This is a genomic window from Ruania alkalisoli (assembly GCF_014960965.1).
In the GTDB taxonomy this organism is placed as follows: domain Bacteria; phylum Actinomycetota; class Actinomycetes; order Actinomycetales; family Beutenbergiaceae; genus Ruania; species Ruania alkalisoli.
The window spans coordinates 2,531,196-2,761,881 of record NZ_CP063169.1; the positions used below are offsets into that span (position 1 = coordinate 2,531,196).

The 230,686-nt window shown below is 68.0% G+C and carries 210 protein-coding genes, 1 tRNA gene and 1 riboswitch (2 of these 212 only partly in view); of the genes, 75 read left to right on the plus strand and 136 right to left on the minus strand.

The window, feature by feature from the left end; translation table 11 throughout:
- The 9 genes from IM660_RS11220 to ku form a co-directional block, all read right to left on the minus strand.
- On the minus strand, positions 1-109 hold the 5' end (the start) of the coding sequence (locus IM660_RS11220; RefSeq protein WP_193495550.1) for an ABC transporter substrate-binding protein. The gene continues 1,235 nt to the left of window position 1, outside the view; the window shows 109 of its 1,344 coding nt (coding positions 1-109); the start codon lies at positions 107-109; the stop codon falls past the left edge of the window.
- Between the two features lie 41 nt (positions 110-150).
- Positions 151-1,320, minus strand: coding sequence for a glycoside hydrolase family 183 protein (locus tag IM660_RS11225; RefSeq protein WP_246464914.1), 1,170 nt, complete (start codon positions 1,318-1,320; stop codon positions 151-153).
- Positions 1,317-2,405 carry a glycoside hydrolase family 172 protein gene (locus IM660_RS11230; RefSeq protein WP_193495552.1) on the minus strand — a complete coding sequence of 363 codons (1,089 nt, stop codon included), beginning with the start codon at positions 2,403-2,405 and terminating at the stop codon, positions 1,317-1,319. The genes IM660_RS11225 and IM660_RS11230 overlap by 4 nt, the downstream gene beginning before the upstream one ends.
- Before the next feature lie 124 nt (positions 2,406-2,529).
- Positions 2,530-3,546: a LacI family DNA-binding transcriptional regulator gene (locus tag IM660_RS11235; protein ID WP_193495554.1), complete on the minus strand. Its 1,017-nt coding sequence runs from the start codon at positions 3,544-3,546 to the stop codon at positions 2,530-2,532.
- Complete coding sequence (locus tag IM660_RS11240; protein WP_193495555.1) at positions 3,546-5,306, minus strand: glycoside hydrolase family 183 protein; 1,761 nt, start codon at positions 5,304-5,306, stop codon at positions 3,546-3,548. Before IM660_RS11240 ends, IM660_RS11235 begins: the two co-directional genes overlap by 1 nt.
- An 11-nt stretch (positions 5,307-5,317) precedes the next feature.
- Positions 5,318-6,043, minus strand: a complete 726-nt coding sequence (locus IM660_RS11245) for a hypothetical protein (protein WP_193495557.1) — start codon at positions 6,041-6,043, stop codon at positions 5,318-5,320.
- A 127-nt stretch (positions 6,044-6,170) separates the two neighbouring features.
- Complete coding sequence (locus tag IM660_RS11250) at positions 6,171-7,991, minus strand: ABC transporter ATP-binding protein (RefSeq protein ID WP_193495558.1); 1,821 nt, start codon at positions 7,989-7,991, stop codon at positions 6,171-6,173.
- Positions 7,991-9,880: an ABC transporter ATP-binding protein gene (locus IM660_RS11255; RefSeq protein WP_193499368.1), complete on the minus strand. Its 1,890-nt coding sequence runs from the start codon at positions 9,878-9,880 to the stop codon at positions 7,991-7,993. Before IM660_RS11255 ends, IM660_RS11250 begins: the two co-directional genes overlap by 1 nt.
- 371 nt (positions 9,881-10,251) lie before the next feature.
- Entirely contained in the window at positions 10,252-11,154 is a 903-nt protein-coding gene (gene ku, locus IM660_RS11260; RefSeq protein ID WP_193495560.1) for a non-homologous end joining protein Ku, read from the minus strand.
- A gap of 107 nt (positions 11,155-11,261) precedes the next feature.
- Here ku and IM660_RS11265 point away from each other — a divergent pair, with 107 nt between their 5' ends.
- The gene (locus IM660_RS11265) at positions 11,262-13,844 is read left to right on the plus strand and encodes an ATP-dependent DNA ligase (protein ID WP_193495562.1); all 2,583 of its coding nucleotides are present in this window, start codon (positions 11,262-11,264) and stop codon (positions 13,842-13,844) included.
- A gap of 61 nt (positions 13,845-13,905) precedes the next feature.
- Here the strand turns inward: IM660_RS11265 and IM660_RS11270 are convergent, their stop codons facing one another.
- Positions 13,906-15,459 (minus strand): MFS transporter, encoded by a 1,554-nt coding sequence (locus IM660_RS11270; protein ID WP_193495564.1) that lies wholly within the window; start codon positions 15,457-15,459, stop codon positions 13,906-13,908.
- A 91-nt stretch (positions 15,460-15,550) separates the two neighbouring features.
- Here IM660_RS11270 and IM660_RS11275 point away from each other — a divergent pair, with 91 nt between their 5' ends.
- Positions 15,551-16,390 (plus strand): LysR substrate-binding domain-containing protein, encoded by an 840-nt coding sequence (locus tag IM660_RS11275; protein ID WP_159620515.1) that lies wholly within the window; start codon positions 15,551-15,553, stop codon positions 16,388-16,390.
- A gap of 37 nt (positions 16,391-16,427) precedes the next feature.
- On the opposite strand, the gene IM660_RS11280 is transcribed toward IM660_RS11275, so the two are convergent.
- Complete coding sequence (locus IM660_RS11280) at positions 16,428-16,988, minus strand: hypothetical protein (RefSeq protein WP_193495566.1); 561 nt, start codon at positions 16,986-16,988, stop codon at positions 16,428-16,430.
- A gap of 126 nt (positions 16,989-17,114) precedes the next feature.
- Between IM660_RS11280 and IM660_RS11285 the strand changes: the two genes are divergently transcribed.
- The gene (locus IM660_RS11285) at positions 17,115-17,603 is read left to right on the plus strand and encodes an SRPBCC domain-containing protein (RefSeq protein ID WP_193495568.1); all 489 of its coding nucleotides are present in this window, start codon (positions 17,115-17,117) and stop codon (positions 17,601-17,603) included.
- Here IM660_RS11285 and IM660_RS11290 read toward each other — a convergent pair.
- Entirely contained in the window at positions 17,585-19,510 is a 1,926-nt protein-coding gene (locus IM660_RS11290; protein WP_425503829.1) for a phosphoenolpyruvate carboxykinase (GTP), read from the minus strand. The genes IM660_RS11285 and IM660_RS11290 overlap by 19 nt on opposite strands.
- 236 nt (positions 19,511-19,746) lie before the next feature.
- Here IM660_RS11290 and IM660_RS11295 point away from each other — a divergent pair, with 236 nt between their 5' ends.
- Positions 19,747-21,162, plus strand: a complete 1,416-nt coding sequence (locus tag IM660_RS11295) for a helix-turn-helix domain-containing protein (protein ID WP_246465305.1) — start codon at positions 19,747-19,749, stop codon at positions 21,160-21,162.
- Positions 21,163-21,402: 240 nt separating this feature from the next.
- Positions 21,403-22,281, plus strand: a complete 879-nt coding sequence (locus IM660_RS11300; RefSeq protein ID WP_193495569.1) for a DUF559 domain-containing protein — start codon at positions 21,403-21,405, stop codon at positions 22,279-22,281.
- Positions 22,282-22,352: 71 nt separating this feature from the next.
- Here the strand turns inward: IM660_RS11300 and IM660_RS11305 are convergent, their stop codons facing one another.
- The gene (locus IM660_RS11305; protein WP_193495571.1) at positions 22,353-22,760 is read right to left on the minus strand and encodes a QcrA and Rieske domain-containing protein; all 408 of its coding nucleotides are present in this window, start codon (positions 22,758-22,760) and stop codon (positions 22,353-22,355) included.
- Positions 22,761-22,824: 64 nt separating this feature from the next.
- The gene (locus IM660_RS11310) at positions 22,825-23,427 is read right to left on the minus strand and encodes a TetR/AcrR family transcriptional regulator (RefSeq protein WP_193495573.1); all 603 of its coding nucleotides are present in this window, start codon (positions 23,425-23,427) and stop codon (positions 22,825-22,827) included.
- Between the two features lie 82 nt (positions 23,428-23,509).
- Here IM660_RS11310 and IM660_RS11315 point away from each other — a divergent pair, with 82 nt between their 5' ends.
- Positions 23,510-24,196: a DUF899 domain-containing protein gene (locus IM660_RS11315; RefSeq protein ID WP_193495575.1), complete on the plus strand. Its 687-nt coding sequence runs from the start codon at positions 23,510-23,512 to the stop codon at positions 24,194-24,196.
- 192 nt (positions 24,197-24,388) lie between these two features.
- On the opposite strand, the gene IM660_RS11320 is transcribed toward IM660_RS11315, so the two are convergent.
- The 4 genes from IM660_RS11320 to IM660_RS11335 form a co-directional block, all read right to left on the minus strand.
- The gene (locus tag IM660_RS11320; RefSeq protein ID WP_193495577.1) at positions 24,389-27,103 is read right to left on the minus strand and encodes an FtsX-like permease family protein; all 2,715 of its coding nucleotides are present in this window, start codon (positions 27,101-27,103) and stop codon (positions 24,389-24,391) included.
- Positions 27,103-27,843 carry an ABC transporter ATP-binding protein gene (locus IM660_RS11325; protein ID WP_193495578.1) on the minus strand — a complete coding sequence of 247 codons (741 nt, stop codon included), beginning with the start codon at positions 27,841-27,843 and terminating at the stop codon, positions 27,103-27,105. Before IM660_RS11325 ends, IM660_RS11320 begins: the two co-directional genes overlap by 1 nt.
- Positions 27,840-28,502, minus strand: a complete 663-nt coding sequence (locus tag IM660_RS11330) for a PadR family transcriptional regulator (RefSeq protein ID WP_193495580.1) — start codon at positions 28,500-28,502, stop codon at positions 27,840-27,842. The genes IM660_RS11325 and IM660_RS11330 overlap by 4 nt, the downstream gene beginning before the upstream one ends.
- A 152-nt stretch (positions 28,503-28,654) precedes the next feature.
- Complete coding sequence (locus IM660_RS11335; protein ID WP_193495582.1) at positions 28,655-29,821, minus strand: Gfo/Idh/MocA family protein; 1,167 nt, start codon at positions 29,819-29,821, stop codon at positions 28,655-28,657.
- A gap of 139 nt (positions 29,822-29,960) precedes the next feature.
- Between IM660_RS11335 and IM660_RS11340 the strand changes: the two genes are divergently transcribed.
- The gene (locus IM660_RS11340; protein ID WP_193495584.1) at positions 29,961-30,527 is read left to right on the plus strand and encodes a YbjQ family protein; all 567 of its coding nucleotides are present in this window, start codon (positions 29,961-29,963) and stop codon (positions 30,525-30,527) included.
- A 53-nt stretch (positions 30,528-30,580) separates the two neighbouring features.
- On the opposite strand, the gene IM660_RS11345 is transcribed toward IM660_RS11340, so the two are convergent.
- From IM660_RS11345 to IM660_RS11355, 3 genes are read right to left on the minus strand one after another with little or no spacing between them, the layout of a single operon-like run.
- A complete protein-coding gene (locus tag IM660_RS11345) occupies positions 30,581-31,969 on the minus strand; it encodes a mycothione reductase (protein ID WP_193495586.1) in 1,389 nt (462 codons plus the stop codon).
- 59 nt (positions 31,970-32,028) lie between these two features.
- Positions 32,029-33,015, minus strand: a complete 987-nt coding sequence (locus tag IM660_RS11350) for a pirin family protein (RefSeq protein ID WP_193495587.1) — start codon at positions 33,013-33,015, stop codon at positions 32,029-32,031.
- Entirely contained in the window at positions 33,012-33,425 is a 414-nt protein-coding gene (locus IM660_RS11355) for a DUF488 domain-containing protein (RefSeq protein WP_193495589.1), read from the minus strand. The genes IM660_RS11350 and IM660_RS11355 overlap by 4 nt, the downstream gene beginning before the upstream one ends.
- Before the next feature lie 185 nt (positions 33,426-33,610).
- Between IM660_RS11355 and IM660_RS11360 the strand changes: the two genes are divergently transcribed.
- Both IM660_RS11360 and IM660_RS11365 read left to right on the plus strand, forming a co-directional pair.
- Positions 33,611-33,910 carry a DUF1540 domain-containing protein gene (locus IM660_RS11360; RefSeq protein ID WP_193495591.1) on the plus strand — a complete coding sequence of 100 codons (300 nt, stop codon included), beginning with the start codon at positions 33,611-33,613 and terminating at the stop codon, positions 33,908-33,910.
- Positions 33,907-34,098: a hypothetical protein gene (locus tag IM660_RS11365; RefSeq protein WP_193495593.1), complete on the plus strand. Its 192-nt coding sequence runs from the start codon at positions 33,907-33,909 to the stop codon at positions 34,096-34,098. The genes IM660_RS11360 and IM660_RS11365 overlap by 4 nt, the downstream gene beginning before the upstream one ends.
- 110 nt (positions 34,099-34,208) lie before the next feature.
- Here the strand turns inward: IM660_RS11365 and IM660_RS11370 are convergent, their stop codons facing one another.
- Together IM660_RS11370 and IM660_RS11375 are read right to left on the minus strand one after the other, a co-directional pair.
- Positions 34,209-35,423, minus strand: coding sequence for an amidohydrolase (locus IM660_RS11370; protein ID WP_193495594.1), 1,215 nt, complete (start codon positions 35,421-35,423; stop codon positions 34,209-34,211).
- Between the two features lie 26 nt (positions 35,424-35,449).
- Positions 35,450-36,088 (minus strand): GntR family transcriptional regulator, encoded by a 639-nt coding sequence (locus IM660_RS11375; protein ID WP_193495596.1) that lies wholly within the window; start codon positions 36,086-36,088, stop codon positions 35,450-35,452.
- 232 nt (positions 36,089-36,320) lie between these two features.
- Here IM660_RS11375 and IM660_RS11380 point away from each other — a divergent pair, with 232 nt between their 5' ends.
- On the plus strand, positions 36,321-40,769 hold the full coding sequence (locus tag IM660_RS11380) for a lamin tail domain-containing protein (RefSeq protein WP_193495598.1): 4,449 nt from the start codon (positions 36,321-36,323) through the stop codon (positions 40,767-40,769).
- Positions 40,770-40,844: 75 nt separating this feature from the next.
- Here IM660_RS11380 and IM660_RS11385 read toward each other — a convergent pair whose 3' ends face one another.
- The 4 genes from IM660_RS11385 to IM660_RS11400 form a co-directional block, all read right to left on the minus strand.
- Positions 40,845-41,765, minus strand: coding sequence for an exodeoxyribonuclease III (locus IM660_RS11385; protein WP_193495600.1), 921 nt, complete (start codon positions 41,763-41,765; stop codon positions 40,845-40,847).
- 144 nt (positions 41,766-41,909) lie between these two features.
- Complete coding sequence (locus IM660_RS11390) at positions 41,910-43,343, minus strand: glucose-6-phosphate dehydrogenase (RefSeq protein WP_193495602.1); 1,434 nt, start codon at positions 43,341-43,343, stop codon at positions 41,910-41,912.
- A complete protein-coding gene (locus IM660_RS11395; protein WP_343071975.1) occupies positions 43,340-45,169 on the minus strand; it encodes a glycoside hydrolase family 15 protein in 1,830 nt (609 codons plus the stop codon). Before IM660_RS11395 ends, IM660_RS11390 begins: the two co-directional genes overlap by 4 nt.
- Before the next feature lie 26 nt (positions 45,170-45,195).
- The gene (locus IM660_RS11400) at positions 45,196-45,681 is read right to left on the minus strand and encodes a nitroreductase/quinone reductase family protein (RefSeq protein WP_193495605.1); all 486 of its coding nucleotides are present in this window, start codon (positions 45,679-45,681) and stop codon (positions 45,196-45,198) included.
- Between IM660_RS11400 and IM660_RS11405 the strand changes: the two genes are divergently transcribed.
- Positions 45,672-46,424 (plus strand): M23 family metallopeptidase, encoded by a 753-nt coding sequence (locus tag IM660_RS11405; protein WP_193495607.1) that lies wholly within the window; start codon positions 45,672-45,674, stop codon positions 46,422-46,424. The two genes, IM660_RS11400 and IM660_RS11405, sit on opposite strands and share 10 nt — an antisense overlap.
- Positions 46,425-46,510: 86 nt before the next feature.
- On the opposite strand, the gene IM660_RS11410 is transcribed toward IM660_RS11405, so the two are convergent.
- From IM660_RS11410 to IM660_RS11435, 6 genes are all read right to left on the minus strand, one after another.
- A complete protein-coding gene (locus IM660_RS11410; protein WP_425503884.1) occupies positions 46,511-47,305 on the minus strand; it encodes an ABC transporter ATP-binding protein in 795 nt (264 codons plus the stop codon).
- A 53-nt stretch (positions 47,306-47,358) separates the two neighbouring features.
- A complete protein-coding gene (locus tag IM660_RS11415) occupies positions 47,359-48,405 on the minus strand; it encodes a FecCD family ABC transporter permease (protein ID WP_193499371.1) in 1,047 nt (348 codons plus the stop codon).
- Between the two features lie 68 nt (positions 48,406-48,473).
- Positions 48,474-49,457 carry a FecCD family ABC transporter permease gene (locus tag IM660_RS11420; RefSeq protein ID WP_246464915.1) on the minus strand — a complete coding sequence of 328 codons (984 nt, stop codon included), beginning with the start codon at positions 49,455-49,457 and terminating at the stop codon, positions 48,474-48,476.
- Between the two features lie 95 nt (positions 49,458-49,552).
- On the minus strand, positions 49,553-50,629 hold the full coding sequence (locus IM660_RS11425; RefSeq protein ID WP_193495611.1) for an iron-siderophore ABC transporter substrate-binding protein: 1,077 nt from the start codon (positions 50,627-50,629) through the stop codon (positions 49,553-49,555).
- Between the two features lie 150 nt (positions 50,630-50,779).
- Positions 50,780-51,730 (minus strand): NAD(P)-dependent alcohol dehydrogenase, encoded by a 951-nt coding sequence (locus tag IM660_RS11430; protein WP_193495612.1) that lies wholly within the window; start codon positions 51,728-51,730, stop codon positions 50,780-50,782.
- An 80-nt stretch (positions 51,731-51,810) separates the two neighbouring features.
- Complete coding sequence (locus tag IM660_RS11435; RefSeq protein ID WP_193499544.1) at positions 51,811-52,671, minus strand: LacI family DNA-binding transcriptional regulator; 861 nt, start codon at positions 52,669-52,671, stop codon at positions 51,811-51,813.
- 25 nt (positions 52,672-52,696) lie between these two features.
- On the opposite strand from IM660_RS11435, the gene IM660_RS11440 reads away from it, so the two are divergent.
- Positions 52,697-52,834, plus strand: a complete 138-nt coding sequence (locus IM660_RS11440; RefSeq protein ID WP_218958793.1) for a hypothetical protein — start codon at positions 52,697-52,699, stop codon at positions 52,832-52,834.
- 143 nt (positions 52,835-52,977) lie between these two features.
- Here IM660_RS11440 and IM660_RS11445 read toward each other — a convergent pair whose 3' ends face one another.
- Positions 52,978-54,621 carry an HNH endonuclease signature motif containing protein gene (locus IM660_RS11445; protein ID WP_193495614.1) on the minus strand — a complete coding sequence of 548 codons (1,644 nt, stop codon included), beginning with the start codon at positions 54,619-54,621 and terminating at the stop codon, positions 52,978-52,980.
- 490 nt (positions 54,622-55,111) lie between these two features.
- Here IM660_RS11445 and IM660_RS11450 point away from each other — a divergent pair, with 490 nt between their 5' ends.
- The 5 genes from IM660_RS11450 to IM660_RS11470 are packed head-to-tail and all read left to right on the plus strand — an operon-like array spanning position 55,112 to position 60,793.
- Positions 55,112-56,635, plus strand: a complete 1,524-nt coding sequence (locus IM660_RS11450; RefSeq protein ID WP_193495616.1) for a glycoside hydrolase family protein — start codon at positions 55,112-55,114, stop codon at positions 56,633-56,635.
- 19 nt (positions 56,636-56,654) lie between these two features.
- Positions 56,655-58,001 carry an ABC transporter substrate-binding protein gene (locus IM660_RS11455; protein WP_193495618.1) on the plus strand — a complete coding sequence of 449 codons (1,347 nt, stop codon included), beginning with the start codon at positions 56,655-56,657 and terminating at the stop codon, positions 57,999-58,001.
- A 49-nt stretch (positions 58,002-58,050) separates the two neighbouring features.
- On the plus strand, positions 58,051-58,932 hold the full coding sequence (locus tag IM660_RS11460; RefSeq protein ID WP_193495620.1) for a carbohydrate ABC transporter permease: 882 nt from the start codon (positions 58,051-58,053) through the stop codon (positions 58,930-58,932).
- Positions 58,929-59,774 (plus strand): carbohydrate ABC transporter permease, encoded by an 846-nt coding sequence (locus IM660_RS11465; RefSeq protein ID WP_159620449.1) that lies wholly within the window; start codon positions 58,929-58,931, stop codon positions 59,772-59,774. The genes IM660_RS11460 and IM660_RS11465 overlap by 4 nt, the downstream gene beginning before the upstream one ends.
- A complete protein-coding gene (locus tag IM660_RS11470) occupies positions 59,771-60,793 on the plus strand; it encodes a LacI family DNA-binding transcriptional regulator (RefSeq protein ID WP_193495622.1) in 1,023 nt (340 codons plus the stop codon). Before IM660_RS11465 ends, IM660_RS11470 begins: the two co-directional genes overlap by 4 nt.
- 101 nt (positions 60,794-60,894) lie before the next feature.
- Here IM660_RS11470 and IM660_RS11475 read toward each other — a convergent pair whose 3' ends face one another.
- On the minus strand, positions 60,895-61,728 hold the full coding sequence (locus tag IM660_RS11475) for a class I SAM-dependent methyltransferase (protein ID WP_193495623.1): 834 nt from the start codon (positions 61,726-61,728) through the stop codon (positions 60,895-60,897).
- 72 nt (positions 61,729-61,800) lie between these two features.
- Complete coding sequence (locus IM660_RS11480; RefSeq protein WP_193495625.1) at positions 61,801-63,477, minus strand: LuxR C-terminal-related transcriptional regulator; 1,677 nt, start codon at positions 63,475-63,477, stop codon at positions 61,801-61,803.
- Between the two features lie 110 nt (positions 63,478-63,587).
- Here IM660_RS11480 and IM660_RS11485 point away from each other — a divergent pair, with 110 nt between their 5' ends.
- The 4 genes from IM660_RS11485 (at position 63,588) to IM660_RS11500 (ending at position 66,499) form a co-directional block, all read left to right on the plus strand.
- Positions 63,588-64,688: an S-(hydroxymethyl)mycothiol dehydrogenase gene (locus IM660_RS11485; RefSeq protein WP_193495627.1), complete on the plus strand. Its 1,101-nt coding sequence runs from the start codon at positions 63,588-63,590 to the stop codon at positions 64,686-64,688.
- Positions 64,688-65,299, plus strand: coding sequence for an MBL fold metallo-hydrolase (locus tag IM660_RS11490; protein ID WP_193495629.1), 612 nt, complete (start codon positions 64,688-64,690; stop codon positions 65,297-65,299). Before IM660_RS11485 ends, IM660_RS11490 begins: the two co-directional genes overlap by 1 nt.
- Positions 65,300-65,363: 64 nt before the next feature.
- Positions 65,364-65,810 carry a CidA/LrgA family protein gene (locus IM660_RS11495; protein WP_193495631.1) on the plus strand — a complete coding sequence of 149 codons (447 nt, stop codon included), beginning with the start codon at positions 65,364-65,366 and terminating at the stop codon, positions 65,808-65,810.
- Positions 65,807-66,499 carry an LrgB family protein gene (locus tag IM660_RS11500; RefSeq protein WP_193495633.1) on the plus strand — a complete coding sequence of 231 codons (693 nt, stop codon included), beginning with the start codon at positions 65,807-65,809 and terminating at the stop codon, positions 66,497-66,499. The genes IM660_RS11495 and IM660_RS11500 overlap by 4 nt, the downstream gene beginning before the upstream one ends.
- 4 nt (positions 66,500-66,503) lie before the next feature.
- Here the strand turns inward: IM660_RS11500 and IM660_RS11505 are convergent, their stop codons facing one another.
- From IM660_RS11505 to IM660_RS11535, 7 genes are all read right to left on the minus strand, one after another.
- Positions 66,504-67,166 carry a DUF6318 family protein gene (locus IM660_RS11505; RefSeq protein ID WP_193495634.1) on the minus strand — a complete coding sequence of 221 codons (663 nt, stop codon included), beginning with the start codon at positions 67,164-67,166 and terminating at the stop codon, positions 66,504-66,506.
- Between the two features lie 69 nt (positions 67,167-67,235).
- Positions 67,236-68,222 carry a class I mannose-6-phosphate isomerase gene (locus IM660_RS11510; protein WP_193495636.1) on the minus strand — a complete coding sequence of 329 codons (987 nt, stop codon included), beginning with the start codon at positions 68,220-68,222 and terminating at the stop codon, positions 67,236-67,238.
- Positions 68,219-69,424, minus strand: coding sequence for an ADP-dependent glucokinase/phosphofructokinase (locus tag IM660_RS11515; RefSeq protein WP_193495638.1), 1,206 nt, complete (start codon positions 69,422-69,424; stop codon positions 68,219-68,221). Before IM660_RS11515 ends, IM660_RS11510 begins: the two co-directional genes overlap by 4 nt.
- Positions 69,425-69,427: 3 nt before the next feature.
- Positions 69,428-70,318, minus strand: coding sequence for a ketose-bisphosphate aldolase (locus IM660_RS11520; protein WP_193495639.1), 891 nt, complete (start codon positions 70,316-70,318; stop codon positions 69,428-69,430).
- Between the two features lie 34 nt (positions 70,319-70,352).
- Positions 70,353-71,249 carry a carbohydrate ABC transporter permease gene (locus IM660_RS11525; protein WP_193495641.1) on the minus strand — a complete coding sequence of 299 codons (897 nt, stop codon included), beginning with the start codon at positions 71,247-71,249 and terminating at the stop codon, positions 70,353-70,355.
- Positions 71,246-72,214, minus strand: coding sequence for a carbohydrate ABC transporter permease (locus tag IM660_RS11530; protein WP_193495643.1), 969 nt, complete (start codon positions 72,212-72,214; stop codon positions 71,246-71,248). Before IM660_RS11530 ends, IM660_RS11525 begins: the two co-directional genes overlap by 4 nt.
- Before the next feature lie 59 nt (positions 72,215-72,273).
- A complete protein-coding gene (locus tag IM660_RS11535; protein WP_193495644.1) occupies positions 72,274-73,554 on the minus strand; it encodes an ABC transporter substrate-binding protein in 1,281 nt (426 codons plus the stop codon).
- A 368-nt stretch (positions 73,555-73,922) separates the two neighbouring features.
- Here IM660_RS11535 and IM660_RS11540 point away from each other — a divergent pair, with 368 nt between their 5' ends.
- The gene (locus tag IM660_RS11540) at positions 73,923-74,738 is read left to right on the plus strand and encodes a DeoR/GlpR family DNA-binding transcription regulator (RefSeq protein ID WP_193495646.1); all 816 of its coding nucleotides are present in this window, start codon (positions 73,923-73,925) and stop codon (positions 74,736-74,738) included.
- A 127-nt stretch (positions 74,739-74,865) separates the two neighbouring features.
- Here IM660_RS11540 and IM660_RS11545 read toward each other — a convergent pair whose 3' ends face one another.
- From IM660_RS11545 to IM660_RS11555, 3 genes are all read right to left on the minus strand, one after another.
- Entirely contained in the window at positions 74,866-75,705 is an 840-nt protein-coding gene (locus IM660_RS11545) for a hypothetical protein (protein WP_193495648.1), read from the minus strand.
- On the minus strand, positions 75,702-76,340 hold the full coding sequence (locus IM660_RS11550; RefSeq protein ID WP_343071977.1) for a DUF6318 family protein: 639 nt from the start codon (positions 76,338-76,340) through the stop codon (positions 75,702-75,704). Before IM660_RS11550 ends, IM660_RS11545 begins: the two co-directional genes overlap by 4 nt.
- A 65-nt stretch (positions 76,341-76,405) precedes the next feature.
- Positions 76,406-77,602: an MFS transporter gene (locus IM660_RS11555; protein ID WP_193495652.1), complete on the minus strand. Its 1,197-nt coding sequence runs from the start codon at positions 77,600-77,602 to the stop codon at positions 76,406-76,408.
- Positions 77,603-77,685: 83 nt separating this feature from the next.
- Here IM660_RS11555 and IM660_RS11560 point away from each other — a divergent pair, with 83 nt between their 5' ends.
- The 3 genes from IM660_RS11560 to IM660_RS11570 are packed head-to-tail and all read left to right on the plus strand — an operon-like array spanning position 77,686 to position 79,975.
- On the plus strand, positions 77,686-79,269 hold the full coding sequence (locus tag IM660_RS11560) for a BCCT family transporter (RefSeq protein WP_193495653.1): 1,584 nt from the start codon (positions 77,686-77,688) through the stop codon (positions 79,267-79,269).
- A 53-nt stretch (positions 79,270-79,322) separates the two neighbouring features.
- The gene (locus IM660_RS19935) at positions 79,323-79,550 is read left to right on the plus strand and encodes a FitA-like ribbon-helix-helix domain-containing protein (RefSeq protein ID WP_159620404.1); all 228 of its coding nucleotides are present in this window, start codon (positions 79,323-79,325) and stop codon (positions 79,548-79,550) included.
- Positions 79,547-79,975 (plus strand): type II toxin-antitoxin system VapC family toxin, encoded by a 429-nt coding sequence (locus IM660_RS11570; RefSeq protein ID WP_193495655.1) that lies wholly within the window; start codon positions 79,547-79,549, stop codon positions 79,973-79,975. Before IM660_RS19935 ends, IM660_RS11570 begins: the two co-directional genes overlap by 4 nt.
- 20 nt (positions 79,976-79,995) lie before the next feature.
- Here IM660_RS11570 and IM660_RS11575 read toward each other — a convergent pair whose 3' ends face one another.
- Entirely contained in the window at positions 79,996-80,946 is a 951-nt protein-coding gene (locus IM660_RS11575; RefSeq protein ID WP_193495657.1) for a cation diffusion facilitator family transporter, read from the minus strand.
- 174 nt (positions 80,947-81,120) lie between these two features.
- Between IM660_RS11575 and IM660_RS11580 the strand changes: the two genes are divergently transcribed.
- A complete protein-coding gene (locus IM660_RS11580) occupies positions 81,121-81,609 on the plus strand; it encodes a cupin domain-containing protein (RefSeq protein ID WP_193495659.1) in 489 nt (162 codons plus the stop codon).
- A gap of 18 nt (positions 81,610-81,627) precedes the next feature.
- Here IM660_RS11580 and IM660_RS11585 read toward each other — a convergent pair whose 3' ends face one another.
- Together IM660_RS11585 and IM660_RS11590 are read right to left on the minus strand one after the other, a co-directional pair.
- Entirely contained in the window at positions 81,628-82,251 is a 624-nt protein-coding gene (locus IM660_RS11585; protein ID WP_193495660.1) for a VOC family protein, read from the minus strand.
- Positions 82,252-82,343: 92 nt separating this feature from the next.
- Positions 82,344-82,985, minus strand: coding sequence for a TetR/AcrR family transcriptional regulator C-terminal domain-containing protein (locus IM660_RS11590; protein WP_193495662.1), 642 nt, complete (start codon positions 82,983-82,985; stop codon positions 82,344-82,346).
- An 85-nt stretch (positions 82,986-83,070) separates the two neighbouring features.
- Between IM660_RS11590 and IM660_RS11595 the strand changes: the two genes are divergently transcribed.
- Together IM660_RS11595 and IM660_RS11600 are read left to right on the plus strand one after the other, a co-directional pair.
- On the plus strand, positions 83,071-84,009 hold the full coding sequence (locus tag IM660_RS11595; protein WP_193495664.1) for an NAD(P)-dependent alcohol dehydrogenase: 939 nt from the start codon (positions 83,071-83,073) through the stop codon (positions 84,007-84,009).
- Between the two features lie 36 nt (positions 84,010-84,045).
- The gene (locus IM660_RS11600; protein ID WP_193495665.1) at positions 84,046-85,017 is read left to right on the plus strand and encodes an alpha/beta hydrolase; all 972 of its coding nucleotides are present in this window, start codon (positions 84,046-84,048) and stop codon (positions 85,015-85,017) included.
- A gap of 5 nt (positions 85,018-85,022) precedes the next feature.
- On the opposite strand, the gene IM660_RS11605 is transcribed toward IM660_RS11600, so the two are convergent.
- The 12 genes from IM660_RS11605 to IM660_RS11660 all read right to left on the minus strand — a co-directional run bounded on the left by IM660_RS11605 (position 85,023) and on the right by IM660_RS11660 (position 98,383).
- Positions 85,023-85,814: an ABC transporter permease gene (locus IM660_RS11605; protein WP_193495667.1), complete on the minus strand. Its 792-nt coding sequence runs from the start codon at positions 85,812-85,814 to the stop codon at positions 85,023-85,025.
- Complete coding sequence (locus IM660_RS11610; RefSeq protein WP_193495669.1) at positions 85,811-86,584, minus strand: ABC transporter ATP-binding protein; 774 nt, start codon at positions 86,582-86,584, stop codon at positions 85,811-85,813. The genes IM660_RS11605 and IM660_RS11610 overlap by 4 nt, the downstream gene beginning before the upstream one ends.
- On the minus strand, positions 86,581-87,948 hold the full coding sequence (locus IM660_RS11615) for an amidohydrolase family protein (protein ID WP_193495671.1): 1,368 nt from the start codon (positions 87,946-87,948) through the stop codon (positions 86,581-86,583). The genes IM660_RS11610 and IM660_RS11615 overlap by 4 nt, the downstream gene beginning before the upstream one ends.
- Complete coding sequence (locus IM660_RS11620; RefSeq protein ID WP_193495672.1) at positions 87,945-89,033, minus strand: ABC transporter substrate-binding protein; 1,089 nt, start codon at positions 89,031-89,033, stop codon at positions 87,945-87,947. Before IM660_RS11620 ends, IM660_RS11615 begins: the two co-directional genes overlap by 4 nt.
- 138 nt (positions 89,034-89,171) lie before the next feature.
- A complete protein-coding gene (locus IM660_RS11625) occupies positions 89,172-89,756 on the minus strand; it encodes a helix-turn-helix domain-containing protein (RefSeq protein WP_193495674.1) in 585 nt (194 codons plus the stop codon).
- A gap of 256 nt (positions 89,757-90,012) precedes the next feature.
- Positions 90,013-90,468: a GNAT family N-acetyltransferase gene (locus IM660_RS11630; protein ID WP_193495676.1), complete on the minus strand. Its 456-nt coding sequence runs from the start codon at positions 90,466-90,468 to the stop codon at positions 90,013-90,015.
- Between the two features lie 123 nt (positions 90,469-90,591).
- Positions 90,592-91,404: a hypothetical protein gene (locus IM660_RS11635; RefSeq protein ID WP_193495677.1), complete on the minus strand. Its 813-nt coding sequence runs from the start codon at positions 91,402-91,404 to the stop codon at positions 90,592-90,594.
- Between the two features lie 511 nt (positions 91,405-91,915).
- Positions 91,916-94,180, minus strand: a complete 2,265-nt coding sequence (locus IM660_RS11640; protein ID WP_246464919.1) for an FAD-dependent oxidoreductase — start codon at positions 94,178-94,180, stop codon at positions 91,916-91,918.
- Positions 94,181-94,183: 3 nt separating this feature from the next.
- Positions 94,184-95,104, minus strand: a complete 921-nt coding sequence (locus tag IM660_RS11645; protein ID WP_193495679.1) for a MurR/RpiR family transcriptional regulator — start codon at positions 95,102-95,104, stop codon at positions 94,184-94,186.
- A 45-nt stretch (positions 95,105-95,149) separates the two neighbouring features.
- Positions 95,150-96,484 (minus strand): ABC transporter substrate-binding protein, encoded by a 1,335-nt coding sequence (locus IM660_RS11650; RefSeq protein WP_246464920.1) that lies wholly within the window; start codon positions 96,482-96,484, stop codon positions 95,150-95,152.
- Between the two features lie 61 nt (positions 96,485-96,545).
- Positions 96,546-97,433 (minus strand): carbohydrate ABC transporter permease, encoded by an 888-nt coding sequence (locus IM660_RS11655; protein ID WP_193495681.1) that lies wholly within the window; start codon positions 97,431-97,433, stop codon positions 96,546-96,548.
- Positions 97,433-98,383, minus strand: coding sequence for a carbohydrate ABC transporter permease (locus IM660_RS11660; RefSeq protein WP_246464921.1), 951 nt, complete (start codon positions 98,381-98,383; stop codon positions 97,433-97,435). Before IM660_RS11660 ends, IM660_RS11655 begins: the two co-directional genes overlap by 1 nt.
- Positions 98,384-98,584: 201 nt before the next feature.
- Between IM660_RS11660 and IM660_RS11665 the strand changes: the two genes are divergently transcribed.
- Entirely contained in the window at positions 98,585-99,037 is a 453-nt protein-coding gene (locus IM660_RS11665) for a group II truncated hemoglobin (RefSeq protein ID WP_193495682.1), read from the plus strand.
- A gap of 52 nt (positions 99,038-99,089) precedes the next feature.
- On the opposite strand, the gene IM660_RS11670 is transcribed toward IM660_RS11665, so the two are convergent.
- Positions 99,090-99,683 (minus strand): class I SAM-dependent methyltransferase, encoded by a 594-nt coding sequence (locus IM660_RS11670; RefSeq protein ID WP_193495684.1) that lies wholly within the window; start codon positions 99,681-99,683, stop codon positions 99,090-99,092.
- A gap of 100 nt (positions 99,684-99,783) precedes the next feature.
- On the opposite strand from IM660_RS11670, the gene IM660_RS11675 reads away from it, so the two are divergent.
- Positions 99,784-100,389 carry a class I SAM-dependent methyltransferase gene (locus tag IM660_RS11675; protein ID WP_193495686.1) on the plus strand — a complete coding sequence of 202 codons (606 nt, stop codon included), beginning with the start codon at positions 99,784-99,786 and terminating at the stop codon, positions 100,387-100,389.
- Between the two features lie 17 nt (positions 100,390-100,406).
- Here the strand turns inward: IM660_RS11675 and IM660_RS11680 are convergent, their stop codons facing one another.
- The 8 genes from IM660_RS11680 to IM660_RS11715 form a co-directional block, all read right to left on the minus strand.
- The gene (locus tag IM660_RS11680) at positions 100,407-101,519 is read right to left on the minus strand and encodes an MFS transporter (protein WP_193495687.1); all 1,113 of its coding nucleotides are present in this window, start codon (positions 101,517-101,519) and stop codon (positions 100,407-100,409) included.
- An 84-nt stretch (positions 101,520-101,603) separates the two neighbouring features.
- Positions 101,604-102,638 carry a TAXI family TRAP transporter solute-binding subunit gene (locus IM660_RS11685; protein ID WP_089772583.1) on the minus strand — a complete coding sequence of 345 codons (1,035 nt, stop codon included), beginning with the start codon at positions 102,636-102,638 and terminating at the stop codon, positions 101,604-101,606.
- Entirely contained in the window at positions 102,635-103,009 is a 375-nt protein-coding gene (locus IM660_RS11690; protein WP_193495688.1) for a cupin domain-containing protein, read from the minus strand. Before IM660_RS11690 ends, IM660_RS11685 begins: the two co-directional genes overlap by 4 nt.
- Entirely contained in the window at positions 102,996-103,676 is a 681-nt protein-coding gene (locus IM660_RS11695; RefSeq protein ID WP_210768964.1) for a DUF2848 family protein, read from the minus strand. Before IM660_RS11695 ends, IM660_RS11690 begins: the two co-directional genes overlap by 14 nt.
- Positions 103,677-103,714: 38 nt before the next feature.
- Positions 103,715-104,533: a carbon-nitrogen family hydrolase gene (locus IM660_RS11700; protein ID WP_193495690.1), complete on the minus strand. Its 819-nt coding sequence runs from the start codon at positions 104,531-104,533 to the stop codon at positions 103,715-103,717.
- A gap of 83 nt (positions 104,534-104,616) precedes the next feature.
- Positions 104,617-105,234, minus strand: coding sequence for a GntR family transcriptional regulator (locus IM660_RS11705; protein ID WP_193495691.1), 618 nt, complete (start codon positions 105,232-105,234; stop codon positions 104,617-104,619).
- Between the two features lie 48 nt (positions 105,235-105,282).
- Positions 105,283-106,467 (minus strand): FAD-dependent oxidoreductase, encoded by a 1,185-nt coding sequence (locus IM660_RS11710; protein WP_210768965.1) that lies wholly within the window; start codon positions 106,465-106,467, stop codon positions 105,283-105,285.
- 1 nt (position 106,468) lies between these two features.
- Positions 106,469-108,466 carry a TRAP transporter permease gene (locus IM660_RS11715; protein ID WP_193495692.1) on the minus strand — a complete coding sequence of 666 codons (1,998 nt, stop codon included), beginning with the start codon at positions 108,464-108,466 and terminating at the stop codon, positions 106,469-106,471.
- A gap of 122 nt (positions 108,467-108,588) precedes the next feature.
- Here IM660_RS11715 and IM660_RS11720 point away from each other — a divergent pair, with 122 nt between their 5' ends.
- Entirely contained in the window at positions 108,589-109,428 is an 840-nt protein-coding gene (locus IM660_RS11720; protein ID WP_193495693.1) for an alpha/beta hydrolase, read from the plus strand.
- A gap of 159 nt (positions 109,429-109,587) precedes the next feature.
- On the opposite strand, the gene IM660_RS11725 is transcribed toward IM660_RS11720, so the two are convergent.
- From IM660_RS11725 to IM660_RS11740, 4 genes are all read right to left on the minus strand, one after another.
- Complete coding sequence (locus tag IM660_RS11725) at positions 109,588-110,478, minus strand: carbohydrate ABC transporter permease (protein WP_193495695.1); 891 nt, start codon at positions 110,476-110,478, stop codon at positions 109,588-109,590.
- Positions 110,475-111,323, minus strand: a complete 849-nt coding sequence (locus tag IM660_RS11730) for a carbohydrate ABC transporter permease (protein WP_193495697.1) — start codon at positions 111,321-111,323, stop codon at positions 110,475-110,477. Before IM660_RS11730 ends, IM660_RS11725 begins: the two co-directional genes overlap by 4 nt.
- 74 nt (positions 111,324-111,397) lie before the next feature.
- Complete coding sequence (locus IM660_RS11735) at positions 111,398-112,723, minus strand: ABC transporter substrate-binding protein (RefSeq protein ID WP_193495699.1); 1,326 nt, start codon at positions 112,721-112,723, stop codon at positions 111,398-111,400.
- 57 nt (positions 112,724-112,780) lie between these two features.
- The gene (locus IM660_RS11740) at positions 112,781-114,400 is read right to left on the minus strand and encodes an FAD-dependent oxidoreductase (protein ID WP_193495701.1); all 1,620 of its coding nucleotides are present in this window, start codon (positions 114,398-114,400) and stop codon (positions 112,781-112,783) included.
- 55 nt (positions 114,401-114,455) lie between these two features.
- On the opposite strand from IM660_RS11740, the gene IM660_RS11745 reads away from it, so the two are divergent.
- Positions 114,456-115,277 carry a helix-turn-helix domain-containing protein gene (locus IM660_RS11745; protein WP_193495702.1) on the plus strand — a complete coding sequence of 274 codons (822 nt, stop codon included), beginning with the start codon at positions 114,456-114,458 and terminating at the stop codon, positions 115,275-115,277.
- A 15-nt stretch (positions 115,278-115,292) separates the two neighbouring features.
- Here IM660_RS11745 and IM660_RS11750 read toward each other — a convergent pair whose 3' ends face one another.
- Positions 115,293-116,225, minus strand: coding sequence for a helix-turn-helix domain-containing protein (locus IM660_RS11750; protein WP_193495704.1), 933 nt, complete (start codon positions 116,223-116,225; stop codon positions 115,293-115,295).
- A 91-nt stretch (positions 116,226-116,316) separates the two neighbouring features.
- Between IM660_RS11750 and melA the strand changes: the two genes are divergently transcribed.
- Together melA and IM660_RS19750 are read left to right on the plus strand one after the other, a co-directional pair.
- On the plus strand, positions 116,317-117,714 hold the full coding sequence (gene melA / locus IM660_RS11755; protein WP_193495706.1) for an alpha-galactosidase: 1,398 nt from the start codon (positions 116,317-116,319) through the stop codon (positions 117,712-117,714).
- A gap of 170 nt (positions 117,715-117,884) precedes the next feature.
- Positions 117,885-118,052: a helix-turn-helix domain-containing protein gene (locus tag IM660_RS19750; RefSeq protein ID WP_425503830.1), complete on the plus strand. Its 168-nt coding sequence runs from the start codon at positions 117,885-117,887 to the stop codon at positions 118,050-118,052.
- An 83-nt stretch (positions 118,053-118,135) separates the two neighbouring features.
- Here IM660_RS19750 and IM660_RS11765 read toward each other — a convergent pair whose 3' ends face one another.
- Positions 118,136-119,137 carry a LacI family DNA-binding transcriptional regulator gene (locus IM660_RS11765; RefSeq protein ID WP_193495708.1) on the minus strand — a complete coding sequence of 334 codons (1,002 nt, stop codon included), beginning with the start codon at positions 119,135-119,137 and terminating at the stop codon, positions 118,136-118,138.
- Between the two features lie 93 nt (positions 119,138-119,230).
- Here IM660_RS11765 and IM660_RS11770 point away from each other — a divergent pair, with 93 nt between their 5' ends.
- From IM660_RS11770 to IM660_RS11785, 4 genes are all read left to right on the plus strand, one after another.
- Complete coding sequence (locus IM660_RS11770; RefSeq protein ID WP_193495710.1) at positions 119,231-120,523, plus strand: ABC transporter substrate-binding protein; 1,293 nt, start codon at positions 119,231-119,233, stop codon at positions 120,521-120,523.
- A 71-nt stretch (positions 120,524-120,594) separates the two neighbouring features.
- Positions 120,595-121,485 carry a carbohydrate ABC transporter permease gene (locus tag IM660_RS11775; RefSeq protein WP_193495712.1) on the plus strand — a complete coding sequence of 297 codons (891 nt, stop codon included), beginning with the start codon at positions 120,595-120,597 and terminating at the stop codon, positions 121,483-121,485.
- Positions 121,485-122,321 (plus strand): carbohydrate ABC transporter permease, encoded by an 837-nt coding sequence (locus IM660_RS11780; protein ID WP_193495713.1) that lies wholly within the window; start codon positions 121,485-121,487, stop codon positions 122,319-122,321. Before IM660_RS11775 ends, IM660_RS11780 begins: the two co-directional genes overlap by 1 nt.
- Before the next feature lie 20 nt (positions 122,322-122,341).
- The gene (locus IM660_RS11785; RefSeq protein WP_193495715.1) at positions 122,342-123,562 is read left to right on the plus strand and encodes a family 1 glycosylhydrolase; all 1,221 of its coding nucleotides are present in this window, start codon (positions 122,342-122,344) and stop codon (positions 123,560-123,562) included.
- 406 nt (positions 123,563-123,968) lie between these two features.
- Here IM660_RS11785 and IM660_RS11790 read toward each other — a convergent pair whose 3' ends face one another.
- The 18 genes from IM660_RS11790 to IM660_RS11875 all read right to left on the minus strand — a co-directional run bounded on the left by IM660_RS11790 (position 123,969) and on the right by IM660_RS11875 (position 148,067).
- Positions 123,969-124,631 (minus strand): Thoeris type III anti-phage system protein ThcA, encoded by a 663-nt coding sequence (locus IM660_RS11790; protein ID WP_343071980.1) that lies wholly within the window; start codon positions 124,629-124,631, stop codon positions 123,969-123,971.
- Entirely contained in the window at positions 124,625-125,773 is a 1,149-nt protein-coding gene (locus tag IM660_RS11795) for a Thoeris type III anti-phage system protein ThcB4 (RefSeq protein WP_193495719.1), read from the minus strand. The genes IM660_RS11790 and IM660_RS11795 overlap by 7 nt, the downstream gene beginning before the upstream one ends.
- A gap of 37 nt (positions 125,774-125,810) precedes the next feature.
- Positions 125,811-126,407: a TIR domain-containing protein gene (locus tag IM660_RS20015; protein ID WP_425503831.1), complete on the minus strand. Its 597-nt coding sequence runs from the start codon at positions 126,405-126,407 to the stop codon at positions 125,811-125,813.
- 220 nt (positions 126,408-126,627) lie between these two features.
- Positions 126,628-127,644, minus strand: a complete 1,017-nt coding sequence (locus IM660_RS11805; RefSeq protein WP_193495722.1) for a hypothetical protein — start codon at positions 127,642-127,644, stop codon at positions 126,628-126,630.
- Between the two features lie 56 nt (positions 127,645-127,700).
- On the minus strand, positions 127,701-130,403 hold the full coding sequence (locus IM660_RS11810; RefSeq protein ID WP_193495724.1) for a DUF3696 domain-containing protein: 2,703 nt from the start codon (positions 130,401-130,403) through the stop codon (positions 127,701-127,703).
- A gap of 130 nt (positions 130,404-130,533) precedes the next feature.
- Positions 130,534-132,021, minus strand: coding sequence for a class I SAM-dependent DNA methyltransferase (locus IM660_RS11815; RefSeq protein WP_193495726.1), 1,488 nt, complete (start codon positions 132,019-132,021; stop codon positions 130,534-130,536).
- Complete coding sequence (locus IM660_RS11820) at positions 132,014-133,255, minus strand: restriction endonuclease subunit S (RefSeq protein ID WP_193495727.1); 1,242 nt, start codon at positions 133,253-133,255, stop codon at positions 132,014-132,016. Before IM660_RS11820 ends, IM660_RS11815 begins: the two co-directional genes overlap by 8 nt.
- A complete protein-coding gene (locus IM660_RS11825) occupies positions 133,252-136,026 on the minus strand; it encodes a type I restriction endonuclease subunit R (RefSeq protein ID WP_193495729.1) in 2,775 nt (924 codons plus the stop codon). The genes IM660_RS11820 and IM660_RS11825 overlap by 4 nt, the downstream gene beginning before the upstream one ends.
- 170 nt (positions 136,027-136,196) lie before the next feature.
- The gene (locus IM660_RS11830; protein ID WP_193495731.1) at positions 136,197-136,370 is read right to left on the minus strand and encodes an Ltp family lipoprotein; all 174 of its coding nucleotides are present in this window, start codon (positions 136,368-136,370) and stop codon (positions 136,197-136,199) included.
- 742 nt (positions 136,371-137,112) lie between these two features.
- Complete coding sequence (locus IM660_RS11835) at positions 137,113-137,967, minus strand: HpcH/HpaI aldolase/citrate lyase family protein (protein WP_193495733.1); 855 nt, start codon at positions 137,965-137,967, stop codon at positions 137,113-137,115.
- A complete protein-coding gene (locus tag IM660_RS11840) occupies positions 137,961-139,148 on the minus strand; it encodes a CaiB/BaiF CoA transferase family protein (RefSeq protein ID WP_193495735.1) in 1,188 nt (395 codons plus the stop codon). Before IM660_RS11840 ends, IM660_RS11835 begins: the two co-directional genes overlap by 7 nt.
- A complete protein-coding gene (locus tag IM660_RS11845) occupies positions 139,148-141,118 on the minus strand; it encodes an SUMF1/EgtB/PvdO family nonheme iron enzyme (RefSeq protein WP_193495742.1) in 1,971 nt (656 codons plus the stop codon). Before IM660_RS11845 ends, IM660_RS11840 begins: the two co-directional genes overlap by 1 nt.
- Positions 141,115-142,590 (minus strand): ADP-ribosylglycohydrolase family protein, encoded by a 1,476-nt coding sequence (locus IM660_RS11850; protein ID WP_193495744.1) that lies wholly within the window; start codon positions 142,588-142,590, stop codon positions 141,115-141,117. The genes IM660_RS11845 and IM660_RS11850 overlap by 4 nt, the downstream gene beginning before the upstream one ends.
- Positions 142,587-143,756, minus strand: a complete 1,170-nt coding sequence (locus tag IM660_RS11855; RefSeq protein ID WP_193495746.1) for an ADP-ribosylglycohydrolase family protein — start codon at positions 143,754-143,756, stop codon at positions 142,587-142,589. The genes IM660_RS11850 and IM660_RS11855 overlap by 4 nt, the downstream gene beginning before the upstream one ends.
- Before the next feature lie 160 nt (positions 143,757-143,916).
- Complete coding sequence (locus tag IM660_RS11860; RefSeq protein WP_193495748.1) at positions 143,917-145,200, minus strand: ABC transporter substrate-binding protein; 1,284 nt, start codon at positions 145,198-145,200, stop codon at positions 143,917-143,919.
- A 23-nt stretch (positions 145,201-145,223) separates the two neighbouring features.
- On the minus strand, positions 145,224-146,069 hold the full coding sequence (locus IM660_RS11865; RefSeq protein ID WP_246464922.1) for a carbohydrate ABC transporter permease: 846 nt from the start codon (positions 146,067-146,069) through the stop codon (positions 145,224-145,226).
- A gap of 7 nt (positions 146,070-146,076) precedes the next feature.
- Positions 146,077-147,027 carry a carbohydrate ABC transporter permease gene (locus IM660_RS11870; RefSeq protein WP_246464923.1) on the minus strand — a complete coding sequence of 317 codons (951 nt, stop codon included), beginning with the start codon at positions 147,025-147,027 and terminating at the stop codon, positions 146,077-146,079.
- Positions 147,024-148,067 carry a LacI family DNA-binding transcriptional regulator gene (locus IM660_RS11875; RefSeq protein ID WP_193495749.1) on the minus strand — a complete coding sequence of 348 codons (1,044 nt, stop codon included), beginning with the start codon at positions 148,065-148,067 and terminating at the stop codon, positions 147,024-147,026. The genes IM660_RS11870 and IM660_RS11875 overlap by 4 nt, the downstream gene beginning before the upstream one ends.
- A gap of 326 nt (positions 148,068-148,393) precedes the next feature.
- Here IM660_RS11875 and IM660_RS11880 point away from each other — a divergent pair, with 326 nt between their 5' ends.
- The 3 genes from IM660_RS11880 (at position 148,394) to IM660_RS11890 (ending at position 151,063) form a co-directional block, all read left to right on the plus strand.
- Positions 148,394-148,609, plus strand: a complete 216-nt coding sequence (locus IM660_RS11880; RefSeq protein ID WP_193495751.1) for a helix-turn-helix transcriptional regulator — start codon at positions 148,394-148,396, stop codon at positions 148,607-148,609.
- A gap of 2 nt (positions 148,610-148,611) precedes the next feature.
- On the plus strand, positions 148,612-149,988 hold the full coding sequence (locus tag IM660_RS11885; protein ID WP_193495753.1) for a HipA domain-containing protein: 1,377 nt from the start codon (positions 148,612-148,614) through the stop codon (positions 149,986-149,988).
- Between the two features lie 67 nt (positions 149,989-150,055).
- Positions 150,056-151,063: an Rpn family recombination-promoting nuclease/putative transposase gene (locus IM660_RS11890; RefSeq protein ID WP_193495755.1), complete on the plus strand. Its 1,008-nt coding sequence runs from the start codon at positions 150,056-150,058 to the stop codon at positions 151,061-151,063.
- 77 nt (positions 151,064-151,140) lie between these two features.
- Here the strand turns inward: IM660_RS11890 and IM660_RS11895 are convergent, their stop codons facing one another.
- The 3 genes from IM660_RS11895 to IM660_RS11905 are packed head-to-tail and all read right to left on the minus strand — an operon-like array spanning position 151,141 to position 156,684.
- Positions 151,141-154,491, minus strand: coding sequence for an ATP-binding protein (locus IM660_RS11895; protein WP_193495757.1), 3,351 nt, complete (start codon positions 154,489-154,491; stop codon positions 151,141-151,143).
- Positions 154,488-155,219, minus strand: coding sequence for a DUF4194 domain-containing protein (locus IM660_RS11900; protein WP_193495758.1), 732 nt, complete (start codon positions 155,217-155,219; stop codon positions 154,488-154,490). The genes IM660_RS11895 and IM660_RS11900 overlap by 4 nt, the downstream gene beginning before the upstream one ends.
- Complete coding sequence (locus IM660_RS11905) at positions 155,212-156,684, minus strand: DUF3375 domain-containing protein (RefSeq protein ID WP_193495760.1); 1,473 nt, start codon at positions 156,682-156,684, stop codon at positions 155,212-155,214. The genes IM660_RS11900 and IM660_RS11905 overlap by 8 nt, the downstream gene beginning before the upstream one ends.
- Before the next feature lie 329 nt (positions 156,685-157,013).
- Here IM660_RS11905 and IM660_RS11910 point away from each other — a divergent pair, with 329 nt between their 5' ends.
- Positions 157,014-157,850: a ChbG/HpnK family deacetylase gene (locus IM660_RS11910; RefSeq protein WP_193495762.1), complete on the plus strand. Its 837-nt coding sequence runs from the start codon at positions 157,014-157,016 to the stop codon at positions 157,848-157,850.
- A gap of 104 nt (positions 157,851-157,954) precedes the next feature.
- On the opposite strand, the gene IM660_RS11915 is transcribed toward IM660_RS11910, so the two are convergent.
- From IM660_RS11915 to IM660_RS11965, 11 genes are all read right to left on the minus strand, one after another.
- Complete coding sequence (locus IM660_RS11915; RefSeq protein ID WP_193495763.1) at positions 157,955-159,220, minus strand: ATP-binding protein; 1,266 nt, start codon at positions 159,218-159,220, stop codon at positions 157,955-157,957.
- Between the two features lie 157 nt (positions 159,221-159,377).
- The gene (locus tag IM660_RS11920) at positions 159,378-159,539 is read right to left on the minus strand and encodes a type II toxin-antitoxin system prevent-host-death family antitoxin (RefSeq protein WP_281389239.1); all 162 of its coding nucleotides are present in this window, start codon (positions 159,537-159,539) and stop codon (positions 159,378-159,380) included.
- A gap of 57 nt (positions 159,540-159,596) precedes the next feature.
- The gene (locus IM660_RS11925) at positions 159,597-160,115 is read right to left on the minus strand and encodes a hypothetical protein (RefSeq protein ID WP_193495767.1); all 519 of its coding nucleotides are present in this window, start codon (positions 160,113-160,115) and stop codon (positions 159,597-159,599) included.
- Positions 160,116-160,180: 65 nt separating this feature from the next.
- On the minus strand, positions 160,181-161,362 hold the full coding sequence (locus IM660_RS11930; protein WP_193495768.1) for a glycerate kinase: 1,182 nt from the start codon (positions 161,360-161,362) through the stop codon (positions 160,181-160,183).
- Positions 161,352-162,350: a D-2-hydroxyacid dehydrogenase gene (locus tag IM660_RS11935; protein WP_246464924.1), complete on the minus strand. Its 999-nt coding sequence runs from the start codon at positions 162,348-162,350 to the stop codon at positions 161,352-161,354. Before IM660_RS11935 ends, IM660_RS11930 begins: the two co-directional genes overlap by 11 nt.
- The gene (locus tag IM660_RS11940; RefSeq protein ID WP_193495770.1) at positions 162,347-163,261 is read right to left on the minus strand and encodes a carbohydrate ABC transporter permease; all 915 of its coding nucleotides are present in this window, start codon (positions 163,259-163,261) and stop codon (positions 162,347-162,349) included. The genes IM660_RS11935 and IM660_RS11940 overlap by 4 nt, the downstream gene beginning before the upstream one ends.
- A 1-nt stretch (position 163,262) precedes the next feature.
- A complete protein-coding gene (locus IM660_RS11945) occupies positions 163,263-164,195 on the minus strand; it encodes a carbohydrate ABC transporter permease (RefSeq protein WP_193495772.1) in 933 nt (310 codons plus the stop codon).
- 4 nt (positions 164,196-164,199) lie between these two features.
- Entirely contained in the window at positions 164,200-165,504 is a 1,305-nt protein-coding gene (locus tag IM660_RS11950; RefSeq protein WP_193495774.1) for an ABC transporter substrate-binding protein, read from the minus strand.
- Positions 165,505-165,599: 95 nt separating this feature from the next.
- Positions 165,600-167,582 (minus strand): alpha-amylase family protein, encoded by a 1,983-nt coding sequence (locus IM660_RS11955; RefSeq protein ID WP_193495775.1) that lies wholly within the window; start codon positions 167,580-167,582, stop codon positions 165,600-165,602.
- Positions 167,579-168,448 carry an NAD(P)-dependent oxidoreductase gene (locus tag IM660_RS11960; RefSeq protein ID WP_193495777.1) on the minus strand — a complete coding sequence of 290 codons (870 nt, stop codon included), beginning with the start codon at positions 168,446-168,448 and terminating at the stop codon, positions 167,579-167,581. Before IM660_RS11960 ends, IM660_RS11955 begins: the two co-directional genes overlap by 4 nt.
- A 116-nt stretch (positions 168,449-168,564) precedes the next feature.
- Positions 168,565-170,685 carry a family 10 glycosylhydrolase gene (locus tag IM660_RS11965; RefSeq protein ID WP_210768968.1) on the minus strand — a complete coding sequence of 707 codons (2,121 nt, stop codon included), beginning with the start codon at positions 170,683-170,685 and terminating at the stop codon, positions 168,565-168,567.
- 71 nt (positions 170,686-170,756) lie between these two features.
- Between IM660_RS11965 and IM660_RS11970 the strand changes: the two genes are divergently transcribed.
- The 12 genes from IM660_RS11970 (at position 170,757) to IM660_RS12025 (ending at position 181,812) form a co-directional block, all read left to right on the plus strand.
- Entirely contained in the window at positions 170,757-171,566 is an 810-nt protein-coding gene (locus tag IM660_RS11970) for a hydroxypyruvate isomerase family protein (RefSeq protein WP_193495780.1), read from the plus strand.
- A 115-nt stretch (positions 171,567-171,681) separates the two neighbouring features.
- Positions 171,682-172,353 (plus strand): GntR family transcriptional regulator, encoded by a 672-nt coding sequence (locus IM660_RS11975; RefSeq protein ID WP_193495782.1) that lies wholly within the window; start codon positions 171,682-171,684, stop codon positions 172,351-172,353.
- Positions 172,354-172,472: 119 nt separating this feature from the next.
- Complete coding sequence (locus tag IM660_RS11980) at positions 172,473-173,231, plus strand: SurA N-terminal domain-containing protein (protein WP_193495784.1); 759 nt, start codon at positions 172,473-172,475, stop codon at positions 173,229-173,231.
- Between the two features lie 186 nt (positions 173,232-173,417).
- Complete coding sequence (locus IM660_RS11985; RefSeq protein ID WP_193495785.1) at positions 173,418-174,224, plus strand: hypothetical protein; 807 nt, start codon at positions 173,418-173,420, stop codon at positions 174,222-174,224.
- Between the two features lie 105 nt (positions 174,225-174,329).
- Complete coding sequence (locus IM660_RS11990; protein WP_193495787.1) at positions 174,330-174,650, plus strand: hypothetical protein; 321 nt, start codon at positions 174,330-174,332, stop codon at positions 174,648-174,650.
- Between the two features lie 4 nt (positions 174,651-174,654).
- The gene (locus IM660_RS11995) at positions 174,655-175,725 is read left to right on the plus strand and encodes a hypothetical protein (RefSeq protein ID WP_193495789.1); all 1,071 of its coding nucleotides are present in this window, start codon (positions 174,655-174,657) and stop codon (positions 175,723-175,725) included.
- Positions 175,722-176,957: a hypothetical protein gene (locus IM660_RS12000; protein WP_193495790.1), complete on the plus strand. Its 1,236-nt coding sequence runs from the start codon at positions 175,722-175,724 to the stop codon at positions 176,955-176,957. Before IM660_RS11995 ends, IM660_RS12000 begins: the two co-directional genes overlap by 4 nt.
- Positions 176,954-177,247, plus strand: a complete 294-nt coding sequence (locus tag IM660_RS12005) for a hypothetical protein (protein WP_193495792.1) — start codon at positions 176,954-176,956, stop codon at positions 177,245-177,247. The genes IM660_RS12000 and IM660_RS12005 overlap by 4 nt, the downstream gene beginning before the upstream one ends.
- Positions 177,248-177,311: 64 nt before the next feature.
- Positions 177,312-177,872 (plus strand): TetR/AcrR family transcriptional regulator, encoded by a 561-nt coding sequence (locus IM660_RS12010; RefSeq protein ID WP_246464925.1) that lies wholly within the window; start codon positions 177,312-177,314, stop codon positions 177,870-177,872.
- Complete coding sequence (locus IM660_RS12015; RefSeq protein ID WP_193495794.1) at positions 177,872-178,612, plus strand: ABC transporter ATP-binding protein; 741 nt, start codon at positions 177,872-177,874, stop codon at positions 178,610-178,612. Before IM660_RS12010 ends, IM660_RS12015 begins: the two co-directional genes overlap by 1 nt.
- Positions 178,609-179,370 carry an ABC transporter permease gene (locus tag IM660_RS12020; RefSeq protein WP_193495795.1) on the plus strand — a complete coding sequence of 254 codons (762 nt, stop codon included), beginning with the start codon at positions 178,609-178,611 and terminating at the stop codon, positions 179,368-179,370. Before IM660_RS12015 ends, IM660_RS12020 begins: the two co-directional genes overlap by 4 nt.
- Positions 179,371-179,541: 171 nt before the next feature.
- Positions 179,542-181,812 (plus strand): LLM class flavin-dependent oxidoreductase, encoded by a 2,271-nt coding sequence (locus IM660_RS12025; protein ID WP_193495797.1) that lies wholly within the window; start codon positions 179,542-179,544, stop codon positions 181,810-181,812.
- A gap of 30 nt (positions 181,813-181,842) precedes the next feature.
- On the opposite strand, the gene IM660_RS12030 is transcribed toward IM660_RS12025, so the two are convergent.
- Positions 181,843-182,067: a hypothetical protein gene (locus IM660_RS12030; RefSeq protein WP_246464926.1), complete on the minus strand. Its 225-nt coding sequence runs from the start codon at positions 182,065-182,067 to the stop codon at positions 181,843-181,845.
- Between the two features lie 140 nt (positions 182,068-182,207).
- On the opposite strand from IM660_RS12030, the gene IM660_RS19940 reads away from it, so the two are divergent.
- Positions 182,208-182,342: a hypothetical protein gene (locus IM660_RS19940; RefSeq protein WP_281389349.1), complete on the plus strand. Its 135-nt coding sequence runs from the start codon at positions 182,208-182,210 to the stop codon at positions 182,340-182,342.
- 2 nt (positions 182,343-182,344) lie between these two features.
- On the plus strand, positions 182,345-183,523 hold the full coding sequence (locus tag IM660_RS12035; protein ID WP_425503832.1) for a N(5)-(carboxyethyl)ornithine synthase: 1,179 nt from the start codon (positions 182,345-182,347) through the stop codon (positions 183,521-183,523).
- A gap of 64 nt (positions 183,524-183,587) precedes the next feature.
- On the opposite strand, the gene IM660_RS12040 is transcribed toward IM660_RS12035, so the two are convergent.
- Positions 183,588-184,229, minus strand: coding sequence for a hypothetical protein (locus IM660_RS12040; protein WP_193495799.1), 642 nt, complete (start codon positions 184,227-184,229; stop codon positions 183,588-183,590).
- 171 nt (positions 184,230-184,400) lie between these two features.
- Between IM660_RS12040 and IM660_RS12045 the strand changes: the two genes are divergently transcribed.
- Both IM660_RS12045 and IM660_RS12050 read left to right on the plus strand, forming a co-directional pair.
- Entirely contained in the window at positions 184,401-186,323 is a 1,923-nt protein-coding gene (locus IM660_RS12045) for a metallophosphoesterase family protein (protein ID WP_246464927.1), read from the plus strand.
- 158 nt (positions 186,324-186,481) lie between these two features.
- The gene (locus IM660_RS12050; protein ID WP_246464928.1) at positions 186,482-187,828 is read left to right on the plus strand and encodes a hypothetical protein; all 1,347 of its coding nucleotides are present in this window, start codon (positions 186,482-186,484) and stop codon (positions 187,826-187,828) included.
- An 84-nt stretch (positions 187,829-187,912) separates the two neighbouring features.
- On the opposite strand, the gene IM660_RS12055 is transcribed toward IM660_RS12050, so the two are convergent.
- From IM660_RS12055 to IM660_RS12070, 4 genes are all read right to left on the minus strand, one after another.
- On the minus strand, positions 187,913-188,794 hold the full coding sequence (locus IM660_RS12055) for an AraC family transcriptional regulator (protein ID WP_193495801.1): 882 nt from the start codon (positions 188,792-188,794) through the stop codon (positions 187,913-187,915).
- Between the two features lie 9 nt (positions 188,795-188,803).
- Positions 188,804-189,289, minus strand: coding sequence for a DUF1801 domain-containing protein (locus tag IM660_RS12060; protein WP_193495803.1), 486 nt, complete (start codon positions 189,287-189,289; stop codon positions 188,804-188,806).
- 12 nt (positions 189,290-189,301) lie between these two features.
- The gene (locus tag IM660_RS12065) at positions 189,302-189,757 is read right to left on the minus strand and encodes a GyrI-like domain-containing protein (RefSeq protein WP_193495804.1); all 456 of its coding nucleotides are present in this window, start codon (positions 189,755-189,757) and stop codon (positions 189,302-189,304) included.
- 157 nt (positions 189,758-189,914) lie between these two features.
- A complete protein-coding gene (locus tag IM660_RS12070) occupies positions 189,915-190,520 on the minus strand; it encodes a hypothetical protein (RefSeq protein WP_193495806.1) in 606 nt (201 codons plus the stop codon).
- A gap of 179 nt (positions 190,521-190,699) precedes the next feature.
- On the opposite strand from IM660_RS12070, the gene IM660_RS12075 reads away from it, so the two are divergent.
- The 6 genes from IM660_RS12075 to IM660_RS12100 all read left to right on the plus strand — a co-directional run bounded on the left by IM660_RS12075 (position 190,700) and on the right by IM660_RS12100 (position 194,728).
- Positions 190,700-192,073 (plus strand): hemolysin family protein, encoded by a 1,374-nt coding sequence (locus IM660_RS12075; RefSeq protein ID WP_193495807.1) that lies wholly within the window; start codon positions 190,700-190,702, stop codon positions 192,071-192,073.
- Positions 192,073-193,104, plus strand: coding sequence for a hemolysin family protein (locus IM660_RS12080; RefSeq protein WP_193495809.1), 1,032 nt, complete (start codon positions 192,073-192,075; stop codon positions 193,102-193,104). Before IM660_RS12075 ends, IM660_RS12080 begins: the two co-directional genes overlap by 1 nt.
- 93 nt (positions 193,105-193,197) lie before the next feature.
- Positions 193,198-193,449, plus strand: coding sequence for an AbrB/MazE/SpoVT family DNA-binding domain-containing protein (locus tag IM660_RS12085; protein WP_193495811.1), 252 nt, complete (start codon positions 193,198-193,200; stop codon positions 193,447-193,449).
- Entirely contained in the window at positions 193,446-193,850 is a 405-nt protein-coding gene (locus IM660_RS12090; RefSeq protein ID WP_193495813.1) for a type II toxin-antitoxin system VapC family toxin, read from the plus strand. Before IM660_RS12085 ends, IM660_RS12090 begins: the two co-directional genes overlap by 4 nt.
- Before the next feature lie 60 nt (positions 193,851-193,910).
- Positions 193,911-194,222: an ArsR/SmtB family transcription factor gene (locus IM660_RS12095; protein ID WP_193495815.1), complete on the plus strand. Its 312-nt coding sequence runs from the start codon at positions 193,911-193,913 to the stop codon at positions 194,220-194,222.
- Positions 194,219-194,728: an SRPBCC family protein gene (locus tag IM660_RS12100; RefSeq protein ID WP_193495816.1), complete on the plus strand. Its 510-nt coding sequence runs from the start codon at positions 194,219-194,221 to the stop codon at positions 194,726-194,728. Before IM660_RS12095 ends, IM660_RS12100 begins: the two co-directional genes overlap by 4 nt.
- Here the strand turns inward: IM660_RS12100 and IM660_RS12105 are convergent.
- From IM660_RS12105 to IM660_RS12115, 3 genes are all read right to left on the minus strand, one after another.
- Positions 194,716-195,744, minus strand: coding sequence for an NAD(P)-dependent alcohol dehydrogenase (locus tag IM660_RS12105; RefSeq protein ID WP_193495818.1), 1,029 nt, complete (start codon positions 195,742-195,744; stop codon positions 194,716-194,718). The two genes, IM660_RS12100 and IM660_RS12105, sit on opposite strands and share 13 nt — an antisense overlap.
- 21 nt (positions 195,745-195,765) lie before the next feature.
- A complete protein-coding gene (locus IM660_RS12110; RefSeq protein WP_193495820.1) occupies positions 195,766-197,340 on the minus strand; it encodes a cation:proton antiporter family protein in 1,575 nt (524 codons plus the stop codon).
- 172 nt (positions 197,341-197,512) lie between these two features.
- A complete protein-coding gene (locus IM660_RS12115) occupies positions 197,513-198,154 on the minus strand; it encodes a TetR/AcrR family transcriptional regulator (protein WP_193495821.1) in 642 nt (213 codons plus the stop codon).
- Between the two features lie 65 nt (positions 198,155-198,219).
- Between IM660_RS12115 and IM660_RS12120 the strand changes: the two genes are divergently transcribed.
- From IM660_RS12120 to IM660_RS12140, 5 genes are all read left to right on the plus strand, one after another.
- A complete protein-coding gene (locus IM660_RS12120) occupies positions 198,220-199,008 on the plus strand; it encodes an ABC transporter ATP-binding protein (protein ID WP_193499545.1) in 789 nt (262 codons plus the stop codon).
- 8 nt (positions 199,009-199,016) lie between these two features.
- The gene (locus IM660_RS12125; protein ID WP_193495823.1) at positions 199,017-200,150 is read left to right on the plus strand and encodes an ABC transporter permease; all 1,134 of its coding nucleotides are present in this window, start codon (positions 199,017-199,019) and stop codon (positions 200,148-200,150) included.
- Positions 200,150-201,256 carry an ABC transporter permease gene (locus tag IM660_RS12130; RefSeq protein ID WP_193495825.1) on the plus strand — a complete coding sequence of 369 codons (1,107 nt, stop codon included), beginning with the start codon at positions 200,150-200,152 and terminating at the stop codon, positions 201,254-201,256. The genes IM660_RS12125 and IM660_RS12130 overlap by 1 nt, the downstream gene beginning before the upstream one ends.
- Positions 201,257-201,368: 112 nt before the next feature.
- Positions 201,369-201,857, plus strand: coding sequence for a GyrI-like domain-containing protein (locus IM660_RS12135; RefSeq protein ID WP_193495827.1), 489 nt, complete (start codon positions 201,369-201,371; stop codon positions 201,855-201,857).
- Positions 201,854-202,693: a MerR family transcriptional regulator gene (locus IM660_RS12140; RefSeq protein WP_193495829.1), complete on the plus strand. Its 840-nt coding sequence runs from the start codon at positions 201,854-201,856 to the stop codon at positions 202,691-202,693. Before IM660_RS12135 ends, IM660_RS12140 begins: the two co-directional genes overlap by 4 nt.
- Positions 202,694-202,741: 48 nt before the next feature.
- Here the strand turns inward: IM660_RS12140 and IM660_RS12145 are convergent, their stop codons facing one another.
- Positions 202,742-203,149 (minus strand): VOC family protein, encoded by a 408-nt coding sequence (locus IM660_RS12145; protein ID WP_193495831.1) that lies wholly within the window; start codon positions 203,147-203,149, stop codon positions 202,742-202,744.
- Positions 203,150-203,222: 73 nt separating this feature from the next.
- Here IM660_RS12145 and IM660_RS12150 point away from each other — a divergent pair, with 73 nt between their 5' ends.
- Positions 203,223-203,798 (plus strand): TetR/AcrR family transcriptional regulator, encoded by a 576-nt coding sequence (locus tag IM660_RS12150; RefSeq protein WP_193495832.1) that lies wholly within the window; start codon positions 203,223-203,225, stop codon positions 203,796-203,798.
- 186 nt (positions 203,799-203,984) lie between these two features.
- Here the strand turns inward: IM660_RS12150 and IM660_RS12155 are convergent.
- From IM660_RS12155 to rplU, 17 genes are all read right to left on the minus strand, one after another.
- Positions 203,985-204,057, minus strand: a tRNA-Ala gene (locus tag IM660_RS12155).
- Between the two features lie 31 nt (positions 204,058-204,088).
- Positions 204,089-204,739, minus strand: coding sequence for a histidine phosphatase family protein (locus IM660_RS12160; RefSeq protein WP_193495834.1), 651 nt, complete (start codon positions 204,737-204,739; stop codon positions 204,089-204,091).
- Positions 204,736-205,158 carry a ribosome silencing factor gene (gene rsfS, locus IM660_RS12165; RefSeq protein WP_193495836.1) on the minus strand — a complete coding sequence of 141 codons (423 nt, stop codon included), beginning with the start codon at positions 205,156-205,158 and terminating at the stop codon, positions 204,736-204,738. The genes IM660_RS12160 and rsfS overlap by 4 nt, the downstream gene beginning before the upstream one ends.
- A 26-nt stretch (positions 205,159-205,184) precedes the next feature.
- Entirely contained in the window at positions 205,185-206,471 is a 1,287-nt protein-coding gene (locus IM660_RS12170) for a hypothetical protein (protein ID WP_193495838.1), read from the minus strand.
- The gene (gene nadD, locus IM660_RS12175; RefSeq protein ID WP_159622026.1) at positions 206,468-207,106 is read right to left on the minus strand and encodes a nicotinate-nucleotide adenylyltransferase; all 639 of its coding nucleotides are present in this window, start codon (positions 207,104-207,106) and stop codon (positions 206,468-206,470) included. Before nadD ends, IM660_RS12170 begins: the two co-directional genes overlap by 4 nt.
- 36 nt (positions 207,107-207,142) lie before the next feature.
- A complete protein-coding gene (locus IM660_RS12180) occupies positions 207,143-207,304 on the minus strand; it encodes a hypothetical protein (RefSeq protein ID WP_193495839.1) in 162 nt (53 codons plus the stop codon).
- Positions 207,305-207,374: 70 nt separating this feature from the next.
- Positions 207,375-208,673: a glutamate-5-semialdehyde dehydrogenase gene (locus IM660_RS12185; RefSeq protein ID WP_193495841.1), complete on the minus strand. Its 1,299-nt coding sequence runs from the start codon at positions 208,671-208,673 to the stop codon at positions 207,375-207,377.
- Between the two features lie 130 nt (positions 208,674-208,803).
- A complete protein-coding gene (locus tag IM660_RS12190; RefSeq protein WP_193495843.1) occupies positions 208,804-210,042 on the minus strand; it encodes an MFS transporter in 1,239 nt (412 codons plus the stop codon).
- 223 nt (positions 210,043-210,265) lie between these two features.
- On the minus strand, positions 210,266-211,255 hold the full coding sequence (locus IM660_RS12195; protein WP_159622023.1) for an LLM class oxidoreductase: 990 nt from the start codon (positions 211,253-211,255) through the stop codon (positions 210,266-210,268).
- Positions 211,256-211,523: 268 nt separating this feature from the next.
- Positions 211,524-211,650, minus strand: a riboswitch (SAM riboswitch).
- Positions 211,651-211,725: 75 nt separating this feature from the next.
- Positions 211,726-214,062: a CHAT domain-containing protein gene (locus tag IM660_RS12200; protein ID WP_193495844.1), complete on the minus strand. Its 2,337-nt coding sequence runs from the start codon at positions 214,060-214,062 to the stop codon at positions 211,726-211,728.
- Between the two features lie 4 nt (positions 214,063-214,066).
- A complete protein-coding gene (locus IM660_RS12205; protein WP_193495846.1) occupies positions 214,067-215,632 on the minus strand; it encodes a S8 family peptidase in 1,566 nt (521 codons plus the stop codon).
- Between the two features lies 1 nt (position 215,633).
- Entirely contained in the window at positions 215,634-216,038 is a 405-nt protein-coding gene (locus IM660_RS12210) for a hypothetical protein (RefSeq protein WP_193495848.1), read from the minus strand.
- Between the two features lie 49 nt (positions 216,039-216,087).
- Positions 216,088-216,660 carry an RNA polymerase sigma factor gene (locus IM660_RS12215; RefSeq protein ID WP_159622019.1) on the minus strand — a complete coding sequence of 191 codons (573 nt, stop codon included), beginning with the start codon at positions 216,658-216,660 and terminating at the stop codon, positions 216,088-216,090.
- A 72-nt stretch (positions 216,661-216,732) separates the two neighbouring features.
- On the minus strand, positions 216,733-217,875 hold the full coding sequence (gene proB, locus IM660_RS12220; protein ID WP_210768970.1) for a glutamate 5-kinase: 1,143 nt from the start codon (positions 217,873-217,875) through the stop codon (positions 216,733-216,735).
- The gene (gene obgE, locus IM660_RS12225; RefSeq protein WP_193495850.1) at positions 217,872-219,416 is read right to left on the minus strand and encodes a GTPase ObgE; all 1,545 of its coding nucleotides are present in this window, start codon (positions 219,414-219,416) and stop codon (positions 217,872-217,874) included. Before obgE ends, proB begins: the two co-directional genes overlap by 4 nt.
- Before the next feature lie 99 nt (positions 219,417-219,515).
- Positions 219,516-219,773 carry a 50S ribosomal protein L27 gene (gene rpmA, locus IM660_RS12230; protein WP_159622017.1) on the minus strand — a complete coding sequence of 86 codons (258 nt, stop codon included), beginning with the start codon at positions 219,771-219,773 and terminating at the stop codon, positions 219,516-219,518.
- Positions 219,774-219,827: 54 nt separating this feature from the next.
- Positions 219,828-220,148: a 50S ribosomal protein L21 gene (rplU, locus tag IM660_RS12235; RefSeq protein ID WP_193495852.1), complete on the minus strand. Its 321-nt coding sequence runs from the start codon at positions 220,146-220,148 to the stop codon at positions 219,828-219,830.
- Between the two features lie 365 nt (positions 220,149-220,513).
- On the opposite strand from rplU, the gene IM660_RS12240 reads away from it, so the two are divergent.
- Both IM660_RS12240 and IM660_RS12245 read left to right on the plus strand, forming a co-directional pair.
- Positions 220,514-221,251 (plus strand): Type 1 glutamine amidotransferase-like domain-containing protein, encoded by a 738-nt coding sequence (locus IM660_RS12240; protein WP_193495854.1) that lies wholly within the window; start codon positions 220,514-220,516, stop codon positions 221,249-221,251.
- 108 nt (positions 221,252-221,359) lie between these two features.
- A complete protein-coding gene (locus IM660_RS12245; RefSeq protein ID WP_193495855.1) occupies positions 221,360-223,402 on the plus strand; it encodes a hypothetical protein in 2,043 nt (680 codons plus the stop codon).
- Between the two features lie 14 nt (positions 223,403-223,416).
- Here IM660_RS12245 and IM660_RS12250 read toward each other — a convergent pair whose 3' ends face one another.
- Positions 223,417-226,713: an Rne/Rng family ribonuclease gene (locus tag IM660_RS12250; protein WP_246464929.1), complete on the minus strand. Its 3,297-nt coding sequence runs from the start codon at positions 226,711-226,713 to the stop codon at positions 223,417-223,419.
- A gap of 409 nt (positions 226,714-227,122) precedes the next feature.
- Between IM660_RS12250 and IM660_RS12255 the strand changes: the two genes are divergently transcribed.
- The 3 genes in view from IM660_RS12255 to cydD are tightly spaced (at most 11 nt apart) and all read left to right on the plus strand, a layout consistent with a single transcriptional unit that may run on beyond the window.
- Positions 227,123-228,637 carry a cytochrome ubiquinol oxidase subunit I gene (locus IM660_RS12255; RefSeq protein WP_193495857.1) on the plus strand — a complete coding sequence of 505 codons (1,515 nt, stop codon included), beginning with the start codon at positions 227,123-227,125 and terminating at the stop codon, positions 228,635-228,637.
- Between the two features lie 11 nt (positions 228,638-228,648).
- Positions 228,649-229,689, plus strand: coding sequence for a cytochrome d ubiquinol oxidase subunit II (gene cydB / locus IM660_RS12260; RefSeq protein WP_193495859.1), 1,041 nt, complete (start codon positions 228,649-228,651; stop codon positions 229,687-229,689).
- Positions 229,686-230,686: the 5' portion of a thiol reductant ABC exporter subunit CydD gene (cydD, locus tag IM660_RS12265; protein ID WP_193495860.1), read on the plus strand. 658 nt of this gene lie beyond the right edge of the window; 1,001 of the gene's 1,659 nt are visible here — the first part of the coding sequence; its start codon is at positions 229,686-229,688; the stop codon falls past the right edge of the window. Before cydB ends, cydD begins: the two co-directional genes overlap by 4 nt.

Consider the following 230,686-nt stretch of genomic DNA (forward strand, 5'->3'; position numbering starts at 1 on the left):
CACCTCCGGCATTGTCGGGGCCGTCGGGCGTTCCTGAGCATGCAGCCAGTGCGAGACCGGCCGCGACCACGGCGGCCAGGCCGCCGGCCATTCTTCGGGTGGTTCGCATCTCATCCTCCTTGATGGGTGACTCGTCGATGAGTCGGGTGGTTATTGAGTGACCAGATCGGCGCTGTACCAGAAGACGTTGTAGGGGCCCCACAGGGACAGCGAGAAGTAGAGCGTTCCGCCGTCGTCGCTGACGTACCGCGGATTGAGGTAAGGGCTGTACAGACCGGGATTCTCAGCCTGGGTACTGATCGTGTGCGGCTGGCTCCACGGGCCCCACGGGGTGAGTCCCTCGAAGAGCACCGCATCCTCGTTCTGCAGCGTGCTCATCAGCCATCGGTCCAGCTCAGGGTGATACATCACGGAGATCTCGCCGATGGGTGCCTCGACGATCGTCTCCGCCTCGCTCATCTCCGGCGACCAGCGAGGTGCGCCGTCGCCGTCAGTACCCGCGAAGTACTCGTAGGCGCTGAGGTCCTCGACGGCATCGGTCGTGGCGGGAACTTTCATCAGCTGCACCCCACCGAACCTCCCGGCGGGGATCGACCAGAGGTAGAGATAGTCTTCGCCGTTCTCGGCCACGTGGACTGCGGAGACCTGCACGAAGCCGGAGTCCCCCGGCCACTGCGGATCGTCCAGGGTCTCCCACGTGGCGCCGTCGTCGGTGGATCTGGCGAGCCCAGCGTGGTTGGCGTCCCACTGCCCGGCCTCGCCCCAGTAGTTCACCGACATGTACTGCAGGTAGAGAACATCCTCGACGACGAACCCGTGGGTGGGGATCTTCGTCACCTCTCCCTCACCGTTGTTGGCATCGTGCTCGCCGGGGATCACCTCGAGCGCCAGTCCGACGTCGTCCCTCGCCCAGTCCTCGAAGGTGATCCCGTCGGTGGGGTCGTCGTCGGTGGTCCAGGCCAGCGCGTTCGAGCGCCAGTTGCCACCGCCACCACCGAAGGCGTCCGGTTCGCGGGTGCCGAAGGTGTCGCCGAAGACGACGTAGGTGCGTTCGCCGTCGTTGATCATGGACCCGAGGTCGGTGCCTGCCACGGCGACCGCCTCGGTGTCGTTGATCGCCGAGTCGGGCCCGGTGAGCTGGGCGACCTGGGTGAGGTTCTCGATACCCGTGATCAGGAACTCCCCATCGGCCGGGGTCCCCGACGGCACAGCGGGTGTGCCGGGGGCATCCTCGCCCGGGCCCGGCGTACAGGCGGTCACCATCAGCGCGACCACAGTGAGAACGACGGCACGGAATCTCGCATGACGGTCCCCTCTCATCCCAGCCTCGGCAACCGTTCGGCGACCGGTGGAAGCTGCAGATGGGCGGCCGGCTGGGCCTGGTACCAATAGGCGGTCGAGGAGAGGTCGTCACTGCGCCGGTTGTCGTGACCGTGCTCGATGGTGACGCGGATCGACTCCCGGAACGTGACCGGGTCCTCGATGTGGAAGCGGTACAACGAGATCTGCCCGGACCAGTTCTCCCCACCGGGCAACGTGATCCCGTGATAGAGCGAACTGTAGGTCTGGGACGGGCACCATGCGGTATTGAAGTAGTCCTCGGTGCCGGTACCGTGCAGGCTCGGTGGCCACGACTCGCCGTCGACGAAGATCATGTCGTCACCCTCGCCGTACCAGTTCCACTCGCTCGTGTGGCGTAGGTTCGTCACGTTCAGCACGCAGCCGACGAAGTGGCCTCGTCCGGTCGTCTCCAGGATCGTGTAGTTGCCAGCGCCGCCGATGTTCTCGCCACCGAACAGGTGCTCAGCGTTGCTGCGGCCTTCTTCGGAGGTGCCGTCGGTGGGGTTCTCCCGGTTCCAGCTCGCGTGAAACCGGCCGAGCCCTTCCTCGAGCTCGTCGAAGGCGTCGTAGTCGATGTAGTAGTAGAAGAAGACGTCCTGCTCGCACTCGCTGGTGATCTCCAGCCGGGCTCCGTCGGCGAACGGCATCTGGAAGAACGAGTTCAGGCCCTTGCCATCCTCCGGACTCATCTGCAGCGGCAAGGACGCGAAGTTCACGGTGCGCGCATGGCCGACGCCGAAGAAGTCGCCGAGCGGCACCAGCACGCTCGGTGTATCGGCGCCGTCCCAGAAGATCCGCAGGACGAGCTTGCGCAGATGGTCCCGGTCCTTGGAGTCGGGTCCATCTCCCGCTGCTGGCGCCACGGTGATCCAGATGTGGTTGATCGACCCGGCACCGGTGATCTCCGCCAGGGTACGGGTCTCGCCGGAACGGACCGTGAGGCGATCGTCGTTGCCGCCGGTCTGGTCCCAGCTGGACACGCGCAACCGGCGATGCTCACGCAGCCGGGGCAGGTCCCGCAGGCTCGATCCATAGCTGCCGTAGCGGACGGGATTGGTACTCATGCGATCCTCTCCGTCGAGTCTCGTCCGTGGAACGACCGAGTCGGCCCTCCGTGCGAGTAAACGTTTACTGAGATCGAGGATCGCACTCCCGTCCCGGCCTGTCAATGGATCGCGACGATCGAGCTCAGAGACGCTGGGTCGTGGTACCGCGGACGAGGAGTTCAGGTTCCAAGAGCAAGTGGACCGGCGCGACATCGTCATGAATCGCTCGCACGTTCAGCCGTTCGGCAGCCCGGGTCCCCATCTCGTCGACGGGCTGGGCGACGAGTGTGACAGCCGGATGCACCAGCTGAGTCCAGGTGTCATCATCCACACCCACCAGGGAGATGTCTTCCGGAAGGCGGAATCCGGAGCGCTGGATTCCGCGATAGGCACCCGCGGTCAGCGGTCCATTCATGGCCACGACAGCATCGGGCGGCTTCGGCCCGCTCACGGCCGCCAGCACCGCGTCCTCGGCGTCGGCCATCCGAAGATCGGTGCGGACCATCCGTTCGTGCTCGAACACCACCCCTGCCTCGGCCAGCGCATGCCGCACACCGTCCAGCCGGTCCTCGGTGGTGCTCACACCTGAAGGTCCGGCAAGGCAGAGGATATCCCTGTGGCCGAGGGCGAGCAGGTGCTCCACCGCCAGCCGGCCGACCCGCTCATTGTCCAACAGGATCGAGTCGCCAGCGAAGTCGTGAACCCGGCGATCGACGACGACTGTGGGAATTCCTGCTGCCAGCAAGGGGGCCAGGTCGGACTGCTCTTCGGAGGTCACAGAGACCACCACGCCCGACATCCGTTGAGCAATCGCAGCGTCGAGATATCCTCTCTCGCGCTCAAGTTGCTCGTCGGTGTTGCAGAGCATGACCGAGTGACCGGACCTGACCGCCACATGCTCGACGGCCGTAACCAACGAGGTGAAGAACGGGTTCTTCACATCCGAGACGATCGCAGCCCACACGTCGGCGCGCTGGCGCCGCAGCGCACGGCCGTTCGAGTTCGGCACGTAGCGGGCTGCCCGGGCGGCCACGCGCACACGTTCGGCGAGCACGGGGTCCACGGTGCTCGATCCGTTGAGTACCCGGGAGACGGTCGCGATGGATACACCGGCGGCAGCTGCGACATCGGTGATCCTGACGGGGCGATCGCTGCTCATCACCGGATGCTCCCACAGGTGCTCGCGGACGGAGCTTCGTCGGGGGCGAGCACCGCCAGCTCGGCCACGGCCGTGTAGCCGCCCCAGCCGCCCGCCGGACCGGCGATCCGGACACCCGTGGTCTCCCGGGGCGAGAAGGTGAACTCATACGTGCGTCGACCGGTGGCAGCCTCCGAGCACGGATAGGGCGGGGACACCACAGCATCGGCCACCCGCTCCCATCCCCTGGCGGTACGCACCTCCACCACCGGGGTAGACGCGAACCACCCGGAGCCATGATCCATCGGGCCACTGGTGAGCACGACCCGGTCGCACCGCACGGTGATCGGCCAGGTGTAGCCCCACGCGTCGCTCTCGCGGACAAGACCGTTCCACGAGTCCTCAGCTCGGTCGACGCGCCCGTCACGGAGCACGTCCAGCCTCCCGTCACGGCAGCTGGACACCACCGGGTAGGCGTCCGGCCGATGCGCGAGGTTCTCCCCCGACGTGCCTACGGCGGGCACGAGCGGGTCGGGCATCGGGTCCAGACGCAGCGGCCGCAGCGAGAAGTGATAGGCCGACCCTCCATAGGTGGAAGCGCCGACGAACCAGTTCGACTGCACCCACGCCATCCGCCCATCCTCGCTGAGGAACTTGCTTGGGATAGTGGTCGCGTAGCCGCCGTGCCGCGGCTGGGACCACAGGGGCCCTCGCCACGGGAACGGTCCGAAGTCGTGACTGAGCGCATGCTTCCACGGACCCCAAGGGGTGGGCGACTCGTAGAGCTCGAACGTGAACTCGGTCCAGGAGGAATACAGGAACCGCCGTAGGCCCGGGTTGTAGACAATGGAGCCCTGCGCGATGCGAGTACCGCGAATCGGTGCCGGGGCTCCGGGCAATGGCCGGGCCGTTCCCACCCGGCGGGTGTCGGTGAGCACGGGGACGGCATCCTCGAGGGCTGCCGTCCACGCCGGACCCGACGTGCCGTGGCCGGAACAGAACTGCCACGAGGTGCGGTCCTGGATCGACCCGATCGGCACTCGCGCGAGATACAGGTCCACCGGGTCCGGCACGGCGGCCGAATAGGACGTGCGCCAGTTGTGGTCGATGCCGTAGGCATAGACAAACTTCGACGGGTCCTCGTCGGTGTGCGGAACGAGCGTTCGGAGCACTGTCACGTGCCGTGCGGACTGTCCGAAGTCGAGGAACATCACTGTGGTGAATCGTCCAGTGAACATGGGCGCCGGGCCAGACGGCCCGAGATGCCAGGTCCGGCCGTAGTCATCGGAACGGACTATCCCGGCCGCTGGTGCTTCGTTGAACGTGTCTGGCCCAGTCCCTGCGCGCAGATCCTGGACGGCGAGATACAACTCGTCGCGCCCGTCTGCGTTGCCATCGACTGCCACCATTCCCGTCGGCTTGCTGTTGTAGCGGGAGGGATCGGTCCACACCGGCGAGACGTCACGTTCAGCGGCCAGCCGTCTTATCACCACACCGGTGGCGGGGTCACCGTCGATCCTGCACACCACGATATCGCCGAAACTGGCCGTGCCACTGCCGTCATCGACGCCCACCCCATCCCCGCACGCGGAGTACAGCGCGCCGTCATCTGCCCAGGCAGTGGGCCACAGGTCCCCGTCCGAGTCCGATGTGACCGTGGCCGCCTCGGCAATACTCGCGACGGCAAAGGCGTGAGATTCCTCAGGAGCGAGCCTCAGCGTGCCGGGTTCCTCACCGCCGGTATCCACTCCCGGAATCGCCGGCACCGCGGCGTCAGCCATGGCTCGTCGCCCTAATGTCCGGCGGCGTTGCCGTCGCCTCGGTTCCGTTCCTTCCCCGGCTCCGGAGTCTCAGAGGTCGCATGTTCGGCGTCGTGGGCCTCACCGACCGTGCGCGTCTCGCGCTCTCGGGCACGCTCGGCGGCTTCCCGTGCCACCTGGGTACGCGCCTCCTCGGCCGCTTCCTCACGCTGGCGCCGGGCGCGATCGGTCTCCTTGCTCTTGGCGACCGTGCCACGCAGCGCGCTGACCTCCTTGCGGGAGCGTCGCCACCGCAGGAGCAGCAGGATGAGCACGGCGGCGACAACTGCCGATCCGAGCGCCCCGGCGTACATGGCGCCGGTGAACGAGGGGGCTCCGATCTGCATGTCCACCTTGGCGTCCAGCGCGGCGGTCGTACTCGCCACGTCGATCGCGATGGTCAGGACGAGCGGCAAGGTCAACAGCAAGGCGACGCCGCCGATGATGAGGCGGGTGCGCCACGGACGATGCCACCGCACAGCGATGACGCCGATCGCGACGGGAACGAGGGTGAAGACGGCACCGCAGAGCAAGCCCACGAGCACACCCGCACTCGCCACTCCCCCGACCCACCCGGTCACGGCGGCCGCCCACCAGCCCGGCAGGAGCGCACTGCCAAGCACGAACAGCACGATCGCGAGCAGAACGGCGCCGCTGACCGTCGTGACGGTGCGGATCCACGCCGGTGGGGCTCCAGAGGCAGGCTTCGCTTCGCTCATGGTCCCATCCTGGCAGCAACTGCGCTTCGCGTCTCAAGGGAGGCCACCGTGGACCGGAATCGCTCGTCGATCTGGCTGTGGGTCGCGCGGACCCACAGCCAGATCGGCGAAGTGGAGCAGCGGTGCTTCAGACCAGGGAGTCCTGCCACGCTTGGTGGAGGGCCGCGAAGCGCCCGGTACCTCCGATGAGGTCCTCGGGTGCACCATCCTCGACCACGCGCCCCTCGCTCATCACCAGTACCCGGTCGGCGATCGCCACTGTCGACAGCCGGTGGGCGATGATGATTGCCGTCCGGTCGGCCAGCAGCGTCTGCAACCCTCGCTGTACGAGTCGCTCACCGGGGATGTCCAGCGAGCTGGTCGCCTCGTCCAGGATGAGGACGGCAGGGTCGGCGAGGAACGCCCGGGCGAACGAGATCAGCTGCCGTTGCCCGGCACTGACCCGGCCACCGCGCTTGTTGACGTCGGTGTCGTACCCCTCGGGCAGCGCGGTGATGAAATCGTGCGCACCGACCGCCCGGGCAGCCGCCTCAATCGCCGCATCGTCGGCGTCGGGGCGCGCCAGGGCGATGTTGTCGCGGACCGTACCCGAGAACAGGTAGGCCTCCTGCGTCACCATCACCACAGCTCGCCGCAGATCCCGCATCGTCACCTCCCGCAGGTCCACGCCGTCGAGCAGCAGGCGGCCGCCGGTGACGTCGTAGAAACGAGACACCAGCTTCGCCACCGTCGACTTGCCGGCTCCGGTCTGCCCCACCAACGCCACCGTCTGCCCGGCCGGGACGTCCAGGTCCAGGTCGGGCAGCACGACGCTGTCTCGCCCGTAGCCGAAACGCACGTGCTCGAAGCGGAGGTGACCGGACGCCGTCGGGAGTGGAACGGGCCGTTCGGCCTGACGTACGGTCGGGACCTCCTCCAGGAGCCCGGAGATCTTCTCCAGGGCTGCCGCAGCGGACTGGAAGGAGTTGTAGAACATCGCCATCTGCCCGACCGGCTGGAAGAACCGCTTCGTGTAGAGCAGGGTCGCGATCAGCACACCCACCTCAAGCTGACCGTCCAGCACCCGGAAGGCGCCGAACGCCATGGCTACCGCCACGGTGACATTGCCCGTGAGCTGCAGCGCCGGATCGTAGATGCCGTTCAGGCCCATCGTGCGCGCGTTGTTGTGCCGGTACTCCTCCGTGAGATCCGCGTAGGTCCGGTTGTTGGCGTCTTCCCGGCGGAAGGCGTGCACCGCCCGGATCCCGGTCATCGTCTCGACGAAATTGACGATCAGCCGGGCCGAGGCCACACGCGAGATCCGGTACAACACCTGAGAACGCTTCTGGAACCAGCGGGTGATCAGCCACACCGGGATCACGGCCACCAGCAGCACCAGACCTGCCTGCCAGTCCAGCAGGAACAGTGAGATGCCCACGAACATCATGTAGAGGAAGCCCGAGGCCAGCGAGGTGATACCCGAGTCGAGCAGTTCCTTGAGCGCGTCCAGGTCAGCGGTCTGCCGGGAGATGATGCGGCCCGAGGTGTAGGACTCGTGGAACTCCAGACTCAGCCGCTGCGTCTGACGGAACACGCGCTGACGCAGGTCCAGCAGGATCGACTGACTCACCCGAGCCGCGAGGCGGATGTACCCGGCGGTGGCCGCACCAGCCACCAGGGCAGTGACGACGTACATCGCGCCCGTCAGTACGGCCGGGCCCCAGGAACCGTCCTGGGCTGCGGGGATCCCGACGTCGATGGCGCGTGCGATCAGGGCCGGACCAGCGGCCTTGGCCGCCTGCGCAGCGACCACCAGGACGACCGTGACGATGAACAGCCGCTTGAGCGGGGAGAGCAGGCTGCCCAGCAGACGCAACGATCGGCGGCGCACGAGGCGGGAGTCGGCCCGATCGAGGTGGCTGTTCTCCTCGTCGGTGACCCCGCGCGGGGTCACCGGAACGGCGCGCATCAGAACCCCACCTCGGCAGAGCGCGTGCTCGGCGGCACCGCCGCGTCCTCGGGACCGGCGCTGGTTGGATCGACGAGGCTGGAGATGACGAACCGGTAATGCTCGTGCGTGGCCAGCAGGTCGGTGTGAGTCCCGACCGCGCTGATACGCCCGTCCTGGAGCACGGCCACTCGGTCGGCGAGGGCCACCGTCGACGGTCGGTGGGCCACCACAAGCGTCGTGGTTCCGGCCAGTTCCTGGCGCAGTTGCGCCGTCACGGCCTCCTCGGTGGCCACATCCAGCGCGGAGAGCGGGTCGTCGAGCACCAGCACGCGGGGCCGGGCCGCCACGGCACGGGCGAGCGCGAGCCGCTGCCGTTGTCCGCCTGAGAGGCTCAGGCCCTCCTCCCCGATGGTGGTGTCCACGCCGCGGGGAAGAGCATGGGCGAACTGGGCCTGCGCCACGGTGAGCGCACGCTGCAGGTCCTCCTCGCCGTCGTGGCCCTGCGGTGCGCCGAGGAGGACATTCTCGCGAACGGTCGCCGAGAACAGCGTGGAGTCCTCGAATGCGATCGAGACGATCTCACGCAGGTGGTGGCGCGAGTAGTCCCGCACGTCGACACCATCGATGCGCACGGCACCGGCGGTGACGTCGAACAGGCGGGGCACGAGCGAGATGAGGGTCGACTTGCCGGAGCCGGTCAGGCCGACGAGTGCCATCGTCTCCCCCGGGCGGATCTCGAGGTCGATCCCGTCGAGGACTTCTGTGCGTGGACGTTCGCGGGGCCGGTCCGGGTCTCGCCAGGCCTGGTCCGGTGTCGGCTCATCCGGGTAGGAGAAGTGGACCCCGTCGAACTGAACCTGCCCGCGCACCTCGTCCGGTCGCCGGGGGTGCTCAGGGTCGGCGACCGTGTTCGGGCTGTCGAGCACCTCGAAGTAGCGGTCGACGGCCGTCTTGGCGTACAGGGTCATCGAGACCAGGTGCCCCAGTTGTTCGACCGGTCCGGCCACCACGACGGCCGTGGCGAAGAACGCGACCAGGTCACCGACGCTGATCTGCCCTTCGATGGCCAGCCACACACCGGCGAGCAGGCACAACCCCAGCATCACCTCCGAGATCGCGGTGATGGCGAAGGTGAAGGCGCCCAGGGTGCGAGCCTTGTTCATCTCGGTTCGGCGCAGCTGGTCGGCCTGCACGGAGAAGTTCTGGTACGCCTCGCGGCCGCGCCCGAACGCCTTGAGGACCCGGATCCCGTGGACCGATTCCTCCACCGTGGTGGCGAGGTCACCGGCCTGGTCCTGGCTGAGCCGGGAGATGCGCCGGAAGCGGGAGGAGAACCGGTAGGAGAACCAGATCACCGGCAGGGCACCGGCCAGGTAGGCAATGCCGAGCCAGCCCCCGCCGTGGACCATCAGCCCGATACCGACGGCGATCGTGGTTGTGTTGACGACGAGCATCACCAGGCCGAAGGACAACCAGCGTCGCAGCATGCCCAGGTCCGACATCGAGCGGGAGAGCAGCTGCCCACCGGGCCACTGGTCATGGAACGCGCTCGGCAGATCCTGCAGGTGGCGGAACAGGGCGAGCCTCATGCTCGCCTCCACCTTGGTTCCCGGGATGAGGATGAAGGCACGGCGGGCGGCGATCAGCCCCGCCTCCAGCATGCCGAGGCCCAGGACCAGGGCGATCGCCTGCCAGATGCCGGTGCGGTCGGAGCTTCCGACGGCACCCATGAGCGGGCCGTCGACGGCCCAGCGCAGGGCCTGCGGGATACCGAGGGCACACAGGCTCGCACCCAACGCGCAGAGCATCCCGGCGACGAAACGCGGGATGGCCGGCCGGAAGAACGGATAGAGCCGGGCGAGCGTCGCCACGACTGCGGTGCTCGGTGGCAGCGCACTCGGCGCCATCGGAGTGGAACCGGGGCGGGCGGAAGACGAGGCGGCTGCCGTGGCGCCTACCGCGGAATCCGCGGTCTCGGTGGCCGTGTGGCCGGCCGAGCGGGAAGGCGAGTCGGTCGAGGTGTCGGTCCTGTTGGTGGATGGGTCGGTGCGTTGCCGGCCGGGATGGTCAGACGGCATGAGCGGAGTGGGCCTCCTCGAGGTCGTCGTCGAGCGCCCGGCATCGGCCGCGTCAGCCTGTACCTGTACCCGTGAGCGCCGGTCCCCCACCTCGGAGAACGCTGTCCATCCTACTCCTGGGTTCAGCCGAGCAGGCGGAGCAACGCCAGGACGGCGACGGTGGGCTCACCACCGCGCCTCAGGCGGGAGGCGCCCCCCCCCTAGGCGCTCTTGGACCGCCGTCGGGATGCGCGCACAGGCTTGCTCGGCTCGCCGGAACCGGAATCCTCGTCAGCCTCGTCGGTCTCTGCGGCACCGTCAGCACTGTCGGCATCGCCTTGCTTCCCACGCGAACCGCGGCTCGCCTCGACACTGCGCCGGAGGGCCTCCATCAGGTCGAGCACCTCACCCGACTCCTCCTCCACGGTCTCCTCAGCCGTGTACCCCTCACCCTTCTCGAGTTTCGCGTCAATGAGCGAGCGGAGCTGGATCTGGTACTCGTCCTCATGTTCGGCGGGTACGAAGTCCTTCTCATAGGCGGCCACCAGCGCCGCCGACATCTCGAGCTCCCTGGCGCTGACCTTCACGTCGCTCTCCAGCGACTCGAACTCGGGGGCCCGGACCTCGTCTGCCCACAGCAGGGTCTGCAGCATCAGCACCTCGCCGCGCACGCGCAGGGCCGCGAGCCGCGTCTTCTGACGCAGTGTGAAGGAGACGATGGCGGTGCGATCGGATTCCTCGAGTGTGCGACGCAGCAGCACGTAGGACTTCGCCGAGTTGGAGCTGGGCGCGAGGTAGTAGGACGAGTCGAGCATGACCGGCTCGACCTGGTCGGAAGGGACGAACTCCAGCACATCGATCTCGCGGCTACGTTCGGCCGGCAGGGTCGCGACGTCCTCGTCGGTGAGAATCACGGTCTGCTCATCATCGACGTACGCCTTGTCGATGTGTTCATACGGCACGATCTCACCGCATTGCTCGCACTTGCGCTGGTAGCGGATGCGTCCGCCGTCAGCGTCGTGAACCTGGTGCAGCTTGACGTCGTGACTCTCAGTGGCGCTGTAGACCGAGACAGGGACGTTGACCAGCCCGAAGGTGACCGACCCCTTCCAGATCGCCCTCATGCTCGCTCCTTCCGTTCCCACACCAGTACACACGCCCCAGCCGCTGCCCGCGAGCCCGGAGTGCCCTCGTGCCACCGTAGGAGACCTCGATGCGTCACGATAGCCCCATGGCCCGCACCGAGACGATCGCCCAGGTCGACGGGCGCCGCCTGCGCCTGACCAACCTCGGCAAGGTCCTCTACCCGGCCACCGGCACCACCAAGGCGGAGGTGATCGGGTACTACTCCGAGATCGCTGCGGTGATGGTCCCGCACTGCGCGGGCCGGCCCGCGACGCGCAAACGGTGGGTCAACGGGGTCGGCACCGCTGCCGACCCCGGTCAGGTGTTCTTCACCAAGAACCTCGACTCGGGGACGCCGGACTGGGTGGCACGGGCGGATCTGGCCCACTCCGATCACACCAATACCTACCCGCTGGTCAACGATCGCGCGACCTTGGTGTGGCTGGCGCAGATGGCCGCACTGGAGATTCACGTGCCCCAGTGGCGCTTCGACTCCACCGGCCGGCCCCGCCATCCGGACCGGATCGTGTTTGACCTCGACCCGGGGCCGGGCGTCTCCCTTCCGGAGGTGGCCGAGGTGGCGCGGTGGATCCGCGATGTGCTCGCCGGTCTGGGATGGGACTGTGTGCCCGTCACCAGCGGCTCGAAGGGTATTCACCTGTATGCCCCGCTGGACGGCGGTCACGATGCCGAGCAGATCCGGGGGCTGGCCCGCGAGCTCGCGGTGAGCCTGGAGGCGGACCATCCGGACGTCGTCACTGCGCAGATGGCGAAGGTGGCCCGGCCGGGCAAGGTGTTCATCGACTGGAGTCAGAACCACCCGAACAAGACCACGGTGGCGCCCTACTCGCTGCGGGGGCGTGAGCACCCGACAGTCGCTGTGCCACGCACCTGGACCGAGCTCGAGGACCCCGGGTTGCGGCAGCTGGAGATGACCCAGGTGCTTGAGCGGGTCGCCGGCCAGACCGGTGACTTCGCTGACCCGATGGCAGCGCTCGAGCGTCGTGCACATGCGATGGGGACAACCGGCACGAGCGACATCGCAGGAGATGCGCTCACCAGTTACCGCGCCATGCGCGACCCGGCCCGTACGCCCGAACCGGTACCCGATGTCTCACCACTGCCCGATGGAGAGCGGGTGTTCGTCATCCAGGAACACCACGCCAGCCGTCTGCACTGGGACCTGCGGCTGGCCGATGATGGCGTGCTGGTCAGCTGGGCGGTTCCGAAGGGGATGCCGACGGACCCGACGCGGCAGCATTTGGCGGTCCAGACCGAGGACCACCCGATGGAGTACCTGACCTTCTCGGGCACGATCCCGCGCGGCGAGTACGGCGCTGGGGAGATGACCATCTGGGACACCGGGACCTACGAGGTGCTCAAGTGGCGCGTGGGCGCTGAGCTGATCGTTGCCCTCACGGGGTTGCCGGACGGTGGACTGGCCTCCAGCACCGGGCAGACGTCGACCTTCGCCCTGATCCACACCGGCTCCCGGGCCGAGACGCCCGAGGAGAAGCGGCACTGGCTCCTGCACCTGATGACCGGCCGGACGCACGCTGGCCGGTCGGAGGATCCGGCCGGGCGCGCCGCTGTACCTCTCGCTGCCGGGATCTCGACGCCGGACACAGGGCCGGACTCAGGGCCGGGCGCTCGGTCGCGCGCTCTGCCCACCCCGGTGCGACGCGCACCGCCTGTAACCACGCGTGCTGGCGACCGGGCGCCGGAGGGCAGACCTCCGGCACCCATGCTCGCCTCCCCGGGCTCCCCTGCCGACGTCGGTCCCGACTGGGCGATGGAGATGAAATGGGATGGGCAGCGATGTATCGCGCGCGTAGCGGGCGGGACCGTGCGGCTGTGGGCTCGCAGCGGCCGGGACATCACTGCCTCCTACCCGGAGCTGGCCGAGCTCGCCGACGCCGTCAAGGGTGATGCCGTGCTGGACGGTGAGGTCGTCGCGCTCACCAAGGACGGCAGGCCGTCCTTCGAACTCCTCCAACCGCGGATGCAGGTCTCCCGGGAGTCGGAGGCACGATCGCTCGCCGCCCGTCGGCCGGTGCACCTGATGCTCTTCGACGTGCTCGAGGTGGCCGGGGTGCCCGTGACCGACGAGCCGTACCGGCGCCGCCGGGAGATCCTCTCCGATCAGGTGCGGCCAAGCACTCGGATTCAGGTACCTCCGGCCTTCGAAGGCGATCTGGACGCGGCGATGAAGGCCAGCCGCACCTGGGGCCTGGAAGGCGTCGTGGCCAAGCGACCCGAGGGGCGGTACCTGCCGGGGCGCCGCTCGAGCGGGTGGGTCAAGCTCAAGCACACCGAGTCCGTGGAGGTGGTCGTGGGCGGATGGCGCCCCGGTCAGGGCGGGCGGGCAGGTTCCGTCGGAGGTCTGCTGCTCGGAGTGCCGACGGCGGAGGGCGGCTGGCGCTATGTGGGCCGGGTGGGCACGGGCTTCAGTGAGAAGGAGACGCGGGCGTGGGTGGAGCGGTTTGCTCCCCTGGAGATCAGTGAGCCACCGTTCGACGACGTCCCCGCACCCGATGCCCGCGGGGCGCACTGGCTGCGCCCGGAGCAGGTGGCCGAGGTGGAGTTCGGCGAGTGGTCGCGTGCCGGGCGGCTGCGCCATCCCCGGTGGCGAGGGTGGCGTTCCGATCTCAGCGTCGCCGATCTGCGTGCCCCCGACGGCGAGCGCTGACGTACTCGGCGTCTGAGCCCGAAACGCCGAGCAACTCAGCGCTCGGCGGGAAGGGAGTGGATCAGGCGACGTGTGCCAGACCCGAGCGTGGCTCGAAGTCCAACCGCACACCCGGCGCGTGCCAGCGTCCGGCGTGCAGATCCGCACGACGCAGCACGGGCCGCAGGTGGCCGCGGCGGGCGAGGATGATTCCCACCACCACAGCACCGAGGAGTGGACCGGCAGCACAGGCGGCCAGTCCCCAGTGGGCGCCGCCAAGCTCGATGACCGCGCCGATGATGAGACCGGAGGCGGCTTGCGCTCCCATGTTGATGAGCACGTACAGAGAGAGCACCCGGCCACGCATTGCCGGGTCAGCATTGGTCTGCACCATCGTGTTGCTGCGGGTGAGGTACAGCAGGCAGGTCATGCCCATCAAGTACAGCACCACGAGGAACAGCCACACACTTCCGACCGCGGCTGCCACCAGCTGCAACAAGCCGAGAACGACCGCACCGAGCACCAAGGTACGGAGGCGCAGCCGCCGCGCACGCCCGGCGAGCATCGCACCCGTGATTGCCCCGAGCGCGAGGGTGGAGGTCAGGAGCCCGTAGCCACTCGCGCCGATCTGAACCACCTCGTCGGCGTAGGCGGCAAGCACAGTCGCCATATTGACCCCGGTGAGCGCCACGAACCCGACGAGAACGCAGGTCCACAGGATCTCGGGCCGGTGCCGCACGTGCTGCAGCCCGGCACGCAACTGCCCCTTCGCACGGGGTACCCGAGGTGCCGGGTACATCTGCGAACGGCGCATCGAGAAGATGAACCAGGCAGCCACGCCGCAGGCGATCGAGTTCGCGATGAACGCCCAGCCATTGCCGACCAGGGCGATCAGGCCGGCAGCGAAGGCCGGACCGATGAGGGCTCCCAGCTGGAACACTGAGGTGTTGAGGCTGATCGCGCGGCGCAGGTGCTCCGGACCGGCGATCTCATGCAGGAATGCTTGACGCGCGGGGTTGTCCACGACGATTGTCATGCCGCCGGCGAACGCGGCCAGCAACACGTGCCACACCTGGACCACGCCGATCACCGTGAGCACACCGAGCACCAGGGTGAACAACCCGAACAGAGACTGGGTGATCGTGAGAATTCGGCGCCGGTCGTACCGGTCGGCCAGCACCCCGCCGAAGAGACCGAAGAGCAGCATCGGGGCGAACTGGAGGGCCACGGTGAGGCCGACCAGGGCGGCTGAGCCGCTGAGCTCGAGCACCAGCCAGTCCTGCACCACGCGGGCCGCCCAACCGCATGTGCTTGTCAGGGCCATGGAACCGACGTAGAAGCGGTAGTTGCGCACCCGCAGGGCAGCGAGCACGGACGACGGCTTGCGACCGGGCCGCACCCGATGCGGCTCGGATTGCCGAGGCGTCTCGGCAGGTTCGCACTGGCGGGTCCGGGCCGTCCGCGGGTCGAGCACGTTGGCGGCGTCGGTGGGGCTGGCGGAGTCGGCGGGTGGGGTGGCTGTCGGGGCTGAGTGAGCCGAGCGCACGGAAAGTTCCTCGAGAACGAAGGGTGTGAGCAGGTCAGGTCTCGCCCAGATCAGGGCGACCAGTTCTACGGTACGGAGAGCCGCCGTCATTAATCCAACGCATACGGCCTATAAGAGCCATTGCGCTGATCAATAGCCGGTCCTATCGTGGTCAGATCGTTGACCAATCGAGAAGGTCCCCTTGTTCGAACCCGCCCAGCTCCGCACGTTCCTCACTCTGAGCGAGACGCTCAGCTTCACCCGCACCGCACAGCGTCTCGGGATCAGCCAACCCACGGTCAGTCAACACGTCGCACGCCTGGAGAAGGCGGCGAACCGGCGACTCGTCCTGCGGGACACCCACGAGGTCTCATTGACCGACAACGGACACGCGATGGCCGGCTTCGCAAGAACCATCCTGGCCGCGCACGATCAGGCGACCGCATACTTCACAGGGTCGGCGATGACCGGGCGACTGCGATTCGGCGCCGCCGACGACCTCGCCCTGACCCAACTGCCCCGCATCCTGCGGGAGTTCCGCCAGCTGCACCCCAAGATCACGATGGAACTCACCGTGGCGCAGTCACTGGTCCTCCACCGGCGGTTGCTGGCCGGGCACCTGGACCTGGTGTTCATCAAGCAGCTCCCCGACGAGACCACAGGACGGCTGGTCCGCCGGGACCGGCTCGCCTGGGTGGGGCTCGAGAGCACCGCCCTCGACGCCGGGGACATCGTGCCCCTGATCACCTACCCGAACCCGAGTCCATCCCGGAACACCGCGACCGGCGTGCTCGAGCGAGCCGGTCGCACCTGGCGGGTCACATGCACCACCCGCGAGATCCACGGGGTGCTCGCGGCAGTGCGGGCGGGGCTGGGCGTGACCGTGATGGCGCAGAGTCTCGTCCCTGCGGACCTGGTGATCATGCCCGCCTCGTCCGGGCTGCCCGAACTCGGGGATATCGATATGACACTGGTGGACAACCCACGCGCTGCACGCGAACCAGTGGAGGCGCTCAGTTCAGCGATCCTCGGCCGCCACTGATCGCTCGCGTCAGCAGGTCGCGACCGCTCAGTGCCGATCAGTCGTCAGTGTCCTTCTCGCGTGCGGCGGCCACGGCCTCTCGCTCGTTGGCCGACTGCACCACGTGATCGATCAGCAACCGGCCCAACACCAGGACGGCGAAGGCCAGCGCCCCGTACAGCACCAGGTCGCTGAGTCCGTAGAGCACGAGCCCGAAACCGCCGTAGCGCAGTTGGGAGAAATCGGCGATCGCCGAGAACATGCCAGTGAATGCGAGCCCGCCGGCGAGCAGGATCACGGCGACGAACGCCGTCTTGGCCGTGGAGCGGATCGTGGAACTCGCGAACGTGGTGTCGAACAGGCCCGGGCCCGAGGCGCGTGCCGTGTACCGCATCGGCGTCCCGGGCGCATCGGGTGTTCCAGGCGCACCGGGCGCACCGGGTCCTGGCTGTGGCTGTCCGTAGGCGGCCTGGGCACCGTCAGCTGGGTACCCGTAGTTGGGCTGAGCCCCTGCTGTTGAATACCCGTAGGCAGGTTGTCCGGGGGCATAGCCACCCTGACCCGCTTGACCGTACCCGTTGACCTGGTGACCGTATCCGTCCGGTGACTGCTGGCTCATCGCCGACCTCCCTCTGTCGTCGGCCCCCACCTTAGTGCGCCCTGCGCCCGGTACTGAGGTGAGCGCCCGCGGTGCGCTCCCGCTGGTGGGTCAGCACGTCCGCTCACGATCGGAGAAGATGGAGGCATGGATGCCACTGGATATCTCCGCGACGACGACGCCGGACTGGAGCTGGTGTTCGAGCGCGCACTGGACGAGCCGATCGATGACGTCTGGTCCTGCTTCGCCACGCCCGAGGGCACCGCCGCCTGGATCGGGACATGGTCAGGCGAGGACGTCACCGAGGGCAGCGTCGTCACATTCACGATGAACGCCGAGGAGAGCGCCGAACCCGAGCAGGTCACCGTCATCGACTGCCAGGCGCCGCACAGGCTGCTGATCGAGCTGGCGAGCGAGGCCGGGACCTGGCGGCTACGCGTCGATCTGCAGGAAGTCGACGGTTGCACCCAGATCGTCTTCGCTCACCTGCTGGAGCAGGGCGAGGAGATCCGCACGATCGGGCCCGGCTGGGACTACTACCTGGACCGTCTGGTCGCGGCCCGCACCGGTGCGCCCGCGCCGGACTGGTCCGACTACTGGCCGGCGCTGGCCGAGCACTACCTCGAACTGGGCTGAGCCGTCTGCGCTGCCAGCGCCGCTCGTAGCCGGGCCAGTTCCTCCCACAGCACCTTCGGCACCGCGGTGCCCATGCTCGTGAAGTAGTCAGCGATCCCGTCTGCCTCGCTCGTCCAGCCCGCTGCGTCGACGCGCAGCACCTCCCGCAGATCGGCCGGGTCGAGCTCGAGCCCGTCGAGGTTCAGCTCCTCCGGCTCAGGTAGGGTCCCGACGGCGCAGGCTCGCCCTGGCACCTGACCCTCACTCTGACGTAGCAACCAGTCGAGCACACGGATGTTCTCAGCGAACCCGGGCCAAAGGAACTGGCCGTCGGGTCCCTTGCGGAACCAGTTCACCGCGGCCACAGCCGGCGGCCGTGTCAGCGAGTCGCCAACCTGCAGCCAGTGAGCCCAGTAGTCGGCCATGTGGTAACCGCAGAAGGGAAGCATCGCGAAGGGGTCCCGTCGCAGCTCACCGACGGTGCCCTCTGCGGCGGCGGTGCGCTCCGAGGCGATGGTCGCGCCGTAGAACACCCCTTGATGCCAGTCCCGCGCGAGTGCGGCCAGGGGGACGTTGCTGGCGCGCCGACCCCCGAAGAGGATCAGGTCCACCGGCACTCCGTCGCCGTCTTCCCAGTCGGAGTCGATGAGCGGGCACTGCTCGGCTGCGACGGTGAAGCGGGCGTTGGGGTGGGCGGCCGTGCGGCCGGTCTCGGCGGCGATCTCCGGGGTCCACTCCTGTCCCTGCCAGTCGGTCAGGTGCGCCGGCGGCGAGTCGGTGAGTCCTTCCCACCAGACGTCGCCGTCGTCGGTGAGTGCGACGTTCGTGAAGATGACGTTCTGCGTCAGGGTGCGCACCGCCGTCGGGTTGGTCGACTCCCCGGTGCCGGGGGCGACGCCGAAGAACCCTGCCTCGGGGTTGATCGCCCACAGCCGCCCGTCCGTGCCGGGCCGCATCCAGACGATGTCGTCACCGAACGTGGAAACCGTCCACTCGGGCAGTACCGATCGCAACATCGCAAGGTTGGTCTTGCCGCAGGCGGAGGGGAACGCGGCGGCCACGTGGTAGCGGCGGCCATCGGTGTGGGTGAGGCGGATCAGCAGCATGTGCTCGGCGAGCCAGCCTTCGTCGCGGGCGATAGCCGAGGCGATGCGCAGCGCGTAGCACTTCTTTCCCAGGAGCGCGTTCCCGCCGTAGCCAGAACCGAAGGACCAGATCTCCCGGCCCTCGGGGAAGTGGGTGATGTACTTGGTCTCACTGCACGGCCAGGGCACGTCCTGGACCCGCGTGCCACCGGAGGTGACCAGCGGCATCCCGACCGAGTGCACGGCAGGCACCCAGCGGGCTCCCGCGGCGATCTCCCTCATCGCGGGTGCCCCTATCCGGGTCATGATGCGCATGCTCGCGACGACGTAGGGCGAGTCGGTGATCTCGATCCCCACCTGGGAGAGGCGACCACCGACGGGACCCATCGAGAAGGGAACCACGTAGAGCGTGCGCCCGCGCATGCATCCGGTGAATACCTCATGCAGGGTGTTGCGCATCTGGGTCGGCTCGGCCCAGTTGTTCGTGGGTCCGGCGTCCTCCTCACGTGCCGAGCAGATGAAGGTGGCCGACTCCGCACGGGCAACATCCCGCGGATCGGAGCGGGCGAGGAAACTGTCCGGGCGCAGATCCGGATTCAGCGGGACGAGTGTTCCAGCATCGATCATCTGGCCGATCAGGCGGGCGTGCTCAGCGTCGGAACCGTTACACCAGACCACCGCATCGGGCTGTGTCAGCGCCGCGATATCGGCCACGAACTGTTCGGCCGCACCGAGCCCGCGGGGCATGGACTCCCCCGCCTCTCGTCGCGGTGTCGGGAGCGCGGACTCGCCGACGGGACGGAGTGCGTGGGGAGACGGTCGGGCGTCCAGGGTGCTGGTCATGCTGTTCCTCTCATATCCGCTCGTTCGCGCCTGTATGGCTACTGTGTCGCGAGAATCGGCCAAAAGGTCGCATTCGGGCGATGCAACTTTCGCTGTTCTTGCACTATCGTCAAGTCATGGCAGTTCGACGCAGTTCTTCCCAGGGCGAGGGCCGGGCGGCGATGCCTGGGCGAGCGAGGTCGCCGGAGGCACAGGGTCGTGATGACCGTTCCAGCGATGCCGGGCTCGACCCGCTGATGCTCGGCAAACGCATCCGCCATGCCCGCACCAGCGCCGGGCTCACCCTGGCTGAGCTCGCAGAGCGCTCCGGGTCAACCCCGAGCCAGCTCTCCCACATCGAGAACGGGCGCCGGGAGCCACGGCTGACGTTGCTCACCGCGATCGCGACGGTGCTTGACGTGCCCACCTCCGATCTCCTCGATCCCGGTCCGCCGCCGGACCGCCGCGCCGAGCTGGAGATCGCTCTCGAGCATGCCCAGGCGGGATCCCTCTTCGCGCGTCTGGGGCTGCCGCACGTGCGAGCAAGCAAGTCGTTGTCACTGCCGGTGCTCGAACAGCTCGTGGGCCTGCACCAGGAGATCGCGCGCCGGGAGGCCCAGGCGATCGCCACCCCAGAAGAGGCCCGCAGAGCCCACACCGAGTTGCGTGAGTGGATGCGCGGGCGCGACAACTACCTGCCCGAGATCGAGGAGATCGGCGAGCAGACGGTGCGGGCGGCTGGGTACACGGTGGGTGCCCTGACGCACTCGACGGTGGCCCAGATGGCGCGCACCCTCGGCTTCGAGATCGTGCACACGCCCGACCTGCCGCACTCCACGCGGACGGTCACCGACCTCGAGAACGGTCGGATCTATCTACCGCCGGCGTCGATCCCGGGCGGTCACGGGCTCCGGTCACTCGCGCTGCAGGCAATCGCGCACCGGGTCCTTGGGCACACCCAGCCGGTGAGCTACGCAGACTTCCTGCGGCAGCGCCTGGAGATCACCTACTTCGCCGCGACCTGCCTGATTCCGCGTTCGGCGGCGCTGGAGCATCTGGAGCCGCGCAAACGCGGCAAGGACATCGCGATCGAGGACTTCCGGGATGCGTTCGGGGTCACGCACGAGGCGGCGGCCATGCGATTCACGAACCTGGGCACCTCGCATCTGCAGATCCCGGTGCACTTTCTCCGGGTCGGCGAGGACGGCACCCTCGTGAAGGGGTACGAGAACGACGGCGTGGGACTTCCCGCGGATGTGACGGGTGCCATCGAGGGACAGTATGTGTGCCGGCACTGGGCGGCGCGCGCGGCCTTCGAACGGCGCATCCGGACCACCGAGTTCCACCAGTACACCGACACCCCGAACGGGACCTTCTGGTGCTCAACCCAGACCGGGAGCACCGAGTCCGGGGAGTTCTCCATCACCGTCGGCGTGCCGTTCGCTGAGGCCAAGTGGTTCCGGGGGCGCGAGACCCGCCGTCGGGCCGCCTCGACCTGCCCGGACGAGGCCTGTTGCCGGCGCCCGGACGCCGCGCTCACCGATCGCTGGAAGGAGGCCTCCTGGCCGAGCGCGGTCGCTCACTCCCAGGTATTCGCTCCGCTACCGGCTGGCCGGTTCCCCGGCGTGGATGACGCCGAGGTCTACGCGTTTCTGGAGGCCAACGCCCCCTAGCGAAATCAATCGTCGATTTGGCTACAGCCCCACCCGCCCGGCCGAAATCCCACGTCGATCTGGCTACTCCTCCCCGCCCCTGCCGGAATCAAACGTCGAACTGGCTACTCCGGGAGCAACCAATTCGACGTTCAATTCCGGCAGAGGGGAGTCTCCACAGGCCACGCGCAATGTCGTCGTGTCCACAACCCGGTCGCACTCGCGATACACGTCTCCTGGCCGAGGAGGCATCGTCGCAGGGTGGACTTCGACCCCCGGCGCGCCTTCCCGGACACGCTCGGCACCTTCACGCCACCGATGGCGGCAGCGGCCGGAGTGAGTCGCGCGGTGCTTCGGTACAAACTCGCCACGGAGGAATGGGTTCGACTGTGCGGCAGTTCCATCGTTCGATGCGAGGATCGGGATTCAGTGCTGCACCGCGCGATCGGGGCCGTGCTCACCTGGCCACAGGCGATCCTCTGCCTGCGCACCGCGGCACTCCTGCACGGCCTACCCGTGACAGACGACGGCGTCGCCCATGTACTCATGCCGGACACACGCAAACCGCGACTCAACCTCAGACCAAGCACCTATCGTCACGGTCGCCAAGCGATCCGGCTGCATGGAGTACCCACCACCGACCTTCACACGACGATCGTCGACTGCCTGGCTCGCCTACCTGAGGACGAAGCATGGAGCCTGCTCGCCTGGGTCCGAACCCGCGAGCTGATCGGACCTGACGACCTCAGCGAACGGATCCTGCATCGATTCGGCATGACAGGGGTGGTCCGGCTGCGGGAATTGGCGGAAGGTGCGGCGACAGGAGCGCTGAGCGTGGGTGAGCAGCGGCTGCATGAGGTGCTCCACGATGCCGGGATCACCGGGTGGCTGGCCGATGTCCCGATCCGGTTCGAGGGACGGATCCTCGCACGCGCGGACGTTCTCTTTCCTGACGCGCGGCTGGTGGTGGAGTTCGACGGCGAGCAGTACCACACGTCCGCCGGAGATGAGGAGCGCGATCGCCTGCTCCGCCGGGCGGGGTACCGGGTGCTACACCTCACGTGGGAGGAGGTCACCGTCTTTCCCTGGAAGGTGGTTGCCGAGATCCGAGCTGCGCTGGCTGAGCGCCTGGCGTCCTGAGAGCAACCAATTCGACGTGTGATTCCGGTGGAGGGCGGGCGAGTTGTAGCCAGATCGACGTGTGATTTCGGTCAGGCGGTGACGACGTTGCCGTTCTCGATCGTGACGGCAACCTCGAGCAGCGGGTCCTCGGCGGGCCCATCGGTCGCCTCACCTGTGCTCTGGTCGAAGCGCGAACCGTGGCACGGGCAGTAAAGCTCACCGTCCTCGGGACGCACCGAACAGCCTTGATGGGTGCAGATCGCGGAGAACGCGTGCACCTGATCCTCCGCGGAGCGTACGACCATGATCTCCGCGCCATCCGCCGTCGTGACCGCTTTCGCCTCCCCCACGGCGACCTCGGTAAGCGATATCAACATCGTTCCGGCGCCCACCTCTCCGGGATCCGGTGCCGGCTGGGAGCAGGCCCCCAACGTCAGCGCAGCGACCCCGGATCCGGTAGCCATGAGGACCTGACGGCGGTTCACGCAGCAGCTCATGGGCCCGACAGTACCCGAGCGCCGCCCATGCCGGCTGGGAGCATCGCCGGTGCCGAAGGGAGCATCAGCTGCGGGCGCTGACTCCCTCGATCGCGGCCCGTACCGTCTGATCTGCCAGGTCGCGCAACTCGAGGTCCGAGCGACCACGCAACGGTCCCGCAATGGCGAGTTGGGCGAACCCGTGCACGGCCGCCCAGCAGGGCCATTCGGCCCCGAGGCGCGTCTGCGGGGTGAGGAGCCGGGCCTCGACCATCCCGTCGAGCGCCTCGGTGAGCAGAGCGAACGGGGGTGGCACCCGGGAAGGCGACCGGTCGCCGTCGCCAGGTTCGGTGAAGAACGCGGCGAACCAGCCCGGTTCGGCAAGCGCGAACTCGATGTAGCCCATCCCGACCGCGTAGAGCCGGTCCCAGGCGCGCCCCTCCTGCTCAGGCCATTGCCGCAGGATCGCCTCAGCCATGCGGTCGTGCACGGCGGACGAGACCGCTGCGAGCAGAGCGTTCCGGCTACCGAAGTGCCGGTAGGCGGCACTCGGCGTCACGCCGACCGCGCGTGTCGCTTCCCGCAGCGAGAGAGCCTCCGGCCCTCCGGTGCGGACCAGGGTGAGTCCGGCCTCCAGCAGCTCGGCGCGGAGGTTGCCGTGGTGATACGTCGCCACGTCCGCCGCCATCTCTTGCCTCCCCTCGCCCGCATGTCTACAGTGTCAACATAGCCGATGTTCACGATGTTCACATCTGAGGGAGCTGAGAGTGATGACCACGCACACCCGCCCGCCGATAGCGTCCTCGGACGAATGGCGCGCAGCACTCGCTGATCTGCGTGCGCGAGAGAAGGCGGCCACCCGCGAGCTCGATGCGATCGCGGCGCAGCGGAGGCGACTGCCGATGGTGAAGTTGCCCGAGTACACGCTGGACAGCGCCGACGGACCAGTCCGACTCGCTGACATCTTCGATGGAAAGTCCCAGCTGATCACCTATCACCACATGTGGAACCCGGGTGCCGAGTGGCAGTGCCCCGGCTGCACGGGGTTCACCTCACAATTCACCCGCCTGGAGTTCCTGGAGAGCTACGACGCGCGGTTCGTCATCGTCACCCAGGGCCCGATCGGGGAGGCGCTCACCTACGCCGAGAAGGTCGGCAACCGGATGACCTGGTATTCCACCGCCCAGAGCGACTTCGGCGCGGACATGGACGCTCCCTCCGGTGGCGGTTTCGCCGTCAACGTCTTCCTGCGCGACGGCGAGGACGTCTATCGCACCTGGCACACCAACGGGCGCGGCACTGAGCAGCTCACGCACACCTTCCCGCTCATCGATCTACTCCCCTACGGACGGCAGGAGGAGTGGCAGGACTCCCCTGCCGGCTGGCCCCAGCGCCCCACCTACTCCGGCTGGCCCGGGTCGAAGGAGATCGCCGCAGCGTACGGGCTCCAGGGCTGATCTACCTCGGCGGCCGCCTCGACCAAGGCAAGTCGTCCTGGGCGATCGTCGACGGCGGAGCGTGCGTTGCCCCGTTCTGTCGCCCCGATCACGGAAGTGGCGACATAACGCGGCAACGCGTCGTGAGACCCGGTAGGTCGGAGGACGGTCGCCGTGGGCGCGCGGGCCCTCCTCCACACGCGCCCACGGCAGTCAGGAGGCCGCGCGGCGGATGGCCGGCAGCCGGGATCGGGTGAACAGCCAGCCGCCGATGATCGCGAGGGCGGGCAGCGCAACGAGGAGCAACACGAGGTACTCCCACGGGACGACCGTCTCCCAATAGGTGCCTGTGTAGACGTCTCCTTGCTGCCACGTGGTGAAGACGAACCCGAGCGCAACGCCCGAGACCACGCCGACGACTGTGCCGATCCCCGCGATCACGCCCGCCTGTGCGGCTGTCATCCGGCGACGCACCCGCGGACTGGCACCCACCGCCGCGAGGGTTGCCAGATCGGGCCGCGAGTCCGCCAGTGCCAGTCCCACGCTCAGTGCAGTGGCCGCGATCGCTACCACCACCGCGGCTGCCACGAGCAGCAGGAGCGTGGAACTCACATCTGGTCCGGACTGGTTCCCTTCCACAGCAAAGGTGACCCCCTCACCCATCTCGCTGAGCTGACGGTTCAGCCGATCGATGTCTCCTTGGCTGATCTCGGCCCCTGTGACGAGCGCGCCCACGACCTCCACGGAGACCGAGGGGCCCTCCGCCTCACCGTCGGGACCAGGCGCTTCGACGGCGATCTCCACGAACTGATCAGCCACGTCGGGTGGGATCACCAGGGCGAACTCCGCCTTTCCCCAGTTGACCACGTGCGCCGGTACCGCGACCTCAGCACCGAACGTATCGGCGGCCTGGTCCATGAGCTGAAGACGAGCCTGGCCGTCCGCCCAGATGTCGTCCGGGCTGCTGACCAGGACTTCGCCCGCCGCCAGCGCCGCTGCTGCGGCGTCGGCACCTTCGAGGCCCATCAGCGATACGAGGCTGCCGTCATCGACCAGGACCCCGTCGGGCAAGCTGATGCCGGTGTACATGCTGGGGTCCGAACGACACCGATCGTCGTCGGCGCCTGGCCAGACCTCCTGCCCGCCGGGACACGCGACGTCAGGATTCTCGATCGCCATGAGCCGGACAGATGTCTCCTGGGTGACGTCGCGGCGCAACTTCCGAACCGGGGTGACGGCGGCGTCCGGCAGCAATTCCGTCACGGCACCAGTTGCCTGGTCGAACTGCTCGGCACGGTCGCCCCCGGTGGTGTCACCGTGCAGACCGAGCACCCCGGTACCGTCTGCAGCCACCGGTCGCCACATTTGCCTCTCTGCCTCGGCACTGCTGGCCGTCCACACCAGCCCGGCGCTGGCCGCAGCCACGGCAACGAGGACCGCGGCCACGGCCGGCGCGGTGCGACTGCGGTTGCGGTGGGCATCCCGCAGGGCGAACCTGCCTGCGATGCCGAACCGCGGTGCGATCCTCGCCCCCACCCCCACGAGTGTTCCGGAGGCGACGATCAGCCCGATCTCGAACGTCACCACTCCCACCACAAGCAGGATCGTCCAGGACGTGATGGCACCGATGACCGCCGCCCCCATCCCGGCTGCTGCCAGCCCGAGCCAGATCCACCCTCTCCTCCGACGAGTCGGCGGAAACGCGCGACGGCCCGCCAGCACGGTCACCACATCGGCCCGGGACGCGGCACGCGCCGGGAGCCACGCCGCCGCAAGTCCGAGAAGCACCGCGATCACGCCGATCACCATCGGCTCCAGGACCGGAACCACCACGTTGGGAACCGGCTCGCCCGAGCGCTCCAGGATCTCGTACGCCGCGAGTGCGCAGCCTGTGCCGACCGCCACACCGACCACCGCGGCGAGCACGCCCGCCACGACGCCGCCGGCGAGCACGATCCGGCGCAGATCACGCGGCTGGCCACCGGACGCTGCAATCAGAGCGAGCGTCCGAGCGCTGCGCTTGGCACCGACGGCGAACGCTGGTCCCACCAGCAGGACGACTTCCAGCAGACCGAGTGCGACGACCGCCAGCACTGCGCCTCCCACCCGCATCGCGTTGTCCGCGGGAGGCTGGAATTGCCCACCGTAGACGTCCTCCGGCGGCGGTGGGTCGGTGAGGACTGCGCGGCTGATCGCCGTCACTCCGATCTCGTTCAGAGCCACGACATCAGCCCAGGTCACGGGTGCGTCGCCGGTGACGAACCAGGTTCGCGACCCGTATCCGTCCGGCAAGGTCCCCGGTCCGACCACAACCCGAGGGCCGCGGTCTCCGATGCCCACCACCTCAACGTCGACCACGGACCCTTCGTAGGTCACCAATTCAATCGCATCACCGAGCGAAGCCGACAGCCGCTCAGCCACACCGGGACCGAGCAGAATCTCAGCCCGACCGGGCATGGCATCCCCGTCCACGTCTCCAACTAGCCCCGGCACTTGAGCAGCGTCCACCTCGACAGTTCCGACGCTGTCGACCAATACCTCGTCCGTGCGGAGGCCGGTGGCCGCCAGGAAGCCGACCACGACGCCGTCGCCGTCGGGGAGGGCAGCGACCAGCTCTGCTTCCGTGAGCTCACCGAGATCAGGGCCGTCGGGGAAGCACACGCCGCCGCCGTTGATTTGCTGCTCGGTCGGTGCGCGAGCTCCGCGACAGGCCACCTCCAACTGCGCCTGGGCCTGTGTCCCCATGGCCGCCGTGATCTGCGTCTCGGCCGTCGGCCGGCTGGACTTGAGTGCACCGATCGCGAACGTCCCCGCCGCTACGGGCAGCATCATCAGCAACACCACGAGCACCGTGCGCCCCTTGTTCCGCCAGGCATCCCGACGCGCGATACGCAGCGCGGCCCGCCACCGCGCGACCCACGCCCCCATCAGGCGCCCCGGTGGCGGCCGGACTCGGCGAGCAACTGCTCGGGTTCGTCCGGTTCGGTGGCGTCGACGATCACACCATCGCGCAGGAACACGGTGCGATCCGCCCAGGCGGCGAACCGCGGCTCGTGCGTGACCAGCAGCCCCGCGGCGCCGGCGTCCACACGCGCGCGCAGCACCGTCATCACCGCCTCACCCGTGGTCGAGTCCAGCGCTCCGGTCGGTTCGTCGGCCAGCACGAGCCTCCGTGGACCCACGAGCGCGCGGGCGATCGCCACCCGCTGCTGCTGCCCGCCGGACATCTCGTCCGGGAAGCGGTTGGCGAGCGGGCGCAGGTCCACCTGGTCAAGCGCTGCGAGCGCCTCGCGTCGTGCCTTACGGGCCCGGACGCCGTCGAGCTCACGCGGGAGGGAGACGTTTTCGGCCGCGGTGAGGGCGGGGATGAGGTTGAAGTCCTGGAACACGTACCCAATCCGCCGACGGCGCAGGCTCGCCCTGCCTTTGGCGTCCAGTTCCGAGATCACATCCCCCGCCAGGCGCACCGTCCCAGTGGTCGGGGTGTCAAGTCCGCCGGCCAGATGGAGCAGCGTGGACTTCCCGGATCCGGAGGGCCCCATGACGGCGACGAGTTCGCCCATCCGCACGGTCAGGTCCACCCCGTCGAGGGCCCGCACCTCTTGAGCACCTTCGCCATGGATGCGGGTGACGGCGTCGAGCTGGAGCACGACCGGCCCGGCGCTCATCGCGTGCTCCGTTCGCCAAGCGTGGGGCTGGGACTCGCGGCGCTCCTGGCACTCCCCCGCCCGCTCATAGACCCGGCAGAGCCGGCAGTGCCCGCAGTGCCCGCCGTCGGGCTCACGCTGGTCTGGAACGCGGAGGCACGCTCGGCCCTGGCCTCGATGTGGTCCAGCCACCGCAGTTCGGCCTCGGCGGCGAAGATGTGGTTGTCGAGCACGAGCGACCAGGCGAGTTCGTCAACCCTGCCGTCGGTGGTGGCGTCCGCCTTGAGCCGGGTGAGGTCGCGCAGTGATCGCATCGTCTCGGTGCGTTGGCGCTGCACGACGTCCCGCACGCGCACTCCCGGCGTGGTGACCGCGAGCGCGACCTTGATCACCAACTCGTCCCGCTCGGGTGTTCCGCGGCGAACCGGGGTGAGCCACCATCCCTCGGCCGCATCCCGGCCCGCCGCGGAGAGTACGAACCGTTCGATGGCCCCGTCCCCATCGGCATCGTCGGTCCGCTCGACCAACCCGTCCCGTTCGAGCCGCTGCAGCGTGGTGTACACCTGCCCGATGTTCAGCGGCCACGTGCCGCCGGTGCGGCCTTCGAACTCCTTGCGCAGTTGCGCCACGCCCATCGGCTCCACGCTCAGGAGCGCGAGCAACCCTTGCTTGACGGACATTCATCCCCCTCGGTCGGTTACCGAGTAACCTACCACTTACCGGGTAACCGGTGAGGAAGAGTGAGCGCAACCTCCATCGGCACCCGGATCGACACGGATCCGTCGGTGTGCGGCACGATGCCGCCTCAGCCCACGAGTACGTGTCGTGAAGGTCAGCTACGCTCGGGGAACTTGCCCTCGTCCCGGATCCGGGCGTTCAGCTCGGCCAGGTACTCCGACTCGTCGAAGTCCAGCGGCACCTCACGACCTAACCACGCCGAGAGGTGGATCGCGTTGGCCAGCCGGACTCCATTCATGCCGTCCGAACCTGGCGCGAGGAGAGGTTCGCCGTCGAGAATGTGCGCGGCGAAGTTGCGGATCACTTCAGCGTGCTGCGATCCCCAGGCCGAGTCGAAGGTGATCGTCTCGGTCTGCTGCTTCTCGTCCAGGCGCAACTGTCCCTTGAACATCTTGCGCACGTTGTCGCCGCTCACGCTCTCGCTGATGGCACGCTCGTCCTCGCTCAGCCGGGTGACCGTGGCGGTGGCCGAACCGTCGACGACGATCTTGCCCTTGTCGCCGAGGATCTCGAACCGGTCGGTGCCGATGAGGTCGTGGGTGGCGGTGATGAACACCCCGGTAGCGCCGTCGCCATAGTCGACGACAGCTGTCACCTCATCCTCGACGGCGATGTCCCGGCGGAACCCGAAGGCCGCCTTCGCGAACACCGACTGCGGCACTCCGCAGATCCACTGCCACAGGTCGAGTTGGTGCGGGGCCTGGTTCACCAGCACCCCACCACCCTCGCCACCCCAGGTGGCCCGCCATGCACTCTGGTCGTAATAGCCCTGGGGTCGCCACCAGGTGGTGATGATCCAGTTCGACCGGCGGATCTTGCCGATCTCGCCGGCATCGACGATCTCCTTGATGCGCCGGTACAGCGGGTTGGTGCGCTGGTTGAACATGATCGCGAAGGTCTGCTCCGGCTTGGTGGCGGCGAACTCGTTCAGCTCACGTACCTGGGCCGTGTAGACCCCGGCCGGCTTCTCCACCAGCACGTGCAGGCCCGCATCCAGCGCCGCGATCGCGACCTCGGGGTGCAGGTAGTGCGGGATGGTCGTGATGACGGCATCGACCGCGCCGCTGCTCAGCACGCTCGGGTAGTCCTCGAAGAGCGCGACCCCCGTGTGCGCCTCCTCGGCAGCCGCGCGCCTGCCGGCGTCATGGTCGGCGACGGCACCGAGCGATGCTCCCGTGATCTCCCCCGCCGCCAGCATCCGGGCGTACACCGACCCCTGTGCGCCGTATCCGATGATTCCGATCCGGACTTCGCCCGTCACCTGATCTCCCTTGTTCGACTGCTTCGCAGCCTAGGATCCCCCGACGGCGTCCGGTCACCTGTTGCCGCTGGTTGCCGTGGCCGAGGGCCGGGTGGCGTTGCCCTCGTGCGCAGGTGGGTGCAGGTGCCAGGATGGCGTCATGATCGTTGTGACCACGAACGAGATCCCCGGGTACCGGATCGACGCTGTCATGGGCGAGGTGATGGGGCTGACCGTGCGGGCAGCCAACATCGGGCAGAACTTCGTCGCCAGCTTCCGCTCCATCGGCGGTGGAGAGGTGACCGAGTACACCCAGCTCGTCTACGAGTCGCGCCAGGAGGTGATGAACCGGATGGTCTCCGAGGCACAGCGGCGCGGTGCGAACGCCGTGATCGGGATGCGTTTCGACACCGGCGATATCGCGCAGTCGTTCTCGGAGGTGTGCGCCTACGGCACGGCCGTGTACGCCCTGCCGATCGGCGAGGACGAGGAGGGGCACACGAAGCAGTCGGCGCAGATCGCTGCCCGAGGCGGAGTCGAGTCAGCCCCCACGGGGCAGGGCCCTTCGGTTTCGACGCCGCCGCCGGCCGCCGGATACGGAGCGCAGGCGCCTGTCGCACCCGCACCCACCTACGGCCAGCAGCCGCCGGGCCAGCAGAGCCCACCCGCGTACGGCCAGCAGCCGCCGCCTCCGCCATCACCGTACGGACAGAACCCCTACCAGTAGGCGTCGGCCGGCAAAGCTGCTGGCAGCCCTTGCCGGCACGGGCATGCGCTCCCTCAGTCGAGCTGCAGCAGCGCGTTCTCCACCAGCTCCGGCATCGCCGGGTGAATCCAGTACTGGCCGCGCGCGATCTCTCGCACGTCCTGCTCGAAGCTCATCGCCTGGATGAGTGGCTGGATCAGGGTGGGCGCCTGCGGGCCGATGATGTGGGCACCGAGCAACCGGCCGGTGCCCTTCTCCGCGACCAGCTTGGCAAACCCGGTGGTGTCCTCCATCGCCCAGCCGTAGGCGATATCGGCATACGCCTGCCGCGCCACGGAGATCTCGATCCCCTGCGCGAGCGCGTGCTTCTCCGTCATCCCCACAGATGCGACCTGCGGGGAGGAGAACACCGCGTGCGGGACGTACCGATGATCAGCAGCCTGCGGGCTCTCGGGGTGGAGCACATTGTGCTGGACGATCCGGGCCTCGTGGTTGGCCACGTGCTTGAGAGCCCACGGGGAGCAGATGTCTCCGAGCGCCCACACACCGTCGACCGTGGTGCGCTGGTATTCATCGACGACCAGCAGACCTGCCGGATTCATGGCCAGGCCACCCGCCGGGGCGTCAAGCAGGTCCGTGTTCGGCACCCGCCCCACGGCCAGCAGCAGCTCGCCCGTCTCCAGGGTGGTCTCGCCCTCCGGTCCGGCGAGCTCGAGCCGCAGGGCACTGCCGTGCTGATCGACCCGGCGCACCGTGGTGTTCAGCCGCACGTCCCATTTCAGGTCAGCCAGCTCGGTGAACCGTGCCGAGACCTCCTCGTCCTCGGCGCGCAGCAACGCACCGGACCGGTTGATCACGGTGACCGCAACCCCGAGCGAGGAGAAGACGTGCGCGAGCTCGGTCGCCACATACCCGCCTCCGACCACGGTGAGGTGCCGCGGAAGCTCCTCGAGTCGCATGATCGTGTCGGAGGTGTGGAATGGGACGTCGGCGAGTCCGGGAATATTGGGAATGTACGGTCGACCACCCGCGGCGACCACCACCTGGTCGGCGGTCAGGGAGAGGGAAGGGCCGCCGTCGTTGGGCTCGATCTGCACCTGCCGCTCCGCTGTGAACCGTGCGGTGCCCTCGTAGAGGGTGACGTGTGCGTTGTCCGGGTGGGTCGTGCGGTAGTCCCGCCCGCCCGAGGCGATCGGGTCGATCCGCCCGAAGATCCGGTCCCGGATGTGGGGCCAGCGCACCTGGTCCAGCGTCTCGTCTACTCCCAGCCGGGACGAGGAGGCGGGTGTCGCTGCGACATCGGCCGTGTGCACGAACATCTTGGTCGGGATGCAGCCGACGTTCAGGCAGGTACCGCCGAAAACGCCGCGTTCGACGATCGCCACCGACCGGTCGCGGAACTCCTCACTGAGGATCGAGTTGCCCGATCCGGTTCCGATCAGCAACAGATCGACATGCGGCACGGCAGAGTCCTTCCAGTGAGTGAGCGGGATGGTCCCAGCCTATGGTCAGCGACCGGCCGTCAGTCACGGCGGCGGCCGGCGCGTGGCCGGATCCGCACGGGCGGAAGCGTCGGCGCTGGCAGCGCCGGTGCCGGATCCGCCGGGAGGTCGAACCGGGGATGTTCCGGACCGCCACTCTCGGCGCCGATCTCGGTCTGCCACGCGCTGCGGAACGCGACGATCTCGTCGTGATCACGGCCCACGAAGTTCCACCACATCACGATCTCTTCACCGAACGGCGGGCCGCCGAAGACCACGACCCGTGCGCCCTCACCGCCAGCCGCGAGCACCAGCGATTCCTCGCGGGCTTCCCGGAATCCCAGGTGCCCGGCCGGCAGCGCCGTGCCGCCCATCGTGACCTCACCGGTGTCGACGAGCACCCCGAGCTCGAAGCCCGGCTGGTCCACCAGTACGCGGGCGCCCGGCTTGAGCCGAACCTCGGCTCCCAGCAGCTGCGTCGCAGTGGAGATCGGCGCCGAGTCCCCGAAGGCACTGCCGAGGAAGACTTGCGCCGCGTACCCCTCCCCGTGCACCACGGGAGGCTCGTACCGGGTGAAGCCGCGCTCGCCGAACCGCGCGTCCTCCGGGAGGGCGACCCACATCTGCACCCCGTGCAGCACCGTAGTCTCGGCCGTCGACCGCTCGGAGTGGCTGATCCCAGCACCGGCGGTCATCAGGCTCAACGCCCCCGGCCCGATGCGGGCCTCGTGCCCGGCGCTGTCGCGGTGCTCGATCTGCCCGGAGAACAACCAGCTGACCGTCGCCAGCCCGGTGTGCGGGTGGGGCGGTACGTCCATCCCGCCGGTGACCGAGACGTCATCGGGTCCGTAGTGATCGAGGAAGCACCACGCGCCGATCAGCGACAGCGCCCGCTGCGGCAGGGTGCGCCGCACGGTCATCGCACGCGGCCCACCGAGTGGCACATCTCGCGGTTCGAGCACCTGGATTCCTGGCCCTGACTGACCGGCGCAGACCACTTCCTCCGGCCGTGCCTCGACGTTGCTCATGACTCCTCCGCCGGGGTGGGCGTGTTCCGCGGGGTCGCAGGTTCGGCGCCGCGCCGCAGCCGCACCGGTTCAGTCAGAATCTCAGCCAGCACGACGGCGTGGGACAACTCGGTCTCCCGGGTTGCCGTGACCAGGGTCACCTCGCCCTCGCGCTGCAGTCGTCGCAGCTGGTGCAGGCTCTGTGATGCCTCGCCCGAATCCAGCTCGCTGCGATAGCGCTCGGCGAACTCCGCGAACCGATCCGGTGAGTGGCCGTACCACCGGCGCAGTTCGTTGCTGGGTGCGACTTCTGGCAGCCAGGTGCCAGTGCGGGGGTCCTCACGCCTGAGACCACGCGGCCAGAGACGGTCCACCAGCACCCGCACCCCGTCGTCGGAGCCGACCGGGTCGTAGACGCGAGCGATACGCATGCCCTCATTGTGCCCGCCGGCACCGACAGCCGCGCGCGAGGGCACCGGTTCTCGCCGATCGACCGCGAAATACCTGACGATGATCATTCATTAATGACCTCCCCGAATGCGGAAATTCTCCACTGTCGGCAATGCGCGAACGGGTCTATTCTTGAATCACATCGGCCCTATGGGAGGTATTTCGAATGAGTACACTCGCAGATTTGCCCACCGTTGCCGAATGCTCGGTGGACGGCTGCTCCTACAACGACCACTCGCACTGCCACGCCGCCGCGGTCACGATCGCCGGATCGCCCGGTGAGGCGCACTGCGCGACCTTCATCCCGCTCAGTTCCAAGGGCGGCCTCGACAAGGTCGTCTCGCACGTGGGCGCGTGCCAACGTTCGGATTGCTCACACAACTCGTCACTGGAATGCACCGCTTCGTCAGTACGCGTCGGCGCGGGAGCGGATGAGGCGGACTGCCTCACGTATTCCCCGCGGTGACCGCGTCACCGTTGGAGCAGATTCATCGCTGGGTGACGGCCGGCGGCGGATACCGCACGCAGCTGGTGCGCGAAGGCATCGCCGTCGACCTCACCACGTGCGACGGCGGTGAGGCCGTGGAGACGGTGACGGTTCCACGCGCTGCTCACGAGCACCTGCGCAAGATCGTCCACCCCACGGGCGGCTGACGGGTGGCTGATCCGGCGCCTGGTCGTCGAACCCGAGCGCCTGGCGCGTGCGCCGACGCACGCAGCCGATACATCCGGGCATGCGTGCTACCACCGACCTCACTCGAGGTTCACAGCAGCGCGCCCTCACGAACCACGACGTTGCCGCCCGCAACCACCAGCTCCCGGCGAGGTACCCTCACCAGCGCGTCCGGAACGTTCTCGGCATCCACGAGCACCACATCGGCCCGCGCACCGGGCACCAGATCACGCTCTTCTCGCCCGACGAAACCAGCCGCCCGAACGCCGGCCAACTCGGCCGCGTACCGAAGGTCCTCGTCTGTGCGCAAGCGGTGCAACCGGGCGAAGGCGAGCGCGATACGCAGCATGTCCCCGTCTCCGAACGGCGACCACAGATCGCGGATACCGTCCGTGCCCAGTCCGAGCGCGACGTCGAGATCGCGCATCTGCTGCCACGGCAACGGGGCCGAACCCACCGGCGCCACCGTCGTCCATGAGATCCCCAGCTCCGCCAGCTCGGCCAGCAGATCCGCCTGCCGTGCGGGCGCCAGGTCCCCGAGCGCGAAGCCGTGGGAGATGGTGACCTTCCCGTACAGCCCGCTGCGCCGCACCCGTTCGACGATCAAGTCGTACTGGAACCCACCCAGCTCACCACCATCGTGCAGGTGGATGTCGAGGCCCACTCCTCGGCGCTCGGCGATGTCGAACAGTCCGTCAAGCTGGGCGACCGGGTCCCGGTCGATCGTGCACGGGTCGATGCCCCCGATGCGATCGGCCCCCTCGGCCGCGGCCCGGTCCAGTAGCTCCATCACTCCAGGACGTCGGACCACACCGTCCTGCGGGAAGGCGACAACGTCGAGGTCGATCCCGCCACCGAGTTGCTCGGCCGCAACCCGAACGGTCTCGATCCCCCGCAGCCCCACGCCCAGGTCGACATCGACGTGGGTGCGCACCGCCGTCGTCCCGTGGCGCAGAAACTCCCGCAGCACCGCCACCGTGCTCTCCACGTTGGGGATGCCCAGCTCCTCCCGCCGGGCGCGCTCGTGTTCGATGCGTCCCTGGGTGGTAGCCACGCCTCCGTAGGGCTGCCACGGCTGGCCCCACCAGCTCTTGTCCACATGAGCGTGGGCGTTGATGAAGCCCGGCAGCGCCAGCAGCCCCCGTCCGTCCACGACGGCGGAGCTCGCCTCGCCCGTTCCCGTCACCTCTCTCACCGGTGCACTCGTGCCCGTGGGCGCAACGTCGGTGATGCGATCACCGGCGATGGTCAGGTCAACGGATTCGCCACCCCAGGGGCGGATGTTGCGCAGAAGAAGATCAGCCACCGAAGAATGGTATACCAAACGTATTGCTACGGTACTCGCCCCAGCCGTGCACCACTCCACTCCCGGGACCGTCGCAGGTGCTCATCCGCGAGCGCCGCGACGCCCGCGACATCCCCCGCTGCCACAGCGCGCGCCAACCGATCATGTTCTAGCGCCACCTGATCCACGTCGTCGTGCTGGCTCAGCAGCCACCGCATCCGGCTCCGCAACGTTCCCTCGAGCTCGCGCAGCAGGGAGTTACGAGCCAGCGATGTCACCACTTCGTGGAAATCTGCGGCCGCCCGCCGAGCACCCACGGCATCACCGGCGCGCGCTGCGGCAAGCTCGCGCTCCACCACTTCCTGCAGCTGCTGCACCCCAGCACGGTCCCGGCGCTGAGCCGCCAATCGGAAGGTCAGCACCTCGAGGGCTTCACGCACCTCGGTGAGCTCGGCGACGTCGTCGGCAGTGAACTCACGCACCACCGCCCACGAGCGAGGACGGGGCGTCACCAGGCCCTCGGCAGCAAGAACCTTCAGTGCGTCCCGCACCGGAACGCGGCTGACCTGCAGCTGCTCGGCCACCTCTCGTTCAACCAGTCTGCTGCCGGGCGCCCGGATTCCGTCGATGATGTCATCGCGCAACTGGCGGGTCACCCGCACCGCCTCGGGCTCGAACTCGGCCATCGCGTCAGTCTAGGCACCGGCGCGGGCTGCCCGCGGGCTAGGCCCGTGACCGAACCGACACGGATGCGTCGCGCCGTGCACCACTATGCCCCGCGGTGCGCCATCCCGGTCGCCGTGGTCACGCGGACCTGCCAGTACCTCACTGGTCACCTGGACGTCCCCTGCTGGTCAACCGCCGTTCGCCTGACCTCCCTAGCCTGCGTGGGTCCCGTCCCCGAACCGAAGGTTCCCCGTGGCCCGCAGGCAAGCCCGACTAGTCGCCGCCCTCACCGCATGCACACTCGCCGCGTTCGGCGTCGCTACCCCCGCTACAGCAGCCGAGCGAGACGCGCTCTTCGTCTCCGAGGTGGTCCCGAACAACGCCGGCTACGACCACTTCGAGTGGTTCGAGCTGCACAACCCCGGTACGTCCACCGTCGACGTGAACGATTACCAGCTTGCCTACATCTACGGCGACTCCCCCGACACCAGCGGCGATGCGCCACTCGCGCTCGAGGGTGAGACGCAGATCGCAGCCGGCGAGACGCTGGTGGTGTGGCTGCGGTACACGAACAGCTCCGGCACCGTGAACTCCTTCGACTACACCGACGCCGACTTCCGCGCACACACCGGGCTCGCCGACGACGCCCCACTCGCCCATGCCACCGGTCAGCCCGGCATGGCCAATGGCGGCGGCCGTGGCATCCGCGTGACCGGAGCGAGCGAGACCACCTGGTCCTACTACATCGACGGCCTCGGCAACGACGTGAGCGCGACGTTCCGGCTGCCCGCCACCACCGAGGAATCCTCCTACCCAGTGCTGGCATCGGGCGTGACCCCCACGCCGGGCAGCATCGAAGCCGAGCAGCTCGTGCCCGCCGACCCGCCACCGGGCCCGGACCCCGAACCGTCCCCGGAGCCGGACCCGGACCTCGTGACTGCCCCGCTGCAGATCACCGAGGTCACCCCGGATTCCAGCAACGTGGGCACGGCGGACGGATATGAGTTCATCGAGGTGTACAACGCCACCTCCGAACCGGTCGACTTCTCCGACTACGCCCTGACCTACCTGTACCCGCAGGACTTCACCACCAACACCAACGAGGCGCACTGGCCCAGCGTGCCTCGCGATGTGGTGATCGACCCGGCCGGCACCCTGGTGCTCTGGATCAAGAACGGCCAGAACGACGATCTCGGTGACGCCGAGTTCAACGCCCACTACGGCTCCGCCCTCACCCTCGGTGAGGACCTGGTGGAGATCTACCAAGGCGGAATGGCCAACGGCTCCTCCCGTGGGCTGGCGATCCGGACGAACACCGGGTTCGACGTCAACCGGGCCTACTACAACATGACCGAGGCGGATGACACCTCACCCGACCAGGGCATCCGCTACGCGGTCTCCGAGGACCTGCAGCTGCAGACCCTGCTCGACACTGCCCCCGCCACACCCGGCCGCGTGCAGGCCGACCAGATCCCCGACGGGCTCATGGTGGTCCCCGAGGACATGACCGCGCCGGTGATCGAGGACCTCACCCCGGCAGAGATCGACCCCACGCAGGACTTCACCCTCGAGTTCGAGATCACTGACGATGTCCAGGTCCGCACTGCGACGCTGAGCCTGACCAACGACATCGATGTTGCTGCCGACGCACCACCGAGGGAGGTCAACCTCACCCACGCCGGAGACAACCTGTACCGGACCACCGTCTCGGCGGTGGATCTGACCGGGAAGTCCTCCTACACCTACAGCCTCACCATCACCGACGGGACCAACAGCCAGACCACCGAGACCGTCCAGGTCCCGGTCGCCGGTGCTTCGACGGAACCGGTACGGCTGAACGTCACCGACGGGCAGTTCGTCTCCGGCACCACCAGCATCTCCGCCGCCGGCGAGGCCTACCCGCCCACGCTCGACCTGGCGATCGACGGCACGTCCGTGGACACCGAAGCCGGCCTAGAGCGGGCACCGCAGTTCGTGTTCGAGGTCTCCCAGACCGACTTCTACTTCCGCAACGGTGTCCGCATCGGTGAGGACGTGCTGTACATCTTCGACGAGGGCACCTACGCCAACACGGTGACCATGTCCACCCCGGTACCGCTGGAGTACGTGACCCAGGGCGAGGACCTGACCGTCAGCATCTGGGCCGGCACCAAGGCCGCGCCGGAGATCGACCCCGACGAGAACAATGACGACTTCGTCATCTCCGGGATGCGGCTGCTGCTGCCGGACGGACGCACCTTGACCCCGGACGGCTACGACGACCCGAGCCAGACGATCGCGATGGGCGACTCCAGCGGCAAGCTCGACTTCTACGACTCAGTCTTCACGCTCCCCGATGACGCCTACACCGCACTGGCCCACACCTGGGATACGACTGCTGTGGCTGACGGCGAGTACGAGGTGAGTGCGACCGATGGCGAGCACCAGGCGAGTGCCACGGTGGTGGTGGACAACACCGCGCCGGAGGTGACGCCGTCGGTAGCCGACGGGCAGACCTATCAGGGCGAGATCGTCCTGGACGCCGAGATCAGCGACGGCTCCGGATCCGGTGTGGAGACGGTGACCGCCACTCTCGACGGCTCCGGCATCGAACTGCCGCACACCACGTCCTCGATCGACCTCGCCACGGGCGAGCACGAACTGGTCATCACTGCCGCCGACAGCCTCGGCAACACGACCGAATCGGTCACCGTATTTGCGGTGCCCGACGAGTTCCCAGGTGCGGCCGCGACCGGACCCACCGACGGTGCCGAAGTGCAGCCGGGCGATGTGACCCTGACCGCGTCGGTCTCCGACCCGACCGGCGACCCGCTGGATGTGGAGTTCCGGCAGGGCTACCGCTACGAACTGGGCGACGAAGAGATCACCACCACGCAGGGCACCACCCAGGACGCGGCCGCCCTGGAGCGCGAGGGCAGTGTGCTCACGGCCGCGGACCTGACAACTGACGCCGGTCTGGCGCCGGTGACCTCCGGCTCCGCCTTCCCGTTCACGCAGTTCGAGGTGCAGGTGCCTGCCGAGGCGGGCGCCGGTGCGGACGTCCGCCTGGCCTGGGAGGGCACGGCGGACGCCGAAGCGCAGGTGATCCTGTACGCCCTGGCCGCCGACGGCGGAGCCTGGGTCGAGGTGGACCGTCACCTGACCACGGCCGATGGTGAGCAGTTCAGCCTGGGCGGAACGGTCGCCGTCGGTGATCATGCTGCCGGCGGTGAGGTGACGGTGCTGGTCCAGCACTCCGAGGGCTTCGCCGGAGCCGACCAGAGCCCGCGGGAGGACCTCGACCCCCACCACCCGGACGACACCCCGCGCAGCGAGTACGACTTCACAATCGGCTGGGAGTCGGACACGCAGTACTACAACGAGGAGTTCTACGACCACCAGGTGGCCATCCACGACTACCTGCTGGAGCGCCGCGAGGAGCTCAACCTCCAGTACGTGATCCACACCGGCGACATCGTCGACGACTTCGACCAGCCCTACCAGTGGGAGAACGCCGACCCGCAGTACGCACGGTTCGACGAAGCCGGGCTCCCCTACGGGGTGCTCGCCGGTAACCACGACGTGGGCAACCAACTCGCCGACTACAGCCAGTACTCGGCATGGTTCGGAGCCGACCGCTACGAGGGCAACCCCTGGTACGGCGAGTCCTTCCAGGACAACCGCGGCCACTACGACCTCATCAGCGCCGGCGGGATCGACTTCCTGATGCTGTACATGGGATGGGACCCGGGCGACGATGACATCGCGTGGATGAACGAGGTTCTCGCCGCTCACCCCGAGCGGGTGGCGATCGTGAACCTGCACGAGTTCATGCTCACCACCGGTGGTCTCGGACCGATCCCGCAACGGATCATGGACGAGGTGGTGGCTACCAATCCGAACGTGCGGATGGTCACCTCCGGCCACTACCACGATGCCTTCCTCCGGGTGGACGGCTTCGACGACGACGGCGACGGCGTCGAGGACCGGCTGGTGCATTCGATGCTGTTCGACTATCAGGGTCTGCCCGAGGGCGGCCTGGGCTACCTGCGCCTGCTCCACTTCGACAATGAGTCCGAGCAGATGATGGTGCGCACGTTCAGCCCCTCCGAGAACCGGTACAACTCCGACGAGCCGAGCCTGCTTGGACCCGCGGAAGACCCGTACGTCTACCAGGACTTCTCGATCTCCTACGCCGATCTGCGGATCACTGCGCAGGACCGGGAGCTCGTGACGGACTCCTTCACGGCCGAGGTGCTCGGCGAGACGGTGATCGCCACGTTCGAGGATGTTGCCACGGGGATGTCCGGTGCAGGCTCAGCGGACGGGCAGCGATCGCTGGCCCGGATGCCGGTGCCGAACCCGGATGGATCCGTCACTCTCTCGGCGATCTGGACCCTGACCGAGCCGGGCGAGTACGGCTGGTTCGTGCAGTCGGCCGACCCGAACGGTGCCGTCACCACTTCGGAGGTGATGACCTTCGTGGTCGCCGGTGCCGGGACCGGTGGATCCGACGCTGGTTCGGACGGTGGATCCGATGGGGCGGGACCGGACGGTGCGGGCTCCGACGATGCAGGCGGCGGGTCTGACGGTTCCGGATCCGGCGGGGATCTCGCCGACACTGGTTCCGACGGACTGCTGGCCCTGGTCCTCGGCGCCGGGCTCATGCTGCTGCTCGGTGCGGCGCTGCGGGTGCGCAAGGCTCGCCCGACCGGGCGCTGACCAGGCAATGACCGGACGGAACTGACGGCGCTGGGGAAGTCCGTGCCAAATGTGGCACGGAGTGGCCCTGGCCCGTCAGTTTCGTCCCGCGGCGTAGTCGACAACGACCGGCGCGTGATCGCTGAGCCGCACCCCGCGATAGTCACGGTCCACCTCGGCGGTCACTGCCCGGCGGGCGAGACCGGGCGTCGCCAGGTGGTAGTCGATCCGCCAACCCGTATCCCGCTCGTATGCCCCGCCCAGCCAACTCCACCAGGAGTACGGACCCTCGGCGTGCGGATACAGGCGACGGACCACGTCCACCAACGTACGAGGGCTCAGCTGGCGGTCGAGCCAGTCTCGCTCCTCCGGCAGGAAGCCCTCCGCCTGCTGGGAGCGCCGCCAGTTCGCCACGTCCAGGCGAGTGTGGGCGATGTTGAGATCACCGGTGAGGAGGAACTCCCGGCCGCGGGCTCGAGCGGCCTTGCGCGATCGGGCAAGTTGACGGGCGAAGGCGTCCAGGAAGTGCATCTTGCGCTCGTACTTGGCACCGCCGTCGGGAGCCTCCCGCATCCGGCCGGCCAGTTGCAAATGCGCCGGGAGCCCGCCCTTGGGCAGGTAGAGCGTAGCCACGGTGAACGGCTCGTCGGCGAGGTCGACCTCGAGATAACGACCCTCGGCGGCGTACCGCGCGATACCCCGGGCCAGGGTGCCGTGACCGCCGCCCGCCGCCCAGGAACGCCCAGCGTCCGGGGCATGGACCAGCACCTCAGCGCCCCAGGTACGGACGGCAGCCGGAGCTCTCCGGGTGAGGATCGCGACACCGTTGCGCCCCGGAATGCCGCCAGGATCATAGGTGGCGTGATAGTCCCCGAAGGCGCCCTCAGGCAGATCCCCGACGGCGCAGCGCACCTCCTGCAGGGTGAGCACGTCGCAGTCCCGGGAGACCATCCACTCCCCGAAGCCGCGCCGGTGGGTGGCACGAATGCCGTTGATGTTGACCGAGGCGATACGCACGGCCCCCAGGGTACGCAGTCCCCCTCCCTGAAATCGCTCGTCGATCTGGCGACCAGATCGACGAGCGATTTCGGGAGGGGGGCGCCAGATCGACGAGCGATTTCAGGGGGACGGGGTGGCGACCCGTCCAGTCCGGTGGGCGCGCTACTCCAGAGCGGCGCCCCAGGAGGACGGGACAGCCGTGCCGGCCGAGTACTCCTCCATCGGCACCTCTCCCCCGGCCCAGGCGGCGAGCACGTCATCGCAGATGCGCCAGCACTCTTCGGCCGCATCGCCACGGACGGTGAGCATCGGGTCGCCGTCGAGGATCCCGGCGAGCACTTCACCGTAGGCCTCCAGCTCGGCCTCACGCAGCGTGGTCGCGAACACGCTCTGCTCGAGCGCGAGCGGGTCGGAGGTGGTGTTGGTGGTGATCCGCAGCTCCATCACGTCCGGGCTGAGCCCGATGACCAACCGGTCCTTCGGATCTGGACCGTGCAACCCGTCCGGCAGGTGCCGCACGTCGGCGAAGGTGATCACCACATGCTTACGCGTGACCCCGAGCGCCTTGCCCGAGCGCAACGTGATGGGCACACCCGCCCACCGGGGATTGGCCACCTCGACCGTGAGCTGAGCGAGGGTCTCGGTCTCGCGCCCGGGAACCACCCCCTCCTCGTCGACGTAGGCCGGCACCTGCCGTTCGCCAACCGTCCCGGCCGTGTACCGCGCCCGCCGGCTCGCTGCCGCGGGGCTTCCGCCCCACAACCGGGTCGCCCGCAGCACCGCGGCTGTCGCGTCCCGCAAGTCCCGGTCGGTGATCCGCGCCGGCGGTTCCATCGTCACCAGCGCCAGCACCTGCAGCAGGTGAGACTGGATCATGTCCCGCAACGCACCCGCATGGTCGTAGTACCCCGCCCGGCCCTCCAGGGCGAGCGACTCGTCGTAGGCGATCTCGATGGACTCGATGTGCTCTGCGCTCCACACCGCCTGGAACAGCCGGTTCGCGAATCGCAGCGCGATCAGGTCCAGCACTGTGGACTTGCCGAGGAAGTGGTCCACGCGGTGCACCTGCTGCTCCGGCACGAGCGTGGCGACCAGCTCGTTCAGATTCCGGGCGCTCGCCTCATTGCGTCCGAACGGCTTCTCCATCGCCAGATGCGTGCGCTCGGGCAACTCCACCTCCTGCAGTGCCTCGCACACCTTCTCCGTGACCGCGGGCGGGAGGGCGAAGTACAGCACGAGGTGACCTGCGCCGTCGGGCGTGGCCGGGTGGGCGCGGCGCCCACCGGTACGCGCCCCGACAGCGCACCCCGCGGCCTGACCGAGCACCGTGCGCAACGCCTCCGGATCGGTGACATCGGCGCGAACGTACGCGGCGCCGTCGGCGATCCTGCGAGCCACGGGCGCCGGTGCACCCCCGGCGGTCAGGGTGCGCTCGAGCACCTCACCGAACGCGGCATCGCTCATCTCCACCCGGTCCGAGCCCACGATCCGCAGCTCTCGGTCCGGTTCACGCTCGAGCAAGGACCCGATCCCCGGCAACAGTAGACGTCCGGTCAGATCCCCGGAGGCGCCGAGGATGACGAGGGTGCAGCTCAACGAGGGCTCCGATCGGTGGGGGCGACGTCTTCGAGGGCATCGGCGGCGCGCACGAGCGCCAGGTGCGAGAAGGCCTGCGGGAAGTTTCCCATCTGCCGCTGACCGTCCGGGTCATACTCCTCGGCGAGCAGCCCCAGATCGGTCCCGCAGTCGACGAGCCGATCCATCAGCGCGGTCGCCTCCTCGACCCGGCCGCTGAAGGCATACTGCTCGACCAGCCAGAACGAGCACGCCAGGAACGGGTACTCGTCGCCGCTCAACCCGTCAGTACCGTTGGTGCGGTAGCGCAGCAGCAGCCCATCGTGCATGAGCTCGACCTCCATCTGCGCCACCGACATCAGCATCCGCGGATCGTCGTAGGGAACGAACCCGGTCTGCGGGATCTGCAGCAGCGAGGCGTCGACCTCATCGGTGTCATAGTGCTGCACGAACCCGCCGGTCACCGGATGCACGCCACGGGTCAGGATCTCGGTGCGCAGTTCCTCGCGCAGCCGAGCCCACTCCTCCACCGGCCCGGGGAGCCCGAAGTCGGAGACCGCCCGCACACCCCGGTCCAGCGCCGCCCACACCATCACCCGGGAGTGGGTGAAGTAGTGCGGATCGCCGCGCATCTCCCACAGGCCCTGGTCCTTGCGATCGACGTGCCGGGCGGCGAAATCGATCATCGCCCGCTGCAGCGACCAGGAGAACTCGTCCTCGTCCACACCTGCACGCCGCAGCTTGTCCAGTGCGATGATCACCTCACCGACGACGTCCGCCTGGAACTGCGCGACGGCACCGTTGCCGATGCGCACCGGCCGGGAGTCGAGGTGGCCGGGCAGGTGGTCAAGAATGCGTTCGGGGAGCTGGCGCTCACCGGCGATGCCGTACATGATCTGCAGATCGTCGGGGTCTCCGGCCACGGCCCGCAGCAGCCAGTCGCGCCAGTGGTGGGCGATTCCGGTGCGCCCGTGTGCGAGCAACGCCTCCAGCGTGAGGGCGGAATCGCGCAGCCAGCAGTACCGGTAGTCCCAGTTGCGCTCGCCGCCCGGGTCCTCCGGCAGGGAGGTGGTGGGCGCCGCCACGATGCCACCGGTCTCCACGTGGGTCAGCGCCCGCAGCACCAGCAACGAGCGTTCGACGGCGCCCGACCAGTGCCCGTGCACGCTCGCCTTGCCAACCCACTCCCGCCAGTAGGTACGCGTCTCCTCCAGTGCCGCAGGCACGTCCAGCGGGTCTGGTTCGGGCCGGTAGGAGGCCGACCAGGTCAGATCCCACACCGCCTCCTCCCCCTCGGTCAGGGTGAAGGACCCTTCGTGACGGCGACCGGCCGCCGTCAGAGCAGGCCCGCGGAGCAGGTAGGCGTCCGGGCCGGCGATCGCGACCAGTGTCACACCCTCGTCGCCCTGCCCCTCTCCCTCTCGCCGTACCCACGGCAACGAGGCGGCGTACTCGGGCCGCAGCCGCAGGTCGTGCACGATCGTCACCTCGCCGGCGGTGCATCGAACCGAACGCACGATATCGGCCCGGTCACCGTCGATCGGCATGAATTCGACGATCTCGCACTCCCCCGTGGGAGTGGACCATGAGCTGCGGAGCACGAAGGTGCCCGGTTCGTAGGACCGCCCGGTGAGCGTGCCCTGCGAGGGTGCCATCAGCCAGCGGCCATGATCGGGCGTGCCGAGGATGGCGGCGAACACCGAGTCGGAGTCAAAACGCGGCAGGCAGAGCCAGTCGATACTGCCGTCGGTGGAGGTCAGAGCTACGGTGTGCAGGTCAGCCAGGAGTGCGTAGTCACCGATCGAAGAGCTCACCCGTCCAGACAACCATGCCCGCGCGGCCACCACAATCGGTTGGCGCCCACGGGGTCCGATCAGTCCAGGCCGGAGAGCCGGAAGATCGGAAACACGCGACCCTCAGAGGTCTTCTCGTACTCGGCGAATCCGGGCGAGAGGGCTTTGAACCGCTCCCACATGGCCGCTCGCGCGGGCTCCTCGAGCTCGCTGACTGCGGCGGTCAGAGTGCGGATCGGCTCGCCCGGCACCTCGATCTGCACATGCTGGGCGCGGCGCAAGCCGTACACCCAGGCCGGATGCTTCGGGGCGCCCGCAGCCGAGGCCACGACGTGCCAGCCGTTGTCCAGGTGGATCGAGGCCAGCGGCCGCACCCGCTCGGTTCCGTCCTTCTTCGGCACGTGCACGAGCACGAGTGACGTGCCGAATCGCATTGGCTCGTTGACCTCGCCGTTGTTGGCCCGGAAGGTGTCGATGATCTGCTGGTTGAAGTCCATGGTCAGCGCAACGGCGGGTGCCGGCCGGACATTCCTCCCGGCCGGGTAGCGTCTGCTTCGTGCCCTCACGCGATGCCCTGCACGATGCGATCATCGTCGACTTCCCGTTGCGCGGATCCGGCTGGACCGCGGTGACGACGCCCGCCGAACGTATCCCCAGCCACGGCACCGATCTGCTGGGCCAGCGGTTCGCCTACGACTTCGTCCAGGTGGACCACCGTCCGGGCTTCCACGCTCATCCGGCGCCTACCTGGCGGATGCTGCTCAGCGGCGCGCCGACCCGGGAGTTCTACGGCTGGGGGCAGCCGATCCACGCGCCGTGCGACGCCGAGGTGATCCGGGTGGTCGATGGCGTGCGCGAGCGTGGCTGGGTGCATCCTGCCCGCGAGGCGGCCCGCACCATGCACACCGCCGCGACTTTCCGGCCGGAGAGCGTGGCCCAGATGGCGGCGGTGCTCGGCAACCATGTGATCCTGCGGGCCGCCGACCACCGCGGCGGTCCCGTGTTCGTCGGTCTGGGGCATCTGCAGCGGCACAGTGCGCAGGTGCGGTCCGGTCAGCGGGTGCGGGCAGGTGAGTTCGTGGGCCGTGTGGGGCACAGCGGCAACTCCACGATGCCGCACCTGCACCTGCAGCTGATGGACTCGGCTGACCTACGGGTGGCTCGCGGTCTGCCGTGTGCGTTCGCCTCCTATGACGTGGTGGAACGGCCCGAGGAGGGGCGCACGATCATCACACCCGTCACTGATGGGATCCCGAAGCGGTTCGAACGGCTCATCGGGCGCGGGCCCGCTGGCGTGGGCCGGGCCTAAGAACCGACCCCAGCCGGCCCGACCTGCCCATTCCAGCAACACGAGCGCTGAGTTGCTCGGCGTTTCGGCTGGCGATGCCGAGCACCTCAGCGCTCGGCGAGGTGGGAGATGGATTCAGCACGGCGGGGTGCAGCGGAGCGCCCGGAGTGGTGACGCCCCTTCGGCACCATCAGCGGGGTCCCCGAGACCGGGTCCACGATGACCTGGCTCGCCAACCCGAACACGGCCTCCACCAGGGCAGGAGTGAGTACCTCCGACGGCGTCCCGGCCGCATGCAGGGCGCCTTCACCCAAGGCGATGAGGTGGTCGGAGTAGCGGGCCGCCAGGTTCAGATCGTGCAGCACCATCACGATCGTGGTGCCGCGGGCGGTGTTGAGATCGGTGAGCAGGTCCAGCACCTCGACCTGGTGGCTGACATCGAGGAACGTCGTGGGCTCGTCCAGCAGCAACACGTCGGTGCGCTGGGCCAGCGCCATCGCGATCCACACCCGCTGGCGCTGACCACCGGAGAGCTCGTCCACGGGCCGGTCGGCCAGTTCGACGGTGTCGGTGACGGTGAGCGCGTCGGCGACCGCTTCGTCGTCAGCGCTGGTCCAGCGGCTCAGGATCCGCTGGTGCGGGTGCCTGCCGCGCCCGACCAAGTCAGCCACGGTGATCCCCTCCGGGGCGATCGGTGACTGCGGCAGCAGCCCGAGCTGCCGGGCCAGCTCCTTGGCGGGCATGCGGTGCACGGCCTTCCCGTCGAGCAGCACCTGCCCGCCGCGGGGGCTGAGCAGCCGGCTCATCGAGCGCAGCAGCGTGGACTTCCCGCACGCGTTCGCACCGACGATCGCGGTGATTTGCCCGGGAGGGATCGCGAGGCTGAGGCCGTCGATCACCATCCGTTCGTGGTATCCGACCGTGAGGTTCTCCACGGTGAGCGCGCGGTCGCGGGTCACAGCACACCTCCGGTGCGGTTGGTGCGGATGATCAGGTAGACCAGATAGGGCGCGCCGAGCACGCCCGTGACGACGCCCACCGGGAACTTGGTGCCGAAGGCGAACTGCGCCGCCAGGTCGGCCACCAGCACCAGCAGGGAACCCACGAGTGCGGCCGGGATGAGCATCGATCCGCGCGGACCCACGATCCGGGCGGCAATGGGACCGGCGAGGAAGGCGACGAAGGCGATCGGGCCGGCGGCCGCCGTCGCGAACGTGATCAGTCCGACGGCCGCGAGGATGGCCACGATGCGGGTGCGTTCGGTGCGCACGCCCAGGGCGGCGGCTGTGTCGTCGCCGAGCTGCAGTGCGCCGAGGTTGCGCACCTGGGCCAGCAGCAGCGGGCCGAGCACCACCATCGCCAGCGCGAGCGGGAGGGCATCCTTCCAGCTGGCTCCGTTCAGACTCCCGGAGAGCCACCGCATCGCCTCCTGCAGCTCCCACTGCGGCGCCTTGTCGAGGGCGTAGTAGGTGACGCTGTTCAGCATCGCGGCCACTCCGATGCCGACCAGCACGAGCCGCGTGCCGGCCACACCGCCGCGGTAGGCGAGCAGGTACACCGCCATGGCGACGGCCACACCTGCCAGGACCGCCACCACCGAGACGGCGAATCCACCGAGGGAGAAGAACACGATCGCCACGGCGGCTGCGGCACCGGCCCCGGAGGTGATGCCGATGACGTCCGGGCTGGCGAGCGGGTTGCGCAGCATGGTCTGGAAGGTCACGCCGCCGAGCCCGAAGCAGGCGCCGGTGAGCACGGCCACGCAGGCACGCGGCAGCCGCAGGGTGCCGACGGTGAAGCTCGCGCCGGGCACGTCGTGGCCGGCGATCACCGCGAGGACGTCCGCGGGCGGATAGAACGTACGCCCCACCATCAGGGAGGTCGCGAAGAGAGCCACCACGAGTGCTGCGAGCACGGCGATCACGATCCGCCGACGGCGTAGCCTCGCCGTCCGAGCCGAGGTCACCGTGGTCACGGCTGCTCTGAGATCCGGTGTGCGCAGCGGAGTGAGCTCGCCGGCCCGATGGGGTGAACTCTCGGCGCTCTCGTGCGGGCGGGTGCGGACGATACTCACAGGGCACGCACCTTGTGCCGGCGCACGATCGCGATGAATACCGGTGCACCGATGATCGCGGTGATGATCGCGACGTCGATCTCCTCGGGACGGGCGACGACCCGGCCGAGCACATCGGCGGCAGTGAGCAGGATCCCACCGCCGAGAGCACTCAGCGGTAGCAGCCAGCGGTGGTCGGGACCGGCCACCAGGCGGCAGACGTGAGGGACGACCAGTCCGACGAAGGCGATCGGTCCGGTGACGGCGGTCACGGCACCTGCGAGCACCACCGCACCGAACGCGGCCACGGCCCGGGTGCGACCCACCCGCTCCCCCAGTCCGGCGGCCAGCTCGTCGCCGAGGGCGAGGGTGTTCAGCCCTTTCGCCATGAGCAGGCAGATGGCGAACCCGACCGCGAGGAAGGGTCCCACCGTGGTGATCGAGGCGGCCGTGGCACCGCCGACGCCACCGATCTGCCAGGACACCGCTCCTTCGGCGATGTCCTGGCGGGGCAGGACGACCGCCGTGACGAAGGATGACAGAGCGGCGGCCGTGGCCGCACCGGCGAGCGCCAGCTTCAGGGGCGTGGCTCCGTCACGCCCGAGGGATCCGACGATGTAGACGAACGTGGCCGTGGCGCCGGCGCCGAGGATCGCGACGAGGATGTAGGACGTCGCCGAGGCCAGACCGAACCAGGCGAGGCCGATGACCACGGCGAGCGAGGCGCCGGTGGTGACGCCCAGGATGCCGGGGTCGGCGAGCGGGTTGCGGGTGACGCCTTGCATCACGGCCCCGGAGACGGCGAGCCCTGCACCGGCGATCACTGCCATCCAGGTCCGTGGGATCCGGCGGGCGACGGCGCCGTGGTCGAAGCCGTCGGTCGAGCCAGCGAGTGCGGCGAGGATGTCGTCCAGACCCACCTCACGTGACCCGAACGAGACGGACACGATCATGACCGCCAGCAGCGCCGCCGTCAGGGTCAGCAGGGCGAGCACGCGCACCCGCCGCGAGCGCTGCAGAGTGAGTGCAGCGTTCGCGGCGGGTGCAGTGGTGGCGGCGGCGGTGATCGGGGCTCCTCAGCCGGTGTCGAGTGTGGTCAGCCGTTGGCGGCGGCGTCAGCCAGCAGCGCGACGTACTGCTCGACCAGGTCCGATTCGAGCACCTGCAAGGGGGTGGGGTTCGCGGCGGTGCCGAGCGGGGCGTCGCCGGGGAGGTTGACGACCGCGTCGTTGGCCACGGCAGGCAACTGGGACAGCAGCGGGTCGGCTTCGAGAGCGTCGATGAGCTCCTGGCCGCCGTAGGTGACGAAGATGTCGACGTCGTTGAAGATGTCGGCCTGTTCGGTGCTGACGCTGCCGTTCCACACGGTGGGGTCGGTGGAGACCTCGACGAGGCTGGCGGGGATCGTCATACCCAGGTCCTCGAAGAACTGGGTGCGGGTGTCGTAGGCGTTGTAGAAGCTGATCTCGCTCAGGTCCGAGGGGTCGACGTGGGTGACCATCATGGCGGTGGCGCCCTCGAGTTCGGGGTGCTCGGCGACGGCGGCCGCGATCTTGTCCTCGATCTCGGTGACCAGTTCCTCACCTTCGGGCTCCAGGCCAAGCCCGGTGGCGTTCACGCGGACGATCTCACGCCAGGGGGTGCCCCAGGCGGTCTCCGGGTAGGCCACGACGGGCGCGATCTGGGTGAGGGTGTCGTAGTCGTCCTGGGAGAGGCCGGAGTAGGCGGCGAGGATCACGTCGGGGTCGGAATCGGCAACCGCCTCGAAGTCGATGCCGTCGGTCTCGTCGTAGAGCACCGGCATCTCGGCACCCAGGTCTTCCAGCTTCGATTCGACCCACGGGTGCACGCCGTTGTCGTCATCGTCTCCCCAGGCGGTGATCGGCATGCCCACCGGGACGATTCCGAGGGCGAGCGCCACCTCGTGGTTGGCCCAGCCGATGGCGGCGACCCGCTCGGGCTGTTCTTCGATGGTGGTGGTGCCGAGGGCGTGCTCGATGGTGACCGGGGCCCAGTCGCCGTTGGCGTCCGCGGCGTCGTTGGAGTCCGAGGAGTCCGCCGACGTGTTGGCGTCGGTGTTCTCAGAGGAGTCGGCAGCAGCGGAGCAGCCGGCCAAGCCGAGTGCGGCGAAGGCGGCAACCGCGACGGCAGCGCGGCGAGTCGTGCGGAACATGGGGTCCTTCCGGCAAGAGGGTGCGGAACTGGCACTCCAGGTGAGGCGTGCCTAACCAACCTAGCGAGGTCGGACCCTTTTATGCAAAACGCGCCGTGCTTATTTCGTCACACCCAGGAGAAGGCGATCCGGGCACGTGTGGGCACCCCGTCAGGGCGTGACGACGACCTTCCCCAGTGCGCGCCCCTCGCCGGAATACCGGAGCGCTTCGGGGACTTCCGGCAGAGAGACTGTCCGATCGATGTGCACGGTCAGGGCTCCGGAGAGGACGCGGTCCGCGACCGGGCGGAACTCGTCGGGACCACCGGTGGCCATCGCCATCCCGATCGATCGGTGGGTCACGGCGCCAAGCAGGCCACCCCAGATCACGGCACCGAGTACCGCGGGCACCGAACCGCCGACACACTGATAGGACCCGCCGCGGGCCACCGCTCGGGATCGGGCCAGGATCGAGCGGTGAGCCACCATGTCGAGCACCACGTCGTAGCGACCCGAACGGGTGTAGTCCTGCGTCCGGTAGTCGATGACTACATCGGCACCCAGGGATCGCATGAACTCGCCCTTCGCCGCATTGTCCACCCCCGTCACGTGCGCTCCGGCCTCCTTCGCGAGCTGAATGGCGAACATCCCCGAGCCGCCACCCGCGCCGTTGATCAGCACGCGCATTCCCCGCTCCACACGCGCAGTACCGATGGCGGCGATCACCCCGGCCTGCGGGATCGAGGCCGCCTGGGCAAAGGTGAGCCCATCGGGTATGGGGGTCAGCACCCGTTCCGGCGCCACAGCGAACTCGGCGAAACCGCCCTTGAGCATGAGGTTGTCGCCATAGACACGATCTCCAGGCCGGAGATTCTGGACCCCGGGGCCGACCGCCTCGACCTCGCCCGCGATATCCGAGCCCAGCACCGAACGGGCCGGTCGCCGTAGGCCGCCGATTCTCGCGTACAGCGGTTTGCCACGAAGAGTTTCGTAGTCGGACAGGTTCACCGAGGTGGCACGCACTCGCACGAGCACCTGACCGTGCGCCGGTTCGGGACGGGGCAGGTCCACCAAGCGCAGCACCTCCGGTGGGCCGTACCGGTCATAGACGACGGCTCGCACAGTGGCTGCTCCCGGTATGGGCGACTGGACCGCGAACAGTCTATCCGTCGGCGCGGCAGGCAAGCCGTGCGGCGCCCGAGCTAGCCGCCCGTGCTCTCGCGGACCTGCAGCCGGTGCGGGACGACCACTTCACGCGCGGCCGCCTCCGGATCCTCGATCCGGGCCACCAGCCGGGCCACCGCCTCGTGAGCGATGAACGGGATGTCCAGCGCGACCGTGCTCAGAGACGGGCGCGCGTACCGGCCCTCGTCCACGTCGTCGATGCCGATCACTGCGACATCCTCGGGCACCCGAAGACCGGCGTCGAAGACCGCGCGCATCGCCCCGATCGCGAGCAGGTCGGAGTAGCAGAAGAGCGCGTCCGGTCGCTCGTCCAGGGCGAGGAGATCCTGCGCTGCCGCGTAGCCGCCGGCCCGGGTATAGCTGCCCGCTGCATGGATGAGCGACGCGTCCACCGCGATCCCGGCCTCCTCCAGCGCCGCCTGGTACCCCGCCGAGCGCAGCTGAGGCGTGGCGTACTCCTCCTGCGGCTGGGCACCGATCGCGGCGATACGCCGCCGTCCTACCTTCAGCAGATGCCCGACGGCGTCCCGCGCAGCCGCGTAGTTGTCGATGGCCACGTGGTCGAACCGGCCGTCGAACTCAAGCTCGCCCAGTAGCACCAGCGGGGCGCCGGTCTCCCCTTTCATCTCCAGCAGCTCGGACTTGGTCACCAGCGGACTGAACAGGACGCCGTCGAAGAGCATGGTCCGCCCACCCCCGGTGAGCAGCTCGCGCTCGCGCTCGTGGTCGTGCCCGGTCTGGTCGATCATCACCCGGTAACCATGTGTGGCGGCAGCGTCGATCACCTCCCGCGCGAGCTCGCTGAAGTAGGGCACGGCGATCTCGGGGACGATCAGCGCCAGCACCCCGGTGCGCCCCGTCCGCAGTGTGCGCGCCACCGGGTTCGGTCGGTAGTCGAGTTCGGTGACCGTGCTCCCGCCCGGTGGACCAGCTCGACTGCTGCTCTGGCTCGAGGACACTTCCGGGCTGGAGGTGGCCCGCACGTTCGTCGACGCCGCTGAGGTGGAAGAACCGAACCGGCGCGGTGCGAGGGAGGGCTGAGCCTCTACGCCACCCCGGCGAACGGCTGCCCAGCCCGTCAGCCCACGGCGCGGTGTACGCGATCACCGACCGAGCGGCGAGGGTGGTCGTGCCGGCGGGGTGATCTCGCCGACGTGCGCTCATGTCACCGCGCGACTCCCCGGTCACTCTCGTGAGATGGCTGGTCTGTCCGGCGGATCTGACAGTTCTGGTGAGATAGCTGGTCTCTCGCAGGGTGGCGGGTGGTGGTAGGTGATGGGTCGCTCACCTTGCTTGGTGAAGTGCCAGTGGTTCTGATGTCTGGTGATGGTGATGTCGCGTTGGTGGACCAGCCGGTGGTGGTACCAGCAGAGCAGGATGCCGTGGTGGGTGTTGGTGTGGCCGCCTCGGGACCACCAGATGCTGTGGTGGATCTCCCCGATGCCGGGTGGTGCGGTGCACCCCGGGTGCTGGCAGGACTGGTCGCGCGCCCAGATCGCTCTGGTCTGGGCAGGGGTGTGCAGGCGCTGAGCACGGCCGACATCGAGAATCTGACCGTCGGGGTCGAGGATGACCCTGGTGAACTCGGCATCACAGATCAGGTGGGCGAGTGCGGTGTGGCTGATCGGGGTGCCATCGGCCAGGGTGGCGGGTTCGGCACCGGTCAGGTGCTGGGGGGCAATGGCTGAGCTGATCACTGGTGCGGTCGGGTCGGCCGGGCACCCGGGAGTATGACCGGTCGTGTCGCCCAGTCTGGGAAGTGCGGGGGCGGTCCCGCGCGGTCCCGGCTCAACCGGCTCGCACCCGCCGGTGCTGTCCGCTGCGCCCGCGTGGTTGCCCGTGCTGCCCGCGCGGGTTGCGCTGCCCGCACCACCAGCGCCCGCACCAGTGTGGTGGTGGCAGGTGCAGCGGGGGCGATGGTGATCTGGAACTGGGACCGGTGTGGTGGTCAGCCGGTGCAACGTGTCGGCGGGGACGTGGACGAGGAGGTGGGGGCGGACCCGTGCTGAGGGTTGGAACTCACCGGTGTCGAGGACGTACCGGGCCATCGTGACCAGGGCGTGGGCGTTGCGCTGGGACGGGGTGCGGTCATCATCAACTGATGGCACCCCGGTGACCGCGGCGAAGGCTTGCTCCACGATCTGGCCGTTGGTGTGGTCCAGCCATCCGTCGAGGCGGCGTCCTGCGGTGGTGGCAGAGACGAAGAAGTGCTCCTTGCCGGAGTCTTCACGCCAGTTCCGGTCGGCGGCGTCGGGGTCGGCCCGGATCGCCCAGGTCTTGACCAACCGAGTGAAGGAGTCCGCGTCCAGCACCCGCGCCTGCTCTAGGAGGAACTGCTCCCCGACTTCGGCGTCGGCCAGGCGTTCGCGCAGGGCGTCTGTGGTGGTGGCGTGCCGGGCCAGTGCGGCAGCGTGATCACTACTGATGACCCCCGCAGCGAGGGCCGTCTCGGTGGCCGGTAGGTGGTCACGCAGGGTGCGGGACAGGTGCACCTGGCTCCGTGCCTTCCCGCCGTGGGTGCTGGTGGCATTCGACCACCAGGACGCCATCGTCCGCGCACCACTGACCGCCCAGGTTCCGTCGGCTTCGACCGCGGACATGGTCGCGGTGGTGAGGGCGTCCAGGCGTCGCCGGGTCTGCTCCAGCTCGCTGACGACGTCGGGCAGCACCGCTGAGGGCACCTGGCGCAGATCGATGGCGAGCACGTCATCGAGTAGGGCGCTCACGACGGCGAGCTGCCCGGGGGCATCACCGTCGGTCAGATGTTGCCCCAGGGCTTCTCGGACGGTGTCGGCGGGGTTGGTGCCCATGTGGGTTGTGCTGCTCATTCCCGCCTCCTCACGGTTCCCGATAGTGGGTGCTCTGCCTACTCCACAGTTGAGAACGTCCGTTCGTAGTCGTCAAGAGTATTCGTTGGTATTGCAACGAAAAACCTGGTTGGGGGTTGTGGACGACGGCGCATCGGGGATGCGCCTGTGGATGAGGTGCCCCGGGAGGGCGCCTCGACCCTGCGGCGGGGCCACATCGGGCGCTTCGTTGTGGATAGGAGGCGACGCGGAGGCGGGGAACCAGGTGACCTCGCCTGCCACGCCCTCACCGTTCACAGCCCTCGACGGCCGGTTGCCATCGCGGCTGAACAGATTCGACCAGATAGGCCGGCGACCGGATGGGCCGCCGCCGAATGACGAGCGGCAGGCCGGTCAGCCAAACAGTTCGCCCACCTCTTGCCGAGCCCCACCCCTCCCTGCTACCGTCTGCTCAAGCGTTTGATCATGGCGATCAAGCGATTGATCATCGCATCGAGCAGAGAGGCTTCGCGTGTCGAACCCCTTCTTCCACCCGAACCGAGCCTGGGTTGGAGACGTCATCCCCGTCGAACGCGACGGCGAGTTCCGGCTGTACTACCTGCACGAGACCCGCCGCTCCCCCGCCGAAGGGATGCCCTGGCACCTGGTGACCACCCGGGACTTCGTCACCTACACCGAGCACGGCGAGGCCATCCCGTCCGGCGGTCCGGACGCCCCGGACTTCAATGTCTACACCGGCAGCGTCGTCACCGACTACACCGGCACGGACCACCTCTTCTACACCGGCCAGAATCCCAGTCGACTCGGACCGGACGGCCGCCCGCTGCAGCTCGTGATGCACGCCATCAGCACCGACGGTCAGCGCACCTGGGCCAAGTGCAGCGAGGACACCTTCGGTGCGACAGCGGACTACGAGAGCGGCGACTGGCGCGACCCGTTCGTCTTCTGGGACGAGGACAACGGCCAGTGGCGCATGATCGTCACGGCCCGCCACATCGACGGTCCCGACCGTCGCCGCGGTGTACTCGCCCAGCTCACCTCAACCGACCTGAGCACGTGGCACCCGACCACCCCACTGTGGGACCCGGGCCGCCACATCGCCCACGAGTGCCCGGACGTCTTCCGCTGGGGCGACTGGTGGTACCTGGTCTACTCCGAGTTCTCGGACTCCTTCGCCACGAAGTACCGGATGGCGCGCACCCTGGACGGCCCCTGGCTCGCCCCTGCGCACGACTCCCTCGACGGCCGCGCCTTCTACGCCGCCAAGTCCGCCGCACGCGATGGCCGCCGCTTCTTCTTCGGGTGGATCGCCACCAAAGAAGGAGTTCACGACGACGGCCCCTGGGAATGGGCAGGAACGCTCGCTGTGCTGGAAGCGCATCAAGGCGCCGACGGCACCCTCACCTTCGCCCCACCGGCCGAGGTATCGGCCGCCTTCGGCACCGATCACCCGGTCGGCCTCGGCACCGCGGCTGACCTCGGCGCTGCAGTCGACCCCGACTCAACAGCTGTCTGGACGACCGTGGGACGCCCCGACGGCTACCAAGCCGTGCTGACCTCGGCGCCCGTACCGGCGACGTGCCGGATCCGGCTGGAACTCGACATCCCGGAAGCGGACACCCTCGCCACCGGCGAGTGCGGCATCCTCCTACGCACCAGTGCCGACGGCGACCAGGCACACGTCCTCCGCCTCGAACCAGACCGCGGCCGGATGGTCGTCGACCGCTGGCCCCGGCGGACCACCGGAACGGAGCAGTGGCAGATCTCCGGGGACGTGCCGCACGCGGTCGAACTCGAACGCCCGTGCACCCTGACTCCGGGACACCACACGCTGGAGATCCTCCTGGACGAGGACATCTGCGTAGCGACGCTGGACCGCGAGGTGACCGTCAGCACCAGGATGTACCGGTCCTGGGGTGACCATCTCGGCATCTTCGCGGCCGACTGCACGGTGACGGTGACCGATCTGCGCGTCACGACCGCAGCCCCCGTTCCTGCACCTCGCGAACACTCCCTCTCCCCCGCCCATCCCTGATCGATCAAAGGAGACGACCATGAACCGAATCCGATCCACGGCCCTCGCCGCCGTCAGCACTGCTGCTGCCCTGCTGCTGGCCGCATGCTCCGGCGGCACCGCAGGCAACACCGACCCCAGCAACGTCAACCCCGAAGGAGAGATCGAGGCCCGGGAGATCTCCTGGCTCCTCTCCCGCCCGGCCGACGGCGGCGTGATCACCACCATGGAGCAGATCGCCGCCGACTACGCCGCCGAGCACCCGGGATTCGCCCTCAACCTCATCTCCACCCCGGACCGGCCCTCCTATATCCAGCGGCTGGAGACGCTCGCGGCCGCGAATGAGCTCCCCGAGTTCTTCGACATTGACGCCACACCCTTCGCAGCGACCCTCGCTGAGCAGGGCCGGATGATGGACGCCGAAGCACTACTCACCGACCTGGGCCTGTACGAGGACTACCGGCCGGCGGCACTGAACTATCAGCGCTTCGACGACGGGTCCCTGCACATGATCCCGTTCGAGTTCCAGGTGGAGTTGTTCTGGTACAACAGCGCTCTCTTCGACGTGGCCGGGGTTCAGGTGCCTGAGACGCTCGACGACTTCCCGCAGATGTGCCGCGGTCTGCGCGAGGCGAGCATCACCCCGATCGCCCTGGACGGGCAGGACCAGTGGCCACTCGAGCGGTACATGGCCTACTACCCGTTCCGTACCTCCGGCAACGACTTCGTGCGCGACCTCAAGCGAGGCGAGGCCCAGCTGGACAGCGAAGACGGACGGGCCGCCGTCGAGTGGATGGCTTCGCTCGGAGAGGCGGAGTGCTTCGGCGAAGGCTTCTCGTCCACCGGCTACGCAGACGCGCAGGCCGCCTTCACCTCGGGCCGCGCCGCCGTCTACAACATCGGCACCTGGGAGCTGGCAAACCTCGCCACGGACAATCTCGATGCCACAGTGCGCGACGACGTCGACTACTTCACCCTCCCCACCACCCCGGGAGCGGTGACGGGCGCAGACGAGTACGTCTCGCCGTCGGGAATCGGCATGGCCGTGAACGCGGCCACCTATGACCCACTGGTGCGTGACTTCCTCGCCTTCGCGTTGGAGCGCTACCCCGCCCTGTATGCCGAGACCGGGGCCCTCTCCCCCACCACGACCGTGGAGACCACCATCCCGGACAACGCCACGGACCTGTACGAGCGGGCCATCGCCGAGGCCGACTCCGTCGGTGAGCTCAGCGCCATGCCCTGGGACACCCAGCTGGACCCCACCTCGAACTCCCGGTTGCAGCAGGAGCTGACCCTGCTCGTTCAGGGCGAGATCACTCCGGAGGAGTTCATCGCCACCATGGACGCCACCATCGCCGAGCACGGCACCGCCGCCTTCGAGTGATCGAATCCGCCGGGGCCGCGCGCCCCGGCGGATTCGGTAAGGACACCTCATGCTTCCGTACCGTTCGAGAACCGCTGTTCTCGTGTTCCTCCTGCCACCCTTGCTGCTGTACGGCATCGCGGTGCTGGTGCCGATCGTGCAGTCGCTCGTGCTCAGCTTCTTCAGGTGGGACGGCATCACCGCGATGGAGTTCGTGGGCCTGGACAACTACGTCCGGATGCTCACCCGGGACGACATCTTCTGGACCGCCTTCGTCAACTCGCTCGGCTACCTGGCAATCTGCCTGATCCTGCAGCTGGGCGGGGCGCTCGTGGTAGCCAGCCTGCTGATCGGGCTGCGCCGCGGGCGTGAGCTGGTCAAGACGCTCTATCTCTTGCCAGCGGTGATCTCCACCGTGGCGATCGCATTCCTGTTCCAGCGGATGTACGCCCTCGAACCGGTCGGGCTGTTCAACCAGGCCCTGGCCGCAATCGGTCTGGACGGGCTGCAACGGGCCTGGCTCTCCGACGTCGGCACCGTGCTCGCGGCCGTCTCCATCCCCGAAGGCTGGCGGTTCACCGGCCTGTACATGCTGATCATCTACGCCGCGCTGATCGCCGTCCCCGCCGAGCTCGAGGAGGCCGCTCGCCTGGATGGAGCGAGCCGGTGGCAGCTGTTCACCAAGATCCGCTTCCCCTACATCCGCCCGGTGTGGATCACCACCACCATCATGGCCACCACCTACGCGCTACGGGGCTTCGACATCCCGTACCTGCTCACCAACGGCGGGCCGGGGCAAGCCTCGGAGCTGGTGACGACCTACATGTACAAGACGGCGTTCAGCCACACCGACTACGGGTACGCGAGCACCATCTCGGTGTTCATCGTGATCGAGTGCCTGGTGGCTGTCGGGCTGATCATCGTGCTGCTGCGCCGGAGGGCTGACTCATGAGTGCTCGCAGACAACGACTCGACGTGCACCGCGCACTGAACACCGTGGCCGTCGCGCTCATCGTGATCGTGCAGGTCTACCCGCTGGCGTGGCTGTTCCTGACCGCGCTGCGCACCGAGCAGGACTTCGCCTCGAGCAACCCGTTCTCCCTGCCCGGAGAGGTGACGCTGGACAACTTCGCGCGGGCGTTCGAGACCGGCAACCTCGGGCTGAACATCCTGAACAGCCTCGCGGTGACGATGGGCGCCAACGTGTTGATCGTGCTGCTCGGGATGATGGCCGCCTACGCCCTGGAGGTGCTCGGATTCCGTCTGCGAGGCGCCGTCCGGGCGATCTTCCTGGTGGGGATCATCGTGCCAGTACAGATCGCACTGGTGCCGTTGTTCATCGACTACGCCTCCGTGGGGCTGCTGGACACGCATGCCTCGATGATCGTGCCGCTCGCCGGATTCGCACTGCCGATGTCGATCTACCTGTTCTCCGCCTTCTACCACTACATCCCCGGGGAGACCTATGAGGCAGCCTCGCTCGATGGCGCCGGCCCGTACCGGATCTTCGGCCAGATCACGTTCCCGCTCTCGCTGAACACGATCGTCACGATCGTGCTGGTGAACAGCATCTTCATCTGGAACGACTTCATCTTCGCGAACACGTTCGTGCTCTCCGATGGGCTCAAGACCATTCCCCTGGGCCTGCAGAACTACATTGGTGCGATGGGCAACGTGGACTGGACGGCGACCTTCGCGGCCGTCTGCGTGACGATCACGCCGCTGATGCTGGTGTTCCTGGTGCTGAACAAGGCGATGATCCAGGGTTTGGAGAGCGGGGCGGCGAAGGGATGAGTCCAGTGAACGATGGCCGACGGCGTCCGGTCACCTTGAAAGAGGTCGCCGCCAAGGCCGGGGTGTCCGTCTCGGCAGTCTCCCTGGTGGCGAACGAGAAGAAGAACGCCCGGATCGGGGAGGCCACCCGGGCGCGGGTGCTGCAGGCGATCGAAGATCTCGGATACCGGCCGAACGCACTGGCCAAGAATCTGGTGCACGGCCAGTCACGCTTCATCGGGCTCGTCGCCGACGCCATCGCCTCCACCCCGTTCGCCGGCCAGATCATCCACGGTGCCCAGGTGGAGGCATGGCGGCGCGGCTACGTACTGCTCGTGGCCAACAGCGAAGGCAACGCCGAGGCCGAGGCCCAGGCGATCTCGATGCTGCTCGAGCACAAGGTGCACGGCATCCTCTACTCCACCTGGTATCACCGGCAGATCGACCTGCCGGCCGGCCTCAGCGAAGCCGAGACGGTACTCGTGAACTGTTTCGCCGACGACGGGCCGCTGGCGGTGGTGCCCGATGAGTTCGACGGCGGCCGGGCGGCGGCGCAGCTGCTGATCGACGCCGGGCACGAGCGCATCGCATTCATCAACACGGTGACTCCCTCCCCGGCCCGTGAGGGCCGGCTGGCCGGATACCGGGCGGCGCTCGCCGACGCCGGGATCGAGGTGGACCCAGCGCTGGTGCTCGATGCCGACTCCGCCCAGGAAGGCGGGTACGCCAGCGTCGAGGCTGTGCTCGCCAGTGGTGCCACAGCCGTCTGCTGCCACAACGACCGGGTGGCGATGGGCCTCTACGACGGCCTGCGTGAGCGTGGCCTGCGGATCCCGGCCGACCTGTCCGTCGTCGGATTCGACAACCAGGAGATCATCGCCGCCCACCTGCGCCCGGGTTTGAGCACGGTGGCCCTGCCGCACTACGAGCTCGGTGTGGCCGGGGTGCGTGCTCTCCTCGACGGCGGACCTGAGGCGTCCGATCGGCTCACCATCGCGTGCCCACCGGTCGTGCGGGAATCGGTGCGCTCACTCGCCTGACACCCACCACCGGATCGCACACCCACCTGAACCGCCGAACGCTGACCTACGCGGCGTTCAACGCCCGAAAGCCGAACAGCTCGGCCTTCGCCGGAGCTGCCTCACGCCCTCCCGACTCCCACATTCACCAACGCCGGCAGCACTCCCCCGGGTTGGCCGTCGAAGCGTTCCCGCAGCATCCCGTTCAGCACCCTCAGCGCCTCACCACGCTGCGAGGCGTCCAGTCCGGCCACGGCCTGCGCACCCAGCGGGTTGGACGAGGTCACCTCGTCCCACAGTGTCTGCGCCGAGCCGACGGGGATCTCCCAGCGCACTGGGTGCACAGCCACCTCCTGCACTCCTGCCTGAGTGAGCGCAGCCGCGAGCGCCTCGGGGGCAGCTACCTGGAACGGAGGCGGTGGCGGATTCGTGGGTAGGCCCGCGAACCCGGGCACAGCGGAGCGCACCCCGGCGAAGAACACCCTGAGGAACTCCACTCGCGGTAGCGGACCGAACGCCGCGACCAGGACGGTGCCACCGGGCCTGGTGACGCGCACCATCTCCCCGATCGCGCGCACCAGCTGCGTGGACATCGTGACACCGTTCTGCGAGACGCTGACGTCGTAGCTGTTGTCGGGCAGGTCGAGTGCATGCGCGTCCATCACCCGCCCATCCACGCTCACGCCTGCCTGCCGGGCACGCTCGGCCAGCAATTCGATCATCTGCGCAGCGATGTCCACTGCTGTGACCTCGGCACCACGACGGGCCGCGGGAATCGCGAGAGCGCCGCTGCCGCAGGCGACGTCAAGCAGCCGTGTACCGGGCGTGATGTCGGCGAAGGCAAGTGCGAGCTCGCCGTTGGTGGTGGCTGCTGGAGTGATGAACTCGTCGAAGCGCGGGGCGATGGCGTCCCACGCACCACGGACTTGTTCGAGTGTGGGTTCGATGGTGGTCATGGTCTGCTCCTTCGTGTCGTATCGACGACGCTAGGGATCTGGCCACGCTGCCCTCATCGCCCCTCCGTACCATCATCGCCCCGGCTCGTGTGGTCCGTTCATGCCATCGATGAGCCCGTGGCGGTACGCCCAGGCGGTGGCCGCCGCCCGGGAGGGTAGGTCGAGCTTGCTGAAGATGTTCTGCAGGTGCCGGCGCACGGTGTGTTCGCTGATCACGAGGGCGGCCCCAATCTGCCGGTTGGTCTCGCCGGCGGCCACGTGCACCAGAACCTGCCGCTCCCTGTCAGAGAGTCCCGACGGCGCAATGTGGGTGTGCGAGGACAGCTCGCCTGCGCGCATGCGAGCCAGCAGGTCGAGGTCCACGCTGGCTCCCATCTCGGCGAGCACTGACCGGGCAGCATCCCACTCGACGGTGGCGGAGTCGTGATCGCCGAGTGCCGTGCAGGCTGCACCGAGGTAGATGGCGGTACGTGCCGCCTCATAGGGCGCCTGGAGGTGGTGCCAGGCGATGATGGCAGCACGCAGCGCCTCGGCTGCTGCGTCCGGACGGCCCTCTGCGAGGTGCACCCTGCCACGGGCGCGGTCGCAGGTGGCTCGGAGGAAGTCGGTCTCGACGGGTGCGGCTGCATCGCAGAGCCGATCGAGGTGGTCTCGAGCCTGCTCGGGCTCGTTGCTCGTCAGCGCCACCTCCACCGCTGCGGCGAGCGTGCGGATCCGGACCGAGAGTGGCTGGGGCTCGGCGAGGACGGCTGCGAGACCGTCCCGGGCGTCGTCGGTACGGCCTTGGGCGAGTCTCAGCAGCGCGATCCCTGGCTGCAGCGGATGGCCCCAGCGGGCGGCGTCTCGGTAGGCGGCTTCGGCGCGCTCACTCTCTCCACGCAACCGCAACAGCTCTCCCAGCTGATAGGACGCCAGGCCTTGGACGGGGTCGCCGTCTGCGCGAGCCAGGTGGCTGCGGGCGTCGTTGACCGCTTCCAGCGCCTGCGCCCAGGCGCCGCGCAGCTGAAGCAGCTCGGAGCGATGCACGAGGCACTGTCCCTGGTAGGGGTGGATCCCCTGCTGATCTGCGCACCACCGGCTCAGCCCCGTCGTCCATTCCTGTGCCCGGCGGACATCGAAGGTGTCGCGGCAGGCGAGGATGACGGCGCAGTACACGATCCCGGCCACCAGGGGGGAGACCTCTCCGCCAGTGACGGCGACCATCGCCTCATCCAACAGCGACAGCCCGTCACCCGGCTCTCCGAGCGCCACGCGTGCCTGCCCCTGCCCCAGGCGGCCTAGGGTCGCCAGGTCGGGGTCACCTACGCCGTCGGCAATCTCGGTAATCAGGATGAACATGCTGAGGGCATCGCGTGGACGGCCACCGTGGAGTGCCTGGAGAGCGACGGGCACCCGCAGGTAGGCGCGGGCTGCGTCGTCGGGATCATCGGCGGCGACGTGACCTGCGCGGGCGAACCAGCCGCCGCCCCGGGCGTGATCACCCGCGAGCACTAACGTCAGGCCGAGCCAGAAGGCGCAACGCACGGCCCGACCCGGATCTGATCGGGCGATCCACTCGTGGTGCGCGCGAGTCCACCCGGCTTCTGCCCGCTCGCGCTGCCCGGTCAGGTGCGCGGCGATCGCCCAGGTCTCCAGGTCGGCCGCCTCCAGCGTTCCTGCCTCGTCCGCCCTGGCGAAAGCGACGCACGCATCCCGCCAGGCACGCCGTTCGCATGCGCGCCGGGCGTCCTGGACCGGGGACGCGCCCATGGGCATCACCGTAGCGCTGGACCGCGGTCACCGCGACGGAGCGGGCGGTCTCCGGCTGGGCCGCACGAACGTTAGGCTCGCCCCGGAAGAGCCACGTCGCAGGAGGCAGCATGCAGCAGGTCAAGGCAGTGATCGCACGGAGCAAGGCTGCTCCGGTCGAGTTGGTCACCATCAATGTTCCCGATCCGGGGCCGGGCGAAGCCGTGGTCGCCGTCCAGGCGTGCGGGGTGTGCCACACAGACCTGCACTACCGCGAGGGCGGGATCAACGACGAGTTCCCGTTCCTGCTCGGGCACGAGGCAGCCGGTGTGGTGGAGGCGGTCGGCGAGGGCGTCACCTCGGTGGCTCCCGGGGACTTCGTCGTGCTGAACTGGCGCGCTGTGTGCGGGCAGTGCCGGGCCTGCAACCGAGGTCAGGCGCAGTACTGCTTCGCCACGCACAACGCCACCCAGAAGATGACCCTCGAGGACGGCACCGAACTGAGCCCGGCTCTGGGCATCGGAGCCTTCGCCGAAAAGACACTCGTGGCGGCGGGCCAGTGCACGAAAGTCGACCCGTCGGCGCGGCCGGCGGCGGTCGGGCTGCTCGGCTGCGGCGTGATGGCCGGGATCGGTGCTGCGATCAACACCGGCGCCGTCACCCGCGGCAAATCGGTCGCCGTGATCGGTTGTGGTGGCGTGGGTGCCGCCGCGATCGCCGGATCCGCGCTCGCCGGCGCCAGCCCGATCATCGCGGTCGACATCGACGACTCCAAGCTCGAGAAGGCCACGACGCTCGGTGCGACCCACACGGTCAACTCCTCCCAGGAGGACCCGGTGGAGGCCATCAAGCGCATCAGCGCCGCGACCTACCCCGGCGCTGAGGGTGCGGACGTGGTGATCGAAGCGGTCGGGCGCCCGGAGACCTGGAAGCAGGCCTTCTACGCGCGTGATCTGGCCGGCACAGTGGTGCTGGTGGGCGTTCCCACCCCGGACATGCAGGTGCCGGAGATCCCGCTGATCGACGTCTTCGGCCGCGGCGGGGCGCTGAAGTCCAGCTGGTACGGGGACTGCCTGCCCAGCCGGGACTTCCCGATGCTCGTGGACCTCTACCAGCAGGGGCGCCTCGATCTGGACGCCTTCGTCACCGAGGAGATCGGCATCGACGGCGTGGAAGCCGCGTTCGAGAAGATGCATCACGGCAACGTGCTGCGTTCGGTGGTGGTGCTCTGATGGTGGCGCGCGTGGACCATGCCGTCACCAGCGGCACGTTCAGCCTGGACGGCGGCACCTTCGAGGTCGACAACAACGTCTGGGTGGTCGGGGACGACACCGAGTGCGTGGTGATCGATGCGCCGCACTCGGTGGAGGACATCCTGGCCGTGGTGGGTGAGCGGACGGTCACGGCGATCGTGTGCACCCACGCCCACGATGATCATGTGCGCGTGGCACCTGACCTGGCCGAGCGGACCGGAGCTCCGATCTGGCTGCACCCGGACGACGAGCCGCTGTGGGAGCTCACCCACGCCTCCCACCGGTGGGACGACAACCTGGCCGACGGTCAGGAGATCACGGTCGCGGGCACCACGTTGCAGGTGCTGCACACCCCGGGTCACGCGCCCGGGGGTGTGTGCCTGTACGCGCCGGACCTCGGCTGTGTCTTCACCGGCGACACGTTGTTCAACGGTGGTCCGGGTGCCACGGGCCGGTCCTTCTCGGACCTGCCCACGCTCGAGGCCTCGATCCGGGCGAAGCTGTTCGCCCTGCCGGAGGAGACGGTGGTGCACACCGGTCACGGGGAGGACACCACCATCGGCGCGGAGGCGGAGAACCTGGGCCGGTGAGGTCCGTCGCCGGTACACCAGGCTGCCCACGACGGCGTCCCCCCGGTAACGCCGCCCCCTCACTGTGAGCAGCTCGCCCGAGCAACGCCCCGGGCAGGGGTGGCGTTCATGGCGCACCCTCGGCGCCTGGGCGCTGGGACTGGTGGTGCTCACCACGTGCCTGCTCCTGGGAGAGGTGCTGGTCGCCGTCAGTGGGCTACGCCTTCCGGGCACGGTGGTGGGCCTGATCCTGGCGGTGGGGGTGCTTGCGCTGGTGCACCGGGGCACCAGGACCACGGCCCGGGTGGTACGGGAGTCGACTCTCACGGTTGCGCGGCCGGCGAACCGGCACCTGCAGCTGTTCTTCCTGCCTGCGGCGGTCGGGATCACCAGCAGCGTCGCGCGGGTGGCTGAGCATCTGCTGCCGATCGGACTCGCGCTGGTGTCGACCTTCCTCGTTCTGCTGATCGGGATCGGCCTGCTCGCCCAGCGGCTGCTGCGGGCGGACGGCGCGCGGGGACCGGGACGGTGACGGCGGCGGCACTGGAGATGGTCGTGTCGACCGGAGGCACGGTGCTTGCCTACCTGGCCGCACTGTGGCTGTATCGCCGCTGCGGTCGCCACCCACTCCTCTCCCCCGTGGTGACCGCCACGCTGGTGCTGACCCTGATCCTGGAGCTGACCGGCACTGCGTACCCGGACTATCTCGGCGCCGTGCTGCCGTTGACGATCGGCCTGGCGCTGGCAACGGTGGCGCTGGCGGTGCCACTGCACACGGCGAGTAGCGCGCTGCTGCCATTGTGGCCGCGGCTGCTGGTGTTGTTCGGGTGTGCTGCAGCGCTGGCGATCACCCTCGCTACCGTGCCGCTCGCCGTCGCCGGAAGCCCGGACGATGTCTTGGCCTCGGCCCTCCCGCTATCGGTCACCACCCCGGTCACGGTGGAGATCTCGGCTCTCATCGGTGGCGACCCCTCGCTCTCCGCCGGGTTGGCGATCTGCTCCGGCATCCTCGGCGCGGTGCTGGCACCGCGGCTGCTGACCCTCGTCGGTGTGCACGACCCGCGCGCCCGCGGAATCGCCATCGGCGTCACCTCCCACGGGATCGGTACCTCGCGGGTGTTGCTGGACGAACCGGAGACGGGAGCGTGGTCGAGCGCGGCGATGGTGGTGCATGCCTTGGTGATGACGGCCGCGGTGCCGTTGGTGGCGCGGCTGCTCTAGGGGGTCAATCCTGGTCGATCAACGAGTGCTCTGGCGCCACCTCCGCGATGTCGAGCACCAACCAGTCACCATCGGCCCAGTCGAGCGTGACGCGGATGATCCGTTCCGCCGGGTCCGTGGCGCCAGCGGTATTCGGCTGCGTGAAGACCATCCGTGAGCGGACAACCACGTCCAGGTCCACCCAGTAGGTGTCGGGCGTGTCGGCCAGCGCAGCCTCGGCGTATCGTCCGACGATCTCGCCGTCGGTGGCATACCCGCCATTGGCGTAGAGGTCGGCCACCTCCTCGCGCAGGACGACGCAGAACTCACACTCCTCGGCGACGATCGCGTCCCATGGGCCAAGATCGCCGGTGTGCCAGCTGTAGCCGTAGAGCTCGGTGACATGCACGGCGACGTCGATCGCGGTCTGGATGGAGTTCGATCCCATCGATGCCGGGCGCTCTGGGACGGCAATCTCCGGACGCGCAGTCGGCGCGCCGGTACTCGTACTCGCTCCAGCGGTGGTCTGCGGCGCTCTCGACCCAGCCGTGGGACTTCCGGGGGCGGAGGACCGTTGCGCCGGATCACCGGGGGTGCACGCAGTGAGCAGCAGCAGCCCCAGCAGCAGAGCAGACAGCGTGCCCCGAGCGGCTCCTGTGATCGGTGAGTTCCTTGTCTTCGGCGTCATGCGCCCCAGCCTGCCTGAGCAGGAGGACCTCCCGCAGAACCCTGTGGATAACCTTCGATCAGACGAGATTCACGGTGCCGGTGGCCGGCAGATCAGCACCTCGCCATCCCCAGTGAGCGTCAGTTCTCCCGCGGCGTGCGGTGCCACCGCGGTGGCACCCTGCCGAAGCGCGGTCGTCCCGGCGGCATCCGTCACTTCGATCTGCCCCTCCAGCACGATCACGACGGCGAACCCCGCCTCCACCTGCACCTCACCCTGGACGCGTTCGCGCCCCAGGCGGAAGTACGGGTCGGCCGCCGCCGGGAACACCGACGGCCCGTAGCCGGCCGGGCGCACGAGCTCAGCCATCTCCTGCGGTGTGCGGGCGCGACGTTCCATCGCCTGCAGTGCCAGGTCGTACCCGATCCCGAGGTGACCGTCCTTCGGCCCGTCGATCGGGTAGCCCTTCCATTCGAGCATCAGCGAGAAGTCCTCCGGCTCCTGCAGTTCCACCAGGAACAATCCACCGCCGATGGCATGCAGCACCCCGGCAGGGACCAGCACCACATCGCCGGGATTCACCTGCACCTCGTGCATGAGTCCGAGGATCTCCTCGGCGTCCTGGCGCTCCAGGACGCCGGCGAGCTCGTCCGCGGTGAGGTCCTGCTTCAGGCCCAGGTGCAGGCTGCCGCCGGTGAGCAGGAACCACGCCTCGGTCTTCCCGTGCGGTGCCGCGAAGTGCGCCTTGGCGAACGCGCGGTCGGGGTGGGCGTGCACCGGCAGCCGCTCCCCCGCATCCAGCAGTTTGACCAGCACCATCGCGTCCGCTCCGTAGGCGGCCACGTGGTCGGCGCCGAGCCACCACTCGGGCTCGGCCTCGATGGCGTCCTTCAGCAGCCGCCCGTCCGGTAGCCGGGTGAGCCCCACCGGCGCCTCGCCATAGACGCAGGTCATCGAGCCGACCCAGTCCTCGGGTTCGTACTCGCCGACCCCGGCCTCGCCGCGCAGGTCCGCGAGGCTGCGTCCGCCTCGGTAGAAGCGCTCGGGTGGCCGGTTGGCAGCAACCTCGATGATCACGCGTTCACTCCTTCGCTGTGTCGCTCGCCGGCGTACGCCGCGAGCAGGCCGCCGACGAAAGTGTCGCCGAGGCCGATGGTGGTGGGGGTGTCGGTGCGCAGGTCGAGCGCCGGTACGCATGTGACGTCGCCGGCCTGCTCCAGCTGATGGGCTACGACGGCGGAGCCTGCCTGCACGGGAAGGGCCGCCGTCCGTTCATGGTCGGCTCGGGTGGCGCCGTCGCCGACGAGGTAGCGCGTCCCCGCGGCCACGACACCCGCCCGCAAGGCCGGGCGCAGCTGCTGTGCCAGCGGCCCGAGGGCGGCGGCCCAGTGCTGGGTGTGCACCACGAGGGTGCGTGCGCCGATCTGGGTCTGCGCCTCCCGCAGGGCTCCCTCGACGGCGCCCGCGTCGTTCAGATCGACGGTCCGGCCCAGGTGGCCGAACAGCTCGTCCTCGTTCATGCTGATGACGTCGGCGAGCTCGGCCATGGCGGCGAGCACCTGCTTGCCCAGGGCAGGCACGTGCTGGCCGGCGTCCTCGAAGAAGACCAGTGCGCCGTCGGGCATCTTCTCGATGACGCGGGCGACGCGCCGCAGGCGGTCGGTCACGAGGCCGGCATCCTGCATGCTGTTCAGGCCGGTGACCAGCAGCACGTTCAGCGAGGGCGCAACCTGCTCGATCTCATCGCTGAGCACCAGATCCCGGTTGGGCGGGTCGTTGACGTAAATGAGGCGGTTCGCCTTCGGCGCCGTCACCGCCAGCCGGTCGGTGCGCACGTGGGCGCCCCGCGGGAACTGCACGATCAGGTGCGGGTCGAGGGAGTCCTCACTCGCACTGCTCAGGCGGTGCACACCCGCGGGGAGCAGGTCACGCATGATGTCGTTGGTACTGACCAGGTGCACCATGCTGGGGATCCCGAGGGTCTGCATGACCAGGGCGGCGCGGATACCGGTGCCGCCGAGGGTCCAGCTGTGGTCGAATCTGGCCGGGAACGTCTCCAGCACGGAGGCGGAGGCCACGAATCGCTCCCCGCCGTGCCCGGCGCGAGCGAAGGCGAGGATGGAGATCACCAGACTGCGTTCGTCGGTGATCTCGATTGCGGTGTCGAGCTCGTGGTCGGCGATGCCGTGCTCAACCGCGAGGCGGGTGAGCACGGCATCGTCCCAGGTGATCTCGACGTCGACGTTGCCGCCGAATCCGAGAAGAACCTCCGGCGTCATGCCTCAGACCCGCGCCTGCACGCCGCTGATTCCCGGCACGCTGGAGGCCTGGCCATCGGCGCCGAAGAGCCGGATCTTGTGGGCGGCGACCTCCTTCATCGCCTCGATGCAGCGGGGCTGGATGGCGTTGGGTTCGCGCACCTTCGGATCCGCCAGCACGGCGCGCATCTCGTTGTGGTAGGCGACCTTGATGTCACTGGAGATGTTGATCTTGTTGATGCCGAGCTTGGCGGCCTGGCCGATCTCGGCGTCCGGGTTGCCCGAGCCACCGTGCAGCACGAGCGGGATCTGCACGGCCGCCTTGATCTCACGCAGCAGGTCGATCTTGATCTCCGGGGTGATCTCGGGCGGGAAAAGCCCGTGGGAGGTGCCGATGGCCACGGCGAGGCTGTCCACACCGGTCTGGCGGATGAACTCGACCGCTTCCTCCGGGGTGGTGTAGATGATTTCCTTGGCGCCTGCCTCGCCGTAGCTGTCCGCGGCGCCGATCGTGCCGAGCTCGGCCTCCACGCTCACGCCGACAGCGTGCGCGGTCTCGACGACCTTCTTGGTGATCCGCACGTTCTCCTCGAAGGAGTCCATCGACCGGTCGATCATGACCGAGGTGAATCCGACCTGGATGGCGGTGAGCATCTGCTCGTAGCTGGCGCCGTGGTCCCAGTGGATGGCGACCGGGATACTCGAGCGGTGCGCCCGCTCCCGGATGGCTGCCACGGCGTCGCGGCCGAAGTGGGCGAGCTCGTCGGGGTGGATCGCCGCGATCAAGGGGGCCTGCTCGGCTTCGCTGATCTCCATGATCCCGTTGAACATGGCGTAGTCGCTGACGTTGAACGCCGGAACGGCGTAGTTTCCCTCGTGGGCTGCGGTCAGCAGGGCGTTTCCGGTGGTGAGCACACTTTCTCCTTGTGGTGGTGGTGAATTCGATCGGTCAGTTCTTGACCGCGCCCGAGGTCAGGCCGCTCATGAAGTAGCGCTGGAAGAACAGGAACAGGGCGAGTACAGGAATGGAGCCGAGAATGCTCATTGCCATGATCTCGTTCCACTGGAACGAGTGCTGGCCCATAAGCAGCTGCAGCCCGATCGGCACGGTCCGCATGGATTCGCTACTGGTCAGCGTGAGGGCGAACAGGTACTCGTTCCAGGCGATCATGAACGTGTACACGCCGACTGAGACGATCCCAGGCACCGAGACCGGCACCAGCACGCGCCAGAGTGCGGTCATCGAGCTGCCGCCGTCCACCCTGACCGCTTCGTCCAGCTCCCGTGGGAGGGAGTTCATGTAGCTGGTCATCATGATGATCGCGTACGGCAAAGTGAACAGCATGTACGTGAAGATCAGACCGGGATAGGTGTCGTACATCTTCAGGGCGACGATGATCCCGAAGTACGGAATCAGCACGGTGATCGGTGGCACAGCCTGCACGCTGATGATGAGGAGCTTCAGCGGGTGCTTCATCCGGAACGTGAACCGGCTGAACGCATACGCCGCATGGATCGCCACCACGAGTGTGAGGATCGTGACGCAGATCGCCACCACATAGCTGTTGATGAAGAACCGCAGCCGGCTCGGGTCGCTCAGGATCGCCAGGTAGGCGTCGAAACTGAAGGATTCCGTCAACAACCTGGGAGGGAACTCGAAGATCTCCCGGTTGGACTTGAACGAGCTGGAGAGCATCCACAGCACCGGCAGGCCGGCGAACGCTGCTCCGGCGAGCAGACCGATCCAGATGAAGATGCGCGCCGGGATGTCGCGAACCGCATGCTTCGGGTTCTGCTGGTACTTCTTGTTCTTGGGCGTCGGTGCCTTGGTGGCGACAGCGGTCATGACTCCCTCGCCTTCTCGTGCCGCACGTAGAAGAACGCGAGCACCATCGAGACGAGCAGAACAAGCACGGCGCTGGCGGAGGCGAGGCCGAACTCGTAGTCGTCGAAGGCCAGCTTGTAGGTGTAGGTGGAGAGCATCTCGGTGGAGCTGAGGGGTCCGCCCCCGGTGGTCATCCAGATGAGCGCGAATTGCTGCGCGGAGGTCCAGATCATGTCGAGCAACAGCAGGCTGACGATGATCTGCCGCAGCTGCGGCAGGGTCACGTGGAAGAACTGCTGCACCGGGGAGGCGCCGTCCACACGGGCGGCTTCGTACAGGTCTCCAGGGATGCCCTGCAGCCCCGCGAGCAGGCTGACCATGAAGAACGGGTAGCCGGCCCAGATGTTGATGACTGTGACGGTGCCGAGCGCGAGCCGCGGGTCGGCGAGCCATTCCACATCGGTCGAGAGCAGGTAGTTGATCACACCGCTGGGTGCGAGCAGCATCCGCCACAGCACGGCGATCACGGCCACGGTGAACAGCCAGGGCATCACGTAGATCGCGCGGAGCACGGCCCTGCTGGTGACCGAGACGCGCTTGCTGTTGAGCAGCATGGCGAACGTGAGCCCGAGGATCATGTGCGCCACCACGCTCACCACGGTGAACACCACAGTGTTGCGCAGCGCGATGTGGAAGGTCGGATCGGTGGCGATCTCGATGAGGTTCGCCGGCCCCACGAACTCGGGATCGGGGTTGGTCACCACGTTGTCCATGAAGGCGTAGCCGATCACCAGCACGATCGGCAGCACCATGAGGACGGCGAGCAGGATCAGCGTGGGCGAGAGGAACGCGAGGGGTTCGAGGGCGCGGCCCAGGTGCGAACGCCGCCGGGGCGCCGGTGCTGCGGAGGTTCCCGACGGCGGAGGGTCGCCCGGACCTTCCGGCCTCGCCGTCGAGGCGGGTTCTGATGCGAGGGGTGTGATCATGGTGGTCCCCGTTCCCCTGCCCGCCACGTGTGCGCGGCGGGCAGGGTCTGGGTTGCCTCCTAGAACTCGTCGGACCAGGCGGCCTGGGTCTGGTCGAGCATCTGGGTGACGTCCTGGTCACCGTTGAGGGTGGCCTGGAGCTGCTCGGCGAAGGAGCGCATCAACTGTTCTGCTGCGGGGAGCCCGGAGAACTCGTTGACCGGTGTGGTGTTCTGGTAGATCTCGAAGGCGTCGGCCATCAGTGGGTCGTCCTCGACGAAGTCCGGCACGGCCTCGGTGTTGCCGGGGAATCCGTTGGCGATCGTGGAGAGGTCACCGTTGGTCTCGGTCTCCATCAGGTACTCGATCAGCGCGAATGCTTCCTCGGGGTGCTCGGTGCTCTCCGAGATGCCGATTCCCCAGGAGGCGTAAGTCAAACCAGAGTCACCGCTGAAGCCTTCCTCGGTGGGAATGGCCGAGACGCTGAAGTTGAGGTCCGGGTTGGTCTCCTGCAGCAGGTTGATGTGCGCCAGCGAGGAGATCATCATCCCGACGCGGCCGTTGGTGAACTCCTCAACCTTGTCCTGCTCCTTCATGGTGAACGAGCCCGGTGCGACGGCCCCGGCGTCCCACAGCTGCTGGACGTACTCGATCGCTGCGGTCATCTCCGGGTTCGTCAGATCGGGCTGACCGTCAGCGAGCATGGATCCGCCGGAGGACCACACCCACGGCATCACGTCGTTGAGCACGCCGTTCGGCTGCTCGAGAGAGAGGGGCAGCGCCCAGCCGGTGGTGTCGCCGCCGAGCTCGGAGATGGCCACGGCGGCGTCGAGGAACTCCTGGCGGGTGGTCGGTGGCGCGTCCACACCGGCTTCGGCGAGCAGGTCGTCATTGGTGAAGAGCGGGTAGATGAAGTTGACCACCGGGATCATGTAGGTCGCGCCGTCCACTTGGACCTGGCTGGCGAGCTGGCTGTCGTCGTAGCCGTACTCGCTCATCAGGGCGCTGAGGTCGGCGATCGCACCCTGGTTGGCGAAGTCGTTCACCCAGACGGCGTCCAGGCCCATCACGTCGGGCATCGTGCCGGAGGCGGAGCCTGCAAACAGTTGCTCCTGGGTGGAGGCGTAGGGCGCCGAGACGAGGTCGACGTTCACGCCGGGGTTCTCCTCCTCGAATCCGGCAATGATCTCGGCGAACGCGCCGTCGGGGAGCTCGGGCTCCCACCACTGGGCGAACTCGATGGTGACGTCGCCGTCGGCGCCGCCGCCGCCATCGCTACTGCAGCCTGCGGCCGCGACAAGACTCAGTGCGGCGAGGCCGGCCATACCGGCAACCCGCGTGCGTCGAGCACCAGTGCTCATGTCGTACTCCTGTCGTCTTCGTCAGTGCACTTCGCATGGCGCCTGCACCCTTGTGCCGCTCCATGCTGTTTTGTGCTGTGTTCTGCGACCTTAACGCCGGGTGAACAGATGCGTCAAGCAGTCGGGTGGACGGCCGTGCCGCGGACGCGCGGAGTTGTCGACCATGGGCACAATCTCGCCGAGATATGGTGACTTCTCGGCGGCGTGAGATGGAGGGCGTCAGCCGTCACCTCTGGGCTGGGCGCTCGCACTCCGTCAGTCCAGCGAACCCCGGCGCGCCGCAAGAACAGGCGAAGAGCCGAATCTCGTGCGCTGTTTCATGCCGCTTTCTGCGGCGAAGTGACAAGCGTTGTGCTACCAATGGGTGCATGTCATCTGCAGATGTGGACACTCAGGACCGTTCCCGCCACCTGCCGGCTCACCGGCGCGGGTCGTTGGCAGACTTTGTCGCCGAGCGCGGTCAAGTGGCCGTCGGGGAGCTTGCTGAGCGGTTCGGTGTGTCCATCGACACGATCCGCCGGGATCTGGACCAGCTGGATGCGGACGGACTGCTGATCCGCACGCACGGCGGTGCGGTGAGCAAGTCGGCGGCGCCGGTGGGTGACCGCAAACTGGATCTGCGGCTACGGCTGCATACCGAGCAGAAGGAGGCGATCGCGGCGCTGGCGGCGCGGCTGGTGCAGGACGATTCGGTGATCATGCTCAACGGCGGCACGACGACACTGGCGGTGATGCGGCATCTGCGCGACAGGCGGGGGCTGACGATCGCGACGAACAACTTGCGCATCCCGGCAGAGCTACCGGCGGGCATGGAGTGCGAGCTGTACGTCTTCGGCGGGCATGTGCGCACGGTCGCCCAGACGACCACGGGTGCTGTGTCATTCGCGGTGACGAACCGGCCCGACGAGATCACGGTCCGGGCGGACATCGCGATCATCGGTGTCGGTGCGGTCGCGACAAGCGGGTTCTCCACCAGCAATGTCGGGGACGCCGCGATGATGGCCGAGATGATGGACCATGCCGAGCAGGTGGCGGTGGTGGCGGACTCGTCCAAGTTCTCCAGGCACCTGTTCGCGCAGATCGCCTCCCTGGACCGGGCGACCTACCTGGTGACCGACATCGCTCCCCCGCCACCCATCGCCGCAAGCCTCGAGGAGGCCGGGGTCTCGGTGATCACACCCTGAGCTCGTTCACGGGTGCCCGGCGTGGCGTGGTGCGGTCAGAAGATGACGGGAATACTGCCAACGCTTGCGTATTTGGGCCTACTTGGCAGTATGACCGTCGATTTCATCCCAGCCCGGCCAGGTGAGGTCAGTTCCGATCGGCCTGCGGACCCGGCACCAACCGGGTCCTGACCTCCAACACCTCAAACGGATCAGACACGCTCGTGGTCTGCGCCGTCCCCGCAATCGGGATCCACGGACCCTGACCAGCGACCTGGAACTCCCCCACCCATGTCGTCGTCAATGACACCCGACGCTCCTCGGCCACCGCACTGTAGGCATGAGCGACCGTGTAATCCGGATACGGCAACCCCGGATCGGTAGTCACCACCGGATCCGACCCATCCCCGAAATCCCAGGCAAACTCCACCGGCGTCGCCCGCACCGCCACCTCAAACCCCAACACCTGCGTCGAGAGCACCTGTGGATCACCCGAGGTGTACGCAATCGTGTCCAGATTCACCACCGTCCACGACTGCCCCTCCGGCTGCACCCGCACCTGCGCAGGCACCAACGGCAACTCAGCAAAATCAGATGCCGACACCAAGATGATCACCGGCACCGGATCATCCGCCTCCTCACCATCCTCGGCAGGCTCATCATCAGTCGGCCGATCATCACACGGCACCAAACCCGCCACCGGCACCGCATCATCAGTCACCACACACATCCCATCCGGACCATCGAACTCAAACAATGACGGATTTGGAGACGCGATGATGCCAATGCCAACAGTTCCACCGGGGCTATCAGCCTCGTTGGCAGCATGCTCTGCGGCCTTCTCAGAAGTCCACGCCTGCTCTGCCTCAGTCTGAGCGGTGCCATTGGTGGATTCGTTGTCCCAACGGACGTTGACGTCCGGGTCTGGAGCGGGCTCCGGCACCGCGGTGAGCAGCAGCGCTGCGGCTAGGCCAGCCCGCGCGATCATGACTCGGCCTCATGGTTCCAGGCGTCGATGACACGCCACCGATCGTCCACCCAGATCAACGCGACACGTGCCGAACGCTCGGCCCCATCGTAGTGCTCACGTGTTCCATCACTACGGACGTCTTCGGACGATTCGAACGACAGCTCGAGCTCGACAATGTAGACATCGTCGACCTCCTGGTCGTCATATGGGCCGCCACCATCTGCGCTCAGAACCTCAACCGCGCCGCCTACGGCATATCCACCCCCTGCATGTAGGTCGACTGCACCAGAGCGCGCTGTCGCGCAGAAGTTCTCACACCGATCTTCATCAACAATCGCGTCCCACTCAGTGAATTCACCGGAGGCATAGATGTACGGATACAAACGCATGAAATACTCCGCCGCCGCAATCGCCCCCTCCACCGACTCCTTCTCCATCGCCACCGGCCGCTCCGGCGGATCTACCTCCGGCCGCTCGTCCGTCGGCTCCTCTGTCGGCTCACCCGACTCCGAAGGCGAGGCACTCGTCGAGGTGGGCTCCGCCGTCGGAGCTGGCTCAGTATCAGAAGGCGTACACGCCCCCAGCACCACCCCCACAGCCGACGCGAGCACAACACCACGCCACCCGACCCACACGCTCCCCCGAGAAATCATGCGCACGAGACTGCCACAGGTCACCGCAGCGCCGCAGGCCCCTTGTGGATAGTCCACCCACCGGGTCAGGCAATCCCACCCCGCTGCACCGGAGCCGTCTCCGGGGCCCGCAACCACGGCAGCGTCGCCGCGAGCGCCACCACCCCGGTCACCGCGAACGCCCAGCCGAACCCTGCCTGATCGGCCACCACGCCGATGAGGATGGGGCCGAGGATCGCCCCGGAGTCCTGCGCCATCTGGAAGGCGGCCAGCACCTTGCTCCCGTTGCGGTCGCTGCCCACCACGTCGGCGAGTGACGCCTGCTGCGCGGGGTTGAGTAGACCCGCGCCCACTCCCGAGAACACCGAGACAGCGAGCAGTGCCACCAGCGAGGTCGCCACCCCCATCACACCGAGCCCGAGCGCGGTCATCACCAGCCCCGTCAGCACCACCGGCCGGCGCCCGGCCGAGTCGGCCCACCGCCCGGAGATCTGCAACGCACCCGCCGTCCCCACCGATGCACTGGCGAGCGCAGCACCGGCCACCCAGGTGGCGTCGTGGACGGCAACGGCCAGCTGCGGCAACACGGCCACCCGCACGCCGAAGTTGCACCACCCATTGGCGAATCCGGAGACCAGGGCCGCCCGAAAGGTCCGGTTCGCCCACGCCTGTGCCACCCGCATCGGCGGCCGTTCGGGCTCATCCGGCGCCGGGCGCATTCGCGCTCCCCGGAGCCGCACCGCCACGATCGCCGCCGCGACGAACAGGAACACCGCGTACACCACAAACGGCACCCGTAGCCCCAGCTCGGCCAGCAGCCCGCCAAGGACCGGCCCGAGCATCCCGCCGAGCAGGAACGCCGTCGCGTACGCCGAGGAGCACCTGCCCCGGATCTCCGGCGGAGCGAGTCGCACCACCATCGCCATGGCCGACACCGTGAACATGGTCGATCCGATGCCTCCCACCCCGCGCAGCACCAGCAGTTGCACGTAGGACTGGGCGAACGCCGTCGCCAGCGAACTGAGCGCCACGACCACGAGCCCGGTCAGGTACACCGGCCTCTCACCCAGGCGCGCCACCAGCGCCCCGCCGGCGGGAGCGAACACGAGCCGGAAGAAGGCGAATGCGCTCACCACGACGGAGGCGGCGGCCACACCCACGTTGAAGGACCGGGCGTAGGCAGGTAGCACCGGAGAGACCAGGCCGAAGCCGATCGCGATCACGAACGCGGCGACCACCAGCACCTTGATCTCGGCGGGGATGGCGGGCCTGGTCACGATCATCGAGTCTAGGCAGCCCACGACGGCGTCCCTCACCTCCCGCGAACCGGTTGCGCTGATCGAGATCTAGGCCACAGTGGTGTGGCATGGCCAGTTCCGAGATCCGCACCGACGTGGCCGGGCGAGACATCCCCCAACTGGGGTCCGTATTCGGGGCCTCCTTATCCTTCGCGCTGGCGTTCATCGTCTTCGGTCTGGTCTTCCCGGCGACGCTCCAGGACGGGTTGTCGGCTCTGCAACGCGTCGTGGTCACCACGTTCGGTCCGGTCTACGTGGGCGCGGTGGCGGTGGTGCTGGTGCTGATGCTCGCCGTCGCGCTCTCCCCAGTCGGCCGGCTCCAACTGGGCAAACCCGGGCGCCGCCCCGAGTTCGGGTGGCCGTCGTGGCTGGCGATGCTGATGAGCGCCGGGGTGGGCCTGAGTTTCCTGTTCTGGGGCACGGCTCAGCCGCTGTTGCACGCGGTGGATCCACCCCCGGGGACGGCGCAGGCCGGCACTGCGGAGGCCGCTGCCATGGGATTGCGGTATTCGTTGTTCTTCTGGGGGCCGCACGCCTGGGCGCTGTACGCGGGGGTGGCCGTTCCGGTTGCCTATGCCGCGTTCCGCAAGGACCGCCCGGTGCTGATCAGCTCAGCCCTGTACGCCCTGATGGGCGAGTCCACCCGGCGCTGGCCGGGCAAGATCATCGACCTGCTCGCCGTCATCGCGATCCTGTTCGGGGTGGCCACCTCGCTGGGCCTGGGTACGCGGGAGCTGAACGAGGGGCTGGCGCATGCGTTCGGGGTGCCGATCTCCTATGGCGCGAAGGTGGCGATCATCGTCGGGCTCATGACGGTCTCGACGATCTCGGCGATGACGGGACTGGGCCGTGGGATCCGGTGGCTGAGTCTGGCCAATGGGGTGCTGTGCTCGGCGTTGGTGGTGTTCACGTTCTTCTGGGGGCCGACGAGGGACCTGATCGGCGATCTCGGCACCATGGTCGGCGGGTTCGTGACCCACCTGCCCGGGATGTCCCTGGCCACGGAGACTCCCGGGAACAGCTGGGAGGCAGGGTGGACGTTCTTCTTCTGGGCGTGGTGGATCGCCTGGGCACCGTTCGTGGGCACGTTCATCGCCCGGATCTCGCGGGGGCGGACCATCCGCAGCGTGGTGGCCGGGGTCGTGCTGGTGCCGGGGTCGATCAGCGCGGTGTGGTTCTCGGTATTCGGCGGCACCGCCCTGAACCGGGTGGAGTCGGGCACGGTCGATCCGAGCCTGGTGGCGGGGAATGTGAAGTCGGCGCTCACGGTGGAGGTCTTCGGCACGCTTCCTCTGCCTGGGGTCGTCGCCGTCGTGGTGGCGATCGTGCTGGCGTTGCTGTTCATCACCTCGGCCGACTCGGCCTCGTTCATGCTCGGCAGCACCACCTCCGGGGGCAGTCTGAAGCCGCCGCGACCGGTGCGGCTGCTGTGGTCCTTCTCAGCGGCGTTCGCTGCCGTGCTGCTGCTCGCCGGCGGCGTCTCTGCCCTGCAGGGTGCCGCGGTCGTGGCCGCCGTGCCGTTCACGGTGATCCTCCTGGCGGTGTGCGTCTCGTTCGTGCTGATGGTGGTGCGGGACCTGCGCCGGCCGGGCGGTCCGTGGCTGGAGTCCTCCAGCGGTCCGTCACCCGGGCAACGGGCTGGTCCGCGATGAGCTAGAATCTGACTGCAACGCTGTCAATGCTTGCAGAACCGGGAGGCGCGAGGATGGCAACAGTCACGGTCCGGAACCTGCCTGAGCACACGCGTCGGGCGTTGAAGGCGCGCGCCGCCCAGCACGATCGATCGATGGAAGCCGAGATCCGGGCCATATTGGAGGATGCGGTCGCGGAACGGACGTTCATCGTCGATTGGATCCACACAGCGCACGAACTCGAGGGTGTCGATCTGACCCTGCCTGAACGCCAACAACCGCGCTCGGTTGAACTCACGTGATCGTCGTCGATACCAACGTCCTCTCGGAACCGCTGCGCCCATCCCCCGACCCGCTGGTGCTCGCATGGCTGGCCGGACACCAGCAACAGATCGCCCTGACCACCATCTCCATCGCAGAGTTGCTCTATGGCGCACGCCGCCTGCCGAAGGGGCGCGGGCAATCGCATCTTCTGGCGGCGATCGATCAGCTCGTCGAAAGTGCCGCTGACCGTCTCTATGATTTTGATCGTGCGGCCGCAGCCTCGTATGCAAGTCTCCGCTCGGAGCGGGACCGTGCAGGCCAGCCCGGCGCGACCGAAGACCTAATGATCGCAGGGATCTGCCGCGTTCACCACGCTTCACTCGCCACCCGCAACGGACGTGACTTCCTGGGCTGTGGGCTACAGCTGATCGACCCGTGGAGTCCTCACACGACGCAGCCCTGAGACGACCGAGCGAGACAGTCTCACCACTCTGCGAGCAGTTCGTCCTCCCCGGGTGCGGCCAGCGACAGCACCGTCCGCTGCACGAGCGGGTGCGCGTCGAGGTGGTCCTCGACCGCCTGCAGTCGCTGCTGCAGCACCGATTCGCGATCGTCCTCGGTCAGGTCCACGGAGGCGACCACGAAGATCTTCGCCGGGCCCACGTACTCCATGTGGGCGAAGGTCACCCGCTCGACGCCCGGTGCGGTACGTAGCCGCTCCAGCAGCGTCTTCCGGGCCAGGCCGTCCACCGACTGCCCGACCAGGAACTGGCCGTTGCGCACGAGCAGGATCAGCGCGACCACGCCGAGCAACACACCCACGCAGATGGAGCCGATCGCATCGTAGATCGCGTCTCCGGTGAGCTGGTGCGCGGCCAGTCCGCCGGCCGCCACGAGCAGGCCGACCAGCGCGGCCAGATCCTCGAAGAACACGGCCCGCAACGTGGTCTGGGAGGTACCGAGCACGAACCGGAACGGATGCACCCGAGCGCGTGCGGCATCGCTGCGGGTCTGACGGAGCGCCTGGGTGAAGGAGATGCCTTCGAGCACGAAGGCCACCGCGAGCACCACGTAGCTGAGCGTGTAGTCCGCGACCTCCTCCCGGTTGCCGAGTTCGGAGATGCCGTGGGTGATCGAGACGATCGACCCGGCCACGAACAGGCCGAACGCCGCCACCATCGACCACACGAACGCCGCCCTCCCGTAGCCGAGAGGATGCGCGGCATCGGCGGGTTTCGCTCCACGACGCTCGGCCACCAGCAACAGCGCCTCGTTGCCGGTGTCGGCCCACGAGTGCGCGGCCTCGGCCACCATGGACGCCGAACCGGAGAGCACGGCAGCCACCGTCTTCGCGGCCGCCACCAAGGCGTTCGCGATCAAAGCGATCACCACGGTGAGCACGCTCTGCGGCGCCTCGGGCGACTTCTCGCTCATGGTCTGCACCACCCCTCATCGCCGCGTCGGCGCTGGATGTGAGTCTGCGGCGATCCTACGACCACGACTCCCCCAAGGGTCAGCAGCGACGAAACATGACTGTGACGCAACGGTCATACCGCCGTGTCGGCCACTTCGTAGCCTCAGGTCATCAAGACTCCAGGAGGAAACGCCATGGCTGAGATGCCGACCATCAAGAACACCCGCGAGCTGACCGCCTACCGCATCACCGCCGAAGACACGGTCACGCTGTGCCCGCTGACCGGCCCAGTTGACGGCTCCCCCACGAGCGTTTTCTTCGAGATCTGGGACCCGGAGGGCGTCCAGTCGGACAATTCTCACCCCGCGTCGGTGGAGATCTTCTTCTTCGTCCAGGGCGAGGGGCTCGCGCAGTCGGACGAGCACAGCGTGCCCGTGGCTGCCGGGGACGTACTGGTCCTGCCGGCCACCTCGGTGCACCACATCAAGAACACCTCGACCACCGAGCGACTGTTCGCGGTGACGATCATGTGCAATGACCTCGGCTCCCAGCCGGAGGATTCCTCGATGTCGGGATTCTACGAACTGGTCGCAGCCGGGGTGCCGGTGGAACTGGATCCCGAGGCACGGGAGGTGTTCCACCGCAACGCCGGCAGGATCGCCTCGTTCGCCGCGTCCCACTGAGTTCCGCGACGCCGGATCTCATCGCTCAGATGTCATTCCGGCCGGTTCCCACACGAATCCGTCGGGGTCGGTGAAGGCAGGGCCGTCCGAGCCGAGCACCACTCGGTGCGAGCCGGATCCGGCCGGGTCGGCGCCCACTTCCTTCGCGGCAGTCTTCCGCGGATAGACGGCGAGCGTGAGTCCCCCGTCGGTGCCACCGAGCTCGGCGTACTTGCCACCGAAGCTGCGTCCAGCGTGCATGCCCTGGGAGATATAGAAGCGCTTGCTTGCCTTGACGTCGTCCACACCGAGCAGCACGACGAGGTTATCGAACTCGGGCACTGCTTCTCCGGTGTCCTTCTTGGAGGAGGAAGCGAACTTCCAGATCGCACCGTCCGGGGAGGCAACGATTGCCCCGTACCCCCAGAACGAGGTCGAGGCGGGCTGGAGAACGGAAGCTCCGCCGTCGAGGGCCACTTGCAGCAGTGCGTCCACGTGGCCGCGCGACGGCGCCACGAGCGAGAGGGAGAAGCCGCGGAATCCCGTGGTCGGTTCGTCGGAATGGGCGGCGCTGACACGGTCAGCCACCCCGAGCGCCTGACACAGCGCGCGTGTCGGCTCGGGGTTCTCACACCCGAGGGTGAGGGACATCAGGGCAGTCATGGGGCTTCCTTTCGCGAGGTGGGTTCTCGTCCGCACTCCTCACGCTAGGCGCGACCCGCCGCCAGGGCTTCTCGATTCCTGACCGGTTGCCCTCAGGCTTCTGCCAGACGTCGCTCGAGCCCGTCCAGGATCAGCTCGAGGCCGTTGTCGAACTCGGCGGTGTAGGTGTACGCGCCGCTGACCACGGTGGACATCACCTCGGTCAGGTGGGGGTACTCGGCTGCGGGCGGGTCCATCGAGATGGCCACATCCCAGGCGCCCTGGAACGTCTGGAAGGGCAGGTTCAGCTCGGTGAGTACGAAGCCGTAGACGTAGGAGTCGATGGCGGAGAATGCCTGCAGCGCGAGCGCCACGGTGAACCCGTTGCCCCGCAGGCAGCCGAGGACGGCGTTGTGGTGAGTGAGCAAGGCGGGTCCGGGATCGGGGCGTGACTCGATCAGCCCCAATGCCCACGGGTGGGCGGCGAGCACCGACCGGGCTGAGGCAGCGCGCGCCTGCATGGCGGGCCGCCATGGGGTTCCCGGTTCAGGGAGTTCGATCTGGGCGAAGATCCAGTCGGCCAGCGCATCGAGCAGGGCGCTCTTGCTGGCCACGTGGTGGTAGAGCGACATCGCTTCGACACCCAGCTGCTTGCCAACGTTGCGCATGCTCGCGGCGGTCAGTCCGCCCTCGTCGGCCACGGCAACCGCGGCGGCAACGATGCGCTCGCGCGTCAGGGCCGGGCGGTCGGTCACTGTTCACCTCTGCGCTGGGTAGTCCCGCAACGTTTACGCGTGTAAGGTTACCGTGCCACTGGGCTTACGCCGTAAGGAGCAGGTGATGCGAGCAGCAGTCGTCCAGCAGTACGGTCCACCGGAGGTGGCCCACATGCGGGAAATCCCGCGCCCGCAGCCGCGGGCGGGTGAGGTGCTGGTACGGGTGCACGCGGCAGCCGTCACCGCGGCCGACGCCCGGATTCGCGGCGCGAGCTTCCCGCCCGGGTTCGGCGTGCTCAGCCGGTTGGCACTCGGGATCCGCCGCCCGCGGCGGCAGGTGCTGGGTAGCGCCTTCTCCGGTGAGGTCGTGCAAGCCGTCGACGGCGGCCCTTCCGTGGGCGAGCAGGTGTGCGGCATGTCCGGGGCCAGGTTCGGCGCGCACGCCGAGTACATCGCAGTGCCTAACGACCGGGTGGTCCGCACGCCGGCGACGGTCAGTCACGAGCAGGCCGCTGGGATGCTGTTCGGCGGCACCACCGCGCTGTTCTTCCTCCGGGACAAGGCGCGGGTCGGGCCCGGGATGACGGTGCTGGTGATCGGCGCCTCGGGGGCGGTGGGGACGAACGCGGTGCAGCTGGCACGGCACCTCGGCGCCACTGTCACCGGCGCGACGAGCACCCCGAACCTGGATCTTGTTTCGTCCCTGGGTGCGGACACCATCGACTACACCCGCACCAGCGCCACCGAACTGGATCGGCACTACGACGTGGTGCTGGACGCCACCGGCACCCTCTCCCCCGCAGCCGGCCGGAGGCTGGTGGCTCCGGGCGGGACACTGGCGCTGGTCGCGGCGAGCCTATGGCAGATCCTCGGCTCCGTGGGCCGGGCCACGGCGGGCGCAGCACCGGAACGGGCGGCCGACTTCACGTACCTGCTGGACCTGATGGACCAAGGCGCCCTCACCGCCGTCATCGACCAGGACCTTGACCTTGACGAGATCGCGACCGCACACGCCCGGGTGGACTCCGGGCGCAAGGTCGGCAACATCATCGTGCGGCCCTGAGCTCTCGGACACGTTCCCGGGTCGTAAGGTCATGCCATGCGGCGAGTTCAGGTCCTGACGGCGGCGCTCGCCAGCGCACTTGCGTTCGCCGGGTGCAGCGCAGCGGGGCAGGAGCAGGGCGAGGAAAGCGAACCGGTGCGACTCGAGTACGGAGCAGCACCGGAGCAGTTCGGCGATCTGAGCGTGCCGGAAGGCGCGGACCAGACACAGGCGCGCCCCGCCGTCGTGCTCATTCATGGCGGGTTCTGGCAGGACGCCTACGAGCTCGACCTCATGGAACCGCTGGCGACGGACCTGACCGGACGAGGGTACGTCGTCTGGAACATCGAGTACCGCAAGGTCGGTGAATCCGGCGGCGGGTATCCAGGGACGATGGCGGACGTCGCGGCGGCGATCGATCATCTTGCCGTGCTGGCCGAAGAGCACCCGATCGACCTGGATCGCGTGGCCGTGGTGGGCCATTCCGCGGGCGGGCACCTGAGTCTGTGGGCGGGAACCCGGGAGGACCCGGTGGTCGAGCCGGTGCTGGTGGTCGGTCAGGCGCCGGTGGCTGATCTCGCGGCCGCCGCCACGTCGGATCTGGGCGGTACGGCAGTCACGGAGTTGATGGGCGCGGCACCGGACCAGGATCCGCAGGCGTACGCGGCGGCCTCCCCCGCCGAGCGACTGCCGGGCAATGCCGCAGCTGATCGTGCAGGGTGGCGCGGACACGATCGTGCCGGAGCCCTACGTGGCCGGGTACGTGGATCTGGCTCGCGAGGCCGGGGCCGAGATCGAGTACGTGGTGGACGAGAGCGCCGATCACTTTGCAGTGATCAGTCCGCAGCACGGACTGTGGGAGGCGGTGGTGGATCGGCTACCCGAGATCCGGTGACGGTGCGCCGCCGGTGCTGGGTCGGCCAGGAGAGACCCGTGGTTCTCCCAGGAGTGGGAGAAGGCCTGGGAGCCGCACCTGCCCGAGCTGGACGAGGCGCTGCGATGGGCTGTGAACTGGCTCAGGTGACCTGAAGCCCTCACCGGCCCTCCCAGTTCACCACTACCTTGCGCACGGTCCGCACCAGCACATTCAGCGCGATACCCAGGGCGGAGAGGATGATCAGGAGCGCAAACACCGCAGCGGTCTCCATCCGCCCCTGCGCCTGCAGGATGAGTACGCCTAGGCCCTCCTGAGCGCCGACGAACTCGGCCACGATCGCCCCGATCATCGAGTTGGCGACGGCCAGTTCGAGACCGCTGAAGATCTGTGGGAGCGCCGCGGGGATCATCAGCCGCATCCGCAGTTGCAACGGCGAGGCCCCGTTCACGCGGAAGAGGTCGATCTGGTCCTTGTCCACGCTGCGCAGCCCGTGGATGGTGTTGACCAGCACCGGGAAGAACGCCAGCAGCACCACGACCACCACCTTCGAGGGCAGGCCGAAGCCGAACCAGATCACGAACAGCGGCGCGACGGCGACCTTCGGGATGGACTCGATCGCCACGATGTAGGGAAAGACCACCCCGTACACGCGCGGCAGCTGGGCCAGGGTGACTGCCAGCGCCAAGCCGAGCGCCACACCGATACCCAGCCCGAGGAGCACCTCGGTCATCGTCGCACCGGCGTTGCTGAGATAGCGCGGGAACGCTTCGGGGTCGAACAGCGCGTTCAGCACGTCACTGAGGACCGGTACGACGTAGCTGGGGGTGCCGAGCGCCGTCGGGAGGAACTGCCAGGCGAGCAGCACGACGGCCAGTACCGAGAGGGTGCCGACCAGCTGACCGCTGCGCCCACTCCCGCGGGCACTGCGCATCGCGGAGAGAGTGCTCATGCTGCTGCCTCCTTCTCGAAGTGACGCCGGATGGTGGAGCACAGCGCCCCGAACTCGGGGGTGCCGAGTAGCTCGAGGGTGCGTTCCGGGCCGAACGGCACCTCCACTTGGTCCACGATTCGCCCCGGCCGGGGGCTCATCACGATCACCCGTTGGGCGAGGAACACTGCCTCGGGGATGGAGTGGGTGATGAGCACGACGGTCTTGTGGGTCTCTCGCCAGATGCGGTTGACCTCGACGTTGAGCAGATCGCGGGTCATCGCATCCAACGCCCCGAACGGTTCGTCCATCAACAACATGGACGGTTCGTGCACGAGCGCCCGGCAGATCGCGGCCCGCTGCTGCATCCCGCCGGAGAGCTCGTGCGGGCGTTTGCTGGCGAAGTCGGTCAGGCCCACCATCTCCAGCAGCTCATCGGCTGCCGCGCGGTCTGCCTTGCTGGGCCGGCGCTGAAGCGAGACCGGCAGCAGCACGTTCGAGCGCACGTCCTGCCAGGGCAACAGCGTGGCCTTCTGGAAGACCATCCCGACATCGGCTGCCCCGCTGCCCAGCTCACGCCCGCCAAGGGTTCCCACCCCGGAGGTGTGGTGCTCGAGGCCGGCGAGGATCTTCAGCAACGTGGTCTTGCCGCAGCCGGAGGGCCCCACGATCGCGACGAACTCGCCGTCGTCGATGCGCAGGTCCACATCGGTCAGGGCAGTCACGTCCCCGGTGCGTGTCGGGTAGACCTTGCCGAGTTGTTCGAGCTCGACGATGGGCGAGATCGTCATAGCGAGACTCCGTAGACGTCGCAGAGGTTCTGGTGCAGGACCCGCTCGACGAGCCAGCCGGCCTGCCGGCGGGTCCAGAGCCCGTCGCTCACTCCGGACTCGAGCACGCCGTCGAGGGCGGTGCGCGCCCGGCGGGTGGAAGACACGTGCATCTCGGGCGAGCCGGTATCCGTGCCATACATCACGCGGTTGGCGGGGAGCAGTTCCAACCACTCCTCCAGCACCCGGGTGACGGTGTGGTGCTGCAGGTACGGCATCCAGGAGAAGTCCAGGTGCACGTTGCCGTGCATCTGGGCCAGCGCCGTCAGGTTGGAGGAGTAGGGGAAGCCGCCGTGGATGAGGATGATCTGCAGCCGGTTCAGGGCCGGGTCGCCGATGAGTTCCTCCAGCAGCAGCGGGTTCGCGGTGCTGATCCGCAGACCGGGTTCGGTGTGACCGAACCCGGTGTGGATCTGTACCGGCATCCCCTCGGCTGCCGCCCACTCCAGGATCCGGAAGGCGAGGTGGTCGGCGAGCACCTTGTGGGAGGTGGCGTCGATTCCTGACGGCGCAGGGATCGTTCCGTACTCCCGCTCGCCGGCCGTGGCGCCGGCCAGGTCCGCCCACGCCGTCAGGGCCTCGGCTCGGTCCACGCGCTGGAACTGCAGCGTGCGTACGTAGGCGGAGGCGATCTTCAGGCCGATGAATCCCTCGGCCCTGCGGTGCCGGAGAGAATCCAGCACGAACTCCTCGTACGCCTCCAGCGTGGCCGGCACATCAGTGCCGGCGATCTCCAGCTGACGCTCGAGCACCCGGGCGAAGATCCGCCGGAAGCGTGGTGCATCGGTCCCCCGTCCGGTCCACGTGGGGTGCCCGAACGGGAACAGGTAGGGGTCGATACGGGCGATCGGCTTGTACCGGGCGTGCGGCCAGGCCACCGGGTCGATCTCGGGAATGTCGGTGAGGACGGCGGCGGTATCGGAGAGCAGCAGCGCGCGGTCGTACAGGCCCGGGAAGTCCTCGATGCGGGACTGCTTCGAGACGGCGATGGTCTCCTCGCGGCTCAGGCGGCCGTACAGCGCCTCGCAGCCTTCCCGGAGCGCGGCGGCATGCACGGTGGTGGACTGCCACCGCAGGCTCTGTTCGATGAGGGCGGGGATGCCGAGCCGCTGGCCTAGCTCGGCTGCCTCGGCCGGGCGATCGGATTCCACCAGGGCCATGTAGGCCTGGTAGTCGGCGTGGTCGAGGTGCCCCTCCACGTGGCCCATCGCGTTCTCGATCTCGTAGGAGTCGATCCCGGAGATGCGCTGGCCGGGGCGGACGTAGCCGGCGTGGGAGTGATGGTCGATGGCGGGCACGCCCGCGGTGTAGGTCAGCTCGCTCACGGGGTCCACTCCTGTGCCTCGGCGATGACGGCGTCACCGTCGAAGTCGTTGTAGTCGGCCACCAGCGTGTTGGGTACGTGGGCAGCGGCGTCGATTTCGGTGTCGATGATGGAGGACTCGAGCGCGAAGTCGGCCCAGGACTGGATGGCCTCGTCGGAGTAGGCGCCCCAGGTGCCGTTGGCTTGGGGGTCGCCGGCCACGAGGAGTTCGATCCGGCGTTCGAGGGCCACGAGGTCGGTGGCGAGTTGTTCGTCCTCACTCACCCCGGCCAGTCGGGTCTGGGGGTAGTCGGCGTACATGATCCGCAGCGCCGCCTCCGGGTTGGTGGCGGTGAACAGGGTCGCGCGGGCCACTGCACGTCCGAAGCCGGCCACAGCCTCGGAACTGTCCTCCAGATACTCCGGGGAGGTGAAGTAGGTGGTGGAGAACAAGGACGCCACCTCCGGTGTGGTGAAGTACCGCAACTCGGTGCCGTTCTCCTCGAAGGCGGCGTACTCGGTGTCCCACAAGGACAGGGCCTGCACCTGATCGGTCTCGAGCGCCTGCAGGGCTGCGGCACCCACACCGACGGCCACGTTGCTGAAGTCCTCGTCCTCGACGAACGCGATGGAGTTCAGGATGCCGTTGGACAGCTGCAGGTTGGAGCTACCGAGACTGGACTGACCGATGGCGGCGCCCTGGAGGTCCTCGAGGGACTCGATGCCGGAGTCCGCGAGCACGGCGATGGAACCGGTCTGTTCGCGGATGTAGTTGTAGACCAGTTGGACGTCTTCGCCGTCGGCAATGGTCTGCCACAACGGCTCCGCCGGGGTGGAGCCGATCTCCAGGGAGCCGGTGTTGACGCCCTGCACGATGGAGACCGAGTCGGTGGTGTGGACGATCTCGACGTCGAGGCCTTCGTCGGCGAAGTAGCCCATGTGCTCGGCCACGGCCATGGGTGAGTTGTTAGCGCCCATCTGCGTCGGGATGCCGAAGCGCAGTGGGGTCAGTTCCTCGCTGGTCTCGCTCGAGGCTCCGGAGGAGCAGGCGGCGAGCGTGGCTGCTAGTGCAGCCGAGGCGAGTACGGCCAGAGGTGTACGGGACATGGTGGGGTCCTTTCGGGTGTGCGGAAGCAGACCCAGGGGGCGCTTGCGCGTGGGTCGGGCTGCGGCGTCGGGCCGCGGTGACGGACGGCGAGGCTGCGGGAGGGGTGGGTGTCGCCGTCGTGAGAGGGACGCCTGGGATCAGACGCCCGGCTGGTCCTTCCATACCGGTACGGAGGGTGGGGTAACCACCCAGACCGCTTCGGCATCGTCGGGACCGGGATTGCGGACGTGGTGGGGTGTGGACGTGCGGAACTCGACGCTGTCGCCGGCCTGAAGTACGTGGTTCTCGCCGCCGATGGTGATACGCAGGATCCCTCGGGTCACGAGGCAGATCTCCTGGGAGTCACCGTGGGTGTAGTGCTCGTTGCCGGTGCCCTGGCCGGGGGCGTACTCGGAGACGAGCACTTCGACATTGCCGATGGGGGGTTGGGTGATGCCGTAGTGGGCGACGTCCCCGTCGGAGAATAGGCGGGGGCGTTCGGACCGGCGCAGCACGCGTCCGTGCTCCGGTGCCGGTTGGAACAGCTCCAGCCACGTGATGCCGAAAGCCGCCGCAATGGCGCGTACCACCGCGATGCTGGCGTTCTTGTGCCCGTTCTCGATCTGGCTGATGTAGCCCGGGCTGACGCCGGCGCGGCCGGCCAGGTCACGCATGGACAGGCCGGTCGTGGCACGCAGTTCACGGATCCGCTCACCGAGTGCTTCGTTGTCGGGCTGTTCCATCTCGTGCTCCTCGCCAGTAATCACGGTGATTACTTTTGGTGAACACACCGTATACAGGGTGTCAAGGCCGATGGGTTTCCCGGGTGTTACCGGTGCGTAACGAGCGCATCCAGGCGCCGTCGAATCCGCGATGGGCAGAGATCTCGGTCCGAGAGCGGACGAAACTGACGGTCATACCGCCATCCATGGCTCTCACGGGCCCTCGTTGGCACCATTCCCGTCAGTTTCATCCGCGATCGCACGTGACGTGCGGCGATCAACGACCGCAGCGATCAATGCGCCGCCACGGCCACTCGGCCCGGAGCCAGGCGTGCACCGCATCGGCCACCGGCTCGTCGAGGTGTGCCTCACTGGCCCGTACCCAGGACTGGACGGTGACGTCGTACTCCGGATCGCGGGTCGGGTAGAGGTAGACGCAGCCGATTACAGTGCCGTCGGGATCGAGCACGGTGAAGGTGAATCCCCGGTGCGCGGTGAAGTCCGCAGCGTGCCGGGTCAGGTCCGCGAGGTTGTCCTCGAGCGACATGCCGGTCGCGGGCGGCCATGAACCATCGGGATAGCCGGGCGTGGTGCGGATGTGCTCGATGCTCGACGTCCACGCGGCGAGGTCGGCCTCGTTGTGCTGCGGGCCGAGCGGTTCGAGCCGGAAGCGGTCGGTGACCAGTGCGGTGGGCGGAACGAAATCTGCGGGGACGAATCCGGCGATGGACATGGGGCGACAGTACCCCTGGGTGCCTGTGGTTGGCTGCCGACATCCTTCGGGGAACAACCCCGCAGATCTGCCGAGGTGCGATGGGACGCCACCGAGAGACGCCGTCCGTCGCGAACACTGCCGTCAGGAGACGGAGCTACCCAGGGTCACGTCCATCTCGCCTCCGTTGTCAGTGACCACGGTGGCGGTATCACCGATCGCCACCTCCCCTGGGATCCAGACGATCCACCATCCGTCCATCACTGTCGCCTCGACGAAACTCCCATCAGCGGTGTGAAGAGTCAGGGCTTCCACCGCTGAACCGGCCGTTCCCACGGCCAAAGTGACCGGGTCGCTGGTGATCGGGGGCGTATATGTGCCGGCCCCGAGCAGCAGCGCACCATCCTCATCATCGGGCCAGGTCACGTTGCCTGAGCCGGGGACAGATCCCATCGCCACCGGGTAGTACCCCAGGGCCGACTCGTCATCAGGCAGGGTGAGACAGACCTGGTAGGCGTCGCCTTCGCCGAGCGAGAGCATCATCCGGTACGGTCCTCGCTGCTCTGCAAGCAACGGACTCACCGGGATCATCTCCACGTCCGGACCCGGGCCAGGAATCTCCGTTGGGCAGATCTGAGCCATCACGCCGATGTCCGACGAAGCGACCCCGGTCGGCGTGGACGTCCAGCCGGCATACGCTGGCGCACTGTCATAGGTGCTGACCGTGAGCGCCCCCACAGCAACGAGTGCGGCTGCTGCGGCGCCGGCGAGGATGCGGCGGGTGGCCACTGGTGGCTGGTACGGGGTGAGGCGGCGTGCTTCCTCACGTGATGTCGCGCCGTCAGCGATGCGCGTGTTCACCCGCTCCAGCAGTGCGCGGGACTCCGCCTCGGTCACATCCTGTTCGGGCGGCTTGAGCGCACTGACCGCGCGCAGCAGCGTGGACTTCTCACTCATGCCGAGCCCCCGGGCAGCGCACGGCCGACTCGGCGCTACTACGACGCCACGCCACCACATACGTCTCGGCCACGATGTCCTCGGCCTCCGCCTCCGTATGGCGGCGGATGAAGGCCAGCAACTCACGGTGATGCTCCCGCTAAAGAGCCTCAAACCGTCCCTCCGGGCCGGCCTTCATCCACCTTCTCCCCGTCCCTACACCTCTACATGTCCGGCATCCCCGGGTTGATTACATGCGAGTGTGAGAAATTTCTGACGGAGCTGGTGCAGGGGCGCGGCGCCTCGGCCCGTCAGCCGCCGAGCGCCTGGGCTACACCCGGGATGCGGGACCGGTACTCCTCCAGTAGCTGGCGTGTACTCCTCCAGCAGCTGGCGTGCGACTACCGAGGAGTCGACCAGAGGGTGGGCGCGGTGAAGGGGTAGGCCGACGACCTCGCACGATGACGACCTCGCGCGATTACTCTGGCGGCCGATCGCCCGACCGCGCGGAAGGCGAGGTCCACGCCGCGGGCTAGTCCTCAGGCGCCCATGCGCGAAGAGAGACCACCCGGGCCTGGTGGGCGCCATTCGTGCCCGTCACCACCAACCGAAGAGCCATGGCGGTCACAGGATTCGGCAGGCGATGGCGCCGGTGCCGCACCCGATTGGCTGTGATCTCGGCGATCACCGCACGCCTACCGGCCTTGTCGACGACCTCGATCCGGTAGTCGCGCACGAGCGTCGGCAGCACGTCGAACGGGGTTCGGTGGTGGTGGAGGTTGATCAGGTCCTCATCGAGGTCGTCGTCGAAGATCACGGCCACCTCCCCGATCGTGACAGGCTGATCCCAGGACAGGTCCAGGTGCGGCTCTGGGTCCATGCTCAGCGGTTGTGAGACCCACATCTGGGGTCCCGCCCAAGGCCGCGCGTAGCCGCCGATCGCTTTCTCCGCCGAGAAGGCGTCTGTGGCTGGTGCGAGCCGCAGACACGGGGCACGACGGTGCAGAACCTGCTTCCACGCACGCCACTGCTCGGTGTACCGCTCCTCGCGGGCGAGCTCGCGGTAGGTCAGGGTGACAACCCCCGGCAACGGCGTCGACGAGGTGTGCACGACGACACTCGGATTGGCCCGGAGGACGAGGAACGCGTTCTGCGGTGAGTCCGGGTGCCAGCGCACGGGCACTGTGACCCATTGGGCTGCCCCGGCGGTGACCTGCACCGACGAGCTGACCACCTTCTCGTGCGGGACATAGTTCTGCGGCCGGCTGACTGTGTGCACATCGACCACCAGCTCGGTGTCCCGGTCCGCATCGATCAGCAGTTCGAGACCCTCCATCGCTGGATCCACGGGGACCACGATGCCCAGAGCGGAGGTGAGCTCCCACGTCCCCGCGGACGTGGTCGCACCTAGCACGGTGAGCTGCGAACTCGCCGTGGCTCGGGCAGTGACGGCACGGTCGGCAGGATCGTCGTGACGCACGCCCAGCACCGAAGCATCAGCGCGCACGATGGCTCGGCGCACGTCGTCGAAGTAGTCGGTGGCGAGCTCACGTGGGGTGCAGCCGCGCCGCGTACTCAACGCGGCGCCGATCCCGGCTGCTTCACCGATCACTCCGCACGTCGCCATCACCCGGGTGCTGCCGAACGCGACGTGCGTGGCCGAGATGTTGCGGCCCGCCATCCACATGTTGGAGACGTTCTGGGAGTACAGGGAGCGCAGCGGGATGTGATAGTTCCCGTCGGGGTGCCAGTGACGCGATCCCTTCTCGGTGGCGTACATACCCCCGGGTGGGTGCAGATCGATGGACCACCCTCCAAAGGCCACCCGGTCCTCGAACGGTGTCTGGCCGAGCACGTCGTGCTGGGTCAGCACATGGTCGCCGAGGAAGCGGCGATACTCACGCTTGCCCGGCACCGATCCGATCCACTCGAGAGTCAGATTGTCGGCATCGAACGTGCCAGAGTTCTTCAGGTAGTCCCAGATCCCGTAGATGGCCCCTTGCAGCTCGTCACGGATCTCCTCGTTGTCCGCCACGACGTCTCGGTCGCCGCCCCACTCGATCCACCAGTAGTCGCACCCGTTGGCCCCCTCATGGATCTCCCGGAGTGTGGGGATGGAGGTTTCGGTGATGTCCCGGGCGAACGACGGCGGCACGTACTTCACCGGGTATCCGACGTCCTTGACGTAGAACAGGATCGTCGAGCCCAGCGTCTCGGCGTCGGCGGACTCGGGCGCCCAGGACTCCTGGAACTCGTCGCGGGATTCGCGGCCGGTCCGGTACCGAGCCCCGGCGAGAAAGCCGACGAGACCATCACCGCTGGCGTCGATGTAGGCCGCGGAGCAGAACTGCAGCCGACGCTCTGACCCCATCTGCCACCCTGAGACCGACCTGATCCGACGATCCTCGATCGGGCCGTCGGCATCAACCTCCCGGACGTCGGTGTTCAGGAACAGCTCGATCCCTGGTTCGGCGCGCACGGCTTCGAGCAGCACGAGGTCCCAGTAGTAGGGATTGCCCTCGGGGTTGGTGAACTGGTTCTCGACGAACAACTCGCCCATGATCCCGGTCTCGCGTGCGTAGTGCTGGACCCCGTGGGCTGTGGCACCGCACACCCATACCCTGACCTCGCTCGAGGAGTTCCCTCCCAGCACGGGCCGGTTCTGGACCAGGGATACCCGCATCCCCTGCCGTGCGGCGGCAAGCGCCGCACAGACTCCGGCCAGCCCGCCACCGACCACGGTGATGTCGCTGTGCACCGTTTCCAGCGGAATGAGGTCACCGTCGTAGGACGTCACGTGTTATCGATCTCCATGAGCAGTAGGAATCTTGTCGAACAGACTTGCCGCCAACCCGAGGCCTCCCGGCACTCGCTGGGCGACGAGCACCCAGAGCAGCGAGGTCGTCAGCGTGTCGCTGGCGCGCCCGGCGAAGAAGTCGGTCCACGTCAGCCCTTCTCGGATACCCGTGAAGATGCTGATCTCCGAGCGCTCGGCGAGAACCGAGTCCGGGTCACCGGTGATGGCCACCGTGTGAGCGGAGTTCTTGCGTGCACGGTCACAGAAGTCCAGGCCGACCGCATCGCTTCCGCTGCGCGAGAGGATGAGTGCGACGTCACCGGGCCCCATCATGCTGGCCAGCACCTGCGAGGTCACGGCAGCGTCGTGGAACCAGACCGGCAACCCGATCCGGAGCAGCCGCATGTACAGCTCGGACACGGCCACCGAGTCCGCCCACTCGCCGTGCAGGTGAATACGGCGCGCGGAGGCGATCCAGTCGGCGGCTTGAACCACCAGCTCGACGTCGATGGCACCCATGGCCGTGCGTGCCGCGCGCTGCTGATTGGCAGCCAGGACCTCCAGGACCGCCTGCGGGCCGTCTTCGGGAAGAATCTCATCACCGATGTCCCGGTGCCAGCCTGCTTCCATCTCACGCCCGTGCTCGGTGGCGATGGCGGCGCGCATCCCAGGGAACCCGGCGAAACCGAGATACGCCGCCAACCGGCTCAGGCTCGCGGGCGAGACGTCGGCCGATCGCGCGAGGCTGGTGATGGAGGATTCGCCGACCTCCCCGGGGTGGTCGACGATGTACTGCGCACTGCGGGCCATCGTGCGCTTGAGGCGCGGCAGCGCTTCACGCAATGCCTGCAACGGGCTCGGCCCGTAGTCGACGTCCGCGTCACGCTGATGGTCCGCACTCTCCGTACCCTCCCGATCTGTCATGCGCCTACTCCCTCTTGCCTCGATGTTCCGGTGAGCCACACACCATCAGGAGATCAATGCGTTCACTGCTTCGCCAGCCGACCGCATTCCTTCCTCGGGTGTCTGGTTGCCCAGCAGAACGGCCTGGACGCTGTCGGCAACGGCCGTCTCCATCTGCGCGTACTCGGTGAACTCCCAGAAGGGACTGGGCGTGGCCGTGGCTGTGATGTTGTCGGTGAAGGCCGTGAGGAACTCGTCCTCTTGCACCTCCGGGCTCTCGAGCCCTTCTGTGGTGGTGGGCGGGTTGCTCGAGGCATCGAAGTAGCCGAGGATCGTGTCCGGATCCGAGGTCAGCCACTGCGCGAACTCGGCACCTGAGGTGGACTCCTCGCCGTCGGTCACCACGAGAACGTGTCCCCATGCCAGTGCTTGCGGGACGTCGCCGGCATTGCGCACCGGGCGCGCCACCGGGATCATCTTCGAGCGGATGTCGGCATCGGGAGAGTTCGTCACCACGATCGCTGAGCCGATCGGCGCATCGTCGTAGTAGGCAGTCCGCCCCTGACTGAACAGGTTGCGCGCGGCGCTGCGCTCGATGTCGGGTGCGATGAGGCCGTCGGTGTAGAGCTTCTTGTACCAGGTCATCGCCTCGATGGAGGCTTCGTCACCCACGGTGCAGCGCCCGTCCTCGACGACGGCCGATCCGAAGGTCTGCATCCAGACGATGAAGTCCTTCAGCTGGGCCACCTCGGTGGAGGCCGCATACGGGACGATGTCACTGCCCAGGCTCTTCACCTCCCGCAGCACCTCCTCGAACTCGGTCAGGGTGCTCGGCACGAAGTCGACGCCGGCCTGCTCCAGGAGTTCGGAGTTCCCGATCAGCCCGATCGCCGCCGTAGTCCACGGGATCCCGTACTGCACGCCGTCGAACTGACCTGTTCCCAGCGAGGCTTCGGTGTACCCGGCGTCGCGGGTGTACGTGGACAGGTCCACCAGCGTGCCGGTGGCGACCATCGGCGCCAACCAGGCGATGTCGAGGTGGGCAACACCGGAGAGCTCACCGCCACGGCTCTGCAGGATCATCTGGTTCAGAGCCTCGTTGTAGGCATAGCTCGACGCGGTGATGCTGATGCCCTCGTCGGAGGCGTAGTCCGCCACCGTCTGCTCCAGCCACACCTTCGGCGGGTCCTCGGACAACGCGAACGAGGTGAAGGTGAAGTCCTGGCCGCCCTCGCCGGAGGGTTCTCCGGCCGCCCCAGGGTCTGTACCCCCGCCGTCGGAGCAGGCCGTCAGGCCCAGCCCGCCAAGGCCGAGGGCACCGCCGAGGCCGAGCAGGTTCCGGCGACTCAGCCCCGTGGCGAAGGTCCGGCGGTTGCGGTTCGTGCTGGTCATGCGGTTCATCTGCGATCTCCTTCGTGACATGCGTGGTCGCTCATCGGCATTGATGGTGGACATGGAGTGGTTAGCCCTTGACTGCGCCGGCAGTGATACCGCCGACCAAGTGGCGTTGGAGGGCCACGAAGGCCACCGCTACGGGCAGCGCGACGAGGACGGAGGCGGCCATGAGCTCGGGCCAGTCGGTCGCGGCTTCACCGATGTAGCGGTTGACCAGGGCAGGCGGGAGTGTCTGGCGCTCAGGACCGGTCAGTGTCAAAGCGAAGATGAAGTCGTTCCAGCCGCGCATGAACGCGAAGAGCCCGGAGGCGACTAGGCCCGGCGCGGCCAGCGGAAGCACGATCGCGTGCAGCGTGCGCCAGTTGGACGCACCGTCGATCTTCGATGCTTCGATGATGTCGTCGGGGAGGTTGTCGAAAAACCCTTTGAGCATCCACACGCACAGCGGCAACGTGAAGGTCGTGAACGAGATGATCAGCACGAAGTAGGTGTTGAGGAGCCCGAACGTCGAGAAGACCCCGTAGAGCGTCACCAGCAGCAGCGCCGAGGGCAGCATCTGACTGGACAGGACGAAGTACAGCAGGGTGCGTCGCCCGCGGTAGCGGAACTTCGAGATGGAGTAGCCCATGTACATCGACGTCACCACGCTGAGCACGGCAGTGATCACCGAGACGATCACGGAGTTCGCCAGCCAACCGAAGATCTCCGGATCGGTGAAGACGCTGCGGTAGTTGTCGAAGGTGACCGACTCCGGGAAGAAGGTCACCGGGTAGCGGTACACCAGACTGTCCGGGGTGATCGACGTGATCAGCAGCCAGTACACGGGAGCGAAGGCGAACAACCCGAAACCCACGACGGCGGCCCACGGCCCCAGTGGAAACCTGCGCCTTCTCGTGTGCGTACGTGCCACGGCCTGCCGGCGCGGAGCCAACTGCGTTTCAGTTCCCACGGCCATCAGTTCGCCTCTTTCCGCTCGGAGAATCGGACGTAGACGACCACGAGGATGAGCAGGACGATCATCCACAGGATCCCGATCGCGCCCGCCTGCCCGAGGTCGTAGGAGCGGAACGCCGAGTCGTAGAGGGCGGTGGCCAAGGTTTGGGTGGTCTGTGCTGGTCCACCGCCTGTCATCACGAAGATCAGGTCGAAGTGCTGGAAGTTCCAGATGAACTCGAGCAGGATGATGATCCCGGCGACGCCGCTGATGTGCGGCCAGGTCACGGTCCAGAACCGGCGTACCTTCCCCGCACCGTCGAGCGAGGCCGCTTCGTGCAGGTCCTCCGGCACGGTCTGCAGGGCGGCGAGGAGCATGACCATGATCCAGGGGAACGCGTTCCAGGACTTCGCCACGATCAGTGCGCCCCGGGCGGTGGCGGTGTCGAAGAGCCAGGCACGCGGCTCATCGATCAGCGACAACTGCTCGAGCAGGCCGTTGAGTGCGCCATAGCTCGCATCGAAGATCCACATCCACAGGAACGAGACGACGACGGCGGGCAGGAGCCATGGGAACAGGAAGGCGCCGCGCAGGATGCTGCGACCGGGCAGTCGTGCGTTCAGGGCGAGGGCTACCCCCAACCCCACGACGAACGGGAGGACCGTCGCGCCGACGGTGAAGATCCCGGTCTGCCACAACAGCCGGAGGAAGTCGTCTCCAAGTGCGGCCTGGATGTTGGCCAGGCCGACGAACTCCCTGCCTGGGTAGAGCAGACTCTCGCTGAAGAAGGCTGAACTCAGCGAGCGCACCAGTGGGTACAGCACCACGGCGAGCAGCATCGCCACACCGGGCAGGATCAACAGCCAGGCGAACCGCAGATCGCTGATCCGGCGAGCGGACCGCTGAGGCTCGTGGGCAGTCGATCCGGATGCGTCTCGCCGCTGCGGTCGCACCTTGTTCGTCATGGTCATGATCCATGCCCCGGGCGGGCCCGCTCCATAGCGATCTCCTTCGATCCGACGGCGTTTCGGAAGAGATTATCGCTTTAGTGATCTCAATACAACTAGTTCGACAATCTTCTTCGCTCTCTCGACGTGAGAATGCCCGCGTCCACCAGATCCAGACCGCACACCCCGAAGGCGGCTCGGCGACGGCGGGGCTACGGTACGGCTATGGCGTCCAGCATCTACGCAGCCATGGGCGGCGCCGACGCTGTCCGGTCCCTCGCGCAGGCGTGGCACCGTCGGTGCCTGGCCGACCCGATCCTCGCCCATGCCTTCCATGCCGGTGTCCATCCCGAGCACACCGACCGGCTCGCCGCCTACTGGGCCGAACAGCTGGGCGGCCCTGCCGAGTACACCGCTCACCTGGGCACCTACGCCGAGGTGATCGCCAAACATTCGGGAAACGGCCCGCACGAGCAGATGGATGGTCGCGCGGTCGCCGCATTCACCCTGGCGCTCGACGATGCCGCGATCCCGAACGATCCGGACCTACGGTTCCAGCTCATCGCGTGGTTCACCTGGGCGACCGCGATGCTGAACCACCGGTGGTCCGACCCGGAGGACGTCCCCGCGGATCTCTCGCTGCCGCAGTGGGGCTGGGAGGGCACTCAGGGCTGGTAGGACCTGCTTGCGCCACAGTGAAATCGGTGCAGCATCTCGTCAGTCCAGCACCTCACCCGCGCCGGCAGGTGAGCAGGAAGCCGGGCAGGCGCAGTTCCGCCCCCTGCCAGTGGGCACGTACCTCGATAGTGCCGACGGCGCAGCTCACCCAGTGCGGGGAAGGGAACCATTCGCGCAGGCTCGCCTCGGTCAGGTCCCACCCCTCGTCGGCCTCGGCAGAGACGGCGAGGACCGCCACGAGGGCACCAGGGCCACAGATATCGGCGAGCTGGGTGATGTAGGCATGCCGTCCCTCCTCATCGAGCACGTGCAGCAGTCCGCAGTCGATCACCGTTCTGGGCCGGACGCCCAGATCGGTCAGGTGCAACGCGTCACCGACCTGGAAGTCGACGTCGACTCCCCGTGTGGTCGCCTTGACTGTGGCGTGCTCGATCGCCGGTGCGGAGCCGTCCACGCCGATGACCTGGTGTCCACGACCGGCGAGAAGCAGTGCCAGCTCCCCGGTGCCACACCCGACGTCCAGCACGGGATCGTCGATGGGCGTGCGATCGAGGAATGTTACGAGGGCCGGTTGCGCCTCGCCGATATCCCAGGGTGGCGGCGTCTGCGCGGCATACTCCGCGTCCCAGTCGTGTTCGTGGGCCATGCGCCCACCTTTCCACCCGGTCATGACACCCGCCAGGGGCGCTGCCCCCGGAACGATCACGCGCACTGCGGCAGCCTGCCGGTCAGGGACACTGGTGCTCATGGTGGAGAAGAACCTCTGGGCGCAGAAGGTCGAGCAGGACCCGCAGCATTCGCACTGGTATGTCCAGCGCTTCAAGAACATGGCCGCCGAGGGTGCCGACCTGCACGGCGAGGCGCGGATGATCGATGCGATCCTGCCGCGCGGGGCGCGCGTGCTCGATGCCGGCAGCGGACCGGGCCGCCTGGGCGGTGAGCTCGCGCGCCGCGGGCACACCGTGGTCGGCGTGGACGTCGACCCGGTGCTGATCGATGCCGCCCAGGCCGAGTTCGGCGACTGCACCTGGCTGCTGCAGGACCTCGCCGAGCTGGACCTGGCCGGGGCGGGCGTGCGTGAGCCGTTCGATGTCGTGGTCGCCGCGGGGAATGTGATGGCGTTCCTCGCTCCCAGCACCAGGCGAACCGTGGTGACCAACCTCGCTGGTGCGCTCGCGCCGGAGGGCCGCCTCGTGGTGGGGTTCGGCGCGGGCCGGGGCTATGCGGTCGAGGAGTTCTTCGCCGACGCCCGCTCTGCCGGGCTCACCGAGGACGTCCGGCTCGCCACCTGGGACCTGCGGCCCTGGACCCCCGACGCCGGCTTCCTGGTCGCAATCCTGCGCACCGCATAACGCGGCAATAACCCGATTCAACCGTTCCCGGGCCGCACCGACCGGGTCAGTACCACCGCCGCCACCACCGCACTGAACGCCCCACCGAGGACAAGCACGAGCGTGATCGGCAGGCCCGCCATCAACCCGGCTGCCGCCACGGGACCGAGCACCTGGCCCGTCCGGGCACAGCTCTGCCACCAGCCGAACCACGCCCCGTCGCCGACCGCGCCGATCCGGGCCGCAAGCACGGGGTTGAGGATTCCGTAGAAGACTCCCGCACCCACCAGTGCGGCCACGGCGAGCGACCCGGGCAGCACCCCGGCACCGACCAGGAAGAACGCGCCCGCTCCCCAGCCGGCCACCGCGAGCACGGCGACACTCCCCCGGGTACGCCATCGACCGGTCGCGAAGGTCGCCAGCGTCGCCAGCGCTGACTGCACAGCGAGCGCCCAGCCTCGCCAGGTCAGGTCCACCCCGTTCGCGTCGAGCAGCAACGGGGTGAGCAGCAGCAACCAGCCGAACACCAGCACGTTCAGCAGCACGGTCATCACCAGGATGCCGAGCACCTCCCGGGGTGGCCCACGTCGGGAGGTGCGGGACGCCGTCGGCGGCTCCCCATCCTGACCACCGGCAGGCAGCACCCGCCAGACCACCAGGGCCGCAGGCAGGGCGAGACCGTAGAAGGCGAACGGGGCGGCGGTGCTGTACCCGCCGAGGGTGGAGCCGATCAACGGCAGCACCACCATCATGGTGCTCACTACGGCGGCGTTGTAGCCGATCGCACGGACCCGCCACCGGGGCGAGACCGACCGGGCGATCTGGAACGACAGGGCAACCAACCCGCCTCCGCCGATGCCCTGCAGTACCCGCAGCAGCACGGCCGCCGGGAACGTCGCCACGAGCGCGAGAGCCACACCGGCTGCACCGAACATCAGCAGGCACAGGGCCAACGCGAGGCGGCGCCCGCGCGCCCGTGCCAGCCGCGCGGCGAGCACCCCGGTGACGATCCCCGGCAGCATCACCGCGGTCTGGAAATAGGCCATCAGGTCGACGCCCACCCCGTACCGGACCGCGAGCTCGGGCAGCACGGGGGCGAGGAGGGAGACGCTGGAGACACCGAGCGCGGTGGCGCCGAAGGCCACCGTCATGGTGGTACGGTCGCGCGTCACGTTCCCCCTCGGACGAGCCCCGGCCACGCGTGCACGCGACCGGGGCGGTTCAGGTACAAGAGATCATTCCATCAGGCCGGCGTCCTGGTAGTACTGCTCGGCGCCCGGGTGCAGGTCCACCCCGCCGGTGTTCTCCGCGGTCCAAGCCGTCGCGGGGTCGAACCCGGCCATGCTGGCGTTCGCCTCGCGCAGGGAGTCGGCCGAGTCGATCACGGCTTCGGTGATGGCGTAGGCGACGTCGTCGGGCATGTCGGCCGAAGCAATCAGGGTGGTGGTGAAGCCGAGGAGCTGGACGTCCTCGTCCTGTCCGGTGAACGTACCGCCGGGCAGGGTGGCCGCCTGCAGCCCGAGCGGTTCGAGCGCTGCAACGGCGTCGTCGTCGATGTCGAGGATGCGGATGTCGGAGGTCTCGGCGAGCTCGGTGATGTTGGGGTGCCCGGCGGTGATCGCTTGGATCCACAGGTCGGCATTCCCGTCGCGGAGGGCGTTGGTGGCCACGTCGGTGCTGGTCGGCTCGAAGCTGCCACCCCAGGATGTGACGTCGTCCACGCTGGTGCCGTATGCCTGGAGCACCAGCTGGGTGCCGGCGTCCCCGAGCGAGCCGCGCGGCTGGCTGACCAGGTCGGCGCCGATCTGCTCGTCCACCACCTGCCGCAGCGAGTCCACGCCGGACCCGGCCGGGGTGATGGGACCGAAGTAGTACTGGTCGAGCCCGCCGACGAGTACCCGGAGGTTGTCGAAGGCCTCCCCCTCGAAGGGGGTGCCCTCGGTACCGTTGACGGCCCAAGAAGTGACGGCGCTGAAGGAGGTGGCCAGGTCCGCCTCGCCGGTGGCCACCAGTTCGGGGTTGCCGATGGATCCGGCGTAGGTGAGAACCTCCACCACGGAGTTGTCCTCGAGCGCCGGTTCGATCGCCTGCCCCATGCTGACGGCATAGCTGTACCAGGCCGAGCCCTGGTCGAGGGAGGCGAAGGACAGATCGACCGGCCCCTCACCACCGGAACCACCACCGGAGTCGTCGGCGCATGCCGCGAGGGTGAGAGACACCGTCGCCAGCAGGGCGAGTGCGGTGGCGGAACGTGTCTGCGTGCGGGTCATCGTGAACTCCTGTCGTCGGGGGTGGAGGGTGCCTCGTAGCGGACCTCGAAGGTCAGGCACCCCTCCTCGGTCGCCCAGGGACCGTGCTCCATCTCGGGCGGGCGGCAGGCGAACATGCCTGCGGTGAAGGTTTCGCCGAGGCGCAGGTCGGTCATCGAGCCTTCGAGGATGTAGACCTCTTCCCAGAAGTCGTGGGTGAGCGTGCCGTTCGGCGTGGTGTCAGTGCCGGGAGCGAACCGCAGCAGGCGGGTCACCACGCCGGGTCGTCCGGTGCCGGTGAGGATGCGTTCGGTGAGCTCGGGCACCTTGCCTTCGCAGGGGGTCCAGGCGACGGCGTCCGTCGGGGAGAATTCGATCTCATCCTTGGGCATGGGCTGCTCCTTCCGGGGCGGTGACGGCGGTGCGATAGGTGAGGCCGAGGCTCGCCTCGGGCGTACGCAGGGCGAGCTCCCAGTGCGTCCCGTACTGGAAGTCGCCGGTGAGCAGGGGGACCGTCCCGCCGAAGAGGACGAGGTCCTCCCCGCCGTCCAGACCCTCGCGTTGCTGCAGCAGGCGGAGGGTCTCGGTGAGCGGTCGGAGAGCCGCGGCCGACCCGCTCTGGTAGGCGACGCCGTCGACGGTGGTGGTCAGCTGGATGGAGTCCCAGGCGGACTCCAGTTGGCCGAACTCGACCGGCAGTGCCGTGGCACTGAGCGGTTTGGGGCAGCGCTGCTTGGACTCGGCGATGGAGATCGCCTCGTGCTCGCGGTCGGTGTGGTCCGAGCCGACCGTGAGGTAGTACCTCCCGGCGAGCCGGATCAGTACCGGCTCCACCTCGCCCGACGTCTGCGTGCCGGTGACGGCGGTGGTCTCACCGAAGCTCAGCGTGCCGCTCGGCATCGGGTAGAACTCGGGCACGTTCTCCGGCGGCGCCACCCCGATGCGGGCCAGCTCGTCGATGTGGTGGCGCACAGCGGCCTCGTTGCGGCCGGTGTAGCCGGCCACCACTACTCGCACCGTGGGTGCATTCAGCGTGGCCGGGTCGAGCTCGATCGTCATCACAGTCTCCTTCATCACACGGTCGGTCGTGGCCCTCGTCACAGGGCGGCGTAGCTGGGCAGCCGGTCGGCGAGCACGGGGAACTCGTGCCGGACGTCGGCGACCTGACTGGGCGTTATCTCGCACACCGCCACCTGCTCGGCTTCGTCGAGCTCTAGCAACACCTCTCCCCACGGGTCGACCACGCGGCTGTGCCCACCGAGCTGGGTGCCGGCCTGAGTGCCGGCGGCGTTGCAAGCGATCACGAAGAGCTGGTGCTCGACGGCCCGCACACTGGTGAACAGTCGCCAGTGCCGCAGTCGGGCGTGCGGCCAGGCAGCGGGCACGATCGCGGCGGTGGCGCCGAGGTCGGAGATCCGCTGCCACAGCCCTGGGAAGCGCAGGTCGTAGCAGGTGGTGGCGGCCGTGCGTCCGACGGGACTGTCGGTCACGCTCACCGAGGTACCGGGCTCGAGCAGCTGCGCCTCCGCGGACTGGTAGCCGAACACGTGAATCTTGGAGTAGCTGGCCGCGATCTGACCGGCCGGGTCGAGCAGCACGGTGGTATTGCGTAGCCGCCCACCGTCACCCTCCTCGATCACACTGCCGGCATGCACATAGGTCTCCCGCTGCCGGGCGATCTCGGCGAGGCCGGTGATCGTCGGGCCGTCGAGCAGCTCGGCACGGTCGCGATAGTGGTCGAAGGCGAAGTAGCCGGGCGCCCACAGCTCGGGAAGCACGATGAGGTCGCAGTCGGGCAGGTCGGCGATCATGTCGTGGACCCGCTCGCGGCGGGTCTCGGGGCTCTCCTCGTCCGGACTGGCGATCTGCACCAGCCCGATGCGGGTGGTGGAAGGGTGAGGGCTCCTCGCGCTCATCCGAGTTGTCTGGTCTGAGCCCTGCGGTGCCTCACTCCGGCACACCTCGTCCCTCGCCGTGCCTCCGTGGGGGCTCCTCGCGCTCATCCGAGCATCGCCTCCAACGTGTTCTGCAAGTGATCATCCGTTGCCGCACGTGCGCCGGTGGCGTCACCGGTGCGTAGCTGATCGACGATCTGACGGTGTTCCTCCACCACCCGGGCCGCCCGGTCCTCGGTGCTGCTGACGGCGTAGACGCCCATCCGCAGCTGGCGGTCGCGGAGCTCGCCGTAGAACTGATCGATCACGGCGTTGCCCGCGGCAGCCACGATGCGGGAGTGGAACTCCCGGTCGAGCTCGATGAACTGCACCGGGGCCGACCACAGCCCGACCTGGCGTTCCAGCAGCTCGTCGAGCTCGTCCAGGGGCACCGGCTTGGCGCCGGTGAGCAGCGTGTCCACGGCCCAGGTCTCGATCATGCTGCGGGCCTGCATCACCGCCCGGATCTCCGAGTCCGGCAGCGGCGGGACGTAGGCGCCTCGGTGCGGGATGCGCTCGAGCAGGCCCTCGGACTGTAACCGCATGAACGCTTCCCGTACGGGTGTGCGGGATGCGCCGGCCTCCTTGGCGATCTCCGCCTCGTTGAGGAAGGTCCCTTGGTCCCGTGGCAGCGATGCGATGTAGGACTTGACCCATTGGTAGGTCTCAGTGCGGACGTCCATGGCACTCCCCTTCTGACGGTGCACCCTCGGTGCGTGGCTGGCCGGGCATCATCGCGCCCGGGCGATCTCGGCCACCATGCAGGTGTGCCGGACGTGCTCGCGGTGGCGCACCGGGTCGGCGGCGATCTCACGCAGCTCAGCGAACTGCCGCTGCCGCGCGGTCTCGTCACGCTCGCGGATGCGACGCCAGTTCTTGTCCGTCTCCACCGCCACATAGGCCCGGCTCACCTCGCGGCGCCGCTGGTCGTAGACGTCCAGGTCGGCCTCGTCCAGGGTGCCATCGAGCCGGTCGGCGAGCAGGGACGCGAGCAGGTACGCATCGTGGATGCCGCTGTTCATCCCCAGCCCACCGAGCGGGTTGTTGATGTGCGCGGCGTCTCCGGTGAGGAACACGCGCCCCTCCCGGTAGGTGCCGGCGACCCGTTGGTGCACCCGGTAGACGGTGGTGTGCAGGATCGGCCAGCCGCCGGGACGCTCCCCGATCGTGGCCATCAGGCGCTGCACGTTCTCCGGAGCAACAGCTTCGGTCTCGGTCTGCCCCTCCCGCACGGGGAACATCGCTCGCCAGTGGTCCGGGGTGCGCAGCAGCACCAGCCACTCGGCCGGGTCGGAGATGTAATTGACGTAGGAGATGTCCGGCATCCACGCCTGGATGTCTTCCCTGGTGGAGATCACCACGTACCGCTCGGGGTAGGTTTCCCCCTCGAAGCTGATCCCGAGCGAGGTACGCACGGCACTGCTGGCGCCGTCGGCCCCGATCAGGTAGTCCGCTGCCAGGGTGGAGCCGTCCTCCAGGACGGCACGAACGCCGTCGGGGGCGTTGTCCACGGAGGCGACGCGGGCGCCGAAGGTGACCTGCACGTTCGGCATGTCGGCGACCTTCGCCAGAATGATCCGGGTGAGCTTGGACTGCTCGCACTGCACCCGGAACGGGAACCGAGTGTCCTCGGCGAGGGTGTCCAGCCGGAACTCGGCCACCAGACCTTCACTGCGGTCTCGGTGCTGGAAGGTGGGCACGTCCAGGCCCTCGGCGCGCAGTTCTTCGGCGAGACCGAGCTCGTCGAGCATCTCCAGCGTGGGCGGGTGGAAGGTGGAGGCGCGGGACTCGCTGCTGAGCGCCTCCCCCGCTTCGAGCACATGCACCCGCACGCCGCGGTTCGCCAACATGAGGGCCGCCGTCATACCCACGGGCCCTGCGCCGGCGATGACGACCTGGGCGTCATTGTCTGCCACGTCAGTTCTCCTTCCCGTTCGAGACCTGCTCGAACGCGTTCTGTTGGTCGGGGGTTGTGGAGAGTTCCGGCTCGACGGCGTCCCCCGGGTTCCGCGTGGCGCTCGCCCTGGTGAGTACGACCGCGACGACCAAGCCGGCCGCAGCGATCGCGCTGACGATCTCCCCGGGGTAGATGAGGGCGATGGCCAGGACGAAGAACACGGCGCGCTGCCAGCCGGAAAGGATGCGGCTCTGGTAGCCGATCACCGCCGCTGCCAGGGCGTACACGCCGAGCGCAGCGGTCGTGGCGAACCAGACGGCGCGCCAGGGTCCGTCCTGAAGCAGTAGCGCCGGGGAGAGCGCGAATGCGAACGGGATGAGGTACGCCGCCAGGCTGATGCGGAACGCGGTGAGCCCGGTCTGGTGCAGGGGACTGCCGGCGATCCCCGCGGCGGCGAACGCGGCGAGCGCCACCGGTGGGGTGATCATCGACATGCACGCGAAGTAGAAGACGAACAGGTGCGCCGCGATCGGCGGCAGGCCCAGCTCGATCAGCGGGGGCGTGAGCAGCACGGCGGCCATGATGTAGGCCGAGGTGGTGGGCATCCCCAGGCCGAGCACGATGGAGCCGATCATCGTGATGATCAGGGCGAGCACGAGGTAACCGCCGGAGAGCAACAACACCAGCTCGGTGAATCGCAAGCCAAGGTTCGTCTGCACGATGACACCGACGATGATGCCGGCCACTGCGGTGGGCAGGGCCACGTTGACTGCTCGTTGGGCACCGATCTGGAGGGCCTTGAGGATCGCTGCGGGAGTGAACCAGGTGGCGCGACGCAGGAAGTTGATCACCACCACGGCGGCGATCGCCAGGAACGCCGAGGACATCAGCGACCGCCCGGAGAGGATGAGCGCCACCAGCAGGATCAGCGGCAGGAGCAGGTGGATGCGGCGGACCACCTCGGCCATGGGGGTGCGTTCGTCGGCACCGATCGGGCGCAGGTCTTCGCGCTGTGCTTCCTTGTGCACCATGAAGTAGCCGGCCACGAAGTACAGCACGGCCGGGATGAGTGCGGCGAGGGCGACGGCCCGGTAGTCCCAACCGAGCATCTGGGCCATGATGAACGCGCCCGCGCCCATCACCGGGGGCAGCACCTGCCCGCCGGTGGAGGCGAGCGCCTCAACGGCGGCGGCGAACTTGGCTTTGTACCCGGTGCGCTTCATCAGCGGGATGGTGAACACTCCGGTGCCGACCACGTTGGCCACGGCGGAGCCGTTGATGGAGCCCATCAGGGCCGAGCCGAGCATGGCTGCCTTCGCGGGGCCGCCGCGGGCGCGTCCGGTGACCGCGAGGGCGAGGTCGATGAAGAGCTTGCCGCCGCCGGAGACCTCGAGGAAGGCGGCGAACAGGATGAAGTAGAAGACGTAGTCAGCCGAGACTCCGACGGGCACGCCGAACAGGCCCTGCGGGGAGAGCATCTGCAGGTCGACGAAGCGTTCGAAGTCCAGACCGCGGTGGCGCAGCACTCCGGCGAGCTGGTCACCCCAGAGCTGATAGGCAAGAAAGATCAGGGCCACGATCGACAAGCTCGGCCCGACGACGCGGCGGCAGGCCTCCAGCACCACGACCAGCAGCGCGATCGCGACGATCTGATCGCCGGCGGTGACCTCGTCGATGAAAGTCACGCGTTCGGAGATGCGCTGGGAGTTGAGGACGTAATAGGCGCCAATGGCCAGGGAAGCGAGGGTGAGGACGATGTCGCTCGCAGTGGCCCATCCGGGCGCCCGGCGACCGGACGGGGTCTCTCCCTCGTCGGAGTGATCGCTCACCCGGCGGCGGTAGGAGCGGCGGAAGGGATGGATCGCGAACACCAATGCCATCCCGAAGGCCACGTGCACGGGCCGGAACACCATCGCGTGCGGGGCTCCGGCCGCGGCGGCGTAGAGCTGAAACACCGACCACGCGATGGCGAGCACGGCAACCGGGCGCAGGAACTGCCGATAGCCGTCGGTGACCATCACGCCTCCTCGTTGGTGGAAACAACTTCGTATCCAGGTTGTATACAACGAGTATTTCGGGCACGTGTCGGGTATGTCAAGACTGGTGTCGAGTTGCGGTCCCGCCCGCCTACCCTGGGCCGATGAGACGACGGCTGGGCGTGCTGGTGCTTTTCGCTGCCGTGCTCGCCGCCTGCAGCGCGTCACCCCAGCCCCCGACGGCGGAGGTCACTTCCCGGATCGAGTACGGTTCCGCGCCGGAACAGTTCGGCGACCTGGGGGTACCCGGTGGCATCCCTGGCGGGCAGAGCCGGCCGGTGGTGGTGCTCATCCACGGCGGCTTCTGGCAGGCCGGCTACGGTCTCGGATTCATGGAACGGTTGGCCGAGGATCTGGTCGAGCGTGGGTATGTCACCTGGAACGTCGAGTACCGCAAGGTCGGCGAACCGGGCGGCGGGTATCCCGGCACGCTCGAGGACGTCGACGCCGCGATCGAGCACCTGGCCGCGCTGGCCGCCGACGGGCATCCGATCGACCTGGAACTGGTGGTCGTGGTGGGACACTCGGCCGGTGGGCATCTGAGCCTGTGGGCCGGTACCCGCGACGATGCCGAGGTGGAGCCGGTGCTGGTGGTCGGGCAGGCGCCGGTGCCGGTGCCGGACCTGGTGGCCGCGGCCCGGTCCGGGATGGGCGGCAGCGCCGTCAGGGACTTCATGGGCGGCACGCCCGACGACGTCCCGGCCGCCTACGCGGCTGCCTCCCCCGCCGAACGCTTGCCCGGGACGGTGCCTCAGCTGGTGGTCCAAAGGGGCGCCGATCCGGTGATCCCCGAGCCGTACGTGGCCGGCTATTTCGAGCGCGCACGCGAGGCGGGGGCGGCCATCGAATACGTCGTGGATGACGAAGCCGACCATGGCACGCCGATCGATCCGGGGAGCGATCTGTGGGACGCGGTCGTGGAGCGGTTGCCGGCGCCGGGCTGACGGGCGACCTGGCCTTGGCCGCTGGGTGGTCCGACTGGGCCCTTAGCCATGAAGACCAAGACTCGTGACTCACGTCGTCGACGGCCCGGTCGCCTGGTCTCCACGCTAGGAGTCGCGCCCCGGGTCCTGTTTCTCGATTCCTGACCGGTCGACGAGACGCTATTTGACCGCACCGGCGGTCAGGCCGGCGATCACTTGTCGCTGCAGGATGAGGAACAGACCGATCGGGACGAGCATCACCAGCACCGCGCCCGCAAGCGCCCCGGTGATGTTGAATCCGAACTGACTCTTGAAGCCGGCGAGGGCGAGTTGGACGTTGTGGTTGTCTGCCGAGACGGTCAGGAGGTTCGCGAAGTAGAACTCATTCCAGATCTTGACGAACGCGACCACGCAGACCGTGGCGATGGCGGGCCGTGACAGTGGGACGACGATCCGGCGCACGATCGTGAAATAGCCGGCGCCGTCCATGACCGCGGCCTCTTCGATCTCGCCCGGCAACGAGAGCAGGAACGATCGCAGCACGATGAATGTGAACGGGAACTCCAGCGCGGCGTAGAAGATGACCAGGCCGAGACGGGAGTCGAACAGTTCCAGGGAGCGGACCACGAAGAACAGCGGCGTCGCAAGGCCGACCAGCGGGATGGCCAAGGCGAGCGAGAATGTCGCCACGAGCGCGTTGCGACCTCGGAACGAATAGCGGGCCAGCGGGTAGGCAGCCAGGAAGGCCGCGACGAGCGCACCGGTGGTACCACCGACGGCGTACAGGACCGAGTTGCCGAAGTAGGCGTGCAGGTGGATCTCGGTGAACGCATCGGCGAACCCCTGCAGGGTCCAAGGCGAGGGCCATAGTCCCGAGCCGGAGTTGATCTGGAAGGCGGTCTTGAACGCGGAGGACATCACCCACACGGTGGGTGTCAGTGAGACGGCGGTGACCGCCGCGAGGAAGGCGTAGACGGCGATGCGTGGCCATACTCCCCGACCGGGTCGCGATGGCCTGGCTCGCATGGTCGAGGTCGTGCCGGTGGCCGGACGCCGTGTGGTCGTCGTCATCGGTCCCGCTCCCCGACCCTGAACGCGCGCCGCACCGCGACGATGAGGGCGCCGCCGAGCAGCAGGATGACCAGCCCGACGGCGTTGGCGTGGCCCCATTCTCCGTTGAGGTAGGCACGGTAGGCATACAGCGCCAGCGTGGCGGTGGTGTCGTCGGGACCACCGGCGGTCAGGATGAAGACGAGGTCGAACATGCCGATGTCGGCAAGGAGCCGGACGAGCACGCAGGTGCCGATGGCGTTGCGTAGCAGTGGCAGCGTGATGCGGGTCTCGCGCTGCCAGCCGGTTGCGCCGTCGACCTCGGCGGCCTCGTAGAGCTCGGCCGGGATCGAGGCGATCTCGGCCATGGTCACGACGATGACGAAGCCGAGGATGAAGACGAAGGTGCCGGCGATGGCCCAGCGTGCCGTGCCCGTCTCATAGAGCCAGTCGCGCTGCGGCAGCCCGAGCGGAACGAGCAAGTTGTTCAACAGACCGAAACGTGGGTTGTAGAACATCGAGAAGATCAGCGCGTAGGCGGCACCGGAGATGACGAACGGGATGAAGAGCACGGTGCGGAATGCTCGCCAGCCGGGCACCTTCGTTGCGAGCACGATGCCGACAGCAACGCCGAGCGGCACCTGCACCAACGTCGACGCCGCCAGGTAGAACAGCGTGTTGCCGACGACTTTCACGAACACGGGGTCGCCCGCGAGCCGGGCGAAGTTGTCGAGGCCGACGAACGCCAGCTGCGCCCCGGACCAGTCGGTGAACGCCGTGCCAAAGAGCACCACGAGCGGGACGGCGAAGAAGACGGAGAACAGGACGACCGCGGGTAGAAGCGAGAGAAGGATCGGGCCACGCATGCCGCGTGGAACCCGGGGCCCGGCCGCGCGCGTGGGCTGCCTGGTTCGCGGCCGAGCCAGGGACAGTGACACCATCACAACCCCGCCGAGGCGTCTGCGGACAGTCGGGAGAGGAACGTGCCGGTGTCCATCTCACCATTGACGTACGCGGGCCACAGGTTTTTCCACGCGGGCCCGAAACCGGCGGGCCCGTACACCCGCACGTGGGGGTAGGAGAACTCCGCGTCGGCCGCAGCGACCACCAGTCCCGCTGACAGTGGCTCCAGGTCGGCGGACTCCAGGTCGGCGTCCGGAACGACGACGGCGGGGTTGGCACCGGTCTCGACAGCCTGGGTGAGGGCCTCCTCGGGGGCGGTCACGAAGCGCATGAACGCCATCACCGCCTCCTGGCTCGGTTCGTCGGTGGCGCCGGAGACCCAGCCGGCACCGGAGACGACGATGATTCCTTGGCCGTCGTCCCATCCCGGCGATACGGCGTAGCCGGTGCTCTCGTACAAGCCCTCGGCGGCAGCCTCGGTCTGCAGGTTGGTCTTCACGAACCAGGGCCCGTTCGGCACAGTGGCCGCATCGCCGGAGAGGTAGGCCGCGGCGGCGTTGGAGAAGTCGCCGCTGAAGGCGTCGGAGTTCACATAGCCCTCGACATGCCACTGGCGCAGGCGCTCGGTGGCGGCCACGACCGCCTCGTTGCTGCTCCAGTCGCCCCCGCCGGCGATCTCGCCGGTGAGGAAGTCCACTCCTCCGGCTTGCGTGCCGATGAGGTTCGTCCAGGTCAGCATCGTGGCCCAATCGCCGTCCAGCGCCAACGCGAGCTCGCCCTGTTCGGCGAGAGCTGCAGCGCCCTCCTCGAAGGCGTCCCACGTGGTCGGGAACTCGTCGAATCCGACCGAGCCCCACAACTCGGTGTTCCAGTAGGTGCCGATCGGGTCCCGCTGCTGCGGGATCGCCCAGACCTGACCGTCATCACCTGTCAGGGCGTCGAGCGAACCGGGCTGGAACGTCCCTGCCCACGCGGTATCGGCATCGAGGTCGCCCGTGAAGTCGTGCAGCTTGCCCGTCTCGGACAGTGCAGCGATCTCCGCAGAGTTCAGCTGGAAGATGTCCGGCAGGTCATCGGCGAGGGCGAGGCGTTGGTAGTACTGCAGCCGGTCCTCGCTCGAGCCCGCGTTGGCGTTGTTGAGCATCTCGATGCGGTACTCACCGGCGTACTGCTCGTTGAACCGGGTGGCCGCCTCGAAGTTGTACTGGAGGAACGGGTCGGTGGGTGATTCCTGGCAGGTGGCACAGGTGATCACGATCTCATCGCCCTCTTCCTCTGCCGATCCGCCTGCGCAGGCGGACGCAGTGAGAGCGGCGGATATCAGGACCACCACTGCGGTAGTCCTCCGTGCACGTGCGGACATGTTCGTCTCCTTCGACGGTTCGAACGGGTGTGTCTGTGATTGATGCAAGGCCCACGTTCAGTAGCCGGCGACGCGTGGCCATGCGAGTTCCACCCCGGATGCGGTGAGCTCGGACTGGAAGTCGGCGAGCAGGTCGTCCTTGGCGCGAACCTGGGATGGCGTGCAGCCGTGCTCTTCGCAGTACGCAATGAGATGGGCGTCGACCTCCCCGACGTTCCACTCCACCAGCGGCATGCGATACGCGCCGTTGGTGATGTGCGTGGTGCCGATGTTCTTGGCCGCCGGGAGCAGGTTGCGAACCCGCACGGGCAGCAGCCCGCCGAGCGGGACCTGGAACGGCAGGCATGGGATGTCGATGTAGGGGTCTCCGCCGGTGGAGGGGTGCAGGTCGATGCGGTACATGCCGATGCCGATCGAGTCGCGGTGCTCGGCGGCGCCGTGGTTGCCACGCACCTCAAGCGCGATCTCCTGCTCGGTGATGGTGTGCTCGGCAACGATTCGCCGCGATTCGCGGATGTAGGGCGCCAGCGCGAGTCCGTCGGGGCTGTCGCCGAGCAGGTCACCGCGCAGTTTCAGGCCGGGCCATCCCGTGCCACCGTCCGGACGCGGCGCCTCCGTCTGCAACCAGTACAGGAACGACAACGACAGGTGACGTGCCCGCTCGGCGTGCCGTGCGCCGTCGGGGGCTTCGATGACCGGTCCCTCCCAGTAGTCCACCTGGGGCCAGTTCACGAGCGTGATGTCTGACGGATAGGCGCCGGGCCGGAAGTTCTGCCGGGCGGCGATACGGCGGAACGTCCACAGGTTCTTGTCCATGCTTCCGACCCGCTCGTCGGCATAGTCGGGCCGGATCGCGGTGTGGTCGCCGTCGGGGTTCGGGTCGAAGAAGTGCTGCACGGGAGTGAGGAGTTTGGGGTGCGGCGCCTCGAAGGACAGCTGACTTCCGGGCCAGTGCTCGATGCGCGCGTCCGCGAAGTGCTGGTAGAGCGCCGGCTTGTCGATGCGGTGATCCTCCCCTGGCCGGTGGTCGACGGCGAAGCAGACACTGACCGGCTGCATGTTGAGCGGTGCCGGCACCGAAGGAGCATGCGGTTCCCCGGTTGTCTCGACCGACTCGGCACCGGTGACGTACTCGACCCCGGCCATTGGCAAGAGATCTCCGGTCTCGGTGGCATCGACCACCCAGTCGGCTGCGATGGTCACGAGGTCACCGGTCGGCAGGTGTTCGAGCGTGACCGCCTGGATCGCGTCCTGGTCGACCTCGGCGGAGACCGGTGCGTGCTCGAGTCGCACCTCCACCCGGCCGGAAGCCCGGTGGGGTGCCAGCAGTGCCTCCAGCACAGCGAGCGTCACCCGAGGTTCGTGGCAGAGGTCGGAGACCTTGGCGGCGCCGGGGTTCAGGTACCGGTCCGCGCGAGCGGTATCGGTCAGCGGATAGTGGCGCCGGTAGTAGTCGCGGATGTCGGCGCGTAGCTGCCGGTAGGTGGCGGTGCAGCCGAACTGCTCGATCCATCGATGCTCGTCCGGTGGCACTGCCTGCGAGGTCAGCACACCACCGATCCAGCGGGTCGGTTCGGACAGAACGACATGGAGGCCGCGCCGAGCGGCGGTCAGCGCAGCGGCGACTCCGCCGACCCCGCCACCAACGACCAGCACCTTCGCGTGGATGTTCGTCATGTCGTCATCCTCGCGCCCGTGGTTACATTCCGGTATGGCTACACCGCGCTCCCCTGTGTCCAGAATTGACCTGGAGGCACGCCGACTGCGCCTGGCTGACTGCGTCGCACGCACCGTGGAGCACGAACCGGGCACCACCGTCGGGCCACGCACCCAGACCGAGATTCAGATGCTCCTCATCCACGCCGGCACCATGCTCGTGACCGTCGACGATCGCGAGCCCTATGTCGTCCCCGCCGGCCAGATGTGCATCCTGTTGCCCGGGCACGCCGACGTTGTCGCCTTTGCCGACGGCGCAGCGACGCGTCAGACGCTGGTCCGCGGCACTCCCGTGGACCTCACTGATGGCATGCGTGAATGGCTGGAGTCCGTACGACCAACCCGTCGACTCTCTGCCGCCCTGACCTACATTTCACGCGAAGCTGTCACCAGCGAGCAGACCAGGCTCACGGCGCACGGTGCACTGGTCGACGCGCTGGCGACAGCGCTGCTGTGGCGGTTCGTCGCCGAGTTCGAGAACTTCCCCGCCGCCCTGCCGGAGCCGATCGAGGCGGCGCGTCTCTTCATCCACGACAATCTCGGCCGGGCCATCACCCTCGCCGATATCGCGGGATACGCGCATGTCACCGGTCCGTACCTCATCAGGTTGTTCCGAGAGCACATGGGGACCACGCCCACGAAGTACCTGTGGGACCGCCGGGTCACGCTCGGTGTTGAGCTGCTGACCAGCAGCGGACTACCGGTCACCAGGGTCGCCGAGCGGGCCGGTTTCGCTTCCAGCTTCCACTTCGCCCGCAAGGTCAAGCAGGCCACGGGGCAGACTCCTACCCAGCTCCGCACGAGTGCGTGGTCCGGTCGGGACATCAGTCCGGGCTGAGCCGGTGGGGACACCTCAGCGCACGTCGACCTGACGGCGATACTCCCGGGGCGTCATCCCGCACGCCCGGGTCACGTGCGCGTAGTAGCTGGAAAGCGAGCCGAAGCCGGCAGCCTCGGCGATCTCGATGGAGGACAGCCTCGAGCTGAGCAGCAGCCGTTGCGCCTCCGCCACCCGGCACATGGTCACGTACTCCCCGATCGTCACGCCCACTGCTCGGCGGAACACCGTCATGGCGTGCGACGGCGTCAGGAGGGCCGAGCGGGCGACGTCACCCACGCTCACCTCGCCCCGGAACCGGTCGACGACGAACTGTGCCATGCGTAGGGCGTGACCTGCGTCGCTGGACCGTCCTGACACAGGGCTCCGGTCGCCGTCGGGGTTCTCCTGCTCGCCCGCCACGGCGGTCTCGGACGCACCATCCTCGAAGTGGGCGAGGACCGGCTTCGCGCGCAGGATGCGCCGCACCGCGGCCTGGATCTCCAGCAGGGCGATGCCTTCGCTCGCCCGATCCCCGATCTCCTCGAGCCAGGTGGAGACCATGGTGGCGAGGCGCTCCCGCAGCACCGCGTCGTCGGTGACCAGCGGCATCGCCTGCATCAGGCGTCTCATGTCCGCCTCGGCTAGACCCCATCTGAGCACGGTGGCGAACGGGACGTGCACCCAGCACGTCTCCCCCGCAGCGTCGGACTCCGTGCGGTCTTCGACCAGGCCGTGCGGTTGCGTCGCCCAGAACATCGCGATCTGCCCCTCGCGCAGCACCAGCGGGCGGCCGGCGTAGAGGTAGCGCAGCTCACCGCGCAGGACGATGTTGCCCTCGAGGTCATCGTGGCGGTGCAGCATGAGCATCGTCGGCGGTTCGCCGCGATGGCACCACAGTGCCGGCTGCTCGGTGACGACCCTGCGGGGCCTGGGCGGTACTGCCTCGCCCGTGATGTCCGTGCGCATGCCTCGACCCTACGGGGGTGATCGTAGGATCCTGGAAGAACAGCGAACCACGGGGCGAGATTCCGGCTGAGGGCCGGAATACGTTGAAGACATGACCACAGCGACGTTCGTCATGAACCCGAAGATCGCCATCATCGGAGCCGGGGGCTTCGTCTTCCCGTTCCGCCTGATCGGCGACATCCTCAGCTTCCCCGCCCTGCGGGAGTCGACCCTGTGCCTGATGGACATCGACCCGGCACGCCTGGATCCGGTGGCCGATGCCAGCGAGGAGCTCGTCGCCCACCATGGCTTCGCCACCACCGTGCAGCGCACCACCGACCGCCGCGAGGCCCTCGCCGGCGCCGACATCGTCATCATCACCTTCCAGGTGGGCGGCGTCGCCTCGTACAAGCATGACGTCGAGATCCCCCGCAAGTACGGCATCGACCAGACCGTCGGCGACACGCTCGGCCCGGGTGGGGTCTTCCGGTTCCTGCGCTCGGTGGACGCCTACGACGAGATCGCCGACGACGCCCGCGAGCTCTGCCCGGACGCGACCTTCATCAACTACGCCAACCCGATGGCCATGGCCACGGCGTACCTGAATGCCAAGGGGCTGAACGCCGTCGGGCTCTGCCACAGCGTGCAGGGCACCACCCGCATGCTCGCACGCACCTTGGGCGTGCCGTATGAGGAGGTCAGCTACCGCTGCGCCGGGATCAACCACCAGTCCTGGATCCTGGAGTTCCGCCACGGCCAGGAGGACCTGTACCCGCGGCTGCACGAGGTGATGGGCGAGCGTCACCAGCGCGGGCGCGGCGCCGCGGCATTGGCCGGTGACGACGGCGATCACAGCGAGGCGGCCGAGGAGATGAGCTCCTACGAGGGCGGCAACGAGCAGGTCCGCACCGCGATCATGGCGCATTTCGGCAAGTTCCAGACCGAATCGAGCCATCACGCCTCGGAGTACCTGCCCTACTTCCGTAAGGACGCCGCGACCGTCGAGGAGTACATCCCGCAGCGGTGGGACTACTACGAGATCTGCGCCGCGCACGACGAGCAGGGCGACATCGCCGGGCAGCTGGCGAAGATGAAGGAGCAGCTGACGGCGTCGGTGGAGTACGGGGCGATGATCGTCAACTCCCTGGTCACCGGCACCCCGAGCGTCGTCTACGGCAACACCCCCAACCGCGGGGTGCTCATCGAGAACCTGCCCGCCGATGCGTGCGTGGAGGTGCCCTGCCTGGTCGACTCCCGTGGCGTGCAGCCGACGGCGGTCGGTGCGTTGCCGCCGCAGCTCGCGGCCCTGAACCGCACCAACATCAACGTCCAGACCCTCGCCGTGCAGGCGGCGCTGTACGGTGATCGCGAGCACATGTTCCACGCCGTCGCCCTCGACCCGCTCACCGCGGCGAAGCTGACACTGGAGGAGATCCGGGCGATGACCGATGAGCTGGTCGCCGCGCATGGCGACATGCTGCCGGAGCGGTTGCGGGTGATCGTAGGCTGAGCCAAGCCAGAGTCGTCGACGACGAAAAGATCGTCACATATGTTGACTACCTATTCGTAGTCGCCTGGGGTGACTACGAATAGATCATCAGATCAGGTGGTCGCCATGGCGATTCGAGGCACTGTCTCGAGCCCGGAGTCCCTGGGCAGGATTCTGCAACAAGCCCGCTGTTGAGCGGCCTCTCCCAGCGCCAACTGGCGGACCGTATGGGTGTGAGCCAGCGCTACATCTGGGAGATGGAAGCCGGGAAGCCGTCGAAGTACACCGACCGTCTGTTCGCCATGATGCGCGAGACCGGCATGACCTTGTCGGCATCGATCGAGGCACCGGATGAGTGAGCTCCGGGTCGAGTTGTACGGCGGACTGCTCCGTCGGCGAGCGCGGCGATGGGCCCGTTTCCTAGTCGATCGGCGCAGACCCCTCACCGCCGCGTCGACCCCCGCACCACCAACCGGTGCGAAACCAGATACTCCCGCACTGCTCCCCCCGGATCCCCGATCCGCCCGATCAGCGCCTTCACCGCCGTCTCGGCAATCTCCGCATGATCGGCCGCCACGGTCGTCAACGGTGGGAACGAGAACGACGCCTCGGTGATGTCATCGAAGCCCACCAGCGCCATGTCCCCTGGTACGTCCACGTCGTGCTCGTGCAGTCGCCGCAGCGCTCCCATGGCGAGCATGTCGTTGAAGCAGATCACCGCGTCCGGCCGCTCGGCCGAGTCGACCAGGTTCGCCATCGCCTCGTAGCCGTCCTCAGCGTCGTAGCGCTCCACGTACTGGTGGTGCCCGGCTGCCACTCCTTCCGCTTCCGCCAGAGCCGCCCGCACCCCCTCCTCGCGCAGGTGCGCGGTGCGCGCATAGTCCGCCCGCCGTAGCCCGATCGCGGCGATGCGCCGGTGCCCATCAGCAATCAACTTCCGCGTCGCCTCATACGCCGCCGCCCGGTCGTCGATGTAGACGTGATCGAGGTGATCCCCGGCGATCCGCTCCCCCACCAGCACCAGCGGGAACTCCGACTCCCGGTGCTCGATGTGCTCAGCCCGCAACGCCTCGGGATGGAAGATCGCCCCGTCGAACATCGCACCGCGCGGCCCGAGCTGGATCAGCCGGCGTTCGCGCTCGATGTCCCCATGCGTCTGGTCCACGGCCACGGTGTACCCGCGGGCGGTCGCCGCCTGCACCACTTCGGCCGCCAGCCGCGCGAAGTGCGATTGCGCCAGGTCCGGCACCACGAAGCCGAGCAGCCCGATCTTGCCGGTGCGCAGGCTTTTCGCCAGCTGGTTCGGCCGGTAATCCAGCGCCGCGAGCGCCGCCTCCACCCGCGCCCGCGTCTCCCCCGCCACATACGGCTGATCGTTGACGACGTTGCTCACCGTGCGCGGTGAGACGCCCGCCAACTGCGCCACATCCTTCAGAGTTGCCATGGATTCCCCTTTCCTTCTTGCATCGTTGCATGAAAGAAGGATGTTGTATATATTGGCACCGTCTTTCAACGTTGCAAGAGCACTGGAGGCATCATGCGACTCACCCGACGCACCTGCATCGCCGCAGGTGCCGCCCTCGCCCTGACGGCCGGCCTGGCCGCCTGCAGCGATGGCGGTTCGACCGATGACGGCGGCCCCGTCACCTTGACCATGTGGCACGGCCTCACCGGCCCGGACGGCCCCGCCTTCCAGGAGGTGGTCGACAACTTCAACGACTCCCAGGACGAGGTCACCATCGAGGCTGAGGCCCTCCCCTGGGACTCCCTCTATCAACAGTTCCTCACCGCGGCCACCTCCGACGACGGCCCTGACCTGGTCGCGATGAGCGCCTCGCGCCTGCCTCAATACGCCGAGCGCGGCGTGCTCGCCCCCACCGATGACTTCTACGCCGACGACACCTACATGGACACCTCCGTGCTGGCCGAGGGTGCCGTGCAGGCCTCGGTCTTCGACGGCGTCAACTACGGCGTGCCCCTCAACCTCGGCCCGGTGCTGATGTACTGGAACAAGGCGCTGTTCGAGGAGGCCGGTCTGGACCCCGAGGCCCCGCCCACCACGTGGGAGGAGTTCGAGGAGATGATCCCCGACCTCACCGTGGATGAGGACGGTGACGGCACCCCTGAGCAGTACCCCATCGCCATGGGCGATCACTCCACCGTCCCGGTCTTCCCGAGCTTCCTGTGGAACGGCGGCGGCGGTGTGGTCTCCGACGACGGCACCACCTCCCTGCTGGGCGACCCGGCCACCGTGGAGACCGCCGAGCACTGGGTGAACCTGGTCCGCGAGGAGCAGATCACCCCGGTGGGCATGTCCGGCGCCGACTCCGACCAGCTCTTCCAGGCCGAGCTCGCCGCGATCACCATCAACGGCCCGTGGATGACCGCGGGCCTGACCGAGGCCGGCCTCGACTTCGACGTCACCGTGCCGATGGCCGGCCCCGAGGGTCAGTCGATCCTCGGCGACGTCGTCTCCATGACCATCTCCCAGCGCCTCACCGACGCCGAGAAGGACGCCGCCTTCCAGTTCTTCGCCTACTGGGAGTCGGTGGAGAGCCAGGCCACCTGGGCCAACGGCTCCGGTTTCCCCGCCATCCGCACCGATATGCCGGGTGACGCGGTGACCAACGAATGGGCCGCCGTCTTCGGGGCACCGGAGGTGCTGGACAACGTGCGCCCGTACCTGACGGGCGTGCCGGGATCGGGTGAGATCAACGAGGACATCTTCACCCCGGCGCTGCAGTCGGCGCTGAACGGCACCGGTGAGGTGGCCGATCTCTTCCCCGCCGCGGGTGAGCAGATCCAGGCCATCCTCGACGACGGCTCCTGACCATCCGCTCCCGGGTGGGCCCTGCCTCGTTCGGCAAGACACCGGCCCACCCACCGATCACGGGATGACCTATGAGAATCGGTCGCACGGTCGCCGGCAGGCAGGCGCGGGCGGCGTGGATGTTCCTCGCCCCCGGTCTGGCGCTGCTGACCCTGTTCACGGCGTGGCCGCTGCTGCGCACGGCTTACCTGTCCTTCACCGAGTACAGCCTGCTCACGCCCCCGGAGTGGGTGGGGCTGGCGAACTACCGTGAGCTCATCGCCGATGACCAGGTGATGAACGCCCTGCAGAACACGGTGATCTACGCCGTCGTGGTGACCCCGGTGACCATCGCCCTGGCGCTGGCCCTGGCCATGGCCCTGAACGCGAAGTTCTTCGGCCGTGGCATCGTCCGCACGGCGGTGTTCGTGCCCTTCGTGGTCTCCCTCGCCGTCGTCTCGATCGCGTTCCGGTTCCTGCTGGACCCGAACTACGGTCTGGTCACGCACTGGCTGGACGGGGTCGGGCTGGCTCCCACGCAGGGAGCGCTGGCGCAACCGGGAACGGCGATGGCCGCCGTCATGGCCGTGGGTGTGTGGAAGAACGTGGGCTTCTACATGGTGATGTTCCTGGCGGGGCTGCAGTCCATCCCCCGCGACCTCTACGAGGCCGCCCAGCTCGACGGCGCAAGTCGCCTCCAGAAATTAAGTACGGTGACCATGCCCTTGCTGAGCAACCAGACCATGTTGGTGAGCATCCTGGCCGCGATCGCCAGCTTCCAGGTGTTCGACCAGATCAAGGTGATGACCAACGGCGGGCCGGCGATGAGCACCGAGACGCTGGTGGTGATGGTCAACCGGGTGGGGATCAACAACCTCGAGTTCGGGTACGGCTCGGCGGTCTCGGTGCTGCTGTTGCTGCTGATCCTGCTGCTGTCGATGGCGCAGTACTTCTACTTCGGACGTAAGCAGGTGAGGTACTGATGAGAACCACGTCCCCTGCCCTGCGCCGCGCCTGGACGGTGGCGCTGACGGTGGCCATGCTAGCGATCGGGCTGGCGATGATCTTCCCGATCGTGTGGTCGATCCTGACGGCGTTCAAGCCGAACGCCGAGGCGGCCTCGGCCTCCCCGACGCTGTTGCCGCAGACGTGGACGCTGGAGAACTTCGCCGAGATCTGGTCGGCGATCCCGTTCGCGCAGCTGTACGGGAACACGATCATCTTCGCCGGCTCGGTGATGGTGCTCTCCCTGGCCTTCGACACGATGGCCGGGTATGCGCTGGCTCGGTTCGACTTCCGCGGCAAGACGGCGGCGTTCATCGCCATCATCGTGATGCTGATGATCCCCTACCAGGCGGTGATCATCCCGCTGTATGACCTGGTGCACAGCCTCGGCCTGGGTCAGACCGTGGCGGGCATGATCGTGCCGCGGACGGCGAACGCGTTCGGGGTGTTCTTCATGCGTCAGTTCTTCCTCGCCTTGCCGAAGAACCTCGAGGAGGCGGCAAGGATCGACGGCGCGAACGAGTGGCGGATCTTCACCCGCGTGATGCTGCCGCTGACCACCCCGGCGCTGCTGACCTTGGGGTTGTTCCACTTCCAGTTCAACTGGAACGACCTGCTGTGGCCACTGGTGATGTCCAACTCGATCGACGGCGCCACGTTGCCGGCCGGGCTGGCGCTGTTCGCCGGGCAGCACGTGGTCGAGTACGGGCTGCTGATGGCCGGCTCGGTGCTGGCGCTGATCCCGCTGATCCTGTTCTTCCTCCTCATTCAACGCACGTTCGTCACCGGTATCGCGACCACCGGCATCAAGTAGCAAAGGAATCCGAGCGACTCATGACGCACTTCTTCTCCCCTGACCGCATCGCCATGGGCGTCGGCATCGAGGACACCTTCATCCCGCAGGAGCAGGTGGGCCACCGCAAGCTGGACGAGTACGAACTCACCCAGCACTACCACTACTGGCGCGAGGACCTGAACCTGGCGCGGGAGGCCGGCGCGGAGTTCATCCGGTGGGGCATCCCGTGGTTCCAGGTGGAACCGGCACCTGGGGAGTTCGACTTCTCCTGGATCGACGAGGTGGCCGCCCACATGCAGGAGATCGGGCTGCATTGCGTGGTGGACCTGCTGCATTACGGCACGCCGTTGTGGCTGGACAACTCGTTCGTGAACGCGCGCTATCCGGAGTACTTCGCGCGCTATGCCGGGGCGGTGGCCGAGCGCTACCGGGGCGTGTTCACCTCCTTCACCCCGGCGAACGAGCCGCTGGTGAATGCCCAGTGGTGCGGGCGGGACGGCGGCTGGCCGCCGTACCTGACCGGCGAGGACGGCTACGTGAAGGTCGTGACGGCAGTGGCCGAGGGCATGTCGCGGGCGCAGGAGGCGATCCACGCGGCGGCGCCGGAGGCGGAGATCGTGTTCGTCGACGCCGGGTTCCGGTACGCGGGCGATCACTTCCCGGGGCACTCGCGTGAGCACCTGGAGGAGTGGCGGTTCATCGCTACTGATCTAGTGCTCGGGCGCGTCGATGAGGAGCACTCGCTGTACGGGCACCTGCGCGAGCACGGCATCAGCGCCGAGAAGCTGGCCTGGTTCCGGGACAACGCGAAGACCCCGGACATCATGGGCGTGAACTACTACCCCGGGTTCAGCACCACCACATTCGATGAGGCCGGCGCCGAGGTGCCGGGTGAGGGCGGGGTCGAGGGGCTCGTGGACCTCGTGCGGGTCAACCACGAACGCTACGGAATCCCCATCGCTATCACCGAGACCTCGCGGAACGAGTCACCCGAGGCGAAGATCCAGTGGCTGCAGGAATCGCTGGCTGCGCTGGAAGAACTACGCGCCGACGGCGTCCCGATCACCGGGTACACGTGGTTCCCGTTCTTCTCCTTGATCGACTGGCTCTACCGATACGCCACCGACAGCGCCGACAACCACTGGAACCACCTGGGGCTGCTGGAGCTACGGAGGACGGCGGGGGGCGTGTTGGAGCGGGTGCCGAATGCGGCGCTGAAGATGTTCGCTGATGAAGCACGGGGAGCCGAATCCACCTGAGCCGTTGGGCGCTTGCTCTACCTAGGACAACTCGGCTTCACTGAAGACGAGCTGACACACGCTCACGCACGATCTCTGGCCTATCGGTAGGGCAAGCCACGATCGCGGCTGAACCTCGAACAGCACTCCGGAGAACGACGCTGGCGCGACGTGTCGAGCCCACCAGGACCGAATCTAGCGGCCGTCTCCCCAGCACACCGATACCGAGGTCGAAGGATTCACTATCTCACCGCTAAGCGTTACATCGCGAAATACCCGGCATCGTGACGCCACGGCGCGATCGAAGATGTCAGCTCCCGCGGCAATTGCCGATTAGAAAGCCGAGGATCCCAACCGGCCTGCCCCAATTCGCGCAACGACTCGCGTGCCGCACGAGTGGGCCTGTACCGGCGCCGCCCATCGGGCATCAGGCGGAACCATTCGTCCAGTTCGCTAAATCGTCGAGAATGCGACGCGCAATCGCTGGATAAACGTCGCCATTAGCCAACTCTGCGCGAAGTGCAGGGGGCGACTCCTCTACAAGCCCGGCAGCGGCACCCCCGGGATGACCAAGTGCATAAGTTGGCGCGCCATCTCGAATCTCACGGAAGAGCGCGTGCTCCTTGATAATACCGCCCATCCCTCCAACGAAGATGGCAGCCACAGGCTCTTCTTCCGTAAGCATCTGGCGCCTCATAAGATCAAGACTCTGGATCGCTTCCACCGGATCCGCTGACTCTCCAAAAGCCGCGGCAGTGCGCACGATCGACCCTACTCCCTCAGCTTCGAAACGAAGCGTCGATTCCGGAAGAACTGCGTCAAACACCGCCGATTGATAAACAACAACCGTGGGATGAGAATTGAGGCGCTGCTCCGACGCCACGTAAAGAAGAAGGGGCGCAATCGTAGGGTGGGCTGCTGTCACCAAGCGACCACCTCGTTGTAACACCTCCCTGGCAATTGCAACGACCGCGTCAGTAATCTCTAGGACGTTGAAGGCACCATCCCAACGCGCAGTATCAGGTATACTAGCCGATAAGAACACGGACGCCCCTCCGAGGCTCGTTGTAAGGCTGCTTAGCTTCACCACAATCCTCCGACGGCGTTCTCCGAAATCATCCTCAAGTTACGATCGCCCTTTGCCCAGTCCAGGTGTCGCTTCCGACTTGCCTCCAGTTGCCTCGCGGCATGAATCAACAATGCATCGGCCGTCTCTTGAATGGAATTCCGCATCTCGTCAAGTCGATGCAGATCCTCCGACTCCGGCAAACGTGGCGCAACAGCAACTATCGAGCGCCCGCTTGGACCAGACACGTCCATACTCCAGTCCTTGAGGGCAGTACATGTAGCACCTCCAGCCTCGGCCGAAGACTGGACACTGGAGAGCAACATCTTGCGGCGTCTAACCAATCCCAAGGCGTGTGCAGATTCAACCTCTCGGAGCACTCGGTCAACTGCCTCGGACGAGAGAGCGTCGAACCCGTGACCTTTTTGGACCAAATCAGCAGACTGCAAGTGTACCCGTGGTAGTCGATCGCTGCCCGGTATGGGGGGCGGCTCGTCGGGCCATGTTACAATAAGCACTCCCATAGAGTGCGCAAGGGCGTACTCCAATTCATCGAAAACCCAATCGGACGCATGCGCGTCCGGAGTCTCCAGCAGTAGTACGAAAGCGAAGCTCTCAAGTGCATCGGCGATTCTGAGCTGAACATTGTCGCCGGCCGGTATCGCGAAACGATCAATGAACGGGCTGAAAGACACATGTGATAAGGCGTCATAGAGTTGTTCTGCGGCGGCGAGGCCATCGCTCCGTCTGTGACTGATGAATACCTTTCTATCACGCTCCTCAATGCCCAGTTGCTTCAGAACGATACGGGCAAGCCTCCGTTCCGGATCGCCACCCGACCACTCGAATCCGTTGAACGCGGATACCAGGTCAGGCACCTGCGCAGCAAAGGCCGCAAGACTATCTACGACCGGGATAACTACAAGACCCGAGTCTCTGGCAGCGATGATCCGGCGGTCAAGGCTGGAAGCATTCTTGGTTGCAGGGCCAACCAATAACACCGCCACAGCCGGAGCTTCGCTGTCGAGCAACTCCTCGGTCACATTGACATTCAAAGACTTGTGCACACCCAACGCCATCAACTCCGATGCGACCGACTGTCGGAGCTTAGCCAACCAGCCTGGGCGATCAACATGGAGCGCGAGAACCTGATAGGAGACCGTCATAAAAACTCCTGAAGAACCGCCACAAACGTTGACGACGTTATGTGCATGCTGAATTTGATTTCTTGAGTTCGCGAGAATTGTCGACCAAGTCCGACTTGTCTAGTCTGTCGTTGAAAGCTGCCTCGATGTTCGATCGCACAACGGAGCTCGACGTCGGGTAGCTTAGATAGCGCACGTACGAAGCGTCCGTGTCGCCTTCGCGCCAATTGTCCCTGACTCGACCGGGGAGCCGAGCCTTGTTGTTCATCGAAGGCAATGGGTATACGAGAAGACCGTTGCGCTTATTGCTTGTATCGTTCCGGAGCGACGATGAGATCTCCCAATCGACAAACTTGCGCGCCCACGTACACTGGCCTAGAAGCAAGATTGTGACTGTCGAATCTGTTAGATACTCTTCGCGAATGCGACGCTTAATGTACTCGTCGCTATCGCTATCAATGAAGTCATCTTCGATTGTCACACCGACGGATCGAGCAAGGAACTCTGATCCGAAGGTCTCGATGAAGTCTTCGACCGCAGCCATGTCGTCGGCGTGGTAGGAGACGAAACACTTGTGCCTGGTCGAGTCGACCTTCCTTGCTGCGGCGGCCTCTGCCACACGCTGCAGCCGAACCATTGCGTCTCTGGTCGCCATCGTTGCCCCTCTCTCGCCCGCAGGAGACGGGTGAACCCGCGGCGCTGATGCCAGCCTATCGTTGACGAGCCGCCCCGTGGTGGACCATCCGATGGCACCATCGCGACCCGGATCCCGCTTTGGCGATAGCTGCGTCGAGGAGCCCTCATCTCTAACCTGAGTTTGGCTGTTGCGCCCCTGGGTTCAGTGGAGTGGAGCCTTCTCTGAACCCGGGAGCGCGTCAGTTGGAATCCGCTCGGCTGAGGGCGAGGGCTAGCGGATGCCGTGCGAGCGAAGTGGCTGTTTGCTCATCTGATCGGAGCGCATCCAGTGCGCGGCTGCGCCATAGGTAGGTCCACCACATCCCACTGGTGTCCCAGATGCGCCTGTCGCGGAGGCGGTCGAACCCGGCCGGAATCTTGACGGCACTTCCGGTGCTGAACCGGATGTGGCGGTCGTGGGGGAAGCGCTGCCTGCCGTTGGAGGGGTCTCCTAGGTGCACCTCAACTCGGGCGAGCCTTCCTTCATTAGCCGGGGACCACCGGTGGTGGATGATTTGCGCAAGGGCACAGGCGTCGTCGCGGCTGTTGAGTTTGGAGGCGTTCCCAACGAGCCTGACGGTGGACCCTCCAGCCATGACGCTGTCCAGGTGTTCGAGGAGCCAACATATGTGCTCCGGCACATCAGATGCCGAACCTCGACCGTATGCGCTTCCAGTGATGCGGTTGAAGAGGTAGCCGTCGAGTATCACGACTTCGCGGGCACCTGTTGCGATGGGCCTCAGGACGTTGAACCAGAAATCTTCGCGTGCGGTGCCGTGCGCGGCGAAGGGGCTCCGCTCCTGTTCCACGATTCGAGCAAGCGCAGGCGCAGTGGGGGCGGTGACTGCGACAGCCACGTCTGGCTTAAGTCCCGGCGCGCTCAGGATTCCGGTGTCCCCTGGAACGCCGAGAGTAACAGAAAGAGTTTGAGAAACGACCGCCACGTCAGCCTGGCCGCCCCACCCAGCTCTGAGACGGTCTATTCCGTCAACGGTGGCGAGTGTGTCGCGGCTGGGAGGATCAGCAACGACCACTCGGTGGGATTTCCTCAGGTGGACAAGCATGGCCTCCCATCGCGCGCGTGCACCGGGAGGCATCCCGGCTATGCCTCTGACGGCGCGAACGAATTCCCTGGCTTCGTCGTCGCTTACGAACACGAGACGTCCATGGGCGAGCAGGGTCTCGACTAGGGACTCGTGAAGGGCGTTTGCCGCCAACGGCTGGATACTGCCGAGATCTAGGGCGTTGGGGGCCAAGGCAACTCGGGCGTACATCAGAACGCGCCGAAGAGTTCGTCGAGGCGTTCGTCGAAGAAGCCGTGGGGCCATTCGTCTAAGAACTCGCCCTGCTCATCGAGGCGGAGTGGTTTAATCGTGGTGTCCCCTTCGGGACTTTGGTCCACGTAAACGACGGATACGCTGCTGGGGTCGAGGCTTCCTTCTCTGATGCGTCGTTGCACCCGAAGGATGAGGTGCTCACTATGCGTCTCGACAATAAGTTGGTTGCCCTGGCGGCCCTGTCGTGTGGTGTCAATCAATAGGTCGGCGAGCCGTGCTTGGAGACGTGGATGTAGGTGGGTTTCGGGCTGTTCAATCACGACTATGCTATTCCGGCGGGATAAGAGCTCCACGACGATGGGAAGTACCTGGCTAATGCCGAACCCGACATCGGCAGGGGTGACGTTGACGTCGCTTCGACTGTCGGTCAGGGAGACGGCCACGAGGTCCCCGACGAGATGGGCGGCATTGCCCGCGTTCACCGGGATCACGTCAAGAGAATAGGGCACCTCGAGGCGCTTGAGCCACTCGTTGACTTGCGTGACGACGGTGGCGTGGTCGAACAGGTAGATGGCAACGTCTCGGCCGTCACCGGTCGCAGAGGAGGCGTCAGCGCGGTCGTAGACGCGTTGGGGAACAGATCGTAGCGGGCCGAGCCATACGACGTTTTCGAGGAGCTGGGTCACTTCGGCTGCAACTCCCCCGGCGAGTTTGGTCGTCCTGTTGAGATAGGAGTCGACGATTCCTTGCTCACGTCTATCACCACCGGAACGCCGGGGGCTAAGGAGCACGTCGTTAGTAGGCATGATGCCGTTGGCGCGAACATGGATGGTGTCCACGCCATTGCGTTCGAGGGCACGCAGTGCGCGCCTCGCGTTCTGCTCCCGCCCCTTGAGCCGTCGAGCTTGCTCGACCTCGTCACCGTCCTGGTGGTGGCGGGCGTCGAATGGGTACAGGAGCGTGCCGCTGGCGACTCCCCTAAAAACCTCGTAGAGGTCCCCACGGTTGAGCGTAAAGGCGCTCGCGCCAGGGTCCCTGCCGAAGACGAGCCCATAATCCCCGAACCGGATGGTTGTCTCGGTTACCGCACCCTGACCGGACGCATTACTTTCGAACGTCCAGCCCACGTGCCGCGCAAGCGTGGGGTCGGGTGTCCCCTCTGCGCGGATCCACGCCGGGAGCGTGCCGTATGTGAGTGTCATCTTCACCGGCTCATCGGCGTGCCGGTGAACGAGGCCTCGGAAGCCACCCACGTTCAGTAGGGGGCCTTGGGTGACGAGAGCGTCGGATCCTAGGGACTGCTTCAGGAGCAGGAGCGACTGGACCAGCGTGGACTTCCCTGCCGAGTTCGCGCCGTACACCAGGGTGAGCGGCGCCAAAGGCATCTGCTTCGGGGCCCCGAAGGCTTTGAAGTTGCTGAGCTCGACCCGGGTGAGGAGTCTGCGGTCAGGTGCTGGGTGTGTGACTTGCTCGCCCGGGGGTTCATCCAAGTAGAGGGCGGGGTCCAGCCCACGGTCGAGATCGAGTTCGTGAGAATCGACGGTGCGCGCCACGTGCACGGGAGCCGTGATGGTGCCGGTGTCGCGAGAGCCCGCGACGATATCGACAAGGGCGGCGATAGCGCCGGGGCCGATATGGACCTGGCCCTTGTCGGCGGTTTCCACCAAGGTCTGCGCATCGATTAGGGCGACCGACTCACACCGACGGGCCGTGCGCGCGCGAAGGAGCCACAGCACGGTGGAAATGCCGGTGTGGCGGAAGACCCCTGGTGGCAGCGAGATGATTGCCTCGACCGCACCGCTTTGGAGGAGGTACTCGTGGTACGCGCGGTAGCGGGGCATGAGACTACTTCGCGAGAGGACGAGTGCTGCACGTCCGTTGGCCCGTAGGGCGTCGAGCGCAAGCAGCAGCCATGGCATGTCACCCTGGGGTGCGGCTGACTTTCCCGATAGCATTCCGCGCGCGAGACGACGAATGGTATGTCGCTGCCGGTCGGTGAATGTCAGGTTCCACGGAGGCTGAGCGAGCACGACGTCAACATCGCCGGTCTGGGGCTCGTCAAAGGCGTCAGCGCACCGCGGGCCGAACCAGTCGGCAGTATCGACGCCGTGAATCTTGAGGCGCATGGAAGCGCGACGGGCAACCCGCTGGTTGATGTCGAAGCCGGATACGCTCACTTCCGGTTGGGCGCGGGCAGCGGCTAGCAATCCGGTTCCGTTTCCGCAAACTGGGTCGAGGACGTAGTCGCCAGGGCGCACTGTCAGCGTTGCCATCAGGTCTGCGACAGCGACGGGCGTTTCGGACTCTCCCGCCTGCTTCCCCAGCCGCGAGAGGTAGCCGAGCGACTCGTCGAACGTATCGGCGATCTGCTCATGCTGCTCTGCGACGGTCGCCGTCCATGGGATCGACCTGTCGATGAGATGCAGGATCGTGCGCAGGGTCCCCGGGTAGGCTTCCGCGTCGTCGAGCCGAGCCTCATCTGTCTGTTCTCGGGAAATGTCGAACCGAATGAAGCATTGGACCAGCCTTTCATCAGTGGCGGCTGCGCGGAGTTCCCGCCAACCCTCCACGTCGTCGTTGTGCGTCGTGACCCAACGTACGAACAGGGCGTGCAGCACAAGATCGACGCCGCGCTCGACGCCCAGACCGCGAGTGGCATCAAGTAGCTCCCAACTGAGGCGTTTGCCGTGGCTACTCACAATGCTCCACACTCGCGCACCAGACGGCTCGCGAACACCGAGCGACGCTCGCTCGCGCAAAGGCCGGTACACCGCATCAGGCATCCGGCAGTGGCCCACCATGACCCGTTCATATTCGTCTCGACCATCGTCAGACCGCCCTGTCAGGGTCCGGCCGCTCAAGGGCCGCGGCAACGGCGGCGAATTGCTCGAGCGCCGCGGTCAGGTCCTCGACGATCTCGCGGGCGACGATCTCGGGCGCAGGAAGGTTGTCGAAGTCTTCGAGGGACTCGTCGCGCAGCCACCTGATGTCGAGGTTGACCTTGTCACGGGCCAGTAGTTCGTCGTAGGCAAACGCCTTGAAGCGCTCAGACTCGACGCGCTCGTCGTGCGCCTTGCCAGAGCCGTATGACTCGACGAAGTCGTCCAAGTGCTTACGAGTCAATGGGTTCTGTTTCAGCGTGAAGTGCTGGTTTGTGCGTAGATCGTACACCCACAACTTCGACGTCCATGGCGTCTCGGACGCCGGCCGCTTGTCAAAAAACAGCACGTTCGCCTTGACGCCCTGGGCGTAGAAGAGCCCGGTCGGCAGGCGCAACAGCGTGTGCAGGTCGAAATCATTCAGTAGGCGGCGGCGCAACGTCTCGCCTGCGCCACCCTCAAACAGCACATTGTCCGGCATGACGACGGCGGCACGGCCGTTGATCTCCAGGATGGTCATGATGTGCTGCAGGAAGTTGAGTTGCTTATTTGACGTTGTCACGACGAAATCCTGCCGCTCCACGGCCCTGTCGTCTGTGGCCTCTCGACCGTCAGCACCGACCATCGTGAGCGACGATTTAGTACCGAATGGCGGGTTCGCCAGCACCACCGACCAGCGGCGGCCAGGGTCTGCGGCCAGGGAGTCCCTGACGTCGATCAGCGACTCACCGTTTGCTTCACCGATGCCATGTAGCAGGAGGTTCATTGCCGCGAGGCGTGCAGTCCCGTCGACGAGCTCTGTGCCGTGCGCGAAGCCATTGCGCAGGTGCTCACGCTCTGGCGGGGTCATCGACTCAGCCCCGCGAGACGCGTACTCATGAGCACCGAGGAGGAAACCGCCGGTCCCGCATGCCGGGTCAACGACCGAGTCAGCGACGCTCGGTTGGACGCATTCGACAATGGCAGCGATCACGGAACGTGGCGTGAAGTACTGGCCCGCGCCCGACCCCTTGTCCGAGGCGCCCTTGGCCAGCAGCGACTCGTAGGCGTCACCGTTGACGTCCGTTCCAGCGGACGACCACTGCTCCTTGTCGATGAGGTCGTGGATGAGTCGCTTGAGCTTCGCCGGGTCTTGGACCCGGTTCTGCGCCTTGCGAAAGATCGTTCCCAACGTGCCCGGCTGCCGGCCCAAGCCCTGAAGGGTCAGGGTGTACTCGGTCTCCAGCGCGGCACCCTCGGCATCCAACAGGCGCTGCCAGGAGTACGCCTCGGGCACGATCTGCTCGGGGTTAAGCTTTCGCGTCGCGCGCTCGTGTGCCATTTTCAGGAAGAGCAAGTACGTCAACTGCTCAGTATACTCGATGACTCCAATGCCATCGTCGCGCAGGACGTGCGCGTAGGACCAGATCTTGTCGACCAGGCGACGAGCGTCAGACACCGGCCATCTCCTCCACTTGTTCGATGTCGGACTCCGCGCCCGTCAACTTCCCGGAGAACGCCGCTACCAACAATGACCTCTTCAGCGAGTTGGCCCGCCGCGCAGCTGTCTCGACCTTGCGCGCAGTCCCGTGGACCGCATACGACCACTCGTCGAGGCGCGCAATGAACGCCCGCTGGTGCTCGAGAGATGGAACAGGCAGCGTGATCCGTCGCAGATCGCCCTGGTTCACCTTATAGATTCCAGCTGTCGTGCGGGCGCGGGCTTCGATCTGACGGCGTACCAGACGAGAGTTCCACACCGCCGTAAGGTAGTCGGGTTGAATTCTTCCAAGATCTGGGCGCATGCGAATCATCGTGTCGGGATAGGCGACCAAGTCTGGGTTATCGACGACCCACGCAGCTCGCCCAACAAGTTTCAGACTTCCGTTTCCGCGCGCAACAAACACGTCCCCCGCAGAGACGAGGAACGGTTTGGCCGCTTCCGCAGACCATCGACCCGTTTTTCGCTGCCTGAGGTCGATGGTCCCATCTCGCATCGCGGTCAAGCGAAGAACAGGGAACCCGCCATCGGCAGTTGGGACAGATTTTCCATTACTTAGAGGTTGAGCCAATATCTCGGCGAGGTCGCAACTGCGCGATTCCTCCAGTTCCGGAGCAGTGTCGACGATGGAATCTAAGAAAACGCTGAGGCGCGATTCTGCGAAACGTACACTTTCGGATCCGGCGTCGAGGCGAGAGAAGTGGTCATCGAGAATATCGACTATCCGCCGCTGGTCCCTGATCGACGGCACCGGTACCTCGATCGGCTTCACGCGGGAAGGTTGCGCACGCATCAGTGACCCACCCACGCCTGAAACGGTCGACATGAATTGCTGATGGAACTGGTCCGAGACCAGAAAGTAGCGCAAGAAGGCGGGGACTAGCACTTCCGAACGGAACGTGATCCACTCCGTCGACGCGATCTGTCGGCGCTTACCCCTCGGGCCGACCACCCTCGCTCGGCGGATGTGGGGCACGATCTTTGACACGATCACGTCGCCCGGGGCGACGACTCTCTTGCTAGACCCGACATCGGCACCGCGCACCACATCGAACCCGCCGCGATCATGAGCAGGGATGCTGTAAAGGTCGAACTCCTCGTCAGGGAACTGCGCCGGGTTGACGGCCCCCCCACGCTCAACCATAAAGTCACCGAGCTTCGCTGCTACCCAGCGGCGAGTTGCCTCCGTCACGCGGTAAGCTCCTCGTTGAGCTGATCGAGCAGAGCACCGGCGTCGTCGCCGAGGTCGCGGAGAGCGCCGCCGATACCACCCTTCTCGTCGAAGGGCGCCTGTTCAAGGTCGTCGGCAGTAATGCCTGCGGAGTTTGAGATCACGTCGACCATGCGGTCGAGCCACCACCTTTGCGTGTCGGTGAACTGGGCCCCGGCCTGTTCCTGGGCGAGAAGCCAGCCTATGTATCGTTCAGCGACTGCGTCGGCGAACGGGATCAGTTCAGAGTCTGCGCCGAGCGTATATCGCACCAGGGACACGACGTCCGTGAGACGGGGCTTGTCGCGGTGACGTACACGACCTACATCGACCTGCTCGTACGCAGCCCAGACAATGTCCGGAGTCCAGTTGTACGGGGGCCGGGCGATGCGGTCGGCGAGCTCTTTGATCGCTTCGAACGAGACCCGGCGGGACTTGGCCTCGTCCATGACCTGGATAGCGGTGATCTCGTCGCGGTGCTCGTTCAGATACTTCGCCCAGTCCTCAACGACCGACTTGGCGCGCTCGGGATCGACGACACCATAGGCATCGACCAATTCGTCGGCGTTATAGTCGTCTATGATCTGGTCGTGGGTACGGCGCAGTTCCATGATGCGGGTCCGCAGGTCCGGGTTTGCTGCCAACGGTTCGATCGCCGCCTCGATGATGTTCTCGATGACCTGGGCTGGATCGGCGTCTTCGCCGCCGGCATCGTCGAGGGCGGCGGCCTGCTTGTCGGCGTCGACGGCGTCGACCAGGCCGCGGACGACCTGCTTGAGAGACCCGCCAGCGACCTTGTCGATCTCGGCTCGCTCATCCGGAGTGAGTTGCAGCTCAAGCGCGGACAGGCGCGAGGCGAGGGTGGCGACCTCGTCCTCGGTGATTGTCAGGTTCGCTGCCTTCTTCAATAGCTGCACGAGCGAAACGGACTTCCGCCGGTTCAGAGGCGGCTCGACGAAGTCGTGCTCAGTCACGCCCACGCCGTCGACGATCACGAAGCGAGTCTTCTCCTTGGCGGCCGGATCCGGGGTGACGGCCTGGAAGTCCGCGGTCGCGATGGTGCGAGCGCCGCGGCCCTTCATCTGCTCGAAGTACTGAGCCGTCTTGACGTCCCTCAGGAAGAACACGCATTCTAGCGGCTTGACGTCCGTGCCGGTCGCGATCATGTCGACGGTAACCGCGATGCGCAGCTTCGGGGAGGTGCGAAACGCCTGGAGTTGGCCCTTAGGGTCGTTGGCGGCGTAGGTGATCTTCGCGGCGAACTCGTTGCCCTTGCCGAACACCTGCCGCACCAGGGTCACGATCTGCTCGGCGTGCGAGTCGTCTTTGGCGAAGATCAGCGTCTTCGGCACTGCCGAGCGGCCCGGGAAGACTTCGGTAAACAGCCGGTCGCGGAACGTTTCCAGGACCAGACGGATCTGGTTGGGGTTCGTCACGGCGCGGTCGAGCTGCCTGGGCGTATAGTCGACGTCCTCGTCGATCTGCTCGATGCGCTGCACGCGGGTGCGCTTGTCGACTTTGGGGACGAAGATCCCTGCGGGCAGAGTGCCGCCTTCCTCGGTGACCTTTGTCCTGATGCGGTAGATGTCGAAGTCGACGTTGACCTGGTCGGCGACCGATTCCTGGTACGTGTACGACGAGACCAGATTCTGACGGAAGAAGGCGAACGTCTGTCTACCCGGCGTGGCGGTCAGCCCGACGACGTGAGCGTCGAAGTACTCCACGACGCTGCGCCACACCCCGTAGATTGACCGGTGTGCCTCGTCGACGATAACCAGATCGAACGTTTCCGGCGGCATGCCGGAGCTGTACGTCGCCTGTACCGGGGAGTCAGGCTTCCAGTCGTCGAGCTGCGGGTCGTCCGAACCGAGGACCTCGTTCCCATTCAGGACCTTAAAAACCCGCTGGATCGTCGAGATCACGACGTTCGACGAGCCGAGCATGCCCGCGCCCGTGAGCTTGTCGACATTGTAGATCTCGGAGAAGCGGCGCCCGTCGTCAGGGGTGGTGTAGTTCTGGAACTCCGCCAGGGTCTGGTCGGCGAGGTTGTTGCGGTCCACTAGGAACAGAATCTTGGAGAAGCCGCCGTACTTCAGCAGCCGATACGCGAGCGTCACCGCGGTAAACGTCTTGCCGGCACCCGTGGCCATCTGGATCAGCGAGCGATCGAACCGCTGCTCGACGAGCGATTGCTCGGTGCCGCTAATAGCCTTGATCTGCGCTGGCCGCAGCCGTTCCACGTCCAGTTCGGGAAGTGCGCGCACCTTGCCCCGCCAGGTCGGGGCAGCCGGGTTCGCATCCGCCTCGCGCAGGGCGCGGGCAAGTGCTGACGGCTTCGGGAAGTGGAAGACCGCTCGTGCTCGTGGGTCCGGGTCGAACCCGTTGGTGAAGTGCGTCTCCGAGCCCGAGGCCTCGAAGACAAACGGCAGCCGCCCGTCGATCTCCCGGGCACGCTTGCGATGCCCCTCTGGCAAGCCGGTGGCATACATCGCGGACTGCCACTCGACACCCGACAGCGTGGTGCCCTCGGGTTTCGCCTCGATGACGCCAACGACCCTGCGGTCCACGTACAGTAGGTAGTCCACGCGACCGTGGTCGGGTGCCATCACCTGCTCGCGGACCGCGACACCCTCGCCAGCGAAGAGGTTCAAGGCCTTGCCGTCCTGCACAGCCCAGCCCGCAGCCGTCAACTGGGCATCGATCTTCACGCGTGCCCACGCCTCTGCGGGAAGTTGCTTATCGTTGCTGGCCATCGCCACGATCCTAAGCGAATCCGCACGTGACGCATGCGATGGTCGAGGTGCTGGAGGAGTATACGGGTGAGACCCTGCCGACGGCTGGAAGCAGCGCGACGTCGTGGGCCGCTCCGCGCAGCCGGCAAAACGGCGGCCTCCGTGCACTTGCGCGATGCTCAGGTTCGTTCTCAGTGACCCACTTCAGCGACGCCGTGCTCGGCTTGCTCGCGCGTGAACCCTTCGAACAGCAACTGATCCAACAGGCCTTGCCGTGAGAAGGACGAATAGTCCAAGTACTGCTCAGTCATCGCTGCAGCTTGCTCGTCCCCGTCGGGCTCGACGCGATCGAAGGCAAAGGTCACATTATCAGTGGAGTAGTCCCGAACTCGAGTTGACCGATCAAGCCGGAACGTGACAACGAGCTGTGGTCAAGCAAACTCCGGGAAGTGTCCACCGCGCTGCTCTGAGCCAGGCTGAACTCCGGTTCCGGCTAGGGTTCGGGCTCCGGCTCAGGTTGCGATGTCTCCTCCGGTGGTGCCGTCGTTTCCTCGGGCTCAGCAGTTGTCGGCTCAGTCGAGGCGGTCGGTGTGGCTACCGCTTCGTCGCTATCAGTCCCATTCGCGAGATTGCCGACGATAAGGAGGAACACCACCGCGCCAACGACGATCAATTGCCACTTGCTGCGCCTCTTGCGTGCAGGCGATCCGCCGCTATTCACCGGCGACTCGCCCGGCGGCTGCTGCGAATAGGCTCCGGGCGGAGGCAGCGGCCCAGGTAGTGTCCGCCACGACCTCCGGGCGGAGGGCCTACAGGGTACTGACCCTAGCTAGACGGCTGCGAGCCCTCCGGCTGCTGAGGGTTGCCCTGCGATGCGCCATGTGAGGGCTGGCCAGGGTTCTGCCGAGGTCGTAGGTCATGCCGCGTCACCATCCGGCCGACCGACGTCAAAGATCAGGGTAAAGATGGCAGCGCTACCACAACGTGATGCGGCGGGCTACGGCTAGCAAGGTGCTCGTTGCTTCCGTGACCCGGCCGTTGAACACAGAGTGCAACGGATGACTGGACGATCGCGAGGCCCACATCGCCCTGACTTCATCGGCGCGGTCAGCGATCGGAGCGTTCGAGCAGTTGCAGGGCGGCGCCGAGCATCGCGACGTCCAGGAACGTTCCGTCGTCGAGTACCACTGTTCCGGCGCCGTCGGCCCCCGCGGAGCCGACGCGGTCGACAATCTCCTGAGCCCGGGCGATCTCTGCTTCCGTGGGCCGGAAGGCATCGCGGATCACGGGCAGTTGCGCTGGGTGGATCGCGGAACGTCCCACCAACCCGAGCGCCTTGCCCACCGCGCAACTGCGGGCCAGGCCGTCCGTGTCCTTCACGTCGGCCCACACGCTCATCTGGGGGGCCGGGAGTCCGGCAGCCGCGGCGGCGACGACGAGCCGTGAGCGCACCCAGGCCAATCCGGGCTCCCCCGCCTCGCCAGCTGCCAGACCCAACTCCGCACGCAGGTCGGCCTCGCCCAGGGTCACCGTCGCTACGCCGGCGCTGGCGATCTCGAACGCTCGCTCGATGCCGATCGCGGTCTCGATCAGGGCGTGCACGGCACGACCGGGCAGTGCCGCCTGGATAGCCGCGACGTCATCGGGGCCGTTGACCTTCGGCAGGCGGACGCCGATGTCCTCGTTCAACTCCCCCACCGCGGCCAGGTCGTCCTGGTGCCAGGCCGAGCCGCGGGCATTCATCCGGACCTGAACGTTCGGGAGGCCCGAACCAGACCGGCCGTCACCAACATGACCAGCACCCACCCGGGCACGTGCATCTGCCAAGGATTCCCGTGCCAGCTGCTTGTGTGAGGGGGCGACTGCGTCCTCGAGGTCGACGATCACGCAGTCCGCACCGGAGGCGAGTGCCTTGGCCACGCGGTCGGGCCGGTCGCCGGGGACGTAGAGCGAGGTCAGCATGCGCCGTCCTCCCGCATGGTGTGGATCTCCTCGTCCGAGAAATCAAGCTCCCCCAGCAGCGCCTCGGTATCCGCGCCCGGAGTACGGCCTGTCCAGGCGATGCGCGAGTCCGCACCCGACATCCGGAACAGTGGACCCTGCATCTTCATGTCGCCGAGTACCGGGTCTTCGATGCCGTGAATCGTGCCGAGCGCTTGGAAGTGCGGGTCGGCCATGATGTCGCCGGCGTCATAGATCGGCGCAACCGCGGCGTGCACCCGTTCGAACTCGGCCACCACCTCATCGCGGGAGCGCTCGGCGATCCATGCGCCCACGGCCTCGTCCAGTTCGTCGGCATGTCGTGCACGTCCGGCGCCGGTGGCGAACCACTCCTCGCGGGTCAGTTCGGGCCGGCCGACCAGCTCCATCACCCGTTCGGCGATCGACTGAGCGCTTGTGCTCACCGCGACCCATTTCGCGTCCGCGGTCAGATACGCATTGCGCGGGGCGTTGTTCGCCGACCGATTTCCGGTCCGCGGCTGCACCGTGCCGAGCTGATCCCAGCGGGTGATCTGCGGGCCCAGCATCGCCAGGATCGGCTCGATGATCGCGATGTCCAGCTCCTGGCCCGCACCCGTGCGGGCTCGATGATGCAGCGCCGTCATCACCGCATAGGCAGTGGTCAGCGAGGCGACCCCATCGGCCAGCCCGAACGGCGGCAGCGTGGGCGGCCCGTCCGGCTCGCCGGTCATCGCCGCGAACCCGCTCATCGCCTCCGCCAGCGTGCCGAACCCCGGCCGCGACCGATACGGCCCCTTCTGCCCGAAGCCGGTCACCCGGGCGAGCACCAGCCCGGGGTTCTTCGCCGAAAGCTGCTCATATCCCAGCCCCCACTTCTCCAGGGTGCCGGGGCGGAAGTTCTCAATCACCACATCCGCCCGCTCGGCCAGGCGCAGGAACGCCTCCACCCCACCGGCGGTGTGCAGATCGAGGGTCACCGTCTCCTTATTCCTGCCCAGGGTCTTCCACCACAGGTTCTCCCCGTCCTTGGCCGGGCCGTGCCCGCGCGAGGGATCGGGGCGCTGAGGGTGCTCCACCTTGATCACCCGGGCGCCCATGTCGCCCAGGTGCATCGCCGCCATCGGGCCGGCGAACAGGGTGGAGGCGTCCACCACCAGCAGGTCATCGAGCGGAGTGCCCATCAGTTCTCACCGTCCCAGCAGACCCTGAACCCGATCGAGGGCGAGGCGTCCACGCCCAGACCCGGCAGCAGGAACTTCAGCGCAAACTCCGGGGACTGCACTCCCCCATCGACGTACCAGTCCGAGCCCTCACTCTTGTGCTCGGCGCCGCCCTTGAGCATCACGAACCGGGTGCGCCCATCCGAGTGCTCCGACTCGGTCCAATTCCACTCCGCGGGCGTGCGGCGCTCGAACCCGTACCGAGTCGCAGCCAACTGCCACTCGTCCTCGGTAGGCAACCGGCCACCGGCCCACGCGGCGAACTGGCGGGCGCGAGCGAAGGTGACGCCCGTCGCCGGATGGTCAGCAGCCGGATCGACGCCAGAGTCCACTGCCTCGCCAAGAGCCTCGAGGAACTGCACGTACTCAGCCGCGGAAACCTCCCGGGCAGCCACACGGACGCCGTCGGAAATCTGCACAACACGCTCCAGCGTGCGCTGATCGTGCAACCGCGGCGGCAGCGGCTTCCACTCCTCCACGTACGGGGCGCCGTCGTACATACCGGTCTCGCGCTGGCGGTGCCGGACGGTGAGCACGTGCTCCCCGGCGGGCACCTCGACTACATCGGCACACAAGGCCGAAACGAGCGCTGCCTCCGCCTTCGGGCCGGTCCAGGAAGGTGCGCTGAGCCGCACCGCCCGGCGGTGCGGGAACGAGGAGTCGCGAACGGGCGGCTCAAAGTGAACGTCGGCGACCTCGGCGGGTAGTGCTGCGCCGTCGGAGAGATGAACCAGCGCTGCCACGCCCTGGGCGGGCACGATCACCTCGGCCTCCCCGTGCTGGAGCGGGCCGTCGAAGGTGACCCACGTACCGGGGCCGGAGGTGTAGGTGACGTCCTCATCGCTGGTGTTGACTAGCGTGTAGAGGGTGACGCCGTCGAGCTCGAACGTCGAGGCGAACACTGGCGGCTCGCACACCGCCAGCGGGGTCCACTCGCCCTCGGTGATCCAACGGTGCATGGCGCGCTGTACGGGCAGCATCCGGCGCAGGGTGGCGGCGTCGCGCTCGTTCCAGCCGACCCAGACGCCGAAGACGACCTCCCAGACCATCACGCCGACGCCGTTCAGCCACGCCGAGCGCAGCTCGGCGGCATGGTCGCGGTTCCAGCGGCGGATGTGGTGCTGCATGTGCCGGCGCTCGAACCACCGCGCCCGCAGCACCCCCGGGATCTCGGAGTCGGCGAACCACTGCGCCCAGGAGAGTGCGTGGTCGGCGACCCGCTCGGTCACCAGCTTCGACTCCCCCTCCAAGCCGATGCCCGGGCGCGCCGCCTCCATCGCGGCCACGAACTCCGGGTCAGCCTTCTTCAGGGTGTCGAGGAAGACGCCGTCGGCGTTCAGGTGGCGAACCACGCTGGCGAGATCTTCGGCGTCGGTGTTGCCGGTGCGGCGGGTGCCGGTATCCCACGGGTTGTAGTCGACGAACACCGCGACCCCGTGCTCATGCAGGGTGGCGGCGGCCTCGGCCAGGCCCGGGACGTCGTGGAAGTCCCATTGGTTGCGCTCGTCGATGCCGATGATCGGGTAGGCATGCCAGAGCACGACGCCGTCGAGGCCGCCGAAGCGGTCCTGGGCGTCTGTGAGGAAGCGTTCCGGGGTGAAGACCTGGGCTTCGAAGTCGAAGAACAACTCATCCCACAGCCAGGTCTGCGCCACGGTGAAGCAGCGGTTCGCCCACTGGGCTTCCGGGGCGTCGTAGCGGGTGGGGGTGCCGTACCGGGCAAGAGCGCCCGCGCGCCAGGCGTGGAGCTGCTTGCGCCAAGCGTCCAGCGTGGCCTGGTCGGGTGGGTCGGCCTGGGTGCCGGGGGCGGCGAGGATCTTCGCCTCGTCTAGCGCCTCGGCAACTTCGCCACCTGTGAGGTCGCCGGTCAGCGGGACCTCGGTGGGCAGGTCGAGGGGGCGTGGGACGAGGGGGTCGAAGCCGCCGCTCATGAGGTCATCATCCGATCAGACAGTGCGTGGGTGCGGGAGGCGAGCTCGTCCAACTCGTGGGTCTGCGGGCCGGGCAAAGAGGTGTGCAGGCGGCCGTGCAGGGGGTCGGTCCAGGCTGGGTCGAGACCGGACTTGCCGGTCAGGGCGCCGAGGACGGAGCCGACGGTGGCGCCGGCGGAGTCGGTGTCCCAGCCGGCGGCTACGGCGAGGGTGATGCCGCGGGTGAAGTTGACGTCGGTGATGGGCCGATCATCGACGGAAACTTCACCCCCGGTGGGTGTGGGGGCGGTGCCGGGGGCGGGTCTGGGAGCGGTGCCCGAGGCAGCCACGGCCATGGCGATCAGGGCCGCGTTGTTGAGCGTGTGCACCCAATGCAGGTGGCCGTACTGGGCGTGCAAGGCGTCGAGTGCTTCCTCGTCGTCAATGCGACCGTCGCGCAGGTCCTCCCCTGCCGTGCGCCCGGAGCGGACCGCCTCGAGCAGGCGGGAGGCCGGGGGCAGCACCGACTCGGCGGCGTCGAGCACGTCATCCACACCGTCGCTGACAAGGGAGGCCGAGCACATGGCGGCGGCCCACATGGCGCCGTAGATCCCGTTGCGGGTGTGACTCAGCCGGGCGTCCACCCAGGCGAGCCGGGCGGCGGCGTAGACGTCTCCGGGGTGGGCCCAGCCGTACACGTCGGCACGGATGAGGGCGCCGATCCATTCGCGGAACGGGTTCAGGTGGGTGGCGGTCTCGCAGGCGCCGGTCTCGGTGATTTCCCGGGCGTCGAGCAGGTTGCGGTAAGCGGCCCGCTCGGCGGTGAACACGCGCCCGCCGGGCAGGTTCGCCAGCCAAGACTGCGCCACGTCAGTGGTGGTCAGGTTCGCGCCGTGGGTCTCCAGCAGGTCCAGCGCCAGCAGCGGGAAGTTCAGGTCATCATCTTCGGGCATGCCGTTGATGTTCTCCACCAGCGACGTCGGCGCCGAGCGGCGATTCCACGGCCACCGGGCGGCCACATCCTCCGGCAGGCCGTCGGCGGTGAAATATCCCCGCAGCGGCCAGTTCCCCGTGGCGCGGGCGATCTCCTCGATGCCCTCCCGCGGGATCTTCTCCACCGGCTTGCCGAGCAGGCAGCCGACCGAGCGGCCCCACCAGGCACCGGCGACCCGGTCCAGGTCGGCCGTCACCGGCTGGCCCGGTGCGGCCGGGGTGGCCGGGATCTGGGCGGTGATGTCGGCCCAGTCGTCCGGTTCGGCCGGGTCGGTGGTGTCCAGCTCGGCCAGCTGGGCGAGCACCTGGCGGGCGATCAGCCGCAGCTGCGGGTCCGCGGCGTCGGCGCTCGCCCCGGAGCGCTCCGGCTGCAACGACCCACCGGCGGCCTCCCACCGGTGTGCGGCCGAATCAAGGGCCGAATATTCGGCCCCTTGTTCGGCCAGTGCCACCAGCTCATGGGCGACGAGGTCCTCGGGCTGGGCCCAGGTGAGTCTCACGCAGATTCCTCCAGCATGGCGTTCAGGGCCTCGGTGCGCTGCCGGGCCCGGCGGGCGTCGTCAGCGGTGATCGCCCGCACGCTCGCGGTCATCGAAGCAATCACGGTGTCCAGGTCCAGTTTGCTCGCCGTGGTGACGTCCTGCACCCAGGCACCCGGGATGGCGTCCCGGCCGGCGAGTGCACCGCAGATGGCGCCGGCCATGGTGGCGATCGAGTCGGCATCGCGGCCATAGTTCACCGCATCGAGGATCGCTCCGCGCGCATCGCCGTCGTGGGCAACCACGAGCCCCAGCGCGACGGGCAACTCCTCGATCGACTTCGTGCGGGAGGGCAGCCGGGCGTCCATCGCCGGCTGCCGGTAGGTCTCGCCCACGGTGTCGTACGGGGACACGGCGGCGCGCAGCACCCGGTTCAGTTCGCGTTCGTCGTGGGCGGCCAGTCCCCCGGCGGCCTGGAACGCGGCGACGGCCTCGAGCACCGCGTCGATCGCGGCCCGGGTGCCGTCATGGGCAAGGCGACGGGCCTCGTCCACGGCACGCTCCGCCGTCGTGCCGGGAACCAGGGCAGCCGCGACAGCGGCGGCGAACACGCCGGCAGCCTCACGGCCATAAGAGACCTGATGCGCCCCGGCCAAATCGATCGCCTCGGCATAAGCGCCGGCCGGATCGCCGGCGTTCACCAGCCCCACCGGGGCCATGTACATGGTGGCGCCGCAGTTGACGATGTTGCCCACCCCGGCCTCGCGCGGGTCGACGTGGCCGTAGTGCAGCTTGGCCACCAGGTGCTTCTCGGCGAGGAAGACCCGCTGCAGGATGAGGGCCTCATCCTCCAGCTCGGGCACCCACCGGCGCTCGCCCAGCATCAGCGGCACCAGATCGGAGGCCATGTGATAGGCGTCCAGGTGGGTGTGGTGAGTGGCGTAGACCTCGATCAGCGCGTGCGTCATCAAGGTGTCATCGGTGACGTGCCCATCGCCCTTGTGATACGGCGCGATCGGGCGGGCGGTGCGCCAGTCGGGCAGGAACGGGCCGACGATGCCGGTGACCCTGCCCCCGTGGCGTTCCTCGATCTGCTCGGGGGTCCAGCCCTCGGTGGCTCCGCCGAGCGCGTCCCCGACGGCGGCGCCGGCGAGTACGCCCGCCACTCGGTCTTCCAGCCAACTCACGTGGGTTCTCCATTCGATTTCGGATCTCGTGTTGCCCCGATCTGTCGCCTCGCCTGAGACGCCAGCGACAGATTGCGGCAACGCGCGGGTGGTGTGGGGTGGGACCCGCAGGTACCGGGTAGATCCGCGGCACCCGGTTGCCCGGGTGCCGCGGACGGGGTCAGCCCCAGCCGTCGGTGAGCTGAGTCGCCAGCTCCTCGGAGCTGATCTGGTCACCCAGGTACTGCTGCAGCGCCGGGTTCAGCACCGTTTCCTTCCACTCGGCGTACCCGTTCGCCTGCAGGAACGGGGCACCGACCATGCCATCGGCAGTCGCCAGGATCTGCTCCCAGCCGTCCTCGCCACCGGTCTCGGTGGCCACCACCTCACGGGCCGACTCCGAGGCCGGGATCAGCGCATCCGCCTGGGCGATCGCGGCGAGGGTCTCCCCTGAGGCGAAGAAGTCCAGGAACGCGGTCGCTTCTTCGACGTTCTCGGAGTCGATGTTCACCGAGTAGGTCTGCGGGTTCGCGGCCTGCAGCGCACCCTCGGAGCCCTCCAGCGGCGGCAGCGCCACCCAGTTGAAGCCCTCCGGGGCGTCATTGGCCATGTTCGCGGCCTGATAGGAACCCTGCACGGTCATCGCCACGGTGCCGCCGTAGAACGAGGCCAGCACGTCCGAACCGGACTGGGTCAGGCTCACCGGGTCCAGCGACTCGTCCTCGTACGCCATCTCATGGATGCGCTCGGGCACCTCGAGCTCGGCGTCGCCGACCTCGATCTGCACGTCATCGCCGGAGCCGGAGAAGAAGTCGCCACCGAAGCCCGGAGCGAGCGTCATCACGGTGGCGGCCGGGGAACCGAGACCCCAGCCGAGGCCGTAGACGTCATCGGTGGTGGTCGCCTCGGCGATCTCGGCAAGCTGGTCCCAGCTCATCGAGTCCCCGGTGGGCACCTCCACGCCGGCCTCCTCGAGCAGGTCCGCGTTCGCGAACGCCACGTAGGACTGCATCGTGGAGGGGTAGGCGATGATCTCGTCGTTCACGGTCACCGAGTCCCAGATGCCCTCCGGGATGTCAGCGATCGTCTCCTCGCTGAGCCCCGCGGACAGGTCGGCAAGGTAGCCATCCTGCGCGAAGGCCACGATCGCGGCGGCCTCGAAGTGGATGATGTCCGGGGCGGTGCCGCCGGTGAACTGGGTGATCAGCTTGTCGTAGGCGCCGTCCCAGCCGGCCTGGATGATCTCCACCTGCACGTCCGGGTTGTCGGAGTTCCAGGAGTCCACGGCCGCCTGGATCGCTTCCTGTGTGGCCGGCTGGTCCGAGAGGGACTGGAACTGCAGCGTGACGGCACCATCTTCGGAGTCGCCGCCACCACCGCTCGCGCTTCCCTGCTGGCAGGCGGTCAGGGCGAACGCGCCTGCCGTCAGCAGCGCGAGAGCGCCGATGCTCTTCTTGCTGGTCATGGTGAATCTCTCTTTCTGGGGTGTCAGCCCTTGACGGCACCGGCGAGCATCCCGCCGGTGAGTTTCTTCTGGAGGAAGGAGAAGACGATCAGGGAGGGGATCGTCGCGAGTACGGCACCGGCGGCGAGCGGACCCAGCTGGGTCTGCCCCTCGGCACCGAGGAACGCACGCAGCGTGATCGGGAGCGTGAACAGCTCCGGGCTCTGCAGCAGCACGAGGGCGAGGAAGAACTCGTTCCACGCCGAGACGAACGTGAACATCGCGGTGGCCATCAGCCCGGGCCGCAGCAGCGGGAACACGATGTGCACCAGCACCTTGAACCGGCTCGCGCCGTCCATCGAACCGGCGTCCTCGAGCTCACGCGGCACGGCGGCCACATAGCCCTGCATCATCCACAGCGTGAACGGCAGCGTGAACGTGACATAGACGAGGATCAGCCCGAGCAGGGTGTCGTTCAGCATCAACGTCCGCAGCACCAGGAACAACGGGATGATGATCAGGATCTGCGGGAACACCTGGGTGGCGAGGATCCACACGGTGCCGGCCGCGCGCAGCTTCCCGCGCAACCGGGCCAGCGCATAGGACATCGGCAGCGTGACGATCACCGCGATCACCATCGTGCTCACCGCCACCAGGAACGAGTTCCCGGCCGAGCTGAGCAGGTTCTGCCGCTCCAGCGCGGTGGTGAAGTTGGTGAACACCCACTCGTTCGGGATCAGGTTCGCGCTCAGGGAGTTCAGCTCCGCGGAGGACTTGAACGAGGCGGAGACGATCCACAGCACCGGGAAGCCCAGGAAGAGCAGGAACCCGCCGAGGGCCACATACTGCAGCACGGTCACCGGCAGGGGCGTCTTCATGTTGGTGTTCATCTGTCCATCACCGCCCTTCCTTGTTCTGCCGGAACTGGTTCACCAGGTAGATGCTCAGGATCAGCAGGATCGCCAGCACGAGCACGTCACCCATCGCCGAGGCGTACCCGATCTCGCGGTTGCGGAAGGCTTCCAGGTAGGTGAACAGCGGCGGGATCATGGTCCGGCCGCCCGGTCCGCCCTCGGTGAGCACGTAGACGATGCCGAAGTCGTTGAAGTTCCAGATGAAGTCGATGCTGGTGATGGCGATCAGCACCGGCGCCAGGCCCGGAAGGGTCACGTGCCAGAACCGGCGCGCCCCGTTCGCCCCGTCCAGTGCGGCGGCCTCGTGCAACTCCCCCGGGATGGACTGCATCCCGGCCAGCAGCAGCACCGTGGTCTGCGGCAGCCCGGACCAGATGCCCACCACGATCACTGCCGGCAACGCGGTGGAGAAATCGCCGAGCCAGTTCACCTTCTCGATCCCGAACCAGCCCAGCGCCGCGTTCAGCGGCCCGGAGTTGACGTCGTAGATCATCCGCCAGAGGATCCCGGTGACCACCGGCGGCATCGCCCATGGAATCAGCACGATGATCCGGGTGAGGGACTTGAAGCGCAGCTTCGAGTTCAGCAGTAGCGCCAGCGCGATCGCGCTCATCCCGGTGAGCGCAGCCACCGACCCGGCCCACACCAGGCCGATGCCGAAGGAGTCCCAGAACTGCTTGTCTTGGGCGAGTTGGACGAAGTTGTCGAAGCCGATGAACTCGATCTCGGCGTTGCGCGCCAGGGTGGCGTTGGTGAACCCGAGGTAGACGCCCGCCAGCAGCGGGATCATCGAGAACACGATGATCGGCAGCAGGGCCGGGATCACCAGCGCGATGGCCTCGCGTCGTTCGGCCTTCTGCCGCGGGCCCAGGCCCGCCTTCCGGCGGGGTGAGCCGCCCGACGGCGGAGCCAGGGCTGGAGCGGGTGCGCTCACCGTGGCCTCCCCTCACCCGAGGCGAACCTGCTGACCGAGGAGGGCTGCGCCGTCGTGGATCCACGCACCTGCAGCGAGGGCGGCACGCGCACCGCGCGCGGCGCCAGCTCGGGGTCTTCCATCCGGGCCAGCAGCAGCTGGGCAGCCTTGCGGCCACGGCGGGTCGAACCGAGGTCCACACTGGTCAGGCCCGGGTGGCTGACCTCGGTGAGGGAGGTGTTGTCGATGCCGACCACGGCGAGGTCGGTCGGGACGGTGAGGCCGCGGGTGGCAGCGGCGTGCATGATGCCGATGCCGACGAGGTCGTTGACGGCGATCACCGCATCCCAGGGGTCCTCTGCGGAGTCGAACATCGCTGAGGCGGCGGCGTACCCGGCCTCGATGGTGAAGTCCTCGGCAGAATATTCGGCACTGACGAGGTCGTTCCTCTCGGCCACCGCGCGCAGGAACCCGGCATGGCGGAACCGTCCCGGCGTGGTGTCGGCGGGGCCGTTGAGGAAAGCGATGCGGCGGGCTCCACCGGTCACGAGGTGCTCAACCGCGAGGGCCACTCCCCCTTCGGAGTCGGCCATCACGGTGTCCACACCGGCGCCGTCGGGCAGGCGTCCGATGACGACGGCAGGCACGGTGGAGGCCTCGAGGGCGGTCACCAGGGCGTCGGTCACGCGCAGCGGGGAGAGGATGAGGCCGTCGACGTAGCCGCGGTTGAGGTCACGGACGAGGTCGACGGTCGCGTCGGCGTCACCGGTGCGGGAGACCACCAAGCGGTAATCCTCGGCGGCGACCACGGATTCGATCTCGCGCATCATCTCCACGTAGACCGGGTTGCCGATGTCGGCGACCGCGAACGCGAGTTGACCGGTGCGGCGAGTGCGCAGGCTGCGGGCGGCCGAGTCCGGGATGTAGCCGAGCTCGGCGGCCGCGGCGCGGACCTTCTCCACCGTGGCGGCGCTGGCCACCTGGCCGTTGAGGGCGCGCGAGGTGGAGGCGAGCGAGACGCCCGCCCGCTTGGCCACATCAGCGATGGTGACTCGGCCCATCTGGTGCCTCCGGGTTTCATCCACGACATTGGAAACGATTCCATTGGAAACGATTCCAGGACGGTAGCACGGAGATCTGGGGGTGGGCAAGGTGGGCGCGAGCACGGCGGGTGGGCAGCAGACTGGTGGGCACAGCAGAGGACATCAGCGTGCTCCGACCGAGGCTCCAGGCATCGACCAGGGTTTCGGCTTGGGACGACGCCTGGAACATGGGTCGATGCGTCGAGCTCGGCCGCAGATCGTGTGGCTTGTAGTCCACTTCCGCGGATGTGTATTGTGATACACAATCGTAGAAGTGGACCAGGAGACACACAGGGAGGTCGGTCGTGAGGGTACGCACCATGGCTGAGGTTGGCGCTGTCATCCGCGATGCCCGCGAGCAAGCCAGTCTCACTCAGGCCGAGCTCGCCCGCCGTGCTCGTGTCTCCCGTGAGTGGCTCATCAAGGTCGAGTCCGGACGCACCAGCGCCGAGATGCCCCGCATCCTGGACGTCCTCGCCCACCTTGATCTCACTCTCGACATCAAGCACGAGCGTGAGTAGCGATGGCCGACCGTCACCTGGACGTCCACATGGACGGCACTCGCGCCGGGTCACTCACCTTGACCGGCGCGGGCAACATCACCTTCACCTACGACGAGGACTACCGCGGCAGCCCCGGTGCCACGCCACTGTCCCTGTCGATGCCCACAGTGACCGGCCGGCATCGTCAGCGCGCCGCGCTGCCCTTCATCCAGGGCTTGCTTCCCGACAATGAGCAGGCCTTGGCCTCTCTCGCTACGACCTACCAAGTCTCGGCACGGTCCCCGTTCGCGATCCTCGAGCACATCGGCGGCGACGTCGCCGGAGCACTGCAGTTCCTGCCGCCTGGGCAGGAGAGCTCGGACGCTACCGCGAACCGATCCCTGCTGACGTCGGTCAGCGACGAGGAACTCGCGCGCGACCTGGCCACAGTCATTGACGCGTACCGGACGGGACGGCCGCTGCGGGGAAGGGAGCGACTGAGGTTGAGCCTGGCCGGCGCCCAACCCAAGCTCGCCCTGGTCGCTATGCCTGACGGAACCTGGGCGCGACCCGGCCCCGGGGCACCGACCACCCACATCCTCAAGCCGGAGTACACAACACCGCGCACCGTCGCCGACGAACGGTTCCCCGACCTGTCGACGCTGGAGATGTTCAGCCTCGCCGTGGCCCGGCACGCCGGGCTGCGCACACCGGATGCCCGCATGTGGACCTCGCCCGATGGGCAGCTGCGGTCGCTGGTCGTCCAGCGGTACGACCGACACCTCGGCACGGACGGACTCGTGCACCGCGATCACCAGGAGGACCTGTGCCAAGCGTTGTCGGTCCCGCCGGAGAAGAAGTACCAGCATCGCGACGGTGGGCCGGGTGTTGGGGCGATCGGTGAGCTGCTGCGTCTGCGCTTGTCACCAACGGACCGGATCGCGACCGCGCGCGACTTCCTGGCACTGCTGACGCTGAACATCGCCCTGGTGAACACCGACGCGCACGCCAAGAACTACTCCCTGCTGCTCGATGGTGCCAGCGTCCACCTCGCCCCGACATACGACGTCCTCTCCATCACCCCCTACGAGCATCCCGAGGACGCCGCCTTCACGGAGCCCCTGTCATTCCCGATGCGGATCGGCGACAGCTACCTGATTCGCGAGATGCACCCCGCCGTGATCGCGCGCGAGGGAGAGCGCCTCGGGCTGGAGGCTGAGGAGTCGCATGAAGTCGTTGCAGGCGTTCTCGCGGCGCTCCCTGGTGCACTGGAGCAGGCACGCGAGGCTGTCGCAGGTATCCCCGGTGGCATCCGGATTGCCGACACCACGATCCGCAACCTACGCGCCATCTCCCCGCTCCACGACCGACCGGGGCGCACGATCGACCTCCGATCGCCCCCGCCCGCAGCCTCGTAGGCACGGGCTCCGCCCGGTCCGTGGCGGGCGCGCCACGGCCCGGGTGCGTCGAGTTCGGCACTGGGCCATGTGCCCGCATGATGCGATGTTCCGGGCGGTGGTGGGAGTGCCGGCGAATGCGGCGTCGGTGCTGACCTCGGTGCTGCCTGCGCACATCACGGGAAGCCTGGACCTGGACGGGCTGCGACTGGAGCCGGGCAGCTTCGTGGACGAGGAGATGCGTCAGCGCCACACCGACCTGCTGTTCTCCACCCGCCTCAACGGTGACCCCGCACTGGTGTATGTGCTGGTCGAGCACCAGTCCAGCCCGGACCCGTTGATGGCGTTGCGAGTGTTGGACTACGTCACCCGGATCTGGTGGCGCCACCTCGACGTCGGCGCCGAGTCCGACGACCCGCACCAACCACGCCGCACTGGTCCCGGGGCGGCGGCCAGGACGCTGCCGCCGGTCCTGCCGGTGGTGGTCTATCAAGGCCGGCGCCGTTGGAACACGCCCACGGCCATGGACGGGCTGTATGACGCTGCCTCCGAGCAAGCGCTGGGTTCATTCCTGCCCCGGCATCAGTTCGTGCTCCAGGATCTGACCGGAGTGGAGGTGGAGGAGTTGCTGGCGGCGCCGTTGACTCCGGCGGCCAGGCTGGCGTTGGCGATGCTCCGGTTCGCTCCCCGGCAGGAACACCTGGCTCAGGTGCTGGAGCAGTTCACACCGGACGTGCTGGACCTGGTGCGCACCCGGGCGGATCGGATGTTCACGATTATCATGGAGTACGCCTACCAGGTCAGCGACTCTCCACCGGCGCAGGTGCGCCGCTACTTCGAAGACCTGGGACCAGACGCACGGGAGGCCTACATGTCCAACACACTCGAACGAGGACGCGCCGAAGGAGTCGCCGAAGGAGTCGCCAAGGGCCGCGCCGAGCAGGGTGCCCGGATGATGACCCGCCTGCTGGTCCAGAAGTTCGGGCCCCTCACGTCCGAGCAGACCGCCCGGATCGAGTCCGCGACTCCTGACCAGCTTGAGGCCTGGGTCGACCACCTCGATGAGGCCACCACCATCGACGACGTCCTCCGCTGACGGAGGTCGCCGCGGAGGGCTTCGCTACGTCACCGCCCCGGCAGCCAGGCCATTGATTCCCGGAAGCGACGGCGTACTCACCCGACGAGCGCCACCTTCGGCTTTGCCCAGGACCGGCCGCGCGTGTCCTTGAGGATGTCGTACTCCACATCGACGTGGGGCTCGATCGCGCTGTACTTGTCGTTCGGCGCGCCGATGATCAACTGGAATCCCAGGCCCCGCCATGCTCCGATCGCCCGCTTCGTGAAGTGCGCGTCGGCCTTGATCAGCGCCTCGTCGAGGAAGACCGGGGCGTAACGCGGGCGCTCGGAGTCGGGGTCCCCGAGCTGGTAGCGCAACGCCGCGCCGACGATGAACGCGATCAGCTCCTGCGACTCACCACCGGACTTCTCCCCGATGTGGTCGTACAGGGCGGCGTGCTCTCCCGTGTCGGCGTGCACCTTCTCCGCGCTGATCCGTACGTGGTTGCGCACATCGACGAGCTCGGCGAAATCTGGAGCCGAGCGCCGCATGCGTGCGATCAGCCGCGCCATCCGGCCATACACGGCTTCCCGATCGGCGTCGGTCTCGGCACTGTCGATGAGGCCGCGCACCTCGCGCAGCTCCCGGCGAAAGCGGCGACGCGCCTCGGAGGAGGTCTCGCGTGCGGCGATCTGCAGGCGATGCGCGTCGTCATAGAAGGGAAGGTCGGCCATGATCTGGTTGATCGGCTGGATCCGGTCGCGGATCTCCCGCAGCGCCCGCCCGAGCGTCGAGTCGAGGTTGGTGAGGTCGTTGCCGGACAGCTGCAGCAGGCTGTCCTTCCACTCGGCCTCGAGCTGGTGCAGCCCGCTGATCTCGAGGTCGGTGAGGATTCGCTCGAAGTCACCGTAGGAGCTGTCGGGGTCGGCGCGAAGATTCGGGTTCGGCCAGCTCTCGAGGAACGACTCGAACGTGCGCTGCAGGGCGTCGCGCTGCTCCGAGAGCGTCGTCTGCGCGGCCACCTGGTCCTCGGCGAGCAAACGAGAGGCATTCTCCAGAGCGAGATCGAAACGCTCGAGCTCATGCGTCCGGCTCGCACCCTCAACCGGGGCGACCACCGCGAAGCGCTCCTCCAGATACCCGGACTGGTCCTCGGTCAGCGTGTGCTCGGCGCGTTCGGCTCGGTCGAGCAGGAACTGGGCGTCATCGACCTGGTCGGTGATGAGGGCCCACTGCTCACCGAGACGCTCCACCTCACCATCGGCGCGAGCGGCCGAGGTCATCAGCTTCGACAGCGTGGACTTCACCTCGACCAGCTGGCGCTGCAGCTTCGTGATCTCGGGGTTGCCCGTCGAGATGTCGTCGATCAGCCCAGCCCACCGATCCCGCTCGGCCTCGGCGGATGCGCTGTCGACCTGCGCCCACGTCAGCTCCACAAGCTTGCCGTAGGCGGTGTGCCGCGCGTCCAGGTCGTCCAGCGCCTGGGCTGCATGTTGCTGCGCTTCAAGGGCGGCCGTGCGGCGGGTCCGCGCGTCGGCGATCGCCGCCGACAGTTCGTCGAGACGGCGGTGGTTGGAGAAACCGAGCACGTTGCGGCGCCCGTGCCCCCCGTGCGCACCGCGGGCACCCTGAGAGATCTGCCCCGAGATCGTCATCGCCATGTCGTGGCGGGTCAACTCGGCCGCGGTGTCCACGCACAGGAATCCGAATCGCTGGTCAAGGCGGTCCTGCAACCACCCGGTGAACGGCGACTCACGGAAGTCGAGGCGCCCGGGCATGCGCCGTGGATCGAGCTCCGGCAGCCGCGGCGAACCGGTGTGCACCCCTTCATAGCGCAACCGCACGCGCGTCGGCACGCTGTCGATCGCCCGGCGGAACCGGTCGAGGTGCGCCTGGTCGATCAGCAGCGTCGTCGCGAACCCGCCGAGAGCAAGGTTGAAGGCCTCACGCCACGGTTCGAACTCGGTACGCACCTCGATGAGTTCCCCGACGAACGGCAGGTCCGCCAGGTCCAGCCCAGCGGCCTCGGCGAGCAACAGGCGAGCCTCGTGCTGCGGTGTCGGGATCGCGCCGTCATGCTCCCCCGCCTGCGCCGACTCCCCCTCCAGTTCGCGCAACTCCTGGTCGATCTCGCCGGTGCGCTGCCGGGCCGCCGCCCAGGCCTCGCGTGCGGTGTCCTTCGCACGCGGATCGTCCAGACTCTCCCGCGCCTGCGCAACAAGGGCATCGAACTGCTTGGCGGTCTCGGCGGTCACGCCGATCCCGTAGAGGATCTGATCGAAGCGCTCGCGTTCTCGGGCGACCTCCTCGGCGTGGCGTTCGGCACCACGCAACTCTCGCTCCGCCGTCACCAATCGGTCGCCTCCGGCGGCGCGCAGGAGTTCGGCGAGCGCATCGCGCTGCTGCTCGGCGGCATCCACCTGCACCCGTGCCGCACGGGCGGTGTCATCGGCGGCGCGCTTGCGTGACTGCAGTTCCGCTTCGACGTCGCGCAGCAGACCGAGGCGCTTCTGCGCACGCCACAATGTGGCGGGAGATTCCGGGTCGGTGAAGCGCCCGACCTCGTCGATGAGGCGCAGCCGATCGGCCGCGGATCCGATCCGCGCCTTCATCTCCCGGATGGGCTCCAACATGCGCACCTGCTTGCGCGCAGTCACCATGCGCTCACGGGTGCTCTCGAGCTCGTCGAAGTGACTCACCACGGCATCGGCCGTGGTGAGCGTCTCGGGCTCTTCGAGGACCATGCGCTTGTACAGCTCGTCGACGGTGGTGATCTGCTGACCGGCCTGGATGCGTGCGAGCAGGCTCATCGCCTTGTCACCGGCGCCGGCGGCGCCGATCCCGAGAACCGAGTGCAGCCGGGCGGTGAACTCCCGATCCGTGTGCACGGTGTCGAGGCCAGTCGCGGCCACGGCCGCATCGGAGAGCCGGTGCATCGCCGCGGACTCCAGCGAGCTCAGGTCGAAGTCGCCGTCCGTGGTGGCGCGTACCTTCACGGTGTCATCGACCAGGCGCGCGCCGGCCGGGATGTACCAGGCGCGCACAGCGGTGAACCGGGACCCGTCGTGGTCGATCCAGGTCATCGCGACGGCGGTCCAGGTGTCCTCACCGTCGCCGCGCAGTACGCGCACCTGGGTTCCGTCCTCGGTGCGGGATTCGTCGATCTTGCCGCGACCGTAGGAGACGATGTTGCGCTGGTCCTGGCCGCGCGGCCGGCCCGTCACGCCGCCGTTGGAGGCTCCGTTGAACGGGGTGGTGTGCGGCATCATGAGCGCGATGTAGGCGTCCATGAGGGTCGACTTGCCGGATCCGGAGCCGCCGACGAGCAGCGTGGCGTCGGGCGAGAACCTCACGCGGTGGGCGCCCTCGTAGCCGCCCCAGTTGACCAGCTGGATCTCGTCCGCGACCCACTGCTGGCCACGGCTGGTGGCAGGGATCATCCCGAAGAGGGTGTCGAGCATGGTCACGAGGCGGCCTCCGGCTGGGGGTCGTCGGGCTGGGTCTGGTCCGGTTCGGCCTGGTCCGGTTCAGGCTGGTCAGCCTCGATCTGGTCGGGTTCGGTCTGGTCGCGCAGCCAGGTGGTGAGCTCGCGTAACTTGTCGGCGCTGAGCACGATCTCCACGAGCGGGCTGATGAGGTAGCGCCCTTCGGACTCCTCGTCGACAATGCCGTCCTGGCGCAGGCGAGCCAGAGCCGCACGGACGGCGCGCTGGCGGCGGGCGATATCGCCGTCGGCGTCCGGGAAGTAGGTGAGCACGGTCTGCTCAACCTCCTCCACGTCCACACGCGCGGACCGCTCCCCCGCCGTCGATTCGCGCTGGTACACCGTGCGCAGGTAGACGAGCACGAGCGTCTCGGCCTGCGAGTACGGCTCATCCCGCAACAGGATCGGCACCTCGAGGTCATCCGAGCGGACCTGCTGCTTGTACGCAACGCCACGTTCGACGTCGACGATGAGGCGCACGAACACATCGTGCAGACGCGACTCGACCACCTGGTGGTTGTCCATGAGGACGGCCCAGTCCTCCTTGTTGCGGTCGGCGAGCAGGAAGCGCCGTTGCAGCAGGCGCACCAGCACCCGGCGCACGGCTGGGTCCAGCACGCCGCGGTCACCGGGGAAGGTGGCGTCAGGGTCGTCCTCCATCGCCACGGGGGCGATGAAGGGGTCTTCGGTGGTCACCTCAACGTCAGTCATCGGCTAGGTCCTCCACGGTGCGGGCGGTGACGGCTCCGAAGGCGAATCGGCGCGTCGTGCCGTCGGGGCGCAGCGCCTCGACGACGGACAGCTCATCATTCTCGGTCATGCCACGGCGGTGAGCGATCTCGAGCAGCCCCACGAGATCGACGGGGCGCCGGGTCGCATCGGATGCGCCGGCGAAGGCGGTGGCGAGGTCGAACTCCGGGCCGAGGGTCGCCGCGTACGCCTCGAGCTCAGGGTAGGCCGGGCCACCCCAGGCCCGGCTGTCGTCGCCGACGAACTCGGGGTCGTCGTCACTGGCAGTCAGCGAGGCCGGTACGCGGGGTGGGCTCGGATCGCTGAGGGAGCGGCGCAGGTCCGCCACGTGGGCCACGGGGAAGCCGCGGAGCGGTTCGGCCTTCTGCGCCGGCCCGGCGTGCCGGGTCCACTCCTGCAGCGCGGACATCGCGCCGCGGAGCAGATCGTCGACCTCGCGGTCACGGACCGGGTCGTGCGTGCGCACCTGGGAGGTGATCACGTGCGAGGCGCGCCGCTGTGCGGTGAGCACCTCCTCGACACCCTGTTCGACGCGCCGGGCGATCGCACCGAGCTCGACCTGCTGGTCGCGGGCCATGAGACGGGCGAACGGCTGCACGAGCAGACGGTGGAGTTGGTCAGTGAGCTGGTCGATGCGGTCAGGGTCTCCGATGAGCCGCAACGCACCGGAGAAGGCGCGGCCCTCGGGGGTGGACTGCATGATGTGCTGCCCTCGCTCGAGGTACTCGCGCAGCACCTCCCCGGTCGGGCGCACATCCCGGCGCAGATCGGCGACGACATCACGCTGCATGGCGGCGATCGACTCTGCGACCCGCGAGAAGTCCGCCGGGAGCTCGCGGGTGAGGTGGAGGACGTTCTCGGCCTCTTCGAGGAGCTGCTCGTCGTCGGCCGGCTCGAACTGGTCCTCCTCAAGCCGGGCGAGCTCGGCGTCGATGGCGTCGCGCTCGGCCAGCAACCGGGCCCGGCGCTTCTCCGGATCGGCCTCGGCGTCGCGCGCGAGAGTGTCGATCGAGTCGAGCAACGTGCGCACCCGCGAGCGCGACACGCGGGCACGACCGCCGCCCGCGCGACCGGCGATCTCCAGAGCGCCCACCGCTTGAGCAGAGAGGCGGTACACCTCGACGTCGTCCTTGATCTGCGGCACGAGCCACCCCACCCGCACCCAGTACCGGCAGATCTCGCGACCGTTTCCGGCGGGCAGGCTGCGCTCGTCCTCGTCGTAGCCGGCCGCCCGCAGTTCGTCGACGATCTCAGCAACCTCCACATGTGCGTCACTGATCGCGACCGCCGTGCGCTCAGCCGTGAAGACGAGCGACAGGGTCGCTACGACGAAGGGTGCGTACCGGCCGTGCAGGAGATCGAGCGTCGGGTTGCGAAAGGCCAGGACGGCGCGCTGATAAGCGCCCGCAGCGCGCGAGTGAGTCATCGCGACCAGTCTATGGGCTCAGCCGTGGCGGGCTGCTGCCCGCGGCGGCAGAGGTCGCTCAGATCCCGACGTCGCGCAACACGTTGGCCGTCAGCAACGCCGTCATCCCCGCCAGTACCGCCAGCCGCAGCACCAGCACGCCCCACGTTGAGTCAGTCCACATCTTGTCTCCCGCCTTTCCACTGGCCGTTGCCCCATAGGTGTGCAGCGGTCCGCCATTGATACGACCCGTCGGCAGGCAATTCGTCACGCGAGAACGCCAGGCGAGATGTGCGCGGACCGGCCGGCGTATCCTGAAGGAGACCCTTCCTCCGCGCGATGGACCGGTGATGCAGCGAAGACTCGTGATCACGGCGGACGACCTCGGTGTCGATCCGGAGACGAATGCGACCATCGTCGAACTGCTGCGCGAACGCGCAATCTCGGCGACCACGCTCATCCCGGTGGCCTCCGCTGCCGAGGACGCTGTTCGCCGGCTCAAGGCAGCCGGCCTGACGCAGCCTCGACTGCACATCACGTTCTCATCGGCGCGGGGACTGCCGGCGTGGGGCCCGCTCGCCCCAGGAGTCGGCACCCTGACCGACGCCCGTGGGAAGTTCGCGCTCGACCCGGCGCACGCCGAACGGCGCGCGTCCATGCCCGACGTGACTCGCGAACTGCTCGCCCAACTCGACTGGATGCGCCGGTCCGGGATGCGGCCGGCCGGGTTGGACTCGCACTCGGGCACCCTGTACGGACTGTACGGACGCTCGATGGCCGGAGACGCCGTCGACTTCTGCGCCGCGAACGGACTGGACTTCCGCATGCCCCGGAGGCTGAGCCGGACCCTGGGACTCGCCGTCCGCGGGCTCCGCCGCGCCCACCGCAGCGCCGTGCAGCGAGCCGATGCCCTGCGGGTACGGCTGCCGGAGGTATTGGTCAGCTCGTGGCTGCCGGGTCCGATGGTGCTCAGCTATGCGCAGTTGCGCACCGAGGTGCTGGCCCAGCTGCGCCGGCTACCTGCCGGGACTTCTGAGCTGATCACACACCCGTCCCCGCCCTCGGCTGCGCATTGGTTACCGGTAGCGGAGGCGCGCAAGCGGCTCTGGGAGCTGCGTCTGCTCCGCGACGACGTCTTCCACCGGGCGCTGCGACGTGCCGGGATCGAGGTCGTCCCGGCTTGGTAGGGCCGGGGTGACATCAACCACCGCAGCCACTCCGCGCCGACGGCCCAACAGCAGGAGTTCGATCGAGCCTCAGCGAATGTTCGACCTCGGGAGACTGGCGTGATTCAGGGCCCGAGGAGCACCAAAGGGACGACGCCGACTCCGTCCGCGCGCCGATACGCGTGCGTGCCGCAATGGAGAACCACCGCGTCCACCATGTCGGAGCCGACTTGCTCCCGCAGCCAGTGCAGGTGACGCACGTCAGAATCGACCACCCGGTCAGAGAGTTTGACCTCGAGAGCAACGAATGCGCCGTCGGGACGATGGACGATGAGATCGACCTCATGCCGACCGCCATTGGTACGCAGATGACTGACGCGGGCCTGTGCCGCGGCGGCGTAGGTGTGAACGCTCATGGTTGCCAAGTGCTCGAAGAGTGCGCCGAGGATGGTCCCCTGGACGAGGTTCTCGCGCCTGGTGTCGGACCGGAGCAAGGAGCGAGCGTCCAGGCCGAGCAGTCGCGCAGCCAACGCCGGATCAGCCAGCTGATGCTTCGACGCCCGACCCAGGCGCTCCAGGTGGTTGTGCCCGGGCATCCAAGCCGGTACCGGGTCGATCAGCCAGAGGGAAGACAGCGCGTCGCGATAGACGATGGTCGTCTCCGTGGCCGGCTTGTTGGCCAACCCTGGCGTGGCCGCGTCGAGGATCTTCGTGTACGACGTGGTCGACGATGTCGCTGCCGCGTAGGCAGCCAACCATGCGCGCAGGGACTCAGGGCGGCGAACCTGGTAGCCCTGCTCCGGGAACTCCCGTTGGATCACGTTCTCGAGATAGCCGTCAAGCTCGATCCCCCGGACCTGATCCGGCCGGGATCGAATCCCTGGAAAGCCCGACGCGGTGATCTCTTCGACATACTCCAACAACTCCACATCAGTGGTGCCGTGCAACTCGCGCTCGCCGTCGAGCAGTCTGGTCAGGCTGACCGACGGTGGTGTGAGGTCACGTTCGGCCAGGCTGAGCGGACGCATGCGCAACGGCACGATCCGTCCCGCACCTGAGTGAACCGTCGCCCCGCGGGGGGCCGAACTTCCAGCGATCAGGAAATGGCCATTGGGAACACCGTCGTCGACGGCCCGCCTGACGTGCTCCCAGACTTCGGGAAGTCGTTGCCACTCGTCAATGAGTACGGGCCCAGGTGTGCGGACCAGTACACGCGGGTCGGCCATCACGATCTCTCGCTGGCCGACCTGACTCATATCGAAGATGGTGCGCGCCCGGCGACTCGCGGTCGCAGTCTTTCCCACGCCCTTGGGGCCGTGCACGGACACAGCACGCAAGAGAGGCTGGACCTCGTCCAGCACGGTATCGATGACCCGCTCGCCGTAGTCCATTGCACTACTCTACCGCTTGCACACTTATTACTCTAATGTCTGCACACGAACTACTCTAGCGTCTGCACATGGCCACCGGCGCAACGCCCACGCGGTTCGGCGTTCTCCACTCACGTGGAGCGCCACTCGTGGGCGCCTCGCCCCACCTTGGTGAGCGCTACGTCGACGGCACGAGGCGTGAAACGCGGACGAAGTCGGCTCGCGAGACGAAAGTGCGTCGCTGCCTCAGCGGGACCAGCTCGGCGATCTCGCGACCGTCCCGCGTGACGGTGTATCGCTCACCACCCTCGACGGCGCCCATGATCTCCTTCGAGCGCACCCGCAAGGCGCGGTGGCGGAGGTACTGGAGGGAGAGCGGTCCGGACGCGACGACCGGTCAGTCCTCGACTGTCCAGGTGCCGACGTCGATCACTCTGATCGACTCGATGCTCTGCCCCTCGGGGACGACGAAAACTTGGCAGCCATACATCAGTACCGGGTTGACGACCTCCGTGCCTTGCTCGAGACACGGGATCTCGGCCGCCGCCGTGCCTCCGGGCCCGCTGCCCTGCAGCTCCGTACTCCCAGTGTCGGCCACCCAGGCGGAATTGGACAGATCGCTGACGGCGTCCCACGAGAAATCCTCACGTGCGCCCTCGGTGAGGTCGATACGGTAGCCCACCAGCCAGGGCACACCATCCAGCTCGGTGCCGAAGATGCCCGTCAGCCCGCTCTCCTCGACGCTCGACTCGACCACCGAGAGCACGGCGAAATCGGCCGCGAGCGGTTCCTCAGCATCCAGCGGTGCAGCGGCGCCGAGCTCGAGCCGCTCGCCACCCCCCGAGCAGGAGGCCAGGGCCAGGCCCACGGCAGCGGTGACGGCAGGCAGACATCGACGGCGAGGCGAGGGGGTCACAGTCATGCACTGTAGCGACAACACGTCCCCGCACTGACCGGTGGGCACGCCGAACGCTGAGTTGCTCAGCGTTCGGCGTGAGAGGGAGATACGGGCAGGCCGTCGCCCGAGCGCAGCAGCAGCGCCCGAGTCGCCTCGGCCACCCACCGCGCAGCATCGCCTCCCTGCGCCAGCTCGCTGCTCCCGGCTGCCTCGGTAGCCGACGCCGCCGCCACGATGCCGGCATCGGCCAGCGCCGACCGATCCACCGCGACCCGGCCCGCGACGGCGAGCACCGGCACACCCGCCGCGCTCGCGCGGCGGGCCAGGGCGATCGGGGCCTTGCCCTGCAGCGACTGTTCATCCAGGCTCCCCTCCCCCACGATCACCAGATCCGCCCAGCGCAACTGGTCAGCGAGCCCGGTCAGTCCGGCGACGACCTCGAGCCCACTCTGGAAATGCGCCCCGACGGCGGCATGCAGCCCCGCAGCCGACCCACCGGCCGCTCCACCCCAGTCAAGCGCGGCGGCATCTCGCCCCGTGGCCTCCTCAAGGCACCGCGCCCACACCACCAGACCCGCCTCCAGCCGTGCCACGTCCTCGGGCCCGGCCCCCTTCTGCGGGCCGAACACAGCCGCTGCCCCGGCCCGCCCGAGCAACGGGCTGCGCACGTCGGCGGCGAGCGTCACCGGCACGGCGCGCAGACGTGGGTCAAGCCCGGCCAGGTCCACCCGGGCCAACGCGGTCAGGTGACCTCCGCCGTCGTGAATCTCCCGGCCATCAGCATCGAGTAGCCGCGCCCCGAGGGCGGCCAGCAACCCGGCGCCACCGTCGGTGCAGGCGGACCCGCCGAGCCCGACGACGATCGACTCCGCACCGGCATCCAGCGCCGCGACCATCAGTTCACCGGTCCCGCGACTCGTCGCCCCCAGGGCGGTGGCCGGGTCAGGATTCACCAGCTGCAGCCCACTGGCGGCCGCGAGCTCGAGCACGGCCGTGCCCTCGTCCATCGCCCACCGTGCGTGGACCGAGCCACCGAGCGGCCCGGTGACCGTGGCGGTGCGCGCGTGGGCCCCCGCACTCAGGGCGGCATCGACCGTGCCCTCCCCGCCGTCGGCGATGACGAGCTCTCGTACCTGCGCGTGCGGGAGAGCGCCACGGACGCCGTCGGCGATGGCCCGGGCCGCCTGCGGGCCGGTCAGCGTGCCCTTGAACTTGTCCGGGGCCACCAACACACGCTGCGGCCAGGCGCCGGCGTCAGTAGCCATGGGCCCGGTCGACGACGTTGCGCAGCTCCTCGCCGCGAGCCCAGCGGGCGACGTTGTCGAGCATGATCTCGGTGCCGCGCCGGGCGGTCGCAGCGGTGGTGGCGCCGTTGTGCGGGGTGACGATGACGTTCTCCAGGTCCCACAGCGGGCTCGAGGCGGGCAGCGGCTCCGTGGCGTGCGCGTCCAGGCCCGCTCCGGCGATCGTGCCCGTCCGCAACGCCTCGATCAGCGGTTCCTCGCTGACGATCCCGCCGCGCGAGATCACGGTCAGGAACGCCGTCTGCTTCATCAGCGCCAGCTCGTCGGTGCCGATCAAGTCCTGCGTCTGCGGGGTCCACGGCGCGGTCACCACCACGTGATCGCTGGTGGCGAGAACCTGCTCCAGTCCTGCCCGGCCGCGGAAGACTCGCACCCCGGCGTCATCGACCTCCTCGGCCTCGCTTGCACCACGGCGCAGCGCCTGCACACTCATGTGGCACGCCTGTGCCTTGGCCGCCAGGTCACGGCCACTGTTGCCGTAGCCGATGATGCCGAGGGTCGATCCGGCGAGTTCACCGTGGGTGAAGCGGTCCCACACGCGGCGCTGCTGCGCGGCGAACCATCGCGGCGCCTCCCGGCTGAGCATCAACATCAGCATCAGGGCGTGCTCGGCGAGCGGGATCGCCCCATTGCCCACCGCCGAGGTCAGCACCACATGCTCCGGCGGGGTGCCGGCGCTGAGCCACCCGTCCACTCCCGCGGCCCCGCTGTGCACCCAGCGAAGTGCCGGCAGGCCCGAGAGATCATCCGCGGGCCCGGCCCCGAGCACCGCGCAGACCTGTCCTGGGTCGGCGCCGGCGGCGCGCACCGACTCCGGGGCCAGGGACTCGACGCGGTACACCGCGCACCCAGCGGCCGCCGCCTGCACCTGCGCCATGTCGATGCCGGAGGTGGCCGTGACCAGCAGTGCGCCGCTCGCATCAGGCCCGCCCCCGTCGGGCCCAGTCACTTCAGGCCCGTGGTCGCGATCCCGCGGATCAGGTACTTCTGCGCGAAGGCGAAGAAGCACAGGATCGGCACCAAGGAGAGCAACGACATCGCCATCAGCGTGCCCACTCCCTGGTTCGACTGGGAGTCCACGAGGGCGTTCAGCGCGATCGGCACCGTGTACACCGAGGTATCGGTGAGGTAGATCAACTGGCCGAAGAAGTCGTTCCAGGTCCAGATGAAGGTGAAGATCGTGGTGGTGATCAGCGCGGGCTTCATCAGCGGCAGGATGATGTACCAGAAGGTCCGGAACGGTCCGGCCCCGTCCACGAACGCGGCCTGATCGAGCTCACGCGGGATGCCGCGGATGAACTGCACCATCAAGAAGATGAAGAAGGCATCGGTGGCCAGGAACTTCGGCAGCACCAGCGGGATGAACGTGTTCACCAGGTCCAGCTCGGAGAAGATGATGTACTGCGGGATCATCGTCGCGTGCATGGGCAGCATCACCGAGGCCAGCACGATCCCGAAGTAGACCTTGCGCGCCCGGAAGTTCAACCGCGCCAGGGCGTAGGCCGTCAGTGAGCACGAGACCAGGTTGCCGATGATCGCGCTGCCGGCCACCACGAACGAGTTGCCGAAGAACACCAGGAACGAGAGGTTCCCGACGTACCAGCCGTTGCGGAAGTTCTCCAGGGTGAGTTCGGTGGGGATCAGGCTCGGGTCGGTCAGCACGAGGTACCCGGGCTTGAAGGCGCTCACCGCCATCCAGGCCAGCGGGTAGAGCATGAAGAGCCCGAACAGGATGAGACCGCCGTGCCGCAGCACGCTGTTGCGCCGACGGACCCGGCGCACGGAGGGAAGCACGGTCCGCTCCGGTGGATCGCCGGGTGCGCTCGCAGAGCGTCGCGAGTCGAGTGTGGGAGCAGTCATGTCAGTCTCCGTAGAAGACCCAGCGCTTCGACAGGGTGAAGTGCACGGCCGTGATGATCGCGATGACCACCATCAGCACCCACGCCAGAGCGGCGGCATACCCCATATCGAAGTTCACGAAGGCCTGCTGGTAGATGTAGAGCGTGTAGAAGAGCGTGGAATCCACCGGCCCACCGGTGCCACCGCTGATCACGTGCGCCTGCGTGAACGCCTGGAACGATCCGATCGTCTGCAGAATGAGGTTGAAGAAGATGATCGGCGTCAGCAGCGGGATCGTGATCGAGGCGAACTGGCGCAGGATCGAGGCGCCGTCCACCCGGGAGGCCTCGTACAGTTCCTCCGGAATCTGGCGCAGTCCGGCCAGGAAGATCACCATCGGTGAGCCGAACGTCCACGCATTCAGCACGATCAGGGTGCCGAGCGCCGTGTCCGGGTTCTGCAGCCAGTTCTGCCCCTCGATCCCGACCAGGGCGAGTGCCTGGTTGATCAGCCCGTCGAAGCCGAAGATCTGCTTCCACAGCACGGCCACCGCCACGCTGGTTCCCAGCAGGGAGGGCAGATAGTAGGCGCTGCGGTAGATCGCCAAACCGCGTAGTCCCTTGTCCAGGATCAGCGCGAGCGCGAGGGCGAAGGCGAGCTGGAGCGGCACGGACACCAGCACATAGGTGACCGTGACTCCCGCCGCGCTCCAGAACCGGTCATCGCCCACCAACCGCTCGAAGTTCTCCGTGCCCACCCAGGTGGGGCTGGAGAGGATGTTGTAATCGGTGAAGGCCAGGTACAGCGAGGCGAACATCGGCAGCGCCGTCACCGCGACCAGCCCGATCAACCACGGAGCCATGAACACATGCGCCGCGCCATCCTGCCGGGTTAGTTTGCCCGCCTTCGGCCGCCGGGTATCCGGCGGCCGAGCAGGGGTGAGAGTGTCAGCCATCGGCTCAGTCCGCTGCCCGTTCGATGCCGCGGTTGATCTCGGCGATCAGGTCGGTTGCGCCCTGGGAGACACTGACGTCACCGAGGGTGACCCGCTCGAGCATGCGCGTCATCTCCGTGCGCCAGGTGTTCGTGCCCGGAGGCGCCTCGTAGCGGGGCGTGCGCTCGATCTCCCGATCTGCCGTGACCACGTCGAGCATCTGCAGCTCGTAGTCGCTGGCGAACTCGCGAACCTCTTCGGTCACCCGCGGGCTCACCGGGGCACCCATCGTCAGGCCCACGTATTCGTGGATCTCCGAGTTCGAGGTGCAGAACGACACCACTTCACCAGCGAGCTCGGCCTGCTCATCGCTGACGCCCTGGTAAATGGCCATCCGCGGGAAGTAGAGGAACTGGTGACCGTCCGGGGCATCGGCTGCCTCGGGCATGTGGTGCAGTGCGAACTCCTGGTCCGGGAAGGTGGTGGCATCGTCGACGATGTGGTTGGAGTTCCCCGTCCACATCAGGGTGCGGTTGCCGACGTCCTCCCAGCTGGGCTCGACGCCGTCCTGCTCACCGAGCTCGGGAGTCACCCCGTCCGCGCGCAGCTTCTCCCACCAGTCAACCCAGCTCGCCAGGCCGTCCTCGCTGAAGCCGATCTGCCCGTCCTCGGTCCACAGCTGCTCGCCGTGCTGGCGCAGCCAGGCCTCGAAGGTGAGGTCGTGCGAGGCGTTGTACGGCAATGCGAACCGGCCATCGGCGCTGTTGGCGGTGTAGTCACGAGCGAACTCGGCCAGCTCATCCCAAGTCCAGTTCGCCGGGATCGTGACGCCGTCCTCCTCGGCGAGGGTGACGTTGCTGCGCAGCACCGGCACGAAGATCCCGTGCGGCATCGTGTTCAACTCACCGGCGAGCTCGAAGTCGCGCAGATCCTGCTCGCTGAAGTCGGACAGGTCGAGGCTGGAGATGCCGCTGAGCGGCCGGTACAGGTCGTTCGCGTAGTAGCTCATCACGGATGCCGAGGGGATCCAGAAGATGTCCGCCACGTTCCCGGCGGCCATCTGGGTGGTCATCCGCTCCTGGAATGCGTTGTACTCGGCGAACTCCGTCTCCAGGGTCACGTCCGAGTTGATCTCCATCATTCGATCGAACGCGTCCTGGTAGTTCTCCAGGCGCACGTTGTTGCCCCAGAAGGCATAGCGCACGGAGCCGGAGGCGTCATCGCCGCCGCCACCTCCCCCGCCGCCAACGCCGCTGCAGCCGGCAAGGGTTCCGGCCCCGGCCATGCTTGCCGCGGCGATCAGAAGAGTGCGTCGATTGAGGTCTCGCATCGTGGTGCTCCCGTCGTTGGAAGAAAGGTGGGCTTCATCGGCCGTCATCACTCTGGCGCCAGCCAGATTGTATGTCAATAGTACACGTATAGTTGTTATGCGCCTGTGAGGTTCAGGACGTCGAACGCCCCGATCTGCGGGGTGTGGATCACCACCTCCTCGCCCTCACGTGTCCAGTTCAGGTCCACTCCGGCCACCAGAGCGCGCGCCCTGGTGGGGTCGCGCTCGAGCCGGAGGCGCACCGTGCCGGGAGCGATCGGCAGCGGCTGGACGAACCGCTGCGAGGCGTCACCGGAGCGGTTCAGCAGGTGGATCACCGGGCCGGCCGAACTTCGCCCGGGCACGATCTGCACCTGCTCGGGTAGTTCGGTCCCGACGGCGAGCCCGCCCTCCGCGCGGGTCAGCTCCAGCACCGTGGCCACCCAGGCGTCGCGCACGCGGGACAGCCCGACCTCGCGATAGACCAGGCCCGGGCGCCACGGCAGCACCACCAGCCGCCCGGGGCCCACATCGGCACTGACCCAGCCGGGATGACCCGTGCGGTCGTGCCCGTAGCACTTCTCCGGCGGGCCATACAACGCCCGGCCCCAGGCGTGCCAACCCGAGTGCGCCTGCGGCCCGGGCTCGAGCATGGCGAAGCCGCCGACGACGGGCGTCAGGTCTCCCTCGTTCTCGCCCACGGGTAGGTGCAGCGAGCGCACCGACTCCTCGGTGGCGAACACCGCCTTCTGCGTGGCCACATCACCTGCGAGTTGCAGGGCGCCCTCGGACCAGCCCGAATCCCCGGTCAGCGCCACGGTGCCACCGGCGGCCAGTACGCCCTCCAGGGCGGAGACCTCCTCGGGGCGCAACGCTCCGCCGTCGGGAATCACCACGAGGTCATACCTGTCGGCGGCCACCTGATCCAAGCGGTCCTGCCGGAGCACGTCAAAGGGCACGTGGCGTTCGACGAGGCTGAGATAGCACCCCTGGAACTCCGACGTGCGGCGCTCGATCTCCTCGGTCGCGGACGTGCGCACCAGGGCCACTCTCGCCGTGGAGGTCAGGCCGGCGTAGACGTCGGCATGGTCGCGATGGAACCGCGTGATCTGCCGGCCCACGTCCAGGGCCTCGAAGGGGCTGTCGGCCGGGCCACCCATGATGTAGGTGGAGGGCTGGGCACCGTGGGCGATGGCCTGCAGCAGGTACTGGCCAAAATGGTGCGGATCCTCCCCCGCCCATCGGTAGGGCATGTCCACGAAGCTGACGGCGTTGACGAACACCGGCTGGGCCGGGTCCCCCGACCGCGCCACACTGACCGCCTCGGCGGTGGCGTGGTGCCACAACGGGCGTCCGACGGCGTTGTTCGCCTCGTGGAAGGTGATGTCGGCCCGGTCACCGAGGATCAGGCCTGCCTCGGGGGCGAGGGCGCGCACATGCGCCCGCATCTTGGCAGTCAGGTCATCGAGCACGCCGGCGGCGAAGCGCTGCCAGGTGCGATAGCCGGGTGAGTCGGGGTCGCGGGGGTGCTCGGTGCCGGGTGCGAATGCACGAAACCCGGCCAGGCAGGGTTCGCAGTGGCACACGCCCCAGTAACGGCGGCTGTAGTCGCGCTCGTTGAAGGACATCCAGTTGAAGAAGAAGCCGGCCAGGTCGTAGCGGGCGAGCACCTCGCTGATCACATCGAAGGATTTGCTCTGGTAGTACTCACCACTCGGGCAGACGCTGCGGTAGCCGTTGTAGATCTGTGGCTCGCCGTCGGGACTGACGAAGCACCACTGCGGGTTCGCCTCGGCCCGGCGGGCGTCGATCTTGGAGAAGTCCATCCGGCCGAGCAGCCGGATACCGCGTGCCCGTGCCGCCGCCACGGCATCCTCGATCAGGTCGCCGGAGTCGCGTTCGACCAGGGCGGGGTTGACGCTCTGGCAGTCCAGTTCGCTCGGGTAGTTGGCGATGATTCCGCCGACGCTGAGCAGCCAGGTGTCGGCGCCGTAGTCCTCGATGGCATCGAGTGTGGCCTCGACGTCCAGCCCGGCGTCGATCTCACGCAGGTTCGTCTGGAAGGTGCGGAACGGCGTGTGCCACCAGGGCTCTCTCACGAGGTGGGCTCCTCGGTGAGCAGGCGGAACAGCGCGGAGTGGTCCAGCTCGGCCCAGTCGCGGGCGATCGCGGCGTCCATCTGCGCGGCGACGGCCTGCACGCCGGGCACCGGGGTGCCGTGGTGCTCGGCGGCCGCGAGCGCCAGGCCTAGGTCCTTGCGGTGCAGCCGCATCCGGAACCCCGGGTCGAAGGTGCGCTCCACCATCCGCTTGCCGTGCATCTCCAGGATGCGCGAGGAGGCAAATCCGCCCGAGAGCGCCTCACGTACGGCGGCGGGGTCGATCCCGGAGGCCTCGGCCACGGCCAGGCCCTCGGCGACGGCTTCGATCGTGAGGCCGACGATGATCTGGTTGACCACCTTGGTGGCCTGACCGGAACCGGCGGGCCCGAGGTGGGTGATCGTCTTTCCCATCACCTCCAGCAGCGGCATCGCCCGCTCGACGGCCTCATCGGTACCGCCGACGAAGATGGTCAGGGAGCCGTCGCGGGCGCCCACCTCTCCACCGGAGACGGGGGCGTCGACGTACACGCCGCCCGCGGCCTCGACCTGCTCGGCGAGGGTGCGCGTGGTCACCGGGGAGATCGAGCTCATGTCGATCACCAGGGTGCCGGGCGCCAGGCCGGCGAGGACGCCGTCGTCGGCGGTGAGGACGTGCTCGACGTCGGGGGTGTCGGGGAGCATCAGGATCACCACCTCCGCGGCGCGGGCGACGTCGGCGGCCGAGCTGGCCGGGGTGGCGCCGGCCTTCACGAGCACCTGGGAGCGCTCCTTGACGCGGTGCACGGTGAGCGAGTGGCCGGCGTTGATGAGGTTGAGCGCCATGGGCACGCCCATGACTCCGAGTCCGATGAATCCGATTCGCACGAGATCCTCCTTTCGCGTGGACAGGGTCCGCGCAGTTGTGGTCGTGTGGTCGTGCCCCGGTCCGGGGCCTACGGTTCGCACAGCACGGGCCGAAGGCGCACCGGCGGCCCGGCCTGCTACCAGGTCAGGTGGACCACCTCAAGGTGGTCGATGGCGGGCAGGGCAACCTCGGCGTGGCCCTCGCTCACGCTCACGGGAACGTCCTCTCCGGCGACGACGAGACGCGCGCGGGCCTCCTGCACCCCCTCGGGCAGGCGCATCCGCACGCTCTGGCCGGTGAGCGGGATCAGCTCGTGCGCCTGGCCACGCATGGCCATCGGGTTGGTCAGGTTGACCACGCTCACGGCCAGCTCCCGTTCGCCCTCCTGGACGGCGAGGTCGACCAGACCGCGGCCGGCGACCTGCACGCGGGGCGAGTCGGCCAGGGCCCAGCGCACCGCGTTGGCGATCAGTCGTCCGTGGTCGGACTGCAGGGCCTCCCAGTAGATCTCCCCGACGTTGAAGGCCACGTAGACCGTGCGCCCGCCGGAGGCGTGCTCGCGGGCGATCACGGCGGGCTCATGCGGTGCTTCGCGTGGGTAGACCTCTTCCATCGGCAGGTCGGGATAGTCCGGCACGAACCGGAACGGGACCGTGACGCCCTCGGCCGTGGGGATCTGCTCGACTCCGAGCACCAGCGATCCGGCCACGATCCGCTGGGCGCCCTCGTAGCCGGCGACCAGCGGATGATCGGCGGTGATCGCCATGTACTTGTTTTTCAGCGGGCCCCGCACATCCTGGCGCAGCCGGACGCCGAAGATCTCACCGAGGGCGAGTTCACGGGAGCCGGCCGGCCCCCGCACGCTGGAGTCATGGGCAGCCACCACGGCGCCGCCGGCGGCCACGAACTCCTCGATCACGCCCACCTGCTGCGGCGTGAGTTCGGGGGTCGCCGGCAACACCAACACGCGGATACCGGCCAGCCGGTCGGCACTGAGCGCCTCGTCGGCCACGTACTCGAACGGGATCCGCGCCTCCAGGAGGGCCTGGTAGACGCCGTCCTCGTGGGCCTCTCGTCCCGGCGGTGGCGTCCATGGCGTACGCCCGGCGGTGCCCCGGCTGTCCAGGATGGCCACCTCGGCCGTGTACCGCAGTCGCCCGATCACGGGCTCACAGCGCTCGTGCAGCCGGTAGGCGTCCACGATCGGCTGCACCCAGCGGTCATCGAAGTTCTCGGCTTTGAACTTGGTGAACCAGGGCAGTGCGCCCTGGGCGAAGCCATCGACCACGAGGGCCTTCGTCTCTTCCGGGTCGGCCACGGAGTCCTTCCAGCGCAGCTCGTGGTGCTCCGGTCCGACCGAGGTGATCAGCGCGACGGGACGGTCGGGATAGAGCCCGCGCGCCCGCTTGCCGATCCGGCCGGGCGTCCAGGCGGGTTCCAGGTCGGAACGGCCCTGCTTGTCGACGAAGAACATCGGGTAGCGGTCATCCACGAGCTCGTGAACCAGGTCACGGGTCAGGGCGGCGCCGCGGTTGGGGATGAACCGGACGTGCGGTTTGATCTCCCGCACGGCGTCATCCCAGAGCACCACCAATTCGCTGAGTCGGCGGCTGTGCCAGGCGGCATAGGCCGGCCAGGCCGGGTCATTCAGATTCGCGACGCGCGGGAGCGCGAAGCCCGTGTCGGCAGTGAAGCGCTGCGCTGTGGCCTCGGTGTGAGATACCGAGCGGGGGCCATCCCAGCGATTGGCGAAGACCGCGTCGACGTCGTACTCGCGCACGATCTCGCGGGCGACCTCGGTGGTGAACTCGGTGTGGTAGCTGCTGAACGGGTCGGTCCACCACAGGCCCGGCACCGAACCGTGCGGGATCGGCTGGCCGTCCTCGTCCCGGGCCAGCCACTCGGGGTGGGCGTCGGCGGCGTCCTGGTGGATGGCGTGCGGGTCCACCCGGGCCATCACGTGCATGCCCAGCGAGCGCGCCCCCTCCACGAGGGCCCCGAAGGGGTCGGTGTCGCCGAGGAAGGCGCTGCGGTGGTGCCACGGGATCTGGGTGGGATAGAAGGCCATGTAGCCGCCGGCGCTCAGGCACAGCGCATTCGAGGCGGACCGGCGCATCACGTCGATCCAGAAGTCCACGTCCAGGGTGGCCGGATCGTCGTCGGTGAAGGTCAGCTGCGTCCATCGGGTGGCACCGCGGTACCACTCCGGGGTACGCAGACCAATGACCTCGCCGGGTTGTGCGTGCGTGAGCGTCACCGCTGTTCTCCGATCGTCGCTGATTGTCATACATGCTTACATGTCGATCACAACTATGGCAAGGTGGGCTCATGCAGTTCAACGACTACGACGTCAGCGCCAATGTGTCCCTCCTGTTCACCGAGGTCCACTACCTCGACCGCTTCCAGGCCGCAGCCGACGCCGGCTTCCGCACCGTGGAGAGCTGGTGGCCGTTCACCGAACCGCACCCGGGAAATGACCGGGTGGACGAGGTCGCCGCGCGGATCGCCGACGCCGGCGTGCAACTGATCGGCCTGAACTTCTACGCCGGTGACATGCCCGGCGGCGAGCGCGGCGTGACCTGCCGGCCCGAACGCGCCGATGAGCTCGATCGCTCCACCGAGGCACTACTGCGGCTGGCGCGCGCGACGGGGGTCCAGAAGTTCAATCTGCTCTACGGACAGCCAGACACCGGTGAGGAGCAGGCCCAGCGAGCCCACGCCGTCGGGGCCTATCGACGGGCCGCCGAGGCAGTGGCCGAGATCGACGGCACCATCCTGGTGGAGCCGCTCGCGCGCGGACTGAACGGTTCCTACCCGCTACACGATGATCACGACGTCGCCGCACTGATCGACGAGGTCGGCTCACCGCGGCTGGCGCAGCTGTTCGACTCCTTCCACCTGGGGATGAATGGTGTCGACGTGGCCGAAGTGGCCAGGCAGCGCGCGGGCGCTACCGGGCACGTCCAGCTCGCCGACTCCCCCGGTCGCGGCGAGCCCGGATCGGGTGACCTGGACTTCACGGCGATCGCTGCCGCCCTGCGCGAAGGTGGCTATCGGGGGACGGTCGCAGCCGAGTACAAGCCGACCCGTGCCACCACGGACACGCTGGACTGGCTCACACCATCGGCGGGACGGTGACGGCCATGAACTGTCATGATGTCAGTCGATCATGCGGCACCGACAAGACGGCATGACAGGCAGAACTCCTGACAGCGCCGTCGCGATCGGCCCCTGTGCCCAGGAAGGATGAGGAGTGTCGACGAGTAGCAGCCAGATCAAGCTCGGGCCCGCGTCACTGACGGAGGCACTCTTCGAGTCCCTGCGCGCCCGGATCATCAACGGCGAGATCCCGCCGGGTGAACGGGTCACCGAACAACGCGTGGCCGACGAGTACGGAGTGGCCCGCCCGACGGCGAAGTCCTGCCTGGAACGCCTGACCGGACTCGGCCTGCTCCGGCGCGTGGCCCACAAGTCGGCTGTGGTCCCGCAGCTCTCGGCCGCCGAGATCCAGGATCTGTTCTTCAGCCGGGAGACTTTCGAGGCAGCCGCCACTTCCCACCTGGCACGCACCGCTCACCTGCCCGAGCAGATGACCAAAGCCCAGGCGGTGATGGTGCAGGCGGCCGCCAGGGAGGACTTCGCCGAACAGGTCCAGGCCGACATCGCCTTCCACTGGGGCCTGGTCGAAGGGCTCAGCAGCGAACGGCTGTCACGGATGTACGAGATGATCTCCGGCGAGATCCACCTGACGATGGGCCAATACGCGGCCCACCGACGCACCACCCCCACCACGGTGGTCGGGGAGCACGAGGAGATCATGGCCGCGATCAGCGCCGGGGACGAGGATCGCGCTCGCTCGGCACTGATCGCCCACCTGGCCCACGCTCGCGACCGTGTTCTCGCTCAGGTGGAGGGCACCGGCTGATCTTCTGCCGCTGCGGGGTGCGGTCGCCGTGCGCGCAGGGCGAACGGCCCGTGCACGTGGTGGCTCGGTTGACGAGGTACCGTCGAAGGGTCCGGCCCCCACCCCCAAGGAGCCACTCCATGCCGCGCAAGTCCGCCTTGGCCGCCCTCACCCTGGCTGCCGCCGTGGCGCTGACGGGCTGCTCGTCCGATGACGGACCGGAGACCACCGAGCCTTCGGCGGAACCCAGCGCTGAGGCACCCACCGACTCCGGCACCGACGCTGAGGCGCCCGCACCGGAGGACTTTCCCGAGGTTGTCGCCGAGGTGAATGGTGAGGAGATCTCGCGCACCGATTTCGTTGCCAGCTACGAAGGGCAGATGCAGCAGGCGCTGATGTCGCAGCAGCAGACCGGTCAACAGGTGGACGAGGCCCAGGTGCGTCAACAGGTACTGGACCAGATGGTCAACAACGTGTTGCTCACCCAGGCCGCCGAGGATGCCGGGATCGAGGCGTCGGAGGCTGATGTGGACGCCACGCTCGACCAGGTCGCCGCGCAGAACGGGCTCGGCTCGGGTGACGAGGTCGTCACCGCACTCGTCGAGCAGGGGCTGACCGAGGAAGACGTCCGTGCGGACGCCGCCGACCAGTACGTCGTCAATGCCTTCGTCGAAGGCGAGGTCGAGGTCAGCGAACCGACCGAGGACGAGTTGCGCACCCAGTACGACACCCTCGTCGAGCAGGCGCAGGCGCAAGGCGCCACCGAGGAGGACATCCCGCCGTTCGAGGAGGCCCGCGACCAGATCGCCCAGCAGGCCATGAGCGAACAGCAGAGCGCCGGCGTGAACGCGATCATCACCGAGCTGCGCGATGCGGGTGAGGTCACCGTCCACATCTGAGCGGTGGGTACGTGAGAACCGGCAACGCACCCGGCCACCCGCGTTGTCGAGCAGCACGTCCAGTCCTCACCTCGGCCGCGAGCGCGTCGATGACCTTCCTGAAAGAGGGGTACCGGGCACGGCCACGACCGGCACCGGCCGCGCCGTTCAGTGGGTCACGCGCCGGTCGGGCTACTATCTCTGCTCGTGAACTCACGCCCAGCCACCGCGCTGCTCGCCACCGCCACCCTGCTCTTCCTCGCCGGCTGCACCGGCGATCCCACGGACGGCGTCCCTGAGCCGTCCGCATCAGCCTCGCCCGGCGAGAGCTCACCTGTAGCGACCACAGACGCACCGGAACCCTCCGGGAGTGAAGAACCTGCGGCGTCGGGAATCGTGGAGTGCGAACCGTTCGTGCTCGCCGAAGGCGGGCAGGTGCCCGGGGCCGTGGTGGGTGACTGCGTGGCCGCAGCGATGGTGGCCGCCGGCACCGGGGTGCAACGCGTGGACTCCAGCGACGGCACCTCCTCGGTGGTGCAGTTCCGGTGGGACCCGGACTACGCGATGAGTATCGACGGCGACCAGCAGGTCGTGATCGAGGGCGACACTGGCTGGGTGCAGGTGCCCGGCAGCGGCTGGATCCAGGCCGATCCGGGCTCCTCGGACCCGCAGGTGGTGATGGCCACGAGCATCGTGCAGTTGGTGCGCGCCTTCTCCGACCCGCGAATGCTGGCCGAGGGTTTCGGGCAGGCCGAGTCGTGGACGATCGTCGAGGAGACCGACGTGCCGGTCGAGGATGCGGTGGCCGACACGGCATGGCTGCTACAGCCTGAGGGTGGCATCCTCCCGCTCGGGGACATCACGGTCACCGACGTCGAGCTGTGGCTGCGCAGCGACTACCTGGGCGTGTACACCGTGGGCACCGGCTCGTACGCGGGCGTGAGCGTCACCACCAGCAACACCTTCCTCGAATGGGGCGAACCGGTGGAGATCCCGGACCCGAGCCAGGACTGACGAACGCCTCCCCCGCGCCGCGATGGGAACAAGTCCCCATCGCGGCCGCCGCGCACTCCCTCTACGGTGGACGGACCGACAAGCAGCAACCCGCCGGAGTGAGCAGTGTCGAAGGTCAAGATCAGCTATGCCGAGCTGGAGGCGTTCTACGACGACGTCTCCTCGCTCGCACAGAACCTCGATAACGAGAGCATGTTTCTCGAGGACGCTGCCGAGGCCGTCGGCAGCCCGTTCGGTCAGTCCGACCTCAAGACTGCGATCGAGCAATTCCACCAGGACTGGAACAACGCACGGGACGAGCTCGTGCAGAGCCTCGAGAGCGCCAAGAAGAACGCCGTAACCGTCGCCCACGAGTGGCGTGGTATCGACTCCGACCTGAACCCCTCGCTCCCGGAACCTCCCGAGGTTCACCCGGCTCAGGACTGACACCATGTTTCACGAGGTGGAGGACCTTCCCGGAGATGCGCAGGCGCTCGAGACGAACGCCAATCGTCTCCAGCTGTTCGCTGAGGCTCTCGAACGGGCCGACACGTTCCTGCGCACCACCGCCAACGGCGAGTTCAACTCCAGCGCTGCCAAGTCGATCGACGCGCTGAAGGAACAGGCCAACTCGATCGGTGAGCAGTACGCGAACGCATGCGCGCAGTACGTCCTGTGCGCCAAGGGCCTCGCCCGCTACGCCATGACACTCGACTGGGTGCAGCGGGATATGGCTCCGATCGTGGAGGAATACCGCGAGCTGGACGATCTCGGGACCCTTCATGGGCCCGGTGCAACGGTCGACGACGATGAGCTGCCCGAGGGCATGAGCACTAGCGACGTCCAGGAACGCAAGGCCGAGCTGCAGGCGGAGTACAACGCACTGTACGAGGAGTGGCACACCGCCTTCACGGAGGCGGTCACGCTGATCGGCGCCGGGATCGGGATCTCCGCGCCCGACCTGGACGAGCCCTCCGGGTGGGAGAAGGCCCTCGACTGGCTGGCGATCGGTGGTGCGGTGCTCGCGATCGTCGCCCTGTGGTGGAATCCGGCGGGATGGGGTGTGGGAGCGGCCGCGCTCGGCACGGTCGGCATCCAGGGGTACCGGTACTCCCAAGGTGACGCGAGTCTGCTCGACCTCGCCGAGGCAGGCGCCGGGGCAATCCCTTTCGGCAAGTTCTACAAGCTCACCAAGCTGCCGGACGGCAGCTACCAGATCACGCCCGGCAAGGGACTGAACGTCGCGAAGACGTCGGGTCTCAGTGATGAAGCGCTGGAAACCTTCGGCGACCTCAGCCCCCAGACCCAGCTGCTGTTGATGGGAGCGGCGTACGGCGATATCAAGACCACCTACGACGGGATGACCGGGGCCGTCACCTCCACCGGCGACATCGTGCACGAGAACCGCAAGACCGGCGAGCGTGTGGAGTTCGACGGTATCGTCGAACGCGAACCCGAGTCGTCTGGATCTACGGCCAAGCGGGAGCCGCCCGACCGATCCACGATGGGTCCGGCGCGGTGACCGCGAGCCCGGTTCCCCCGTTCCGGATGCTCCATCCCACAGGGTGGGAGCGACACAGTGCCGAGGAAGCCGCCGAACAGGCCACACGTGCGGTGGACGCTGCGGATGCACCCGCGTGGCTCGGCCCTCAGGCGAGAACGGCGCTGGAGCAGGTGCGTCGCTCGGGTGCATTCCTCGTGCTCCAGCCGGCCCAGCCGTCGAATCGGGCGCCCTTCATCATCATGGCGACCCATCGCACGGCGCCGTCCGGGCCCGCGATGCTCGACTACGCGCGCGAGCTCATCGATCGGCATGGGGCGACCCATCCGGATGACCAGGGCCAGTTCCTGCGATGGATCGAGACAGCGCGGCAACCGTTGCCCAACCAGCCCGTCCGGACCACCAGCGTCCACTATCTCGTTCCCATTCCTGGGCGCCGTCAGCGCGAGGCCCTGCAGTTGACGGGTGTACTGACTCATCCTCTGGAGCTGACGCAGGACTCGCCGGAGGTCGAGGGATGGGTGAGCGCGATCGATGGGATCATCGGCACGTTCACATGGGTGCAGGAGCAGCCGGCCAGCACCGCAGATGGCGACGGTCCGCCCGGCGCAGAAGGTGCCGACGGTCCCGGCGCCCCGCGCCGCACCGGGCACTCAGGGCCGCCCAGCACCCTCACCGTCCCTGGGGATGACGTCCGAGTGATCGCGATTCCACCCGATGCCCCGGCAGGATGGGCACGCTCCACGGCGCAGCGGGTGCGCCAAGCCCACGGCTGGCCGGAGGAGATTCCACTGGAGCAGGTGCTCACGTCGCTCCAGTCGGAATCCGGCGACGGGGCCTGGCTGACGCTGATCGCTCCCGAACTACGCGGGTTCGCTGCCATGCGGGTACTCCTCCTGGACGAACCGATCAGCGACAACCGCCAACGTGAGCTGCTCGATCCACCCGCGTTCCTGCCGGCCGCCCGCCGACGGGTCACCGCCGGTCCACTCGGTCGCGGCACCCGGGCCGCTGTAGTGCAGGAGGATCCGCACCTGGGCCTGCAGAGCTCCATCCGCTGGGTCTTCGCCCGGCCACACCAGGCCGTGGTGGCGCTACTCGGCCCGGGTGACCCGGCCGTCGTCGGGAGCTTACTTCCTCAGGCCGAGGCCGTACTGGAAGCGGTCGACGTGGAGGCAGCGGAGCCCTTCGCCGATGGTGAGGACGTCTCACTCGTGATCGAGGACCTGGTCGTGGAAGCATGGGATCTATGAACGCCACACCACCTCCCAGCCCGTTCGTCGCGACACTGTGCGAGCGTCTCGGTGTCGGCTATGGCGGGTGGGACACGATGAGCCCGCTGCCGCCGGACAAGGGCGGCCCGGGCTCTCTGGTCGTTTTCCACATCGACGATGGCAGCATCCCTCCGGCCCGCGAGGAGCATCTGCAGGGAACCGGCATCATCCGGGAGGCGCGCGTCTACCCGGACCGGACCGAGGTGTATGCCGGCGACACTCTCCTGGCCCGTTACGACGACCTCACCGTGATGCAGATCTTCGGCTGAGTTCCGGCTCGAACCTCGAGCTCTCGCCCTTGCACCCCGTAATGTTAGTTACTAACATTACGGGGTGAGTGAACGACTCGACCGCGCCGCACGCACGCGCTCTCGGCTGGCTGCGTGCGCTCTGGACCTCTTCGAGCGGCACGGCTACGACACCACGACCACCGCTCAGATCGCCGCTGCCGCCGGGGTCAGCGAGATGACGCTGTTCCGCCACTTTCCCACCAAGGATCACCTGGTCGCCCACGACCCGTACGACCCGTCCATCGCCGACGCGGTCGCGGCTCAGCCCTCATCGCTGGCCCCTCTGGCACGGACGACCGCCGGGATACGTTCCGCCTGGGCGGCGCTACCCGACGTGGAGACCATGGACGTCCGGCGGCGGGTGCGGATCGCCGCATACACGCCGAGTCTGACGGCTGCGATGTATGCCAGCACTCACGCGACCGAGAACGCGATCGCCGCCGCGCTGATCGACGGCGGAGCGGAGCGGGCACAAGCCCATATCGCCGCAGCGGCTACGCTGGCCGCACTGACGGCCTCGCTCCTGGATTGGGCGCAAACCGACGGTGGTGCACTTGGTGACGCCGTCATGCGCGCCCTCGACGTTCTTGACGGAACCACCTGATGGCCTTCCCGATCCGCGCCAGGGGCGTGAGCCGCGTGTTCGCCGGAGGTGCCGGTGTACACGCCATAGATCTCGCGGTGGGCACCGGGCAGATTCACGCCTTGGTCGGTCTGAACGGAGCCGGCAAGTCCACGCTGATGCGGGTGCTGCTCGGAATGTTGCGGCCGGACGCCGGCCAGGTCCACGTCCATGACTGCGATATCGCCGTCGCAGGACCGCTCGAATGGCGCGAGGTGGGCCACGTGGTGGAGCACCCCCTCGCCTACGGTGAGCTGACCGCGTGGCAGAACGTGTTGCTCGCTGCCCGCCTGCACGGGATCGCCCGCGTTCGTGCGGGCGCCGCGGTCGAGCAGGTGCTCGCCGAGCTGGGCCTGGACCGCTACGCCGGTGTCCGCGCCGGGCGGCTCTCACTCGGCAATCGGCAGCGCGTGGGACTCGCCGCTGCACTGGTGCACGAGCCCCGGGTCATCGTGCTCGATGAGCCGAGCAACGCCCTCGACCCTGCTGGTGTGATCCTGTTGCGCGAGTCGCTGCGCCGCCGCGCCGGCGAGGGCGCGGGGATTATCGTCTCCAGCCACCATCTCGATGAGGTTGCCCGGATCGCCGATCGCATCACGGTGCTGAACGCCGGCCGGGTGATCGGCACTCTGGACCCCGGCGGCGTGGACCTCGAACGCGCCTTCTTCTCCCTGGTCCACGCTGACGACGAGCGACGGGTAGCAGCCGAGGGGGCAGCGTGAACGGGCTCCTGATCGCCGTCGAAGTCGAGTTTCGCAAGGCTGTCGCCTCCCGGGTGCTGGGCGCCACCACGATCATCCTCGTGCTCGGACTCGTGGCGCTCACAGTCGGGCTCGAGCTCGGTGTCCGTTCCGGCAACGCGAACGTGACCGCCCAACTCGGCCCGCTCGCCGCACGTGACGGCTGGGACCGGATGTTCGGTCTCGCCGCTCAGCTCACCGCAGCGGGCGCCCTGATCGCCTTCGGTGTCGTGCTGAGCTGGCTGGTCGGGCGCGAGTTCGCCGACGGCACCATCACCAGCATGTTCGCCCTTCCGGTGGCGCGGCCGGCCATCATGCTTGCGAAGTTCGTTGTCCACCTCGCCTGGGTGTTCGCGGTGGCATTGGTGTTCGCGGCCATCCTGGCGGTCGTTGGCGTGACCCTCGGCCACGGGATGCCCCGTGCGCCGGAACTCGCCTCCCTGGGGCGCCAGGTGCTCCTGACAGTGCTCACCGGCCTGGTCGCCTTCCCGGCGGCGTGGGCAGCGACGCTGGGGCGGGGGCTACTTCCTGGAATCGCCGCCACGATCGGCCTGGTCGTCTGCGGCCAGGTGATGGCGATTGCTGGGGTAGGCGCCTGGTTCCCCGTCGCCGCACCGGCACTGTGGGCGCTCGATCCGAGCGCGGTGACGGGGCCGCAACTGGCCCTCGTCGGGGCGTTGGCAGGGATCGCGGCGGCCCTCACCGTGCGCTCGTGGTCGCGGCTGCAGCTGGATCGGTAGTGGGATCATCCCGGACAGCCTGACGCGATCGACACAGATGCGTGCAGCCGCGCAGCATGATGCTGCACAGTGAGGCGGTCGTGTCTCTGCGACCAACGATCCGCGGGAACAACCATGCAGATCTCGCGTTGACCCCTATGAAGTCCAACTTTCAACATCACGCGAGGACCCATGCCTGACTACGGCCACGACCTGACTTTCGGCACCTTCCTCACCCCTGAGGCCGGCGATCCGCAACGCCCGGTGGCCCTGGCCCAGCTCACCGAGCAGGTGGGCCTCGACCTGGCCACGTTCCAGGATCACCCCTATCAGCCGGGATTCCTCGACACCTGGACACTGCTCACCTGGGCGGCGGCGCAGACCGAGCGCATCACACTTGCCGGGAACGTGCTCAACCTGCCGCTGCGCCCTCCCGCGGTACTGGCGAAGTCGCTCGCCTCCCTCGATCTGCTCTCTGGTGGCCGTGCAGCGCTCGGACTCGGTTCCGGGGCATTCTGGGACGCGATCGAGGCCCTCGGCACACCGCGCCGTACCCCGGGCGAAGCGGTCGACGCCCTGACCGAGGCGATCGAGGTGATCCGGGAACTGTGGGACACCGCCAACCCGCGCCCGCTACGCACCGAGGGTGAGCACTACCGCCTCACAGGTGCCAAGCGCGGCCCTGCCCCGCGCACTCAGGTGCCGATCTGGCTCGGCGCCTACAAGCCGCGGATGCTGCGACTGGTCGCCACCGCCGCCGACGGCTGGCTGCCGTCACTGGGCTACTTGAAGGACGGGGACCTCGCCCGCGGGAACGCCACCATCGACGCCGCCGCTGAGGAGGCCGGCCGTCACCCGGCCGAGATCCGGCGACTGCTCAATATCAACGGCGCCGTCGCCCCCACCTCCCAGGGCCACCTGAACGGACCGGCGGAACAGTGGATCGAGGAACTGACCACTCTCGCCCTCGAGGACGGCATCGGCACCTTCATCCTGGGCAGCGACGATCCGGAGCTGATCGCGACGTTCGGCGAGCAGATCGCGCCCGCGGTGAGGGACGCCGTCGGGAAGGAGCGTGCCCTGCGGGGCACCACACCCGCTTCCGCCCAACGCGGACGGGCGGCCCTGGACCAGCGACGCGAGGGCATCGACTACGACGGGCTGCCGGCAAAACTGGCGGCGACCGCCGTCGAGCCGGGTGACCGGGCGTATGCGGGGATGCAGCACAACTACCTGCGGTCCGGTTCACCCGGGCTGATCCTGCTGCCACGCACAGCGCAGGAGGTGGCGCAGGGTCTGAGCTTCGCGCGCGAGCAGGAGGTACCGCTCGGCGTGCGCTCGGGCGGTCACGGCATCAGCGGGCGTTCCACCAACGACGGCGGACTGGTGCTCGATCTTCGCAGCTTCAGCTCCGTGGAGGTGCTTGACGGCAATTCCACTGGGCTCCCCCTCGTGCGGGCAGGTGCGGGCGCCACCTGGGCTCAGGTGGCCGAGACGCTCACGCCGCACGGACTGGCGATCAGCTCTGGGGACTACGGCGGCGTGGGTGTGGGTGGGCTGGCGACCACCGGTGGGGTGGGGCTACTCGGGCGCGCCTTCGGACTCACCATCGACCGGGTGCGGGCGGCCGAGGTGGTGACGGCGTCCGGTGAGATCCTGCACGCCTCACCCGAGGAGAACGCCGACCTGTTCTGGGGTCTACGTGGCGCGGGTGGCAATCTCGGGGTGGTCACCTCGGTGGACATCGAGCCGATGCCGCTCGGGGATGTGGTGTTCTCCCAGATGTCACTCGATGCCACCGATACGGCCGGCCTGCTGCAGCGCTGGGGTGCCGCCGTGGAGGCCGCCCCCCGCGAGCTGACGAGCTTCCTCATCCTCTCCCCCGCCCGTCGCGGGCAACCGGCGGTCGCACAGCTGATGACCGTGATCGCCAGTAGCGACACCGAGCTGGCGGTGCAGCAGCTGGAGAGGCTCGCCGACGCCGGGCCACTGCTGGGGCATCAGGCCTACCAGCTGCCGTATGCGCAGGTGGTGCGGGCCGGGGACCGGAACCACTCCGGGGGCGGTTCGCCGGCGGTTCGGTCCACCCTGGTGACGCATCTCAACGGTGCGGCAGACTCGTTCGCCCGGGTGGCCGGCTCCGGGGTCGCGTACTTCCTGCAAATCCGCGCCACCGGGGGCGCCTCACACGACCTGGCGCCCGAGGAGACCGCCTACCCGCACCGCAGCCAGAACTTCCTACTCAGCGCGATGGGAGCGAACCAGCAACGTCTCGACGATCTCTGGGACGGCGAGATGGTCGGGCACGGCGAAGGTCTGTACCTCTCCTTCGACACCGCCGACGTCACCACGCGACCGGACCTGCTGGAGGCCGCCTTCGGGACGAACCTGCCGCGGCTGCGGGAGCTGAAGCGGCGCTGGGACCCGGAGAACGTGTTCTCGGGGAACTTCCCGATCAGGTGAGTCGGTACTGGCCAACGCTCGCGCGGGACGTCAGTGTTGTCCAGGCGGGCCGTTCGGGTTACGCCAGGACCGCCCACGGGTGCTGAGGATCACGAGCACCACGCCCACGGCGAGCGCGATGGAACCGATCACCAGCCAGGTCGGGTCCCCGGTCATCGAACTGCCAGGCAGCAGGCCGATGCCCTGGCCGGCCCACACCGCCCCGATCAGCACAGCGATCACGCCGAGCACCGCCAGCACAGGCTTCTTGATCACGGCGGGCCTCTCCTCGGGACTGGTCAGGTGAGCCTATCCCGCACCCGTCGGCCGCACGATGGCAAATGAGGTGCCAGCGCATTCAGGGCGTACTGTCAGCACATGGACCACCTTTTGGTCCGGTGACGAGGGAGTGCGCCATGAACAACAAGTCCAACGCCAAGAAGGCCGGAAAGTCCCTCAAGGAAAAGCGCGCCGACAAGGCGGACAAGCGGGCCAAGAACGCCGAGCACGCCAGCGCCATCGAGAACGTCGTCGCCAAGAAGAAGCACTGAGAGTGGCGGCGGACCTTCTCACCCTCGGAGTTCTCGGAACCTCGGCCAAGACGGACGAACGCCGTCTTGCCCTGCACCCCGCACACCTGGAGCGGATCGACTCCGATCTGCGCGCCCGCATCGTGCTCGAGTCGGGCTACGGCGAGCGATTCGGAGTCTCGGACGAGGTCTTGGCCGAGTCCGTGGCCGCGGTGCGCCCGCGCGCCGAAGTCATCGCTTCAGCGAACGTGGTGGTGCTGCCCAAGCCGCAGCTGAGTGATCTCGCGGACGTGCGCGAAGGCCAGGTGCTGTGGGGGTGGCCGCACTGCGTGCAGGATGCTGGCCTCACCCAGCTGGCTATCGACAAGAAGCTCACCCTGATCGCATTCGAGGCAATGAACCACTGGAAGCACGACGGCGGTTTCGGCCTCCATGTGTTCCACAAGAACAATGAGCTGGCGGGGTACTCCTCGATACTGCACGCACTGCAGCTGCGCGGACTCACCGGCAACTACGGCAGGTGGCTGCGCGCCGTCGTCATCGGTTTCGGTGCGACGGCACGCGGGGCCGTGACCGCACTGCACGCGCAGGGAATCCACGACGTGCGGGTGCTGACGAACCGGGAAGTCGCCGCCGTCGGATCGCCGATCCCCTCGGTGCGGATCCTCCAGCTCGACCATGACGACGACCCCACCCATCCCCGTTACGTCATCAGCGAGCAGGGTCGGGTTCCGCTCGCCCCCTTCCTGGCGGAGAGCGACATCGTGGTCAACTGCACGCTGCAGGACCCGCTGGCCCCGCTCACGTATCTGCGCGAGGAAGACCTGGGCGCGTTCCGACCCGGCAGCATCGTCGTGGACGTCTCCTGCGACGAGGGGATGGGATTCAGCTGGGCCCGGGCGACGTCGTTCGCGGACCCGATGTTCACGGTCGGCGACAACGTGCACTACTACGCCGTCGACCACTCCCCCTCCCACCTGTGGGAATCCGCCACCTGGGAGAACAGCGAGGCGCTGCTGCCGTTCCTGCGCACCGTGATGGAAGGCCCGAGCGCCTGGGCCGCCAGTGAGACGATCACCCGGGCGACGGAGATCGCCGGTGGCCACATTCGCAACCCTGACGTGCTCGCCTTCCAGGGGCGTGAATCCGCCTACCCCCACCTGGCGGTGAATCCAGGTCCTCGCGGCCGCGCTGCGACATAGGGAGCGTCCTCGGAGACCGTCCTGGCCCCGCCGGGCGTTCGTCCCCGTATCGATCCGCGCCGGCCTACGGCACCCGCTCGAGGGTGAGTGTCGTGACCGGGACGGCGTCCGTCGGGCCCGTCTCGGTCAACGTCATGACTTGGAAGTAGCCGCCCTGGACACGGGCGTAGACCACCTCGCCGATCGCCGGACCGAAGGCGATGGGGACTCTCACGGCGTCACCGGCTCCGGCGATATCGACCGGCTCCACGTCGCCAGTGATGTCGAAGGTGTTCTCGAGCACGGTCAGGGCCCCGTCGAAGCCTCCCGCGAATGGCACCCACTGCACCGAGACTCCCGAATCCTCGGAGTCGGTGAACCTGCACTGGTAGGTCCCCATCACCTCATGGGACTCGCCCTGCGGGACGTCGATCCCGATGGCTTCACTCACGTCAGCGGCCGAGAGCACACTGCACGGATCGAAATCCGCGGCGGGAGTCACCAGCTCCGCCACCTCGCCCGCTCCCCCGGCAGTCTCCGACGCCTGCGAACCGGCGCCTTCGCTCGACTCGTCGTCCACGCTCGTTGGCTCAGCCGGCGCGTCGCTGCTCGGTGCTGTCGGCACGTCGGTCACGGGCTGCACCATCGGCGGCGTGCTGGCGCACCCGGCCGTCATCGCACCCGCAACTGCCACAGCCGCCATCGACCGCCGCCAGGTCACCGTCATCATCGCTCCCCCTCCGCTGCCCCGTCCGGGTCATGCTAGCTATGCAACGCTCGCCGCGGAAGCCCGCCATCGGTTCCGATTCACCCCTACCCGCGACGATCATCTCTGCGCCATAGTGGTCTCACGTCGTGCTCCGACGACTGGCACGCGCACTACCTCCGGGAGTCACTCATGCGCCGAAAGATCGCCCCGATCCTGCTCGCTCTGTCCGCCACCACTGCCCTGGCCGCGCCGGCGGTCGCCGCTCCGCCCGGCGGGACGCAGCCCATGACCCCGCTGCCCTCCACCGGTAGTTCACCGGTGGAACCACAGCCCGGCTTCCGCGTACTGCCCTACCTGCAGGCGCCGTCGTCGGAGGCCATGACACTCGTGTGGATCAGCGAGCTGGAGACCTCAGGCACGGTGACCGTCAACGGCCCCGGTATCGGACGGCAGACCTTCACCAGCGACCCGCAGTACCTGGACCTGATGGAGTACTCCGACGCTGAGCTCGCGCAAGGCATCGACGGACTCGACCAGGGTTCATGGTTGTTCTCGGACAACAACTACCAGCATGTCGTCGAGATCGACGGGCTGATGGCGGGCAAGACCTACCGATACACCGTCGACCAGGACGGCGTGGAGCACAGTGCCACGTTCACCACGGCTCCCGACGCCGACCGGTGGAACCACGTGCGGCTCATGGCCTTCTCGGACACCGAGACCGAGCCTGCGGGACGGATCGAGCACCGCGAGTGGGAGACCGCCTGGGCCGGGCTCGCCGACGGGTCAGCCGACCGCCCAGCCATCGACTCCCTGTGGGCTGAGCGCTACGGAACCGCCGTGCGCTACGGCGAGGAGCTGGTGCGCTACCCGATGAACCAGGCTGACGCCCTCGACGCCAATATCGCCACCATCGCCGAGCAGGACCCGGACCTGATGCTGATCGCCGGCGACCTGGTGCAAGGTTCGGGCTACCAGCCGGCTTGGGACGAGTTCTGGCGGCACTTTGCCGGCGACTCCAGTGATCTCGCCTCCAACGTTCCCCTCGTGACGGCGCTGGGCAACTGGGAGACCTACGCCAGCATCAGTGGTGGATACGGCACGCCGGAGGACCGCACACCGGTGGTGGTCTCGCGCAACCGGTACCTCGACTACATGGTCACCCCGGGCGACCCTGCGAACCCGCAGGTCCGGGACTCCTACTACCGGCTCGACCACGGCCCGGTCACGATCCTCACCCTCGATTCCACGAACGGCCTACCCGACGAGAACACGGCCACCGGCATGCTCTCCGGTGAGGTGTTCTCCGGCGACGACACGAACCTGACACCCGAGCGCATGTCGACCGACACCCAGGGGTCGTTCACGGCCGAGGAGTACGGCGAGGCGTTCGCGGACGTCTACGGCACTGACGCGAGCGAGTCGGATCTACCGGACCTGGGTGAAGGCAGCGCGCAGTGGGAGTGGGCCGAGGCCCAGTTGGCCGACGCGCGTGCGCAGGGTCAGGTGGTGATCGTTCAGTTCCACCACGCGGCCTACTCCAGCGGTGTGCACGGCACCCCGCCCAACCACGAGTTCGCGGACAACCAGTCCGGCGTCGCGATGCGCGCCTACACCCCGATGTTCGAGGAGTACGGCGTGGCCGCCGTGATCAGCGGACACGACGAGATGTTCGAGCGCTCCTTCGTCGACAGTGACGGAGATGGCGTCGGCATCCAGGTGTACGACGTGGGCGTGGCCGCGGACGGGCTGCGCGGTGAGCAGTTGTACCAGACCGAGGATGGCAGCTACGAGCCGATCCGCTTCAACACCCACTCCGAGTGGTCAGCCTCGGTCGACGAACCCGAGCTGTGGGAGAACGACACCAACGGCAACCCGCAGCTCGTCGACGGCGGCCTCCACTACGGCCACCTGCAGATGGATCTGCAGCGCACCCGGTGCGGGTCCGAGCTGACCCTGACCCCGGTCTACCTGTTCCCGCTGCTGGACGCCGAGTACAACGTCACCGGCACCGAGCGACGCGTCTACGACGACGTCGTGACCCTGGAACTGACCGCTGACGGCGAGGTCGTGGCGGACAACTCCTGCCGGGGCAACGCCCACCGGAACTGATCTCCTAGCACCGACCAGCCCGTCCCCCAGCCGAGCGCTGGGTTCTGCGGCATCTCTCGCATCAGACGCCGCAGCACCCAGCGCTCAGCGCACGACAACCCGCGACAGACGATCGTCAAACCGGTAGGGTCCCAGCATCGAACGCGACGGGGGTTCCTATGGTTGACGAAGACGCGACCGAGAGTTGGCACGAAGCCCGCTTGATTCCGACATCGGGCATCTCAGGCGCAGATGAGCAAGAACGACGAGCAACATCGGCCCTTCTAGCCGTGATGTCGATCGTCAAGGAGTTCGGTCTGACTCTACTCAAGCCGCTGGGTGCGCCAGCGGGAAACTTCGAAACCTACATCGAGGTACCTTTCGACACTGGAGACCGGAAGATCTATCCGGACGGCCTCATCCGCGTGAGCCGCGGAAAGGCCACCTGGACGGCTCTCGTCGAAGTCAAAACCGGAAAGAATGAACTCGCCGCAGAACAGCTCGAAGCATATCTCGACCTCGCTCGCGAGCATCGTTTCGACGCTCTGCTCACCATCTCGAACGAGATACCCCCGATGTTCGGTGTGCACCCGACCAAGGTTGACGGACGGAAACTGCGGAAGGTGGATCTCCACCACCGATCATGGTCCTACGTCCTCTCCACCGCAGTGATGCAGGCCGAGCACAAGGGCATCTCAGACCCTGAACAGGCCTGGATCCTCAGAGAACTCATCCGCTACCTCGAACACCCGCGGTCGGGAGCGATGGAGTTCTCGGACATGGGCCAGCATTGGGTGACACTACGCAACGCTGTGCGCACCCAAACGCTACGAGCAACCGACCCATCAGTTCCTGATGTTGTCGCACGGTTCGATGCTCTGATCCGGTTTGCATGCCTTCGACTCGGGCGACAGTTGGGAACCGAGATCGTCCCAGGACTGAGCAGAAAGGAACGCGCCGATCCGCAGATTCGCACCCAAGACCTTACTCGAAGTCTGACCGAAGCGGGCCAACTGACGGGCGCTGTCAAGATTCCTGCAACGGTCGGTAGTGTGCACCTCACCGCTGATCTACGCGCTAGCCAGATCACGGCGCACATCAGTATCGACGCACCGCGTACTGGACGGCAGGCCACACGGGTGAACTGGCTCGTTCGACAATTGAAGAATGCTCCCGGCGACACGCGAATCGAAGCGCTCGTAGCGAACTCACGCGGACCAGGGGCTGCCGAGCTACTCAGTGTCGTTCGAGACGATCCCTCAGTCCTCGTCATCGACCCGAAGAAGGAGATCAGGTCATTCCGAATCGCATACTCTGCCCCGATGGGGACGAAAGTCGCACGGGGCCGCGGTTCCTTCATCGACTCGGTGCTCGATCTGCTCGACACCTTCTATGCGGACGTCGTTCAGCACCTGAAGAGTTGGAGCGCGCCACCCCCGCGACTACGCGAAGCCGAATCAGAACCTGAACCAGCACTCAGTTCGACCGCACTCTCCTCCCAAGACGGAGCAGTCGCAGAGCGATAGGACTCGGCCGCGCGCACTTTCCTACTAGCGTCCTGACTCCTGCCCGGAGTGCTACCTGGATCGCCCGAAGGCCACCACCTGGTCTTACCCGCGTCCCCACTCGAGCGGGAGCAGAAGCTCGGTGGAGGTGGCGGTCGGCGCATGATCCTGTGGTCGTGAGAGATAGCGCTCGACCACCGGATGGTCGGCGAGCCGGTGGCCCGTGTGCGGCACCCAGCATCCGAAGAGCCAGGCGTAGGTGTCCGGCATGTCCGCGTACGCGCCGACATGCTCGAGCACGGCATAGGGACCGGGGCGGATCGTCACCGGTTCGATCGGGGCAGCGTCTGGGGAGAGTGGCCTCAGCTCAGCGGTCAATCCTGCCGGGCGGGGCACGCACGCCATCGACTCCAGGTCTGCCTCGGCGGCCTGCGTCGGGTCGGAGAGGTACACGCCGTACATCTGGACGTCTGCCCAGTCGTAACCGTGGGCGGCGAGCCAGATCCGTAGGTCGTGGAACGCGCGGTCGATCCGCAGGTACGAGCCGTAGTGGCGGACGGCGAGACAGTCGATCTCGGGAAGGTCGCGAATCTCGACATCGAAAGCGCCTGGATCGTGGTGCGCGCGGGCAGCTCGCAGGTCGGCATGCCCGCCGGTGTGTCGGTATTCGGCCGGCGTGGTTCCGGTGGTGGCCCGGAACGCTCGGGTGAAGGAGGGCACGTCCGGATACCCGCACTCGATGGCGATCTCGCGGATCGGTGCGGTGCCGGAGACCAGCAGCGACACCGCACGCTGGATCCGCAGTCGCTTGACCAGGGCAGGCAACGACTCCCCGAACGCCGAGACGAAGACCCGGTGCCAGTGCCTGGGCGAGAACCCGGCGACCTCGGCGAGCCGGACCATGTCGAGCGGCTCGTCCAGGTGATCGTAGATGTGGGTGAGCACCACATCGAACCGTTCTTCGTACTCGATCCACGGGTTCTGCATCGCTCTCGCCTATCGGTGCCTTCCCGTGTTCTCTCTGGGCCCACCCACCGGCGCCTGCCGATGGTGATACGTGAGGGCTCGTTCGATCATGGCGGCAAGCTCGGTGAGCGGCAATGGTCTCACCGGATCGAACAGCACGGCCCGCCGCCCCTCGAACTCCAGATGCCCTGCCATCGAACGGAAGTCACTGATCAGTGTCGTCCGGCAGTGCACGAACATCGCCGGCGTACCCGCCTGTTCCCCGAGCCGGACGGCCACGCCAACCCCGTCTCGGCGGGGACGGTAGGCGGGTTGCCCCCAGGCCAGGTACTCGCGAACACCACCGGTCTCCGGGAGTTCCGCAGCGGTCGCGAACACAGCCTCGCGGACGGCGAGCAGAACCTCACGCACTGGATCGGTCACAGCGTCGAAGGCCGCGGCCACCTCGTGCGCGAGAGGATGAACCTCCTCGCCACGGATGTCCGGACAGCCCTTCGCGCCACCATCAGCAGGCATGCTGTCCTCCGGTCACCGCACACCGAGATTCACCGATACCGAACCGTCGGCACCGTAGTGCTCGTACTCACAGATGAACGTCTTGAGCGTATCGTCGTGCGCCCATGCCTGCTCCCACGCCTCCAGAACACGTGAGGGGTCGCCGTCGGGCACCGGGAACTGCACCCGTGGCGACGCAGGCACCGAGACCATCGTGAAGCCGTCGTCGATGGCCGTCGAGGGATCGACGGCCACCCCGATGAGAAAGGTGAACCAGCCGTCCCGGCTGCGCCCCGCGTGCTCCAGGTGCGTGTAGACGGCGTAGATATCAGCGCTGCGGCGCCCGGGGACGCGTGCGAGGGTGTCTTCGGCCATCACGGTGGCCCACAGGGCCGGGATGTCGCGGACCGAGGAGGCTCCGTCGGTACGAATGGAGGGGCCCAGCACGGTGAAGGGTTCTGAGTGGACATGCTGCGGTTCGATGGTCATGGGCGAGACCGTAGAAGGAACGTCCTGTGCAATACCTGACACGTTCGATCCGCGTCAGGGCACGGGCACACGAAGGCGGCCGCACTCCTGGACTCGCTCGCTCGTGGTGAGCCCTCCGGGCGGCCCGCCCGACCGCCATCACCCGGTGAGCGGCGCGTCACCCGATGAGCGCGAGAAGAACGAGCGCGCCCCCGCCCCCACCGAGCACCACCCCGGCAATCACGCTCGCCACGACCACGCGATGCGCTCGGCGCGATCCGGGCTCTTCCCAGTCGACATCGCGTAGTCCACCCAACGTGTGGTCCAGCCATGCGGTGACCAGCGGCACCGACTCGCCGTAGCGCTTCGACGTCTCCGGCGTGTGCAGCACCATGCGAAGCACCCGGCCGTCGCGGCCGCGCAGGACGAGCATGCTGACGCTGGCCAGGACATACCAGCGTTCGATCGCGGTGGCCGGGAGCGAGAAGATGCGCCGCCCCCACCGGAACCGGCGCTCGACGGTCAGCCGCTGCGGGTCGAGGGTCATCGTCACCCGGAAGCTGCACAGCCACAGCAGCGGGAGGGCACCGGCGGCTACCGCGGCAGCGTAGATCGTCCCGGCGGACCAGGGCTGGTGCTGCGGCTGCAGGCCCAGCAAGACCGGCGGTCCCAATACCAGGGCCAGCGCAAGCACCGGAATCGTGAACGTCGTGACGGAGTATCCGGCGATTCCTGGAGGAGTAGAGCTCACCAGCGCAGGATCTGCCGGGTGCTGGTCGGACACGCCACGAGCCTAGCCGGAGGTGGGCGCTGGACGGACGGGGCCGCCATCACGCAAGATGGGTTCTCCACGACCCCGCGAAAGGCCCCACCTCCGATGGAGTACGACAGTCCCTCGGCCGATCCGGCCGACCCCTGTCACATACCAACCCTGACTGACCCGTCCATGATCGGGGCAGGGTCATGACCATCCTGACGCTCCTGCTGGGGATCCTGGTGATCCTGGCGATCATCGCCGCGAACGGGTACTTCGTGGCGCAGGAGTTCGCCTACATGTCGGTGGACCGTTCCCGGCTCGGGGCACGCGCCGAGGCCGGGGACGCAGCCGCGGGCCGGGCGCTGACCATCACCCGGCGCACCTCGTTCATGCTCTCCGGTGCGCAGCTGGGCATCACCGTCACCGGCTTGCTCATCGGCTACGTGGCCGAGCCGTTGGTGGGCACCGCCCTCGGAGAGCTGCTCGGAGGGGTCGGGGTACCGGCCGCCGTCGGGATCTCCATCGGCACCATCGGCGCCTTGGCGATCTCCACCGTGGTGCAGATGATCTTCGGTGAGTTGTTCCCGAAGAACCTCGCGATCGCCAACGCGGAACCGCTCGCGCTCGCGCTGGCCCGGTCCACGACGATCTACCTGGCCGCCTTCGGGTGGCTGATCACCGTCTTCGACCATGCCGCGAACGGTCTGCTGCGCTTGTTCCGGATCGAGCCTGTGCACGATGTCGACTCCTCCGCCACCCCGGACGACCTGGAGCACATCGTGGCCGACTCCCGCGAGAGCGGTCACCTACCGGAGGAGCTGTCGATCCTGCTCGACCGGATTCTCGACTTCCCCGACCAGGACGTCGAACACGCCATGATCCCCCGCTCCCGGGTCGCGGCCGTGCCCGCCCACCTCACGCTCGCCGAGCTGCGCGAGCGCATGGCCGAAGCCCACACTCGCTACCCGGTCGTCGACGATCGCGACGAGGTGGTCGGCGTCGTCCAGCTCAGCGACCTGCTCGCCACCGATCTGCCCGACGAGTCACCGGTCACCGACCTCATGCGCGAACCCGTGGTAATCCCCACCGCGATGATGCTGCCCGACGCGCTCACCGAACTCACCCGATCCAAGAACGAGCTGGCGTGCGTGATCGACGAGTACGGGGGGTTCACCGGCATCCTCACCGTGGAGGACATGGCCGAGGAACTGATCGGCGAGGTCACCGATGAGCACGATCACGAGCAGCCGGCCACGATCCGCATCGAGTCCGAGGACTGCTGGGTGCTCGACGGAGACGTGCACATCGACGAGGTCGAGCGCACCATCGGCCACGACCTGCCACGCGGCGACTACGAGACGATCGCCGGACTGCTGCTGGACCTCCACGGCCAGCTACTGGAACCAGGTGAGTCCGTGGAGGTCGTGCTCCCGATCGACCCGGCCGACCTGGCCGACGACGAACCGGACCAGCACGCGTTGACGGCGCAGGTGCTCGAGATCGAACGACACGTGCCGTCGACGGTGCGCCTGCAGCTGCACCTTCATGATCGTTCCGAGGTCGAGGAGGCCGGGTCCTGATGGAGAATCCCCTCGTCGTTGCCCTGGTCACGATCGCGATCATTGCCTTCAGCGCCCTGTTCGTGATCGTCGAGTTCTCACTTCTGGGTGCACGCCGCCACCGGCTGGAAGAGGCCGCGGTCACGAGCCGTTCCGCCCGAGCGGCACTCCGGTCGGTGAACGAGCTGACCATCATGCTCGCCGGCGCCCAGCTGGGGATCACTGCCTGCACGTTCGCCCTGGGTGCCGTCACCAAACCCGCAGTCCACCATTGGCTGACCCCGCTGTTCGAGGCGTGGGGCATGCCGGCCTGGACGGCGGATACGGTCGCCTTCGCGTTGTCCCTGCTGGTCGTGACGTTCCTGCACCTCGTGGTGGGCGAGATGGCACCGAAGTCCTGGGCCATTGCACACCCGGAAGGTTCCGCCACGGCGATCGCCATCCCGACCCGTGCCTTCGTGTGGGTGTTCCGCCCGCTGCTGATGTGGATCAACGCGATCGCCAACCGCCTCGTCTCGGCGGCGGGTGTGACACCGGTGAACCAGGCCGCAGTGGGTGGGCAGGACGCCGCCACGATCCGCCACCTGGTCGAGCACTCCGCAGATGTGGGAGCCATCGAGCCCTCCTTCCGCAGCCAGATCTCCAGTGCGATCGAACTCGAGTCGCTGGAGGTGCAGGCACTCCTCAAGCCCGGCGCTATCCCCACGGGGGTCCCACCCGAAGCAACCGTGGCGGACGTGCGCGAGGCCTCGGTGCGTACCGGGCACCTGCGCGTCCTCGTCTACGACGGAGACGCGGGCACGCCCCGGGTGGTGCACGTGCGGGACACGCTGCTCGATCCTCAGGACAGGCCCGCCGCTGAGTTGGCCCGGGAACCACTCACCCTGGCCACCACAACCCCCGTACACGAGGCGCTGGCGCGGATGCGCAGCACCAGCGAGCAGTTGGCAGTGGTGATGGAGGGCGACCGCTTCGCGGGCGTGGTTACCATCACCGACATCCTTCATCGGGTACTCCCCGGCGGTACGGAGTCGGCTCCCGCACCTGCCTGATCGCCGCCTGCGGCGGTCAGCGGACAGGCAATCCACCACGAGTGTGACGCCTTACCACTGCACAGGAATAGCCAACCCAGGTAAGGTGAGTCCATGCCGAGCGCAACCGTGACGTCCAAAGGTCAGATCACCATCCCCGCATCCGTCCGGGCTTCACTCCACCTCGCCGCCGGCGATCGCGTGGAGTTCATCGAGCTACCCGACGGCAACTACGAGTTCGTCCCGGCAACCCGACCCGTCCGCTCTCTCAAGGGCTTCTTCGGGCAGCCGAAGCGGGTCGTGACCCTGGAGGAGATGGACGCTGCTATCGCGAGATCCGCCTCACAATCGGCCGGCACTCCATGATCGGTATCGATACCAACGTTCTGGTGCGCTACGTCGTCCGGGACGACGAGTCCCAGACTGCGCTGGCCGACGAACTTATCGATCGCCTGACGTCGGAGCGCAGGGGCTTCATCTCCCTGATCGTCCTGATGGAGACATGGTGGGTCCTCAGCTCCGCGTACACCTTCCCAGCGGCTCGCCGCGTCGCGTTCGTCGAAGCCCTGCTCAGCTCAGAGGAACTGATGGTTGAGGCTGCGGACACCGTGCGCAAGGCCCTCTCGCCGGTGCGCGCTGGTGCAGACCTGGCCGACGCTGTGATCACCCAGGTCGGGGCCGAGAACGGATGTGAAGCGACGATGACCTTCGACCGCCGCGCCGCTCAGCGGGCGGGTATGCAGATCCTCGGGCGCGCACCTCGATAGAACCGCCCACGGGCCGCGACCCGTTGACACAACGCGTAAGCAATTGCTTACATATACGTCATGGACGTCTTCGAGGCACTGGGGGCACCGCACCGGCGAGCGATCGTCGAACTGCTCGGCGACGGGGAGAGCACCGCGGGGCAGATCGCCTCGCACTTCTCGATCTCACGCCCGGCGATCTCCCAGCACCTGGGCGTGCTGGTGGATGCGGGCGTACTGCACGTCCGGGCGGCAGGGCGTGAGCGCAGGTACAGCCTGCGCACGGAGTCCCTGGCCGAAGTCGAGAACTGGCTCGAGTCCCAGCGGGTGCGATGGGCATGCGTGCTCGACCGGCTCTCGGAGGCGATGGACTCAGGCGAAGGAGAACGATGACAAGCAACGACAGCGCACGCGGCACCCTCGGCATCGGCGAGGACGGCACGTTCCGCATCCACTTCGAACGCCACCTTCCGTACCGCCCGGATCGGGTCTGGGCCTGGCTCACCGAACCCGACCTGCTGCAGCAGTGGCTACCCGGGTGCCGGATCGAACCAGAGGTGGGCTCCGCCGTCCGCTATGACTTCGGGGAGGAAGGCAGCGCCACGGGAACGGTGACCACGGTCGAACCTCCCACTGCCGATGGAGCAGGGCGCCTGATTCACGGCTGGGTCTGGGAAGGAGTCCCGGAGTCGGAGGTCGTGTGGGAGCTCGTGCCCACCGACGGAGGAACACTGCTGACCCTCACCCATCGCGAGGTACTGCCCGAGCCCGCGGCGGAGTTCGCCGTCGGCTGGCACGTGATGCTCGACGCACTGACGCTCGCGGCGGACGGCAGCCCTGAACCAGTCGAGAGCGCCTGGGCAAATCTGGAGCAGGTGGCCGCCTACTACGCGTCGTGACGCCGGGGGTTCACCAGGATCTTCATCACGTCGGGATCGCCGTTGCGGCGCATCGCCTCGGGTAGCCCGGCCAGACCGGTGCGGTCGGATATCAGCGGCTGTACGTCCACCACTCCGCGCGCGATGAGATCGATCGCGCTGGGCCAGGTGCGGGCGTAGCGGAAGAGCCCATGCAGGTGCAGTTCGTAGGACTGCACGCGGAACAGGTCCAGGTCGATACGGTCATGCCCCATGCCCAGCAGCACCGCACCCGCGCCCGGCCGCAGCGCGTGCAGTCCGGCGTCGATCGCCGGCGGCGCACCGGAGGTGTCGATGAACACCTCGAAGCCTCGCCCCACGTGGTCGGGAAGTTCATTCGGCCCGACGGCGTAGCTCGCCCCGAGCTTCATCGCCAGTTCCCGTCGGGCCGGGATCGGGTCGGTGAGCACCACCTCGCGTGCGCCGTGCGCCTGGGCGGCGGCCGCCGTCAAGACGCCGATCGGCCCTCCCCCGGCGACCAAGACGCGATTCTCGGTGACCGGTACCTTGCGGACCGCCGCCAGCCCGACTGACAGCGGCTCGGCCAAGGCAGCCTGCTCGAACGTCATCGCCTCCGGGATCGGGTGAGCGAATATCGCCGGCACGGCCATGTACTCGGCGAACGCACCGTGCACCGGCGGAGCGGAAGCGAACTCCATCTGCTCGCACAGGTTGTACCGCCCGTCCAGGCAGAACGAGCACTCCCGGCAGTGTCGTTGCGGCTCGATCGCCACCCGCTCCCCCAGGCGTTCGGTCGCCACACCCGCCCCGACGGCGCTGATCACCCCGGCGGCCTCGTGGCCGAGGATCAATGGGTCAGTGACCACGAGTGAGCCCACCCGGCCGTGCTGGAAGAAGTGCACATCGGAACCACACAGGCCCACCTGCTCGATACGCACGAGCACATCCCCAGGCCGCGGCTCAGGGCGCGGGACGTCACGGATCTGCAGGTCTTCAGGTGCCAGCAGCAGGCTGGCGCGCATCGTCGCGGCGGTCATGGCGCCAGCCTAGCCGCGCCGTCAGGATTCCCGAGGCGGGACCACCTGATCGGCGAGTGCCACACCCGCGCCGGCGTAAACGTTGAACACGGCCTCCACACCTTCCTCCCGCAGGTGCTCCACCTGCTCCGGGTACTGGGCAACGGCGGCCAGCTTGCCGTTGAAGCCGGCGGCCCGCACCTGGTCGAGTGCGAAGGTATTCGAATCATGGATCGGCATCGCCAGGACCACGGTCTGGACGAATCCACCGGAGCAGATGCGCTGCCAGAACTCCAGGTCCGTGGCGTCACCTTCGACGATGTCGTAGCCCTGCTCGCGCAGACGGGTGACGACGCTGTGATCGTTGTCGACGCCGAGCACCCGCAGATCGGCATTCTCTTGCAGGCGCGCGTACGTGGAGCGCCCTACACGCCCCATCCCGAGGACCACGGCGTGGTAGCCGTCGGTGTTGATCGGCCGGTCAGCAAGCCTGAGCCGGGTGGGGTCCTGCGCGGGCATCCGGGTGGCGATCCGGCCCGCCAGATGTGCGCCGCGGCCGTTGAGCAGCGAGGAGACCACCATGCTCACGGCGACGGCGAGCGCCACGATCGTCAGCCAGCGGTCGGTGAGTATGCCGCTGCTGACGCCCACCGCGGTCACGATGATGGAGAACTCCGAGAAGTTACCGAGGACGAGCCCCACCCTCATGGCCGTGCGGTTGCGCAGCCCGAACATGCGGGCGAGAACGGCGAACATGGCGATCGTGATCGGGACGAGCAGGATGCACAGCACCACTGCCACGGCCAGATCGGACCACGAGGGCCCTGCCCCCATGCCGATCGTGAGGAAGAAGCCGACGAGGAACAGCTCCTTGATGCTGAACAACGCCTTCGACAGGTCGATGGCGCGCGGGTGGCTCGCGAGCAATAGCCCGACGACCAGGGCGCCCAGATCACCCTTGATGCCGACAGCCTCGAACAGGTAGTAGCCCGGCCCGAGGGCCAGGACGATCCCGAACAGGATCAGCAGCTCACCGCGGCCGACGTGCTCAAGGATCCGGCGTAGCAGCCACGCAGCCGGGATCAGGAGCACGAGGGCCAGCGCCCACAGGCTCGGCGGCTCGTCATTGGTGGCGGTGATGAAGATGACCGCTGCGAGATCCTGGATGACGAGGATCGCGATCGCGGTCTGCCCGTAGAACGATCCGTCGTCGGAGCGCTCCTCCAGGACCTTCACGCACAGCACGGTGGAGGAGAAGGAAAGTGCGAACCCGATCAGCGCAAGAGTCTGCCAGCTCCCGGCTTGCACGGCACCCACCACGGCGAGCAGCCCCAGCGTTCCCGCACCGATCAGGACGCTGAAAACCATGTGGATCAGGCCCGTACCGTAGGCCTCCGGGCGCAGAATCGTGCGCACATCGAACTTCAGCCCGATGGTGAACAGCAGCAACGTCACGCCCAGATCAGCCAACTCCGGCAAACCCGGGAAGGGCTCGACCTGCATCCCGCCGAGCAGGAAGCCTGCCGCCAGGAACCCCACCAACGGAGGCACTCGCACCAGATGCGCGGCCACGCCCAGCACAGTGGCGGCGAGAAGAGTCAGGACGAGGTCGGGCATGCGGCGGTCCTTCCGTCGGTCACGGCGCCCGTCGACAGCGGGTGAAGATTCCAGCGATCGTATCGGCACCCGGAAGCCGGCACATCGCGGAGACAACGTCCTGCCCGCTCGAGGGCCGGAGGCGTGACTCGCGACCTACGTTCCCTTCGTACATGCTCATCCGTTCCGGCGCTCACGTGCCTCGCCCGCCCACAGATCGGTTCACGGGTCTGCGCCGGGTGCGCTGACCAGGTGGCGAGATGGCCTCCAAGCTCGGAGTCAGGAGGGCCAGGAGCCGATCGGGGCGCTCCGACCGAAGCGGCTCGACGCCGATCACGTAGCGGCCGAAGATCAGGCCGATGATGATCGTGATCGTCGCTGTGGCTCGCTCACGCGCCGCGGCACTCCCGCCAAAATATTCAACGAGCGGTCCGACGATCTCTCGTTCGAGGTACTCCCGGAAGGCATGCAGTACTTCCGGATGCTGCATGCCGGTAGCCACCAGCTGAGTCAGCGTCCCTTGCACCTCAGGCGTTTCCCATGCCCGGATGACGAGGGCGGCAAGCCGCTCCGGCACACCCTCCGGGTCACCGTCGATCGCCTCCTCCAGTACCGAGGACGGGCCAAGCGAGAGGGCCATCGCGCGAGCGAACAGCAGCTTCTTCGATCCGAAGTGGTAGGAGACCAATGCTGGATCACAGCCTGCTCGGCCCGCGATCATCCGCACCGTTGCACCGTTGTAGCCGTGCGCTGAGAAGAGCTCACGGGCGGCTTCCAGGAGCCGGTCACGGCCATCGTCGGAACCGGCTCGGGGGCGACCTCGAGTTTTATTCATCAGCGTTGAATCTAGCATCAACGTCCGTCACGATCTCGTTGACCGCACGTAACGAAGGAGGCACCGTGAATCAGCCGCAGGTGGCAGTGGACGCGACGGAGGTGACAGTCGAGTTCTCTCGTGGACGCAAGCGGGAGCCCTTCCGGGCCCTGGACCGTGTCGACCTGGACGTTCGCCCGAGTGAGGTGAGCTGTCTCCTGGGTCCGAACGGGTCCGGGAAGACGACGCTGATGAATGTGCTCACCGGCTTGGTCACCCCGACCTCTGGACGTGTTCGGGTGCTGGATCTGGATCCGGCAACCCAACGCCGGGACCTGCTGCGCCGGATCGCCCTCGTGCCCCAGGAGACCTCGCTGTACCCCGAGCTCACGGCCCGCGAGAACCTCACGTTTCACGCCCGCTACTACGGGATGTCGGCCCGCGAACAACGCACCCGCATCGACGAAGCACTCGAGCTTGTGCAGCTCGGCGCGCTTGCCGATGATCGCGCCGGCACGTTCTCGGGTGGCATGCAGCGCAGACTCGCACTGGGCAAGGCACTGATGATGCGGCCTGAACTGCTCCTGCTGGACGAACCCACGCTCGGTGTCGACGTCCAGTCACGCGAAGCGATCTGGAATCGGATCGAGGACGTCGCACGGGAAGGCCGCGCCGTGCTGCTGACCACGAACTACATGGAGGAGGCGCAACGGCTCGGTGATCAGATCACGATCATCGATCGAGGCGTGAACGTCGTTCGGGGCAACCTGAACGAACTCACCTCCCAAGTTCCGGAGGTCGAACGCGTCGAGGTACCGCCGGTCAGTCTGCAGGACGTCTTCCTGCACTTCACCGGCCGCGGACTACGGAACTGAGGCCCCTCGTGCACGCTGCACTCGCTCTGGCGAAGAAGGATCTGCTCGTCTCTTTCCGTGCGCCTCTGTTCGTCATCATCAGCATCGTGGTTCCGGTCGCCTTCACCTTCCTGTATGCGATCGTCGTCCACGTCTCCACCACGGCGACGATCGCGATCGCCGATGAGGACCAGACACCCCATTCGGCCGACTTCATCGCCGTCATGTCCCAGATGCACAACAGCGACGGCGACTACTACGAGATCCTCACCACCGACCCGGTTCAGGCCCGAGACATGTACGAGGGCGCAGACGTCGGCGCCATGCTCGTGATCCCCGAAGGCTTCGGACGCTCGGTGGATGAAGGTGAGGACCCGGCGGTGACGCTGTCATTGGTCAACATCAATGCCGACGGCACGAAGAACCAGCACCTGCGAATCGAAGAAGCATTACGGCAGTTCCAGCAGACGTTGCCATCGACTCCTGCCGACCGGCTGGCGATCCTCGAATCCACCGAGCTCGAGCGGGAGATCCCTGTCTCGGTTTATCTGGGTTCGGCCTTGCTGTTGTTCGCCGCCCTCTACGCCGGCGTCGTCAGCGTCGGGGTCAGCATCGCCCGGGAATGGGAAGAGCGCACTGCCAAGGCACTCGTGCTCTCGCCCAGCGGCCACGCCTCGCTTGTCGCCGGGAAGTGGGCCGCTGCGGCAGTCATGTCCGTTGTCACGATCGCAGTGACACTGGCCGCTCTGGCGTGGGTGCTCGGCTACCCGTGGCACATGCTGAGCTGGAGATCCGCCGGAGTTCTGGCGATCGTCTGGATCTATGGCGCCGCCCTGGGCACCCTCCTCGGAGTCAAGCTCCGCAGGGCACTCCCCCTCGTCCCGGTCGCCGTCCTGATCGCCGTGGCCCACTTCCTTGTCAGCGGCTACGAGTCTTACATCCGTGGCTTCGCTCACGGCGGCGGGGTCGAACTGCTGTGGGCGTCCACGCACTGGATTCCCCTCGCACCACTGTTCGACGTCGTCCGCTTCGAGGTCACCTCGCTGCCCCAACCCGAGGGCGCGATCGTCGCGGCACTCGGGAGCCTTCTCCTGGCCGCTGCTGCCGTCTCGTTCGCCGTGTGGAAGCTGACCAAGGCCCTCCGCTTCACCCAAGGACAATGATGCTGACCCACCTTCACGCCCTCGCCGCCGTGTTCGCCCGCAACCTTCGCATCGCTCGGCGCCGCCCGGAACTGCTCGTCCAGACGATGGCGGTGCCTGTCGTCGTCCTCGCGTTGGCCTCGGTGATCTTCGGAGCCAACGATGCCTGGCCGATCGCAGTTGTCGACGAGGCTGAGACAGCGCACTCGCGACAGTTCGTCGAGACTGTCACCGAGACCCGCGGACCGACCGGTTCCTACTTCCGGATCGTCGAGACCGAGGCGGACGCGGCAGCTGAGCTCCTGCATGCCGGGCGCCTGCAACTGGTGGTCACGGTCCCGGCCGACTTCAGCGAGACCGGAGCGGTCGAAATCGCGACCTACAACATCAACTCCGATGCCATGAAGAACGTCCGGTTGCGCGTGACCACCACCGCTAACGCCTTCGACGGCGCGACGAACGCTCACCAGGTCGCCGCGATCATCGACAGGGTCAAACCGGTCGATGTGCCACGGACGGCCTTCATGGGCGGGTCGGCCGTGATCCTCGCCCTGCTCTTGGGCGCGGCGATGATCGCAGCGAACCTGTACGCCGTCGACAGCGAGCATCGCACCGAGAAGGAGATCGCGCTGACTCCGCTCGGTAGCTACGTCGCCGGCCTGGGTGCGGCAGCTGCGGGATTCGTCCTGGCTGCCGTCGCGGCGATACCGACGGCGCTGGTGGCCCTGGCCTTCGGAACCCGGGTAGGAGTGCAGGAGCTGCTCCTGGCTGCCGCGATCGTCCTGCCGGCCACTGCCGCGGCCGCGGGTGTGGGTGTCGTGGTAGCGGCGTACCTGCGCACTCACCGCATGATCCAGCCTGCACTCATCATGGCGGCGCTGGGGAGCTACTTCGCGAGCGGCGGGTTCATCTCGGTCTCCGCGCTGCCGCCGCTTGCCCGCGCCATCAACACTTGGTGGCCGCCGTCCTACGTCTTCGAATGGTCCAATCCCCTGCTCCACAGCTTCGCGGATCGACCGGGCCTCGCCGAAGTCGCCGCCGTTGTCGGTGCAGCCGTGGTGGCCATGGCACTGGCCGCGCTCGCCGCACAGCGGGCGGGGCACCGAACGGTCAATCACGGTCAGTGAATCCCAGGCGTGACGCTGGGCGGGCACTCACGCGGTTGACCTTGCCCCTGGGGAAGGGCGTGTGCTGTCTGCGGCCCACCCGAGAGGCGGGTGGTGACCAGAAAGGAACACGATGACCGCATTCATGGTCGAGGACCGGGCCGAACGGTGGTGGGTGGGTGTCTCGATGACGGCCGAACTGGCGCACTGGGATCGCGTCAACGCCCACGTGCCGCCGATCTACGGGGCCCTGGCGCAGGCAGGCGAGACGCCACTGGGTGGTCCGATCTACCAGTACCGGCGGCTGCAGACGGCGGCCGACCCGATGGACGTGGTCGTGTCCGTTCCGGTGGCCGCACCGGTCGAGATCGCCGGGTTCGAGACTGGCAGCCTCCCGGCGGGGAGCTATCTCGTGGCACGTCCGCACGGAGGACCGGATGCGCTTACTCAGACGCACCGGGCGATGTGGGAGTGGGCGCAGGTCCAGGATCTGGAGCTCGCAATCGACGAACGGGCCGATGGCATCCACTGGCAGGCGCGCACCGAGCAGTTTCTCACCGACCCGGAGACCGAGCCCGATCGCAGCAAGTGGGCGGTGGAGCTCGCATACTTGTTGAGGTGACCAATGCGAGGCTGTCGATCGGGGAGTTCAGTCGGCTGACATGGCTCTCACCCAAGGCACTACGTCTGTACGAGCGACGCGGGCTGCTATTGCCGGACGCGGTCGACGAGTACACGGGATACCGCTACTACGTCCGGTCCCAGGCCGACCGGGCTCGCACGATCACGTTGCTGCGCCGGGTGGGCATGCCGTTGGAGCGCATCGGTGCCGTCCTGGCGGCCACCGGTGCGCAGCGGCGGGAACTGCTCGCCGACTATCGCCTCGAGACAGTGCGGGCACACGAGCGCGCACTCGCCTTGCTCGATGGCCTCGCCGAGGACCCGACGGCGCACACGCAAGGCGGCGGACAGCAGCCGGTCGATCTCGCGGTGTCGATCCGCGAGACCCCGGAACGGCCGTTCGTCGCCAGGACCGTGCGCACCACCGCGGCCGACCTGCCCGCGCACATCGAACGCTGCGCCGCCGCGCTCTCCCAGCGGGCCGGGTCGGCCGTGGATACATCCCAGCCGCTCGTGGTGGTCTATCACGGTGAGGTCAGCTGGGAGTCTGACGGGCCCGTGGAGATCCGCATCCCGGTGGTGAGCGCGGCGGACGCTGACGAGGTGGAGGCGGCGGGTACGGAGGTCGTCGTCGACGTGCCCTATGCAGAGGTGCAGTTCCCGACGATCTTGCGTGCCTTCGACGCGGTGCGCACAGCTGCCGCCCGTGGGTCGCGCGTCCCGGAGGGGTCACCGCGCGAGATCTACCTCGACGGCGACCCGTTCCGTTGCCAGGTGGCGCAGCGCTTTCGACCCGGCAACGCGCAGGACCGCTCCCCGCGGACTAGCCCGTCGTGAGTCGTCGCCCGGTACGGCTCCCGACCGTGACCGGGCCTTCGCACCGGTCTACACACCACCGTAGGCGGCCATGAACTCCTCGCTCGGCGCGATGGGCTGGATGACGTCGAGCAGGACGCCGTCGGGAGCGGTCACGATCACATGACGCTGCCCGAACGGTTCGTCACGCAGTGGCTGCACGATCTGCACGCCCTGAATCCCGAGGATCCTCCGGTGGACTGCGTCGACATCGTCGACTTCGAGATTCATGAGCACACCGGCGGGAAGTGCCCCGTACCCCGGCGGGATGGTCTCGTGGTCGTGCGCCAGGATTGCCAGCTCACATGCGTCCAGCCGCAGGCTGACGTACCAGTCAGACTCGAACGTGGTCTCGAACCCGACGACGTCGCGGTAGAAGGATGCGGCGGCGGCGACGTCCCGCGACATGAGCACGGGGTAGACGCTGGTGACAGACATGAGGCCTCCTTTAAGTACACTGCGTATGTAACGAGTTCGACTATACATACACTGTGAATGTAAAGGAAGTCAGATGCCCCGCGCCTCCGCCGCCGACGCCGCCAGGACCGCTCAACGCGTGTTGGAAGCGGCCACTGAACAGTTCGCGTCCCGCGGCTTCGCCGATGTCTCTCTCGACGACGTCGCTCGGGCGGCCGAGGTCACACGCGGAGCGGTGTACCACCACTACGGCAGCAAGGCGAAGTTGTTCGCCGCGGTCGCGGCAGCGCTCCAGGTGCAGATCGCAGCGGTCGTGGCCGGCGCTGCCGACAGGGCTGGCGGTGACCCGGGCAACCAGCTCCGAGCGGGGTCCCACGCATTCCTCGACGCGATCACCGCAGCTCCGGCCGTTCGCATCCTGCTCATCGACGCACCTGCTGTCGTGGGCTGGCAGGAGTGGCGCCGGCTCGATACCGAGAACTCGGCGGCCCACCTGCGCGAGGCTCTACTCGCGGTGGGCATCGACCAGACACTTCTCGACGCGACCACGGCCCAGCTTTCGGGTGCGATGAACGAGACGGCACTCTGGGTCGCCCAGCACGAGAACCCTGCTGCCGCCCGGGAACAGTCGCACAGCGCTCTCGACAGACTTCTCACCGCACTGCTGTGAGGACAACGAAGAAGGCCCGGACCCTCGCGGATCCGGGCTCTTTCGGACGTTTTGCAACATCACGACCGTGGAGCTAGGGGGAACCGTCTGTCCTCGCTCCGCTGCGGCAGACTCGGCGAATCCACTCCGCCTCCGACATGCTTGTGGGGACCGGCGAAAAACGTACCGGTCCCCACAAACATATCGTGGAGCTAGGGGGATTCGAACCCCCGACCTCTTCCATGCCATGGAAGCGCGCTACCAACTGCGCCATAGCCCCGAGTGGGTTGCCCTCACGAGCGGGTTTGAGTCTAGACGATCCGTGCCGCTCGTGCGAAATCGGCTTCCTGCACCCCCACATTGTGGGCGGCCAGACGCCAGCTCGGCACTCCCCCACCGGCATGCCTCAGCACTGACCAGTGACAGTTGCCAATCCCTGTGATTCCGCGCCAATCCTCGGCATCCTGACCCAGCAGAGCAGCGATCCCGCAGGAGATCGCGGCCCCGTGAGACGTGACGACCAGCACATCTGACGCGCTCAGCCTCGCCGCGACAGCCTCAATGGTCCGCGACACCCTGTGACCAACCTCACGGCGAGTCTCGGCCTCGACACCCTCGGGGTGATCGCCGGATTGCCATGCGTGGAACTGCTCCGGCCACCCGGCCTTGACCTCGGGATGGGTCAGGCCCTCCCACACGCCGAAGCTACGCTCGCGCACCCCCGGATCGGTCGCCACCGGCAGCCCGGCCCGCTCTCCCAGTGCCTGCGCTGTCGCGAACGCACGGTTCAGATCGGAGGTGAGGATCGCCGTCGGGCGCGCCTGGGTGAGCACAGCGGCAGCCACCTCGGCCTGACGCACACCCGTGGCGTTCAGGGGGATGTCCACCTGCCCCTGCAGCCGCCCCTCGACGTTGTAGTCGGTCTGCCCGTGCCGCCAGAGGATGACGGTCCCGGCAGTCACAGGCTCCCGTCCAGCCCTGCCCGGCTGTCAGTACCGTCAGACTCGCCGATCTCCCCGCGAGCCTCCTCCGGAAGCTCGATCACCGGGCAGTCTTTCCAGAGCCGTTCGAGGGCGTAGAAGACGCGGTCCTCCTCGTGCTGGACGTGCACGATGATGTCCGTGAAGTCGAGCAGCACCCAGCGGCCCTCCGCCACGCCTTCCTTGCGGGCAGGCTTGACACCTTCGGCACGCATGGCCTCCTCGACGGCGTCGACGATCGAACGCACCTGGCGTTCGGTGGAGCCGGATGCGACCACGAAGACGTCCGTGAGCACAAGCTGTTCGGAGACATCGAGGGCGATGACCTCCCGGGCCTTGATGCCAGCCGCGGCGCGGGCCGCCACAACGGCGAGATGGCGTGATCGGTCGTCGGCAGGCACGTGTCTCCTTGGGTCGTCTCTCGAGTTTAAGCAGTGTCAGTGAGCCACGCGGTCACTGTCGCGAGCGCGTCACCGTCGAACAGGTCGCCGGTCGCCATCCGCCACACGAGCAGGCCCAGGACAGCCACGGCGAGCAGGAGCACGAGGATGTACAGCGCCAACAACCAGCGGGGCGTGTGGTGACGTTCGTCCTCGTCGTGGTCCTCGGCCTCGCTGATCACGTCCTCACGCTCGGCTTCCAGCCGCAGCACGGGGTTCTCCCCCGTGTCAGTGCCGGCAAGGCTGGGCCAGCGGGGTCGCATGTCGAAGCGGTCGTCAGCCTCCTCGACGGCGGAGCTCACCGCAGGCGTCTCGCTCTCTTCGACAGGCGGGCCACCCTGCTCGACGGCGGAGCTCACCTCTGGCACGTCCGGCTCGCCTGGTGAGGGGGCGCCGTCGGCCTGCGCGGGTACGGCGTCGGATTCCGTGGGCGCGTCAGAAGTGGCGGGGTTGGGTTCGTCAGACGCGGCCGGGCCGCTGGGCTCGTCCAGAGCGGGGATCTGCGCCGGAGTCTGGAGGATTTCGTCGTCGTGCTCCGAGGGTGACTGCGGTGCGGCATTGATGTCCCGCACCGCTCGCTGGATGCCGGTCAGCTCACCGGTCGCGTCGACCGTCCGGATTCCCCATGCCGTGGCGGGCGGGCGGATCACCGGCCGGCGACCGGTGCTGGTCCTGCTCTGCTCGGGCTCCCCTGCAGGTCCGGCATCCGAGGTGCCGGTATCGGTGGTGTCGATCTCGCCGGTGCCCGGAGCCTCGGCGTCTGCGTCCCCCGCTGCCGCGGCATCGGCGGCCGCGCGCTGCTGGCGCAACGACCGTCGTGAGACGCGGCGGGGCGTCTGGTGCGGAGCATGCGCCTCCGGCTGAGCGGGCGCTGCCGGTTCGACCGAATGCTCAGGCTCAGGCTCAGGCTCAGGCTCAGGCTCAGGCGAGGCCACTGTCTCGGTCGGCAGATCGTCCCCCGCGGGCGCGCCAGCGCTCGCATCCTCCGCCTCAGCGCCAGCGGGAGGTGACCCGTCCACGTCGGCGGGCTGCGCCGTCGGGATCTGACCATTGGGCACCAGCGCGTGCTGACCGGAGGTGATGGTGGGGACCTCGCCGGTGGGCTCGTACCCGTCTTCAGTGACGCGGATGGCGCCGCTGGCGAGGGCCTCCTCCAGTGCTCGGCGCTCGCGCCGGCTCATCGGCTGCTCGGCGGCTCGGGCGGCCGCGCGTGAACGCTCCGCCTCGCGGCGCCGCCGGCGCTCTCCCAGGCCCCCGGTCGGAGTCTCGCTCACGAGACCACCTCCGCAGGGTGTTGAAAGGTTGCAGGGTCGACGTAGAGCCCATGTTTGGCGATGTACTGCACCACGCCGTCCGGCACCAGGTACCAGACGGCCTTACCCGCCTGTACCCGCTTGCGGCAGTCGGTGGAGGAGATCGCCATCGCGGGAATCTCCTGCAGCGAGTACTCCCCCGGGGGCAGATCCTCAGTGTCGAAGTGGTGGCCCGGGCGGGTCACGCCCACGAAGTGCGCGAGATCCCAGAGGGCGTCGGAGTCCTTCCAGGAGAGGATCTGACCGAGCGCATCGGCACCGGTGATGAAGAAGAGCTCAGCATCCGGGTACACGGCGTGCAGATCCCGCAGCGTGTCGATCGTGTACGTGGTGCCGGGGCGATCGATGTCCACGCGGGAGACGGAGAACAAGGGGTTGGAGGCCGTCGCGATCACCGCCATCAGGTACCGGTGCTCGGCAGTTGTGACCGCGCGGTCGAGCTTGAACGGCTGCGCCCCGGTCGGCACGAACACCACCTCGTCCAGGTCAAACTCGTCGGCCACCTCACTGGCAGCGACGAGGTGGCCGTGGTGGATGGGATCGAAGGTGCCACCCATGATTCCCACCCGCGACGGTGTGCGGGTCGCGGCGATCATCGCCACAGCCGATCAACGATGCGGACCCTGCCCATCTCAGCGGGGACGGTTGCGGGTTCCCAGGCTCCGGAACGCAAGAGTCACCAGGAGCAGGAACAGCAGGATTCCTCCGGCAACCAGACCGAACCCGATCGGCTGCAGGCCCTCGGCAGCGTGCTCGGTTTGTTCGGCAGCGATGATCAGCAGCGAGCTGCGCATCTACGTTCTCCTTCGTCTGCGTGTCACGACCCTGCCCCTAGTCTGTCATGCCGTCCGGGCCACTCAGGAATCATGGCCGCACGTGTCCCTCGCCCTGCACGATCCACGTGGTCGTGGTCAGCTCGGCCAACCCCATCGGGCCCCGGGCGTGCAGTTTCTGGGTCGAGATCCCGATCTCGGCGCCGAGACCCAGCTGGCCGCCGTCGGTGAACCGGGTGGAGGCGTTGACCAGCAGGGCCGCCGAGTCCAGCTCACCGGTGAAGCGGCGCACGGCCGCGACGTCATTGCTGAGGATGGCTTCGGTGTGCCCGGAGGACCAGGTGCGGATGTGCTCGAGCGCGGCGTCCAGGTCCGGCACCACCCGTACCGCGATGTCCATGCTCAGGTACTCGGTCGCCCAGTCCTCGTCCGTGGCAGGAACGACGTCCGCAGACGAGGGAGCGTGGGTGGCTGAGGTCTCGTCGGTGTGCAGGCGTACCCCTGCTTGGGCCAGCGCTGCGAGCGCCGCGGGGAGGAAGGACTCGGCGGCGTCGGCGTGCACAAGCAGCGTCTCGACGGCGTTGCACACCCCGACCCGCTGGGTCTTGGCGTTGAGCAGGATCTGGACGGCCTGGTCCACCTCGGCAGTGGCGTCCACGTAGATGTGGCAGTTTCCGACGCCGGTCTCGATCACCGGCACCTGGGATTCGGCCACCACGGTCTGGATGAGCCCGGCGCCGCCGCGCGGGATGAGCACGTCCACCAGTCCGCGGGCACGCATCAGGGCCCGCGCACCAGGGCGGCCGTAGGCATCGACGGACTGGATGAGCTCACGTGGCAACCCGACCCGTTCAAGTGCTTCTCCCAGCACGGCCACGATGGTCTCGTTGCTGCTCGCGGCCGCTGAGCCACCGCGCAGGAGCACCGCGTTGCCGCTCTTGAGGGCCAGTCCTGCGGCGTCCACCGTCACATTCGGCCGGGCCTCGTAGATCATCCCGACAACGCCCATCGGCACCCGTACCTGGCGCACAGTCAACCCGTTCGGCAGGGTCTGACCACGCACGACCTCCCCCACCGGGTCAGGGAGTGCAGCCAGCTCGCGGAGTGCGTCAGCGATCCCGGCGATGCGCTCCTGCGTCAGGCGCAGCCGGTCCACCAGTCCCGCATTCATCCCGGCGGCACTCTCGCGCTCCACATCGACCGCGTTGGCGGCCAGGATGCGATCAGCGTCAGCGACCAGGGCGTCGGCCAGGGCGTGCAGCGCCTCGTTCTTGGCGGCGGTGGTGGCGCTGCGTAGTGCGCGGGAGGCGGTCTTCGCCGCCTGCGCCAGTTCCCGGACCCCGGTACTCGCCTGCTCGTCGGTGACCTGTGCTGCACTGTCGACGCTCATCGCTCCAGGATACGCCGGTACCCAAGTGTTCTCCGGTGCCCGACCGCTGACCGGACTGACACGATTGGCCCGGCCGGGGCATCGTGATGCCCGGCGTGACGTATCCGTGTCGGTCCGGTCAGTCGAATCCTCAGACGACCTGCTCAGGTACGGTCCGAGGTGCCGTCTGGGCCCGGCGCAGTGCCCGGGCCCCGAACAGCGAGATCAGGGCAGCCAGGCTGGCACCGGTGATCGTGACAGCGAACGCCGGGGTGTATCCGCCCCAGTCGGCGATGCGACCCGCCGCACTGGACCCGACGGCATAGCCCAGGCCGGTCGCCGCGGCCAGCAGCGTCATCGCAGCCCCGAGCCGGCTCGGCGGGCTGATGCGCTCGGCGAGGGTGAAGGTGGTGATCATCGAGGGAGCGACGGCCAGCCCGAGAACGATGAGCACCGGAACGAGCACCCCGAGCGAGGTGACGAGCAGCAGCGGCAGGCTGAGCACCGCAAGTGCGACGGTGAACAGTCGCAGCCGGTTCTCGTACCTGAACGCCTCCGGCACCGCGACGACGGCCAGCCCAGCCGTGACCGACCCGATGCCGAGCAGCGCATGCAGCAGACCGGTCAGTCCCGGCTCCCCGGCCTCGGTGGCCAGCACCGACGCTCCCGCCTGCACCGAACCGAAGATCATCCCGATGGTCAACTGCGCGAACACGAGCACGAACAGCACGGGCGGGATGCGCACGGCCGGCACGGTGCGGTCCGGTTTCGGCACCACCGTGGCGGTGGGGTGCAGGGCGAACCACAGGCCGAATACGCCCAGCAGTACGCCAGCGGCGATCAGCGCGGCCGAAGGGTTGAGCACGGCGGCCACGACACCGACCAGCGCCGGGCCGAGGACGAAGCTCGCCTCGTCGGCGGCGCCCTCGTAGGAGAAGGCCGCATCGACGAGCCGCTGCTCAGCACCGCCGGAACGGCGTGCGATCGGGCGCCACCGCACCCGCGCCATCGTGCCCACCTGGGGCAGGAACGCCCCGCTGGCACCGGCGATGAGCACGAGCGGCCACCACGCCTCACCCGGGGTGTAGGCGGCTGCGGCCAGCACCAGCCACAGGAGTCCGGCCGCACCCACCACCGATTGCACGAGCAGCACCCGTCGCTGCCCCACTCGATCGGTGAGCGCGCCCGCGAATGGGGACGCGACGGCGTTGACGACCGCGGTCGCACCTGCGGCAGCGCCACCGGCACCGTAAGAGCCGGTGACCGCCGAGACCAGCAGCAGCGCCCCGATCTGGGACATCGCCAGCGGCAGTCGTGCCAAAAATGCGACAGCCACGTAGAGGGCGCCGGTGAGGGAGAACAGGTTCCGGTAGGAACTCAGCGGGGACATTCAGGGCTCCAGGGTGCGACGAGGCGCGCACCACCCCACCGCTGGTGCGCAGAAGCCCTGATCGCAGCACCGAGTTTACATCGCCGAAACCCGGCCTCGCCAGGTCTGGTGACCGAGCCGACACCGCCACCGCGGTCCGCAAAGTCACACGTCGATGTGGTCGTGAAGTCGGCTCGACTCAACGACCAGATCGACGAGTGATTTCTGGGTACTGGCCCCCGGGTCAGGCCGTGGCGCGCACGCGGGTCGGCGCAGCAACCCGCTGACGGCGCCCGGCCGCCGGTGCGGTCTGCACGGTCGCGGTGCGCGGCTTGCGGAGGCCGCGCGCCTCCAGCTGCGGGACGACCTCGTTCACCAGAGCCACCACATCGGTGGGCACCGAGGCGGGGATCACGGTGAATCCGTCCGCCGCACCAGCGTGCACCCACTCGGCCCACAGGTCGGTGAGATCACTCGCGGTGCCGATCGAACGCAGTGGCACCTCTCGCGGCTGCTCCTCCAACGACGTCAGCAGGTCCCAGCGCGCACGGGCGCTGGGAGCATCGGCTGAGATCAGCGCGCGCACGTCCACGAGCACCTGCACATCGTCGGCGTCGCGCCCCCACTCCACGGCAGCCTCGCGGATGGCCGCACGAGCCGCACGAGCCTCCTCGAGGGTGCCGACGCTGAGCCGGGCGACATCGGCGCGGGCGGCAGCAAGCTCGCCGTCCACCGAGGTCCGCACCGGGACGACCACCTGCGGACGCGACGTACCCGCGGAGGTGCGCGGCGCCGTCGGCCATCCGTTGATGACCGACTCCACGGCGCGCAGGCTCCGCGCTCCGGACTCAGCCACCTCCAACTGCCAGCCGGCACGGCCGGCGGAGGCGCGGTGCACGCTCGCGACCGCCCCGGCCACATGCTCCGGACGGTGGCTGCCCAGCGGCACGGTCGCCACGAGCGTGGCACCGGTGGTGTGCCGGGAGAGGCGGGAAGCGGCCACGGCCCCGTCGAGCCAGTCGTCACGACGGCGCACGCCGGCGTGGTGGAAGGTCTCGTCCAGTGTGAGCAGGTCCACGCCGCCCTTGTCGGCGAGCGAAGCGAGGCCGGCCAGGCGGCCCATGATGAAGGACTCGGCGTCGGAGTCCTCGGCGCGGCGCCACTCCCGGGGGGCGCCGGCGCCGGAGAGATCGAGGGAGATCAGGGACGTGCGAAGTGCGGCCGAAGCAGGCATGAGAGGTTCCTTGTTCTGCGAGAGCGGGGAGCTCGATCGCGCCGAGTGCACGCCGGCGTTGTCACGCCACCGGCAGGTGTGCAGCCGCGAACCGAGGGTGGTACCGAAGGGGCGGATCGCCCGAGGGACCGGTCGAGAGTTCGGCTCAGGCCGACATGGAACAGCAACACATCATGCAGGTGGCGAATCGCAGTGCAGGCCGTAGGGGCACTGGGGTCCGGTCCTGATTCATCTGATGCTGTTCCTTCTCTCGGTCACCGCGCTCGCGGTGTTGCGCTTGCCCTGCACCAGTTGGCCAGGGCCAGGTCGTCACCCGGGGCACCCCACCGCAAGTGGAGGGTTGCCGGTCAGCTGGCCGGGGCCGTGTTGTTTCCAACGTGCTGACACTCAAGACCTTGGTCATGACTGTAGAGGCCGATTGGATGACGTGTCAACCAAATCGGATGGAGGCTGCGTGGTCGGAGCCGGTCTCAGCCCGCGCCGTAGCACTGCACGGCACAGTCGAGCGCCTCGCCGCCGAAGGCGTTCGCAACCGCCTCGGCCGGACTGCTACCGCGAGCCAGCAGGCCGTGCAACTGCCCGAACCGGTCCAGAGCGGCCGTCTCGGCGATGTCGGCCGGAGCCGCCACCACCGACCGGGCGCCGGCGTGCAGCCACGCCCGCGCCATCCCGAGCGAGCCACCAGCAGCGCCGCACGCGGAGAGGATCACCACCGGCGGCACCCGGCCGAAGAGCTCGACGTCATGGCCGAACAGGTCCCCGTCCGCCAGTTGCAGGGACGCGAACAGCGGGTGCGCCTCCCGGTCCTGCCCGTGGGCGCTCACGTGCAGCAGATCCACGTCCGAGGCGAGGGTCTGGGCGTCGTCGCAGCGCTCCCCCACCGTGACCGTGTGCCATCCCTGGCGGACCAGGTCCGCCTCAGCGCTCCCGGTGCGGGTACCGGGCCCGACGACGACCCCGACACTGCGGATCGGCCCGGCATCGGTCTGGCGCAGCCACGCACTCGCCGAGGTCGGCACAGTCACCGGGACGCCCACCGTGCTCGGCAGCTGCCCCCAGGGCATCCGGGCCATCACTGCCGGTGCGGTGATCGTCAGCGACCCTGCCCCCTGTAGCGCCCGTGCAAGGATCTTGTCCAAGCCCTCGATCCGCTCCTGGAGTGCGGCACGCACCACCGGTGCGGCGAGCTGTGCCGCCATCGTCAGGTCCGCGCTGAGGCCCCCGAGGAGCTGATCCATCTCGCCCCAGGCACCCAGGTCGAGGATGTCCTCGCGGTCGCCCAGAGTGAGGGCGATCAGCCGACCCTCGATCTCCATCAGCGTGACATAGCGTCCGGCCCGTGCTCCTGCCGACCGCTCGCGCACAGCCTGCACCGTCACCGGTGCGTCGGCGGGCAGCTCCGCTGCAGCCAGCCAGCGGCCCTGACGGATCTGCGTCACCAACTGCAAACGCTCGGCCGGGTCGCCGTCAGGGCCGAGGCGGCGCAGATCGGCCAGGAGGTCCGCCAGTTCCTCCGGCGGCCGGGTGGCGGGGACCCGGGCAACGAGCTCGCGGGCCCGTTCGGACCAGGTGAGCAGGTGCTGCGCGTCGCCACTGAGCAGCGCTGCCTGCTGACCGAGCCGGATCACCCGTGCACCCAAGCGCCTGCTCACCGACTGCAGCTCCAGGCTGCCGATGCCGCGCTGCCACCGGTCGAGCTCGTCGATTGCGGCCGATGCCGCGCTCAGAGCCGCATCGGTGTCGCCTGCCCGCAGTGCCACCTCCGCCGCGACCTCACCGGCGAGCAGCCGAACGGTCAGTGGCTCCTCCTCCCCCGGGAGACGGGGCGAGGTCCCGCGCAGGCCGGCGGCGCGCATCCGCAGCGCTGCTGCCGTGTGCCGGCGCCCGGCCTGCTCCAGCCGGTCAGCGAGCCTCTCCAGGCTGTGCGCAGTCGGTGGCCTCGTGCTGCGGCACCTGGCCAGCAGCACCACCGCGCGCGCCTCGTCTGCATCGACGGCGTTGCCGTGCTGACGATTGAGACGCACTGCACGCTCGGCGGCTTCCAGAGCCTCCTCGTTGCCGAGCTGGCGGGCCAGGTGCAGATCGACATCAGCCTGCAGTCGCCAGAGCCCGCTGCCACGCAGGCGCGCGGCCACGTCGCGCAGCAGCGCCACTGCTTCACCACGGAGCCCGGCGGCGTCCAGCACCTCGGACCGGTCGATATCGAGCGTGGCGGTCACAGACAGGCCTAGTCCCGCTAGTTCGGGTCGAGCGCGGTCCATCCACCGCAGCGCCGCCACCAATTGCCCGCGGAGCAGGTGGAGGTACCCAAGATTGTGCGCATTCTGGGCTGCCGCGATGACATTCGGGCCGCGCGCACCTTCCTCGAAGTCACGCCGAGCCTTCTCATAGGCTGCCACGCTCATGTACGCAGCGCCCCGGTTGAGGAGGATGTTGCTCCGCTCTTCTCCCGTGAGAACCTCCAGCGCCCTGGTGAACAACGTGATCGCCGGAACTGTCTCCCCACGAACGAACTGGATCGTGCCGAGCTGACCGGCCAGGAGAGCATGCGCCATGGTGCCGCGCCCCACCCGCTCCAACGCGGCCTCGCACCGCGCCAGCCCCTCGCTGACCTGCCCGCGTTCCACCTCAATGTACGCGAGCGTCCCTTCGATCCGACCGAGGTCGTCCATGCTCGCGGCGCACTGGCGCGCCCGGTTCAGCAAGTTCTCCGCACCTGTGAGGTCGCCGGCGTTGGCGAGGCGCCGCGCTTCGATGTGAAGCGCGGCGGCATCCTCGGGCACACCGGTAGCGGGCGGCTCTGTCACCGCGTCATCGACCGTCCGTCACCGATCGCAGAGCGAGTTGGGCAGCCCGGAGCCGGTCCGGCACGTCCTTCGCCGGGGGAATCCTTGGTTCCAGCACCTGCGCCACTCGCGCGGCGAGCAGTGGCGCCGCGAAGGACGTGCCGCTCCAGACGGCGAAGCCGCCGCGGAAGTCGTCCAGGTCGAGCGTCTCGCTCCCCGGCCCTGTCTCCACGCTGGGCTGACGTCCGGAATCCAGCCGTGGACTGGTGCTCACCAGCGCTGCACCATCCTCCCAGCAGGTGATCCAGGTTCCTTGGTTGCTGAAGGCCGCAATGGTCCCGTTCGGGTTCCGCGCGCCCACGGAGATCAGTGGCGCCACCGACGGGTCCGGGGAGAGGGTGAACGCGGCGGGGAAGTGCGGCCGCGTGGTGGCGGCGTTGCCGGCCGAGGCGACCACGGTGGTGCCGTCCGCCCGCAACTGGTGCAGCACCCCGTACAGCGCCGTGCTGTAGGCGGAGTCCTCTGGGCTCTCGTGGGTGTAGCTGAGCGAGAGGTTGAGCACGTCGATCGGCCCGCTCGTGCGCTGGTATTCGGCGAGCTGCGCCAACACCCCGATGAGCTCGAGCTCGGTGACGATCCCGTCACCGTCGCAGACCCGCACGGCGAGCACGTCCGCGTCCGGGGCCACCTGGCGCACCAGTCCGGCGATGAATGTTCCATGGCCGACCGCACGGCCGGCGAGACCGGTGATCGTGGAGCCAGGATCCGGATCGCGCTCTGGGTCCGGTGAACCGTGCCGGCCGATGGGCCCCCCGTTCAGCTGCGGTACCGAGACGACGTCGTCGAGCCACTCATGGTCACCACAGCCGGTGTCCAGCACCGCGACCGTGACCCGGCGGGAGGCCTCGGGGCGGCGGGCCGGGGGCGTGACCGGCACACTCACCGGCTGCCGTCCGCCGAGTCCAGGTTGTGCATATCCGGCGGCCGGGTTCGTCGCGATGAACGGGTTCGTGGCAATGAACGGGTTCGTGGCAATGAACGGGTTGGTGGCGATAAACGGGTTCGTCGCAATGAAGGGCGCAAGACTGAGCAGGTGATCGAGCCCCAGGGCAGCAGGCTTTCCCCGCCGCTCCTGCACGGCCCGCAGCACCACTGCCGCATCGGGTCCGTCCACCGGGGCTCCCGACCGCCGCACCAGCCGCAGCCCGATCACTCCGACCGGGATCGGCTCCCCCTTCGGCCCCGCGTACTGCTTGCCTGCGAAGACGCGCTTCCACAGCGCTCGCAGCGCGTCCAGGGCAGCATCCCGCTCGCCGCCGGCGTATGCCTTCCGGAAGGTCTCGACCGCGCCTGCCACCCCTGCTTCTGCGCTCACCTCCTCAGACACGAACAGCACCGGATCGCCGATCTCGAGCTGCCACTGTCGCTCGGCCAGGACCTCCTCAAGGACCCGCAGGTCCTCCTCCACCCCGGGCACCAGCGGGCAGAGCAACGAGTCGGCGAGATAGGTCGTGCCGAACCACCCGGAGTCCAGGTCGGGCCCGCAGGCGCGCACACGCGCCCAGAGCGCTCGTGGTTTCCAGTCGGTCATCTCATACCTCGAATCCTGGAGTCAGGTACGCACCTTCGTCGGAACGTAGTCGTAGTCGTACCGGCCCGGAGGGCACCTTGTCGAACTCGAACCGTCCCGCGGCGCTCACTCGCGCCGTCCGGGACCATTCCTCGTTCACGAGCGCCACCTCGCGGATACCTTCGGCCCAGCCGTCCACCCGGCGGGAGCCGTCGTCGTCCTGTCCCAGCCGTACCACGAGCGTGAGGCTGTCGGAGGTGAACTCCAGCACCTGGGCTACCTCGCCGCGCACGTCGGCCAGCTGCGCCGGCTGCAGCGTGAGCAGCTCAGCGTCGAGGTCCTCGGCCGCGACTGCTGCGATGAGCGCATCCACCAGTCCCTCCGGCACCGGGTCTGCGCGTTCCCACATCTCCTTCAGGGCCCGCATCGTCTCATCCTCGGCAGGCCACCTCACCGGCGTCCGTCCCTCGCCACCCTCACGCATGGTCAACCCCCTCTGCTGCCAACAATGTCCGTAGTCGTGCCAGGCACCGTGCCCGGGTGGGCCCGATGCTCCCGACCGGCATATCCAGCTCACCGGCCAGATTCCGGTAGTTCGGCCGGTCCAGGAAGGCCGCCACCCGCAGCAGCCGCTGGCACCGCTGCGAGAGCTGGGAGACCGACCGCCACAGCAACCGGTCCAGCCATCGGGTCGTGGCTTCCTGCTCTGCCGAATGACCTTCACCAGTCTCGGGCAGTTCCTCCATCAGCTCGGTCCGTGCACCGGCCTTGACCACCCGCCAGGCCTCTCGCCGCGCCGTCGTCACCAACCAGCTTCCGACGGCCTCGGGCTCGCGGACTGCATCGGGCCGGCGCACCAGTGCGAGCCAGGTGGTCTGCACGACGTCGGAGGCAGTCTCGGCGTCGAGCCGCTGGGCTCGTACCACTTGCCAGAGCACGGGGGTCAGGCAGCGGACGAGCTCGTCCATCGCCGTGGGTGAGCCCGCCCGCCATCGGCGGTAGTGCTCAGCGGCGGTGGCCCACACCGTCTGCTGCGCTGTTCGATCCATGATGGGAGTACTCTTCACGCTTGTTCAGGTGCGCACAACCGCTGGCGTGATACATCCGCTTCGCAGAAGGTCTCAGCGCGGCCGCACCTGGACGAGATCATCTCGGTGCACCACGGCGCGCACCGAGGCGTCGCCGTGCGATCGCGCGAGCTCCTCCGAGCGCCGCCCCATCCGGTCCGGCAGTTCCTCGGCCGAGTAGCCCACCAGCCCACGTGCCACGACCACGCCCTCAGGGCCGGCGACCTCGATCGGGTCACCTGCCTCGAAGCTGCCCTCGACTCCGACCACTCCGGCAGCGAGCAGCGACTTCTTCCCGGTGGTGATCGCCCGGACCGCTCCGGCATCGATCACCACGCGTCCGCGGGTGCGGGCAGCGTGGGCGAGCCACAGGCGGCGGGTCTGGATTCGCCGCCCGGTGGGCGCGAACCAGGTTCCGACGTCCTCACCAGCGAGTGCGGCGGCGGCGCTGGCGGCCGAGGTGAGCACCACCGGAACGCCCGACCCGGTGGCGATCGTGGCCGCCTCGACCTTGGTGACCATCCCGCCGGTCCCCACAACGCTTCCGGGCGCGGAGATCTCCACCCCGGCCAGGTCCGCTCGGCTCTCGACCCGAGCGATCCGGCGTGATCCGGGGCGGGTGGGAGGACCGTCGTAGAGGGCGTCGACGTCGCTGAGCAGCAGCAGTGCGTCGGCGTGGGTCAGGTGTGCCACCAGCGCGGCCACCCGGTCGTTGTCGCCGAACCGGATCTCATGGGTGGCCACAGTGTCGTTCTCGTTCACGATGGGCACCACGCCGAGGTCGAGCAGGCGGTTGAGCGCGCGCTGAGCGTTGCGGTAGTGCCCCTGACGCACGACGTCCTCGACGGTGAGCAGCACCTGCCCGACGTGGCGTCCGTGTGCGGCGAAGGCTCGCGTGTAGTGGGCCATCAGCAGTCCCTGGCCCACGCTCGCCGCGGCCTGCGCCGTGGCCAGATCCTTCGGCCGGCCAGTCAGTCCCAGGACGGTCAGTGCCGAGGCGATGGCTCCCGAGGAGACCAGGGTGACCTGTCCGCCGTCGGCGATCCGCGCGGCGAGCACGTCCACCAGGGCGGTCAGGCGCCCCACGTCCAGGCGTCCCTCGTCATCGGTCAACGACGACGACCCCACCTTGACCACGATGCGTGCCGCACGCGCCGGGTCGGCAAAGGCGGAACGGTCCACGACGGCGGGGCTCACCTGTGCCCTCCGTCATCCTCCTCGTCGGGCTCCTCCCAGAGCACGGGTCCGGAGTCCTCACCTTCGGCCCACAACTCGTCCCGCGCAGCGGCCTTGGCGTCCATCTTCTCGTGGAACGCCTCCCGCTTCTCGGCGCGAGTGGGCCGGTGGTGCTCCTCAAGGCGCAGGTCGCTGCCGCGCGGGCCGGCGAGCAGCTCGGCACCGACGGCCATGGTCGGCTCCCAGTCGAAGACGACGCCGTCTGGTCCGTCCCCGATCACGACCTCGTCGCCCGCCTGAGCGCCGGCCCGGAAGAGTTCTTCCTCCACCCCGAGCCGGGCGAGGCGGTCGGCGAGGTAGCCGACGGCCTCGTCGTTGGCGAAGTCGGTCTGGCGCACCCATCGCTCGGGCTTGTCCCCGCGCACGAGGTAGTACACGTGATCGCTCTGACGGCGCGTCACGGTGAAGCCGGCGTCGTCCACGGCGCGCGGCCGCAGCACGGTGGGCGTCCGTTCCGGCTGAGGCGCCGCCTCACGGGCGGCCGTGACCAGCTCGGCCAGGGCAAAGGTGAGCGGGCGCAATCCCTCATGGGACGCCGTCGAGATCTCCATCACCTGTAGCCCACGCTGCTCCAGATCGGGGCGGACCATCTCGGCGAGGTCGCGGGCTTCGGGAACGTCGATCTTGTTGAGCACCACCAGCCGAGGCCGCTCGGCGAGCGGCACATGCCCGTCGCCGACGTCGAGGTCAGCCTGGTAGGCCGCGAGTTCAGCCTCGATCACGTCGAGGTCGCTGATCGGATCCCGGCCCGGCTCGAGGGTGGCGCAGTCGAGTACGTGCACGATCACGGCGCAGCGTTCGATGTGGCGCAGGAACTGCAGCCCCAGGCCCTTGCCTTCGCTCGCGCCCGGGATCAGCCCGGGCACATCGGCCACGGTGAAGCGTTGCGATCCGGCCTGGACCACGCCGAGGTTGGGGACCAGGGTGGTGAACGGATAGTCCGCGATCTTCGGGCGCGCAGCCGAGATCGCGGCGATCAACGAGGACTTGCCGGCGCTGGGGTAGCCCACGAGGGCGACATCGGCGACCGTCTTGAGCTCGAGGACGAGATCGCGTTCACGCCCCGGCTCACCCAGCAGGGCGAAGCCCGGTGCCTTCCGCTTGGGCGAGGCGAGAGCAGCGTTGCCCAGCCCGCCGCGGCCGCCCTCGGCGGCAACGAAGCGAGTTCCTGCGCCCACGAGGTCGGCGAGCACCTGACCGTCGGTGGTCTTGACCACGGTGCCGTCGGGAACCGGGAGCTCGAGAGCATGCCCGATCTTGCCCGTGCGCATGTCACCCATGCCCTGCGTACCGTTCTCGGCGCGCCGGTGCGGGAGGTGGTGGTAATCGAGCAAGGTGGTGACCTGCGGGTCGACGACGAGCACGACGTCACCCCCGGAGCCACCATTGGCTCCGTCCGGGCCGCCGAGCGGCTTGAACTTCTCTCGCCGGACCGAGGCACAGCCGTGCCCGCCGTCACCGCCGCGCACGTGCAGCACGACCCGGTCGATGAAGCTCGCCATGGTCTTCCCCTTCAGTGCCGACGACGCCGGTGCGCCGTCATGAAAAGACGGCGGGGGCACAGCGACTCAGCCGCTGCGCCCCCGCCGTCGAGATCGTGCTCAGACCTCAGCCGCGACCACGTCGACGACCTTGCGGCCACGACGCTGCCCGAACTGGACGGCGCCCGGCTGCAGGGCGAAGAGCGTGTCATCGCCACCGCGTCCCACGTTCTGGCCCGGGTGGAAGTGCGTGCCGCGCTGGCGGACGATGATCTCGCCGGCCTTGACGTCCTGGCCGCCGAAACGCTTCACACCAAGCCGCTGGGCGTTGGAGTCGCGACCGTTCCGGGAGGAGCTGGCGCCCTTCTTGTGTGCCATGGGTGACCCTTTCTCGTTCGTGTCCCTACCGCTGATCCCTCACGGGAACGACGGTTACTTGATTCCGGTGACCTTGAGGCGGGTCAGCTTCTGGCGGTGCCCCTGGCGCTTGCGGTACCCGGTCTTGTTCTTGTACTTCAAAATGGTGATCTTCGGGCCCTTGTCGTTCCGGACGATTTCCGCCGTCACCGTCACCTTCTCCAGCGCCTTGGCGTCGGAGGTGACCTTGTCACCGTCGACGAGCAGGACGGGCCGGAGCTCCACGGAGTCGCCAGCGTCCCCGGAGACCCGGTCCACGACGACGATGTCGCCGACGGACACCTTCTCCTGCCGGCCGCCGGCCTTCACGATCGCGTACACCACGTTCTTGCTCATCTCTGTCGTCAGACTGCTGGGGGCGCCCGTGCAAACTCGGCTGCCGTGTCCGCCGTGCATCAACGCATGTGCGTTGTGCAACTTACGGCCGGCGCCAGCGTAGGCACGCACGGGAGACGGTGCTCACGCACCGACGCCCTAGATTACGCGACAGCCACCCCGATGGGCAAACCACACGCACGTGACCTGGACCTCTCTCGACGTGCCAGCGGTCCGTCGGCAGATTACGACGGTCATACCGCCTCAGTTTGTCTCTACGAGCCCACTTGGCACTAGGACCGTCAATTCCATCCCGCCCGCACGAGCGCTGCGCCGCCGTAGGCTTCATCCCAGTTCCCGGCATCCACACCAAGCAGGAGTTGCGCGTGCCCGCATCAGTCCCCACCATCGTTGCCACCTCTGGCGGCTACCGCCCCGGGCAGCGCAGTCGGCTGGAGTTCAACGCCCTCGTCCACCACGCCGTTGACCGCTCCGGCGTGCACGGGCGCACACCGCGCCTGACCTATCTGGGCACGGCCAGCGGCGATCAGGACTGGCGGATCGCATCGATGCATGAGGCGGGCCGGGTAGCGGGCTTCGACGTCAGCGCCCTGCGGCTGTTCACGATGCCGAACGTGGCTGACATCGAGGCGCACCTGCTCGCACAGGACGTGGTCTGGGTGGATGGCGGGTCGGTCGCCAACCTGCTCGCGGTCTGGCGCGTACACGGCCTCGACGAGATCTTCCGCCGTGTGTGGGATGCCGGTGTGGTGCTCGCCGGAGTCAGCGCGGGTTCGATCTGCTGGTTCACCGGCGGCACCACCGACTCCTTCGGTCCCGGTCTGCGGCCGGTCACCAACGGTCTGGGCCTGCTGCCCTACGCCAACGGTGTGCACTACGACAGCGAGTCCCGCCGTCGGCCGCTCGTGCATGAGCTGGTGGGCAGTGGGGTCCTGGGCGAGACACACTGCACCGACGACGGCGTGGGCCTGGTCTACGAAGGCACCGACCTGGCCGAGGTGGTCGCCGAACGGCGCGACGTGGCCGCCTATCGGGTGGTGCGCGCTGCCGACGGGGCAGTGCAGGAGGAGCGGTGGCAGCCGCGACTGCTGGCCTCAGCCTGACCGGCCCGGCCTTGGGCTGCCCTGACCGCGCAGGAGCACCCCGACGGGGTGTTCTCCCCACCTGCAAGGGCCGGCACACCCGACGGTGGACGCTACGTTGAGACCACGATGACCGATCTGCCCCGCCCCGCCCGCCCGCACACCGCAACACAGTTGCTCGTGGCCCGTGGTGGCGACCCGTTCGAGCAGGCGCGCACCGGGGTGGCCCGCGCTCGCACGGCGGTGGCTGAACTGCTCACCGTGCTGCCACCTGAGCAGGATGAACTACGCGCGGCCTTCACCTCCCTGGACGCCTCGCTCGATCTTGGCCAGGAGCGGCTCAGCGGCTGGCAGCTTTCTGCAGCCGAGCGCACCACCTTGGCCGGGCCCAGTCTGCCGTCGTGGGGCGAGACGTCACTGACCACGCAGGCCCCGGTCGGGACGCAGCCACCAGATGTACTCGGCGAGGTGGAGCCGGTCTACGGGTTCGGTGATGCGTTGCAGGTCGTGCGCCACGACGTGGGCCGAGCAGCCGAGCAACTGCCGCCGAGTCACCACGCACCGGCCGGCGGCCTGCACCGGGTAATGCTGGCAGGGTTCATGGCCGAGACGGCGAACACCGCCGAGCACCTCGCCCACGTGTTCACCGCCGCAGTCTGGGACTTCGAACGGCCGGCGATGCCACCGGTGCCACCGGCGCTGGGTCGGATCGAACTACGACCGGCTGCCCGGGCCGCTCCGCAGCGCCGGTGGGCCCGGCAAGCACGCGTGATCTTCACCCCTGGCCGGGTGGAGATCATCCACAGCGGCGGAACCCGGGTGATCGGTGAGACCGAGCCGATCGCGATGGTGCTGCACGTGGTGCCGCCGCCGGTACGGGACGTGCTGGCTCCCTACGATCCCGCTGAGCGCTTTGCCCGCATCCCGGGATGGGACGAGCTGGGGGTGCTGCACTTCTGCTCTGCCTCCGGGCACAGCCTCGGTGCCATCGCGGTGGCCGACTGGCTGGTGCAGCCGAAGTACGTGATCGCGCAGGAGCGATCCACCGCACCGGCGGGCGGTCCCTTGCGTGGACGGGACCTGCTGGTTCGCACCCTCGAGCTCGGCGGCTTCGGCGCCGGAGTGGCAATGCTCGACGTGCCGTTGCGCCGCGGGGTGCTACACCCGCCCAACGCCCGACCACCGGAGGGTGATGACCGCAAGCGTTCGGGAACCCAGCCCACCGGAGCGACCGTGCGCTTCCCGGAGGCGGTTCCTGGCAGCATGGCGTTCAACCCACAACCGGTCGTGGACCTGATCCGGCCAGCTCCCCACCTGCAGCCTTATCGTGGGCGCGCGGCACGGCCGGCCGCGGCGTTCAAGCGGCGCCTGAAGCGGTACAAGCGGTGGCGCGGCGATACCGGGCCTTCCTCACCGGTGAACTCCATCGTGCGCGGACCGGCGCCGTGGGCGATCGGGATCGCCGGAATCGGTGGCGCCTATCTGCTGGCCGAGACCTGGTTCGTGCGGTTGTGCGCGCTGTGGGCCGTGCTGGCTGTGGTGGAGCCGTGGGCCTGGGCGCTGCTGGAGCGGCTTCGGGACCGGCGGCAGTGGCGACCTGTGGCCGTGTACCGGCCCGGGGCCTCGGCTGGAGTGACGCGAGCGTTCGCCTCCCGGGCAGCGCTCCTGTTCGATGGCCGTGACGTGGGCATCCGCGGGCCCGGCGGTCACGAGGCGTGGTGCTCGGGTCCGGGTCAGACTGAACCGGGTGTGGTGGCCCTGCACCGGCTGATGGACGACCAGGGCACGTGGGCAGTGGCACTCGTCGGGCGCACCGGGCAGTGGCGAACTGTGCTGCCGCTGGATTCCTGGGTGCCCGATGGGGATCTGACGGCGCTCGCCGGCTTCGCGCGGGAGGCGGGTCTGAGCCTGTCGGACACGCGGGCGGAACGGGTGACGGTCAGCGATGACGTGTTCGCCGACGGCACGCCGTCATCGTCGGCACGCTCGCGTGGCCCCGCTGGGCGGGGGTTGCTAATCCTCGCGTTCTGGGCGGTGCTGATCGCACCACTCACGCTGTGGGGCTGGCGCGTGGCGACGGCGGGACTGCTTCTGCTCGCAGTCGCCGCCGCCCTCCCCGTGCTCGTGCGATGGGTGTGGGAGCGCCGGATGGTGCGCCCCGCCCGGCGCTGAGGTCAGCGAGCAACCTACTGCGCGGGCTCCTCCTCAGCCGAAGGCACGGGCTCCACAAGAACCTCAGCGTGACTCACCGGCTGTGCCGGCTCGGCTACTGCTTCCGCGCTCGGCGGGTCCACGGCATCCACCTGCGCAATGCTCGTCCCAGCGCCGTCCCCTTGGGGGGCTGCGGACTCGGCGCCGTCTCCTTTCGGAGCTGCGGACTGTGCACCATCTCCTTTCGGAGATGCAGACTCAGCATCGTCCCCTTTCGGAACTGCCGACTCGCCGGACTCCGTAGCCTGACCAGATTCCTTGCCGGAGGCCTCCGAGCCAGACACATCCGAGTCGGCAGCGACCGGAGCCGAGGGCGTGCCGGCGTTGTCGTCGTCCTCGTGATGCTGCTCGTGCTCATGCGCGTGCGCAGCCGCGGCCGCGATCGTGGCGAGGGTGGCACGTACCTGAGCCTGCTTCTCCGGGTCGATCTCAGGCTCGGGCGAGGCCTTCTCGGAACGGCTCTTACGCCGTCGGGAAGGCCGCGAGGACGCCTCGGATGAGCCGCCACCATTGCCGTTCCCGTTGCCCTTACCACCACCACCACCGCCGCCAGAAGACTCCACCGGCTCGGAGTGCACGAGGAAACCGCGGCCGTTGCAGTGCTCACAGGTCTCGCTGAAAGCCTCGACCAGCCCCTGGCCGACGCGCTTGCGGGTCATCTGTACCAGACCCAGCGAGGTCACCTCGGCCACCTGGTGGCGGGTGCGGTCCCGGCCCAGGCACTCCACGAGGCGTCGCATCACCAGGTCACGGTTGGCCTCGAGCACCATGTCGATGAAGTCGACGACGATGATGCCGCCGATGTCGCGCAGCCGCAGCTGGCGCACGATCTCCTCGGCCGCCTCCAGGTTGTTCTTGGTGACGGTCTCCTCCAGCGTGCCGCCGGATCCGGTGAACTTCCCGGTGTTGACGTCGACCACCGTCATTGCCTCGGTCCGGTCGATCACGAGCGACCCACCGGAGGGCAGCCAGACCTTGCGGTCCATGCCCTTGGCGAGCTGTTCGTCGATCCGGTACTCGGCGAAGACGTCCTTGGTGGAAGTCCAGTGGCTGAGGCGTTCACTCAGGTCCGGTGCGACGGTGCCGACATAGTCGGAGATCGTCTTCCACGCCTCGTCGCCAGCGACGACGAGCTGCTTGAAGTCCTCGTTGAAGACGTCCCGGACCACCCGGGTGGAGAGCTCTGGCTCACCCTTGAGGAGCACCGGGGCGCTGATGGACTTGCGACCGACCTTGGTCTGGATGTCGTCCCATTGCTTGGTGAGGCGTTCGACGTCGCGGCGCAGCGCATCCTCACTCGCACCCTCGGCGGCCGTCCGCACGATGACGCCCTGTCCCTCGGGCACGATCTCCTTGAGAAGCTTCTTCAGCCGCTGGCGTTCGGTGTCGGGCAGCTTGCGGGAGATGCCGGTCATCGAACCGGACGGCACGAGCACCAGGTACCGGCCCGCGAGGGTGACCTGCGCCGTCAGACGTGCACCCTTGTGCCCGATCGGGTCCTTGGTCACCTGCACCAAGACGGAGTCTCCGGAGGAGAGCGCCTGCTCGATACGGCGAGGCTGTCCCTCCAGGCCGGCAGCGTCCCAGTTCACCTCACCGGCGTACAGGACGGCGTTGCGCCCCTTGCCGAGGTCGACGAAGGCGGCCTCCATCGACGGAAGCACGTTCTGCACCCGGCCCAGGTAGACGTTGCCGACCATCGAGCTCTGGGTCTTGCGCGCCACATAGTGCTCGACGAGCACATCGTCCTCGAGCACCGCGATCTGCGTGCGGCCGTCACGTTCACGCACCACCATCGAGCGGTCGACCGACTCGCGGCGCGCGAGGAACTCGGCCTCAGTGATGATCGAACGCCGACGACCGGAATCCCGGCCCTCCCGGCGGCGCTGACGCTTGGCCTCGAGCCGCGTGGACCCCTTGAGTGCAGTCACCTCGTCCTTGGCCGAGGTTTCCTCTCCGTTGCCGCCACGCGACCCACGGCTGCGACGGCGCCGACGACGACGGGACGAACCCGAGCTCTCCTGCTCACCCGCGCCGTCCTCGCCCGAGTCGTCCGAAGTGGAGTCGGCGTCGGAGTCCTGGTCCGCCTCGTCAGCGTCCTTGGAGTCCTTCGAATCCTTGGATCCCTTGGAGCCGCCCTTACCCTGACCGGACTTCTTCTTCGAACTCTTGGACGACTCCCCCGAATCGCTCCTGCTGGAGTCGGATCCGTCGTCAGCGTCGCCCTTCTGGCCGGACTGGTCCTGATCTTCCTGGTCCTGGCCGCCCCCGGACTTACGGCGACCACGGCCTCCGCGGCGACGACGGCGCTTGCCACCGCCGCCAGTCTGCTCGTCGGAGGACGCCTCGTCCTGGCCGCCCTCGGCGGACTCGTTCTCGACCGTGCTGTCGGCGGCGTTCTTGTCCGTGTCGTCAGCGTCGCTATCAGGCGCGCTGTGCACCTTCGGAGCCCCTGCCTCGCTGGTCGCCTTCCGGCGACGGCGACCGCGGGACGGGTCCGGAGCCTGGAAGAGCAGCGCGGTCGCCGGCAGGCGGGGAGAGTCGTCGTCGGAGGCGGCGGCCTCCTCAGGCTCGGTCTCCTCCTCGTCGTCCTGCGCCTCCTGAACGGCATCGTCCTCAGCCGTGCCCGTCGTCTCCCGCTCGGGCAGGTCGAGATCGATCTGAGGGCTACTCGCCTGTTCGTCGGCTTCGCCCTCCTCGTCTGCGGTGACACCGAACGCGGCAAAGACATCCAGCACCGGCTGCGGCGTGCCGCCGGTCGAGACCGCACGACGGCCGCCACTGCGGCGCTTGCGCGCGGGCTTGTCCTCCTCGGCAGGCAACTGTGTGCCCTCGGCTGAAGCTGCGCCGTCGGGAGTACCTGGCTCCTCGACCTTCTCAGCCTCCGTACCGGCGCTAGGCGACGACACCTCCACAACGGCAGCGGAACTCTCGCCGGTGGGCACGGAGCCGCCTGCGTCGCTGTCCGTCACGGTCTGGTTGGCTGCATCAACCGAGTCAGCCGAGCCGGACGTGGTCTTGCGACGGGGCGAGCGCTTGGCTCTGGGCTTGCGCGCCGGCGCGCTCTCCTGCTCGGGAGTTGGCTCGGCCTCCGGCTGCGAGGGCGCCTCGGCCGCGGTGTCGGCCACGTTCTCCGCGGTCTGCGGATCCGTGACGGGGGCGGTCTCGGTGGCAACGTCCGGCGTCATCGCCGGTGCGGTGGCTCGCCGGGACCGGCGCTTACGCGGCTGAGTCTGAGCGGTTTCGGGTGTGTTCTGCTGTTCGTCTGACACGGGTGGATTCCCTGGCCGCGGGCGCCAGCCATACCCACCTGGTGCCCGGGGCTGCTCGGTGGTGACCTGGTGGCCACCTCGAAAAAAGTCCTGGGTGCTCGAGCCTCGCGATGGTGTTCGCGCTGACCGTCTGCCAGTGGCATCCAACGCCATGGGGGCGTCCTCGGGTGGTCGGTCCTGAGCCGCGCCAGCCGCCAGAGGCGGCGCGTGTCCCATGACCCCAACTACCTGTGCTGATGTCACCGGGCTCCCGGCAGGTATGGAACGAGCCGGTCACCACGCAGAAGTATCGCACACTGCCGCCCTCAAGGCCCGTGACGGCACACCCACAGCAGGGACCTTCGTCCCGGATCGCTGGCCACAGCCGCGCTTACCGTGAAGCACCGACATCGAGGAGGACTCAGCGCTCGTGGACACTCTGGATCTGGCGCGGTGGCAGTTCGCCATCGTCACCGTCTACCACTTCATCTTCGTCCCCCTCACGATCGGTCTGGCGCCGCTGGTCGCGATCATGCAGACGGTCTGGGTTCGCACCGGCAGTGAGCGGTGGCTGAAGCTGACGAAGTTCTTCGGCAAGCTGCTGCTGATCAATCTGGCGCTGGGGGTCGTCACCGGAATCGTCCAGGAGTTCCAGTTCGGGATGAACTGGAGCGAGTACTCCCGGTTCGTGGGCGACGTCTTCGGCGCACCGCTCGCGATCGAGGGGCTGGCCGCGTTCTTCCTCGAGTCCACCTTCATCGGACTGTGGATCTTCGGCTGGGATCGCCTGCCCAAGAAGGTGCACCTGGCCTGCATCTGGATCGTCGCAGCCGGCAGCAATGCCTCCGCGTTCTTCATTCTGGCCGCGAACTCGTGGATGCAGCACCCGGTCGGGGCGATCTACAACGACGTCACCGGTCGCGCCGAGATGACCGACTTCGGGGCCGTCCTCACCAACACCACCCTTCTCGCCGCCTACGCCCACACGATCGCCACCTCCTTCCTCGTGGCGGGGACGTTCGTGGCCGGGGTAGCCGGCTGGTGGATCGTGAAGTCGGTACGCGGCGGGGATCACCAGAGTGCCCGTGAGATCTACCGGCCCGCGGCGATCCTCGGGATGGTCACGATCCTGCTCTCCGGAGTCGGGGTGGCGGCCAGCGGTGACTGGCAGGCGAAGCTGATGTACGAGCAGCAGCCGATGAAGATGTCCGCCGCCGAAGCTCTCTGCGAGGGTGAGAGCGGTGCGGCCTTCTCGATCTTGACCATCGGGGACCTGTCGAACTCCTGCGAGGGTGTCCACCACGTGCTCACCGTCCCGGGCCTGACCAGCTTCCTCGGCACGGGAGACTTCGACGGCTACCTCCCGGGCGTGCAGGATCTGCAGACCGAGTACGAGCAGGTCTATGGCGAGGGTGTGGACTACCAGCCCAATCTCGCCCTCACCTACTGGTCGTTCCGGTTCATGATCGGCTTCGCCGCCTTCAGCGCCGCCCTGGCCCTCGCCGGGCTGTGGTTGCTGCGCAAGGGACGTGTCACCGAGAACCGGTGGTTCGCGCGGCTGTGCCTACTCGCGCTGCCGATGCCCTTCGTGGCTGCCTCCTTCGGCTGGATCTTCACCGAGACGGGGCGCCAACCCTGGGTGGTCGTCCCCAACCCCGATCCCAACGGGGTCGACGCCATCCGGCTGCTGACCGCCGACGGGGTCTCCGAATCGGTGGTGGCCGGGGAGGTGATCGCCTCGATGGCCGCGTTCACCGCGATCTACGGGGTCCTGGCCGTGGTGTGGTTCCGCCTCATGCGCCGCTATGCCGCGGCGGGTGTGGCAGCGACGTCGCCACCGACCTCCGCAGACGCCGATGGACCTGACGATTCTGGCGGCGCGGGCGGCAGCGATGATGCCGACGACACCGGCAGCACGAACTCGCCCCTCTCCTTCGCCTACTGAGGACACCTCCGATGGATCTCCCCCAGCTCTGGTTCCTGCTCATCGCCGTGCTCTGGCTCGGCTACCTGGTGCTCGAAGGCTTCGACTTCGGCGTCGGCATGTTGATGCGCCCACTGAGCCGCAACGACACCGACCGCCGCCTCATCATCAACACCATCGGACCGGTGTGGGACGGGAACGAGGTGTGGGTGCTCGTGGCCGGAGGCGCCATGTTCGCTGCCTTCCCCGAGTGGTACGCCACCATGTTCTCCGGCTTCTACCTCCCGCTGCTGCTGATTCTGATCGCGCTGATCATGCGCGGGGTGGCGTTCGAGTTCCGCGGGAAGATCGATGACCCGGTCTGGCGGGCGCGCTGGGACTGGGCGATCACCCTCGGGTCGTGGATCCCGGCCGTCGGGTGGGGGCTCGCGCTGGCGAACCTGGTGCGCGGGGTCGAGCTCACACCTGAGCATCAGATGACGAGCTCGGTGCTGGACCTCCTCTCCCCCTACGCCCTGCTCGGAGCAGCGACCACCGCGATGCTCTTCGCGACCCACGGCGCGATCTTCCTCGCGCTCAAGACAGCCGGCCCCATGCGCGAGCGTGCCGGTCGCGCCGCCGCCGTGCTGGCCGTGCCGACGACGCTGGTCGCGGGAGCGTTCGCGGTCTGGACCCAGCTCAGCCACTCCGCACACACGTGGACCTGGGCCGCTGTCGGCCTCGCAGCCGCTGGACTGGTGGCGGTGATCGCGACCACCCGGGCGCGCCGGGAAGGGTGGGCCTTCGGGGCCAGCGTGGTGGTGATCGCCGCGGCCGTCGCGCTGCTGTTCGGTTCGCTGTTCCCGAATGTGATGCCGGCGATCAACGACCCGGCCAACTCCCTGACGATCGCGAACGCCTCGTCCACCTCCTACACGCTGACGATCATGACCTGGGTGGCGGCCTTCCTGACCCCACTGGTGATCGGCTACCAGGCGTGGACCTACTGGGTGTTCCGCAAGCGCCTCACGGCCGAGGTCATCCCCCCGCACACGGGTCTGCCCGCCCGGGCAGATGATGCGTCCCGGCGATGAAGCCGTTCGACCCTCGGCTGCTGGCCCGGGCGCGCGCTGCGCGTGCGTACATGCTGCTGACGGCCGGGCTCACGGTGGCGACCACCGCCTGTGTGCTTGCGACGTCGGTGCTGCTGGCCCGGTCGCTGGCCCCGGTGATCGACGGTGACGCCACCTGGGCTGACGTCGCCCCGGCAGTGGCGGCTGTGGCGGGCCTGGCGGTGCTGCGGGCGGTGCTGGCCGCGGCCACGGAACGGTTCGCCCACCGCAGCGCCACCCGGGTGATCGCCGAGCTGCGCACCCAGGTGCTCGACCACGCCGCTGCGCTCGGACCCCGCTGGCTGGCTCGCCATGGAAGCGAGGTGCGAACCAGCCTCACCCGCGGGCTGGACGATCTGGAGCCGTACTTCGTGCGGTACCTGCCGCAGCTGCTGCTGGCGGCGATCCTCACCCCGGCGGTGCTGATCCTCATGGCGACTCTCGATCTCACCGCGGCGGTGACCGTGGTGGCGCTGCTTCCGGTGATTCCGGTGTTCATGTGGCTGATCGGTGTGGTCACCCAAGCCTTCGCGCGCCGCCGCCTGGAGGAGTCCGAGCGCCTCGGCGCCCAGCTGCTGGACCTGTTGGCGGGCCTGCCCACGCTGCAGGCGTTCGGCCGGGCGCTCGGGCCCGCGGAACGTGTCCGCTCACTGGCTCAGGCCTCTCGTCGTAGCACCATGGCCACGTTGCGGGTGGCATTCGCCTCCTCCGCGGTGCTGGAGCTGTTCGCCAGCCTGATCGTCGCGGCCGTCGCCGTCGGGGTGGGTCTGCGGCTGGTGACCGGTTCGGTGAGCCTGGAGGCTGGTCTGGCGGTGCTGATCCTCGCACCGGAGGCGCTGCTGCCGATCCGGCAGGTGGGCGCCCACTTCCACGCCTCGGCCGACGGCATCGCGGCCGCGGAACGAGCGCACGCGGTCCTCGACACCGAGCCGCCCCCCGACGGGACCGGCCACGCACCCGCGACAGTCCACGCGATCCG

What these genes read in the sequence shown, in the direction of transcription:
- IM660_RS11225 (WP_246464914.1), bottom strand. Translation starts at nt 1,320, where the DNA reads ATGAGAGGGGACCGTCATGCGAGATTCCGTGCCGTCGTTCTCACTGTG.
- IM660_RS11230 (WP_193495552.1), bottom strand. Translation starts at nt 2,405, where the DNA reads ATGAGTACCAATCCCGTCCGCTACGGCAGCTATGGATCGAGCCTGCGG.
- IM660_RS11235 (WP_193495554.1), bottom strand. Translation starts at nt 3,546, where the DNA reads ATGAGCAGCGATCGCCCCGTCAGGATCACCGATGTCGCAGCTGCCGCC.
- IM660_RS11240 (WP_193495555.1), bottom strand. Translation starts at nt 5,306, where the DNA reads ATGGCTGACGCCGCGGTGCCGGCGATTCCGGGAGTGGATACCGGCGGT.
- IM660_RS11245 (WP_193495557.1), bottom strand. Translation starts at nt 6,043, where the DNA reads ATGAGCGAAGCGAAGCCTGCCTCTGGAGCCCCACCGGCGTGGATCCGC.
- IM660_RS11250 (WP_193495558.1), bottom strand. Translation starts at nt 7,991, where the DNA reads ATGCGCGCCGTTCCGGTGACCCCGCGCGGGGTCACCGACGAGGAGAAC.
- IM660_RS11255 (WP_193499368.1), bottom strand. Translation starts at nt 9,880, where the DNA reads ATGGCGCCGAGTGCGCTGCCACCGAGCACCGCAGTCGTGGCGACGCTC.
- ku (WP_193495560.1), bottom strand. Translation starts at nt 11,154, where the DNA reads ATGAGGGCGATCTGGAAGGGGTCGGTCACCTTCGGGCTGGTCAACGTC.
- IM660_RS11265 (WP_193495562.1), top strand. Translation starts at nt 11,262, where the DNA reads ATGGCCCGCACCGAGACGATCGCCCAGGTCGACGGGCGCCGCCTGCGC.
- IM660_RS11270 (WP_193495564.1), bottom strand. Translation starts at nt 15,459, where the DNA reads ATGACGGCGGCTCTCCGTACCGTAGAACTGGTCGCCCTGATCTGGGCG.
- IM660_RS11280 (WP_193495566.1), bottom strand. Translation starts at nt 16,988, where the DNA reads ATGAGCCAGCAGTCACCGGACGGATACGGTCACCAGGTCAACGGGTAC.
- IM660_RS11285 (WP_193495568.1), top strand. Translation starts at nt 17,115, where the DNA reads ATGGATGCCACTGGATATCTCCGCGACGACGACGCCGGACTGGAGCTG.
- IM660_RS11290 (WP_425503829.1), bottom strand. Translation starts at nt 19,510, where the DNA reads ATGACCAGCACCCTGGACGCCCGACCGTCTCCCCACGCACTCCGTCCC.
- IM660_RS11295 (WP_246465305.1), top strand. Translation starts at nt 19,747, where the DNA reads ATGCTCGGCAAACGCATCCGCCATGCCCGCACCAGCGCCGGGCTCACC.
- IM660_RS11305 (WP_193495571.1), bottom strand. Translation starts at nt 22,760, where the DNA reads ATGAGCTGCTGCGTGAACCGCCGTCAGGTCCTCATGGCTACCGGATCC.
- IM660_RS11310 (WP_193495573.1), bottom strand. Translation starts at nt 23,427, where the DNA reads ATGGCGGCGGACGTGGCGACGTATCACCACGGCAACCTCCGCGCCGAG.
- IM660_RS11315 (WP_193495575.1), top strand. Translation starts at nt 23,510, where the DNA reads ATGACCACGCACACCCGCCCGCCGATAGCGTCCTCGGACGAATGGCGC.
- IM660_RS11320 (WP_193495577.1), bottom strand. Translation starts at nt 27,103, where the DNA reads ATGGGGGCGTGGGTCGCGCGGTGGCGGGCCGCGCTGCGTATCGCGCGT.
- IM660_RS11325 (WP_193495578.1), bottom strand. Translation starts at nt 27,843, where the DNA reads ATGAGCGCCGGGCCGGTCGTGCTCCAGCTCGACGCCGTCACCCGCATC.
- IM660_RS11330 (WP_193495580.1), bottom strand. Translation starts at nt 28,502, where the DNA reads ATGTCCGTCAAGCAAGGGTTGCTCGCGCTCCTGAGCGTGGAGCCGATG.
- IM660_RS11340 (WP_193495584.1), top strand. Translation starts at nt 29,961, where the DNA reads ATGATCGTTGTGACCACGAACGAGATCCCCGGGTACCGGATCGACGCT.
- IM660_RS11350 (WP_193495587.1), bottom strand. Translation starts at nt 33,015, where the DNA reads ATGAGCAACGTCGAGGCACGGCCGGAGGAAGTGGTCTGCGCCGGTCAG.
- IM660_RS11355 (WP_193495589.1), bottom strand. Translation starts at nt 33,425, where the DNA reads ATGCGTATCGCTCGCGTCTACGACCCGGTCGGCTCCGACGACGGGGTG.
- IM660_RS11360 (WP_193495591.1), top strand. Translation starts at nt 33,611, where the DNA reads ATGAGTACACTCGCAGATTTGCCCACCGTTGCCGAATGCTCGGTGGAC.
- IM660_RS11375 (WP_193495596.1), bottom strand. Translation starts at nt 36,088, where the DNA reads ATGGCCGAGTTCGAGCCCGAGGCGGTGCGGGTGACCCGCCAGTTGCGC.
- IM660_RS11410 (WP_425503884.1), bottom strand. Translation starts at nt 47,305, where the DNA reads ATGGTGATCGACGGCCTCAGCCTCGCGATCCCTCCCGGGCAAATCACC.
- IM660_RS11425 (WP_193495611.1), bottom strand. Translation starts at nt 50,629, where the DNA reads ATGTTCCGCACGACTCGCCGCGCTGCCGTCGCGGTTGCCGCCTTCGCC.
- IM660_RS11445 (WP_193495614.1), bottom strand. Translation starts at nt 54,621, where the DNA reads ATGAGCAGCACAACCCACATGGGCACCAACCCCGCCGACACCGTCCGA.
- IM660_RS11455 (WP_193495618.1), top strand. Translation starts at nt 56,655, where the DNA reads ATGAACCGAATCCGATCCACGGCCCTCGCCGCCGTCAGCACTGCTGCT.
- IM660_RS11460 (WP_193495620.1), top strand. Translation starts at nt 58,051, where the DNA reads ATGCTTCCGTACCGTTCGAGAACCGCTGTTCTCGTGTTCCTCCTGCCA.
- IM660_RS11465 (WP_159620449.1), top strand. Translation starts at nt 58,929, where the DNA reads ATGAGTGCTCGCAGACAACGACTCGACGTGCACCGCGCACTGAACACC.
- IM660_RS11470 (WP_193495622.1), top strand. Translation starts at nt 59,771, where the DNA reads ATGAGTCCAGTGAACGATGGCCGACGGCGTCCGGTCACCTTGAAAGAG.
- IM660_RS11475 (WP_193495623.1), bottom strand. Translation starts at nt 61,728, where the DNA reads ATGACCACCATCGAACCCACACTCGAACAAGTCCGTGGTGCGTGGGAC.
- IM660_RS11480 (WP_193495625.1), bottom strand. Translation starts at nt 63,477, where the DNA reads ATGGGCGCGTCCCCGGTCCAGGACGCCCGGCGCGCATGCGAACGGCGT.
- IM660_RS11485 (WP_193495627.1), top strand. Translation starts at nt 63,588, where the DNA reads ATGCAGCAGGTCAAGGCAGTGATCGCACGGAGCAAGGCTGCTCCGGTC.
- IM660_RS11490 (WP_193495629.1), top strand. Translation starts at nt 64,688, where the DNA reads ATGGTGGCGCGCGTGGACCATGCCGTCACCAGCGGCACGTTCAGCCTG.
- IM660_RS11505 (WP_193495634.1), bottom strand. Translation starts at nt 67,166, where the DNA reads ATGACGCCGAAGACAAGGAACTCACCGATCACAGGAGCCGCTCGGGGC.
- IM660_RS11515 (WP_193495638.1), bottom strand. Translation starts at nt 69,424, where the DNA reads ATGACGCCGGAGGTTCTTCTCGGATTCGGCGGCAACGTCGACGTCGAG.
- IM660_RS11525 (WP_193495641.1), bottom strand. Translation starts at nt 71,249, where the DNA reads ATGACCGCTGTCGCCACCAAGGCACCGACGCCCAAGAACAAGAAGTAC.
- IM660_RS11530 (WP_193495643.1), bottom strand. Translation starts at nt 72,214, where the DNA reads ATGATCACACCCCTCGCATCAGAACCCGCCTCGACGGCGAGGCCGGAA.
- IM660_RS11535 (WP_193495644.1), bottom strand. Translation starts at nt 73,554, where the DNA reads ATGAGCACTGGTGCTCGACGCACGCGGGTTGCCGGTATGGCCGGCCTC.
- IM660_RS11540 (WP_193495646.1), top strand. Translation starts at nt 73,923, where the DNA reads ATGTCATCTGCAGATGTGGACACTCAGGACCGTTCCCGCCACCTGCCG.
- IM660_RS11545 (WP_193495648.1), bottom strand. Translation starts at nt 75,705, where the DNA reads ATGATCGCGCGGGCTGGCCTAGCCGCAGCGCTGCTGCTCACCGCGGTG.
- IM660_RS11550 (WP_343071977.1), bottom strand. Translation starts at nt 76,340, where the DNA reads ATGATTTCTCGGGGGAGCGTGTGGGTCGGGTGGCGTGGTGTTGTGCTC.
- IM660_RS11555 (WP_193495652.1), bottom strand. Translation starts at nt 77,602, where the DNA reads ATGATCGTGACCAGGCCCGCCATCCCCGCCGAGATCAAGGTGCTGGTG.
- IM660_RS11560 (WP_193495653.1), top strand. Translation starts at nt 77,686, where the DNA reads ATGGCCAGTTCCGAGATCCGCACCGACGTGGCCGGGCGAGACATCCCC.
- IM660_RS19935 (WP_159620404.1), top strand. Translation starts at nt 79,323, where the DNA reads ATGGCAACAGTCACGGTCCGGAACCTGCCTGAGCACACGCGTCGGGCG.
- IM660_RS11575 (WP_193495657.1), bottom strand. Translation starts at nt 80,946, where the DNA reads ATGAGCGAGAAGTCGCCCGAGGCGCCGCAGAGCGTGCTCACCGTGGTG.
- IM660_RS11580 (WP_193495659.1), top strand. Translation starts at nt 81,121, where the DNA reads ATGGCTGAGATGCCGACCATCAAGAACACCCGCGAGCTGACCGCCTAC.
- IM660_RS11585 (WP_193495660.1), bottom strand. Translation starts at nt 82,251, where the DNA reads ATGACTGCCCTGATGTCCCTCACCCTCGGGTGTGAGAACCCCGAGCCG.
- IM660_RS11595 (WP_193495664.1), top strand. Translation starts at nt 83,071, where the DNA reads ATGCGAGCAGCAGTCGTCCAGCAGTACGGTCCACCGGAGGTGGCCCAC.
- IM660_RS11600 (WP_193495665.1), top strand. Translation starts at nt 84,046, where the DNA reads ATGCGGCGAGTTCAGGTCCTGACGGCGGCGCTCGCCAGCGCACTTGCG.
- IM660_RS11605 (WP_193495667.1), bottom strand. Translation starts at nt 85,814, where the DNA reads ATGAGCACTCTCTCCGCGATGCGCAGTGCCCGCGGGAGTGGGCGCAGC.
- IM660_RS11610 (WP_193495669.1), bottom strand. Translation starts at nt 86,584, where the DNA reads ATGACGATCTCGCCCATCGTCGAGCTCGAACAACTCGGCAAGGTCTAC.
- IM660_RS11620 (WP_193495672.1), bottom strand. Translation starts at nt 89,033, where the DNA reads ATGTCCCGTACACCTCTGGCCGTACTCGCCTCGGCTGCACTAGCAGCC.
- IM660_RS11625 (WP_193495674.1), bottom strand. Translation starts at nt 89,756, where the DNA reads ATGGAACAGCCCGACAACGAAGCACTCGGTGAGCGGATCCGTGAACTG.
- IM660_RS11630 (WP_193495676.1), bottom strand. Translation starts at nt 90,468, where the DNA reads ATGTCCATCGCCGGATTCGTCCCCGCAGATTTCGTTCCGCCCACCGCA.
- IM660_RS11635 (WP_193495677.1), bottom strand. Translation starts at nt 91,404, where the DNA reads ATGAGTGAGAAGTCCACGCTGCTGCGCGCGGTCAGTGCGCTCAAGCCG.
- IM660_RS11645 (WP_193495679.1), bottom strand. Translation starts at nt 95,104, where the DNA reads ATGACAGATCGGGAGGGTACGGAGAGTGCGGACCATCAGCGTGACGCG.
- IM660_RS11650 (WP_246464920.1), bottom strand. Translation starts at nt 96,484, where the DNA reads ATGAACCGCATGACCAGCACGAACCGCAACCGCCGGACCTTCGCCACG.
- IM660_RS11655 (WP_193495681.1), bottom strand. Translation starts at nt 97,433, where the DNA reads ATGGCCGTGGGAACTGAAACGCAGTTGGCTCCGCGCCGGCAGGCCGTG.
- IM660_RS11660 (WP_246464921.1), bottom strand. Translation starts at nt 98,383, where the DNA reads ATGACCATGACGAACAAGGTGCGACCGCAGCGGCGAGACGCATCCGGA.
- IM660_RS11665 (WP_193495682.1), top strand. Translation starts at nt 98,585, where the DNA reads ATGGCGTCCAGCATCTACGCAGCCATGGGCGGCGCCGACGCTGTCCGG.
- IM660_RS11670 (WP_193495684.1), bottom strand. Translation starts at nt 99,683, where the DNA reads ATGGCCCACGAACACGACTGGGACGCGGAGTATGCCGCGCAGACGCCG.
- IM660_RS11675 (WP_193495686.1), top strand. Translation starts at nt 99,784, where the DNA reads ATGGTGGAGAAGAACCTCTGGGCGCAGAAGGTCGAGCAGGACCCGCAG.
- IM660_RS11680 (WP_193495687.1), bottom strand. Translation starts at nt 101,519, where the DNA reads ATGACGGTGGCCTTCGGCGCCACCGCGCTCGGTGTCTCCAGCGTCTCC.
- IM660_RS11685 (WP_089772583.1), bottom strand. Translation starts at nt 102,638, where the DNA reads ATGACCCGCACGCAGACACGTTCCGCCACCGCACTCGCCCTGCTGGCG.
- IM660_RS11690 (WP_193495688.1), bottom strand. Translation starts at nt 103,009, where the DNA reads ATGCCCAAGGATGAGATCGAATTCTCCCCGACGGACGCCGTCGCCTGG.
- IM660_RS11695 (WP_210768964.1), bottom strand. Translation starts at nt 103,676, where the DNA reads ATGACGATCGAGCTCGACCCGGCCACGCTGAATGCACCCACGGTGCGA.
- IM660_RS11700 (WP_193495690.1), bottom strand. Translation starts at nt 104,533, where the DNA reads ATGAGCGCGAGGAGCCCTCACCCTTCCACCACCCGCATCGGGCTGGTG.
- IM660_RS11705 (WP_193495691.1), bottom strand. Translation starts at nt 105,234, where the DNA reads ATGGACGTCCGCACTGAGACCTACCAATGGGTCAAGTCCTACATCGCA.
- IM660_RS11715 (WP_193495692.1), bottom strand. Translation starts at nt 108,466, where the DNA reads ATGGTCACCGACGGCTATCGGCAGTTCCTGCGCCCGGTTGCCGTGCTC.
- IM660_RS11720 (WP_193495693.1), top strand. Translation starts at nt 108,589, where the DNA reads ATGAGACGACGGCTGGGCGTGCTGGTGCTTTTCGCTGCCGTGCTCGCC.
- IM660_RS11725 (WP_193495695.1), bottom strand. Translation starts at nt 110,478, where the DNA reads ATGACGACGACCACACGGCGTCCGGCCACCGGCACGACCTCGACCATG.
- IM660_RS11730 (WP_193495697.1), bottom strand. Translation starts at nt 111,323, where the DNA reads ATGCGTGGCCCGATCCTTCTCTCGCTTCTACCCGCGGTCGTCCTGTTC.
- IM660_RS11735 (WP_193495699.1), bottom strand. Translation starts at nt 112,723, where the DNA reads ATGTCCGCACGTGCACGGAGGACTACCGCAGTGGTGGTCCTGATATCC.
- IM660_RS11740 (WP_193495701.1), bottom strand. Translation starts at nt 114,400, where the DNA reads ATGACGAACATCCACGCGAAGGTGCTGGTCGTTGGTGGCGGGGTCGGC.
- IM660_RS11750 (WP_193495704.1), bottom strand. Translation starts at nt 116,225, where the DNA reads ATGCGCACGGACATCACGGGCGAGGCAGTACCGCCCAGGCCCCGCAGG.
- melA (WP_193495706.1), top strand. Translation starts at nt 116,317, where the DNA reads ATGACCACAGCGACGTTCGTCATGAACCCGAAGATCGCCATCATCGGA.
- IM660_RS11765 (WP_193495708.1), bottom strand. Translation starts at nt 119,137, where the DNA reads ATGGCAACTCTGAAGGATGTGGCGCAGTTGGCGGGCGTCTCACCGCGC.
- IM660_RS11770 (WP_193495710.1), top strand. Translation starts at nt 119,231, where the DNA reads ATGCGACTCACCCGACGCACCTGCATCGCCGCAGGTGCCGCCCTCGCC.
- IM660_RS11775 (WP_193495712.1), top strand. Translation starts at nt 120,595, where the DNA reads ATGAGAATCGGTCGCACGGTCGCCGGCAGGCAGGCGCGGGCGGCGTGG.
- IM660_RS11780 (WP_193495713.1), top strand. Translation starts at nt 121,485, where the DNA reads ATGAGAACCACGTCCCCTGCCCTGCGCCGCGCCTGGACGGTGGCGCTG.
- IM660_RS11785 (WP_193495715.1), top strand. Translation starts at nt 122,342, where the DNA reads ATGACGCACTTCTTCTCCCCTGACCGCATCGCCATGGGCGTCGGCATC.
- IM660_RS11795 (WP_193495719.1), bottom strand. Translation starts at nt 125,773, where the DNA reads ATGACGGTCTCCTATCAGGTTCTCGCGCTCCATGTTGATCGCCCAGGC.
- IM660_RS20015 (WP_425503831.1), bottom strand. Translation starts at nt 126,407, where the DNA reads ATGGCGACCAGAGACGCAATGGTTCGGCTGCAGCGTGTGGCAGAGGCC.
- IM660_RS11825 (WP_193495729.1), bottom strand. Translation starts at nt 136,026, where the DNA reads ATGGCCAGCAACGATAAGCAACTTCCCGCAGAGGCGTGGGCACGCGTG.
- IM660_RS11835 (WP_193495733.1), bottom strand. Translation starts at nt 137,967, where the DNA reads ATGCTGACCTCGCTCTACGTCCCCGGCGACCGGCCCGACCGCGTGGCC.
- IM660_RS11840 (WP_193495735.1), bottom strand. Translation starts at nt 139,148, where the DNA reads ATGGGCACTCCGCTCGATGACCTGCTGGTGGTGGACGCCTCCACCCTG.
- IM660_RS11845 (WP_193495742.1), bottom strand. Translation starts at nt 141,118, where the DNA reads ATGAGCGGCGGCTTCGACCCCCTCGTCCCACGCCCCCTCGACCTGCCC.
- IM660_RS11860 (WP_193495748.1), bottom strand. Translation starts at nt 145,200, where the DNA reads ATGACCAGCAAGAAGAGCATCGGCGCTCTCGCGCTGCTGACGGCAGGC.
- IM660_RS11865 (WP_246464922.1), bottom strand. Translation starts at nt 146,069, where the DNA reads ATGAACACCAACATGAAGACGCCCCTGCCGGTGACCGTGCTGCAGTAT.
- IM660_RS11875 (WP_193495749.1), bottom strand. Translation starts at nt 148,067, where the DNA reads ATGGGCCGAGTCACCATCGCTGATGTGGCCAAGCGGGCGGGCGTCTCG.
- IM660_RS11885 (WP_193495753.1), top strand. Translation starts at nt 148,612, where the DNA reads ATGGCCGACCGTCACCTGGACGTCCACATGGACGGCACTCGCGCCGGG.
- IM660_RS11890 (WP_193495755.1), top strand. Translation starts at nt 150,056, where the DNA reads ATGTGCCCGCATGATGCGATGTTCCGGGCGGTGGTGGGAGTGCCGGCG.
- IM660_RS11900 (WP_193495758.1), bottom strand. Translation starts at nt 155,219, where the DNA reads ATGACTGACGTTGAGGTGACCACCGAAGACCCCTTCATCGCCCCCGTG.
- IM660_RS11905 (WP_193495760.1), bottom strand. Translation starts at nt 156,684, where the DNA reads ATGACTCACTCGCGCGCTGCGGGCGCTTATCAGCGCGCCGTCCTGGCC.
- IM660_RS11910 (WP_193495762.1), top strand. Translation starts at nt 157,014, where the DNA reads ATGCAGCGAAGACTCGTGATCACGGCGGACGACCTCGGTGTCGATCCG.
- IM660_RS11915 (WP_193495763.1), bottom strand. Translation starts at nt 159,220, where the DNA reads ATGGACTACGGCGAGCGGGTCATCGATACCGTGCTGGACGAGGTCCAG.
- IM660_RS11930 (WP_193495768.1), bottom strand. Translation starts at nt 161,362, where the DNA reads ATGGCTACTGACGCCGGCGCCTGGCCGCAGCGTGTGTTGGTGGCCCCG.
- IM660_RS11940 (WP_193495770.1), bottom strand. Translation starts at nt 163,261, where the DNA reads ATGACTGCTCCCACACTCGACTCGCGACGCTCTGCGAGCGCACCCGGC.
- IM660_RS11945 (WP_193495772.1), bottom strand. Translation starts at nt 164,195, where the DNA reads ATGGCTGACACTCTCACCCCTGCTCGGCCGCCGGATACCCGGCGGCCG.
- IM660_RS11950 (WP_193495774.1), bottom strand. Translation starts at nt 165,504, where the DNA reads ATGCGAGACCTCAATCGACGCACTCTTCTGATCGCCGCGGCAAGCATG.
- IM660_RS11970 (WP_193495780.1), top strand. Translation starts at nt 170,757, where the DNA reads ATGCAGTTCAACGACTACGACGTCAGCGCCAATGTGTCCCTCCTGTTC.
- IM660_RS11980 (WP_193495784.1), top strand. Translation starts at nt 172,473, where the DNA reads ATGCCGCGCAAGTCCGCCTTGGCCGCCCTCACCCTGGCTGCCGCCGTG.
- IM660_RS11995 (WP_193495789.1), top strand. Translation starts at nt 174,655, where the DNA reads ATGTTTCACGAGGTGGAGGACCTTCCCGGAGATGCGCAGGCGCTCGAG.
- IM660_RS12005 (WP_193495792.1), top strand. Translation starts at nt 176,954, where the DNA reads ATGAACGCCACACCACCTCCCAGCCCGTTCGTCGCGACACTGTGCGAG.
- IM660_RS12015 (WP_193495794.1), top strand. Translation starts at nt 177,872, where the DNA reads ATGGCCTTCCCGATCCGCGCCAGGGGCGTGAGCCGCGTGTTCGCCGGA.
- IM660_RS12025 (WP_193495797.1), top strand. Translation starts at nt 179,542, where the DNA reads ATGCCTGACTACGGCCACGACCTGACTTTCGGCACCTTCCTCACCCCT.
- IM660_RS19940 (WP_281389349.1), top strand. Translation starts at nt 182,208, where the DNA reads ATGAACAACAAGTCCAACGCCAAGAAGGCCGGAAAGTCCCTCAAGGAA.
- IM660_RS12040 (WP_193495799.1), bottom strand. Translation starts at nt 184,229, where the DNA reads ATGACGGTGACCTGGCGGCGGTCGATGGCGGCTGTGGCAGTTGCGGGT.
- IM660_RS12045 (WP_246464927.1), top strand. Translation starts at nt 184,401, where the DNA reads ATGCGCCGAAAGATCGCCCCGATCCTGCTCGCTCTGTCCGCCACCACT.
- IM660_RS12050 (WP_246464928.1), top strand. Translation starts at nt 186,482, where the DNA reads ATGGTTGACGAAGACGCGACCGAGAGTTGGCACGAAGCCCGCTTGATT.
- IM660_RS12055 (WP_193495801.1), bottom strand. Translation starts at nt 188,794, where the DNA reads ATGCAGAACCCGTGGATCGAGTACGAAGAACGGTTCGATGTGGTGCTC.
- IM660_RS12060 (WP_193495803.1), bottom strand. Translation starts at nt 189,289, where the DNA reads ATGCCTGCTGATGGTGGCGCGAAGGGCTGTCCGGACATCCGTGGCGAG.
- IM660_RS12065 (WP_193495804.1), bottom strand. Translation starts at nt 189,757, where the DNA reads ATGACCATCGAACCGCAGCATGTCCACTCAGAACCCTTCACCGTGCTG.
- IM660_RS12075 (WP_193495807.1), top strand. Translation starts at nt 190,700, where the DNA reads ATGACCATCCTGACGCTCCTGCTGGGGATCCTGGTGATCCTGGCGATC.
- IM660_RS12080 (WP_193495809.1), top strand. Translation starts at nt 192,073, where the DNA reads ATGGAGAATCCCCTCGTCGTTGCCCTGGTCACGATCGCGATCATTGCC.
- IM660_RS12085 (WP_193495811.1), top strand. Translation starts at nt 193,198, where the DNA reads ATGCCGAGCGCAACCGTGACGTCCAAAGGTCAGATCACCATCCCCGCA.
- IM660_RS12090 (WP_193495813.1), top strand. Translation starts at nt 193,446, where the DNA reads ATGATCGGTATCGATACCAACGTTCTGGTGCGCTACGTCGTCCGGGAC.
- IM660_RS12095 (WP_193495815.1), top strand. Translation starts at nt 193,911, where the DNA reads ATGGACGTCTTCGAGGCACTGGGGGCACCGCACCGGCGAGCGATCGTC.
- IM660_RS12100 (WP_193495816.1), top strand. Translation starts at nt 194,219, where the DNA reads ATGACAAGCAACGACAGCGCACGCGGCACCCTCGGCATCGGCGAGGAC.
- IM660_RS12105 (WP_193495818.1), bottom strand. Translation starts at nt 195,744, where the DNA reads ATGACCGCCGCGACGATGCGCGCCAGCCTGCTGCTGGCACCTGAAGAC.
- IM660_RS12110 (WP_193495820.1), bottom strand. Translation starts at nt 197,340, where the DNA reads ATGCCCGACCTCGTCCTGACTCTTCTCGCCGCCACTGTGCTGGGCGTG.
- IM660_RS12115 (WP_193495821.1), bottom strand. Translation starts at nt 198,154, where the DNA reads ATGAATAAAACTCGAGGTCGCCCCCGAGCCGGTTCCGACGATGGCCGT.
- IM660_RS12130 (WP_193495825.1), top strand. Translation starts at nt 200,150, where the DNA reads ATGCTGACCCACCTTCACGCCCTCGCCGCCGTGTTCGCCCGCAACCTT.
- IM660_RS12135 (WP_193495827.1), top strand. Translation starts at nt 201,369, where the DNA reads ATGACCGCATTCATGGTCGAGGACCGGGCCGAACGGTGGTGGGTGGGT.
- IM660_RS12145 (WP_193495831.1), bottom strand. Translation starts at nt 203,149, where the DNA reads ATGTCTGTCACCAGCGTCTACCCCGTGCTCATGTCGCGGGACGTCGCC.
- IM660_RS12150 (WP_193495832.1), top strand. Translation starts at nt 203,223, where the DNA reads ATGCCCCGCGCCTCCGCCGCCGACGCCGCCAGGACCGCTCAACGCGTG.
- nadD (WP_159622026.1), bottom strand. Translation starts at nt 207,106, where the DNA reads ATGATCGCCGCGACCCGCACACCGTCGCGGGTGGGAATCATGGGTGGC.
- IM660_RS12180 (WP_193495839.1), bottom strand. Translation starts at nt 207,304, where the DNA reads ATGCGCAGCTCGCTGCTGATCATCGCTGCCGAACAAACCGAGCACGCT.
- IM660_RS12185 (WP_193495841.1), bottom strand. Translation starts at nt 208,673, where the DNA reads ATGAGCGTCGACAGTGCAGCACAGGTCACCGACGAGCAGGCGAGTACC.
- IM660_RS12190 (WP_193495843.1), bottom strand. Translation starts at nt 210,042, where the DNA reads ATGTCCCCGCTGAGTTCCTACCGGAACCTGTTCTCCCTCACCGGCGCC.
- IM660_RS12195 (WP_159622023.1), bottom strand. Translation starts at nt 211,255, where the DNA reads ATGCCTGCTTCGGCCGCACTTCGCACGTCCCTGATCTCCCTCGATCTC.
- IM660_RS12205 (WP_193495846.1), bottom strand. Translation starts at nt 215,632, where the DNA reads ATGACCGACTGGAAACCACGAGCGCTCTGGGCGCGTGTGCGCGCCTGC.
- IM660_RS12210 (WP_193495848.1), bottom strand. Translation starts at nt 216,038, where the DNA reads ATGCGGGCCCTGAAGGAGATGTGGGAACGCGCAGACCCGGTGCCGGAG.
- IM660_RS12215 (WP_159622019.1), bottom strand. Translation starts at nt 216,660, where the DNA reads ATGGATCGAACAGCGCAGCAGACGGTGTGGGCCACCGCCGCTGAGCAC.
- obgE (WP_193495850.1), bottom strand. Translation starts at nt 219,416, where the DNA reads ATGGCGAGCTTCATCGACCGGGTCGTGCTGCACGTGCGCGGCGGTGAC.
- rpmA (WP_159622017.1), bottom strand. Translation starts at nt 219,773, where the DNA reads ATGGCACACAAGAAGGGCGCCAGCTCCTCCCGGAACGGTCGCGACTCC.
- rplU (WP_193495852.1), bottom strand. Translation starts at nt 220,148, where the DNA reads ATGAGCAAGAACGTGGTGTACGCGATCGTGAAGGCCGGCGGCCGGCAG.
- IM660_RS12245 (WP_193495855.1), top strand. Translation starts at nt 221,360, where the DNA reads ATGACCGATCTGCCCCGCCCCGCCCGCCCGCACACCGCAACACAGTTG.
- cydB (WP_193495859.1), top strand. Translation starts at nt 228,649, where the DNA reads ATGGATCTCCCCCAGCTCTGGTTCCTGCTCATCGCCGTGCTCTGGCTC.